Annotated in this window: 182 protein-coding genes, 5 pseudogenes and 6 CRISPR repeat arrays (1 of these 193 cut by a window edge); of the genes and pseudogenes, 148 read left to right on the forward strand and 39 right to left on the reverse strand. The window is 51.3% G+C overall.

The features are described from left to right. The first annotated feature begins 312 nt into the window (after window positions 1–312). Window positions 313–987 (forward strand): zinc ribbon domain-containing protein, encoded by a 675-nt coding sequence (locus SK3146_RS23515; protein WP_249861047.1) that lies wholly within the window; start codon window positions 313–315, stop codon window positions 985–987. Between the two features lie 96 nt (window positions 988–1083). Here the strand turns inward: SK3146_RS23515 and SK3146_RS23520 are convergent, their stop codons facing one another. Continuing rightward, complete coding sequence (locus tag SK3146_RS23520; RefSeq protein ID WP_249860363.1) at window positions 1084–2385, reverse strand: IS1380 family transposase; 1302 nt, start codon at window positions 2383–2385, stop codon at window positions 1084–1086. Between the two features lie 26 nt (window positions 2386–2411). Between SK3146_RS23520 and SK3146_RS23525 the strand changes: the two genes are divergently transcribed. After that, window positions 2412–3104: a DUF5780 domain-containing protein gene (locus SK3146_RS23525; protein ID WP_249861048.1), complete on the forward strand. Its 693-nt coding sequence runs from the start codon at window positions 2412–2414 to the stop codon at window positions 3102–3104. A gap of 97 nt (window positions 3105–3201) precedes the next feature. Here SK3146_RS23525 and SK3146_RS23530 read toward each other — a convergent pair whose 3' ends face one another. Beyond that, entirely contained in the window at window positions 3202–3951 is a 750-nt protein-coding gene (locus tag SK3146_RS23530; RefSeq protein WP_249861049.1) for a class I SAM-dependent methyltransferase, read from the reverse strand. 653 nt (window positions 3952–4604) lie between these two features. Next, window positions 4605–5565: direct repeats of the CRISPR family, unit length 32 nt; unit sequence GTCGCACCCTGCACGGGTGCGTGGATTGAAAT. Window positions 5566–6048: 483 nt separating this feature from the next. Here SK3146_RS23530 and SK3146_RS23535 point away from each other — a divergent pair. The 6 genes from SK3146_RS23535 (at window position 6049) to SK3146_RS23560 (ending at window position 13920) form a co-directional block, all read left to right on the forward strand. After that, window positions 6049–7854 (forward strand): sensor histidine kinase, encoded by a 1806-nt coding sequence (locus SK3146_RS23535; RefSeq protein ID WP_249861050.1) that lies wholly within the window; start codon window positions 6049–6051, stop codon window positions 7852–7854. Continuing rightward, window positions 7851–9467, forward strand: coding sequence for a response regulator (locus tag SK3146_RS23540; protein ID WP_249861051.1), 1617 nt, complete (start codon window positions 7851–7853; stop codon window positions 9465–9467). The genes SK3146_RS23535 and SK3146_RS23540 overlap by 4 nt, the downstream gene beginning before the upstream one ends. A gap of 135 nt (window positions 9468–9602) precedes the next feature. Further along, window positions 9603–10484: a carbohydrate ABC transporter permease gene (locus SK3146_RS23545; RefSeq protein ID WP_434006816.1), complete on the forward strand. Its 882-nt coding sequence runs from the start codon at window positions 9603–9605 to the stop codon at window positions 10482–10484. After that, complete coding sequence (locus SK3146_RS23550; RefSeq protein WP_249861052.1) at window positions 10484–11317, forward strand: carbohydrate ABC transporter permease; 834 nt, start codon at window positions 10484–10486, stop codon at window positions 11315–11317. The genes SK3146_RS23545 and SK3146_RS23550 overlap by 1 nt, the downstream gene beginning before the upstream one ends. Window positions 11318–11457: 140 nt before the next feature. Beyond that, window positions 11458–12756, forward strand: a complete 1299-nt coding sequence (locus SK3146_RS23555; RefSeq protein ID WP_249861053.1) for an ABC transporter substrate-binding protein — start codon at window positions 11458–11460, stop codon at window positions 12754–12756. Between the two features lie 51 nt (window positions 12757–12807). Beyond that, on the forward strand, window positions 12808–13920 hold the full coding sequence (locus tag SK3146_RS23560; protein ID WP_249861054.1) for a Gfo/Idh/MocA family protein: 1113 nt from the start codon (window positions 12808–12810) through the stop codon (window positions 13918–13920). Between the two features lie 79 nt (window positions 13921–13999). Here SK3146_RS23560 and SK3146_RS23565 read toward each other — a convergent pair whose 3' ends face one another. Then, entirely contained in the window at window positions 14000–15091 is a 1092-nt protein-coding gene (locus tag SK3146_RS23565; protein WP_249861055.1) for a Gfo/Idh/MocA family protein, read from the reverse strand. A gap of 5 nt (window positions 15092–15096) precedes the next feature. Next, on the reverse strand, window positions 15097–15954 hold the full coding sequence (locus SK3146_RS23570) for a sugar phosphate isomerase/epimerase family protein (RefSeq protein ID WP_249861056.1): 858 nt from the start codon (window positions 15952–15954) through the stop codon (window positions 15097–15099). A gap of 243 nt (window positions 15955–16197) precedes the next feature. Between SK3146_RS23570 and SK3146_RS23575 the strand changes: the two genes are divergently transcribed. The 13 genes from SK3146_RS23575 (at window position 16198) to SK3146_RS23635 (ending at window position 32414) form a co-directional block, all read left to right on the forward strand. Next, window positions 16198–16926 (forward strand): LamB/YcsF family protein, encoded by a 729-nt coding sequence (locus tag SK3146_RS23575; protein ID WP_249861057.1) that lies wholly within the window; start codon window positions 16198–16200, stop codon window positions 16924–16926. Beyond that, entirely contained in the window at window positions 16913–17671 is a 759-nt protein-coding gene (gene pxpB, locus SK3146_RS23580) for a 5-oxoprolinase subunit PxpB (RefSeq protein WP_249861058.1), read from the forward strand. Before SK3146_RS23575 ends, pxpB begins: the two co-directional genes overlap by 14 nt. Beyond that, window positions 17668–18696 carry a 5-oxoprolinase subunit C family protein gene (locus SK3146_RS23585; RefSeq protein WP_249861059.1) on the forward strand — a complete coding sequence of 343 codons (1029 nt, stop codon included), beginning with the start codon at window positions 17668–17670 and terminating at the stop codon, window positions 18694–18696. The genes pxpB and SK3146_RS23585 overlap by 4 nt, the downstream gene beginning before the upstream one ends. Before the next feature lie 3 nt (window positions 18697–18699). Beyond that, window positions 18700–19194 (forward strand): acetyl-CoA carboxylase biotin carboxyl carrier protein, encoded by a 495-nt coding sequence (gene accB / locus SK3146_RS23590; RefSeq protein WP_249861060.1) that lies wholly within the window; start codon window positions 18700–18702, stop codon window positions 19192–19194. Between the two features lie 9 nt (window positions 19195–19203). Then, on the forward strand, window positions 19204–20550 hold the full coding sequence (gene accC / locus SK3146_RS23595) for an acetyl-CoA carboxylase biotin carboxylase subunit (protein ID WP_249861061.1): 1347 nt from the start codon (window positions 19204–19206) through the stop codon (window positions 20548–20550). Between the two features lie 308 nt (window positions 20551–20858). Next, window positions 20859–22023: direct repeats of the CRISPR family, unit length 32 nt; unit sequence GTCGCACCCCGCACGGGTGCGTGGATTGAAAT. A 607-nt stretch (window positions 22024–22630) separates the two neighbouring features. After that, on the forward strand, window positions 22631–23524 hold the full coding sequence (gene cas6, locus SK3146_RS23600; RefSeq protein ID WP_249861062.1) for a CRISPR system precrRNA processing endoribonuclease RAMP protein Cas6: 894 nt from the start codon (window positions 22631–22633) through the stop codon (window positions 23522–23524). 27 nt (window positions 23525–23551) lie between these two features. After that, window positions 23552–24478, forward strand: coding sequence for a DUF6602 domain-containing protein (locus SK3146_RS23605; RefSeq protein ID WP_249861063.1), 927 nt, complete (start codon window positions 23552–23554; stop codon window positions 24476–24478). 24 nt (window positions 24479–24502) lie between these two features. Next, window positions 24503–26056, forward strand: coding sequence for a Cas10/Cmr2 second palm domain-containing protein (locus tag SK3146_RS23610; protein ID WP_249861064.1), 1554 nt, complete (start codon window positions 24503–24505; stop codon window positions 26054–26056). Continuing rightward, on the forward strand, window positions 26034–26714 hold the full coding sequence (locus SK3146_RS23615) for an RAMP superfamily CRISPR-associated protein (protein WP_249861065.1): 681 nt from the start codon (window positions 26034–26036) through the stop codon (window positions 26712–26714). Before SK3146_RS23610 ends, SK3146_RS23615 begins: the two co-directional genes overlap by 23 nt. 2 nt (window positions 26715–26716) lie before the next feature. Continuing rightward, window positions 26717–28402 (forward strand): hypothetical protein, encoded by a 1686-nt coding sequence (locus tag SK3146_RS23620; protein WP_249861066.1) that lies wholly within the window; start codon window positions 26717–26719, stop codon window positions 28400–28402. Beyond that, complete coding sequence (locus SK3146_RS23625; protein ID WP_249861067.1) at window positions 28402–29769, forward strand: RAMP superfamily CRISPR-associated protein; 1368 nt, start codon at window positions 28402–28404, stop codon at window positions 29767–29769. Before SK3146_RS23620 ends, SK3146_RS23625 begins: the two co-directional genes overlap by 1 nt. After that, window positions 29756–30175 (forward strand): hypothetical protein, encoded by a 420-nt coding sequence (locus tag SK3146_RS23630; RefSeq protein WP_249861068.1) that lies wholly within the window; start codon window positions 29756–29758, stop codon window positions 30173–30175. Before SK3146_RS23625 ends, SK3146_RS23630 begins: the two co-directional genes overlap by 14 nt. Continuing rightward, a complete protein-coding gene (locus SK3146_RS23635) occupies window positions 30165–32414 on the forward strand; it encodes a hypothetical protein (protein ID WP_249861069.1) in 2250 nt (749 codons plus the stop codon). Before SK3146_RS23630 ends, SK3146_RS23635 begins: the two co-directional genes overlap by 11 nt. A 532-nt stretch (window positions 32415–32946) precedes the next feature. Next, window positions 32947–34901: a CRISPR direct-repeat array (repeat unit 32 nt; unit sequence GTCGCACCCCGCACGGGTGCGTGGATTGAAAT). Window positions 34902–35970: 1069 nt separating this feature from the next. Here SK3146_RS23635 and SK3146_RS23640 read toward each other — a convergent pair. The 4 genes and pseudogenes from SK3146_RS23640 to SK3146_RS23650 form a co-directional block, all read right to left on the reverse strand. Continuing rightward, a pseudogene (locus tag SK3146_RS23640) lies at window positions 35971–36423 on the reverse strand (IS3 family transposase); the annotation flags it as partial. 95 nt (window positions 36424–36518) lie between these two features. Further along, window positions 36519–38042: a group II intron reverse transcriptase/maturase gene (gene ltrA, locus SK3146_RS23645; protein ID WP_249861070.1), complete on the reverse strand. Its 1524-nt coding sequence runs from the start codon at window positions 38040–38042 to the stop codon at window positions 36519–36521. A 653-nt stretch (window positions 38043–38695) separates the two neighbouring features. Next, entirely contained in the window at window positions 38696–39118 is a 423-nt protein-coding gene (locus SK3146_RS35335; RefSeq protein WP_434006910.1) for an IS3 family transposase, read from the reverse strand. Further along, window positions 39115–39405, reverse strand: a complete 291-nt coding sequence (locus SK3146_RS23650) for a transposase (protein ID WP_249861071.1) — start codon at window positions 39403–39405, stop codon at window positions 39115–39117. Before SK3146_RS23650 ends, SK3146_RS35335 begins: the two co-directional genes overlap by 4 nt. Before the next feature lie 694 nt (window positions 39406–40099). On the opposite strand from SK3146_RS23650, the gene SK3146_RS23655 reads away from it, so the two are divergent. Further along, entirely contained in the window at window positions 40100–40675 is a 576-nt protein-coding gene (locus tag SK3146_RS23655; RefSeq protein WP_249861072.1) for a hypothetical protein, read from the forward strand. A 194-nt stretch (window positions 40676–40869) separates the two neighbouring features. Here SK3146_RS23655 and SK3146_RS35340 read toward each other — a convergent pair whose 3' ends face one another. After that, window positions 40870–40995, reverse strand: a complete 126-nt coding sequence (locus SK3146_RS35340; RefSeq protein WP_375295575.1) for a C1 family peptidase — start codon at window positions 40993–40995, stop codon at window positions 40870–40872. A gap of 229 nt (window positions 40996–41224) precedes the next feature. On the opposite strand from SK3146_RS35340, the gene SK3146_RS23660 reads away from it, so the two are divergent. From SK3146_RS23660 to cas7c (SK3146_RS23685), 6 genes are all read left to right on the forward strand, one after another. Beyond that, window positions 41225–42214 carry a hypothetical protein gene (locus SK3146_RS23660; RefSeq protein ID WP_249861073.1) on the forward strand — a complete coding sequence of 330 codons (990 nt, stop codon included), beginning with the start codon at window positions 41225–41227 and terminating at the stop codon, window positions 42212–42214. Window positions 42215–42312: 98 nt separating this feature from the next. Further along, entirely contained in the window at window positions 42313–42765 is a 453-nt protein-coding gene (locus tag SK3146_RS23665; protein ID WP_249861074.1) for a hypothetical protein, read from the forward strand. A gap of 280 nt (window positions 42766–43045) precedes the next feature. Continuing rightward, complete coding sequence (locus SK3146_RS23670; protein ID WP_249861075.1) at window positions 43046–45274, forward strand: CRISPR-associated endonuclease Cas3''; 2229 nt, start codon at window positions 43046–43048, stop codon at window positions 45272–45274. A gap of 27 nt (window positions 45275–45301) precedes the next feature. Further along, window positions 45302–46039, forward strand: a complete 738-nt coding sequence (cas5c, locus tag SK3146_RS23675; protein ID WP_249861076.1) for a type I-C CRISPR-associated protein Cas5c — start codon at window positions 45302–45304, stop codon at window positions 46037–46039. Beyond that, entirely contained in the window at window positions 46036–47823 is a 1788-nt protein-coding gene (gene cas8c, locus SK3146_RS23680; protein ID WP_249861077.1) for a type I-C CRISPR-associated protein Cas8c/Csd1, read from the forward strand. Before cas5c (SK3146_RS23675) ends, cas8c (SK3146_RS23680) begins: the two co-directional genes overlap by 4 nt. Beyond that, window positions 47820–48731 (forward strand): type I-C CRISPR-associated protein Cas7/Csd2, encoded by a 912-nt coding sequence (gene cas7c, locus SK3146_RS23685; RefSeq protein WP_249861078.1) that lies wholly within the window; start codon window positions 47820–47822, stop codon window positions 48729–48731. The genes cas8c (SK3146_RS23680) and cas7c (SK3146_RS23685) overlap by 4 nt, the downstream gene beginning before the upstream one ends. A gap of 609 nt (window positions 48732–49340) precedes the next feature. Next, window positions 49341–50901: direct repeats of the CRISPR family, unit length 32 nt; unit sequence GTCGCACCCCGCACGGGTGCGTGGATTGAAAT. Window positions 50902–51323: 422 nt separating this feature from the next. Here the strand turns inward: cas7c (SK3146_RS23685) and SK3146_RS23690 are convergent. Continuing rightward, entirely contained in the window at window positions 51324–51668 is a 345-nt protein-coding gene (locus tag SK3146_RS23690; RefSeq protein ID WP_249861079.1) for a helix-turn-helix domain-containing protein, read from the reverse strand. 250 nt (window positions 51669–51918) lie between these two features. On the opposite strand from SK3146_RS23690, the gene SK3146_RS23695 reads away from it, so the two are divergent. Both SK3146_RS23695 and SK3146_RS23700 read left to right on the forward strand, forming a co-directional pair. Then, window positions 51919–52098, forward strand: coding sequence for a hypothetical protein (locus SK3146_RS23695; protein ID WP_249861080.1), 180 nt, complete (start codon window positions 51919–51921; stop codon window positions 52096–52098). A gap of 188 nt (window positions 52099–52286) precedes the next feature. Further along, the gene (locus SK3146_RS23700; protein ID WP_249861081.1) at window positions 52287–52595 is read left to right on the forward strand and encodes a hypothetical protein; all 309 of its coding nucleotides are present in this window, start codon (window positions 52287–52289) and stop codon (window positions 52593–52595) included. Between the two features lie 66 nt (window positions 52596–52661). On the opposite strand, the gene SK3146_RS23705 is transcribed toward SK3146_RS23700, so the two are convergent. Then, window positions 52662–53570 carry a helix-turn-helix transcriptional regulator gene (locus SK3146_RS23705; RefSeq protein ID WP_249861082.1) on the reverse strand — a complete coding sequence of 303 codons (909 nt, stop codon included), beginning with the start codon at window positions 53568–53570 and terminating at the stop codon, window positions 52662–52664. A gap of 196 nt (window positions 53571–53766) precedes the next feature. Between SK3146_RS23705 and SK3146_RS23710 the strand changes: the two genes are divergently transcribed. Together SK3146_RS23710 and SK3146_RS23715 are read left to right on the forward strand one after the other, a co-directional pair. After that, window positions 53767–55110: an ABC transporter substrate-binding protein gene (locus tag SK3146_RS23710; RefSeq protein ID WP_249861083.1), complete on the forward strand. Its 1344-nt coding sequence runs from the start codon at window positions 53767–53769 to the stop codon at window positions 55108–55110. A 481-nt stretch (window positions 55111–55591) separates the two neighbouring features. Continuing rightward, a complete protein-coding gene (locus SK3146_RS23715; RefSeq protein ID WP_249861084.1) occupies window positions 55592–56380 on the forward strand; it encodes a TatD family hydrolase in 789 nt (262 codons plus the stop codon). An 83-nt stretch (window positions 56381–56463) separates the two neighbouring features. On the opposite strand, the gene SK3146_RS23720 is transcribed toward SK3146_RS23715, so the two are convergent. Beyond that, window positions 56464–56751 (reverse strand): hypothetical protein, encoded by a 288-nt coding sequence (locus tag SK3146_RS23720; RefSeq protein WP_249861085.1) that lies wholly within the window; start codon window positions 56749–56751, stop codon window positions 56464–56466. A gap of 200 nt (window positions 56752–56951) precedes the next feature. Next, window positions 56952–60116 carry a hybrid sensor histidine kinase/response regulator gene (locus SK3146_RS23725; RefSeq protein ID WP_249861086.1) on the reverse strand — a complete coding sequence of 1055 codons (3165 nt, stop codon included), beginning with the start codon at window positions 60114–60116 and terminating at the stop codon, window positions 56952–56954. A gap of 529 nt (window positions 60117–60645) precedes the next feature. Here SK3146_RS23725 and SK3146_RS23730 point away from each other — a divergent pair. The 10 genes from SK3146_RS23730 to panB all read left to right on the forward strand — a co-directional run bounded on the left by SK3146_RS23730 (window position 60646) and on the right by panB (window position 71325). Then, a complete protein-coding gene (locus tag SK3146_RS23730) occupies window positions 60646–61671 on the forward strand; it encodes a LacI family DNA-binding transcriptional regulator (RefSeq protein WP_249861087.1) in 1026 nt (341 codons plus the stop codon). Between the two features lie 9 nt (window positions 61672–61680). Continuing rightward, window positions 61681–62604: a ribokinase gene (locus tag SK3146_RS23735; protein ID WP_249861088.1), complete on the forward strand. Its 924-nt coding sequence runs from the start codon at window positions 61681–61683 to the stop codon at window positions 62602–62604. A 211-nt stretch (window positions 62605–62815) separates the two neighbouring features. Then, a complete protein-coding gene (locus tag SK3146_RS23740; RefSeq protein WP_249861089.1) occupies window positions 62816–64330 on the forward strand; it encodes a sugar ABC transporter ATP-binding protein in 1515 nt (504 codons plus the stop codon). Continuing rightward, window positions 64327–65289: an ABC transporter permease gene (locus SK3146_RS23745; RefSeq protein ID WP_249861090.1), complete on the forward strand. Its 963-nt coding sequence runs from the start codon at window positions 64327–64329 to the stop codon at window positions 65287–65289. Before SK3146_RS23740 ends, SK3146_RS23745 begins: the two co-directional genes overlap by 4 nt. Continuing rightward, entirely contained in the window at window positions 65286–66230 is a 945-nt protein-coding gene (locus SK3146_RS23750; RefSeq protein WP_249861091.1) for an ABC transporter permease, read from the forward strand. The genes SK3146_RS23745 and SK3146_RS23750 overlap by 4 nt, the downstream gene beginning before the upstream one ends. Before the next feature lie 5 nt (window positions 66231–66235). Continuing rightward, window positions 66236–67267, forward strand: a complete 1032-nt coding sequence (locus tag SK3146_RS23755; protein WP_249861092.1) for an autoinducer 2 ABC transporter substrate-binding protein — start codon at window positions 66236–66238, stop codon at window positions 67265–67267. Window positions 67268–67519: 252 nt separating this feature from the next. Then, window positions 67520–68029, forward strand: coding sequence for an ureidoglycolate lyase (locus SK3146_RS23760; RefSeq protein WP_249861093.1), 510 nt, complete (start codon window positions 67520–67522; stop codon window positions 68027–68029). A 218-nt stretch (window positions 68030–68247) separates the two neighbouring features. Next, entirely contained in the window at window positions 68248–69567 is a 1320-nt protein-coding gene (locus SK3146_RS23765; RefSeq protein ID WP_249861094.1) for an ArgE/DapE family deacylase, read from the forward strand. Then, window positions 69564–70295, forward strand: a complete 732-nt coding sequence (locus SK3146_RS23770) for a glutamine amidotransferase (RefSeq protein WP_249861095.1) — start codon at window positions 69564–69566, stop codon at window positions 70293–70295. The genes SK3146_RS23765 and SK3146_RS23770 overlap by 4 nt, the downstream gene beginning before the upstream one ends. 208 nt (window positions 70296–70503) lie before the next feature. Next, entirely contained in the window at window positions 70504–71325 is an 822-nt protein-coding gene (panB, locus tag SK3146_RS23775) for a 3-methyl-2-oxobutanoate hydroxymethyltransferase (protein ID WP_249861096.1), read from the forward strand. Window positions 71326–71572: 247 nt separating this feature from the next. Here panB and SK3146_RS23780 read toward each other — a convergent pair whose 3' ends face one another. Further along, window positions 71573–72328 (reverse strand): SDR family NAD(P)-dependent oxidoreductase, encoded by a 756-nt coding sequence (locus SK3146_RS23780; RefSeq protein ID WP_249861097.1) that lies wholly within the window; start codon window positions 72326–72328, stop codon window positions 71573–71575. Window positions 72329–72594: 266 nt separating this feature from the next. On the opposite strand from SK3146_RS23780, the pseudogene SK3146_RS23785 reads away from it, so the two are divergent. The 5 genes and pseudogenes from SK3146_RS23785 to SK3146_RS23805 form a co-directional block, all read left to right on the forward strand. Continuing rightward, window positions 72595–73057, forward strand: a pseudogene (locus tag SK3146_RS23785) (IS1595 family transposase); the annotation flags it as partial. A 105-nt stretch (window positions 73058–73162) separates the two neighbouring features. Next, window positions 73163–73360, forward strand: a complete 198-nt coding sequence (locus SK3146_RS23790; protein ID WP_249861098.1) for an NUDIX hydrolase — start codon at window positions 73163–73165, stop codon at window positions 73358–73360. A 34-nt stretch (window positions 73361–73394) separates the two neighbouring features. Then, window positions 73395–73871: an NUDIX domain-containing protein gene (locus tag SK3146_RS23795; protein ID WP_249861099.1), complete on the forward strand. Its 477-nt coding sequence runs from the start codon at window positions 73395–73397 to the stop codon at window positions 73869–73871. A 155-nt stretch (window positions 73872–74026) separates the two neighbouring features. Further along, window positions 74027–74407 (forward strand): histidine phosphatase family protein, encoded by a 381-nt coding sequence (locus SK3146_RS23800; RefSeq protein WP_249861100.1) that lies wholly within the window; start codon window positions 74027–74029, stop codon window positions 74405–74407. Window positions 74408–74653: 246 nt separating this feature from the next. After that, entirely contained in the window at window positions 74654–76033 is a 1380-nt protein-coding gene (locus SK3146_RS23805) for an MFS transporter (protein WP_249861101.1), read from the forward strand. A 127-nt stretch (window positions 76034–76160) separates the two neighbouring features. Here the strand turns inward: SK3146_RS23805 and SK3146_RS23810 are convergent, their stop codons facing one another. Further along, on the reverse strand, window positions 76161–77852 hold the full coding sequence (locus tag SK3146_RS23810; RefSeq protein WP_249861102.1) for a methyl-accepting chemotaxis protein: 1692 nt from the start codon (window positions 77850–77852) through the stop codon (window positions 76161–76163). Window positions 77853–78450: 598 nt separating this feature from the next. On the opposite strand from SK3146_RS23810, the gene SK3146_RS23815 reads away from it, so the two are divergent. The 4 genes from SK3146_RS23815 to SK3146_RS23830 all read left to right on the forward strand — a co-directional run bounded on the left by SK3146_RS23815 (window position 78451) and on the right by SK3146_RS23830 (window position 83528). Beyond that, a complete protein-coding gene (locus tag SK3146_RS23815; protein ID WP_249861103.1) occupies window positions 78451–79608 on the forward strand; it encodes an ROK family transcriptional regulator in 1158 nt (385 codons plus the stop codon). A 107-nt stretch (window positions 79609–79715) separates the two neighbouring features. Then, window positions 79716–80720, forward strand: a complete 1005-nt coding sequence (locus SK3146_RS23820; RefSeq protein ID WP_249861104.1) for an asparaginase — start codon at window positions 79716–79718, stop codon at window positions 80718–80720. Window positions 80721–80904: 184 nt separating this feature from the next. Continuing rightward, the gene (locus SK3146_RS23825; RefSeq protein WP_249861105.1) at window positions 80905–82503 is read left to right on the forward strand and encodes a glutathione ABC transporter substrate-binding protein; all 1599 of its coding nucleotides are present in this window, start codon (window positions 80905–80907) and stop codon (window positions 82501–82503) included. A gap of 98 nt (window positions 82504–82601) precedes the next feature. Beyond that, the gene (locus SK3146_RS23830) at window positions 82602–83528 is read left to right on the forward strand and encodes an ABC transporter permease subunit (protein ID WP_249861106.1); all 927 of its coding nucleotides are present in this window, start codon (window positions 82602–82604) and stop codon (window positions 83526–83528) included. Window positions 83529–83696: 168 nt separating this feature from the next. On the opposite strand, the gene SK3146_RS23835 is transcribed toward SK3146_RS23830, so the two are convergent. Next, the gene (locus SK3146_RS23835) at window positions 83697–84941 is read right to left on the reverse strand and encodes an IS110 family RNA-guided transposase (protein ID WP_249860219.1); all 1245 of its coding nucleotides are present in this window, start codon (window positions 84939–84941) and stop codon (window positions 83697–83699) included. 409 nt (window positions 84942–85350) lie between these two features. Here SK3146_RS23835 and SK3146_RS23840 point away from each other — a divergent pair, with 409 nt between their 5' ends. From SK3146_RS23840 to SK3146_RS23875, 8 genes are all read left to right on the forward strand, one after another. After that, window positions 85351–86262: an ABC transporter permease gene (locus SK3146_RS23840; protein WP_249866413.1), complete on the forward strand. Its 912-nt coding sequence runs from the start codon at window positions 85351–85353 to the stop codon at window positions 86260–86262. A 14-nt stretch (window positions 86263–86276) separates the two neighbouring features. Beyond that, window positions 86277–87281, forward strand: coding sequence for an ABC transporter ATP-binding protein (locus SK3146_RS23845; protein ID WP_249861107.1), 1005 nt, complete (start codon window positions 86277–86279; stop codon window positions 87279–87281). After that, window positions 87278–88270, forward strand: coding sequence for an ABC transporter ATP-binding protein (locus tag SK3146_RS23850; protein WP_283942780.1), 993 nt, complete (start codon window positions 87278–87280; stop codon window positions 88268–88270). Before SK3146_RS23845 ends, SK3146_RS23850 begins: the two co-directional genes overlap by 4 nt. 28 nt (window positions 88271–88298) lie before the next feature. Then, a complete protein-coding gene (locus SK3146_RS23855) occupies window positions 88299–89801 on the forward strand; it encodes a M17 family metallopeptidase (RefSeq protein WP_249866415.1) in 1503 nt (500 codons plus the stop codon). Continuing rightward, window positions 89798–90490 (forward strand): copper homeostasis protein CutC, encoded by a 693-nt coding sequence (locus tag SK3146_RS23860; RefSeq protein ID WP_249861108.1) that lies wholly within the window; start codon window positions 89798–89800, stop codon window positions 90488–90490. Before SK3146_RS23855 ends, SK3146_RS23860 begins: the two co-directional genes overlap by 4 nt. A 26-nt stretch (window positions 90491–90516) precedes the next feature. Next, window positions 90517–91470, forward strand: coding sequence for an ROK family protein (locus tag SK3146_RS23865; protein WP_249861109.1), 954 nt, complete (start codon window positions 90517–90519; stop codon window positions 91468–91470). Between the two features lie 36 nt (window positions 91471–91506). Continuing rightward, window positions 91507–92781 carry an alpha-L-fucosidase gene (locus SK3146_RS23870; RefSeq protein ID WP_249861110.1) on the forward strand — a complete coding sequence of 425 codons (1275 nt, stop codon included), beginning with the start codon at window positions 91507–91509 and terminating at the stop codon, window positions 92779–92781. Between the two features lie 316 nt (window positions 92782–93097). After that, a CRISPR array of direct repeats spans window positions 93098–93595; the repeat unit is 32 nt; unit sequence GTCGCACCCCGCTCGGGTGCGTGGATTGAAAT. 9 nt (window positions 93596–93604) lie between these two features. Beyond that, window positions 93605–93877 (forward strand): hypothetical protein, encoded by a 273-nt coding sequence (locus SK3146_RS23875; RefSeq protein WP_249861111.1) that lies wholly within the window; start codon window positions 93605–93607, stop codon window positions 93875–93877. 228 nt (window positions 93878–94105) lie between these two features. On the opposite strand, the gene SK3146_RS23880 is transcribed toward SK3146_RS23875, so the two are convergent. Further along, window positions 94106–94951 (reverse strand): AraC family transcriptional regulator, encoded by an 846-nt coding sequence (locus tag SK3146_RS23880; RefSeq protein ID WP_249861112.1) that lies wholly within the window; start codon window positions 94949–94951, stop codon window positions 94106–94108. A gap of 216 nt (window positions 94952–95167) precedes the next feature. Continuing rightward, window positions 95168–95869 carry a phytanoyl-CoA dioxygenase family protein gene (locus tag SK3146_RS23885; RefSeq protein ID WP_249861113.1) on the reverse strand — a complete coding sequence of 234 codons (702 nt, stop codon included), beginning with the start codon at window positions 95867–95869 and terminating at the stop codon, window positions 95168–95170. 275 nt (window positions 95870–96144) lie between these two features. Further along, window positions 96145–96982: a CRISPR direct-repeat array (repeat unit 33 nt; unit sequence GTCGCACCCCACACGGGGTGTGTGGATTGAAAT). A 431-nt stretch (window positions 96983–97413) separates the two neighbouring features. Between SK3146_RS23885 and cas3 the strand changes: the two genes are divergently transcribed. The 8 genes from cas3 (at window position 97414) to SK3146_RS23925 (ending at window position 107130) form a co-directional block, all read left to right on the forward strand. Further along, window positions 97414–99843, forward strand: coding sequence for a CRISPR-associated helicase Cas3' (gene cas3, locus SK3146_RS23890; RefSeq protein WP_249861114.1), 2430 nt, complete (start codon window positions 97414–97416; stop codon window positions 99841–99843). Window positions 99844–99880: 37 nt separating this feature from the next. Next, entirely contained in the window at window positions 99881–100597 is a 717-nt protein-coding gene (gene cas5c, locus SK3146_RS23895) for a type I-C CRISPR-associated protein Cas5c (protein WP_249861115.1), read from the forward strand. 4 nt (window positions 100598–100601) lie between these two features. Then, window positions 100602–102503, forward strand: coding sequence for a type I-C CRISPR-associated protein Cas8c/Csd1 (gene cas8c, locus SK3146_RS23900; protein ID WP_249861116.1), 1902 nt, complete (start codon window positions 100602–100604; stop codon window positions 102501–102503). 2 nt (window positions 102504–102505) lie between these two features. Next, window positions 102506–103372 carry a type I-C CRISPR-associated protein Cas7/Csd2 gene (gene cas7c / locus SK3146_RS23905; protein ID WP_249861117.1) on the forward strand — a complete coding sequence of 289 codons (867 nt, stop codon included), beginning with the start codon at window positions 102506–102508 and terminating at the stop codon, window positions 103370–103372. Next, window positions 103362–104024 (forward strand): CRISPR-associated protein Cas4, encoded by a 663-nt coding sequence (cas4, locus tag SK3146_RS23910; RefSeq protein ID WP_249861118.1) that lies wholly within the window; start codon window positions 103362–103364, stop codon window positions 104022–104024. The genes cas7c (SK3146_RS23905) and cas4 overlap by 11 nt, the downstream gene beginning before the upstream one ends. Then, entirely contained in the window at window positions 104021–105052 is a 1032-nt protein-coding gene (gene cas1c / locus SK3146_RS23915) for a type I-C CRISPR-associated endonuclease Cas1c (RefSeq protein WP_249861119.1), read from the forward strand. Before cas4 ends, cas1c begins: the two co-directional genes overlap by 4 nt. Window positions 105053–105064: 12 nt before the next feature. Beyond that, the gene (gene cas2, locus SK3146_RS23920) at window positions 105065–105355 is read left to right on the forward strand and encodes a CRISPR-associated endonuclease Cas2 (protein WP_249861120.1); all 291 of its coding nucleotides are present in this window, start codon (window positions 105065–105067) and stop codon (window positions 105353–105355) included. A 1322-nt stretch (window positions 105356–106677) separates the two neighbouring features. Continuing rightward, the gene (locus tag SK3146_RS23925) at window positions 106678–107130 is read left to right on the forward strand and encodes a hypothetical protein (RefSeq protein ID WP_249861121.1); all 453 of its coding nucleotides are present in this window, start codon (window positions 106678–106680) and stop codon (window positions 107128–107130) included. A gap of 235 nt (window positions 107131–107365) precedes the next feature. On the opposite strand, the gene SK3146_RS23930 is transcribed toward SK3146_RS23925, so the two are convergent. From SK3146_RS23930 to SK3146_RS23940, 3 genes are all read right to left on the reverse strand, one after another. After that, the gene (locus tag SK3146_RS23930; RefSeq protein ID WP_249861122.1) at window positions 107366–110302 is read right to left on the reverse strand and encodes a DEAD/DEAH box helicase; all 2937 of its coding nucleotides are present in this window, start codon (window positions 110300–110302) and stop codon (window positions 107366–107368) included. Further along, a complete protein-coding gene (locus tag SK3146_RS23935; protein WP_249861123.1) occupies window positions 110299–111858 on the reverse strand; it encodes an SWIM zinc finger family protein in 1560 nt (519 codons plus the stop codon). The genes SK3146_RS23930 and SK3146_RS23935 overlap by 4 nt, the downstream gene beginning before the upstream one ends. A 206-nt stretch (window positions 111859–112064) precedes the next feature. Then, the gene (locus tag SK3146_RS23940) at window positions 112065–112286 is read right to left on the reverse strand and encodes a hypothetical protein (protein ID WP_249861124.1); all 222 of its coding nucleotides are present in this window, start codon (window positions 112284–112286) and stop codon (window positions 112065–112067) included. 315 nt (window positions 112287–112601) lie between these two features. Between SK3146_RS23940 and SK3146_RS23945 the strand changes: the two genes are divergently transcribed. From SK3146_RS23945 to SK3146_RS23955, 3 genes are all read left to right on the forward strand, one after another. Beyond that, the gene (locus SK3146_RS23945; RefSeq protein WP_249861125.1) at window positions 112602–114770 is read left to right on the forward strand and encodes a PrsW family intramembrane metalloprotease; all 2169 of its coding nucleotides are present in this window, start codon (window positions 112602–112604) and stop codon (window positions 114768–114770) included. Next, complete coding sequence (locus tag SK3146_RS23950; RefSeq protein ID WP_249861126.1) at window positions 114770–115096, forward strand: hypothetical protein; 327 nt, start codon at window positions 114770–114772, stop codon at window positions 115094–115096. Before SK3146_RS23945 ends, SK3146_RS23950 begins: the two co-directional genes overlap by 1 nt. Before the next feature lie 534 nt (window positions 115097–115630). Then, complete coding sequence (locus tag SK3146_RS23955) at window positions 115631–120631, forward strand: S-layer homology domain-containing protein (protein ID WP_249861127.1); 5001 nt, start codon at window positions 115631–115633, stop codon at window positions 120629–120631. A gap of 392 nt (window positions 120632–121023) precedes the next feature. On the opposite strand, the gene SK3146_RS23960 is transcribed toward SK3146_RS23955, so the two are convergent. Then, window positions 121024–121245, reverse strand: a complete 222-nt coding sequence (locus tag SK3146_RS23960; RefSeq protein WP_249861128.1) for a hypothetical protein — start codon at window positions 121243–121245, stop codon at window positions 121024–121026. A gap of 177 nt (window positions 121246–121422) precedes the next feature. Here SK3146_RS23960 and SK3146_RS23965 point away from each other — a divergent pair, with 177 nt between their 5' ends. Then, on the forward strand, window positions 121423–122034 hold the full coding sequence (locus SK3146_RS23965) for an SGNH/GDSL hydrolase family protein (protein ID WP_249861129.1): 612 nt from the start codon (window positions 121423–121425) through the stop codon (window positions 122032–122034). A gap of 142 nt (window positions 122035–122176) precedes the next feature. Here SK3146_RS23965 and SK3146_RS23970 read toward each other — a convergent pair whose 3' ends face one another. Next, window positions 122177–122404 carry an amidohydrolase family protein gene (locus SK3146_RS23970; protein ID WP_249861130.1) on the reverse strand — a complete coding sequence of 76 codons (228 nt, stop codon included), beginning with the start codon at window positions 122402–122404 and terminating at the stop codon, window positions 122177–122179. Window positions 122405–122425: 21 nt separating this feature from the next. Between SK3146_RS23970 and SK3146_RS23975 the strand changes: the two genes are divergently transcribed. From SK3146_RS23975 to SK3146_RS24080, 22 genes are all read left to right on the forward strand, one after another. Beyond that, window positions 122426–122728, forward strand: a complete 303-nt coding sequence (locus SK3146_RS23975; protein WP_249861131.1) for a helix-turn-helix transcriptional regulator — start codon at window positions 122426–122428, stop codon at window positions 122726–122728. Window positions 122729–122826: 98 nt separating this feature from the next. Further along, the gene (locus tag SK3146_RS23980; RefSeq protein ID WP_249861132.1) at window positions 122827–123057 is read left to right on the forward strand and encodes an AbrB/MazE/SpoVT family DNA-binding domain-containing protein; all 231 of its coding nucleotides are present in this window, start codon (window positions 122827–122829) and stop codon (window positions 123055–123057) included. Beyond that, window positions 123051–123392, forward strand: a complete 342-nt coding sequence (gene mazF / locus SK3146_RS23985) for an endoribonuclease MazF (protein WP_249861133.1) — start codon at window positions 123051–123053, stop codon at window positions 123390–123392. The genes SK3146_RS23980 and mazF overlap by 7 nt, the downstream gene beginning before the upstream one ends. Window positions 123393–123831: 439 nt before the next feature. Then, window positions 123832–125259, forward strand: a complete 1428-nt coding sequence (locus tag SK3146_RS23990) for a transposase (protein ID WP_434006817.1) — start codon at window positions 123832–123834, stop codon at window positions 125257–125259. Between the two features lie 241 nt (window positions 125260–125500). Beyond that, the gene (locus SK3146_RS23995; protein WP_249861134.1) at window positions 125501–125743 is read left to right on the forward strand and encodes a hypothetical protein; all 243 of its coding nucleotides are present in this window, start codon (window positions 125501–125503) and stop codon (window positions 125741–125743) included. A 423-nt stretch (window positions 125744–126166) separates the two neighbouring features. Continuing rightward, window positions 126167–128047, forward strand: coding sequence for a molecular chaperone HtpG (gene htpG, locus SK3146_RS24000; RefSeq protein ID WP_249866416.1), 1881 nt, complete (start codon window positions 126167–126169; stop codon window positions 128045–128047). Between the two features lie 211 nt (window positions 128048–128258). After that, a complete protein-coding gene (locus SK3146_RS24005) occupies window positions 128259–128951 on the forward strand; it encodes a response regulator transcription factor (protein WP_249861135.1) in 693 nt (230 codons plus the stop codon). Beyond that, entirely contained in the window at window positions 128944–130533 is a 1590-nt protein-coding gene (locus SK3146_RS24010; protein WP_249861136.1) for a sensor histidine kinase, read from the forward strand. Before SK3146_RS24005 ends, SK3146_RS24010 begins: the two co-directional genes overlap by 8 nt. A 38-nt stretch (window positions 130534–130571) precedes the next feature. Then, complete coding sequence (locus tag SK3146_RS24015) at window positions 130572–130946, forward strand: hypothetical protein (protein WP_249861137.1); 375 nt, start codon at window positions 130572–130574, stop codon at window positions 130944–130946. Window positions 130947–131142: 196 nt separating this feature from the next. Next, window positions 131143–132903 (forward strand): class I adenylate-forming enzyme family protein, encoded by a 1761-nt coding sequence (locus SK3146_RS24020; RefSeq protein ID WP_249861138.1) that lies wholly within the window; start codon window positions 131143–131145, stop codon window positions 132901–132903. Next, complete coding sequence (locus SK3146_RS24025; RefSeq protein WP_249861139.1) at window positions 132896–133972, forward strand: acyltransferase family protein; 1077 nt, start codon at window positions 132896–132898, stop codon at window positions 133970–133972. The genes SK3146_RS24020 and SK3146_RS24025 overlap by 8 nt, the downstream gene beginning before the upstream one ends. 1341 nt (window positions 133973–135313) lie before the next feature. Continuing rightward, window positions 135314–140386 carry an InlB B-repeat-containing protein gene (locus SK3146_RS24030; RefSeq protein ID WP_249861140.1) on the forward strand — a complete coding sequence of 1691 codons (5073 nt, stop codon included), beginning with the start codon at window positions 135314–135316 and terminating at the stop codon, window positions 140384–140386. Window positions 140387–140760: 374 nt separating this feature from the next. After that, entirely contained in the window at window positions 140761–141744 is a 984-nt protein-coding gene (locus tag SK3146_RS24035; protein WP_249861141.1) for an ABC transporter substrate-binding protein, read from the forward strand. 275 nt (window positions 141745–142019) lie between these two features. Beyond that, a complete protein-coding gene (gene rpsN, locus SK3146_RS24040) occupies window positions 142020–142289 on the forward strand; it encodes a 30S ribosomal protein S14 (protein WP_249861142.1) in 270 nt (89 codons plus the stop codon). Window positions 142290–142321: 32 nt separating this feature from the next. Next, entirely contained in the window at window positions 142322–142654 is a 333-nt protein-coding gene (locus SK3146_RS24045) for a DUF3024 domain-containing protein (RefSeq protein ID WP_249861143.1), read from the forward strand. Between the two features lie 111 nt (window positions 142655–142765). Then, window positions 142766–143263: an ATP-binding protein gene (locus SK3146_RS24050; protein ID WP_434006818.1), complete on the forward strand. Its 498-nt coding sequence runs from the start codon at window positions 142766–142768 to the stop codon at window positions 143261–143263. Window positions 143264–143366: 103 nt separating this feature from the next. Continuing rightward, entirely contained in the window at window positions 143367–144536 is a 1170-nt protein-coding gene (locus SK3146_RS24055) for an NAD(P)/FAD-dependent oxidoreductase (protein ID WP_249861144.1), read from the forward strand. After that, a complete protein-coding gene (locus SK3146_RS24060; RefSeq protein ID WP_249861145.1) occupies window positions 144530–144736 on the forward strand; it encodes a hypothetical protein in 207 nt (68 codons plus the stop codon). The genes SK3146_RS24055 and SK3146_RS24060 overlap by 7 nt, the downstream gene beginning before the upstream one ends. Window positions 144737–144796: 60 nt before the next feature. Continuing rightward, complete coding sequence (locus tag SK3146_RS24065; RefSeq protein ID WP_249861146.1) at window positions 144797–145780, forward strand: nucleoside recognition domain-containing protein; 984 nt, start codon at window positions 144797–144799, stop codon at window positions 145778–145780. After that, entirely contained in the window at window positions 145773–146180 is a 408-nt protein-coding gene (locus tag SK3146_RS24070) for a nucleoside recognition domain-containing protein (protein ID WP_249861147.1), read from the forward strand. The genes SK3146_RS24065 and SK3146_RS24070 overlap by 8 nt, the downstream gene beginning before the upstream one ends. 78 nt (window positions 146181–146258) lie before the next feature. Next, window positions 146259–146858, forward strand: a complete 600-nt coding sequence (locus SK3146_RS24075; protein ID WP_434006911.1) for a L,D-transpeptidase — start codon at window positions 146259–146261, stop codon at window positions 146856–146858. A gap of 433 nt (window positions 146859–147291) precedes the next feature. Continuing rightward, the gene (locus SK3146_RS24080; RefSeq protein WP_249861149.1) at window positions 147292–148224 is read left to right on the forward strand and encodes a stalk domain-containing protein; all 933 of its coding nucleotides are present in this window, start codon (window positions 147292–147294) and stop codon (window positions 148222–148224) included. Window positions 148225–148295: 71 nt separating this feature from the next. Here the strand turns inward: SK3146_RS24080 and SK3146_RS24085 are convergent, their stop codons facing one another. After that, on the reverse strand, window positions 148296–148859 hold the full coding sequence (locus SK3146_RS24085; RefSeq protein WP_249861150.1) for a MerR family transcriptional regulator: 564 nt from the start codon (window positions 148857–148859) through the stop codon (window positions 148296–148298). Window positions 148860–149118: 259 nt separating this feature from the next. On the opposite strand from SK3146_RS24085, the gene SK3146_RS24090 reads away from it, so the two are divergent. From SK3146_RS24090 to SK3146_RS24160, 15 genes are all read left to right on the forward strand, one after another. Beyond that, entirely contained in the window at window positions 149119–150363 is a 1245-nt protein-coding gene (locus SK3146_RS24090; RefSeq protein ID WP_249861151.1) for an IS110 family RNA-guided transposase, read from the forward strand. A gap of 281 nt (window positions 150364–150644) precedes the next feature. Beyond that, a complete protein-coding gene (locus SK3146_RS24095) occupies window positions 150645–151484 on the forward strand; it encodes an SDR family oxidoreductase (protein WP_249866417.1) in 840 nt (279 codons plus the stop codon). Between the two features lie 481 nt (window positions 151485–151965). Further along, window positions 151966–152436 carry an IS200/IS605 family transposase gene (gene tnpA, locus SK3146_RS24100; protein ID WP_249860177.1) on the forward strand — a complete coding sequence of 157 codons (471 nt, stop codon included), beginning with the start codon at window positions 151966–151968 and terminating at the stop codon, window positions 152434–152436. Between the two features lie 307 nt (window positions 152437–152743). Next, on the forward strand, window positions 152744–153448 hold the full coding sequence (locus SK3146_RS24105) for a FadR/GntR family transcriptional regulator (RefSeq protein ID WP_249861152.1): 705 nt from the start codon (window positions 152744–152746) through the stop codon (window positions 153446–153448). 145 nt (window positions 153449–153593) lie between these two features. Further along, window positions 153594–154967 carry an acyclic terpene utilization AtuA family protein gene (locus tag SK3146_RS24110; RefSeq protein WP_249861153.1) on the forward strand — a complete coding sequence of 458 codons (1374 nt, stop codon included), beginning with the start codon at window positions 153594–153596 and terminating at the stop codon, window positions 154965–154967. Further along, window positions 154964–155275 carry a DUF4387 domain-containing protein gene (locus SK3146_RS24115; RefSeq protein WP_249861154.1) on the forward strand — a complete coding sequence of 104 codons (312 nt, stop codon included), beginning with the start codon at window positions 154964–154966 and terminating at the stop codon, window positions 155273–155275. Before SK3146_RS24110 ends, SK3146_RS24115 begins: the two co-directional genes overlap by 4 nt. Next, window positions 155272–156174, forward strand: a complete 903-nt coding sequence (locus SK3146_RS24120; protein WP_249861155.1) for an AraC family transcriptional regulator — start codon at window positions 155272–155274, stop codon at window positions 156172–156174. Before SK3146_RS24115 ends, SK3146_RS24120 begins: the two co-directional genes overlap by 4 nt. Window positions 156175–156345: 171 nt before the next feature. After that, on the forward strand, window positions 156346–157230 hold the full coding sequence (locus SK3146_RS24125; RefSeq protein ID WP_249861156.1) for an ABC transporter permease: 885 nt from the start codon (window positions 156346–156348) through the stop codon (window positions 157228–157230). 15 nt (window positions 157231–157245) lie between these two features. Beyond that, on the forward strand, window positions 157246–158130 hold the full coding sequence (locus tag SK3146_RS24130; RefSeq protein WP_249861157.1) for a carbohydrate ABC transporter permease: 885 nt from the start codon (window positions 157246–157248) through the stop codon (window positions 158128–158130). A 33-nt stretch (window positions 158131–158163) separates the two neighbouring features. Further along, window positions 158164–159618 (forward strand): extracellular solute-binding protein, encoded by a 1455-nt coding sequence (locus SK3146_RS24135; protein ID WP_249861158.1) that lies wholly within the window; start codon window positions 158164–158166, stop codon window positions 159616–159618. Between the two features lie 116 nt (window positions 159619–159734). After that, window positions 159735–160895: an ADP-ribosylglycohydrolase family protein gene (locus SK3146_RS24140; protein WP_249861159.1), complete on the forward strand. Its 1161-nt coding sequence runs from the start codon at window positions 159735–159737 to the stop codon at window positions 160893–160895. Between the two features lie 16 nt (window positions 160896–160911). Beyond that, entirely contained in the window at window positions 160912–163017 is a 2106-nt protein-coding gene (locus tag SK3146_RS24145) for an ADP-ribosylglycohydrolase family protein (RefSeq protein WP_249861160.1), read from the forward strand. Window positions 163018–163297: 280 nt separating this feature from the next. Then, window positions 163298–164161 carry a ribokinase gene (gene rbsK / locus SK3146_RS24150; RefSeq protein ID WP_249861161.1) on the forward strand — a complete coding sequence of 288 codons (864 nt, stop codon included), beginning with the start codon at window positions 163298–163300 and terminating at the stop codon, window positions 164159–164161. Between the two features lie 770 nt (window positions 164162–164931). Beyond that, a complete protein-coding gene (locus tag SK3146_RS24155) occupies window positions 164932–165783 on the forward strand; it encodes a hypothetical protein (protein ID WP_249861162.1) in 852 nt (283 codons plus the stop codon). Between the two features lie 162 nt (window positions 165784–165945). Beyond that, window positions 165946–167190, forward strand: coding sequence for a hypothetical protein (locus SK3146_RS24160; RefSeq protein ID WP_249861163.1), 1245 nt, complete (start codon window positions 165946–165948; stop codon window positions 167188–167190). Window positions 167191–167796: 606 nt separating this feature from the next. Here the strand turns inward: SK3146_RS24160 and SK3146_RS35345 are convergent. Beyond that, a complete protein-coding gene (locus SK3146_RS35345; protein ID WP_249861164.1) occupies window positions 167797–168129 on the reverse strand; it encodes a helix-turn-helix domain-containing protein in 333 nt (110 codons plus the stop codon). 192 nt (window positions 168130–168321) lie between these two features. Between SK3146_RS35345 and SK3146_RS24170 the strand changes: the two genes are divergently transcribed. From SK3146_RS24170 to SK3146_RS24180, 3 genes are all read left to right on the forward strand, one after another. Continuing rightward, entirely contained in the window at window positions 168322–168780 is a 459-nt protein-coding gene (locus SK3146_RS24170; RefSeq protein WP_249861165.1) for a hypothetical protein, read from the forward strand. A gap of 132 nt (window positions 168781–168912) precedes the next feature. Then, window positions 168913–169446 (forward strand): restriction endonuclease, encoded by a 534-nt coding sequence (locus SK3146_RS24175; RefSeq protein WP_249861166.1) that lies wholly within the window; start codon window positions 168913–168915, stop codon window positions 169444–169446. A gap of 20 nt (window positions 169447–169466) precedes the next feature. Beyond that, window positions 169467–169760, forward strand: a complete 294-nt coding sequence (locus SK3146_RS24180) for a hypothetical protein (RefSeq protein ID WP_249861167.1) — start codon at window positions 169467–169469, stop codon at window positions 169758–169760. 588 nt (window positions 169761–170348) lie between these two features. On the opposite strand, the gene SK3146_RS24185 is transcribed toward SK3146_RS24180, so the two are convergent. Next, on the reverse strand, window positions 170349–170822 hold the full coding sequence (locus SK3146_RS24185; protein WP_249866418.1) for a DinB family protein: 474 nt from the start codon (window positions 170820–170822) through the stop codon (window positions 170349–170351). Window positions 170823–170909: 87 nt separating this feature from the next. Then, the gene (locus SK3146_RS24190) at window positions 170910–171275 is read right to left on the reverse strand and encodes a RidA family protein (RefSeq protein WP_249861168.1); all 366 of its coding nucleotides are present in this window, start codon (window positions 171273–171275) and stop codon (window positions 170910–170912) included. A 234-nt stretch (window positions 171276–171509) separates the two neighbouring features. Between SK3146_RS24190 and SK3146_RS24195 the strand changes: the two are divergent. Both SK3146_RS24195 and SK3146_RS24200 read left to right on the forward strand, forming a co-directional pair. Beyond that, window positions 171510–171635 (forward strand): annotated as a pseudogene (locus SK3146_RS24195) (helix-turn-helix domain-containing protein); the annotation flags it as partial. A 145-nt stretch (window positions 171636–171780) separates the two neighbouring features. Continuing rightward, on the forward strand, window positions 171781–171960 hold the full coding sequence (locus SK3146_RS24200; RefSeq protein ID WP_249861169.1) for a hypothetical protein: 180 nt from the start codon (window positions 171781–171783) through the stop codon (window positions 171958–171960). Window positions 171961–172235: 275 nt separating this feature from the next. On the opposite strand, the gene SK3146_RS24205 is transcribed toward SK3146_RS24200, so the two are convergent. Then, the gene (locus tag SK3146_RS24205) at window positions 172236–172406 is read right to left on the reverse strand and encodes a hypothetical protein (RefSeq protein ID WP_249861170.1); all 171 of its coding nucleotides are present in this window, start codon (window positions 172404–172406) and stop codon (window positions 172236–172238) included. Between the two features lie 539 nt (window positions 172407–172945). Then, entirely contained in the window at window positions 172946–173782 is an 837-nt protein-coding gene (locus SK3146_RS24210) for a hypothetical protein (RefSeq protein WP_249861171.1), read from the reverse strand. 568 nt (window positions 173783–174350) lie between these two features. Here SK3146_RS24210 and SK3146_RS24215 point away from each other — a divergent pair. Beyond that, window positions 174351–175019, forward strand: a pseudogene (locus SK3146_RS24215) (IS4 family transposase); the annotation flags it as partial. 53 nt (window positions 175020–175072) lie between these two features. On the opposite strand, the pseudogene SK3146_RS24220 reads toward SK3146_RS24215, so the two are convergent. Further along, window positions 175073–175835: pseudogene (locus SK3146_RS24220) on the reverse strand (IS5 family transposase). Window positions 175836–176220: 385 nt separating this feature from the next. Between SK3146_RS24220 and SK3146_RS24225 the strand changes: the two are divergent. Together SK3146_RS24225 and SK3146_RS24230 are read left to right on the forward strand one after the other, a co-directional pair. Continuing rightward, window positions 176221–176853 (forward strand): helix-turn-helix domain-containing protein, encoded by a 633-nt coding sequence (locus SK3146_RS24225; protein WP_249861172.1) that lies wholly within the window; start codon window positions 176221–176223, stop codon window positions 176851–176853. Then, window positions 176837–177277: a toxin-antitoxin system TumE family protein gene (locus SK3146_RS24230; RefSeq protein ID WP_249861173.1), complete on the forward strand. Its 441-nt coding sequence runs from the start codon at window positions 176837–176839 to the stop codon at window positions 177275–177277. Before SK3146_RS24225 ends, SK3146_RS24230 begins: the two co-directional genes overlap by 17 nt. 133 nt (window positions 177278–177410) lie before the next feature. On the opposite strand, the gene SK3146_RS24235 is transcribed toward SK3146_RS24230, so the two are convergent. Continuing rightward, window positions 177411–179705, reverse strand: coding sequence for a helix-turn-helix transcriptional regulator (locus SK3146_RS24235; RefSeq protein WP_249861174.1), 2295 nt, complete (start codon window positions 179703–179705; stop codon window positions 177411–177413). A gap of 290 nt (window positions 179706–179995) precedes the next feature. Here SK3146_RS24235 and SK3146_RS24240 point away from each other — a divergent pair, with 290 nt between their 5' ends. The 5 genes from SK3146_RS24240 (at window position 179996) to SK3146_RS35155 (ending at window position 192075) form a co-directional block, all read left to right on the forward strand. Continuing rightward, window positions 179996–180943 (forward strand): ABC transporter permease, encoded by a 948-nt coding sequence (locus SK3146_RS24240; RefSeq protein ID WP_249861175.1) that lies wholly within the window; start codon window positions 179996–179998, stop codon window positions 180941–180943. 14 nt (window positions 180944–180957) lie between these two features. Then, window positions 180958–181860 carry a carbohydrate ABC transporter permease gene (locus tag SK3146_RS24245; protein ID WP_249861176.1) on the forward strand — a complete coding sequence of 301 codons (903 nt, stop codon included), beginning with the start codon at window positions 180958–180960 and terminating at the stop codon, window positions 181858–181860. Between the two features lie 25 nt (window positions 181861–181885). Beyond that, window positions 181886–183526 carry a type 2 periplasmic-binding domain-containing protein gene (locus SK3146_RS24250; protein ID WP_249861177.1) on the forward strand — a complete coding sequence of 547 codons (1641 nt, stop codon included), beginning with the start codon at window positions 181886–181888 and terminating at the stop codon, window positions 183524–183526. Between the two features lie 28 nt (window positions 183527–183554). Continuing rightward, entirely contained in the window at window positions 183555–184412 is an 858-nt protein-coding gene (locus SK3146_RS24255) for an MBL fold metallo-hydrolase (protein WP_249861178.1), read from the forward strand. A 997-nt stretch (window positions 184413–185409) separates the two neighbouring features. Beyond that, a complete protein-coding gene (locus tag SK3146_RS35155) occupies window positions 185410–192075 on the forward strand; it encodes a fibronectin type III domain-containing protein (protein ID WP_349655161.1) in 6666 nt (2221 codons plus the stop codon). Between the two features lie 155 nt (window positions 192076–192230). On the opposite strand, the gene SK3146_RS24275 is transcribed toward SK3146_RS35155, so the two are convergent. Beyond that, window positions 192231–193634, reverse strand: a complete 1404-nt coding sequence (locus SK3146_RS24275) for a hypothetical protein (RefSeq protein ID WP_249861179.1) — start codon at window positions 193632–193634, stop codon at window positions 192231–192233. A gap of 151 nt (window positions 193635–193785) precedes the next feature. Here SK3146_RS24275 and SK3146_RS24280 point away from each other — a divergent pair, with 151 nt between their 5' ends. After that, window positions 193786–193944: a hypothetical protein gene (locus SK3146_RS24280; RefSeq protein ID WP_249861180.1), complete on the forward strand. Its 159-nt coding sequence runs from the start codon at window positions 193786–193788 to the stop codon at window positions 193942–193944. Here the strand turns inward: SK3146_RS24280 and SK3146_RS24285 are convergent. After that, window positions 193938–194534 carry a DUF4062 domain-containing protein gene (locus tag SK3146_RS24285; protein WP_249861181.1) on the reverse strand — a complete coding sequence of 199 codons (597 nt, stop codon included), beginning with the start codon at window positions 194532–194534 and terminating at the stop codon, window positions 193938–193940. The two genes, SK3146_RS24280 and SK3146_RS24285, sit on opposite strands and share 7 nt — an antisense overlap. Before the next feature lie 157 nt (window positions 194535–194691). On the opposite strand from SK3146_RS24285, the gene SK3146_RS24290 reads away from it, so the two are divergent. The 5 genes from SK3146_RS24290 to SK3146_RS24310 all read left to right on the forward strand — a co-directional run bounded on the left by SK3146_RS24290 (window position 194692) and on the right by SK3146_RS24310 (window position 201790). Beyond that, window positions 194692–195438, forward strand: coding sequence for a prolyl oligopeptidase family serine peptidase (locus SK3146_RS24290; protein WP_249861182.1), 747 nt, complete (start codon window positions 194692–194694; stop codon window positions 195436–195438). Between the two features lie 311 nt (window positions 195439–195749). After that, window positions 195750–198119, forward strand: a complete 2370-nt coding sequence (locus tag SK3146_RS24295) for a helix-turn-helix domain-containing protein (RefSeq protein ID WP_249861183.1) — start codon at window positions 195750–195752, stop codon at window positions 198117–198119. A gap of 277 nt (window positions 198120–198396) precedes the next feature. Next, complete coding sequence (locus SK3146_RS24300; protein ID WP_249861184.1) at window positions 198397–199347, forward strand: ABC transporter permease; 951 nt, start codon at window positions 198397–198399, stop codon at window positions 199345–199347. A gap of 19 nt (window positions 199348–199366) precedes the next feature. Beyond that, on the forward strand, window positions 199367–200245 hold the full coding sequence (locus SK3146_RS24305) for a carbohydrate ABC transporter permease (RefSeq protein WP_249861185.1): 879 nt from the start codon (window positions 199367–199369) through the stop codon (window positions 200243–200245). Between the two features lie 63 nt (window positions 200246–200308). Further along, complete coding sequence (locus SK3146_RS24310) at window positions 200309–201790, forward strand: extracellular solute-binding protein (protein ID WP_249861186.1); 1482 nt, start codon at window positions 200309–200311, stop codon at window positions 201788–201790. 74 nt (window positions 201791–201864) lie between these two features. Here the strand turns inward: SK3146_RS24310 and SK3146_RS24315 are convergent, their stop codons facing one another. Continuing rightward, the gene (locus SK3146_RS24315) at window positions 201865–202086 is read right to left on the reverse strand and encodes a helix-turn-helix domain-containing protein (protein WP_249861187.1); all 222 of its coding nucleotides are present in this window, start codon (window positions 202084–202086) and stop codon (window positions 201865–201867) included. Between the two features lie 85 nt (window positions 202087–202171). Between SK3146_RS24315 and SK3146_RS24320 the strand changes: the two genes are divergently transcribed. The 15 genes from SK3146_RS24320 (at window position 202172) to SK3146_RS24390 (ending at window position 218539) form a co-directional block, all read left to right on the forward strand. Next, window positions 202172–202549 carry a hypothetical protein gene (locus tag SK3146_RS24320; protein WP_249861188.1) on the forward strand — a complete coding sequence of 126 codons (378 nt, stop codon included), beginning with the start codon at window positions 202172–202174 and terminating at the stop codon, window positions 202547–202549. A gap of 591 nt (window positions 202550–203140) precedes the next feature. Beyond that, window positions 203141–203869 carry a GntR family transcriptional regulator gene (locus tag SK3146_RS24325; protein ID WP_249861189.1) on the forward strand — a complete coding sequence of 243 codons (729 nt, stop codon included), beginning with the start codon at window positions 203141–203143 and terminating at the stop codon, window positions 203867–203869. Between the two features lie 57 nt (window positions 203870–203926). After that, window positions 203927–205441, forward strand: a complete 1515-nt coding sequence (locus SK3146_RS24330; protein WP_249861190.1) for a response regulator — start codon at window positions 203927–203929, stop codon at window positions 205439–205441. After that, window positions 205438–207288 (forward strand): cache domain-containing sensor histidine kinase, encoded by a 1851-nt coding sequence (locus tag SK3146_RS24335; protein WP_249861191.1) that lies wholly within the window; start codon window positions 205438–205440, stop codon window positions 207286–207288. Before SK3146_RS24330 ends, SK3146_RS24335 begins: the two co-directional genes overlap by 4 nt. A 260-nt stretch (window positions 207289–207548) precedes the next feature. After that, window positions 207549–208802 (forward strand): ABC transporter substrate-binding protein, encoded by a 1254-nt coding sequence (locus SK3146_RS24340; protein ID WP_249861192.1) that lies wholly within the window; start codon window positions 207549–207551, stop codon window positions 208800–208802. A gap of 66 nt (window positions 208803–208868) precedes the next feature. Continuing rightward, a complete protein-coding gene (locus SK3146_RS24345) occupies window positions 208869–209648 on the forward strand; it encodes a carbohydrate ABC transporter permease (RefSeq protein ID WP_249861193.1) in 780 nt (259 codons plus the stop codon). 2 nt (window positions 209649–209650) lie between these two features. Continuing rightward, on the forward strand, window positions 209651–209803 hold the full coding sequence (locus SK3146_RS24350; protein ID WP_249861194.1) for a hypothetical protein: 153 nt from the start codon (window positions 209651–209653) through the stop codon (window positions 209801–209803). Beyond that, on the forward strand, window positions 209800–210642 hold the full coding sequence (locus SK3146_RS24355; RefSeq protein WP_249861195.1) for a carbohydrate ABC transporter permease: 843 nt from the start codon (window positions 209800–209802) through the stop codon (window positions 210640–210642). Before SK3146_RS24350 ends, SK3146_RS24355 begins: the two co-directional genes overlap by 4 nt. A 27-nt stretch (window positions 210643–210669) precedes the next feature. Beyond that, window positions 210670–212718, forward strand: coding sequence for a hydantoinase/oxoprolinase family protein (locus tag SK3146_RS24360; protein ID WP_249861196.1), 2049 nt, complete (start codon window positions 210670–210672; stop codon window positions 212716–212718). Window positions 212719–212740: 22 nt separating this feature from the next. Beyond that, entirely contained in the window at window positions 212741–214483 is a 1743-nt protein-coding gene (locus SK3146_RS24365; protein WP_249861197.1) for a hydantoinase B/oxoprolinase family protein, read from the forward strand. Window positions 214484–214543: 60 nt separating this feature from the next. Next, a complete protein-coding gene (gene frlD / locus SK3146_RS24370) occupies window positions 214544–215329 on the forward strand; it encodes a fructoselysine 6-kinase (protein ID WP_249861198.1) in 786 nt (261 codons plus the stop codon). Then, entirely contained in the window at window positions 215316–216221 is a 906-nt protein-coding gene (locus SK3146_RS24375; RefSeq protein ID WP_249861199.1) for an amidohydrolase family protein, read from the forward strand. Before frlD ends, SK3146_RS24375 begins: the two co-directional genes overlap by 14 nt. A gap of 57 nt (window positions 216222–216278) precedes the next feature. Then, window positions 216279–216659, forward strand: a complete 381-nt coding sequence (locus SK3146_RS24380) for a secondary thiamine-phosphate synthase enzyme YjbQ (protein ID WP_249861200.1) — start codon at window positions 216279–216281, stop codon at window positions 216657–216659. Between the two features lie 16 nt (window positions 216660–216675). After that, window positions 216676–217503 (forward strand): sugar phosphate isomerase/epimerase family protein, encoded by an 828-nt coding sequence (locus tag SK3146_RS24385; protein ID WP_249861201.1) that lies wholly within the window; start codon window positions 216676–216678, stop codon window positions 217501–217503. Window positions 217504–217534: 31 nt separating this feature from the next. Continuing rightward, window positions 217535–218539: an SIS domain-containing protein gene (locus SK3146_RS24390; protein ID WP_375295563.1), complete on the forward strand. Its 1005-nt coding sequence runs from the start codon at window positions 217535–217537 to the stop codon at window positions 218537–218539. Between the two features lie 136 nt (window positions 218540–218675). Here the strand turns inward: SK3146_RS24390 and SK3146_RS24395 are convergent, their stop codons facing one another. The 3 genes from SK3146_RS24395 to SK3146_RS24405 form a co-directional block, all read right to left on the reverse strand. Continuing rightward, complete coding sequence (locus SK3146_RS24395) at window positions 218676–219626, reverse strand: aldo/keto reductase (RefSeq protein WP_249861202.1); 951 nt, start codon at window positions 219624–219626, stop codon at window positions 218676–218678. Between the two features lie 24 nt (window positions 219627–219650). Then, window positions 219651–219971, reverse strand: coding sequence for an NIPSNAP family protein (locus tag SK3146_RS24400; protein ID WP_249861203.1), 321 nt, complete (start codon window positions 219969–219971; stop codon window positions 219651–219653). Between the two features lie 311 nt (window positions 219972–220282). Next, window positions 220283–221545, reverse strand: a complete 1263-nt coding sequence (locus tag SK3146_RS24405; RefSeq protein WP_249861204.1) for an MFS transporter — start codon at window positions 221543–221545, stop codon at window positions 220283–220285. A 173-nt stretch (window positions 221546–221718) separates the two neighbouring features. On the opposite strand from SK3146_RS24405, the gene SK3146_RS24410 reads away from it, so the two are divergent. Then, on the forward strand, window positions 221719–222645 hold the full coding sequence (locus SK3146_RS24410; RefSeq protein WP_249861205.1) for a LysR family transcriptional regulator: 927 nt from the start codon (window positions 221719–221721) through the stop codon (window positions 222643–222645). A 131-nt stretch (window positions 222646–222776) separates the two neighbouring features. Here SK3146_RS24410 and SK3146_RS24415 read toward each other — a convergent pair whose 3' ends face one another. Beyond that, window positions 222777–223190, reverse strand: a complete 414-nt coding sequence (locus SK3146_RS24415) for a hypothetical protein (RefSeq protein ID WP_249861206.1) — start codon at window positions 223188–223190, stop codon at window positions 222777–222779. Window positions 223191–223434: 244 nt separating this feature from the next. On the opposite strand from SK3146_RS24415, the gene SK3146_RS24420 reads away from it, so the two are divergent. Further along, window positions 223435–224604, forward strand: a complete 1170-nt coding sequence (locus SK3146_RS24420) for a GerAB/ArcD/ProY family transporter (RefSeq protein WP_249861207.1) — start codon at window positions 223435–223437, stop codon at window positions 224602–224604. A gap of 296 nt (window positions 224605–224900) precedes the next feature. On the opposite strand, the gene SK3146_RS24425 is transcribed toward SK3146_RS24420, so the two are convergent. Further along, window positions 224901–225770, reverse strand: a complete 870-nt coding sequence (locus SK3146_RS24425) for a helix-turn-helix transcriptional regulator (protein WP_249861208.1) — start codon at window positions 225768–225770, stop codon at window positions 224901–224903. 204 nt (window positions 225771–225974) lie between these two features. On the opposite strand from SK3146_RS24425, the gene SK3146_RS24430 reads away from it, so the two are divergent. The 4 genes from SK3146_RS24430 to SK3146_RS24445 all read left to right on the forward strand — a co-directional run. Continuing rightward, window positions 225975–226853, forward strand: a complete 879-nt coding sequence (locus SK3146_RS24430; RefSeq protein ID WP_249861209.1) for a sugar phosphate isomerase/epimerase family protein — start codon at window positions 225975–225977, stop codon at window positions 226851–226853. Next, complete coding sequence (locus SK3146_RS24435; RefSeq protein WP_249861210.1) at window positions 226850–227659, forward strand: HAD family hydrolase; 810 nt, start codon at window positions 226850–226852, stop codon at window positions 227657–227659. Before SK3146_RS24430 ends, SK3146_RS24435 begins: the two co-directional genes overlap by 4 nt. 206 nt (window positions 227660–227865) lie before the next feature. Further along, window positions 227866–229071: an MFS transporter gene (locus SK3146_RS24440; RefSeq protein WP_249861211.1), complete on the forward strand. Its 1206-nt coding sequence runs from the start codon at window positions 227866–227868 to the stop codon at window positions 229069–229071. A gap of 502 nt (window positions 229072–229573) precedes the next feature. Next, window positions 229574–230686, forward strand: the 5' portion of a protein-coding gene (locus SK3146_RS24445) for a sensor histidine kinase (protein ID WP_249861212.1). It continues 642 nt past the right edge of the window; 1113 of the gene's 1755 nt are visible here — the first part of the coding sequence; it begins with the start codon at window positions 229574–229576; the stop codon falls past the right edge of the window.

Consider the following 230686-nt stretch of genomic DNA (forward strand, 5'->3'; position numbering starts at 1 on the left):
AGGTCGAAGGCTCACAAGCATACGTTACCATAGCCAAGGTTATCGTATTAATTTTTGGCGGCTCCTTATGAATTCCACACTATTAAAGCCATAGACGAGTATTTTCGCCAAATTTCCCGGCACGACGATCTCAAATGGTTAATGGAACTGCTTCCCGGATATGCTGCATCGAAATGGGGAATATTTCAATATCACTTTAAACAAAACAGTGACTTTTGGATTATATTTGTTAATATTTTACTGGTCGTATAGTCCTACTTTAGATTAAAATAAGAAAAAAATGTAATATTTGGAGTAGTAGGAGGTATTAGTTTGAAGACGTGTAAGAAATGCGGAAATGAAGTGCTCGGAGATGATATTGTATTTTGCAGCAAGTGCGGAACGAAAATTTTAACTCATAAAGCTACAAGTCCGGTAAAGAGGAAGAAATTCGTTATTCTCAGCAGTGTTGGTATGGGCGTTCTCATTGTAATAGGGGTGACCTTGCTACTACTGAATACTCCTTCTGCTAAATTCAAAAATGCAGTTTTAGCGAATCAATATTCGGATGCTATTACCGTCTATAATCAAAAAATCAAGGGGAATTCGGAAAAGGAAAAGGAAGCAGAAAGCTTTATCCAAGAGGAATTGAATACAATCAATCAGGATTTCAAGACCAATAAAATCGATTATCAGAAAGCTACCACTGCATTAGACACCATCAAAAAATTAGAATTGCTTAAAGCGGACGTAGAAGCGGCAGTGAATAATATCAATAAACTTAATGATTCAAGAACTTCTTTTAAAAAAGGTCAGGAATTCATTGCTAATAAAAATCTAAAAGATGGAATAAGCGAGCTGAAAAAAGTAGTTACAGACGATGAGAATTATGCCAAGGCGCAAGAATTGATCTCTACCAATACACTTGAACCTGAATTTCGAAAGCGCATAAGAATGCGGCGGAAAATTTCGATGAGCGGTTCACTGAAAGTAAAAAAATGGAGATAGTGCCAGCGGGATTTGAACGACTTAGCCACATGAGGATAAGTGCCCCCTCCCCAGTGAAGAGGCACTTTCGTTTTCCATGTGAAATGTTGGGAAGTGTCATTCTAATTGAACCACTTTAGCTTCGATACGCTTCCAAGCGTGTTGGTTGCCAAAATCCTTGATCAGCTTGAGCACAACTGATCGACTGTGCCGAACGAGCGTTGCTGCGCAATGAAAAAACTCCAAGCGGAATCTGGCAATCGTATAGCGCTGATGTACCGGTTCGCAGCAATCGCTTTTGAAGCGTTCGAACAAGTTGTAGGACAGCAGCTTAATCAGGAGGTCGAGCGTGTTGGCTTCAAATTCGCTGGTGGCGATGCGGTCCATGGAAAAGCCGTTCTTCGCTTCCTTAATGTAGTTTTCCATACAGCAGCGCTGGTTGTAGAAGCGCCACAAATCAATCGGTGCCCATTCCAGATTGGTTACAAGGGCTTCATACTGCCAGTCCTCATCGAACACAATGCGCCCTTGGCCGTGTTCGAACACCTGGGTTTTGCGAATAATCGCTATACACCGAGACTTTGTCCAAGACGTCGCTTTGTAGATTAGGGTAATGCCTTCGATGATCCACTCTTCGTCGACATAGCGAGTCCAATAGCGGCAGGCCCGAACTTCTTTAGCCAGACGCTTTGTCCACTTGAGTTTGCCGACATAGCCAATGTTGTTGCTTTCCCAAAGTCGGTAGAAGTCTTCGCCGCCGAAGCCCTTGTCAAATCGGGCATACTTCACTTTGCGTTCGCCGAGCAGATCGAAAGTTTGTTTTAGAAAGTCAGCGGCGTTCGTAGAAGAGTGCGTGTTACCTGGCCGCAGGACGGCATTCAGATTCAAGCGGGATTTTCCTTCAAAGGCCAGCAGTGGATGGTAACTTTTTCGTCCGGGCTTGTGCGGATTCGTGCCCTTGGCCGCGCCGGCTTGATCGCCGTAGACCGTTTCCACCGTGGAATCCAGATCGAGAATAAGGCCATGGGGCAAGCAAGGTGCGATGATCCCTTGATTCAGCTTCCGCAGTTCATCCGGCAGTGATGGACACGACCGGCCAAGTCTCCCAAGCTCCTTATACAGCAAGCTATGATGCGGTAGGCGACCGCCAAGAAAGCGACGGAGCAGCGCATCGTGCTGCAGTTTGCGGAAATGAAACATTCGCTCGCAACCGAGCGTCCAACCAATGATGAGATAGAGCAGGATGCGATGAACAGGGAAAATGGCGTTGTGCGCTTTACCACCGGAGAGGTCCTGCATGGCCTCGGCGAGCTTGATTTTTTCAAGATAGGCCAGGAAGATTTTGACGCCTCCGAAACTCGTGGCGTTTTGTAGCGAAAATTCACTCTTGATTTTGCTGACGTCTGTGGTAGACTTCATCTAAAGGGTGCTCCTCTCTTTGGGTGATGTTGTCTTCGCAAACACCATTCTACCAAAGATTTGGAGCCCTTTTTATATTTTTAGACGATCGTACTTTCGAAATTCAGGTTGAATATAAAGCCGCCTCCTTACAAGAAGCTGAGCAGTTATCCAGCAATACTGATTATGAAAAAGCAATCGGCATTTTAAGTGATACATTGGTTCTCTTGCCCAATGATTCGGATATTTCCGCCAAAAAAGCCAGTTATGAAAAATTGAATGAAGAAAAGAAAGCAATGGAACGAAAGAAGAAAATGGAAGAAACGAAAGCGAGTCAAGAAGTGGTTGTTGAAAAAGCAGGTATTATTGTTCAAGATAGCAGATATAAAGCATTGTATCCTGATATACTTCAAGTCATTGTCCGTAACAATTCCGATAAGACAGTAAAGAACATGAAGGTTTCATTTTTAGGTTATGATACAAACGGGTTACCAATTAAGATTAAATCGCAATTCAGTTTTACGGATGCCCCCTTTGAGTATGTTGGTAATGCTGAAAATGTTAATATTGTTTCCAAAGCGACTTTTGGAGAAGACAAAGGCTGGAGACTCGATGAATCTCATGGGATTAAAACGGTAATTTCATGTGTAAAAGAAGTGGAGTATTATGATGGTACTAAGTGGACAAATCCCTATTACGAATATTGGGTGGATGAATACAAAGAAAAACCTCTGCATTGAACGATCAACGGTTAGTGGGTTGTACTTGGTTAACACTATCTAAAAAAGAAGGATACCCGATTAACGAGTATCCTGTTTGCATCTGGTATTACATTATCTATAGTTTGGCCATGATGATAAAGCGTTCCGAGTTGGTTCTAATCCCTTTTTCCGTTTGATTCTCCTTAATAAATTGTCGGAGTATCTGGAAATCGATCTCAGTCCGTCCAAAGTCGGGAATAATGGGAGTGTGTTTTAGTAAAAAAATCAGATCTTCAGCTGTTTGGTAATATTCGATAACATTAAACTCAAATGACCGAATGTCGCTAAAGCCCGCTTCGCTTAGTTCAGTCATATATTGATGCTTTAATGTACCTGCCTTTGTTCCAAAAGCCTGTCCTCTTCCAAACGCTTCTTTTATATTCGATTTATCGTTTTCGCTTACTTGCTGAGTGAGGAATGAACCATCCTTCATTAATACTTTTGCGACTTCTTTAGCATAGAATTCCGAATTTCTGCACGAGACAACATTAAAAAAGTTATCAGGAAAATCCAAATTCTCAGCATTCATCTTTAGAAAGCGTACATTAGGTAAGCCTGATATAGCCCAATTTTTAGTTGCAGTTTCAATCATTCCCGTGGACTGGTCAATCCCAATCAGGAGTAGTGCAGAATCAGCGATCGATAAAATCGCTTCCCCGCCGCCAGTGCCAATGTCAAGCAATATATCCGATTTCTTGCAAACGCTCGTTACTTCACGATACAAATCCCATTTGGTCCCTTCAGAAACGCATTTCACATTGCTGAAATCCCAACCGTTTACTTTTCCGACTTTATTATAAAACTCTTTATATTCTAATGGATTCAATGTTATTCCACCTTCCAATGAGGATGAGAAGCAGACCGATATCATTCGATGTTCTTAGCTTCATGAAACCAAAAGGGCAGACTGCCCCCTTAGCGGCTGGTACGCGTTTTTTCCAGCCCGAAGACTAAATATCTCGAACGATACGGAAAGACATCCATTTCACCTCATTTGAAAGATTGTTTTAATTATATTCCGAAGAGGAGGGGCAATCAATAAGCAAAAACATTTTATGAATATGTTTCACTGAGCGTAGTGGATGGAAGAATTTTCTTGAATGGTTACTCAAAGTCAGCCCCTTCTATTGGAACATTCATTTACTTTAACGCGGAAGAGGATTGTAATGTTTATGGTTTGGCCGCGGGAATGCCGCAGTATCGTGGAGGATTTTTCCTGCTTTTCATTGTGGAAAATACATGCGCCGCGAAGCTGGACGCGAAAGCGAATGGGACTTGTAATGCTGCTGACTCAGCCGCTAGATCGTGGTGCGAATGTGAAGCGAACATGAATTTCCCGGGGGATTCGCACCTGTGCGAAATCGAATGGTGCTATCGGATTATAACGATGCTTCTATATCTTATGGCTTATTCAGTAGATTGGGTGTATGATTAAACCAAATAAACCTTTTTCAGGGTTAATATTCCTTGAAAATCGGAGTCGCACCCTGCACGGGTGCGTGGATTGAAATGCTAAAATACCGATCGACGATACCCGGTCAGTCAGGTCGCACCCTGCACGGGTGCGTGGATTGAAATTTGCATCGCCGCCGTGTTCGCGCCTCCGCTACCAAGTCGCACCCTGCACGGGTGCGTGGATTGAAATCGTTGCCCTTATATTAACACAAACATCCGTTCGTGGTCGCACCCTGCACGGGTGCGTGGATTGAAATGACTCATGGTAAGCGGCCTTGCTCAGAAGTCTTTGTCGCACCCTGCACGGGTGCGTGGATTGAAATGATATAGACGTGACGAACTGGGTCACACCACGCAAGGTCGCACCCTGCACGGGTGCGTGGATTGAAATCTTGGATGCCGCGTTTTCCAGAAGAAGAGCGGCCGTCGCACCCTGCACGGGTGCGTGGATTGAAATTATGAGAATGGAACATTCGTCACCGGTGCTGACGTCGCACCCTGCACGGGTGCGTGGATTGAAATGCTGCCGACTCCCGGTACTGGTCATACCGCAGATGGTCGCACCCTGCACGGGTGCGTGGATTGAAATCAATGTGCTGCCCGCGGGGATGTCGGCCACGATCCACGTCGCACCCTGCACGGGTGCGTGGATTGAAATAAAGCGTATATCAAACAACTCTTTTAATTGCGAGTCGCACCCTGCACGGGTGCGTGGATTGAAATACGATAGACGCCTTATTTGTAGACGCAGCTAACGTCGCACCCTGCACGGGTGCGTGGATTGAAATACAGATGCTGACGATCTCCCATGCTCTTTTGTCGTCGCACCCTGCACGGGTGCGTGGATTGAAATTTCCTCGCCAGCTCCGTATATGCCGCCGCACCATGGTCGCACCCTGCACGGGTGCGTGGATTGAAATTGCGGACTGGATGGAGTAACGATTATGCAAGCCGTCGCACCCCGCACGGATGCGCGGATTTAAATGGCGCCACTTTTTAATCTGAGCGTAACGTTAGACTGAGTTATGACAAGTATCATTGGACGAAGGACGCGGAGTTATTCTATAAAAATGAATTTAGCCGTGCTTTACCAATTTTGGAGAGAGACAAGGGAGGAAGAATCCTCGTCGGCTCCAGAGGAACTAGCCATTATAGCAAACCGCATATGGCAAAAGATATTTAACTCATTATTATTTGAAAATAATCCCCTCTACGGGTAACATCAACTTCGCCGTGGGAGGGGTTTTTTTATGTGCATTTCTTTTTCGTCCACTATAAATGTAAATATATGTAAAAAAGTCTGGGCCGTTCATCTCTCCAATCCGCACTTTCGCGGGAGATTTCTTGGTATATTTTACATTAACGTTATAAAGTAATAAGATTCTTGTTGGCTTCTTGACTTTGGCCCATTTGTGATATAGTAAATAGTAAATTGAAGACAGCATGAGAAGCGAAAGAGGTGGCTGTAGTGCGATATTTTCGAAACAGCATCAGGCGCAAGCTGGTCGTGTTACTGCTGGCGTCGACGATTGTGCCCATTGTGTTTTCCATTGTAGTCTCATACAGCTATACGAAAAACTCCCTCAAGCAGCAGGCAATAGAGCAAAATACGCGGCTGATCAACGAAACGAGAACCAATGTGCTGAATTACTTGGGACTTGTTTCCAATTCCTCGTTATCCATTTATTCGACGGTTTCATTGGACAGTCTGCTGACAAGCGGGTTCACCGATTATCAGAACGATTCCTACCTTTTTACGATCATGCAAATCGTGTCCCGCTCTGTCAGTGATATTTACCAAGTGTACTTAAGCGTGAATGAAACGCAGCGCGCTTACTTGCTCCACCAAAACAATTTCAATCAGGGGGCCGTCCGCTACCAGCCCGATCTGCCGGAAAATATGAAACCGTATACGTTATACACGGAATCAACCCATTTAAGCCACAATTATGGCATCGCCCAGTCGCTGCCGGTTACCCCGGAGCTGGTATTTACGATCCATCGCCCGATATTCCGTGTGCCCAGCAATGAACGGCTCGGGTTATTATCCATCGACATTCGGCTTGATGCGCTAAGCAAATTGTGTTCGCAGTTGTTTGATGCGGACCAACACGATTTGTATATTCTGGACGATTCGGGAAAAGTCGTTTATGCGGCGGATACCGCGGAAATCGGGAACATGCCTCAGGTGGACTGGATGAAGCGGATTGTCGGCAGCGAAGGCGACTCCGGGTACCTCGAATGGAACCAATCCGAGTTTTCCGGAATTATGGTATACAGCAAGATCAAGACTCCTTATTTGCATTGGACGATTGTGAAGCGCATCCCCGACTTTCGGCTGTACAAATACGCGCGCGATTTGACATGGATTAATATGATCGTGGCAACGTGCTTTCTGCTGGTCGCCATAGCCGCGACCCTGATCGTATCTTTGCAGCTGACCAAACCGCTCAAGCAGTTGATCTCTCATATTAGCAAAATTCAGGCAGGGCAGCTGGACGCTACGATGCCGATCGAACGTTCGGACGAGATTGGGATCGTGGCCAGACGGTTTCAGACGATGATGGATACGATCAACGATTTGTATTTGCGGGAATATCGGCTGAACCTGGCTAATAAAACGAATCAGTTAAACATGCTGCAGGCGCAGATCAACCCGCATTTTATCAACAACGCTTTGCAGTCGATCGGCCATTCCGCTCTGGAAAGCAATGCGCCTAAGGTGTATATGCTGGTTTCTTCGCTGGGGCAGATGATGCATTACAGCATGAACACGCAAGAAACGGTCGTACCGTTGTCCAGGGAACTGGAGCACGTCAAATATTACTGCGCATTGCAGATGCAAAGATTCGAAGACAAACTTCAGGTCTGCTTTGATATCCCCAAGGAGACGTTCAACATATCCGTACCGAAAATGATTGTGCAGCCCCTTGTCGAGAACTATTTCAAGCATGGGTTCGACGGTCAAACCGAAGGGGGCGGCACGTTGAAGGTGGGAGCTCGGCTGGAGGAGAATTCGCTGATCTTGTGGGTGGAAGACAACGGGATCGGTGTAGCGGATGCGCGTTTGGACGAGCTGCGCAAGCATTTGTTCCGTGTGGACCCGGGTGAAGAACGATGGGGGGACAGCATTGGACTGATCAACGTGCTGGAACGCCTCAGGTTGTATTACGGCGACCAAAGCATGATGGAGCTATCGGGAATCGAACCGCACGGTTTTAAAGTGCGACTGACCATACCTTTACAAGAAACGGGCGAGGGGGGACTATCATGAAAGTGCTTATTGTAGACGATGAAACGCATGTGCGCAGCACGATTCGCATGTTGGCCGATTGGAATGCTTTGCAGGTAGACGACATTCTGGAGGCGGATAACGGCGCGGAAGCGGTTCGCCTTATTATGGCGGAGCAGCCGCAGGTCGTACTTACGGATATTATGATGCCGCTTCGAAACGGGCTTGAACTGATGGAATGGATGGATTCTCACGCGCCGACGTGCAAAAAAATAGTGATCAGCGGATATAGCGATTTCGAATATGTGCGGCAGACGATGAAGTATGGCGGTACGGATTATTTGCTGAAACCGATTGTTCCAAGTCAATTGCAGGAGGCTATGCAGAGGGCGGTTGACGCCTGGCGGGAAGAAGAACGTAAACGTCGTCAAGACCATACGTACAGCCAGGAGGCTGAGGCGCTTAAAGATCTGCGTCGCGACAAGCTGCTGTCCAATCTGATGGTGGAGCCGGGAGGGTATGCGGGCGACGTTGCAGCGCTCCCGGAGCTATATCCGGCGCTTCGCCGTGCAAGCGCTTGCCGTGCCGCCGTGCTACGGTTCGAATTCATGGAACGCAACATTCGCGAACGGTACGGCTCAGATAAAGGCGCGCTTGTATTTGCGTTAATCGGCATCTGCAACGATACGCTGCATGCCGCCCGAATGGGTACCGCCTTCCGGAATTTGAACAGCAAACATGAGATTGGCATGCTGCTGTGGGAAAGTCTGGAGCAAACCGAAGCGGTCGTCTCCGGCATAAGCCGGGAAATCGCCCGCCGTCTGCAGACGTGCTTCGACATCGGCATCGGGCTGGCGCTGCCGTTTCCTGACGGCCTCCAGGAAGCGTATTCACAGGCGCGGAAGGCACTTCTTCAGCGCAATTTGCTGGACCGCCGGACAAGGCTCCATACATTTCGCAGAGAAGCGGAGATGCGGCTTGGAACGCTGCGTTTCGGCGAATTTGAGGAAAAAATCAGCCTGGCGTTAAAGAGCGGAAGAAGCGGGCAGCTGGCCGGCGCGCTGCAGGAATGGTTCAACGAGCTGAACCGAATGGAGACGATCTCCTTGCAGCAGTTGGAATTGTGGCAGAATGAATTCAACGTGTTAATGGTCCGCTGGACCGAAGCGTTTTTCCAGGAAGGCGAGTCCGGACCGGAGCTGCCGCCGGAATCGATTCAATTCCGCTCGATTCCGATTGACGACGAGGGAACGTTCTCGCTGGTGTTGTTCCAGGAGCGGGTTTCCAACCATTTGCACGCGCTGCTGGAAACGTTCCTGATCATGAAAGCGCAAAGCGGGCATACGATGCATGATATTGCCAAGTATATCCAGGCCAATTACCAGAAAAATATTACGCTGCAGGATATCTCCGCGCAGTTTCATTTAAACCGGGAGTACATTTCCCGTAAATTCAAGATGGAGCTGAAGGAAAATGTCATTGATTACTTGAACCGGGTTCGGATTGATAAAGCCAAGATGCTGCTGCTCAACCCGCATGTCAAAATCGCCGAGGCGGCCCGGCAAGTCGGGTATCAGGATGAAAAATATTTCAGCAGGGTATTCAAAAAATGGGAGGGCCTGTCGCCAAAGGAATTCAGATCCCGACTGGAGTAAGCTTGATCCGCCTGCTCCGCACCAAGCCGAAGCAAAATTGTCCACCAATCTCAACAATTTTCTGTGTGGGAATAGCGCTTTAACGCCGCTATAATCGCACTATAACTTCATTGTGGAGAAAGGAGAGGCTTCAACGTGCGGAAATGGTTACTGACCAACTGGATGCAGGAAATCATTTTTTTAGGCCCGGCTGTGCTTGTGTATATGCTGATTATCGCCTTGCCGTTTGTGCTGAATGTGTATTATTCGTTTACGAGCTGGAACGGCGTTTCGGGAAACATAAGCTGGGTAGGGCTGGATAATTTCATTTATGTGCTGAAGAAGGACGCCAATTTTGGACACGCTTTCTGGTTTACGGCCCGCTTTACCGTGGCGGTTGTCGCGCTGACCAATCTTGTCGGTTTTCTGCTTGCTTATGCGCTGACCCATGCTTTCAAAACCCGCAAGCTGCTGCGGACGGTTTTTTTCGTGCCCAATGTGCTGGGGGGGTTGCTGCTCGGATTTATTTGGCAGTTCATCTTTGTGCAAGGCTTTGCCGCCATCGGCCGAATGACGCATAGCGCCTTTTTCGAATTGCCTTGGCTTGGCACGGAGAATACGGCATTCTGGGCGCTTGTCGTCGTATTTTTGTGGCATGGAGCCGGATATGTGATGGTCATCTATATTGCCGGGCTGACCAATGTGCCTAAAGATATGATCGAAGCGGCGACCATCGACGGCGCGAATCGCTTGCAGGTGCTAAGAAGCATTATTTTGCCTCTAATTATGCCGATTACGACAGTATGTTTGTTCCTGACGATTTCATGGGCGTTTAAAATGTTCGACATTAATTTTTCGCTGACCAAAGGCGGCCCGTTTAATTCGACGGAGTCGGTAGCGATGAATATTTACAACGAAGCTTTCGTTAACAACAACTATGGCTTGGGTACGGCCAAGGCGCTCCTCTTTTTTGTGGCGGTGGCGGTAATTACCGCTTTGCAGGTGTCGATCACGAAGCGCAAGGAGGTCGATCTCTAATGAACTCGGAGACATATTCCTGGCGGATGGCGCTGGTCGAGCTGCTGCTGATTGCGGTCGCTTTGTTGTTTCTCGCTCCCTTTTACTTTGTTCTGGTGAACTCGCTTAAAGACTTTGCCGAGCTGCTGGTCAATGCGGCCAGTTGGCCGAAATCATGGAAATGGGACAATTTCACCCATGCCTGGAAAGTGCTGCGTTTCGCTACGACGCTGAAAAATTCCCTGCTCATTACTGTTTTCGGGAATATTGGGATTGTGCTGATGGCGGCGATGGCTTCTTATCGGCTCGTACGCAAGTCAGGTAAAATCCATCTTGTGCTTATGGGCATGTTTATGATGGCGATGGTCATCCCCTTTCAGGCGATCATGATTCCGCTGGTCAAGGTAGCTTCGTGGCTGCACCTGGTTAACAGCATTCCTGGAATCGTGATTTGTTATTGCGGCTTGGGCGTATCGTTTTCCATCTTTTTGTTCCAGGGCTTTGTCCGTTCCATTCCGCTGGAGATCGAGGAATCGGCCACTGTGGACGGTTGTTCGCCATATGGCGTATTTTGGCGCATCGTCTTTCCGCTGCTGAAGCCGATGACGGTAACCATTGTGCTGCTGAACAGCTTGTGGATGTGGAACGACTTTTTGCTGGCGCTGATTATGCTTCAGAACAAACAGCTGCATACGATTCAAATTGCTATCAACTCGTTATTCGGCGAGTACACGAATCAATGGGATCTCGCGCTCGCTGCACTTGTGATGAGCATGGCTCCGCTGATCGTCTTTTTCCTTTCCTTGCAGAAGCATATTATCGAGGGCATTACGGCCGGGGCGGTCAAAGGTTAACGGCGTATGTGAATCGGGACGCGGGGCGCAATCAATTCCATCCACCTGATTGGTCAAACCTATGAGTGTCCCGATGAACGGCCGTTCAAATATAATGAATATTGTAAAAAATGCGACAATAAAAAAGGGAGGGTTTTTCGATGAAACGTATATTGACGACAGCTTCTGCAGTTCTTTTGCTCGCTTCCGTGACTGCCGGTTGCGCAAGCGGAGAGCAGAAGCCGGCCCAAGGAACGGGCGCAGAAAACGCAAGCCAGGCCAAAAAAGCTGTAACGATCAAGATTTTTCAGGGCAAGGTGGAAATTTCCGAAGCGTTAAACAAGCTCAAGGAGGAATATGAGAAGTCTCACCCCGGCGTAAAGCTGGATGTGGAGACCGTGATCGGAACCGACTACAACACAGCGCTCAAAACGAAGTTTGCCGCAGGAGAAATGCCGGACATCTTTAATAACGAAGGCTTCCGGCAGCTCGAAGTTTGGCAGGATCAGCTGGAAGATTTGTCCGATCAGCCTTGGGTGAAAGATGAGTACGATTTCGCCAAAAAACCGATGGTCAAGGACGGCAAGGTATACGGCATGCCGGTTGATATCGAAGGTTATGGCATCGTTTACAACAAGGATCTGTTTGCCAAAGCCGGAGTTACGACATTGCCGAAAACGCTGTCAGAATTGGAGCAAGTCAGCAAAAAGCTGCAGGACAGCGGCGTAACGCCGTTCGTCAATATGTTCCAGGTATGGTCGAGTCTCGGCAGACAGTTTTTTAACAATCCGGTGGCCAAGCAGCCCGATCCCGACGCATTCATTAAAGGGCTTAACGACGGTTCAGCCAAATTCCCCGGCAACCCGCTGTTTGCCGATGCGGTCAACATGCTGGACGTGATTGTGAAATACGGAAACAAAAATCAGATGACAACGGATTACAACAACCTGATTGCCACGTTCGGCAATGGCCAGGCGGCCATGATGCAAAGCGGGAACTGGACGCTTCCGCTGATCCAGAAGGTCAATCCGAACATTAACGTCGGCTTGATGCCGATGCCGATTAACGATGATGTCGCCTTAAACGACAAGGTGTTTGTGGACGTGCCGAACAACTGGGTCATCAGCAAAGATTCGAAGGTAAAAGCCGAAGCGAAGGAGTTTCTGAACTGGCTTGTCACATCGGATGTGGGCAGAAACTACATTACGAAGGAATTTAAGTTTATTCCTGCCTTTACGAGCTTCGAGGCCGATCCGGTATCGGTAGGGAGCACGGGCCAGGATGTGATGAAATATGTGAAGGATAACAAGGTTCTGGGCTGGCATTGGCCGAAATACCCGGACGGGGCCGCTCAGGAGATCGCTTCGACGCTGCAGAAATATGTCGGCAACAAGCTGAACCGCGACCAGCTACTCAATGAAATACAGACGGTATGGGAAAGCAAAGCGAAGCAGAAGTAATCCGGCGGAACGGAAAACGGGAGAGAAACAGAAGAACAGGGAGGCTGGCGCATGAACCCGGTGACGGCAAAGATGAAGATAGGAATTATCGGCTGCGGCAATATTAGCACTATTTATTGTAAGGCCGGGAGCAAGTTTGACATCCTGGACATTGCCGCTTGCGCCGATCTGGATGTGGAGCGGGCTCGGGTCAAAGCCGAGCAGTTCGCTAGCCCCAAGGCGTGCTCCGTTGCGGAGCTGCTGGCCGACCCCGAGATTGAGCTGGTCGTGAATTTAACGGTGCCTCACGCCCATGCCGACATTCATTTGCAGGCGCTGCGGGCGGGCAAGCATACGTACGGCGAGAAGCCGCTGGCCGTCAGCCTGGAAGACGGTAAAGCCGTGCTGGCGCTTGCGCGGGACAAAGGGCTGCGCGTCGGGTCCGCGCCCGATACTTTCCTGGGCGGAGGGCTGCAGACATGCCGCAAGCTGATCGACGACGGCTGGATCGGCACGCCGGTGGCAGCTACTGCGTTTCTCATGAGCCACGGACCGGAAAGCTGGCATCCGAACCCGGATTTCCTGTACCAGGTCGGCGCGGGGCCGATGTTTGACATGGGGCCGTATTATTTGACCGCACTTGTCCATCTGCTGGGGCCGGTACGTCGGGTGACCGGTTCGGCGGCCGTAACCTTCCCCGAGCGAACGATTACGGGAGAAGTCGACTACGGGCGCAAAATTCCGGTGGAAACGCCGACCCACATCGCCGGCGTGCTTGATTTTCACAGCGGAGCCATCGGTACGATCATTACCAGCTTTGACGTTTGGGGCAGCAAGCTGCCCCGCATCGAAATATACGGCTCGGCCGGCACATTGGTCGTTCCCGATCCGAATACGTTCGGCGGCCCGATATATGTGAAGCGCCACGATCAGAGCGATTTTGCCGAAATTCCGGCGGCATTTGCCTTTAACGATAACAGCCGGGGCATCGGCGTGGCCGATATGGCCCATGCGATCCGCAGCGGCCGTATGCACCGGGCGAACGGGGAACTGGCGTACCACGTGCTGGAGCTGATGCACGGGTTTCATATCGCTTCTCGCGAAGGCCGGCATTATCTCGTCGAAAGCAGCTGCGCAAGGCCGGCTGCGCTGCCTATGGAGCTGCCGCTTAACGCACTGGATTAACCAACAAGAGTAAAAAGCAAAGCCGTTCCGGCTGTCTGAAGAGACGGCCCGAACGGCTTTGCTTTGTTGCGGAGGAGAGTTAGGCGTTCAAATAAATCGTTTGGCCAGTGGCGGCCGATTCGTAGATGGCTTCGAGAATTTCGCTGACGACCAGCGCTTGCTCCGGTTTGACGAACGGTTCGGTATCGTTCAGGATACACTCGATCCACAGGCGCGCCTCCATGTCGGCCGGCGTTTCATCTTTCTGCGCGCCGTAAAATACGACCGGAGCGGAATCGAAGCGGATTTTGTGATCGTACAGACGGCCGAGCCGCTCGCCGTTCAGGCGCAGGCTGTCATCCATGTCGGCCCCTGCCTTGGTGCCGCACAACACCGTTTTGGCTTCGCGAACATCGAGCGTATTTAACGCCCAGCTTGCTTCAAGGGTGATGGTGGCGCCGTTCTCCATCTTGATGAAACCGACAGCCGCATCCTCTACGGTAAATTTGTCAGGGTCCCACGAACCCCACAGGTTGGCGGCGTTTCGGGTGCCGCCGAGCTTGTGGAAGACAGAGCCGGTCACGCTGACAGGCTTGTAATTGTCCATCATCCACAGCGTCAAATCCAGCGCGTGCGTGCCGATATCGATCAGCGGGCCGCCGCCCTGCAGATCCTTCTCCAGGAAGACGCCCCATGTCGGCACCGCCCGGCGGCGAATCGCCAGCGCTTTCCCGTAATAAATGTCCCCGAGCTCGCCCATCTCGCACAACTGCTTCAAATATAAGCTGTCTTGACGATAGCGGTTCTGGTAACCGATCGTCAACTTTTTGCCGGTTCGCTTGGCGGCCTCCAGCATCCGCTTGGCGTCGGCCGAGGTGATTGCCATCGGCTTTTCGCACATGACGTGTTTGCCCGCCTCCAGCGCCGCCACCGTAATCTCGGCATGCGAGCTGTTGGGCGTGCAGACATGAACGACGTCGATAGCGCTTTCCTCCAGCAGCTTGCGGTAGTCGGAATACACTTTGGCCCCGTCTGCGCCGAACTGTTTGGCCGCTAGGGCCGCCTTATCTTCTTCCAAATCGCAGAAAGCTATGACCCGAGCCTGAGGCACCTTGGCCAAACTCGGCAAATGTTTGGAGGTGCCGATGCCTCCAAGGCCGATGATTCCGATGTTTACTTGATGTTGTGTCACGTTCATTACCTCCCGAGCAGCTTGGTCATTTGGGCAAAATTGATTTTGGCGCAATCGAATTGGTTCAGAGCGGAAAAGTCCTGCTCGATAAAAATGGTTTTGACGATGCCCATATCGCGTACGGTTTGAATAATGGCGGCGATGTCCATCACGCCGCTGCCGATTTCCGTGAACTGCTCGGGCGACGAAGTGCCCAGTTTTTTGTCGAGCGTAATGTCCGAGTCGACTCCGAACACATCAAACCAGTTGACCGGCAGTGCCGATGCGGGCATATCTTTTTGATGAACGAGGTCGCAGCGGTTGCCCAGGACGCGCAAATATTCGCACGGGTCGACGCCGCCCCGCAGCGCCCAATACGTGTCAAATTCAATTTTGACCAGAGCAGGGTCGGTATGCTGCAAAATAAGGTCCATGACATAAACGCCGTCGAACTTCTGGAACTCCTGAAAGTGGTTGTGGTAATAGAAGTCGAGACCGTGTTTTTGACATGTTTCGCCGCAGCGGTTGAGCTGATCGCTGAAATCGAGTACGGCTTGTTTGTTTTTGAACATATGCATGGAGATGGAGGCCGCCGGCATGCCGATTTCCTGGGCGAAAGGAATCAAATAATCCCAGTTGACGCTTTCGATCGGGAACATTTGGGCGTTCAATGCCTTCATGTTAAGACGGTCGAGGCATCGCTTCAGCTCCGGCGCCCGCAATCCGTATACGCTGTAGCCGCCGACGCCTTCGGCGTCCGAATAATGGATGGCCAGCTCCAAATTCGAGTATCCGAGCTCGGCTACTTTTTCCAAAGCTCCCACGGGGTCTTTCATCAATTCGTGTCTGACGGTATAAAGCTGCAATCCAAGCTCTAAGCTCATAGCAGAACATCCTTTCATACGATGGTATCGATTACGAGATGATTATAAAACGAGCTTCCGGCCGGGGACACTCATAGGTTTGACTTATGTGGTGGACGTAATTGCACCTAAGCAAAATCGTCCACCAATTTCGGCAATTTTCTGTGTGGGCACGGGGAGAAGGCGCAGCTATAATCACAATGAAACAAATCCAACGTAACAGCCGGGGTGAGAGCGATGCGAGCGATTGATTTGAATTGCGATATGGGAGAAAGCTTTGGCGTGTATAAGCTGGGAGCGGACGAGGAAGCGATGCGCTGGATCACTTCAGCCAACATCGCCTGCGGGTTTCATGCGGGCGATCCGGACATCATGGACCGGACGGTTGGCCTTGCGGCGGAGCACGGCGTCTGCATCGGCGTTCATATGGGGTACCCCGATTTGGCTGGATTCGGACGCAGAGCTATGCGTTTGTCCCTTGAGGAATTGACGAATTGCTGCATCTATCAGATCGGAGCGCTTGAGGCGTTCTGCCGCAAGCACGGCACGGCCATTCGGCATGTCAAGCCTCACGGCAGCATGAGCAATATGGCCGACACGGACGATGCGGTGGCGGAAGCGATCGTTGAGGCGGTTATACTGACGACTCCGCGAACAGCTCTTCTCGCTCGGCCGGGGAGCAAGCTGGGTAAGGTCGCAATAGAGCGCGGCCTTCCCGTTATTTCGGAGCTGTATGCCGATCGCGCTTATTGCGCGGACGGGACATTGGCGCCGAGAAGTTTGCCGGGGGCCGTGCTGCACGATCCGGAGGAAGCGGCGCAGCAGGCGGTGCGGATGATCGTGGAAGGCTGGACGAAGACGTTAGGCGGCCAGCGGTTGAATATTCATGGAGACAGCTTATGCGTGCACGGGGATACGAAAGGAGCGCTGGATTTGATCCTGCGCATTAGGGCCGGGCTGGAGAAGGCAGGGATTCGCATTGAGCGGCGCTGAACGGTGGGACCCGCAATATGAGCCGCTGGGCGATTCGGCGGTTGTCATCCGGCTCGGCGACAAGATTGATACGGTCGTACACCGCCGGGTGAAAGCGCTAACGGCTTATTTGCATGCATGTCCGTTTCCCGGGATGATCGAATGCGTCCCTTCTTTCGTCAGTGTTGCCGTATATTATGACCCTGTGCAAGTGTTGGCTAAGCAAAAGGAGAGGCGGTGCGGATGGACGACGCTATTTCAAACCGTATGCGGCTTGCTGGCCGAGCTTATCGAACGGATACGGGAGGAGGAAGCCGAGCCCGAGGCGCCGAGAATAGTCAGAGTACCGGTGTATTACGGCGGGGAGACGGGACCCGATCTTGACGATGTGGCGCGGCATTGCGGACTAGAGGCAGAGGAAGTCATCCGGCTGCATAGCGGTGGAACCTACACCGTGTATATGATCGGGTTTGCTCCCGGATTTCCCTATTTGGGAGGCATGCCGGAGCGGATCGCCGCACCGCGGCGTCACACCCCGCGGCCGTTGGTGCCTGCCGGTTCTGTGGGAATCGCTGGCGCGCAAACGGGCGTTTACTCCGTAGCGACGCCGGGAGGCTGGCAAATTATCGGACGCACGCCGCTGCGCTTGTTTCGCCCGGAAGCCGATCCTCCGAGCTTCTTGCGGGCGGGGGATGTCGTGCGTTTTTATCCGATCTCCTTGAAGCAATACGAGGAATTCATCGAAGAAGGGTTGGGGGAACGATGAGCTTAAAGCTGATTCATCCCGGTCTGCTAACGACCGTTCAGGATCTCGGACGCACGGGCTATCAGCAATACGGCGTTGTCGTCAGTGGCGCGATGGACCGGCTATCGCTGCGCATCGCCAATATGTTGGTCGGCAACCGGGAGGATGAGGCGGCGCTGGAGATCACGCTGCGCGGGCCGGAGCTGGCGGTGCAGCAAGATACGCTGCTGGCGATTTGCGGCGCGGACTTGTCGCCGACAGTGGATGGCATTGCGTTGCCGCAATGGCGGCCGGTGCTCGTCGGAACAGGCGGCGTTGTCCGATTCGGCCCCTGCAGATCGGGGTGCCGGGCTTATGTGGCCGTTGCGGGCGGCATCGACGTACCGCAGGTACTTGGCAGCCGGAGCACGTACTTGCGGGGCGGGCTGGGCGGCTTCGAAGGGAGAATGCTTAAGGCCGGGGATGTTGTCAAGCAGGGGCCGGCGGGAGAAAGGTCCGCGCGGCTCGCGAAGCGGCTTACCGAACGCCTTACACCCGATAGGCCGTTCCAAGCTGCCGCTTGGCACATCCATCCCCCGCATATGGCGGCCGTCAGCGAGCCGCTTGGCGTACGGGTGACGCCGGGGGCGCAGCTTGGGCGCTTGGACCAAGACAGCCGGAAGCGGCTGTTCGGGTCTGTATTCGAGGTGAGCCCCCAATCCGACCGAATGGGCTACCGCTTGCAAGGGGCCGCCTTGCGGCAAACGTCTACTGAAGAATTGTTATCCGAAGCGGTGCCGCCGGGAACCGTACAGCTGCCTTCCGACGGGAGCCCGATCATTTTGCTGGCAGACCGGCAAACGACGGGCGGGTATCCGCGAATCGCGCATGTCGTTTCCGCCGATCTTCCGGCGTTAGGCCAAGCGAAGCCGGGAGACAAGCTGCGTTTCCGGCCGGTTACGCTGGAGCAGGCGGAGCGGCTTTATTTGCTGCAGGAACGCGAAATGGCGCAAATCCGGATGGGCATCCGACTGAAACTACAAAATAAAATGGACAAGGAGATGTAACATATGATGACGATTCAGGAATTGAAGGACTTGATGAAACTGATCGACCGTTCCTCCATTCAACATTTCGAGCTTGAGGCAGAATCGGCCAAAATCAGAATCGCCAAGGCGGCTTCCGGAACCTCCCAGCTTCAGCAAGCGGCTGCGCCGAATCACGGGACCCTGCCGCTTTCCCCGGGCGCCTTGCCGGAGCCGGACAACGGCCATGCCGCCGCACACGCTTCCGCAGAGCCTTCTGCACCGGAGGCCGATTCCCGGCTGCGTGCGATCGTCTCCCCGCTGGTCGGGACGTTTTATTCCGCCGCCGAGCCGAATGCGAGACCGTATGCGCAAATCGGGGACCGCATTCAGCCGGGCAGCGTCGTCTGCATCGTGGAGGCAATGAAGCTATTTAATCAGATCGAAGCCGAGATGGGCGGCGAAATCGTGGAAGTATTGGCCCAAAACGGAGAATTGGTGGAATACGGCCAGGCATTGTTTATGGTCAGAGTGGAGTAGGTGGACGGGATGTTTAAAAAGGTACTGATTGCCAATCGCGGAGAGATTGCCGTGCGGATCATTCGGGCATGCCAAGAATTGGACATCGCCACCGTCGCCGTCTATTCGGAAGCGGATAAAGATTCGCTTCATGTGCGGATGGCGGACGAAGCTTATTGCATCGGGCCTGCACCGGCTAAACAAAGTTATTTGAACATCGTTCATTTAATGGCGATAGCCAGCCGCACCGAAGCGGATGCCATTCATCCGGGTTACGGCTTTCTCGCGGAAAATGCCGACTTCGCGGAAATTTGCCAGGCATGCGGCATTGTTTTCATTGGCCCTTCCGCCGATGCTATCGCCCGTATGGGCGACAAAGCGATCGCCAAGAGCACTATGAAGCGCGCGGGCGTACCGACGGTGCCTGGCACGGACGGGCTTGTTCAGGATGCGGAGGAAGCCGCGCAGGAAGCGCGGAACATCGGCTATCCGGTGATCATCAAGGCGACGGCGGGTGGGGGCGGCAAGGGCATGAGGGTCGTGCGCAGCGAAACGGAGCTGCTTCAGGCGATCCTGCAGGCGCAGCGCGAGGCGGAGACCGCTTTCGGCAACGCGGGGGTGTATCTGGAGAAATATCTGGAGCAGCCCAGGCACGTGGAAATTCAAATTATCGCCGATTCGTTCGGAAATGTCGTTTATTTGGGCGAGCGGGACTGCTCCATTCAGCGGCGTCATCAGAAGCTCGTCGAGGAGGCGCCCTCCCCTGCGTTGACGCCGCAATTACGCGAGAGGATGGGGGAGGCCGCCGCCGCTGCCGCCAAAGAGGTAGGCTACTACGGCGCGGGGACCGTGGAATTTTTGCTGAATCCGGACGACAGCTTTTATTTTATGGAGATGAACACAAGAATTCAGGTGGAACACCCCGTAACCGAGCTGATTACAGGTATTGATCTGGTCAAAGAGCAGATCGCCGTCGCCGCGGGCGCAGCGCTTTCCTTCAGTCAGGACGATGTGCGCATATCCGGCTGGGCGATCGAATGCCGGATCAATGCGGAGAATGCGGCCCGCGACTTTATGCCGTCACCTGGCAAGGTGGAGGCGTATTTGCCTCCGGGCGGCTTTGGCGTTCGCGTCGACAGCGCCGTGTACCCGGGGTATCGGATTTCACCGTTCTACGACTCCATGGTCGCCAAGGTCATCGTCTGGGGGAAAACTCGGGAAGAGGCGATTCAGCGAATGAAACGGGCGCTTGGGGAATTTCAAATCGACGGCATTTATACGACAATCCCGTTTCACCTGTGGCTGCTGAAGCAGGATGAATTTGTTTCCGGGCAGTTTAATATCCGTTTTCTGGAGAATCATACGCCGGAGCTGTAAAGTATGGTAACAGGTCAAGGCGTATGGCGGAGAAATGCTGGAGTGAGCAAGCGATATAATACCGGGTGAAAGAGCAGAAATCTCAGCCGGTGGAGAAAGGGGGCTTACATTGCTGCCAAGTCGGCTGCTAGATAGTGGTGCGAATGTGAAGCGAACATGAATTTCCCGGGGGATTCGCACCTGTACGAAATCGAATGGTGTTATCGGATTATAGCGATGCTTCTATATCTTATGGCTTATTCAGTAGATTAGCTGTATTATTAAACCAAATAAACCTTTTTCAGGGTTAATATTCCTTGGAAATCGGAGTCGCACCCTGCACGGGTGCGTGGATTGAAATTATACCCCATCTTAGGTACATCATTAAGAGGGTGTCGCACCCTGCACGGGTGCGTGGATTGAAATGCCTGTAGCATTCATGCCCGCGGGCGAGCGGCCGTCGCACCCTGCACGGGTGCGTGGATTGAAATCTGATTTACCCTGTCCAAATCGTTACCCAAGAGGGCGTCGCACCCTGCACGGGTGCGTGGATTGAAATTATTTAATAAGCCGAGTCCTGTCAGCCGTGACGGTCGCACCCTGCACGGGTGCGTGGATTGAAATACCGTCATTCCACTTTGTCTAAAGTAAATTTCGTTGTCGCACCCTGCACGGGTGCGTGGATTGAAATACGGAAGAGCAAATGGAAAAGCTCAAATGGATATTGTCGCACCCTGCACGGGTGCGTGGATTGAAATGATAGCGACAGAAGGAGGGGACGCCACGCATGAGTCGCACCCTGCACGGGTGCGTGGATTGAAATGTGATCCGACGGAGATTTTGTACAAAGACACCCAAGTCGCACCCTGCACGGGTGCGTGGATTGAAATTTCTTTACCTTTTGCATTGGTCGTATCTTGAGCCGGTCGCACCCTGCACGGGTGCGTGGATTGAAATGCCTGATCGCTGCCGAGCCATTTCGTGAGCTTTCCGTCGCACCCTGCACGGGTGCGTGGATTGAAATTGAGCTTTTAATTGCCTCATGGGGATGGTGGCATGTCGCACCCTGCACGGGTGCGTGGATTGAAATCTTACCCGATTCGTTACCAGACATATCTACACTTGTGGTCGCACCCCACACGGGTGCGTGGATTGAAATATAAACGAGGATGATTCTAAGAAAATATTCTATTGTGTCGCACCCCGCACGGGTGCGTGGATTGAAATCATGTGCAGCGACGCACAACGCTTGCCGGATATGGTCGCACCCCGCACGGGTGCGTGGATTGAAATTCAAACATCCTGAAAGTGCCTTTGGTTGACCAAAACAGTCGCACCCCGCACGGGTGCGTGGATTGAAATAACGCCGCATCTACCGTCATGGATTGGTTAGTGGTCGCACCCTGCACGGGTGCGTGGATTGAAATAGCTTGTTATTCATGATGTTCTGCTTGTAAGCCCGGTCGCACCCTGCACGGGGGCGTGGGTTGAAATTCCCCGGAATGGGCTAAGAAGCTCGGCGTCGATATTGTAGCACCCAGTCCGCCTCCCCCAAGTCATCGTCCATTTTTAAAAATTGAGGAGGGAGTATTCTTCTCCGCCCGGTCAACGATAAGCCCTTAAGCTTTGAATGAGAAAAAGATTGAATACAGCACTGCAAGCTCAATGAGAGATGCCGCGGTGCTTATTATTTAGGATCACGATTCACGAGCAAAGCTGGATGCGAAAGCGAATGGGGCGTACATTGCTGCCGAGTCGGCTGCTAAATTGCGGTGCGAATGTGAAGTGAACATGAATTCCCGGGGGATTCTATATGAAATCGAATGGTGTTATCGGATTATAGCGATGCTTCTATATCTTATGGCTTATTCAGTAGATTAGGTGTATTATTAAACCAAATAAACCTTTTTCAGGGTTAATATTCCTTGGAAATCGGAGTCGCACCTCGCACCCCATGCGTGGATTCAAATCTCGGGCATCAGAAGGCCGAGTAAGTTGCCAACGTCGAACCCCGGAGGAATGCCTGGATTGAAATATGAACGCTACTACTAAGGAAAAGGCCGCCATCCGAAATTATTGAATTGGTAAGGAGTACGAAGTAATGAATGTTTTAACATTAAGAGCATTTTTTATAGCTAAGGAATCAGGGGAACTTCCACCTTACCTTGGCTCTACGCTTCGGGGGATTTTGGGCCATTGTTTGCGAGACTTTGCTTGCATCGCTCCCGGGGTACGCTGTCATCTATGTGAACATTCGGCTGGGTGCGGCTATGCCAAGTATTTTTGTTCTCCTGGCAATGTCGCCGGTGCGGTGAATCCTTATGTCATTTACACGTCGATTCGCGACAAGACCGTATGGCGAACAGGGGATAGCTGCGTGTTTGATATTACTTTGATTGGCGAGACTGTACATTCTGCAGGCTATTATTTGGATGGATTGGTTGCCATGGGCAACAGAGGCTGGGGAGCGGGGCGTATGCGTTTTTCTCTTGAGCAGGTCATTAATCCCAACAGCGGCACATTGGTTTGGAGCAACGGAAAGTCCTGGCTGCGCAACGTCTCCTTTTCGACGATTTCTTCGATTCAGCGCAAGGCTAGCGGAGCGCTCATTCGATTCGATAGTCCCACTCGCGTGTTGATTCAACGCAATTTATGTCGCAAATTATCTTTTGCTACACTGGTTCAGTCGTTAACCCGAAGAATTTCGCTATTATCGCATGCTTACTCTAACCGTCTGCTTCCTTGGGATGAAGAAAAGTTGGTTGCAGAAGCGCAGAGGGTTCGAACGGTCGAAGAACATTGGTCTTCGGTCGACTTCAAACGTTATTCTATCAATCATGATCATGAGCTGTCTCTTCCGGCGATAGAAGGGTGGGCGCGATATGAGGGAGATTTGACTCCGTTCACGCCACTGTTGGATGCGGGAACACGTCTGCACGTCGGAAAAAACGCCACCCATGGATTCGGACATTATCAGGTGTATTACGATCGTTAATCTATTCTTCGAAGAAAGGTGATTCTGATGAGCGAAAGCAACAAAAAAGATGTATTTCAGAAAATTCTGCAAAACTACAGCCACATGAACAAAATGATGGTGGAAGAACTGGAGCTTGCCTCCTCTCATGGTGGAGTGACCGGACATTATCGCGAGGCGATGTGGATGAAGTTTTTTCGCAGCATGATTCCGAAGAAGTATTCGCTGGCTCAAGGTGTCATCTTGATTGATTCGAATCGCAACGTATCCAAGGAAGTGGACATCGCCGTTTACGACGAAGCGTACACTCCTTATGTCTACCAGTACAATACATTGAAGTTTATCCCGATCGAAGCCGTTGCCGTAGTTATTGAGTGCAAGAGCAAGAGTTACGATCTCAGCCAGCTTAAGGCTTGGGCAGATGAAATCAATAATCTAACTCCAAAAGCGTCCGGTATTGCTCGAATGGCTACCGGTTATGTGAGCGGACTAACGAACGATTACCAAGCCAAGACAAGTCCGATCAAGATTTTCGTCTGCTTGAAAAGTGTGAAGGAAGAACGCACTATCGATGATACTGCAGAACAATTGAATGCCTTCGATTTTATTATTCAACAGCATGAGGAGCAATTCGATTTACGAACGAACAACGAGCGGCAAACGCTCGATTGGTGGGGACGAAAATTAAATGGGACGTTGGATAAGGAGGATCAAAGAACGGGGAAGGAAAGAGAGGGGTTGAAACTTTACAATAGAACTGACGATGAACAGAAGATTAAGAGTCGAGCCCCAAGCTTTCCGGAACTGACGATAGATGAAACCACCCTGCTCCAAAATACGCTGGCTGATCTAAAGGTAGAAGGTTATCCTTTGCTAACGTTGAATTTGCAGTTGAATCAGTTGCTGATGCTGATCAACAACCCGATGCTATTCCCTCATTTTGCATATGCGCGTGCTTTCAATAAGAAAGTTTGATTTCGGCAGGAGGTGAAAATTCCAGTGAGTGTCTACGCTTTTATCGACGTATCCCAAAAACAGGAGTTTATCTATAGGCAGAACCAGTTGAAAAATAATCTTTTGAATTCCTATACCATCAAAAAGTTGACTGAGGATATGGGGCAGCATCAGGCAGATACGGAATTAGGGCCTTCACTTAATGACTATCTGGCACGAACGGAAGCAGAGTTTGTCTATTCCGGCGGAGGCAATAGCATTGTTCGTTTCCCGAATCGGGAGCAAGCGACGCAATTTGTTAACAATTACTCGCTTGACGTATTGAAGACTTATCCCGAGCTGGAATTGTATATTAGTACAGTGGACGATGCGGAGTTCGCTGCTGATGATGTTGAACGAGAGAAGAAAATCAGAAAAAGCTTGATCGAGAAAGCGGACCGGATGAAGGATCGGCGGAAAGCCAAATTTCGGCGCTGGTCTTACGGCATTGAGCAAATTGACGAGACGGGGAGAGCCGAATGTGAGGCAACGAAACAGGAAGCCCATTGGCAGGAGGCGAAAGCCTACTTGTACAGCAAGTGGGGGAAGTTGATCGAACAGTCGTGTTTTGAAACGACCGATGAGCTGCAAAAGTACAGAACAGACGAGCAAAGCAAAAGTTACATCGGCGTCATTGCGATTGACGGTAATCAGATGGGAAAGATGGTTGAGCGAACCAAGACCTTCAAGGAGCTTGGCGAGTTAAGTTCAGCCATTGAGGAGTTGTATTTCCAAGCGGTTCGTGAAGCACTTCGGGCTATTCCGTATGAGGAAAAACGCAGCCGTTTCGTCACGCCAGTGGTCATGTCAGGGGATGATATTTGTCTGATTGTTCGAGCCGAAAGTGCCGTTCAACTTGCTGCAAATATCGTTGATCAGATTCAAACTATCTCCGAGCGAATGAAGCAGACAAACCCTCTGCTCAACGAAGTCATCCCAGCGCCCTATTTAACGGCTTGTGCGGGCGTAGCGATCGTCAAAGTCACTTATCCCTTCTACGATGCCGTCAAAGCGGCCGAAAGACTCTGCCTTCAGGCCAAGGAGCAGATTTATAAGGTGGAGGAAGGAACATCTTCAGAGGAGGAGCCGGCGTCTTTTATTGATTGGGAGATCATTCATGGTCAAGCTCAAGCAGATCGTTATGATCGATTCGTTAAGCACAGAAACGAGAGGGAGATTTTCCATATCAGGCCTTTGCGCATCGATCAGATGGGAGCGTTTCAGAATGGTGTATATGGTTATTATCCTATGATAGCGTTAGCAAAAGCAATAAATGAAGATTCCGAAATCAGCTCCTCGTTGATGGAGGACCTGAAGAAACTGACCTATAAGGGCAAAGAAGAATACGAAAATTACTTTCATACGAGTCAAACAGAAGGTCCGAAAAGGCTTATGAAATTGGTCTCTCGTTGCTTCGAAGGTCGTAGCAGAAAAGATGTTCCGATCATCGAGTCCGAAGAGAATCGTTCAACCACCTACTTGCTGAACGACTTGCTTATCGTATTGCCTTTCTTGGGGGAGAAAGAGGTGCATAAGAATGATCAACTTGCCGACGGGTAAAATTGAAATACGTTTGTTGAGCGAGGCCATATTTGCCAGCGGAGAGAAAGAGAGCCATCTTGTTCACTCCAGAGCGCTGACCGACCGTGACGGATTCGTTTATTTCCATGCCAAATCACTGAAGGGTCAGTTGAAAAGGCAAGCCTTCTGGCTGTTAGAACAGTATCGGAGTTTTGATCTGGAGAAGGCCAAGGCATTTCTACATTCCATTGAGCGATTATTCGGACTGAATGGTAATGAACGGTCGATTCATTGGCCGGGATCCGAAGAGCGATATTCGTCTCAGGGAACGATGCGTCTGGGGGCGCTGGAACTGCCCGCCGCTGTGAAAAGCTATTTTTTGAAAATGATGAAAGATGATGAGGCGGATGAGTACTATACTCTGTCAACTCACGATTTAATAGCGGCGCAAACGCATATTCGATCAAGAATTGAAGTGAAGAATGGAACCGCTAAGGATAAAAGCTTAACGACTTATCACACCGTTCGGGAAGATCTTGTGTTTTATGCAACGGTGTCTTTTGAAAGTAGGCCGCACGCTGAGGATCTTGAAAACTTGAACCGTATTGTCTGTTCATTGGAACGGATCGGGGCTGGGATACACCGCGGGCACGGAGAGGTTGAGGCCCGTTTGTTCTTGAGTGGGGTGGAGGAATGAGCATGATTCAATATCTTGTTATGGAAGTTCGAAATCTGGAACCGTTGAAAATAGGGGCCGGGGGAAGCAAGAAGAATCCGGCTGAGCCCTCCAAAGACTATATTCCAGGGTCCACCCTTCGAGGCGCAATTATTTCTCAATTGATCAAGCAAGGCGTTTTTACACAAGAAACAGGACCGTCGATCGTAAAAGGAATCGAGTGCTACAACGCTTATCCGTACCGGAATGATAAATTATTTGTTCCTACTCCGCAAAATTTACGTGTGGATAAACATAAATGGCGTCGGAGAAAACTGTTGTCCGCACAACCGGGCGGAGAGGATTCTACCATTTCGCTCTCGGACCTGCTGCAGGAGAGCAGGGATCGGAATGCACTGGAATACCGATTTTTATCGGTAGAAGGGGATACCCTGATCGGCGCTAAGCCCCCCAAATTTTATACACTGCATCATAGTACCAGCAACAAACCGTCTGATCGCGAGAAGGAAAACTTGTTTAATTATCAGGCGATAGCGTCCGACCAAACGTTTCGGTCTATACTCTCATTTGGCCCAGATCAATTGCCATTGATTGAATCAATAATTGGTCAGAAGCAGTCATTTCTCGCTTATCTGGGCGGGTCCAAAGGATCGGGATACGGATTGTGCATGATCAAGACAGTCGGGGAGGTGCAAGCGGATTACCGGGAGGCGAGGAAGCTTCTGGGATTCAAAATTCCTTCCAAGCAAGCAGCGGGAAGAAAGTTAACGATCACTTGCTTGTCGGATTGCATGTTCCGTGATGAGTATGGCCGGCCTATAAATGAACTGCCTAGACGATTTATTGAACAGGGATGCGGGGTTTCCGGTTCTTTGGCTCATTCGCTGGTTGTAACGGGAATTAGCGAGGGATTTAATACCAAGTGGGGAGCACGCTACCCTAAAGAAACAACCTTAAAAGCCGGTTCCGTATTGCGTTATGAATTGGAGCGGGAGTTAAGCGAGGCGGAATGGGAACGGGTTTGCTGGAAGTTGGAGCATCGGCTGTTAGGGATGCGAACCCAGGATGGCTATGGATGGGTTGGGATCAATCTTGAATTTCCTGCGGCATTAAGGGTTAAGGAGGAGCAGGATCAAGCGAATTCAGCGTCTGGGTGCAACCGGGAGACGATTTCCGTTGACGAGAGCCCGAGAGAGAAGGAAGCGGCAGCTCAGGATATAGGGATTATCAAGCGAGGCTTAAAAGAGACCAAAGCTCAGTGGTTGCGCATGATCGTCTTGAAAGCATTTAAACATTCGGCAAACTTGCAACCCGCAGCCGACCGAGTGATACTACGGGACGGACTTCGAAGGCATCCTTTGCAGCTGATGTTGGAAGAGCTGAGATTGTGTATGGCTAAGCTTCGAGGAACCGACTCTAACCATAAATCCAGCAAATCGTCATCTAGCGTTGGGGACAAGCAACTTTACCGATTTAACAAGGAAGTGTGCTCGATTGCCGATTGCAGTTTTGCTGCGATCATCGATTATCTTAATGGCGGCGGGGAAGAAGCGGCCAATCGCAGACTGGAGGCGTATGCGGACAAGATGCTTGGGAGCAAACGAGGCGGGCTGTACTACGCGTATGCGAATGGGCCCAATGATAGGCCCTTATTTGTAGCGGAGTTGCTAGAAGCGGGATTGTATTACCTCCATAGGAGGGATAGTTGATGAATGCAAGGCTGATCTATACGTTCCATTTAAAAGCGGTTACCCCAGTCCATTTCGGAGACGGCCAAGGGGACTTGGTCGAGAACTCCAAAGGCCAGCACGTTTTACCCGGCACTTCTATCGGCGGGGCGTTGAGGGAATGTTTGGCTCAAGCAGGACTAGCGGATGTACCGGATGGTTTGATAGGGAAATACATGGGGTACAAAGACGAAACGAGCGGCGATTTTGTAGAAAGTCGCCTATTTATAAGCAATGGGAAATTGGCAGGGAATTTCGTTCGCCATACCCAGGAGGGAACAGCGATTGACCGGGCTTCCGGTGCGGCGGCTTCCCATCTGAAGTATCAATATGACTATTTGGATGGGGACTTGAAAATGGCGTTCCGGATACAATGCGATGTTTCCGATGGCGCTGGAAATCTATGCCGCCGCGAGGAGCTGGAACGGCAGCTCATTGACGTTTGGGCGGAAGGGATTCGGAGAGGAATTCTTCGCTTTGGCGGGAAAAAAAATCATGACTTTGGGAGATTTTCGTTGATCGGCATAGAGCGCATCATTCATCCGCTGGACTGCGTCGAAGCGTTGGATGCGTACATTTTCAGCAGACAAAACTGCAAAGGGGAAGAATACCGTCCTGGCATACTTGACCCGAATCCGTTTGATACAAACTCTAATGTGCTATTTCGGTTGCAGGGATCTTTTCCATATGGAGTATATCAATCCTATACATTGCCGAATGAGAATGAATCGCGCAGTTTGACGGGGGTTCGTCAAAATTCCAGGGGTTACTATTTGCCTGCGTCCAGTATAAAAGGATTGCTTCGAAGTGAAGTAGAGTTGCTGATCACACGAATGACCGGCAGTGAAGATATGGCGATGAAGAAATGCTGTCAGCTGTTCGGTAGTCCGGATGAAGCTGGCCAGATCCTTTTCTCTCCGCTGCAGATTGACGATGCTGCAGAAGTGGAAGTGAAACGATATCGGGAAAACGACAATAATCCAGTATATATCAAGATTGACCGCCTGACGGGAGGGGCTTATTCGTCTGCTCTAAAGCAGCAAAGGGAGATCCAAGGAAGCGGGGTTTTGGAATTTCGCTTAAAGGTAACTACGGATTCAAACGAGGATAGTCCGTATCTTTTTCCGTTGGTATATGTTCTGCGCCGCATCGGGTCGGGACAAGTTCCGTTGGGAGGGAGAACGGTTATCGGGCTCGGGCAATTCATGGCTTCTCAAACCGTTGTTAACAACGGTAAACAGTCCCTAACGTTTGAAAATGACGGCGAACTGCCGGAAAGTCAACGATCATGGTTGAAGCGGTGGTACGAGCAATTCGAGAGGTGGTGTCATCAAGTTGACGAAGCTTAAGAAGTTTAGCTGGGATGAAGTGGAGATGGAAAAATTCCAATTTATCGCTCATCTGCTAGATCGAGTTCTCATCGGCGAGAATGGCGACGAATCATTCGAACAGTTACGAGAGGCTGTGGAACAAGACGCCGTCTGGGAAGTTCATTTCTTCAATACGAGGCAAGAGATATTTGCTGCTAGAGAAGGAGAGGAACTCGTCGTTTATCAATCTTTGATGCACCGGGAAGATTGTCCCGAGCGAATGGTAGCCCGAATTTATAAGCTGGACGAATCATTTACTTCAAAGTTTACATACAAAACCCTCGAGGTAAGAGAATATTTGGACTTTGATGATGACGGATTAGCTTATGTAGCGAGAACGGTTCTTTACAAACTGGAAGGAGGTCCGACCAAGGATGACAGATAAGAATAGTCGTTCGGATAAGCTTGTTCCTATAACGTTGCCCTATGATTTTGTTCCCTTTCCAGAGAACGGAAACGACGTCTGTCGCTATCCGTATGCGATAAAAGACGTTCCAAAGCATAATGCGTTCAATAACGGGCTCGAGCTGCTAAGCGGACAGATTCGATATCGTATTACGCCTTACAGCGATTTAGTGATTGAAGCACGTGCTAAGAGGGGAGGCGGCTATTTCATCGGCGGAAGTCAACTGCGAGGCAAGGTGCGAGCGAACGTCGCGATTCTGAGCGGCAGCGATCCGAAATTTATCAATCGGAGTCCAATGCTGTACCGGGATTTTACGCGGGGTGCGTACAGAAACATCATTCTGAAAGATTCTACGCTTGAGCGTGCGGTCAAGGTTGGTTTCTTGCGTAAAAATGGCGATAAGTTCTACGTCGTCCCCACTCAAAGTTTCGGAGAAAGAAATTTCGTTATGCTCAAAGAGCATTGGTTGATACAGCAGAAAGCAGTTCTAAAGCGTAGTCAGCAGTTGTTTGATTGGAAAGATAAAGCATTAAGGGAATTGGAAGAGTTTGAAAAAAAGATTAAACAAATCACTGACAGAATCCATGTTGAGAAGGAAAAGCTCGCGGAGAAATATGATAAGGTAAGAGAAGGGATCAAAAAGGTTTTTGAACAATATGGATTTACGAAATCGCCGATCAACTGGAATGAATTGAATAAGTTTGGCGAAAGTTTGAACGATCATTCGAAAGCAATCATGCGGAAACTAAGAAGAAATGCATCTCACTCTGAATTTGATGAATTATTTCGTCTTATGATAGAACGGTGGAGGCTAAAGGCTCACATTCATCGGATTTATAGTAATCAGAGCGGTAATTCACATTACACCCCTTATCAGCAAAATGTTGATTTTCGGTTAAACGCTTATGGCGGAGTAGAGTGTGTCCGTTTATCGATGCAGAATGCCGAAAAGGGCTATTTGTATAACTCAACCAAAGTCGGGACGAAACGCAGTCATTACTTGATCGGCGCTCCAAAGGATGATCATCAAGGATACGAAGTGAAGCAAGCAACCATCGACGGTTATAATCAAAATTTTAAAAAGTTTCGCGTTATAGAGAATAAAGAAGATGAGCAGAATATAAAACTGTTTTATAATATTTTTTCCGATTACGAGAATTGCTCTAATCAATTTAGGTCGGTTGACGGATTGGTTGTATTTTATCAAATCGATGACGACGGGCAAATGGCAATCGGGCGCACCCCCTATTTTAAAATTCCATATTATCATCAGTTAAACGATCTTCTTGGGAATTCTCCTGAGGGCAAAGTCGACTATGAGGACGCGTTGTTCGGATTTGCTCCGAATGGAGAAGGTCAGGAGAGAGAAGCGGCGTACAAATCCAGGCTTCGCTTCGAGCCGATCGATATTCCGGAAGATGCAGTTTGGGGTCGTGCAGATTTTCTTCTTCCGACACCACAGGCTTCGGCGGAACGCATGTATTTAAGGCCGAACGGACGGACACCGGCCACCTACGAGAAGGTAGGGAAGGTAGAGCAACCGAAGCCGAAGTTGAACGGATATAAGTATTATCATGTGTTGGGAAACGTTCTGGAGAAAACGATGCCGACCCTGCCCAAGGATAAAGACGCTATGCTAAGCCGAAGAAATTTGCTTAAAAAGGAGACCAAAGCAGGAGAACCTTATACGTTAAAGGGGACGATTTCCTTCACGAATGTACATCGTGAGGAACTGGGATTGCTTCTATTGGGACTGGACCTTAAGCTCTTGAGGCATTCACGTTTGTTCAAGGAGCAGTTGTCCCCTTATTACAGCCAATTGGAAGAAGCGTATGAACTTATAGGCGGAGCAAAGCCCTACGGTTACGGGAAGGTGAAGATCCACGTCGATTCCATTGCACTGGAGAAGCAGGGAACCGATTTCGATTCGCTCGTTGTCCATCCAGTTGAAATAATCGAGGGACAGGAAAATTTCCATTCCTATGTCGATGCATTTATGGATCGAATGAAAGGAGCGGATTATTTCCAAACAGTCCATCTCGGCGCATATATTCGAAGTAAACAAGAGTTTATACCGGAGCATTCAAAGCTCCATATCAACTGGAATAATATGCAGGAACAGATCCAAAACCAAACGCGGGGTTACAAGAAAAAAGGCGGGGGCTACCCGAAGGAATGGATGCTGAGTTCTTTAAACCATGATGAGCCGATGGTATAACCCGGAAATACTCATCCCCTTAAAGTCTTAATGATACTTTCTCAATGGGAACCAGAAAATAACCCGCAGGCCTCAACCTGGACGGGTTATTCTCGTTTTTTCAGATATGTGAGCAGTGCCAGCAAGAACAGGCCAAGCATGATCACTTCCATCAGTGAAGTTTGCATAAGCATCGCCTCCACTATGGAGGCAATACTTTCACACCCTAAGTTCCCAAAGTGAGTAGAGAATACAGCACTGCGAGCTCAATGAGAGATGCCGCGGTGCTTTTTATTCTGGAGTGTGGTTCACGAGCAAGGTTGGATGCGAAAGCGAATGGTGCGTGTGCATTGCTACCGAGTCGGCCGGTTGTAAAATTACGGTGCGAATGGGAAGCGAACATGAATTTCCCGGGGGATTCGCACCAATATGGAATCGAATGGCGTTATCGGATTATGGCAATGCATCTATATCTTATGGCTTATTCAATAGATTGGGTGTATGATTAGAGCAAATAAACGTTTTTCAGGGGTAATATTCCTTGAAAATCGGAGTCGCACCCCGCTCGGGTGCGTGGATTGAAATACAATGGACGACAACCTGTCCTTATCGGAGCGTGTACGGTCGCACCCCGCTCGGGTGCGTGGATTGAAATCCAGTACCAAAAGTTATGCCAGCCGGGAGGAACCCGTCGCACCCCGCTCGGGTGCGTGGATTGAAATCTTGAATCGCCGCTTTATAAATGCCTCATGTTTCGCGTCGCACCCCGCTCGGGTGCGTGGATTGAAATGAGGGTAAAGTACTGACGGATGAGCACCCGCCGGTCGCACCCCGCTCGGGTGCGTGGATTGAAATAACGCATTTGCAAAGGTTACAGCGGGCAAAGACGTCGCACCCCGCTCGGGTGCGTGGATTGAAATATGCATGAAATGTTTTGTCCGGTCTTATCATAATAAGTCGCACCCCGCTCGGGTGCGTGGATTGAAATTCGAAGGTTGCTTATCGTCAGCCGAAGCTCCCAGTCGCACCCCGCTCGGGTGCGTGGATTGAAATAGATAAATTCGTCTCCTTCGCTCAAGGTGTCCGTCGCACCCCGCTCGGGTGCGTGGATTGAAATGCTCGATACGTAGACGCAGTAAGGTACGCCGTTGTGGTCGCACCCCGCTCGGGTGCGTGGATTGAAATGCAGGGATATCGACCAAGCCAGATCCGAGCTTCAACGTCGCACCCCGCTCGGGTGCGTGGATTGAAATGCGCCAGTACTGGCGGCGATTGTATCATCGCTGCTGTCGCACCCCGCACGCGTGCGTGGATTGAAATTTACGCAGCTCATTTTCAATCTTAACAGCCATATGTCGCACCCCGCACGGGTGCGTGGATTGAAATAAGCAGCTAGGTTTGTTAGCGGAAGACGGTACGGTCGCACCCCGCACGGGTGCGTGGATTGAAATGCTACAAAGAAGAAGTCAATGCCAAGACTGAAAGTCGCACCCCGCACGGGTGCGTGGATTGAAATTCTTCTCGGATTGGATCAGAAGAAGCCCAACGAAGTCGCACCCCGCACGGGTGCGTGGATTGAAATGCGTCAGGGACCAGGGGAACCATTTTTGTAGTCGTCGCACCCCGCACGGGTGCGTGGATTGAAATACACCATTGCGCAAGAACCGTGAAGACGAGACAAGTCGCACCCCGCACGGGTGCGTGGATTGAAATATGAGGTACCACTTCAAACCCTCCTGTGAAATCAGTCGCACCCCGCACGGGTGCGTGGATTGAAATTCAATTGTTCGAGCACCCATTGATAAGGGTCAGGGTCGCACCCCGCACGGGTGCGTGGATTGAAATCGGTCCTAGTGGTACATCGACATAATTGTCGCTGTCGCACCCCGCACGGGTGCGTGGATTGAAATGTATTGCTCAAGCTATGCTAGAAACTGGTTGCGTTGTCGCACCCCGCACGGGTGCGTGGATTGAAATATGCGGATACTTTACGGCTATATGTGACTGTTCTCTCGTCGCACCCCGCACGGGTGCGTGGATTGAAATCTCCAATGGTTTCGGCAACAATACCACGTACTATGGTCGCACCCCGCACGGGTGCGTGGATTGAAATGAGGCAGACTTAGGACGAGTCAGCATGCAGCTTAGTCGCACCCCGCACGGGTGCGTGGATTGAAATCACACGGCCAACGCAACTACGCCCGACGCCACAGTCGCACCCCGCACGGGTGCGTGGATTGAAATAAAGCCGCCGCCCGCCTTCACGCGCTGCGTTACGTCGCACCCCGCACGGGTGCGTGGATTGAAATCGAAGCCGAAGGAAGAAAAGAAAGAGTCAGCAATGGGTCGCACCCCGCACGGGTGCGTGGATTGAAATCAGTATGTAATACTCCACACCGTCTTTTTTTTCCGTCGCACCCCGCATGGGTGCGTGGATTGAAATTTACCAAATTGCTTGATTTTGCGTTTAGTTTGGGTCGCACCCCGCACGGGTGCGTGGATTGAAATCCACGGGTCCACGCGCATAACGCGCTCCTTGCCGTCTTATTGTGGTACCGGACTATTTAATGCTCCATATCAACTGGAGTAATATGCAGGAACAGATTCAAAACCTCAGAACAAAGGAGTAAAGGCGGAGGGGATTCGAAGAAATTGATGTTGATTTTTAAACCATGATGGTAGCTTGGATATATTTGTAATCTCCAAGTTTTTAATGGCACTTTCTCGATGGAAATTGCGTGAATGAAATAGCCATGATATGATTAGGATAGAAGTAAGGAGTCGGACGGCCATCCGACTCCCTGCACAACATTTTGGGTGGGAAACCCCCAGTCAAAGACCAGAAAATAACCCGCAGGCCGTCAACCTGGGCGGGTTATTTTCGTTTTTTCAGATATGTGAGTAGTGCCAGCAAGAACATGCCAAGCATGATCACTTCCGTCAGCGAAAATTGCATAAGCATCACCTCCACTCTGGAGGCAATACTTTCCCACCCAAGTCTGTTGTACACCGGTATTATATCAAAATATGTCATTTATTGTATAGAGAGTTTAAAGAGAGTTAAGAGAATCTTGAAAGAGGAGGATGCTTGTTTACCTCATCTCCATGCTATGGAATAATATGAATGCCTTTTATGTATAACTTTAGTCGTGGATGTACGCCTCCCCCTAAGCCATCGGCCGTTTTTTCCAATTTGATGAGAGAATACAGCACTGCGAGCTCAACTGGAGATGCCGCGGTGCTTTTTATTGAGAAGGGTGATTGACGAGCGAAGCAGAGTGGGAAAAGTGAAAGAGACTTAATTTGCTGTCGAATGACCGTTCGGCATCGGCCGAGGCTCGTATCAAGTAAACGGTGAAAGACGGTTGCTAGATCGTGGTGCGAATGTGAAGCGAACATGAATTTCCCGGGGGATTCGCACCTATACGAAATCGAATGGTGCTATCGGATTATAGCCATGCTTCTATATCTTATGGCTTATTCAGTAGATTGGGTGTATTATTAAAGCAAATAAACCTTTTTCAGGGTTAATATTCTGTACCTCTGTCAATAGAGTAGACACAAAGAATCGAGAGAATTAGGCAGTCTTACGGTACATACGTTCGCATTCGTTGGGAGTTAGATACCCGATCGTGGAATGAATACGTTGGGCATTATAGAAACAAGTGATATATTCAAAGATCCGCTTGCGCGCCTGTTCCCGTGTCTTGAACTTTTCCAAGTAGATCAATTCCTTCTTGATCACACTATGAAAGGATTCGATGCACGCGTTATCGTAGCAATTTCCTTTGCGGCTCATGCTGCCTTTCATCTTGTAGGTCTTCAAACGAGCCTGGTATTCATGAGAGGCATATTGGCTGCCGCGGTCCGAGTGATGGAGCACGTTGTTTCCGGGCCGCTGCTGATGATAAGCTCGATCCAGCGCTTGAATGACTAGTTCCTTTGTCATGCGATCTCCCATCTGGAACCCAATGATTTTGCGGCTATAGAGGTCCATGACGCTGGCCAAATACAACCATCCCTCTTCCGTGGCGAGTGAAATAAGAGATAGGGCGTAGTCGAACTATCTCCCCACCTCTCTTTCCCGAACCGGACTTGCACCTCTCAGCGCATCCGGCTCTCCATTTAAGTGTTGCTCAAAGCAAAGGCGACTTCGTCAAAATATGATTCTACTGTACGACGTTTCTCAGAACGCAGAATGTAGGGATTTTCTTCTGGATTTCTCCATGTGAACCAACGTTTTCGACTGGTTATTAGTCGTCTGAGCGCCAGTGTCCCATAGAATCCCCGACTATTTTGCCCCTGCAGGATCCAGATTTTCGCTTTCCCCTTTTCTGGTGACCGGACAAATTCTCGCATTAACGATCGGAAGCCACGTTTGTACTTTCGTGCAAGCCAGTATCCGAGTTTCCAAAATACCGTGCGATCTACTTTGCTGAATATCGTCGCTGTATGGTCAGTATATTGGTAGAAATTTGCCCATCCTGCAAGTTGTCGGTTAAGACTTTCAACGAAGTCCATCCTGTTCATTCCGTAATTCCCTGACAGTTGTTTGACTAATTTCTCAGTAAAGCGGCGGTATTTCTCCCATGGAATAGATGAGACAGGGCGCATTCGCCCCCGGGACCCTCGTTTGCGAATAATCCGATAGCCAAGGAAAGTGAAACCGTCGTTCACGTGTGTAATATGTGTCTTATCCATATTTAACGTGAGTTTTAGCTTAACTTCGAGAAATTCCCGGCATGCCTCCCGGACTACCTCAGCGTGCGCTTTGGTCCCTTTGACGACAACTACGAAATCGTCAGCATATCTACAGTAAGAAATCGCTGGTTTCCATTGCCGATTTTCACGTATCGCGATAGGACGCTTATTTTGTATGCCAAAGTTCCATGCCCACCGATCTTTTCGTACCTTCTTACTCAGAAATTTCGCTTCCATCCATTGATCAAATTCGTGTAACATAATATTGGATAGTAGCGGCGAAATGACGCCGCCCTGCGGAACTCCTTCGCTTGAAGCGCGAAATAAACCATGATCCACGCATCCTGACTTGATCATCTTCCACAACAAGGACAAAAATCTCTGATCAGAGATGCGTTTACGGACAGCCTTCATGAGTAACCGATGGTGAACAGTATCGAAGTAACTTGCCAAGTCACCCTCAATGACCCAGCGACCAGCAGTGGAATTCGTTTGTTCATTCCCATCCTGCAATTGCATTTTGACAGTTCGAATAGCATGATGGACGCTTCGCGCCGGTCTGAAACCATAGGATACCGGGTGAAAATCACTTTCCCATATCGGTTCCATAACCATTAACATCGCTCTTTGTACGATACGATCTCGAAGACAAGGGATACCTAGCGGTCTGAGTTTGCCGTTCGCTTTTGGGATATAGACTCGCCTGGCAGGTTGCGGACAGTAATTTCCAGTCAGCAATTCATAGCGTAACGTTTCCAGTTCAAGATCAAGCATTGCTTCCATCCTGCGCTTGTCTATGCCATCTACGCCCGGTGTTCGAGCTCCGCTTGAAGTGAGAGTGATGCGAGCCGCTTCACTTAGCCAAGACCTGTCAGCTATTATTCTGATAAGTCGGTCGAACTTGCGTTCCTCGTTTTCTGTTGACCATGTCGCCAGTTTGCTTTGCATTTCACTGATTATCAAAGGTCTTCACCTCACTAAAGTCAGTTAATGAGCCAAGCAAACCACTTAAACTGCCTCCCTTTGCCATGTGACCGGCTTTCCCGGTCTCGGACTACTACGGAGGCTCCGTCATTCTGCATAGCGTCGGGGCACACACTCCCTTGGCATCTATGCAGACTTTCCCCAGTTCACATGCTGGACTCCACGCATGGGTTAGGCTGCCTATCGCAGTCTTTATCCTTGCTATCTGCAAGTCGTCGCGGACATTACGATCTAGCTGAGCACTCTTCGTGAATCCCTGTCGGCCAACGTACATGTTTGGTCGACATTCGTGAATTCCGTCAATTCGGCTAACGGAAGTTCAGGCCGCGACCTGCCTGTTAAGCGATGTAGGCAGGGGTGACATTTCAACCCTCAGATGCGGTTTAATAGGTTCGTGTTCCTCAACCTTCCCATGCTCAGCCTAGAGACTCATCTTGGCGTAATCGCTTCGCCGCAAGCCCCATTTCCCGCGGACTACGTCACCTTACCAGTGTCGGCAAGTCACCGCCGCTTCGGCTCACTTCTTCTCACAGCAGAAGAAGGGCATGTCTGTAAAAAAAAAATTTCAACATGCATTCCAAACATGCTCAAGTAACCTGTTCCATTAGAGGAACTTGTTAGCTGGGCGTACCATACGTAATGTCGGTCACCCAGGCTCGATTGGGGGCATCCGGCCGAAACTGCCGATTGAGGACATTCGCTGCAATCGGTAAGCTGTGCTTCGAGTTGGTCGTGGCCTTGTACTTCTTGACGGTGCGGGACTTCAAGCCGAGCTCCTTCATGATGCGGGCTACAGTCTTTTCTGATACCCGTTTGCCTTGCTTGTGAAGAACCCGTGTGATTTTCGGACTTCCATATAGGCGGCGGGAATCCAGGAAGATACGGCGGATGTGCCGCTCCAGCTTTCTCCGGCGTTTAGCCCGCTTGCTTTCTTTGCGTCGGGTCCACTGGTAATAACCGCTTCGGGATACGTTGAAGATCGCACATAACTTCGCAACACAGCTCTGGAAGCGGTGTAGATAGATCCATGGAAAGATCAGCGCCGGTCTTTGGCAAAGTAGTGCATCGCTTTTTTTAGGATGTCGTTCTCCTCTTCTAGCTCACGGATTCGCTTTTGCAGGTCCCGCAGGGCCTTGTCATCCGGCTTCAGTTGGCCACTTCCTGGGAAGGCTTGTGTCCCATCCTGCTTGAATTCGGTTACCCATCGGTATACGGTATTGTCATGTAAACCGAGTTCCTTAGCCACCTGAGGGACGGCTTTCCCCTCCTCTTGAATCATTTGAACGACTTGTCGTTTGAACTCTTTGTCGTAGCTTTTCTTTTTCATCACGGTCACCTCAAATTCGGATAAGTTGATTGTATCCTATTCTCGGTTCGCCGTGTCTACTTTTTAGTCTAACAGCAATTCCTTGAAAATCGGAGTCGCACCCTGCACGGGTGCGTGGATTGAAATCTGGATGGTCGAGCGGCTGATCGGAACCGAAAAGTCGCACCCTGCACGGGTGCGTGGATTGAAATCAATAAGCCGAATCATGACAAAACTTTTCAACCAGTCGCACCCTGCACGGGTGCGTGGATTGAAATTAGCATCATCTTGCGATCTTTAGCAATACTTTCTGTCGCACCCCGTACGGGTGCATGGATTGAAATAATAGCTTTGTGCAGGGGATGGTTTGCGGATCATTGGTCGCACCCTCGTACGGTTGCGTGGATTAATCGCCGGATCAAGAAGATGTAGCAACAGCATAGTTGAACCTCGCTCCCATCGCTAGGTTGGGGCTATTTGATGCTCATGTTGAATGCCAAGTATCAACGGCAGATCTTTTATTATTGACCCAGGCCACGGCGGTAACTACGACGGAGTTACTTATGGAAACCAGAAAGAGTAAGATGTTATATCATCAGTCTCATATTAATAGTTCTAATTAACTTTTTTGGTGTGAAATGGTTGATTGGTCTTTCGTATTGGAGTATCCTTGTGAGGCATTACTAAATAATAAAAAAATTTGGAGGGAAGAACGTTGAAAATGAGAGGTTTCAAATCTATTTTGGCAAGCGTTCTCCTTGTGGGTGCCCTTGTCTCGGCTGCGGCTTTTGCCGATGCATCTATTGCTAAGAACAGCACTCCTGAGCAAGTAGTATCGACGGTATTCGATGCATATAAGAAAAACGATATTAATACCCTTGTCGATAATGTAGTAAATAAGTTAGGTATAAATAATGTAGAGTTTAAAAACCAGCTTGAAATTGAGCAAAAAAATGACCCTGTTACTGGGTACGCCGTTAAATCGCTCGAAAAGGTAAGTGAAACAACATACCGTCTAAAAGTGGATATAAATCATCGAGATGCAGGCATTTCTCCTGACGAACTGACTGTGGGTAAACAGCAAAACAATACTTGGAAAGTCATAATAGAGCCGAGAACTATTAATGCTATCAAAGGTTCCCCTGACTACGGTCAAGTTAAAAAAGATGATAGTGAAAACTTAAAAAAAATCTATGACTCCAGGGCTGGGGTTACACCTTTTGCAACTTCGGTTCTTTACTACAGCTTTAATTTTGGAGCGGGTAAATCAGATACTAGCGGTACGTTTTAAGTGACGAATGCGAATGTAGAACGTATATCAGTAAATCATCTGTAGTAGCCCTCGTATTATAACGATACGGGGGTTTCGCTATTCCACGGCCACAAAAACAAGAAAACGGACTGTACGAAAGTATTACGCTATCATACATACTATCGTTATTTTACTAGGTTTATCAAGCGTTCCACATGTCCTGAACGTAAAAATCAAAGTGTTCCTTGGGGCAAATAGAAGTAACCTTTGTCACCCCAATACACGCCCCAACTTTTGCGAACGATAGCGTATATCTTGCCATTGATCTTTTTGTAACCAACCAACAGCAAGAACAGCATGGCCGCCAAGGTATGCTTCACCTGGAATCGGCATGGGCACGATACGGGGAAGGGAATAGTTATGTCTATGGTTTTGCCGCGGGAATGCTACAGCTTTATGGAGGATTTTTCCTGTTTTTGTCGAAATTCATGTTATATTACACTATTTGCGCTTCAATGGTTCTGATTATTCATTGTGGAAAATACAGGCGCCGCGGCGCTATTATCGTATAACTATGGGGGACAGGAAATGTACAATATAAAAAATAAAAAGGCGACAAAGGTTGATGCTGTGACGTTTGCAGAGCTTAAAATGGCAGAAAGTGATATGGAGGAGCTTCTCAGGAACAGTATCGAAATGCTCTGCGACGATGAGGAGTCCATGCTTATCGTCGGGCGGCAAGTGAAGAACGAAAGTCTCGGAAGAAGCGATCTTACTGCTGTAGATAATAACGGGAATATTGTATTGATAGAAATTAAACGGGATCGCAAAGATATTGAAAATCGAAAAGAGGCTTTTGAATTTCAGGCTATCCGATACGCTGCCAGTTACGCAACGATAGCAGATACGGATGATCTTGTTAAAAAGGTTTATGCTCCCTACATTGAAAAGCATAAAGGCGAATTTGAACTCGGCGAGTTGACTTCATATGAGCTCGGACTTAGAAAATTAAACGAGTTTTTGAAAGTGAACGGCGCTGAAGCCAGTTTCAATAAGAAACAAAAGATCATCCTCGTTGCTTCAGGCTATGACGATCAAACATTGTCTGCCGTCGCTTGGCTGAATAGTAATGGCGTAGATATGAGCTGTTACAAGCTCACGCCTTATACAATTAATCATGAATTGCTTATAACTGCCGAGAAACTGCTGCCGCTAGCCAACTATGATGACTACTATGTCAATTTAATAGAAAGAACTCCATCCAGAATCAAACTAACCAAGGATATTAAACGACGCTCATTACCTAAAATTGATGAAATGCTCCAATGGGGTGTTGTTAAAGAAGGAGATATTATTGTAGCCAAAGGCAGAGACGATGAAGCGACCTTGCTTAATAACGGGAACGTTCGTGTTGATGGTAAGGAAAAGTCATTATTGGCCTGGTTAAAGGAAGTATTCGGCTGGTCCAATATAGCGACCTATGATTTCTCGGTATTAAAAGAAAGCGGCAAGACCCTGTATCAAATTCGTGAGGAATATATGAATAAACAAACTTCCGAATCTGGGGAAGATACGTAATAGCAAAACAGATATTTTAACGGTGGTAGATTTCCTTAATCGTCGGTTTTGAAGTTTACATAAACTGTTGTAGACTCGAGTTCAAGGGAGGAATAATTATGAAATTATTACCATCGGTGATCAAGTTGGCATTGGAGAGGATCAATTTTATTGACCGTTATAGAAGTTTATCCAATAAATATGATTGTTCTCTGGCAGAGTGCTTTGAAAATTATGATAAGGATGAAGTAATAGATATTATTAGAGGGTTAGGCTATGAAGCTAGCTACAATAAGAAGGAAAAGTTTTTTATTCTTGTAGAAAAAAAGTCACTGGAGTTCTTTTCATTTTTTATATCGCTTAAGTACGGAATTGTCGAATTTATTTGGTCAGGATTACCATGGGGATTATTAAAAGCACGATTGGATGGTAATTATCAAGATAATGTTAGAAAACCTTCATTTCGAAATTACAATGAATTAATATGCATATTGCAAGAGGCACTGGTTATGTATGAAGATTATAAAAGGGAAATTCTTGAACTTTATATACCCAATAAAAATTATGTTTAGCTTGTCGATTCTGGAGTTGCCGCTCGGATCCCAAATGTGGCCCGTATTTGCTCACAGGATAGAGCCATCTCTGCAGGGCAAGCAAATTGAAAAATATTTGAAATGAGAAGAACAACTTTACATTGGGGTTGTTCTTCTTATTTTATAGATGAGGAAGGGATTTTGCTCAATGTTGTCGAATTGTGGTAATGAATTCATATTTGGTAAAAATGTAAATTAGAGTGAAATGGATACTAACGTATAAAGATATAAAGTATGATTCGCATGAGAGGATAGAGAAATGAATAAGGAGTTCATCGCACACGTAGTCAAAAATGATGATGGCAGTTGGTCTCATCCTCACCTCTTGTCGCAACACGCGGAAGAGACGGCACGTCTAGCGGAAAGTTTCTCTTCCAAGTTCCGGTCCGGGGAATGGGGGAAAGTGCTTGGGTTAGCCCACGACGCTGGCAAAGGAAGAGTTCTATGGCAGGAGTATTTGAAAGCGAAAAGTAGATATGACGAAGATGCCCATTTGGAAGGTAAAATCGGAAAAATTCCGCATGCTATCCATGGCGCCGAGTTGGTTGAACAGTTGTTTGGCAAGGGAATCGGGCGAATACTAGCATATTGCATTGCCGGTCATCACGCAGGGTTGCCGGATTGGTCTAGCGCCGAAGGTGCGGGGCTTGCCTCTCTTCAGTTTCAGAAAAACCAAGTGAATGACTTGGATCAAATTGACGGCAGCATTATTGATCGTCTGCGTGAAGTAAACCCTCTGCATCCGCCGTGGAAGTTCGCCAGTGGCCTGGACTTGTCGTTATGGATTAGAATGTTGTTTTCAAGCCTTATAGACGCAGATTTTTTAGATACTGAACGATACATGGATCGTATGAGAGCCTCGACCAGGGGAGGGTATTGTTCTATATCAGAACTACTTGAACGACTCAACCAGTATTGCAATGAGTTAGATGTGCGTTCCGAGCACACGCAAGTAAATAAAATTAGAAAGCAGATCAGAGCAACATGCAGACAAAGAGCGATAGATGAGCAAGGAATGTTCTCACTTACGGTGCCGACCGGAGGGGGAAAAACAATATCCAGCCTGGCCTTTGCTCTGGAACACGCAAAGTTCCATGGTCTTGATCGCATTATCTACGTGATCCCGTACAGCAGCATCATTGAACAAAATGCGGACGTTTTTCGTTCTGCTCTTGGAGCAGACCAAATAGTCGAACATCACTCTAATGTCGATGATACTGATTCAACAGTTAAATCCAGGTTGGCTGCAGAAAATTGGGATGCTCCGTTGATTGTGACCACATCAGTCCAATTTTTCGAATCGCTATTCGCGGCGAAGCCTAGTCGGTGCAGGAAGCTTCATAACATTGCCAGATCCGTCGTTGTACTAGATGAGGCGCAGTTGGTTCCAGCAGAATTTTTGGCCCCCATTCTTGAAACAATGAGGCTGCTTGTCGACCACTATGATGTCAGTTTTGTTATTTCCACTGCGACGCAACCCGCTTTTAAGGAACGAACGATCAACGGGAAGCTATTTAAAGGACTGAAGGAAATCAAAGAGATCATGGGAAAAGAGGGAGATATCCAACTGCTCTTCAATGAGTTAACCCGCAATCGCATTCTAGTTCCCTCTGATCTGCATACGGCTTCAAGTTGGGAAGAAATTGCCGGAGAGCTGGTGCGATATGACCAGGTATTGTGCATTGTTTCTGACCGGAAGAGTTGCCGCGAATTACACAGGCTAATGCCGGAAGGAACTTATCATCTGTCTGCGCTGATGTGCGGGCAGCATCGCAGCGATATTATTAGTGAAGTGAAACAGAAATTAAAGGATCATATGCCCGTTCGTGTAATTAGCACGCAACTGGTTGAAGCCGGAGTCGATTTGGATTTCCCTGTTGTATACAGAGCAATGGCTGGATTAGATTCCATAGCGCAAGCCGCAGGACGCTGTAATAGAGAAGGGAAATTGTCCCAATTGGGGAAAGTTGTCGTGTTTAATCCGCCTCGGGAAGCGCCGGAAGGAATTCTGCGCAAAGCGGCGGAAACAACGAGAAGCATTTTGATGTCTAATGCTCATGACATATCGAATGCCGATTTCGAAACGTTTTTCGAGGAAATGTACTGGAAGGTTCATTCGTTGGATAAAGCAGGAGTTATTGCACTGCTGGATCCTATTCAGAATGATCCGAGGGAGTGTAGTATTTTCTTCAGGACGGCGGCAAATAAATTCAAATTAATCGACGATGAGGAGCAAAAGACGATTTGGGTTCGTTATCATCAAAGCAATCGACTTATCGATGAATTAAAAGTGAAGGGACCCGACCGAAGACTGTTGAGAAAGCTGCAAAGATACACTGTTAGCATTTATAAACGTGACTTTAATATTCTAAAGGAAAAAAAAGTCATTGAGGAGGTGTATCCGCAGATGTTTGCATTGTTGCCCAAGCGGGCGTATTCGAAACACATAGGGTTACGTATTGAAGACGCAACTGATACTACGTCATAATTTATGTTTTGGAAAGGAGAAATTCGATTGCATAATTGGTGCCTGGAAGTGTGGGGGGATTATGCTTGTTTTACCCGGCCGGAAATGAAAGTGGAGCGGGTAAGCTATGATGTGATCACCCCGTCGGCGGCGAGAGCGATTTTTGAATCGATTTTGTGGAAACCGGCGATCCGATGGAAAATAACAAAAATTGAAGTGTTAAATCCGATTAAATGGATTAACGTGCGCAGGAACGAGGTCGGCAAGAGAGCATCTGGTCCTACCTCCAAACAAATGGCTGGGATGCCGGGTGCCCCGATAGGAATTTGGATTGAAGACGAACGATTACAGCGTGCCGGGCTTTTTCTAAAAGATGTTCGTTACCGTATTCACGGTTATTTTGACTTTATTCCGCTTGGAGAGCGAGGAGGTAATCGCCCGATTGGGCAGGGAGTTTGGGCAAATGAGCAGGAACGTAACGAATCAGTCAGAATAGATGAAAGCGCTGCTAAATATGCCGCCATGTTTGAGCGGAGAGCTGGGAAGGGGCAATGTTTTCATCGGCCTTATTTAGGCTGTCGAGAGTTTGCCTGCGATTTCCGGCTGATTAAACATCCCGTTGAAGAATTGGAGAGCCCTATAGATGAAACTCGGGATTTAGGTTTTATGTTGTATGATATGGATTTTGAACGGAACGTCGACGATCCGACACCACTCTTTTTCCGTGCGCAAATGTATCGGGGGACCGTGAACACCAATCGCAATGAAATTGAGGTGAGAGGATGATTTTGCTCGCCTTGAAGGAATATTACGACAGGAAGGTCTCCGAAGGGGCAATCGCACAGGACGGTTGGATCGAGGGAAACATTGACTTGTTATTTGAGCTCGACCTTGATGGATGTTTGTGTAATATTTCAGATTTAAGGGAAATAGACGGTAAAAAAATGCTCTCTCGTCCCTTTCAGTTGCCTAATATCGGAAAACAAGCTTTAAAACACTCGAATAGCGGTAAAGACGCGAACTTACTGTGGGATAATGCTGCTTTCGTGCTCGGTTTGGGAGATAAAGGGAGTCTACGTTTGCAAAGCATGATCGATGCCATCGACCAGTGGATCGGTCCGGCGAGTGATGCTGGTATTCATGCCGTGCGCAGCTTTCTTCAAAAAGGATTGGGGAACCGAAGTCACTTTGATTTGGCACTGAACCATCCCGAGTACGGTGAAATTTTGCAAAAAGGGAGTGTAAAAGTCAGCTTTCGTGTTCTTCAGACGGGATATCAGACAGTTTTTTTGTCGCCGATAGTTGCTGCTGCCCTTGAACGGGCAGTGGAATCGAAGGATTCGGATGTTCGGATTGGGACATGTCTGGTGACGGGAGAACAACACACTGTCGTGGAAGCAACGCATCCGGTAATTAAAGGGGTTAAGCATGCACAGCCTTCAGGAGCAAATATTGTAAGTTTTAATAAAGAAGCTTTTAATTCATATTCAAAAACGCAAAGCTTCAATGCACCAGTTGGCAAGGTAGTGGCTTCCCGTTATGTGAAAGCTTTGAATGATTTACTCGATTCTCCGAGACAGCGTTTGAACATAGGCGATGCTTCCGTCGTATTTTGGGCCGAAAAAAAGAGTGTTTTCGAAACAGATTTTTCTTCTTTCTTTCAAGAGCCTGAAAGGGACAATCCAGCTGCGGGGATCGAGAAAGTGAAAGCATTGTTCGAATCGGTACAGACCGGGGCATACATGGAAGAGAGCGGAACTACCCGTTTCTTCATTCTGGGGCTTGCACCGAACATGGCGCGGATATCAATTCGTTTCTGGCAAGTGGGAACGGTTTCTGAGTTTTCATCCAAAATCAGGAACTATTTTGAAGACTTCGAGATCATCAAGCCACCCAAGGAGCCGGAGTTCTACTCCGTATGGCGTATCCTGGTAAATGTTGCAACTCAGGACAAAAGCGAAAATATTCCGCCAAATCTATCGGGTGATTTTATGCGATCTATTTTGGAAGGGATGCCTTATCCGACTACTTTATTGCAGGCGGTTCTACGCCGTATTCGCAGCGATACGGAATATCGGGTGAAACCCGTTCGCGCAGCATTATTAAAAGCTTATATGAATCGATACCATCGGTTTTATCCGCATCCGAATTATAAGGAGGTAACACGGGAATTGGATACGAATCAACCGTCTGTTGGTTATCAACTGGGCAGATTGTTTGCCGTTTTGGAAAAAATTCAGGAAGAAGCAAACCCGGAGCTTAATACGACAATTCGGGAACGCTATTACGGAGCAGCATGCGCTACTCCAGTCGCCGTATTTGCAAATTTGCTTCGCCTCAAAAACCACCATTTGGCCAAGATTGAACGCAAAGGAAGAGTAGTCCATTTTGAAACGCTTCTTGGCGAAATAATGGGGAAAATGAGAGAGTTTCCTGCTCATCTCAACTTGTACGAACAAGGACTTTTTGCGATCGGCTACTATCATCAGCGACAAAACTTTTTTACTTCCAAACAAGACGCATCAGGCAAAAACAATTTAGATATAACTGAGGAGGAGAACTTATCATGAGCACAGCACTTCAAAAGCGGTATGATTTTGTGATTTTGTTTGATGTGAAGGACGGAAACCCGAACGGTGATCCCGATGCCGGCAATTTGCCCCGGATCGATCCCGAAACCGGACATGGGCTCGTAACGGATGTTTGTCTGAAAAGAAAGGTACGGAATTATGTTGGATTAAAGATGGGTAATCAGCCTCCGTACGCTATATTTGTGAAAGAAAAGTCAATCTTAAACCATACGATTGAGCAGGCATACATCAGCTTGGATATTGATTTGAACGAATCTCCGGCTGATGCGGAGGATGGAAAGAAGCGGATTAAGGCTGGCCAAGGTCAAGGAAAGGAAATCGAGCGGGCAAGGCAATTTATGTGTCAGAACTTTTTCGATATTCGCACATTTGGCGCTGTTTTGTCTACCGGGCCGAATGCGGGACAGGTCCGCGGGCCTGTGCAGTTCACCTTCGCTCGTTCAGTAGAACCGGTCGTTTCACTGGAACATAGCATCACGAGAATGGCTGTAGCAACCGAAGCAGAAGCGGCAAAACAGGGTGGCGAAAACCGTACTATGGGACGGAAATTTACGATTCCATACGGGCTTTACCGCGCTCATGGCTTCATTTCAGCACCTCTTGCAAATCAAACCGGTTTTTCTGAGATCGATTTGGAGCTTCTTTGGGAAGCGCTCGAAAATTTGTTCGAGCACGACCGTTCTGCGGCACGCGGGTTGATGGGAACAAGAAAACTAGTTGTTTTCGAACACACTTCAGTGATGGGGAACATTCCAGTACAAAAGCTTTTTGACGCAGTTACTATTAGTCGGATTAACGAAGGAAAGCCGGCACGAGATTATAAAGATTATATCGTTTCCATTAAGAAAGAGATGATACCTTCCAGTGTCAAACTCATTGAGAGGTAGGATCAGAGTATCCATATTAACATATCAAATCAATCTTAATAATGCTCCCATTCCCAGTTTTGACACATTCGGAAACCAGTCTGCTGGGTATATCGGAGCTCTGGTTGAGTAGGAGAGCCGGGGATGAGGTGGGGAGGTGAGCAATTTCACGTCCCCACTTCGTTGCTATATTCAGAATACTCAAACGGGGGATGAGGTCCGCTAATGCAGTTCATATCACATGGGAAGAGACCAAGTTTTAACGAAATGCCAAGTTGAATTTGATCAATCTGCTTACGGAATGTTTACTTCTCCTGCCGGTTCTGAAGTTGTGTAAAGAACTGCGAGCTCAACGTGAAATGCCGTGGTGCTTTTTATTCTAGGGCGTGATTCACGAGCGAAGCTGGACACGAAAGCGAATGGGACTTACATTGCTGCTGAGTCGGCCGCTAGATCGTGGTGCGAATGTGAAGCGAACATGAATTTCCCGGGGGATTCGCACCTGTGCGAAATCGAATGGTGTTATCGGATTATAGCGATGCTTCTATATCTAATGGCTTATTCAGTAGATTGGGTGTATTATTAAAGCAAATAATCGTTTTTCAGGGTTAATATTCCTTGAAAATCGGAGTCGCACCCCGCACGGGTGCGTGGATTGAAATGAGAATAACCTGGAAAAGGTCGGCGGCCTGACTTAGTCGCACCCCGCACGGGTGCGTGGATTGAAATCTTTGACTTGCATAAGAGTACATATATCAAATGGTCGCACCCCGCACGGGTGCGTGGATTGAAATTTATCCTCAAAAATCGAAGAGCCGAATAATCGGTCGCACCCCGCACGGGTGCGTGGATTGAAATATCGAGATATTTCGGAAGGCTGCTCCTGAAGCATGTCGCACCCCGCACGGGTGCGTGGATTGAAATAGATCAGGATCTGCAACCGCCGTCCAACTCAACGGTCGCACCCCGCACGGGTGCGTGGATTGAAATTGCTGATGCTTAGGCAGTCTCCTAAGCCCGTTAGTCGCACCCCGCACGGGTGCGTGGATTGAAATCTGCAGCTGCCTCCCTGGTCCAAAATCTGTATACAGTCGCACCCCGCACGGGTGCGTGGATTGAAATGTTTTTGGCCTATGAAAACAACGATTCCGATTGGTCGCACCCCGCACGGGTGCGTGGATTGAAATTTGCCGACATTAAGCGTGAGTGGGATGGCCGACGAGTCGCACCCCGCACGGGTGCGTGGATTGAAATTATGACCGAAAGCATCGGCGAAGGCCCCTATTGAGGGTCGCACCCCGCACGGGTGCGTGGATTGAAATGTGATCCGACGGAGATTTTGTACAAAGACACCCAGTCGTCGCACCCCGCACGGGTGCGTGGATTGAAATCGGCGAAAACCGGAGTTGAGGGAACGGTACGAACTGTCGCACCCCGCACGGGTGCGTGGATTGAAATATATACCTCGGAGGCATATTGATAAGCAGGCGTTGTCGCACCCCGCACGGGTGCGTGGATTGAAATCCCGAAATGCCTTGCAATGTGAGCCGTGACGAGTGCAGTCGCACCCCGCACGGGTGCGTGAATTGAAATCCGCGTATGTATACGCTTTTCCTACGCCCTTTTGTCGCACCCCGCACGGGTGCGTGGATTGAAATACGATAGACGCCTTATTTGTAGACGCAGCTAACTGCGTCGCACCCCGCACGGGTGCGTGGATTGAAATGTCTTCGGATGGTTAACCAAATCGGCTATTGATTGTCGCACCCCGCACGGGTGCGTGGATTGAAATTCGGCAATATGCCGAGGATTCAACGCCATACAGGTCGCACCCCGCACGGGTGCGTGGATTGAAATACCGCAAGCTTGCGGAAGTCACTTTTATGAACACGTCGCACCCCGCACGGGTGCGTGGATTGAAATGTTGTGGAAAGGGCATTAACGTATCAGAAAAATAGTCGCACCCCGCACGGGTGCGTGGATTGAAATAACTAGCAGACTGCAAGATTTATATAGACAAGCGGGTCGCACCCCGCACGGGTGCGTGGATTGAAATATTGGACGACTAAAGACGGCCTCGACGATCCCCGAAGTCGCACCCTGCACGGGTGCGTGGATTGAAATTAAGACGACATCATCCGGGATCACTGGATATATGCGTCGCACCCCGCACGGGTACGTAGATTGAAATTATGCGAACGGTGAAATCGAAGTGGTTGATGAACCGGAGGTACCTCATGAATGAATTTTCCGCAGTGATGAATGAATAATATCCAGATCAATTTGCGTCGGGATATCGCCCCATTCGATACTCTGAAATGAAATTGTGGCTCATAATTAAGAGGTTCCCTTGGAAGTCCTGAAACTTTTGGCCGAGGATGAAGATCCGCATGTCCGAAGCATGGTTGCTGCCAAAAACCGAATCACAACTGCGCTACAGTTAAAGTGGCAAAAGACACCGATGAACATGTGAGGTCGGGGGTTGTAAACAATAAAAAAAATTGCTTGAAAGCTTTGGAGATTTTATTTGCCGATACTGTCTAAAAAAATCATCCCCTTCTACGGTAACGTCAACTTACGTTACTGCGGAAGGGGATTTTTTGCGTCTATGGTTTAGCCGCGGGAATGCCGCAGCACTTCAGTCAATATATTTTTGGCCATTTCTATCGTCTGGTCGTCATGCTGAACGAGCATGGAGACAATTTCCTGAATGATTTTTTCATTGGAGGAAAGCTGCTCATACTGGTATGAGTACACGAAAAATTGATGCACGCCTACGCCCAAGCCGGTAGCTATTTTCTCCAGATTGAGGAGGGAAATATTCTTCTCCGCTCTCTCCACGCCTCCGATATATGAAAAAGTAAACCCGCATTTTTCAGCCAGAGCGTTTTGTGATAAGCCCTGCGCCTTTCGAATCTCGCGTATGCGTTTTCCGACATGAACTAAAATTTCTGACATAGCTTACACCTCATTTTGAGTGTAGAGGTAACCGGACAAACACTAAATAACCTTTAGAGAGTCAAAAAATAAATATTGATACATATAATAGTCAAATGTATAATGATTTATAACTTGAGGTACAAATGATTGACTTGAAATCAATGACTTTATCTTGCTATCTTAAGTTTTATTCAAACAGCAATAATTATGCTTTCCAGCCAGTAGCCCAACTTGGAAAGGAGCCGGGGATATCGTCATGAATGGTTCAATGGTCCGATGGTTACTTCCTAACGATCAGTGGATTGAAAAGCAGGTCGGCGATATATCGGAATTTTTGCTGCTGCTTCGGCTGGTCAACGTTGTTTCATACGAAGCCATGAGCTACAAGATCGCCCGGATCGAAATGGTTCTTGATGATCCTATTTGGATTTCTGTCATTTTGGAGTAAATGGGGTGGGTCAAGTATGACCTGGAACGGATGGGAGGCATTGCTGTTGCGCAGAGGAGTAGAACAGGAGGTTTTCCGGATGAATGAAGACGGAAGGTTAACGGCTTAAAATGTCAACTGGATTAATTAGCGTGCGTTTGCTATCGGATGTACAGATGTATCTTGAGCAATCCCGAAGATATATGTTCATGGGTGCCGTATTCTTGGAGCAAGGCATGTATAAGGAATGCGTGACGGTTACGGGGATGGCGGCGCAGGCTAAGCTTAGAGCGTTATACATCCAGGTGAACGGCGCTTATCCGCCGCTTCCGCCCTCGAATGAACTCTTACTAAGGAACCTTCAGTCGCATGGCAAGCTGGATTGGGATACAGAGATGTTTTTGAATGAACTGTTTTTTGTCTCCGCTCATTACGATGGTTTCTTCCACAAGCCTCCGGCAGAGGAGAACGTTCGCAGGCTTATGTTCAAGACGGAGCATATGCTGCGCCGCTTGTAGATAGAAGAGGGGCTGCGCCACCGCACCGCGGTTTCTAATCACCTCATTCTGCCGTAAGACAAAGTTTTACATTAAGCGATGCTTCAAACGAAACTCGGACGGGGATACCCCCATCACGCTGCGGAACGCTTTGGAGAAATAATGGATGGAAGAGTAGTTGTATTTATGAGCGATTTCGGTAATGGACAGGTTGGTTGCGCATAGATCGTCCGCGGTTTGATACAGTCTCCGGCGCTGAATGTATTCGTTCGGGGTATGTCCGGTCTGCTCCTTGAAAAGCTGATGAAACCGGCTGCGGCCGAGCCCGAGTTCTTTGGCCCAAAGGTACAGCTCCGCTTCGGATTTTTCCAGCGGCGAGCTGTCGATTTTCTCCAAAATTTGAACGATGCGCGGATCGCCCCAAGCATCCTGCCTGGCCGCTGTACTTAGGAAATGATAGAGAAACGTCTGGAAAGCCGCGTTATATTGCAGGGACTCGATCGGGCTTCGCACGCCCAGCAGCGACGGGGGCTGCGTGAAGGCATTGAAATAGGACAGCCACAGCCCGACGTTGTTCACCTTCATCACTTGATGCAGCTGTAGACCGGGGAGAGAGCTCGCCCGTTCTTCCATGAAAGGCCGGTCGACCGGCTTGAAATAATCCCGTTGGTAATGAAACTCCGGTCTGTGGACGTACTTCCAATCGAAATAGGCGCAGCGGTGCACCATCAGCCGCTTCTCGTCGGATATCCATTGATGGGGGCGCCCGGCGGCAATATAGACAAGAGATCCGGGCTGAAGCGCATGCTCTTCTCCGTCAAGCCGGAGAGTGCCGCGGCCTTCTTCCACCAGGATGACCGCATTCGCATAGCATACTCGGAGCGGGCATTGCTCCTTGGGCGTAAATTCGTACTTTTGCGCAAATAACAGCAGTGGATTGAAATCCGAATAGCGGGTCAAGTAATCGACTTTTAACCGGTATACCGGGATTCTCACAGTCTACGCCTCCCTTGAAGCCTTCTTATTCTCCCCATCATACACGGCAAGTTCGCCTCATTCAATCGGAAAATAGAATAAATCGTAAGCGTTTTACATAAAGACAGCGGCTCCCCCTCCGATTATGATTAAGGAAAAAAGAGCATCGTTTAAGAAAAACGTTCACTTTGCTGCCGATAGGGGAGGAATGGGAAGGATGAAGGTTGACGCTTGGAAAGGAACGGCTTCGCTGGCCGCCTCCGGGATGCTTTTACTGGCGGTTTTGACGGGCTGCTCCGGGGAAAAAGATGCCCAAGGCACAACGTCGGAGCCACCCGGTCCGGCTGCGAATACCGATGCGTTCGATACGAATTTATCGGCCCATTTATCGATGTATGTAGATATCAGCTTACCTGACGAATGGTACAAGAAGTTTGTTATCGACCCGGTGACCAAGAAATTCCCCAACGTTCAGCTGGATCTTATCCGAAAAGGCAAAGGCACGAATCCAAGCGAGCTTGTGGTTGCGGGCACTTTTCCCGACATCTTGTATAATAGCCCGCCGCGGCTGAACGAGTATAAGGAGCTGGGATTGCTGTACGACATGAGCGATCTGATCAAGAAGTATCAGGTCGACGTAAATAAGCTGAACCAGCCGGCTATGGATACGATCAAGCAGATCGGCGATCAGGGACAGATTGTCGGTCTGCCGTTCTGGGTGAATTGGTCGGCCTTGTATTACAACAAGGACATCTTCGATAAGTTCGGCGTCGCGTACCCGAAAGACGGCATGACATGGGAAGAGGCGATCGAGCTGTCACGGCAGCTTACCCGGACCGATAACGGCGTGAATTACAGGGGGCTGGATCAGAATCTCAGCGGATTCACCGGCCAACTGTCTCTCGGTTTCGTAGATCCGAAGACGGAAAAACCGGCGCTGCTGCAGGAGGAAGGCTTTAAGCGCTCTTACGAGATGCTGCTCGAGCTGTACAAAATACCGGGCAACGAAAATCGCCCTTCCACGCCTAAGGATGCATTCTTGAAGGACAGGACGTTGGCGATGTGGCCGATGTATGCGGATGTGCCGTCCTGGATCAGCGATTTGGAGGCCAAGGGCGAGACGTTCAACTGGGATATGGCGCAAATGCCGAGCTTTAAGGAAGCGCCGGGAGTGTCTATGGCCGTCGACTCCCATAACCTGTACGTGACCAGCAGCAGCCCCAATAAGGAGGCGGCGTTCCAGGTCATTAAGTATTTGTTGTCCGAGGAGCCTCAGCTGCAGCTCGTCAAGAACGGGTTTCTGACTTCCTCTACGGACCAGGAGATCAACAAACATTTTGGCGAAGATATGCCCGTGTTCAAGGGAAAAAACTTAAAGCCTGTCTTTGAATCGACGCCAGCGCCGAAAGGGGCCCTGCATAAGTACGACTCGATCGTATCGAGCGAATACAATAAAGCGTTCCCTGCGGTGGAGAGCGGGAGCAAGGACATTAATTCCGCTCTTCGCGAAGCGGCGGAGCTCGCTGAGAAGCGCATCGAAGAGGCGAAGAAAGCGAAATAGACGAACTGAGGCCAGTGCCGCTGGCGGTGTGAACGAAACCGATGATTCCTTTGCTAAGGAGCATCGGTTTTTCAGTATTGTGGAATGATTGCGGATAGAAGGGGAAAACGTCTGCTTGCCCCGCCGTCAGCCTGTTGCGATGCTTGATATTCCCAAAATAAGTGAATATAGTTAAAGTAATTCTTTGAAACGGCGCGCAGAGAGTGGAGTTTGCATAGCATGAAGCCGATGGTTTTGATTCGTAAAGATTATCGGCATCATCGAAGACGGGTGATCCAGCTTAAGCGCAGGCTTGCTAAGCAGCTTGGATGGCATGAGAAGTGTCCGGGTAAGTTTGCTAAAGGTAAGATTCATTGTTCTTGTTCGTATTGCAGGAAAAAGACGAGGGAAATAGGCTTTCCTAAATCGGATCTAGTGAGGCTCGGGTGATTAGAGGCTTTCTCCAAATATACCGAAACCAAGAAAAAGGAGCCATCAAGCCATGAATCATCCTATCGTCGATATCGGGGTCAATTTGATGCACCGTTCGTTTCACGAGGATCGCGAGCAGGTTGTGCAAAGAGCGGCCGAGAGCCAGGTCTCGCCCCTGATTATTACGGGAACGAGTCTGAGGAGCAGCGGCGAAGCGGCCCGCTATGCCGCACGTTATCCCGGGAAGCTGTATGCGACGGCGGGAGTGCATCCTCACGATGCGAAGAGCTGCAATGAAGAGACGATCGCGAAGCTGCGCGAATTGGCGGCGCTGCCGCAGGTGGCGGCGATCGGGGAGTGCGGCTTGGACTACAACCGGGATTTCTCGCCGCGGGACGTCCAGCGTCATTGGTTCGCCGAGCAAATCCGCTTGGCGCTCGAACTGGACATGCCGCTGTTTCTGCATGAGCGGGAAGCGTCCGCGGATTTTATTGCCATTCTTAAGGAGCATGCGGTCTCCAAGGCGGTTGTCCATTGCTTTACCGGCACCCGGTCAGAGCTTAAGGCTTATCTTGATATGGGCCTCTATATCGGAATTACCGGCTGGATTTGCGACGAAAGAAGAGGCAAGCATCTTCAGGAGCTGGTCCGCATGATTCCGCTGAACCGGCTTATGCTGGAGACGGATGCGCCCTTCCTGACTCCGCGAGACTTAAAAGAAAAGCCGGCGAATGGACGGAACGAGCCTGCCTTCCTGCCGCATATTCTGCAAACCGTAGCGCGATGCATCGGCAAGCCGGCGGAAGAAGTCGCCAAGGCTGCGACGGAGACGACGGCGGAATTTTTCGGTATAGACTAGAGGGAACATTGCGGCGAATGGCTAATGATGCACCCAAATATAAAAACGAAGGGCACCGGGCTTCCCTGGCCGGCGCTCTTCGCTTATTTTCTTCTATACGCTTTTTCCCATTCGTTAATGATCTCTGCGCGTGTCTTCTCTCTATCCCGCGCCCAGCGGGAGGTTTCCCATTCGAGTATCGCTTGTTGTCTTGTTTTGAAAAAACGGTAGTCGCAAATATCCCAGGAACAGAACAGCTTCCGGTACCACTTGCCGTTTTGAACCTCATCATTGAAGCGGCGCACGGCTTTGCCTGCTTGGCGCTTGGCCCAGCGGCTGCCCGGCGTCGTTTGATCGGTCCATACCGGTGATTTTTTTACACTTCGGCTCATTTGGCTCTCTAACCTCCTTAGGGGGAAGCTAGAGGCCGTCTAGTATCTTCATGGTTCACCTCATTTCAAGATTTTTGTTGTCAGCATATAGACGCCGGTGAACATAATAGGTTGCATGGCATCGGGGATTTATTACCTGGCATTGATTTTAAAGAGAAATTTGTTCAGTTGACGGGGTATAAAATAGGGTACTCCCCCCCTTATCCAGGAACCGTAAAAGATACCGTCGTGCCTTGGCCCGGAACACTGTGGACGTGCAAGCCGCGCCCATACAGTCGGACTAATCGGCTATGCGTATTAAACAATCCGATGCCGCGGCGGTCCCGGTCCGCCGGATGGAGCAGCGCCTCCGCTTGTTCGGCGCTCATCCCGATTCCCGTATCGGACACGGAGAAATGGATATGGCCCGACCGTCTTTCGATCCGTACGCGCACGGTTCCGCCTCTCGACAGGCTTAATATGCCGTGACGCACCGCATTTTCCACCAGAGGCTGGAGCGCCAGCGGAGGAACAGGCACCTCAATGCCGTCGGCGATCTCCCATTCCACGCTCAGCCGTTCACCGAAGCGCTGCCGCTCAATATACAAATAATGCTCCACCAGCTTAAGCTCCCGCCTCAAAGGCACCAGCTCGCCTGCCGTCAAGAAGCCGAAGCTGATGCGCAAATATGATGTAAAGGCGTCGGCAAGCTCCTTCATTTTCTCCGCATCGATATCGCTTAGGGCAATGATCGAGTTGAGTGTATTAAACAGAAAATGCGGATGAATCTGCGCCTGCAAATATGCGGCCTCCATGCGCAGACGCTCGTTGATCGCCTGCTTCTGCGACGCGAGCGACCAGGCGCGATACAGCAGCTCCGGCCCGTCTACGGGCTTGGTGACATAATCGTTCGCCCCGGCGAGAAATCCCGCGTACACATCCTCCGGCATGCTGCGGGCCGTAAGCAAAAGAACCGGCAGCTCATACAGGGTGAACCGCGTTCGAATATGCTTGGTCAACTCGTATCCCGACATGCCGGGCATCATAACATCGGCGATGATAAGGTCCCATTGCCCGCCGTGCAGCTTGTCCAACGCTTCGCGTCCGGAGCGGGCCGTGTCGATATGGTAAGATTCGGCCGACAGCAATTGGACCAGCACCTTCAAATTGACCGGATCGTCGTCCACCGCAAGTACGCGGATGCTGGTAGGTTTTGCCGCGAGCAGAGGAGCAGGCTCGATATCTCCGGCGTGATAGACAGGGGGAACCAGGGTGTCAGAGCCCGCGGCTGCCAGCTTCCGGACCGAAGTCGGCAGTTCTTCGTCCAAGCCGTCCACAATGGAGACGGGCGGTGGAGCCGCCTTGCCCGCAACAGGCAGAGCAAAGCTGAACTCGCTGCCCTTGCCCGGCTCGGATCGGAGCAGCAGCTTGCTGCCGTGCAGCTCGATGAGCTCTTGGCAGATGCTGAGTCCCAAGCCTAATCCGCCTCTGTCGGAATGGCCCTGCTCGTAGCGTTGAAATATGCGGCTTTGCAGCGCTTCGTCCATTCCTGTCCCGGTATCCCGGACATAGATTCGCACTTGTCCTTCGCATTGCTCCGCGCCCAGTTCGACCAAGCCTGCTTCCGTGAATTTGAGTGCATTATGCGCCAAGTTGATCAGCACTTGCACGAGCCGCTCTTCGTCGGCATAGACAGGCGGCAGATGCTCCGGAATGCTCGCGCGCAGCTCGACGGCCGAGCCTTCGGTCAAAAACCGCAGCATATCTGTGACACCGGCGGCCAGCGACTGCACCTGAACTTCCTTCCAATGCAGCTTAACCTGCTTGTCCCGCAAACGGACCACATCGAGCAGATCGTTAAGCGTATGCGACATGCGGCGGCCGATCTTCACCAGGAGCTCCATATCCCGTTGGGCCTGCGTATCCAGCACCTGCTTTTGCCTTTTTAGCACACTGCCGGCGATGTTGATGATGCCGTGCAGCGGCGTGCGCAGCTCATGCGACGTGTTGGCCAGAAAGCGGTCCTTCAGCCGGTTAGCCTCGGCGAGCTTCACGTTCAGCTGCTCATTTTCTTTATAATGATGAAAATACTTGATAAACCAATGCGCCGAAAAGCTGGTAATTCCCATAATAATGTCGATCGGATAAAACATAAATTGCGAGGTTGCGGCGTAATACAAAGCGCCCCATATCATATTGTTGAGAACGCAGATGACGGCAAAAAGCAGGAAAAACGCGCCTTCTATCCGGTTCATCACCATTTTTATGAAATAATAGGCAGTCCAAAGCGCAGGAAAATAATACCAAAGCATAAACTGCTTTTTCTCAAGCGAATAGAGCACGGCTTCTTGGGGACCGGCTGCAATAAATAGCGTGTAGCCCGCCAGCGAGGCGGCGTAACTCCAGAATAGAACGCCTTTGTGCCGGGCTCCGTAGAAGTTTCTTCCCATCAGCAGAAGGAAAAAGGCGAACCAGATGTAGGAAAGCGCCCGGAGCTTGATCTCCCAGGCGAATCCGGCCTCGAACAGCTGGAATGCGAGCTTGCTGTGGTAGGTTCCAATGGTCAGCGCGGCAACGGTCATCGTCAGGAAATAGGCGGTAAACCCGGCTTTGCGGCCGTTCATAAAGTAGAGAATGAGCGCGTACAGCGCATGAAGCAAAAAAATCGTAATCGTAATCAGCTGAAGCGCAGCGGAATAAGAGTAGATGCGGCTGACGGCCGCCTGCGTACCGAATTGGACGGAGCGCACGATACCGCCCAGCGTCGGCGATTCATAGTTCGCTGTCCTTACGAACAGATTCAGCTCGGTAATCCCCTCCTGCATAGGCGCATAGGTGATTATGGAGGAGCGGCTCTCTGCGGCATGTCCTTGTTTCGATTCGGACAATTTACCGAACCGAGCGAGCACTTTGCCGTTGATCTCTATCTCGGAAGCGGTGTTCACCGCTTGAAACCATAAGCTGACGGGCTCGGTCAGCGGCTGCTTCAGCTTGATTCGCGCATAGTAAGTTCCATACCCGTAGCTCCTCTCACCGAACATGGCGTTCCAATTTCCCGGCACCGGCAGAAGCCGACCGTGCGCTGCCTGGTCCATATTGCCTGAGCCTACCCACTGCTCCGGGCAAAATTGCCACTCCCCGTCCAGCGGAAGGGGGCGCGAATTCTCCAGCGCTATGCCGCGCAGATCCAGCAAACCTTGCTGCAATTTGGGAGTATCCGGCTGCGACAGGCCGTCGTGCCAGAGCCAGCGCACGGTGACCAGAAGGGCGGTAAGCAGCACCATGTATATGATGTGAAGCGGCTTCATCTTCTGTTTGGGCAGCATCGTCATATCGTTTATAACCTCTTTTGCTGATAATGTGTGCGCAGCGGAACGTTCAGGCATGTCAAGCCGAGCCTCCCCGTTACGCTGGGAGGGACTCCAAGTCATTCTATTATATCTTATCCGCAGCTCTCTACAGCATATTTTGATTCCAAACGGCGGCGGTCGCTTCTTGCACCAATCGGGAACTATTTGCGTAAACGTTATTACAACCTTTTCTTTGTTGGCTGGTCAGCAGCTGATCGGCTTCGTCTTCTCCGATATAAATCCCACAGACTTCCCATTAGAAAAGCCGTTTATGATCATTTCATTTTAAATATTTGTAATTAAACATAACATATTTAACGATAAAATGGATTAATTTGGATTTATATGTTCGATAATATTACATTTATATGACGTGATATCAAAATGTAAACGGTTTTATTTTCATTTTTTTAAAAGAAGCTCTTGCAATCCTGCTGAGGATGCACTACAATGAAACTAGCAATTGCGAAAACGTTTTTTCAAACAAATGTACAGTTCCAGAATGTTCCTTTTATTATTATAATGCGAATATTGTAAAAACGTTATTACAAGGCAAATGGGAGGAATGGACGCAGCTGTGACGAACAAGGAAATCACGATAAAGGATGTAGCGAAGCAGGCCAATGTGTCTGTAGCAACCGTATCTCGCGTCCTCAACGGACGGGATCGGGTAAGCGACGCGACCCGCAAGAAAATATTGAAGATCATCGAGGAGCTGAATTTTGTGCCCAGCACGATGGCCGCCTCAATGGTTAAGAAAAAGACCAATATGCTTGCCGTTGTCGTCCCGGAGATTCAGAACCCCTTCTACACCGCGGTCATCGGCGGGACGGTAGAGATAGCCAATAATGAAGGCTTCTTCACGATTGTTATCTCCACGAACGGCAATGAGACGGAGGAAGAAGAGTTTTTCGAGAGCTTCCTGAGTAAGAACGTCGACGGGATCGTGCTGATCGGCACGCATAGGGAGGCCGGGTTTTACCGGAATATTCGCAAGCCGACGATTCTGGTCGATCGCTATATCAATGACAGCGGGCATGACGGAGTGTTGATCGATAACTACCGCGGAGCTTACGAGGCTACCAAGCATTTTGTGGATTACGGTCATGAGCGAATCGCGATTATTGACGGGGAGCATGATTTTAACGATGGGAAGGATCGTTATTGGGGCTATCGCCAAGCGATGCTTGAAGGAGGTCTGACTCCCGATCCGAAGTACCATAAGCAAGGGAAATGGCTTGAAGAGGACGGCTACCGGTTTGCGATGGAGCTGTTGCAGGCGGAGCAGCCGCCGACCGCGATATTTGCCGCCAACAATGTCATCTGCAAAGGCGTGATCAGGGCCGTTCGCGACTTGAACCTGCAGATCGGCGAGGATATATCCTTGATCGGTTTTGACGAAAATGAGCTGGCGCAGTTCGTACAGCCCAGAGTGACCGTCGTCGCCAGACCGACGAGAGAGATGGGGGTTCAAGCGGCGGAAATGCTCATCCAGAAAATCAAGGGAGAGCCCAAAGAACAGGCGAAGCCGAAAAAAGTCATACTGGATGTTGAGTTGATGAAGTACGGCTCGGTCAAAAAGCTGAAGTGAGGGGGAGCTATGGCGAATATTTTGGTAGTGGGCAGCATGAACATGGATATTGTTACGCAGGTGGAACGTCATCCCGTTCCCGGCGAAACGATTCAAGGACGCGAAACCGGCTTTTTTATCGGGGGCAAAGGGGCTAATCAGGCGGTTGCCGCCGCCCGTTCCGGGGCATCGGTGGCTATGGCGGGAGGGTTGGGTTCGGATTCCTTCGGCCGCGACATTCGCAAGAAATTGGCCGAGGACCGGATTGATCTTCGCTTAGTCGCCGAGAAGCCGGCCGCGACCGGTGTCGCATTGATCGCGATCGATAAGGCGGGCGAGAATAACATTATTCTATCCGCGGGCGCTAATGGAGCATACGGGGAAAAGGATGTCGACGGATTGCATTTGTCCGGATATGACGCCATCCTGCTGCAGAATGAAATTTCCCCGGCGGCAAGCCGAAGGATGCTGGATAGAGCTGAGGAGGCGGGCATCCCCGTATTTATGAACCCGGCTCCGATCGCCGGATTTGACCGCGCCGACTTAAGCAAGATCAGCTTCCTGATCGTCAATGAAATCGAAGCGGAGGAGCTGAGCGGAATCCGAATCGACGGGATCGGGAAGGCACGGCAGGCAGGTAAGCAATTGCTGGAAGCGGTTCCACATCTGGTTATCACCTTGGGCGGCAAAGGCTCCCTCTATATGGACCGGGCCGGAACGGAGATCGAGACGCCTGCGTTCGCGGTTCATGTAGTGGATACGACGGCGGCTGGAGATACGTTTATAGGGGCGTTCGCCGCAACGTATCTAGCGGGCGCGGAGCTGGCAGAGAGCTTGCGCTATGCCACCGCAGCTTCGGCGCTCGCCGTGTCCGCCGCGGGCGCGCAAAGCTCGATTCCTCCGGAAGAGCAGGTACGGGCGTTTCTGGAGAATGAGGAGTCAGCGGCGGGGTAAAAGACCGGTGAGAAAACGGACGAAGCAAGCCGAAAAGGTCTGAAGAAGGGGATAGCAACGACCGGAAGACGTTATTCGCTTATATCGCCGGCGTCTTTCAACAGCTTTTTAGAAAAAGTGGGACTCCCGCAATTTCCGACTTTTACAAATTAACGCTTAGACTTAATAAAGTATCCGGTATTCTTTCGCAATGACATGAGGAGGAGGGCGAATGATGAGCAAACCGGTTTTGACGATGGAAGGCATCAGCAAGGAGTTTCCAGGGGTTAAGGCGCTGACGGATGTCAATTTCGAGCTGTATCCGGGCGAGGTGCACGCTCTGATGGGAGAGAACGGTGCGGGCAAATCGACGCTGATGAAGATTTTGTCCGGCGTATACGCGCCGACGCAGGGAACGATAAGGCTGAAGGGAGCGGATGTGACGTTCCGCAATCCGCTCGACGCCCAGCGGCAGGGGGTGTCGATCATCCACCAGGAATTCAATTTATTCTCCAATTTGTCCGCAGCCGAAAATATTTTTATCGACCGGCCGGAGATGGTCGGCCGTTTCGGACGAATTGAGTGGTCCAGAATGTATGACGAAGCGCAGCGGCTGGTTAATTCCATAGGCGGAGGCGATATCGATGTCCGCAGGGAAGTCCGGCATCTCGGAGTCCACAGCCAGCAGGTTATCGAGATCGCTAAAGCGCTCTCCTTTCAGGCGGACGTGTTGATCATGGATGAACCGTCGGCGGCTCTGCCGGAGAACGAAGTGCAGAAGATGTTTGATGTTGTAAACCGGTTACGGAATCAAGGGGTGGCTATTGTTTATGTTTCCCACCGGATGAAGGAAATTTTTGAAATCGCCGATAAAGTCACGGTGCTGCGCGACGGAACCAAAATCGGTACCCGAAGGATCGATGAGGTCACGGAGCAAAGCTTGATTCAGATGATGGTCGGCAAAGAAGTGAATCAGCTGTATCCGGTGCGCGAGCAAGCGCCCGGCGACGAGGTTGTGCTGCAGGCGGACAAGCTGTCTCTCGATGCCTCTCACCATATTTCATTTGAACTGCGGAAGGGAGAGATTCTGGGGCTGTTCGGTCTTCCGGGCTCCGGCTCGCACACGGTCGCCGAGCGGCTGTTCGGTCTAAAACGGGGAACCGGCGACATCAAAATGAACGGCACCTCGGTAAGCATTCATAGTCCCGGCGAGGCCAAATCCAGGAAAATCGCCTATGTGCCGCCGGATCGCCACCGCCAGGGCATCATTAAACCGATGTCCATCCGCCAAAATTTGTCGCTGCCCATCCTGCCTCAGCTTTCCAAAGGGATCATGCTCGATCAAGAGCGCATTCGGCAGCTGAGCGGGGAGTATATGGAGAAGCTGCGGATTAAGGCGCCCGGCGACGGGCAAAGCGTCGATTTCCTGAGCGGCGGCAACCAGCAGAAGGTTGTCATCGGGAAGTGGCTTGCGGCCCGGCCGGAAATTCTCATTCTGGAGGAGCCGACACGAGGCGTCGACGTCGGAGCCAAGGCGGAAATTTACAGCATTATTCATCAGCTGGCCGGGGAAGGGCTGAGCATTCTGCTCATCTCCTCGGAAATGCCGGAGGTTATCGGGCTGAGCGACCGCATCCTGGTGTTGTACAAGGGCGAGATCGTACACGAATTCGCCCATGGCGAGGCGGACCAGGAGCAGCTGCTTCAGCGGGCCTCGCATCCGCGCTTGGAAGGAGGCACCTTATGAAACGCATATTCCATATTCATGAAGCGCCGATCATTATATTCACGCTGGTTGTCACTGTATTGTTTGCCGTCATTTCGCCCGATTTCTTTCATTTCGATAATGCCAAGCTGATTCTGGATCAAAATATCTCGATGTTTATCGTGGCGATCGGGATGACGATGGTCATCCTGTTGGGCGGAATCGATTTGTCGGTCGGCTCGGTGCTGGCATTGACGGCAACGTCCGTGGGGTTGTTTCTCAGCCACGGCATCAGCCCTTGGCTGGCCTCCTTGATGGGCGTATGCATCGGCATGCTGTGCGGCGCCGTCAACGGATATTTTATTGCGGTAAGGAAGATTCCGGATATCATCGTTACTTTGGCCACGATGTATATTTTCCGAGGCATTGCGGTCGGGATCAGCGGCGGGACGTGGATGACCAATTTTCCGGAGGGCTTCCGTTTCTTCGGTCAAGGCGAACTGCTCGGCATGTCCTTTCCGCTGCTTGTCGCGATCATTCTCATTGCCATCTTCATCTACTTGCTGAAAGGTACCCGGGCGGGGAGAAGAATTTACGCCATCGGCGGGAACGGCTCCGCAGCCAAGCTTGCGGGCATCAGCATAGCGAAAACGAAGTTTACGGTATATGTGCTTACCGGATTGCTGGTCGGGATCGCCTCGGTTATTTTCGCTTCCAAGGTAGGCAGCGTGCAGGCCTCGACTGCGGGCAACAGCTTGTCCTTCGAAGTGATGGCGGCCGTGCTTATCGGCGGGGGAAGCATCTTCGGCGGCGTAGGTACGGTAGCCGGAACGATGATCGGCGTGCTCTTTATGGGAATGATCAAAAACGGACTGATAATCTCTAAAGTATCCCCGTTTTGGGTCGATGCTACCACCGGTTTTCTGATTATTCTGGCAATTTCTATTAATACGATACAGCGCGTCCGACAAAGCAAAAGCAAAGAGGGGGATTTGGTATGAGCGCATGGGCAAGCCGGTTTTCGCTCCAATCGAATAAATTACTTGTTCAGCTGCTGCTGCTGTTCGTCATTCTCGTCTTGTTCAGCTTCTTGTCTCCGTATTTCTTGTCCGTAACCAACTTTATGAACGTGCTGAACCAGATGGTTGAGGTGGGGCTTATCGCAATCCCGATGACGATGATCATTATATCGGGCGCAATGGATCTGTCGGTCGGCTCCATTCTGGCATTCTCCGCGGTTTGCATGGGGGTCGCTTACCAGCATGGCGTCAATATTTGGGTCAGCGTGCTGATCGGTCTGCTGGCGGGTCTGCTGTGCGGGGCGGTGAACGGCTATCTGATCGCGAGGCACCGGATGCAGGCAATTGTCGTTACCATCGGGATGCTGGTCATGCTTCGAGGTCTTGTATATGTGATGAACGAGGGCAGGCCGATTAACGGATTTCCCGATTCGTTCTACTTTATGGGCCAGCAGTATATCGGCGGCATTCCGTTCAATGCGATTTTCCTGGTGGTCATGTTTCTGATTGCGAATTTTGTAATGAAGAAAACGAGATTCAGCACTTATGTGTACGGCATAGGGAATAATGAGGAGGTTGTGCGCTACTCCGGCATTTCGGTCGTGCGCATCCGATTCATCCTGTTTATGCTCAGCGGATTGTTCTCGGCTTTGGCGGGTGTTTTCCTGGTGTCTCGTCTGGCAAGCGCGGAGGCGACGTCGGGTACCAATATAGAGCTGGACGTTATTACAGCTACATTAATAGGAGGCACGCATATTTTCGGGGGGAGGGGGAGCTTGTCGGGCACGTTCGTCGGTTTGCTGATCATCGTGTTTTTGCGTAACGGCTTGAATTTGCTGGGCGTTTCCGTGCTTTATCAGGCCGTCATTTTGGGCGCGCTGCTGCTGCTTGCTGTAGGAAACAAAAAGTTCAATGGAGAGTGATACCTATGAGAAAAATGACATTGACATTGTTAACGGGCGTACTGGCTTTGAGTTTGGCGGCTTGCGGAAATACCGGAAATCCTCAGGCAAGCGCCGGCGGGGATAAGGGCTCTTCGGCATCGGGGGAAAGAACGTACTTTATTAACCCTAAGTCGATCGGTCCCGCCTATTGGGCGGCGGCGGAGAAGGGAGCTAAGAAAGCTGAAGCGGATTTGAAAGTCAAAGTGTTATTCAATGCCCCGACCGAAGCGGACTCGTCCAAGCAAATTAATATGATCCAGGATATGCTGACGCGCAAAGTGAACGGCATCGGCGTATCGCCTAACGATGCGAAAGCGGTCGGCCCGGTGTTCAAGAAGGCGGCCGGCCAGGATGTCAAGATCGTTACCTGGGATAGCGACGCTCCGGACACGGACCGCCAATATTACGTAGCTCCTGCGACGGATAAAGAGGTTGGAGAACTGCTGGCCAAAACGATCGGGGAAGAGATCGGCGGCAAAGGTCAGGTCGCATTCATGGTAGCCGGACTCGGCTCGCAAAATCAGATCGCCAAATCCGATGCGGCCAAAGCGTATTTCTCCGCCCATTACCCGGATGTGAAGGTGGTCACGACCGTATCCAGCGACGACGATCAGCAGAAGGCGTACGCCAATGCGCAAAATCTGATCAAGACGTACCCGGATTTGAAAGGAATTATCGGATTTGCAGGAGGCGAACCGCCTGCGGCGGCCGAGGTTGTCGAGCAAGCGGTCAAGGCAGGCACCTTGAAAAAGAATCAGATCGCCATTACGGGCATTGCGGTTCCAAGCGTAGTGAAAAATTATATTAAAAACGGCACGATCAAAACGGATATTATTTGGGACCCGGGCAAGCTGGCGTATGTCACGGTCTATGCGCTCGATCAGCTCGCTCAAGGCAAGGAAATCAAAGACGGCATGGACATTCCGAACGTAGGCGCCGTCAAGGTGGACGGGCCCAATATATTTATCGGCACGCTGGAAGTAACAGGAAGCAATGTAGACAGCTTCGACTTCTAGAAGCCTTGTGAAAAAAGAGCGGAGGATCAAATGGACGCCGCAGCGGACTTTTTCACCACCCTTCTAGAAATCCGGTGAAAAAGCAGACTTCGTTAAGCGAGAGCAATCTGGAGAAGCGAAGCGTCCGGCTAACAACCGGCCGATGCGCCGATAGGGAATTGGAACAGCGACGGGGGCGGGAACCCCTATCGGCGCAAGCCGCCCATAACGACACCGTTCCACCCGTCATCATAATGCGAGGAGGCAGTATACATGCAGCATAAGGTACCGATTGAACCATTGACACAGCAAGCTTTTGCCCCCTACGGCAAAGTCGTCGATCTGCCGGAGAGCGATCCGTCCAAGGCCGGAGACGGCTGGGATTGCTGGAGCTATATTCAAATGCTGGACGTCCACGAGCCGATCGGCTTCGGTCTGGTCGTGACCCGGCGGCGCGAGTTCGTCGTATCCGCCATGGAAAGACATGTCAGCCGCGAAGAGCTGCTGCTCGCCTTCGACCGGGAGATTATACAGCCGGTAGCGCGATGCATCGATATCGACGATCCGGAGGAGCATCCCGATCCGTCTACCGTCAAATGCTTCCGGATCAAGCCGGGTCAAGCGATCGTCATCCACCGGGGAGTCTGGCACAGCCCGGCCTATCCGGCATCGGACGACGCCCGCTATATGTTCGGCATTGAGAAGAAGAAAGACAAATTCGGCGATGAAATGATTCGCCCGTGGGTCGATTTTATAGGCGGAGATACCATTCGGTTTGAATAACGCAAGCAGGCTTAGCAACGTGGCGAATAAGTGGCCGGCGAGTCGATAGAGAATTGGAACAGCTAGTGGAAACCTATATCGACCGCAGGCCGCGACTAAATCGCTACCGTTGTAGAAGCCCGGTGAAAAAGCGAGCTTCGCTAAGCGAGAGCGATCGGAAGATGCCTTCGCATGTGCAGTGGACATTTTTCACCACACTCTTAGAGAGGGATGAGAAGATGAACCAAGAGAAGCAGGTTATGGAGTGGATCGACAGCCATCAAGAGGAAATTATTCAATTTTTGCAGCAGCTCATCCGAATTCCGAGCGTGAACCCGTGGTTTTTTGACGAACCGGGGCCTTCCAAGGAAAAGGATCTGCAGGAGTTCCTCGCCCGCAAGCTGGAGGGCTTGGGCGCAGACATCGAAATGTGGGAGCCGGTCGCGGATGAACTGAAGCCATATGAAGGGATGGCAGGCTATTATCCGGGGAGAGATTTCACCGGCCGGCCTAATCTGGCGGCGACGTTCGGCAAAGGAGCCGAAGGCAAGTCCTTGTTATTATTCGGTCATATCGATGTAGTGAAGGCCGGCACGAAATGGACGGTCGATCCGTTCGAGGGCGAGATCGTCGACGGCAAGATGTACGGGCGGGGCACCGTCGATATGAAGGGCGGCGTCGCAGCGATGATTATGGCCGTCGAGGCGGTCATTCGCAGCGGTTTCAAGCTGAAGGGGCCCGTTGTCGTCGGAACCGTAGTCGACGAGGAGGCCGGGGGCATGGGAGCGCTCGATTTCATCCATCACGGCTATCGGGCGGACGCCTGCATTTTGACCGAGCCGACATCGCTGACGATTGCTCCGCTATGCCGGGGCATTTTATGGGGGAAAATCAAGGTGCAAGGACGCAGCGGACATATCGAGATGCCGCAGGCGGATTGGCGGGACGGAGGTGCGGTGGACGCGATCAAGAAAGCCCGCTATATTCTGGATCAGTTCGACCGCTTAAACGAAGATTGGGCGGCAAGCAAAACGCATCCGTACTTGTCGATCCCGTGTCAGGTCCATATTGCGCAGCTCAATGCCGGCGAATACCCGACTTCTTTTGCCAATGAAGCGGAAATTGTATTCAATGCTCAATATTTGCCTTCGGAGCGCGATGAGAAGCTGGTAGGCGGCAACGTGAAGAAGGAGTTGACGGATTTTCTGCGCCAGGTAGCCGAATCCGATCCGTGGCTGAGCGAGCATATGCCGGAAATCGAATGGCTGGTCGATGCGGACTGCGCAGAGACAGACGTCGCTCATCCGTTCGTGCAAACCTGCGTGAAGTCCCTGCAGGCAATCGGAGAAGAAGGCAGGATTGAAGGACTCGGCTTCCATACCGATATGGGCTGGCCGGTCAACGTGGGCATTCCGACTATCAACTTCGGCCCCGGCGATCCGAGTCTCGCTCATCACAGCGATGAATTTACCCCTGTGGCCGAGGTGATTCAGGCGGTCAAAATGATGGCCAAAACGATCATAGACTGGTGCGAAATCGAGGAGGGATCGAATCAATGAAAATCTTGTTTATCGGAGAATCGTGGGTCGTTCATATGATTCATACGAAGGGCTATGACAGCTTTACTTCAACCAAGTACGAGGAGGGAGCGACGTATTTGCTGTCATGCCTGCGCGAGCGGGGGATCGACGTCACCTATATGCCGTCGCATGAAGTGCAGGTACGCTTCCCCCGCACGCTGGAGGAGCTTAGGGCATATGACGCCATCGTGCTCAGCGATGTAGGCGCGAATACGTTCCTGCTCCAGAATCCGACCTTTTATCAAATGCAGATCATTCCGGACGCGCTGGAGCATATCCGGCAGTTCGTCGCCGAAGGCGGTGGCCTTCTGATGATCGGCGGCTACTTGACCTTCATGGGCATCGAAGGGAAGGCGAATTATAAACGTACGGTGCTGGCCGATGTCCTGCCCGTGATCATGACGGACGGGGACGACCGCGTAGAAATGCCGAGCGGCTTCGCTCCTTCCGTATCCGGCTCGCATCCGCTCGTTGAAGGCTTGGGAGAATGGCCCAAGCTGCTCGGCTACAATAAGCTGGTGGCCAAGCCGGACGCAGAAGAGCTGCTCAGCCATGGCGGCGATGCGATTCTCGCGGTAGGGACGTACGGCCAAGGGAAAACGGCGGCTTTCGCCAGCGATTGCTCTCCGCACTGGGGCTCGCTGGAGTTTATGAATTGGGAGCATTATCCGGCATTCTGGTCCAATCTTATTCATTATTTGAAATAAGGGGAATTTATATTCTGCATAAGCGATCGGTCATGGACGTAGAATCCATGGCCGATTGTTATTTTTTTCTATATCGGTTTTTGATATACTTGACAGTGTCGGGATTGCATCCAACCGGAGCTGATACCCGATCTGCTGCAAAGTCGTTATGTTTGGCCTATGACCGCGCTTTGATTCCTAAGTGAACAGAGACAAGGAGGATTTCAAAATGAAAAAAACGATGGAGTATCTTCATCAAAAGAAACGAGACGGCCGGAAAATTACGATGCTTACCTGCTACGATTACCCGACGGCCCAATTGCAGGATGAGGCGGGGATCGACGTCATTTTTGCCGGCGATTCCGTGGGCACCAACCAGCTTGGATACAAGCGGGAAACATCGGTAACTTTGGACGACATCATTCATCATTTAAAGGCCGTCCGCAGAGGCGTTGAGCATGCCTATTTGCTGGCGGATATGCCTTACCGTACCTATGAAAACGCGGATACGGCGTTGGCCACGGCCCAAATGCTCCTGCGCAATGGAGCGGACGGCGTGAAGCTGGAGGGCTTGCACGAAGAGATTGTCGCTCATTTATATAACCAAGGCATAGAGGTATGGGGACACCTCGGGTTTAACCCGCAATATCATGAAAAAGCCGCCGTGCAGGGAAAGACGTACGACTCGGCGAGAGTGCTGGCGGAGAGCGTACGCTCGCTTCAAGCCGCCGGAGCGTGTATGGTGGTGCTGGAGCTGATACCTGAAGAGCTCGGCAAAATCATTACGGAGCAAGTGACGATTCCGACGATCGGGATCGGTGCGGGGCGATTTACGGACGGGCAAGTGCTTATCGTGCATGATATGCTCGGGATTACCCCGCGCGAGCTGCGGCATTCGAAAAACTACGGCCATGTAGGCGAAATCATGCTGAAGTCGTTTCAAGAATACGCAAGCGAGGTGGAAGCCGGCGCGTTTCCGAACGTTTCCAATGTACGCCATATGAAAGCCGAGGAGCTGTCGCAGCTCATGCGGCATTACGGTATAGAGTAAGTAAATAGAATGCAGTATATTGCATATAGCCGAGACAGCCGCTCTTTAGGGAGCCGGCTGTTTTATTTTGGCGGACGGCCGTAATCCGGAAAATGAACATGTAAGACAAAGCTGCCGGTCTCCTCACATGAAGCGGCTGCAAGCGAACGGAACAGGCAGAAGACCATGAATGGGTCCCCTGAACAAAAGCTGATTACCGCTGTTCAATAAAGCGTGCCTTCATTATAATGTCATGAATACGGATGGATTAACGGGCGGTTCCGCCGCCGTCGATGACGAATTCGGCTCCGGTGACATGGGACGACTCATCCGAGGCGAGGAACAACACCATGTTCGACACATCCTCGACCGTGCCGAGACGTCCGGTTGGAACGGCTTGCGCCAGCTCCGATTTGGAATGCTTGGTCGTTTCGGAAGCGTACGCGACCATCCCCGTATCGATATAGCCGGGATGAATGGAGTTTACGCGCACGCCCTGTGCCGCATATTCAATCGCCGCGTCCTTGGTCATAATCCGGACGGCCCCTTTGCTTGCTCCGTACAAGACATGTCCCGACGCTCCGATGAGCCCGGCGACGGAAGAAGCGTTGATCACCGAACCGGCCTGCTGCTTCGCCATCACCGGCATGATATGCTTCATTCCCAAGAAGACGCCGGTCACATTGATCGACATCAGGCGATTCCATTCTTCCAGGGTGAGCTCGGCCAGCGGCTTAATAATATAAATGCCTGCGTTATTAAACAAAATGTCTATTTTGCCGTATTGTTCTACGGTTTGCGATACGATCCGCTGCCACTCGTCTTCCTTGCTCACATCATGCGCCATGGCGAGCGCAGCGCCCCCGGCGTTCTTGATTTCCTCCGCCGTGGAATTGGCACTGTCCGGATTGATGTCGGTGACTACGACTTTAGCGCCTTCCTGCGCAAAACGAAGCGCGGTCTTTTTGCCGATTCCGGTGCCTCCGCCTGTAATTACAGCTACTTTTCCTGCCAATCTAGCCATACTGTAACGCCTCCAATTCAAGTTTGGGTCTGCCGCAGCACGGTCTTCCCATAGCTTTATTATAATCCTCTTAATGCTTGAAAAATATGTAAAGATATTAAGCGTTGGTTAAGCACCGCTTAAGGAAACGCTGCGCCGCAAAGTATTCGCAGGCTGTCTTCCTGCAAGAAAGTCAATATCTTTCATGTTTCTCCTATTTCATTTGCAGTATTGTGAAGGAGATTTCTTTTATCTTATTGGCTATGTTCAATTTAAATGTTGAATTGCTGAAGCAAATTCCAACCGAAGTGTTCCAAGGTATCGTCGAAATGGACGAAACCTATTTTCTGTTCTCTGAAAAAGGCGAGCGTAATATCGTTGAACGTAAACCAAGAAAGCGCGGCGGAAAATCCAAATATCGTGGCAGCAGAAAACGACCGAGCTTGCGTTCTCGTAGCCCGTGACCGTCAGAAGATGACCTACTCTGGCGTTCTTGGAGGTGGGCGTATTAAGACAAAGAAGTTGGATGAAGCCATTGGCGGACATCTATCCGACTCGAACGTGCTTTGCACGGATTCGCTGAGGGCATTCAACTCTTATGCGAATTCAAAAGGTTTGACTCATTACCGGTTCCGGTTCAAATCCGATGGAAAACAGCGCGTCAAGGTCGTTTACCATATCCAAAACGTAAACAGCTACCACAGCCGCTTAAAGAAATGGATGGACCGCTTCAATGGTGTTGCAACCAAAACACGAATAAAAAGCTTCGGCTGTCTGCTTATTCTTGTTAAGCTAACGGGCAGAATAGTTCCAATATGTGGTATTATGGTAATGCAAAGATCGTAGTATGAATAGGTGAAATTACGAGGATTTGGTTGCACTTGGTTCGGTCTTGAAGAAATTGCCGCAGATGAAATAAAGTATGTTGTTACAATAACTGAGTATCAAAATCAGTTAGTCATTATTCGGAATAAAAAAGGAGACCTTTGGGAGTTGCCTGGAGGTAAGAGGGAAAATGATAACTTTGAGATAACACCCTATGGAGAAATGTAAAAAATGTGAGAATTGGATTTTGGAGGTCGAAACGATGATAAGTGTTAGAACAATGACAGGTGCTTTTCTTTTCAATAATGATGATGTTTTAATGCTGAAACGTTCGAGTATTAAAAAGATTGCGCCAGGCTTATGGTCGTGTGTCGGAGGTCATGTGGAAGCTCATGAGTTCAACTCGCCAGTAATTTCATGTTTTCGTGAAATAGCAGAAGAGACGGGAATTTTGCAAAATGAAATCAAAAATCTAACTTTGAGGTATATATTGCTTCGACAAAAAGAAGATGAGCTAAATCAACATTATATTTTCTTTGGTAATTCGATCACTAGAAATGTTATTAATTGTGATGAAGGAGAATTACAATGGGTAAAAACTTCGGAATTGTCGAACCTACAAATGTCTATGAGCTTAAGACTAATGTATGAGCATTATCAACAAAACCCAAAATCTTACAATATATGGACGGGGACTTACGGTGATGGAAAGATGTTATGGGGACAGTTGTTAAAGTAACGGGTACGTTATCACCACTTGTTTTGGTAAAGATACGTCCCACGGGCAAGATAGCTAAATGACTTCGCGAATACTTTTTGAGACGGAATATTCACGAACTTCGATTATCACGTGATGTGAAATCACAGTAATATAATAAGTTAACATTTGAGGGATTGGCACAAAACTTGGGATTAGATATCGAGACGTTTGAAGATCTCAGGGAAAGGCATTTTGCTAGAGAAAATATTGAGAATTTAATGTCCGTCATTAGTGAGAAATTTTATGATTTTGATTATTCTTTACCGGGTGGGGAGTCTAATTCTGAATGCCAGAATAGATCGATATCAGTGATAAAAAACATATTAAAAGAACACTCTGGGAAAAAAATAGCTATTGGAACACATGGACTTGTAATGACATTGATGATGAATTATTTTGATTCAAGTTATGGTTTGGATTTTTTAAATCAATTAAAGAAACCAGATATTTATAAATTAAGTTTTGAAAATTTAGAACTAAAAGAAGTAATAAGATTGTGGAATGGAGATTTTTGATTAAGCTAAACGGGTACGTTAGCTCAATAAACCGCCGTCAAGGCGGTTTTCTTATGCTCAAAAATCAATAAATGTATCCTTTATTATAGTACTTCTCCTTTTGTTTCTCGTGGTAGTCGCGGCGCGGCGAATGGTCGTAACTTTGCAGAAGTGGCAGCTATGCTGACATCAGGGCGCCGAAAACAGGTATGCCAAGGGGTATGAATATATTATATAATTCAGTTAATAGAAAGATGAGGTGTCATCATGGCGATGGAACAAACGGCGGCCAAGAAGGCCGCGATCGGACGAAAGGAAATGCTGCTGATTACCGCCGTAGCCCTCGGCACGCTGCTTAATCCGCTTAATACGACGATGATTTCCGTCGCTTTGGCCCGGCTGCAGGAGGAGTTCCGGCTGACGTTCGCCGACGTATCCTGGCTCATTTCCACTTATTATTTGGCCAGTGCGATCGGGCAGCCGCTGATGGGCAAGTGGAGCGATCTGTTCGGCCGGAAGAAGGTATTTATGCTCGGGCTGCTGCTCGTAACATTGTCGTCGAGCCTGGCTCCGCTCTCTCCCGGCTTCGGATGGCTGATCGGCTTTCGAATCATTCAGGCTCTGGGCAGCTCGGCCTTGTTTCCGTCCGGCATGGGGATGATCCGCTCTCAGATCACCTCCAATCAAGCGAAGGCGCTCGGCATCATATCGATTTTTTCCAGTACCTCAGCTGCATTCGGCCCCTCGCTGGGCGGACTTTTGCTGCATTACGGAGATTGGCCTCTGATTTTCCTTTGCAACTTTCCGTTTATTGCCGCTTCCTTCATCCTGGCATGGAAGCTGTTTCCGAACGATCCGAAAACGGCCGGACGGGCCTCCGATATGGATTGGCCCGGGGTTGCGTTATTTTCCGCGACGATTTTCATGTGGCTGCTGTTTTTCTTGTCGCTTGCGGACGGCTTCAGCTTATGGAAGCTCATCGTCAGCGCAGGGGCGTCGTTCTGGCTTTACCGGTACGAGCTTAGCCGGAGCAAGCCGTTTATCAACGTCGCTTTTTTACGGAAAAATATGAATGTGACCCTCATCTATGCGCAGTTCATTTTGACGAATATCGCGTTCTATTCGATCATGTTCGGGATTCCGTCCTACTTGCAGCGCGTGCAGGCGATGGACCCGCAGAAGACGGGGCTTGTCATGCTGTCGATCGCCGGTTTTAGCGTAGTGGTTACGCCGCTGGTCAGCCGCTGGATCGACAGGAGCGGCTCGAAGCCGCCGCTGACGGCCGGAACGGCTCTGGTGGTGATCGGCAGCTTGCTGATGCTGATCATTCGGGATCAAGCCAGCCCGGTTACGATCTTCCTCGTGCTCTGCGTGCTCGGGATCGCCAACGGCTTCAACAATCTGGGGATGCAGACGGCGCTGTACGATTGCGTAACGAAGGAAGAGACGGGAATCGCCTCCGGGCTGTTCATGACTTCGCGTTTTATCGGGACGATCCTCTCATCCAGCTTGCTGGCGGCGCTGTTCGGCAAAAATATTACCACCTCGCACTTGCATAGCATGGCGTGGGTATGTGCGGTACTCGGCGTGCTGATGCTTGTCTTGACGCTGCGGATGCCGGGCAGGGAACGCGTCAAGAGCGGTTAAACGACAACTGGCTGGCGGCTTTCCCGGCAATGAGCCGGAGCAGACGGCATGAAGCCATGCGGCCGATCGCCGCGAGGTTACAAGATGCAAAGAGGGACATGCGATAGGCAGGTCCCTCTTTGTATTGCTATACTTTAAAACGTTCGATAAGCGTCTGCAATTGTTCCGCCATGTTCGATAGCGAATGAGCCGATGCGGAGATTTCCTCCATGGAAGCCAGCTGTTCCTCGCTTGCTGCCGACACTTCCTGAGAGCCCGATGCGGTCGTTTCGGCCGCCTCCGTGATGAGCTTCATCGAATGCACGATTTGCTCGGTGCCTGCCGCTATTTGCTGGGCGGAGGACGATACTTCCTGGATTTGGTTGCTGACATCGCTCACGGAGCTGCGGATTTGCCGGAAAGTGTGCCCTGCGGTATGAACCGCTCCGATGCCTGCCTCGACTTCTTGGGTGGCTGCTTTCATCGAGCCGACCGCTTGTTTCGTTTCCTCCTGAATCGAGGAGATTAACTCCGCAATTTGCCGCGCCGACGCTGCCGACTGATCCGCCAGCTTGCGGACTTCGCCGGCGACGACGGTGAATCCGAGTCCGTGCTCTCCCGCTCTTGCCGCTTCGATTGCCGCGTTGAGGGATAAAAGATGGGTCTGGGCGGCGATTTCCGTGATCACATCGGCAATTTGGCTTATTTCCTGCGAACGTTCTTCCAGACCCTTGATAACCCCGGCTAGGCCGTTCACCGTGGATTGAATCGAATTCATCTGATCGACGGCGGTCTTGATGGTCTGTCCTCCCTCGGAGGCCTTCTCGTAGGCTTCGACAGCCGTAACGGAAGCTGTTTGGGCGTAATGGGCGATCTGCTGCACGCCTTCGGACATGTCGCCGACGGTACGCGAGGTTTCGTTCACGGTTTGAAACTGCTTGTCTACATTGGTCGCGGCCTGCTGCATCGTAACGGAAATTTGCTCGGTCGCTCTCGTCGTTTGTTCGGCGCTTGCCGTCAATTGTTCCGCCGAAGCGGCCACTTGCTCCGCATTGGAGCCGACCTGATAGATCAAATCGCGGAGATTATGACACATTTGATTGAACGATGCGGCTAAATCGCCGATTTCGTCCCGATTTTTTATGTGAATAGGCTTGGAGGTAAGATCTCCCGAAGCGACCTTCTCGGCCGTTCGCGCTATCGCGACAACCGGCTTGGAGATGATCCGGCCTATGTAGAAGGCGATAATGACGCCGAGCAGCACGGCCAATAACCCCATCAGCATCATCCACTTTTTAATAGAGGTAACCTTGGACGACGTTTCTTCATTGCCGTTCTTTAAGATGTTTTGCTGGAAGGTTGTAAGCTCGTCGATTTTTTTATCGAACTTCTGGATCGTGTCGCGGCCTTCCGTGAGCAGAAGGTTGGTGTATTCCTCCGTTTTGTTTTGCTGCTTCAATTGAATTTCCCTGTTCGCCAGTTGATAATATTGCCCTTCCAGCTGATCCATCTCTTGAAACAGCTTCTTGGCGTCGGAGATGACGATAATGTCTCCCAAAGCTTTGCTCATGCTTAAATATTGGCTGTGACTGTCGTTAAAGCTCTTCAGCGCCGCTTCGTCGCCGATCAGCAAGTATTCGCGAAGCTCGGCCTGTTCCTTTTTTATCGCCCAATTCAATTCCTGGATCATAATCAGCTTTTGGGCTTTATCTTCGATTAGTACCGTATAAGAACGGTCCACCGCTGAAATTTGGAAATAAGCGATCGTTACTGTTATCGCCAGAATAAATAATACGACAAAAAATCCGGCGAACATTTTTTTACCGATAGATAGCTTCATTGCAAGTTCCCCTCTCTTGTTGTTTCGGGTCGTTTACTATTGGATAGCGGGAAATTCCGTTTTTTGTTAATCACTCCGCTTCTATCGAAGTTGCTTACATCATAGAGGATTAGGCCTTGAGAATCAGTGAGTGAAATCACAAATGGTTAATTTATGAAATTGTTATAGTAGATTATAGGTCTAATAACCTGAAATTACAAATTTTGAGCGTTGGGTTTAAGAGAAAGAAAGACAAAAGGATCATGATGACCTTTATGTACATAAATCTAACATTCCGGAAGGCGTTCGAAGCTCGAACGGCGGATTTTGCATCCCTCAAGCTCGATTATGTCACGTTTGTGTCATATTAATTTATGAACACCCTTTCATCAACCAAATGAATCCATATAAATCGCTTACATTTACTTGGGATATTTTCTTGAAATGAATTGTGTTATTTATATTGACATCCCTTGAAGTTATCCTTTATTATTAATATCAATGGAGAATATAACCGGAAAAATAACATATTTTCTTAATAAAATGCGGTTTTTCCCTTGGTAAACGATAATAAATGCCTTTAATTAATTCACTGAAGAAAATAAAAGGGAGATGGCCAGTGAAAAAGCATGATCAGGATTTTATGAAACGGCAAAACCGGTTGACGGTCTTCGAAATCATCAAGCATCAGCAGCCGATCTCCCGCGCTGCTATCGCCAAGCAGACCGGGATGAGCCCCACAACGGTAAGCCGCATTGTAGGCGAGCTGACGGAAGAGGGGTATTTACTGGAAACGGAGCAAGTATCCGCCGGGCTCGGCAGGAAGTCGACGCTGCTGGCGATGGTGGATGCCGCGGTGCTGTCGGTCGGCGTCGAGCTGGACCGGCACCAGATCAAGATCGGCATTGTCGATATTCAAGGCAATGTCGTTGCCGGCGACACCTATCCCCGGTCTGCGGATGAAAGCGCGGAGGTTACGCTTAAGCGCATCGGCGCCGAGATCGATCGTCTGACGAAATCGAATCAGATCGACTGCGCCCGCTTGATCGGCATCGGCATCGGACTGCCGGGGATTGTGGACAACGATACGGGAGTCGTGATCTTCTCCGTGCAGCTCGGATGGAAGAACGTTCGTCTGGCCGAACGGCTCAAGGAGATTACCGGTTACGATGTCGCGATCGACAACGAGCTGAAGGTGAAGGCGCTTGCCGAGCATATGAAAGGCGCCGCCATCGGATCGAACCGTACCGCTCTGCTCGGCTTCGGCAACGGTGTGGGCTCCGCGCTTATCGTCGACGGGGAAATTTATCGGGGGAAAACGAACAGCGCCGGCGAAATCGGACATACGACGATCGACCCGAACGGGATGATGTGCGATTGCGGGAAGGCGGGCTGCCTTCAAACGTTTATCAATATTAACTCGCTGCTGTCGGAGGCAAACAAGATTCGCCCGGTCCGCTCCATTGAGGAATTGTTCGAGGCAAGGCGCGCTGGGGAGCGCTGGGCGGTCTATTTGGTCGAACGCGCGCTGATGTACATGGCGATTACGATAAATAACGTCGTTTGCATGTATAACCCGGACAGCGTTATTTTAAGCGGCGAGCTGGCGGACAAATTCCCGGAAATTTACGAGGAAGTGGTCGAGCTATGCTTTACAAGATTCGTGTGGGAGCCGCTCAGAGGGACCTTCGCGATTATGCGGTCGGAGCTCAATGAGCAGGGCGTCGTAATCGGCTCGGGTCTGATGTCGCAAAACTGCTTTTTCGCGCTGGAGTAGCGAGTAGCGGCGGCTTGCCGCACGAGGCTTCGGTATCGGATGAATGAAGCCGGTTAAGAGGCAGGATGGAGCATCGAATTGCAAAGGTGAATTCAGGGGGGAGCAGAATGGGATTTATACCGTTAGTTGAAGAATACCGGGGCGGCGTGCTGGAGAATGTCCATTACGGGGCGGTTACGATCGTCGATGAGAAGGGCAGGCTGCTGTACTCGGCGGGAGACCCGGAGCATATGACGTTTTTGCGGTCGGCGGCCAAGCCGTTCCAGGCGATACCGGCCATGAAACGCCGCATTGACGAAGCGTACGGTTTGACCGGCCGCGAGACGGCGCTGCTTGCCGCCTCGCATCGCGGAGAAGCGTTTCATATCGACGCGCTGGAATCGATGATGCACAAGATCGGCATAGACGAGGAGGCGCTTCACTGCTGCGCGACATATCCGCTGAACGAAGACGCCAAGGCGCAGCGATATTGGGCCCATGAGGCGAAGCGGCGCATTTTCCACAACTGCTCGGGCAAGCATACGGGGATGATCGCGCTCTGCAAGCATATGGGCTGGGATGAGCACACCTATTACGACCCGGAGCATCCCGTTCAGAAGGAGATCGTACAGACGCTGGCTTACATCGCCGAGGTTCCCGAAGCTTCGATTCCGCAAGGCGTTGACGGCTGCGGACTGCCGATCTTTGCGCTTCCATTGAGCCGCATCGCTTACGCCTTCTTGAAGCTGGCATGTCCGGATCTGATCGCGGATGCGGACACGCGAGATGCTGCGGGCCGGATAGCCCGGCTCATGAATGAATATCCGGATATGATCGCGGATACGAGATTCGTTTGCTCCGAGCTGCTGAAGGATGCGAATCTGGCGGCCAAAGGCGGGGCGAAAGGGGTGTACGGCATCGGGCTGAGACAAGAAAGGATCGGCATTTCGCTGAAGGTTTCCGACGGCTCCGAGCAGGTATGGCCGTGCATCATCGCATCGATTTTGGAGCGGCTCGGGTACGGCAACGAGGAGACGATCGACCGGCTGTATAAGCTGGTGCCGAATACGATCGTCAACGACGGGGGCACGGAAGTGGGATTCCGCCGCGCCGTGTTCGATCTGAAAGCTTAACCGAAGAATAACCTCCTAATCCTGCGTATGTTTGTAAAAGCGGGGAACAAGCGGCCTGAGGATTCGGATGCGCTGCCTTTAACGGGAGCCTTCGCCTCCTCCGGCGGCTGCGGTTCACCGGCTTTTAAACCGCCCGGGGCACGGAGCGATTCTAATACAAACAAATTTTTGGGGAGTGAAATCAATGAAGGTTAAAGGAAGAACATGGTCGGCGCTCATGCTGCTGCTGATCGTTGCGGTTGTAGCTGCGGGCTGTGGAGGCGATGCCGGTAAAAATAATGCAGGCGCCGGCAAAAGCGAAGATACCAAGGCGGTCTCCAAAAACAATAAGGACGTCGTGATCGCCATCAATGCCAACTTTATTACGCTGGACCCCCACAACACGAGCGACACTCACTCGATTTCCGGCGCAAGAACGATGTATGAAGGCTTGATGGGCTTTGACGAAAATATGAATGTCGTGCCCGTGCTGGCCGATGCTTACAAAATTAGCGAGGACGGTCTGACCTATACGTTTACGCTTAAGCCGAATATTAAATTCCACGACGGTACGGATTTCAACGCCGAAGCGGTGAAAATCAACCTCGACCGCATCCGTGACGAGAAAAACAACTTGAAGCTGCGCAAAAGCTTTGCCAAAGTGAAGGACGTTGCGGCTCCGGACGCCAAGACGGTGGTCATAACGCTCAGCGAACCGTACAACGCGTTTCTGAACAAAATGGCGATGGCCTTGATGGTCAGCCCGAAGGCGCTGAAGGAGCAGGGCGATAGCATCGGGAAAAGTCCGGTAGGCACAGGTCCTTTCAAATTTAAGGAATGGGTGCAGGGCGACCGGCTGGTCGTCGTGAAAAATCCGGATTACTGGCAAAAGGATTTGCCGAAGGTTGACAGCGTAACGTTCAAGCCGGTACCGGAGAACGGATCGCGGATCGCGATGCTGAAGACGGGAGAAGCCGACTTTATTTATCCGATGCCGACGGAGCAAGTGTCCGAGGTACAGGGCCAGAAGGATATCGTCATTGACAAGATCGATTCGACGATCGTCCGTTACGTGACGTTGAACACGATGAAGAAGCCGTTCGACGATGTGAAAGTTCGTCAAGCGATCAATTATGCGATTAACAAGGACGCCTATATTAAGGTCGTTAAATCCGGTCTGGGCGCGAAGCTGGACTCTTCGATGTCCTCCAAGACGCAGTATTACTCCAAGCAAACCGGCTATGATTACGATGTGGAAAAAGCGAAAAAGTTGCTAGCCGAAGCAGGCTATCCTGACGGCTTCTCGGCCGAAATTTGGGGCGAGAACGATTCCGAGACAATGAAAGGGATGCAGTTCATTCAGCAGCAGCTGGCGCTGGTCGGCATCAAGCTGGAAGTGAAATCGATGGAAGGCGGCACGCTGTCGCAGCAAATCAACTCGGCCAAAACGCCGCAAGAAGCGAAAATTCAAATGTGGTACGTCAGCTGGTCCCCGTCTTCCGGCGATGCGGACGGCGCGACGAGAGGCCTGTTCAGCAGCGAAATGTTCCCTCCTGCCGGCTCGAACACGGCGTATTACAAAAACGATAACGTCGACAAATGGATCGCCGATGCGAACAAAGCGATCGATCCGAAGCAAGCCGGTTCCATCTATGCCAATATTCAGAAGCAAATTTGGGAAGACGCTCCGTGGGCGTTCATGGGCGTAGACCAAGTCATTTCCGGCAAGCGCTCTTACCTGGACGGCGTCAAAGTATTCCCGGACGGCTCCATTAGCGTACGAGGCGCCGAAGTGAAGCAGTAACATCCGCTCTATAAAAAAGATGCAGGGGCCGTCTCTGAAGATTGCTACAGGAGCGGCCCCTGTCATGTACTTGTCTTAATGAAGGGAGGCTCTCTCGCTTGGGGAGATACGCGCTACAAAGACTTCTTGGTGTCATTCCGCTGCTGTTTGTCGTATCGGTGCTGGTCTTTATGTTCATCCATTTAATTCCAGGTGATCCGGCGCGGCTCGTAGCGGGCAAGGACGCCACGCTGGAGGAAATTAACGGCATTCGCGAGCAGCTCGGGTTGAACCTGCCGCTGTGGCAGCAATATATCCATTACATGGGCAAGCTGCTGCACGGCGATTTAGGCGATTCGCTCCGCTCCGGGCTGCCGGTGTCCGACATGCTGAAGAGCAGATTTATGCCGACCGTGATCCTTACTTTTCTGAGTCTCGGGTGGGCGCTGGTTATCGGACTTCTGATCGGTACGATCTCGGCGGTCAACCGTAACCGGTGGCCGGATTATGCCGGGATGCTGACCGCGATTTCGGGGATTTCGGTTCCGGGCTTTTGGCTCGGTCTGGTGTTCATTCAAATATTCTCCGTCGAGCTGGGCTGGTTCCCGACCGGCGGGGTCGATTCCTGGAGCTCCTACGTGCTTCCTTCGATTACACTTGGAGCGGGCATCATGTCGATGCTGGCCCGGTTCTCCAGATCCTCGATGCTCGAAACGATGCGGGAGGATTATATCCGGACCGGCCGCGCGAAGGGACTCAGAGAATTCGTCGTCGTAGGCCGTCACGCTTTGCGCAATTCGCTCATTCAAGTCGTCACCGTCGCCGGTCTGCAGTTCGGATTTTTGCTGGGCGGCTCCGTGATGGTCGAGACCGTATTCAGTATTCCGGGGCTCGGCAGGCTGCTCGTCGATTCCATTGCGTTCAGGGATTACACGGTAATTCAGGCTTTGCTGCTGCTCTTTGCCACGCAATTCATACTAATTAATCTTATCGTCGATATGCTGTACGGTGTGCTGAATCCGAAAATCCGGTATGCGTCGAACTAGTCCAGCGGTATGATGTCAAGTCCCCGAATCGGTCGAATTGGAAATTTTCTTGGCTGTAACAGCTGGGAGTGCCGAAAAAAGGACAGCTCAAACTGAACCCAGCGAAAAATCGAGATAATATCCAGATTTTAACTGGGAATTATGCCAGGGACTTTAGCAAAGGAGGCGTTAATCCTTCGCAGGCGTCACCTTCTTCCGTGGCGTATAGAGTTGGCCGTTGCGTAGCAGCACATCGACCAGACGCACAAGCTTTCTTGCGGTTAAGACGAGGGCGCGTTTATGTTGGTGCTTGGGCACTTCCTTGTATTTCTTCCGGTAGTACTCGCCGAATTCTTCATCGCGGTTCTTTACCGAGTTGGCAGCTTCAACGAGGTAATAGCGAAGGAATCGGTTGCCGGATTTAATCCGTTTGGTGTCTTCGGCTTCAAAGGCGCCAGACTGGCTCTTGCGCCAGGTGAGGCCAGCATACTTGGCGACAGCGGCTTGGTCGCTAAAGCGTTCGATGTCACCGATCTCGGCAAGGATGCCAGCGGCATAGACGCGATCAATGCCGGGAACAGAACGCAGGCACAGGGAGCCAGGGATCGTCTCGAGAATTTGCTCAATCGCCTTGTCCAAATCCTTGAGCTGAGCCTGGATGCTCCGGATTGCTTGAATGGATGTACCCAGCACAAGATCAATGGAATCCTCGACGACTTTGGACAGCCGGTAAGAGGCTCTGGCCGCTTTCTGAATGCAGCGCGCGACGTTCTCGGGATCCGGGAAGCGATTGCGCCCCTTGTCCCGCAAGTAGTCGGCCAGATCGCCGACATCCATCGTCGCGATGTCGTCCAGACTGTACTTTTCAGAGAGCATCTCAAGGATGGCATGGCCGAACACCGAGCTCTCGACTTCGGTCGTGAAGGCATTGCACTTGTAGAACAGGTTTTGCAAGAAGTACTGTTTCTCGCGCGTCAGGTTATGGATCAAGTGAAACCGCATGCGCGTTAAACGCTGGAGCGCAACATACTGCTCCTGCATGACAATGGTGGTTGTCAGCCGCCCGAAGCGCAGACGGTCCGCAATCACCCAGGCATCAAGCCGGTCGGTTTTATTCAGGTCGGGATAGGTTTCTCGGAACTTGCTGACCAACTTTGGATTCATGGTAAAGACCTTGGTATGGCGCTCCTGGAGTGTAGGGTCACTATGCAGGTACATGGCGGGATGCCAGCTGTAGACCGAGGTCGATTCAAGCCCAATGTGAATCTCGGAGACCGCGTGCTTGTCCGCTAAGGCAACGATGCGATCTCGCAGATGAGCAGCCCCCTCCAGATTGTTTTTCACTGTGAGGGTCTCGAGCTTATCCCCGTCTGTGTTCATGAAACACGTTTCCAGTTCTTTCGAACTGACGTCAATACCGACAAAAAGCGTCAAATGGAATTTCCTCCTTTCGATGAGGGATGCAGGGAATAGACTCTCCGGGATGCCTCCGGCGCACGCGCAGATCAATCACCCTCGCCTATAAGAACACGCTTCGGTCCATGAGCTGCCCTGGCTTGCTAGGCCAGGCATGGGGTGCCGAAGGGAACGGCCAGCGGGTCAGAAGCTCAGACACGTACCGGAGAAACAGACTTAGAAATGTAGACGTGCTACAGGAGGAGAAAGAATTTCCCCGATAGATCCCTATGATCTATTGTCCAGAGGCATGCGGGAAAGTCCAGTCCCTTTTGCAATTTTCAAGGTGCGATTTACTGGAAATCGAAAAGTTTGCGGCCAGTTCCCATGGGAACTGGAAATCGGCTTAAAACTTGGTTCTAGAAATACTATACGAGGAGGAGATATGATGAACAACAATTCGACGATCATCGGGGCCGGTTCCTCCGAGCCCTCAGAGGCGCTGAAGCCGAAGCGCGCCAAAGGCCGTGCGGCGGCGTTTTTCAGCAAGTTTTGCAAGCAGAGATTATCGCTGGCGGCAGGGATTTTCATCGTACTGCTGGCTATTGTCGCATTGTTCGGACCGTACTTGACGCCGTTTGATCCGAACGAGCCGGATTACGACGCGCTCATGTCTACCCCTTCGGGAGCCCACTGGGCGGGAACGGATGAATACGGCCGGGATATTATGAGCCGTCTCATTGCCGGCACCCGCTTAACGCTGTCGGTCAGCTTGAGCGCCGTGCTCATCGCCGCGGTGTTCGGTACGATTCTCGGCCTGCTCAGTGGCTATTACGGCGGTTGGCTGGACCGGCTCATTATGCGCAGCAGCGACGTGCTGTTCTCTTTCCCCGATCTGCTGCTGGCTATCGGAATCGTCGCGATATTGGGACCGGGATTGTCCAACGTGGTCATTGCCGTCGCGGTGTTCGGCATCCCGTCGTTCGCGCGGATCATTCGCAGCGTAACGCTGTCGGCCAAAGAAACGCTGTTCGTCGAGGCGGCCCGCTCGATGGGAGCCAAAAACGGGCGTATTATATGGAAGCATATTTTTCCGGAGACGGTTCCGAGCGTCATCGTCAATGTGACGATGAAAATCGGCGGCGCCATCTTGGCCGCATCCTCATTAAGCTTTCTCGGTATGGGCGCGAAGCCGACCGAGCCGGACTGGGGCGCCATGCTGAGCATGGGGCGCGATTATTTGAGCATTGCTCCGCATATTGTGTACATTCCCGGGGCGGCGATCTTTTTGACTGTACTTGCTTTTAATCTGGTTGGGGACGGCCTGCGCGACGCGCTTGATCCCAAGACGAAAAATTAAAGGGGGCCGGAATCGTGACGCCTACATTGCTTGAAGTGCAAGGATTGAAAACGGAGTTCCGACGCGACGGCGGAAGCGTAATGGCGGTGTCCGGCGTGGACTTTCATATAAATAAAGGCGAAGTGCTGGGACTTGTCGGCGAATCCGGCTGCGGCAAAAGCGTGACCTCCCTGTCGATTATGCGCCTCTTGAAGGATACGCCGGGACGGATCGCCGCAGGCGCGGTGCGGTTTGAAGGCACGGACCTTACTGCCCTGAGCGAGAAGGAGATGCGGCGGTTTCGCGGCAACGAGCTGGCGATGATCTTCCAGGAGCCGATGACCTCGCTCAATCCGGTGCTGCGAATCGGCCGGCAGCTCGAAGAGCCGATTATGCTGCATCTCGGCTACAGCCGCAAGAAGGCGCGCGAGCATGCGGTTCATATGCTGAAGCTGGTAGGCATTCCTCGGGCCGAGGAAGTGGCGGACGATTATCCGCATCAGCTCTCCGGCGGGATGAGACAGCGGGTCATGATCGCGATGGCGATGGCATGCGGCCCGAAGCTGCTTATTGCCGACGAGCCGACGACGGCGCTCGACGTAACGATTCAGGCGCAAATTCTCGATCTGATGAAGCGGCTGAAGGAAGAGCAGGAGATGGGGATGCTGCTCATTACGCATGATCTCGGCGTCGTGGCCGAAATGTGCGACCGCGTTGTCGTCATGTACGCAGGCCGGGTCGTAGAAGAGGCCTCGGTGCGGGATTTGTTCGAACGGCCGCAGCATCCGTACACGCAGGGCCTGATTCATTCCGTTCCGAAGCTGCGCCAGAAGGTGCGCCGTCTGGATTCCATTCCGGGGAACGTCCCGGACCTTAGCGCCATGCCGCCGGGCTGTAAATTTGCGCCGCGCTGTCCGCATGCGATGGAGCGCTGTGTCGCGCAGGAGCCGCAGCTTCTGCCTGTCCAAGGAGAGACGGGCCGCAAAAGCCGCTGCTGGCTGACGGAATCGGATCAGCGGGAAGGAGGAGAAGGCGCATGATGGAGACGCCGCTGGTAGAAGTCAAAGGATTGCAGAAATCGTTTACGATCAAAAAAGGCTGGCTTGGCTCCGACAAATATTTACGCGCCGTCGACGGCATTACCTTTGCGATCCGCAAAGGGGAAACGTTCAGCCTCGTCGGCGAGTCCGGCTGCGGCAAGTCGACGACAGGGCGCTTGATCACCCGGCTGCTCAAGCCGAACGGCGGGGAAGTATGGTTTAACGGGCAAAATATTACCGCCCTTAACGATCATCAGATGCGTCCGCTCCGCAAGGATATGCAGATGGTGTTCCAGGACCCTTACGCTTCGCTAAATCCGCGGATGAAGGTGAAGGAGCTCGTAGCCGAGCCGCTGATCATTCATACGAAGCTCAGCACGAAGGAGCGGGATCAACTGGCGCATGAGCTGCTCGAGACGGTCGGCTTGAGCAGCTTTCACGCCGAGCGGTACGCTCATGAGTTCAGCGGCGGGCAGCGGCAGCGGATCGGCATTGCCCGAGCTCTGTCCGTGAGGCCGAGCCTGATCGTGGCGGATGAGCCCGTATCGGCGCTCGACGTGTCGATTCAGTCGCAGGTGTTGAACCTGCTGCAGGATCTTCAGGAAGAGTACGGCCTGACGTATCTGTTCATTTCCCACGACTTAAGCGTCGTGGAGCATATTAGCGACCGCATCGGCGTCATGTACTTGGGCGCGCTGGTGGAGACGGCGGATAAGGATACGCTCTACGAGCGGCCGCTTCACCCTTATACGCAGGCGCTGCTCTCGTCGGTGCCGGTCCCTGACCCGAGCCAGAAGAGGGAGCGGATTATTCTGAAGGGCGATTTGCCGAGCCCGGTCGATCCGCCGTCCGGCTGCCGGTTCCATACCCGCTGTCCTTCCTGCATGGACATTTGCAGGCAAAACGTGCCGGTATTCCGCGAGGTCGAACCGGGACATCAGGTCGCTTGTCATTTATACGATGAAGAGATGATGAGAAATGCAAGGTAATTCCATTAACGGCGAAGAAGGGATCGCAATGCATATTACAATCGATAAGGCTGAATCGGCAGGAGTGCTGCTCTATCCTTCCTACGCGGGAGAAGCGTTCTTGTACCCGCTCGGCGAAGCCCGCAAGCGGCCGGGGACGGTTACTTGGCTGTACGGACGCGCGGAAGGCGAGACGGATGCGCTCGCTCTCGGGATGGGAGAGCGCGGGCAGGAGACGCTGGAGCGGATTCGCCGCGCCGGCGGGACGGCGGCTCGCGCTCTGCTGCTGGAAGGGCGCAGCGGCGGGACGCTCGTTCGCAGCCGAGGCGGCTGCGCGGCCGACGGCGCAAGCGCGAGCGGGGAGCGCCCGGCGGAGGCGGCCGAGTGGCTGCGGGCTTGGATCGAAGGCTGGCTGCTCGGCCTGTACCGGTTCGATAAGTACCGGAACGCGACGAGGATCAGCGGCGACGTTAGCTTGAACCTTCGTTCGGAAGATTGGGCCGAACTTTCGCGCTCCGAGCTGGAGGCGGTTATCGGAACCGCCCGTCATCGGGCGGAAGGCGCCAATCTGACGCGAGACTGGGTGAACGAGACGCCGGATACGCTGAATCCGGACACATTCGTCGAGTGGACGCTGGAGCTGTTCCGGGATAAGCCCGTCGGTATCCGCGTGTACCGCGGGCAGGAATTGGCGGACCGCGGCATGAACGGCTTGCTGACGGTCGGCGCCGGGAGCGAGCACGCTCCGGCGCTGATCGAGCTGCGCTACGAAGGGAGCGCCGACGCCAAGGCGCCGATGCTGGCGCTGGTCGGCAAGGCGGTCACCTTCGACATGGGCGGCATGAACGCCAAGACGGGGCGTGACATTAGCGACGCCCGGATGGATATGGGCGGGGCGGCGGCAGTCATCGGCGCGCTGGACATTCTCGTCCGGCAGCGCGCGGAAACCAGCGTCACCGCATTGATCGCGGTTGCGGACAATGTGCCGGACGCCCGCGCTGCGCTGCCGTCGACCGTCATTCGCTACCCGAACGGATTGACCGTTCAAGTGGCGAATACGGACGGCGAAGGGCGGCTCGTGCTGGCGGACGCCTTGATTCACGCTGCCAAGCTCGGCGCGGCGCAGGCGATCGACATTGCCACATTGACCGGCAATGTGGGAGACGCCCTCGGGCTCGGCATCGCGGGCATCTGGGGCGACTCGGGGATGACGCGCCGTCTGGTCGAGATCGGCGAGCGCAACGGAGAGCGGCTCTGGCCGATGCCGCTGATGGACGAATACGAGTCGGAGCTGAAGAGCCATTACGCCGATCTGCGCAACGTAGGCACGTCGACGCTTGCGGGCGCGATTGTCGCGGCGCTGTTCATTCGCCGCTTCGTCGCCGAATCGATGGGCTGGGTTCATATCGATATGGCGGGGACGGTGCAGTACAAGCAGGATATGAGCTATGCCGAAGCGGGAGCTACAGGATACGGGGCTAGACTGCTGGCGGATTACGCGGTTCAGTATGCCCGGGAGCATCAGCGGGGAGAACGGGAGGATTCGCAATGAAATTGGAAGTGATCGCCACTTGTATGGACGATGCGCTGAAGGCGGAGGCCGGCGGCGCGGATCGTCTGGAGTTAATTACGGCTATTACGGAAGGCGGCTTGACGCCGGGCATCGGATTGGTCCGTCAAGTCGTTCAGGCGGTTCGCATTCCGGTTCATGTGATGGTCAGGCCGCACAGCCGCTCCTTTATATACGACCGGTATGACCTGGAGACGATGATCGCCGAGATTCAGGCGATCGCTTCCGCGGGAGCGGCCGGCATTGTCGTCGGCGCTTTGACGCCGGAAGGGCGGATCGACGAGCGGGCGCTGGAAGCGATGCTTCCGTGGGCGGAAGGGCTGCAGGTGACGTTCCACCGGGCTTTCGACGAGCTGGAGGATCAGCTCGCAGGGCTGCGGACGCTGCTTCGCTATCCTTCCGTTACCCGCGTGCTGACGTCGGGCGGGCTTCGCCCGGCTCCCGAGGCGGCGCCTGCGATTCGCAGGCTCGTCGAAGCGGCGGAAGGGACGACGCTGCGCATCCTGGCGGGCAACGGGCTCACTCCCGAGGTCGTCGAAGCTTTCATTGAACAAACCGGAGTACCCGAAGTTCATTTCGGCTCCGCGGTTCGCATCGGCCGATCGGGCTTGGCGCCGATCGATCCCGTGCGGCTGCGGGCCTTATCCGACAGCCTTCTTAGATTCGGCTGATCATAGATTTTGAAAAAAGGTGAGTCATGTTGCATAACACAGAACAATACGTAGTAGGCATCGATCTGGGCGGAACGAAGATCGCCGCCGCTCTTTTCAATTCGAAGGGAGAGATCTTGGGCCGCGAGCGGATGGAAACCGCCAACGCGCGTACGGCGAAGGAAGTCGTGCAGCGGATGATCGAAATGATCCGTTCCGTCGCGCGCGGACTTCCGTTATCCGGCGTCGGGCTGGCCTCGCCGGGAGCGGTGAACAGCAAGGACGGCATCGTGCTGCACGGCACGAATCTCCCGGAATGGGAGCAGGTTCCTTTGAAGAAGTGGATGGGAGAAGCGCTCGGCGTGGACGTGCAGGTCGTGAACGACGCGAATGCGGCGGCTTGGGGCGAATATGTCCGGGGAGCGGGTAAAGGCTCGGAGAATATGGTGTACGTGACGTTCAGCACCGGGATCGGAGCCGGTATCGTACTGGACGGCAAGCTGCTGCTCGGTTCTACTTCCTTTGCCGGAGAGCTAGGACATAACATCATCCAGCCGGACGGACCCGCCTGCAGCTGCGGCAACCGGGGCTGCTGGGAGGTATTCGCTTCCGGAACGGCTATCCGCGATGCGGCGCTGGCATTCATGCAGAGCAAATCGTCTGCGATTGCGGAATTGGCCGCCGCCTACGGCGAACCGGTGTCCGCGAAGCATGTGTTCGAAGCGTATAAGCAAGCGGATGAAGTCGCCGTTCAGGTGGTAGACCGGGCGGTCCACTATATGGCGCTTGGATTGGCGAACGCCGTCCATACGTTCAATCCCGACCGGATCGTCGTCGGCGGCGGCGTGAGCAAGGCCGGCGACCAGCTGTTCCCCGCGCTGCGCGAGCAGACGGATAAGCTGGTCATGAAGCCGTACCGGGGCACGTTCGAGATCGTCCCCGCCGGCTTGCAGGATGACGTAGGCTTGATCGGCGCAGCGGCGTTGTTTCATCAATCGTAATCGACTTTGAATGGAGAAGGAGGTTGGATTAGATCTATGAGCACGAGGGAGCAAAGAACCCGCTGGTTTCTGCAAGACCGGTTCGGGATGTTCATTCATTGGGGCTTGTACTCGATTCCTGCCCGAGGAGAATGGATTCGGGGCAACGAGCGGATGAGCTATGAGCAGTACAAAGTTTATTTCGACGAGTTCGACGCATCCCGCTATAACCCCAGAGAATGGGCCAAAGCGGCCAAGGCCGCCGGGCAGAAGTACGCGGTGCTGACGACGAAGCATCATGACGGCTTCTGCCTGTTCGACAGCAAGCTGACGGACTTCAAAGCGACGAATACGCCGGCCGGGCGCGACCTCGTCCGCGAATATATCGACGCTTTTCGCGCGGAAGGACTCGCCGTCGGGTTGTATTATTCCATCATCGACTGGCATCATGACGATTATCCCGGCTACGGAGACAAGGCTCATCCGGATCGGGACAACGAGGCGGCGAAGGATAAGCCGATCGATTTTGACCGCTACTTGACCTACATGCACGGACAAGTGAAGGAACTGTTGACGAACTACGGCAAGATCGACATCATGTGGTTCGATTTCTCCTACGACAATATGACCGGCGAAAAGTGGAAGGCGACGGAGCTTATCCGCATGATCCGCTCGATCCAGCCGGACATCATCATCGATAACCGGCTCGGAGGCAATATTCGCGCGGCCGAGCCGGAGGAGTATGCCGGAGATTTCTTCTCTCCGGAGCAAATCATTCCTCCCGGCGGCATCGTCGACGTGAACGGCAAGCCCGTGCCATGGGAGGCCTGCATCACCTTGAACGACCACTGGGGCTACCACTCCGCCGACAAAAACTACAAATCGGCCCAGCAGGTCATCCGCACGCTGGTCGAATGCGTCAGCAAGAACGGCAATCTGCTGCTGAACGTCGCCCCGGACGCGAAGGGAGAAATCGGCCGCGAAACGCTGGACGTGCTGCAGGAAGTCGGCGAATGGCTGCGCTTGAACGGCGGCAGCATTTACGGCTGCGGCGCGGCCGACCGGCCGAAGCCGGAGTGGGGGCGCTACACGCAGAACGACAATAAGCTGTACGCCCATGTATACGACCGGGGGATCGGACCGATCTATTTCGAAGGCTTGAAGGGCAAGATCGCCAAGGCGAGGCTGCTTCAGGACGGAACCGAGCTGAAGGTGGAGACGCCGTGGATGGCCGAGGAATACTCGGACATCGACAGCGGCGCGTTCATTACGCTGGCCGGCGCCAAGCTGCCGGATGAGCGTGACACGGTGATCGAGCTTCATTTGAAGTGAGATTGGCTGAGTATCGTAGGAAAATTGTATGGAGACACGGAGCGTTTGCTTCGTGTCTTTTACTGGTTTTTTGAAGGGTGCTCCCATTAATTGTAATTTGATAAAGAATGCTTATACTCTGGCATGGATGTTGGTCCATACTGTGGTGCGAATGTGAAGCGAACACGAATTTCCAGAGGGATTCGCACCTAGGCGAAATCGAATGATGCCGTCGGCTCATACCGATGCCCCTATATCTTGTGGCTTATTTGGTAGATAGGGTGTATTATTAAACGATATAAACGTTTTTTAGGGCTAATACACCTTGGAAATCGGAGTCGCACCCCGCTCGGGTGCGTGGATTGAAATGCTTTAGGCTATCCAGGTTGGATGGTGGCCAAGGCGTCGCACCCCGCTCGGGTGCGTGGATTGAAATATCCCAGCATTCGGGACGATCTTGACCGCTACATTGTCGCACCCCGCTCGGGTGCGTGGATTGAAATATCAAGTCGGATAAGTTTTGCAGCATGTCTGGCCGTCGCACCCCGCTCGGGTGCGTGGATTGAAATACATGTGAACCCCGACCGAAAGCTTCCCAGCTCGCGTCGCACCCCGCTCGGGTGCGTGGATTGAAATTGGATCGGAATCCGCATAAACTGAGCAGCGTTCCAAGGTCGCACCCCGCTCGGGTGCGTGGATTGAAATATATCGACCGCTCCCTCATGATTTTTTGGGGTAGTCGCACCCCGCTCGGGTGCGTGGATTGAAATTCGATTTAACTGAGTGGAAAACACAAGCGGAGCGTCGCACCCCGCGCGGGTGTGTGGATTGAAAACGCAATAGTATGAGCGAGCTGTGGGATCAGATCGCCGAAGTGCTGAACCGCGATCTTTCCCCGCAGCAAACGGCCTCATTCTTGAATAAGCTGCAGGATGCATTGGACGGACAGTTGGAAGCTTGCCGTTCCGTCGTCCATAAGGAAATCGATCGGCAGCAAGCGGTATGGCGGTCCAAGCAAGAAGATTTGCTGCAGCTCCAACTGTCGGCAAGGAACCTGCAAGCGGTTATGGAGCGGCTGCGCGATTGGCGTACGGTTCGTCGGGCCAATCTTCGATAAGATCAGCTTAAGGAATGTTGAGACGGGCGTTATGTTTGAAAATACACAAAGCACAGACCGGCAAACCGCTCTGTGCTTTGTTGCGTAATTGCTGCGCTGACTATGGAAGATCCTTTATTTCTCATTTATGGCCCATCGGGCGATGCCGCCTCGTGCTCCCTATTCTTTAGCACTCTTCGAAGCCTGTTGCAGGTTTGACCGCGTGCGTGAAACAGCGTGGAAGCGCATCTACAGCTTGCGTGAAAGCTTCGCATAGGACGATGGCGTCATACCGGCGATACGTTTAAAGATACGGCTGAAATAAAATTCGTCCTCATAGCCGACCAGCTTGGAGATTTCCGTCAAAGCGAGCCCGGAGCTCTCCAGCAGCTCCTTCGCTTTGGTCACCCGCAGGCGAATGATATAGTCCTTCGGGGCGAAGCCCGTAAGCCGTTTGAACTGCCGGGAGTAGTAGCCCGTGCTGAGTCCGGCTGACTTGGCGAGCTGCTCCACGGTTAACGGAGACTGGAAATGGTCGGCGATGTACCGGAACGTGAACTGAATCGCCGAATCCGCGTCGCTGCTGTACTGCGCATCGTACATGTTGTCGATCAGGGAGAGCCACAGCTCCCGAAATGCCAAGTTACAGCGGTATTGCGAGATGGGATCGTAAGCTTTCCACAGCCGGAATACCTTATCGAAGCACCTGCGCACTTCGGCCGGCCGCACGGTCGTAATCATGCCGCGCAACGGCGCGAGCCAAGTGCCTGATGAACGAGTCAGCCATTCCTGCTTTTCTTTGTAGCACATTTGGTAGTCGAACCGGATATGGTAGATTTCAACGTCCTCCGAATCCGAGATCGTCCATTCGAACGTCGTTTCGGGAACGAATACCATAACGGCTCCGGGTACCAGCGCATACTTGACGTTGTTCATTACGTAATAGCCTGCGCCTCTTACGATATAGTGAATGGAATGAATATTATGAACGTACGGCGCTTGGCGCGTGCCCGCAGGAAGTATCGTATTTCCGGCAAAAGCGACCGAGAACACGGATTTATGGAGATGATCGGCCAGTTGGGTCGCGTTGATCAATGCATCGTCTCTCCTTGCCAAAAGGAACATGTCTGTTTGAGCGCGGCGAAAAAAGTAGGCCAAGCAAGCGGAGACGCCTTCCGCTCACTGTTGTCCCCGATTTTCCTGAATGGAAACCCGCAAGCGGATTGGAGAAGCAGGGGGTTAGGGCGAGCGCGTTAGCGCTAATGCTTCAATAGAATGGGTCCGCTTGCTTGCGCATCTCTTTTTATCAGATCAGGCTTCCTGGATCGCCGGCCGCAAAATAATGTGCTGTTTTCCCCGGCCGACAGGCACCGTCGCCTCCTGATACGAAACGATAAAGGCCCGTCTAACCTGATCCGTTTCGTTGCCTTTGGAAGAGTGCCATGTGAGGGCGTTAAACAGCAGGATAGAGCCTGCCTTCATCGGCACCGGTTCCGCTTTCGACAAGTCAACCTGCTCCTCGACCAAAGCTTTCCGGCAAGTGCCGTTATTTTTCACGGTGTATGGCAGCAAGCCTTGCTTGTGGCTTTCGGGAACGATCCATAAACAGCCGTTCTTCTCGTCGGTATCCTGCAGCGGCACCCATATCGACATCCGGGTATCGCTGTTCACCACTTCCGTGTAATATGCGTCATCCTGATGCCAGTGGCAAATGGAAGGACTGTGAGGCAGCTTGGTCAATAGCTTTGAGGAAAAGATGGAGATACCGGGCTTCACAATATCCTCGATCAGGGTCAAAATCCGCTCGTCATAAGCGAATGCCTTGGTCTTATCGGTCAGCATGGCGAGCTGGTACGTAAATCCTTCGTGCTCTCCCGTTGATTGAACTGGCGCTTCACATCCGTCCAGCTCCTTGTTGATCTCGCTTAACTCATTCACTGAGAAAAAATCCGAAACCACCACATAACCCAGCTCATCATAATGCTTTTTTTCTTCCGCCGTCAATATTCTCATCTGAATCACTCCTTCAAGAAATCGATTGGTTGTATTGTAGCACCCGGGTTTACGATTCCACCATGGAGTAATATGATAAGCGATCTGGACAAATCTGATCTTAGTGCGAATGTGAAGCGCACATGAATTTCCCGGGGGATTCGCACCTAAATAGAAGTCTAATGTTGTCAGCGACATCGTAAAAGTATTTGTAATCTTATGGCTTATTTGGGAGAATAGGCGTATTATTAAATCAAAAAGACGATTTTTGGGGTTGTTTTCCTTTGAAAATCGGTGTCGCACCCCACACGGGGTGTGTGGATTGAAATCTTAAGGAAAGACAGCAGCTTAGAGGCGCAGTGTCGCACCCCACACGGGGTGTGTGGATTGAAATCGTATCTGGCTTTTTGTACGTAATGGCGCAGCCGGTCGCACCCCACACGGGGTGTGTGGATTGAAATTCCATCATATGGTACCGCCTGCAGCAGTCCCGTCAGTCGCACCCCACACGGGGTGTGTGGATTGAAATTCCTCTGAGGATTGCGTCGACGTTGAATCGGAAGTCGCACCCCACACGGGGTGTGTGGATTGAAATTGAGGCTTCCTGAGGACAAAGTAGGGTTAGTACAGGTCGCACCCCACACGGGGTGTGTGGATTGAAATCACATGCTAGCTGGACAGATCAAAGATGCTTCGGTCGCACCCCACACGGGGTGTGTGGATTGAAATAGCATGCGAAATGGGAAGCAGAGAAGCTGAGACAGCGTCGCACCCCACACGGGGTGTGTGGATTGAAATACCGTACCGGGACCATCCCACAGCGGCAGTACCTGTCGCACCCCACACGGGGTGTGTGGATTGAAATATCCGTTGGAGTCATGTATCCTTTTACGTAAATGTCGCACCCCACACGGGGTGTGTGGATTGAAATTAAACGATGTAGTCGCTGATGCGCGGAAGCGAACGTCGCACCCCACACGGGGTGTGTGGATTGAAATCCGAGCGGGCGATAGCTTTGCTTACCGCGTCCGGTCGCACCCCACACGGGGTGTGTGGATTGAAATCACGCCCGTATGCAGCGCCTGCCGGGCATGGGATGTCGTCGCACCCCACACGGGGTGTGTGGATTGAAATATGTTGTGGGGTTGGGGTCAAATGGTCTTACCGGCGTCGCACCCCGCATGGGTGCATGGATTGAAATGGTATGATCTTCTACGATGACGGCTGCGATAAAAGTCGCCCCCCGCACAAGTACGAACGTACCACACTCCACTGCAGTAGCCCTTCTATATTTTCCCCTGACCAGAATCGCTTTCTGCCATCCTCTCCTACCATACGAACAAATTGCACTAACTCCCAATAGATCCTCATAGCCTGTCTACCGAAGGCGGTATAACGTTCTCCTAAGCCTTTTATACTACTGTTGAAAAATAGGGAAAATTGTAAACTACTGTATTTTATCCTAAAACTATGTGATATAATAATAAAAGTAGGAAGTAGGAACTATTCGTGCATCATTTATCCTAGGTATCCTGGACATCGATCCGGCAACAAGGAGGTGCGAGATGCGATACATTGCCCATATTCGGGAAAGCGATCGTCAGTGTCAGACGGTGAAGGAGCATCTGCTAGAGGTTAAACAACTGGCGGAAGCGTACGGGGCCAAGCTCGGCGTTGCCCATATAGCCGGTTTATCAGGCTTGCTCCATGATATGGGGAAATTGACGGAGGCCTTCCTGAATTACATTACGGAGGCAGTGAACCATCCGGATGCTCCGCCCAAGAGGGGAAGCGTCGATCATTCAACGGCAGGCGGCAAACTATTATTCAAGCGCTTACATACTGGTCCGATCGATATAAACAAGGCCGTTCTGGCCGAGGTTGTAGGCAACGCTATTATCTCTCATCATTCATATCTGCAAGACTTCTTGAATCAGGAGCTGGAATCAGACTATCTGCAGCGGGTTCGGGATAAATCATTGGATGAATATGAACAGGCTGAGCAGAGATTTTTCGATCAGGTCATGAGCGAAGAGGAGTTTCAGGATTATGTGAACTGCGCGGCGGCTGAATTGGAAGCCTATTTGGAGAAAGAGCCCTCTGTCAGCCATGAACATAAGCTGATGTTTCTGACTAAATTTATTTTCAGTGCATTAATCGATGCCGACCGTACGAATACGAGAGTGTTTGAAGAGAATAAGCCGGAAGAGCCGGAATGTGATTCGGAACATTTATTTGCGCGCTACTATGATCGGCTGATGGATAAAATTCGGTCCTTCGAGGAGCAGAACAATGCGGATTCTCCCATTCATCGGTTAAGACGCGAGATGTCGGAGCAATGCGATCGGTTTGCCTTAAGACCGCCCGGTATTTATACCTTATCCATTCCGACCGGCGGCGGCAAAACATTGGCCAGTTTAAGATATGCCCTGAATCATGCCAAAATCTATGGGCAGAAGCGCATCATCTACGTCGTCCCCTATACGACGATCATCGAACAAAACGCAGCGGAAGTGCGACGAATCCTTAGGGACGATGAGCATATATTGGAGCATCATTCCAATGTGGTTGACGATGCGGACGATAGCGACGAGGCTCAAGACGGTATGATGACTACGCAGCAAAAATGGAGACTGGCCAAGGACAATTGGGACTCTCCTGTGATTTTTACGACGATGGTGCAATTTTTAAATACGTTCTATGCCAAAGGAAGCCGGAATATCCGCAGGCTCCACAATCTATGCAATGCCGTTATTATTTTTGACGAGGTGCAGAAGGTTCCTGTGCCCTGCGTTTCGTTGTTCAACCAGGCGCTCAATTTCTTGAAAGCATATGGCCGCTCCAGCCTTGTGCTATGTACCGCAACGCAGCCGACCTTGGAGTATGTGAAGCATAAGCTGGACATCCACACGGAAGCGGAGATGATTGACAATCTCGATCAGGTGATAGAGGCGTTTAAGAGGGTAGAGATCGTAGATCAAGCGACGATGGAACCATTCGATAACGAACGGCTTGCCGAATTTATTGCAGACCGGCTGGAAGACGTCCGAAGCGTACTAGTCATCTTGAATACGAAATCGGTGGTGAGGAAGCTCTACGACCGATTGAAAATAACGGCGGGAGATATTCCTTTGTACCACTTAAGCACCTCCATGTGCGCGGCGCACCGGAACGAGATTTTAGAAAAAGTGCGAGAGCATTTGCGCAACCGGGATAAAATCATCTGTGTCAGCACGCAGCTGATCGAAGCGGGCGTCGACGTTAGCTTCGAATGCGTCATACGCTCTTTGGCCGGACTGGATTCTATTGCCCAGGCAGCCGGCAGATGCAATCGGCATGGGGAGCATGAGCTGCGGCATGTCTATGTGATTGACCATACCGAGGAGAATTTGAGCCGATTGCCGGAGATTAAAGCGGGCAGGCACATTTCGAAAAAGCTTCTTCTTGATCTTAGGCGTGATCCTGCCTTTCATGGCGGCCATCTGCTGTCGGCGCAGGCGATGGAACGATACTTCAACGATCTGTATACGGAATTTCAATCAAAGTTGAGTTATCGCGTACCGTCGTTAGGAATGGACATGATTCAACTGCTGACAGCCAATAAACTGGATAATACGTTCTTTCAGGATTATTGCAGCAAGCACGGGGCGCGGCTTCCGTTGGTTCTGGCTAACAGCTACTACTCAGCGGCCGAGCATTTCCGGGTGATTGACGACCGAACGACATCCGTTCTCGTTCCACACGGCGACAAAGGCAAGTCGATCATTGCTGAATTAAACGGGGAGAGCAGGATGGCGGACATTACACGCTTGCTGCGGAGTGCGCAGCAGTTCACTATTAATCTGTACGAGCACGAGCTGCGGCAGCTGGATCATAACAACGGTTTGGAGAGCTGTCTCGACGGTAAGGTGCTGGTGCTTAGAGAGGGAGCCTATAACGATGAGTTCGGCCTGGATCTGGATAATGATAGCAGGTTTGATTTGAGCATCTATTAATGTCAGAATATTGCGGTTTCGAAAGGAGGTGAACCCTGTGAGAAACTCCATAGAGTTTGAGGTTTTCGGAGATTATGCTCTTTTCACCGATCCGTTAACAAGATTAGGTGGGGAAAAGCTCACTTATCAGGTCCCGACGTACCAGGCAATGAAGGGGATTTTGGAATCCATCTACTGGAAACCGACATTGCTCATGGTCGTCGACGAGGTTCGGGTGATGAACGCGATCCGTATGGAGTCCAAAGGCATTCGTCCTATGGATTACGGAGGCGGGAATACATTGGCTAATTACACATATTTGAAGGATGTTCGTTATCAGGTGCGGGCCCATTTTGAATTCAATCTGAACCGTCCCGATATGGCTTATGACCGCAACGAACATAAGCATCATAACATATTGAAGCGCGCTCTTCGGGCAGGAGGGAGAAGAGATATTTTCCTTGGGGCCCGGGAATGTCAAGCATATGTGGAGCCGTGCAATTTCGGCGAGGGCAAGAGCTTCTACGACGATTACGGCGGTGACATCCATATGGGTACGATGATTCACGGTATTAACTATCCGGATGAAACCGGCAAAGACCGGATGGAGATCCGATTGTGGAGTCCTGTGATGAGCAACGGCATCATCCGGTTTATAAGGCCCGAGGAATGCACCAAGGTTCGTGCCGTTGCGGCGAATATGAAGCCGAAGCACTTCGACGCATCGAATGTCGAATCGGTAGATGAACTGTTTGCCGAGTGGGAAGAGGGGTGACGCTATGAGCTGGCTGCTCAATTTATATAAGACTTACGAGTCGAATCTGGGCGTGGTCGGTGTCGTCGAGGTCAAGCATAATGATCGCGAGTTTACCCTGCTGCCGATCTCTCATACGACGCAGAATGCCCATATTGAAGTGGATATTACCGAAGACGGGGAGTTTCACTCGGCGAGAGTGCTTGACAAGAATGAGATGAGTACGTTAATTCCATGCACAGAGGAATCGGCTAGCAGAGCGGGTTCCAAGGTAGCGCCGTATCCGCTGCATGACAAACTAAGCTACGTAGCAGGAGACTTCACGGCGTATGGCGGGGACAAAGAGGAGCCGTTCGCGGCCTACATTAAACAGCTGGGGGATTGGGCGAATTCGCCCTATGCTCATGCGAAGGTAAAGGCGATTTATCTTTACTTGAGCAAAAGACAGCTCATTAAAGACTTGATAGAGAAAGAGAACATTCTGTGTATTGACTCCGATAACCGTTTAGTCGAGAAATGGGACAAAAAGTACGAAACGCTTTACAAGGAAAGGCCTTTGATTTTCTCTGCGATCAGCGGCAGTCAGGACAGCGCCTTCGTCCGGTTTAATGTATATTCGCCGCATCGCAGCTTGTCCAAGGTATGGAAGGATCAGGAGATGTACGATTCATTCGTACGCCATTACCAAGGGCTGCTTGGCGACGAAGATTTATGCTATGTGACGGGAGAAACATCGCCGAGTACGGACAGGCATGCGAATAAAATTCGCAACGCAGCGGACAAAGCGAAGCTCATCTCGGCCAATGATACGAGCGGATTTACGTTCCGGGGCCGATTCCAGCATAGTCATCAAGCGGCGAGCATCAGCTATGACGTATCGCAGAAAGCGCATAATGCATTGAAATGGCTGATTAACCGTCAAGGCAAGGTTATCGATCAGCGGGTTTTTCTGATATGGGGTAACGAGGCTCTGGATTTTCCCGATCCGTTGGAAGATCCGTTTTCCTTTGATCTTGGTCCATTAAAGGAGGCTATTCAGAAGTCGAAGACGAGACAGGATGTTGCAAGAGAATTTGCCAAGGCACTGGCTGGCTACAAGCATGACTTGTCGTCCAAGTCCGATGTGAATATTCTGGTGCTTGACTCCGCAACGACGGGGCGCATGGCCGTGTTGTACTACCGCAATATGAACAATGAACTTTACTTGGATCGGCTCGCTCAGTGGCATTCCACCTGCATATGGCTGCATAGCTATCGCAAGGATGACAAGGGCGAATATGTCAGATTTTTAGGAGCTCCTGCGACGAAGGATATTGCTTTTGCCGCCTATGGGCCGAGAGCGGGCGACAAGCTCGTCAAGGGCTTGATGGAACGCATGCTGCCCTGCATTGTGGATGGGAGTCCCATTCCCAGAGATATTGTGACCAGCGTATTTCACCGGGCATCCAATCCTGTATCGATGGATAAATGGGAGTGGGAGAAAACGCTCAGCATTGCTTGTGCTCTAATCAACAAACAGATGGAAAAGGAGGGGTTCGAGGTGGCGTTAGATACGGAAAATAATGATCGCAGTTATTTATTCGGCCGTTTGTTGGCTGTTGCGGATGTATTGGAACGACGGGCGTTGGGGGAGGAGACGCGCTCCAGCAATGCGATTCGCTATATGAATTCCTTCTCGATGCATCCCGAGAGAACCTGGATGACGATCCAGAAGAGCTTACAGCCTTATCAGGCGCGGCTGGGCACCAAGGGTATTTATTTATCCAAACTGATCGACGAGATTGCATCCATGTTTACGACGGAAGACTTTAACAATAAAGCGTTAACGGGAAAATATTTACTGGGCTTTTACAGCCAACGGCATGAGCTTTGGAAGAAAAATAAAACGGAGGATGCGGCGGAAGCATCCGATCATGAGGAGAGATAAGCATGGCTATATTAGATCATAAAATCGACTTTGCTGTAGTGTTGTCCGTCCGAAGCGCCAATCCCAACGGTGATCCTCTGAACGGTAACCGGCCGAGACAAAACTATGACGGCTACGGCGAAATTTCGGATGTAGCGATTAAGCGGAAAATCAGAAACCGCCTACAGGATATGGGCGAAGCGATTTTCGTCCAATCCAACGACCGGAAGAACGATTCGTTCGGCAGTTTGAGAGAGCGCGCCGAGGCCAATGCCGAGCTGGATAAAATTTTTAAATCCAAGACAAGCTCAAGCGACGAATTTGCCCGTATCGCCTGCCAAGAATGGATCGACGTTAGAAGCTTCGGTCAAGTGTTTGCTTTCAAAGGTTCGGATAGCAAAGGCGGCGGCGTCTCCGTCGGTGTGCGAGGTCCCGTATCGATCCATACGGCACGAAGCGTAGATCCGATCGATATTACCAGCATGCAAATCACAAAAAGCGTCAATTCCGAGCCCGGGAAGGACAGAGGTTCCGATACCATGGGGATGAAGCACCGGGTCGATTTCGGGGTTTACGTGTTTTATGGCAGCATCAATACGCAATTAGCCGAAAAAACCGGATTTACAGCGGAGGATGCGGAGAAGATCAAGCAAGCGCTTGTCAGTTTATTCGAAAATGATGCTTCCGCCGCCAGACCGGAAGGCAGCATGGAGGTGCATCAGGTTTATTGGTGGAAGCATCAATCCAAGCTGGGCCAGTATTCCTCGGCCAAGGTGCATCGCTCGTTGACGGTGAAAGCAAATGTTGAGGAGCCAAGAGAGTTCGAGGACTATACCATTCACTTGAATGAACTGGAAGGACTCCAGGCGGAAGTTATAGATGGCCTATAACGCAGATGAAGATCATGATCTTATGCTATCAGGGATACAGCATTTTCAATTTTGCAAGCGGCAGTGGGCGCTTATTCACATAGAACAACAATGGGAAGAGAATGTCAGGACCGTTGAAGGGCAGCATTTGCATCATAAGGCGGATCAGCCGTTCGTTCGCGAGAAGCGGGGAGATAAGCTCATCGTCCGTGCGATGCCCGTAAAATCCTCCGAGCTTCAGATCACCGGAGTCTGTGATGTGGTGGAGTTCGTAAGGGATGAAGACGGCGTCGAAATTCATGGAGCTGAGGGAAAGTATGTGGCCTATCCGGTGGAATACAAGCGGGGCAAGCCTAAGCTTCACGACGCGGATCTGTTGCAGCTTACGGCGCAAGCGATGTGCCTGGAGGAAATGCTGCTGTGCGAGGTCCGGACCGGGTTCCTATTTTATAATGAGATCAAGCATAGGGTCGAAGTGCCGCTGACGGCAGAGATGAAACATCAAGTGAAGACCATTGTCTTGGAAATGCAGGATTATTATAAACACAGACATACGCCCAAAGTAAAGACAGGTTCCTTTTGCCATAGCTGTTCCCTTCATTCTATATGTTTGCCCGAGCTCATGAATAAACGGACCGTAAAAAGCTATATCGAAGGGACTATTACCGGATGAAAAAACTGCTGAATACGCTGTTTATTACGCAACCGGACGTCTATCTGTCGCTAGACGGGGACAATATTGTGCTGCTCAAGGAACAAGAGAAGCTTGGGCGGCTGCCGCTGCACAATCTCGAGTCTGTCGTAGCCTTCGGTTATACGGGAGCCAGTCCCGCGTTAATGGGGTATTGCGCGGAGAGAAATATAGCCATAGTCTTCTTGACCATGAGCGGGAGATTCGCCGCCAGGGTGATTGGGGCGAGTAAAGGCAACGTTGTCCTCCGAAAGAAGCAATATCTCGTATCCGAAGATGAAGCTCAATCGGCCCGGATTGCCCGTAATTTTATCGTGGGCAAGCTATTCAACGGTAAATGGATGATCGAAAGAATGACGAGGGATTATCCGCTGCGTGTGGATGTCCCTCAGTTTAAAGAAGCGTCCCGGCATCTAAGCTCCATCATCAAGGAAGTAAGGGAATGCGAGGACTTGGATCGGATCAGAGGGCTGGAGGGACAGGCCGCCCTGGCGTATAATAAGTTGTTTAACCAAATGATCTTACAGCAAAAAGAAGACTTCTATTTTCACACTCGTTCCCGCAGACCTCCATTGGACAATGTCAATGCTATGCTTTCGTTGGCTTATACGCTATTGGCTCATGATGCGACATCCGCCCTGGAGGGCGTCGGATTGGATGCGTATGTTGGTTTCCTGCATCGCGACCGTCCCGGACGAGCTTCCCTCGCATTGGATGCCATGGAGGAATTGCGGGGAGTGTACGCGGACCGGTTCGTATTATCGTTAATTAACAAAAAGATTGTCCAAGCTGAAGACTTCGTACGTAAAGAAAACGGAGCGGTTATCATGACGGACGAAGCGCGCAAAAAGTTCCTGACGGCCTGGCAGAACCGAAAGCAGGAAAAAATAACGCATCCCTACTTGGGCGAGAAAATCTCCTGGGGGCTGGTCCCGCATGTTCAAGCGTTGCTATTGGCCCGTTATTTACGAGGCGATTTGGACGAGTACCCTCCATTTTTCTGGAAGTAGGTGTAGGACGCCATGCTTGTACTAATAACCTATGACGTGAGCACCGTGAGCGGCGCGGGGCAAAGAAGATTGCGGAAGGTATCCAAACTATGCCAAAATTACGGGCAGCGCGTTCAGCATTCCGTGTTCGAATGTATCGTGGATGCAACTCAACTGACCGTATTAAAATTGAAACTGTTGGATGTCATAGACCCCGAGCAGGATAGCCTTAGAATCTACCAGTTGGGCAACAATTACAAAAATAAGGTAGAGCATATCGGCATCAAAGAGTCCTTGGACTTAGAAGGACCGCTCATTTTGTAGTGCGAATGTGAAGCGAACATGAATTTCCCGGAGGATTCGCACCAAAAAGGGATTCAAATGATGTGTTCCTTATTACGTAATCCTCCTAGTCTTATGGCTTATTCGAACAGATTGAGCATATGATTACACAGAAAAACGATTTTTAGGGATGTTTTTCTTTGAAAATCGGTGTCGCACCCCGCACGGGGTGTGTGGGTTGAAATCTGTGCCTTGTATTCCTCAAGGCTCCGCGCCTCGTCGCACCCCGCACGGGGTGTGTGGGTTGAAATCTTGACCGCGATCTCCCCGCCGTCTTGGATGCGCGCGTCGCACCCCGCACGGGGTGTGTGGGTTGAAATTTATTTCCTTGGCCGTCGGGTCGGTGATGCAGCGTCGCACCCCGCACGGGGTGTGTGGGTTGAAATACTATGGTCATGTCCTTCACCTGGCCTTAATTTAGGCGTCGCACCCCGCACGGGGTGTGTGGGTTGAAATACATAAGCGACCATGCGGTCCTTGCCGCCTGTAGTCGCACCCCGCACGGGGTGTGTGGGTTGAAATGGTATGACTCATGCTGTTCACTCTCCCTGAATTTGTCTGTCGCACCCCGCACGGGGTGTGTGGGTTGAAATTTCTGGCGGATGGTTGCGGCAAAGCTGATATATGTCGCACCCCGCACGGGGTGTGTGGGTTGAAATTCGCGCTGCAGCAATTCCAACAGCCAGCCGGTCACACGTCGCACCCCGCACGGGGTGTGTGGATTGAAATCATCAGTTGAGTGGCCTGTCCGCCCAAGTTTATATACAGTCGCACCCCGCACGGGGTGTGCGGATTGAAATATTCCCACAGTCTAATTGTATTTGCTACTGATTGTCGCACCCCGTACGGGGTGTGTGGATTGAAATAAATCTCAGGACTTGGGCACGGTGCTAGACCCATATGTCGCACCCCGTACGGGGTGTGTGGATTGAAATTCAAATGGACCAAAACCAAAATCTACATGGTCGGACGTCGCACCCTGCACGGGTGCGTGGATTGAAATATGTGATACCCACCAGCAAATTGCCTAAAAACAAGTCGCACCCTGCACGGGTGCGTGGATTGAAATTACGCCGTCAAGACGCACAATCGCGAGCTGTACGCGTCGCACCCTGCACGGGTGCGTGGATTGTAATTTCCACAGCCCTGCATCGTCTTGCAGTCTGTGTGCAGCAAGTCCGGCCAAGGCATGCTGCCGTTTGCTGCGCCCTTTTTTGCATTTAGGTGATGCGAATTACAGAATAATTCGCCGTCTTCAGCTATAGTAAAATTACTGGAAGTATAAATTGGGGAGGGATACCGCCTTGAATAAAAAATCGATCTTGAAGACAGCAGGGACGTTGGCGGTCGGCGTGGTGGTCGGCATTTTACTGATGATGAGCGACGATGTCTACAAAGCGGTCAGCGGCGCGATGGGCAACTCGACGAGCAATGCGGTGGCGTTCTCGGCTGCGGATCGGAGTAAGCTGGAAGGCTTCGGCGACCAGCTCTCCAAGCAGCAGGAGAAGATCGACCAGATCACCAAGAGTGCGGAAGAAATAAATAAGAAGACCGAGGCGCTCGCGCAGCAGTCTTCGCAATCCAAGAAAGAAACGCAGGGCGACCCGGCGTCCTCGGCGGAAAAGAAAGAAGATGTGTCTCAACAGCAGCAGCAGCTGCAGCAGCAAATGCTGCAGATTATCGAGCAGATGAGGGAGTCGCTCCAGCAAATGCAGCAATCCCAGAGGGATACGTTGAAGGCGGTTAGCAGGCCCTGAACCTTGAACGATCTATAGGCAGATAGTGATAAATGGACAGACGGAGAGCCCGCTCGAATGAGCGGGCTCGTTTTGCGATGATGCGGATAATTAAAGTGGATTACTGCTACCTGTAGTCCCTTCCGCCTCTCGTACTTGCAAATTAAGTAAATTAAACTGCCTGAAACCGCCGCGGCGAATCCTTCTGCAGAAACGCATGCCTCCAGATACAGATTCACTCCGTATCTGTGTTTCCTCACCAGTTCTGCCGCAGTGCAAACAAGTCGCGCAGTTCCTCGTTGGATAGCTCCGTAATCCAGTTCTCCGAGGTGGAGATGACGTTCTCGCTCAGGCTCATCTTGCTTTCCAGCATTTCGTCGATCTTCTCCTCCAAGGTGCCGAGGGAAATATATTTGTGCACCTGTACATTACGCTTTTGTCCCATCCGGTAGGCGCGGTCGGTCGCCTGATTTTCGACGGCGGGGTTCCACCAGCGGTCGAAATGGAATACGTGGTTGGCGGCCGTCAGGTTGAGGCCGACTCCGCCCGTTTTCAGCGAGAGGATGAAGATACCGGGACCGTTTTCGTCCGCAGCTTGGAACGCGTCGATCATCTTGTCGCGTTCCGCCTTCGGCGTGCTTCCGTTCAAGTACAGCACGGGCTCGCCCCGATGCGTTCCAAGGATGTCGGCCAGCATGCGGCCCATGCCTACGTACTGGGTGAAGATCAGGCAGGAATCTCCTTCGCCGCGCAGCTCGTCGACCATGGCGACGAGCCGTTCGAGCTTCGCGGACCGCGAGATGAATGCCTCGCGCCGCTCCTCGGATTGGAGCGCGGATTCGGAGAGCGCCGCTTCCTTCGTAAGCAGCACAGGATGATCGCATAGCTGCTTCAGCTGGGTCAAAGCAGCCAGAATCGCGCCTTTGCGTTCGATTCCTTCGAGCTGCTTCATCCGCTCCATCAGATCCTTGACCGCTTGCTCATAGAGGGCGACCTGCTCGGCGGTCAGGTTAATGTAGACCTTCATCTCCAGCTTATCCGGCAAATCCAGCTGGATGTTAGGATCTTTCTTCTTGCGGCGCAGCATGAACGGCTTCACCAGCCTCTGAAGCTGGGCGGTCCGTTCTTCGTCGCGATGCTTCTCGATAGGCCCGGCGAACCGATGTTGGAATCCGCGGGCGCTCCCTAAGTAACCGGGATTGAGGAAATCGTAGATGGACCACAGCTCGGACAGCCTGTTTTCGATCGGCGTTCCGGTCAGCGCAATGCGGTGTCTCGCTTTGAGCGAGCGGATGGCGACGGACTGTTTGTTCTGCGCGTTCTTAATGTTCTGGGCTTCGTCCAGACAAAGCGCGCTCCATGTAATTTCCTGCAATAACTCCTGATCGAGCAGAGCCGTCGTGTAAGAGGTAATGACGACATCCGTTTCCTGCAAGGCAGGATGCATCGTCTCGGCGGTCATTCGTTCTTTGCCGTAATGGAGCAGCACCCGCAGTTCAGGGGCGAAGCGGGCGATCTCCTTCTGCCAATTGCCGAGCACGGAAATCGGGCAGATGAGCAGGGCCGGAGCGGCGGACTCTTCCTTATGCTGCAGCAAATAGGTGATGAACTGCACTGTCTTGCCGAGCCCCATGTCATCGGCGAGGCAGGCGCCGAGTCCGAACTGTCTTAGGAAGCTAAGCCAGGTAAAGCCCTCGCGCTGGTAGCTGCGCAGCTGTGCTCGCAAGCCTTCCGGTACGGGCAGCTCGGTCAATTCGGAGGGCCGGCTTAGCTGCCTGAAGAGCGATAAGAGATGCGAATTCAGCTCAACCTCCAGCTTCACTCTCTCTTCGTCATCCTCCGCATCGTTCTCGCCGGTACGCTGACGTCCGGCAGGCTTCTCCTGCTCCGCTTCATTTAACAGATGCAGCTGCAGCACGTCCTGCAAGGATAAGCCTTCATCCGGGCTGATGCTATCCATCATTTTGCGAATTTGCTCAAGCAGCGCCGGATCGAGATAAACCCATTCCCCGCGGAAACGGATCAGCTTCTCCTTGCGGCTCAGCAGCTCTGCAAATTCGGTTTCGCTCAGATTGGCTTCGCCGATCGCGATCCGCCAGTCGAAATCGACCAGGGCGTTCATGCCGAATAGCGACTGGCCTCTGCCGCCGGCATCAGGCTTCACCCGCGCATGGAGGCGCGGCTTCCGCTTCGAGGCCGCTTCCCACCAGCCGGGCAGCATGACGTTCCAGCCGTCGTTTAATAATCTTCGGCTGTCCGCAGTCAGAAACTGCCAAGCTGCTTCGTCATCCAGCGGCTCGGCGAACAATTCGTCGCCGCTCATCCGATCCGGAAGCGCTGCGATCAGCCGGGCCGCCCAACCCGGGGAACGCTCATGGATATAGGGAGTCCATGAACTGGTCCAGGCGCCGGACGCATGTCCGTCCTCAGACAGGCGAACGGGCACGAGCGCCGAGCTGTCGTTCTTATCCTGCAGCACTAGCCGGAGCCGCCAATCGAATGCTTCATCGTCCGGCTCCAGCAGTTGAAGCGCAGGACGGAAAGGAGCCGTATCCGGCTTCCATCCAAGGGCCGCAAGCCATTCTTCCTCCGCATAAGCGCCCGGCACGGCAGCCGACGGATCGCCCGGCTGCCGAAACAGCGCAGGATAATCCCTCCGAAGGTCGGACATGGAGGCTTCGTCGGCATAATGCTCTGCGAATACGGCCGCGGAGAAGGCGGATCGCAGTCCGGACAACTCGCTGCCGAGAACGTCCTGCCGCTGCAGCCGCTCCCAGTCTAGCTCTTTTAGCTCTTCGGAACCCCTGTCCCATGTCCACTCCAGCCTGCCGTTTCTATAAGAGTTGTAGTTTGGGACGTAATGGCCGTCCCGGGCCGCTTTAATCAACAGCGGGGCGGATGCGAGCAGGGCGGCCGCCGTTTCATTGCCGGTATGCCAGCGGACAATCGACATGAAACCGGGAGAAGCGAAGAAGGGAAGCACCATTTCCGCAGGGAGAACCGTCACCGTAAGCTCGCCTGCCTGCTGCAGCTCGAGCGCCGTTCCGTAGCAGGACGGTTCATGCCACGCGAACAAGAGCTTGCGGAAGGATTCTCCGGCAACGGGATAATCGCTTTTCTCGCCCCACAGCAGGGCATCTCCCGAATCGGTCAGCATCGCGTGCAGCGTCATATCGTACCATGTTTTACTCATTCCGACAGCTTTCCTTTCTTGATTTCCTCATGCAGCGCCCGCAGCCGGCTGTTCCTCTCCAGGAAGCCTGCGAAGAAGCGATCCCAGCGCTCTGTCCGTTTCATTTTCTTATATACTTTGGCCAGTCGCTTGAGCAGCTTGACCGCCAGCTTGTAGTCCTGCCGGTTTTTTAATGAGACGTAATGTTCGATAGCTTGATGGTAAAAGGGCAGCAAAAGCTCCGGCGCCTCCTTCTCAATCGGCTGCAGGACGCTCACCCGGTGATCGAAAGGGCTGCGTCCTTGCATCATTTGCAATTCCAGCCAAGGCTTCCAATCCTGCCGTTCGTACAGCATATCCTCGATGATGGAAACGGAATGGGGCATCGCTTCTTCGAGAACGCTCCACATGTGAGGTTCGGCTTCAGGAACGTGATCCGCCGCCGCTTTCCAGTAAACCATATAGCTTTGGAAATCCCCCGAGTTTTTGCTGTAAAAGAAAGGGGCGCATTTGAGCAGCCACTCGATCAGCGTCTCCCATTGGCTAGAGTCCGAGAGAGGTTTAAGGAAGGATAGAAATAAACTTGCCGGCGCTTTGGCTAACATATCGATTCCTTCCAAAGCGGCCCATGCTTCCTGGCTTCTTTGTTGTTGGAGGAGCAAGAACGCTTTGGCCGCCGACAGGGAAGCGGATGCGGCGCCGGCGGTTGGCTGCTCCATGCTGCCGATCTCTTGGGAAGCCCAATCCTTCGTATCCAAATAAGGTGCAATCCAATATGTCCATAAGGCGGTATACAGACCGTAATCCAAATATTTATGCCCTTCCTCTGCGGTCAGCAATTGTCTCACATAGGCAAGCGTTTGCTTGAGCCGCTCCATGGAGAGCGTAATATCGAAGGAAGCGGGCAACTGCTTAAACTGCATATGGGTATCGTCGTAGATTCGGTACAGCATGAATGAAGTATAGTAGTTAACGGTACTTCGCGAGTTTTGCTCCTTCAGCTTGTGCAAAATGAACAAGCTTTGATGCAGCTCGAAAAAAGCCCGGTCCGTTTCCGTAAACGGGACGGAGGCCGAGCGAATTTTTTGCAGCTGATGCCGCAGCATTTCCACGTACACGCCCTGATCGTAGGAAGGTTGAATGTGGGCGGTATACTGCTCCAACAGCTTATGCCAGCCGAATACGTCCATGCCGGGCAATGCTTGAAGCGATGCTTGCGGGGCCGAAGCGGCGGCCAGACGCCGGACGCTGTGCTTGGCATTGACCACTTGGGAAGCCGGGTAGCCGAGCCGATCGGCAAGCTCCATGATCACTGCGGCCATATGCTTGCAGAAGGATTGGACAGGACAGCTGCAGGAGCTGGTCCTTAAATGATGAAGCTTAAGCGTCACCGTATAATCTTCCGTACCCGTAACCCTTGCTTTAATAATGCCGCCGTCGGAGGAAATCAGGCTGACGACGCGCTGTTGTTTGAAATAGTTGAACCCCCGGCTGAGGGTGACTTCGTTGAAAGACGAAGCTACTTGTTCCAGCAGCTTCGGCCATTGTTCATCGTCCAAGGCGGAATATAAGCTCATAGCCTAGCTCCTTGCTAAAAAGTAAGAAATCGTATCCTTCTATTATAGTATGATGCGAACAAAAATTCGACCTTTTCAGAAAAAGTCGGGAAAAAAGGAGGAATTAGGGCGAATGGCGGCTGTATTGGCATGGTGGAAAAGGGGAACAAGAGCCGGCAGAGAGCGGAGCGCATCAATATTCGGCTTTTGCAGAGGACGTTCTCCGCTTAAGGAGCATCTTCAGACAGTAACCCGATCACTTTGTCTAGTTTTTGATTCATCGAATCGATCTTATCGGTCAATTGCGCATGGTTGGGATTCGTGACGGCCGCGTTATTCTGATTAGCGATAATACATGATCCGAGCAGAATGCAGCAGCCCAGAAAAACGATGGCCCCCTTAAGTGTAAACTCCCGTCTCCCCGGCTTGTTTTCAGTGGTATGATTCATATTCTCATATCCCCTTTAATGTAAAATATTACTTGATTATGCATTATAACGCGGTGGGTCCGGATCATTCAAATGATATCGCGCCGCTTCTTTAGGACTTGCGTCGGATGAAAGCCGCTCGCGTTCGCGATGCGGAATGCGGGAACGGGAGGTCCCAAGTCGCATACAACCCGCAAGATTCCGAGCGTCAATCACGGCCTTGCCGGGCAGGACGGCTGCAGGAAATGAGACCGCTGCCCCGGACCCTATATATGGAACCTATGGTATACTATATGAAAAATAAAGGGGGATACGGTCACAAGGGAGGCGGACCTATTGAATACGCTATGGGCCATTCGCTGCGGCATCCGGGATTGGATCGAAGCCGTCTGCCGTACGATTCGGGCGCTGATCGCCAAATACCCGTTCCTCCGGACGGTGTATACCTTATGTTCATGGTTTTCTCTGGCGGCATTTGTTGTTAGTCTCATTTTCTTTAGAGACTCCCGCACGATGCTGGTTCAATATGCGTGGTCGTTTTATGTGCTGCTGCAGTTTTGGTTTTTGTGCCGCAGCAAGACGCTGCCGTGGAAGACGGCTGTGCTGTTCGTGCTCTCCGGCGTTTTTCTGGTGGTGCCGTTCACGGCGCTGACGATCCAGGCGATGCATGTCGTCTTTGGCGGGAGAACATCCGACACTTGGTCGATGTCCGTCTTCACGCCGATTTTCGAAGAGCTGTGGAAGCTGCTTCCGCTGGGCGTCTTTTTGCTGTTCTCGCGCCGCGCCTCCGCTTTAAGCTTAAGCGATTATACGCTGATCGGCGCCGCGACCGGAGTCGGCTTTCAGCTGATGGAGGAGCTGAGCAGGCGCTGGCTGAATTCCGGTCTTATCGGGAGGACCTTCGGTTACAGCACGACGCTGCTGGGCGGGGAGACGATCCATTGGGACTTGTTCTCGCTATTTCCCGGGCGGTTTGAAGAAAGCATTTTTCCGACGCTGATGACCGTCAGCCATCCTGTACATACCGCGATGATCGCGCTTGGCTGCGGCATCGCTTACCGGCTGAGGGCAAAGTGGACGCGCTGGACATTTTTGTTTCCGGCGCTGTTATTAGCCTGGGCTATCCTTGATCACGCCGCCTATAACGGCCAGTATAAGCTACCGGATTGGATATATACGATTCACGGCTGGACCGGGGACGGCTATAAGACGCGTCCGGCGTTTCTTCTTATGCTGGCGGTATCGCTGTATGCCGATTATCGCTTGCTTGGCAAGGTCCGCGACCGTCTTCCGGTTTTGCCGAACGAGCCGTTCTTCAACCCGTTCTCCGAGCTGTGGAATATGAGTTTCGCCTTGTTTCGGGAGCGGCGGAAATTCGGTTATTGGCTGAGCTTTTACCGGGAGCGGCGCGAGCTTGGGATGAACCTGCTTTACGGAAATGAGGAGGCCGCCGGCAGACGGGGTCCTGTCCGCGAACGGGTGCAGACGGTGTACCGGGCGCTGGCCGGAGTGGCGGTCATTCTGCTCCTCGCAGGGTTTACGGCGGGCTGGAATGCCTACGATGCAGGCGGAGCCGGACCGGCTTGCTTCGCATGTATGTTCGATTCGCTGCAAAACTGGTGGGACCGCCTGCCATGGTATGAGCAAGGCGCGATTCTGCTCGGAGCGCTTGCGTTATCGCTGCTGTTCGTCGAGTTCTGGCCTGCTGTCGGCATCGCGATGACGGCCGGGAGCATTGCCGGAAGCGGGCATACGATTGCGGACTATATCCGCGATCCGAGGAAGATGCTGACGCCGGAGAACGCGCTCGCCGTAGCGGCCGGCATCGTACTAAGCCGGATTCCATTCGGTAGGGCGTTCCAATGGATGGGGCGCAAGGGTCGCGGCTACGTGCGCAAGCTGCTGGATAAGCTGGGCCGCCGCAAGCCGGATATCGGCGCGCCGGGGAAGCCTCCGCATCATGACGGCCCGGGACGCGGCGGTCATTCCGAGCGGCCGGACGAACCGCGCAAGTCGGATGAAGAATCGCCGAAGCGGGATCACACGGACGATAACCGGAACGACGATACGGCGCCTACGGCAGGGAAAAGCTACAACGAGGTCGAAATTGTCGATCATCGGGGCAATCCGCTGGGCGAATTCGATGAAATCGATTTGGATAAGGGCATATTCTACGAGGACAAAACGGCCAAAGGGCTCGACCGCATCAATCCGCGAACGGGGAAGCCTTCGCAGACGCCGCAGCAATTCGCCGATAAGCAAATACTCGCGAAGACGCGGGTACGCATTCAAAATATGCTGGAGAAAGCCGTCTCCACCCGGGCGACGGCGCACGGATCGGCCGACGTTCCCGATTTGCAGGATATTAAGTCGATTCGCAGCTTCGTGTTCCGGCTGGACGGCGATACCCCGGAGCTGCGCGGCGCTGTGGAGAACAGCTTGAATCAGTTGAGACAGGAATTTCCGGATTACACATTTAACGTTTTGTTTGGAGGGAAACCGTAATGTCCATAAGCGCTTTTATACCTGAGCCCGCCGATGAATTCGAGCGGCAATTCCAATTGCCTGTCGCCGCGGAGGCGTTCTTCGCGGAATGCTGGGAGCCTGGCGCGGAAGCATTGGGCTTGCAATGGGTCCCCGTCTTCTCCACCGGAATTGAAATTATGAAGGAAGATTTGCCGGAGGTGCTAGATGAACTGGACCGGTTAAAGCAGTGGGCCTTGAGCCGGGGCGGAGACCGAATGGAGAAGCTGGCGAGCCGGATCGAATTGCTGGAGGCCGAGCTGCCCAAGGCGCTTCAGCGGGACGGGGCCGTTGTGTATATCGGGTAAAAGATAGGCTGCGGGTATGTGTCAGGGGCCGTGTGGGGGCAATGGGCCGCTGCAGCCGGATCGTCAGGAGCAAAGCGAAACACTGTTAATGAAGGAAAACTCCTTTATTGGCGGTGTTTTTTCTTTTTACAAGGGGCTTCGTCTTATGTAGGCTTCCTGAAAAGGTTCAATCGAGATCATCGGAAGTGGAACAGACTTCCAAATATAGGGATTTCGAACGTATCCGCCGGTTTGCGATGACGACTTGTTCCTACAAAAGAAGCAGTATGTTGATTATTCGACAAATTTTCAAGAGGGTTGTACCTAATTTTGCGGGATTTCGTCGAATTTGTTTAGTTTTTGTTCAGGAGCCGTTGGTATGATCGTCCAATCGGATTATTTTACATGGCTTTGGGGCTGCGGGGGGATGTTTAGCGGACGAAAGAACTATATCGTTTGGCAACAACTGTTGCAAAGGAAAGCGGCGGCTAGCGCCAAACTGCGGTAGCGGCCAAGAAGGGCCAATGGATTAGATACGAGGGAGGATACAACGAAATGAAACGGCATACCGCCAAATTCATGTCATGGGTCGTCATGGTTTGCATGATGATTACGATGATGCAGCCTTTTGCTCTGCCGGCATATGCGGGCGAGAGCGGCAAGACGGTCAAATGGCTGACGTACAAAAATGATGATTTTTCCAATCCGAATCAAATAAAGCTGTTCTCGAAAAACGGGGATGCGAAGTTCATACCTGATACAAAAGATAATACACGCACAATGTTGAGGTTGACTGAATCGAAGGGGAATCTCTTCGGTACGGCTTTTAACAAAAAGCTAATCGCCCCGGGCAATCATTATTCGTTCAGCACGATGTTTAAGTTCCGTATGAACGAAGGGAAAAATAGCAATCCGGCGGACGGAATTACGTTCACGGTGCAGGCCCAGTCCAATAATGCGGGTAAAGTAGGGGAAGGGATCGGATACGGCGGGATTGAGCCGAGCTTTGCCGTCAAATACGATACTTACCAAAATCCTTTTCCGATTAACGATCCGTCGAACAACTACATCGGTTTGGCCGTAGATGGCGATGTCAAAAATACCGATTCCAGCCGGTACACTACGAGTTTGAACGGCATCAAGCTTGCCGACGGCAACGATCATTATTCCTGGATTGATTATGACGGAAGCGCGAAAAATGTCAAAGTATACATCGGCGATACGCAAACGCGTCCGGCGACTCCGGTATTAAGTGTTAACGAGATCGACCTGGATCATATTTTCCAAGGCAAACCGGGCGTTTATGCAGGCTTTACTGCAGCGACCGGCGGTTCGATGGAGACGCATGATATTTTGTCCTGGTATTTTGTCAACGAACACGATCCTATCAATATCTCCGATTCGACGATCGAATATAAGCAAGCTCCGACCAACGTTGTGGTCGAAGCGGTACCGACCGGAGAGCAGGGCAAATATGCGGTTACGACCACACTTTACGATGTGGACGGCAACCCGGTAGAAGGAGCGCCGATCGCTCTGACCTCTACGGACGGGACTCCAGTAAGCGGCAGTTTGCAGTCGGATGAGAACGGGCAAGGAACGACGATTGTCGATTTCGGAACGAATCCTCCTTCTGGAGATATTACGGCGGTTACGGTAGGCGGCGGCTATTCGACGGTCACTATCAAGCCTGCTCCGACCGAATTGTCGGCGGGAACAACGCCTCAGACGGCGACGAAGCTGACCTGGAAGGCGGTATCTGGAGCAAGCTACTACAATGTTTATAAAGACGGCGTATTGTATGCGACCAACGTAACGCAAGCGACTTACAATGCATCCGATCTAGCCCCAGGCGAATTTGCCAAGTTCACCGTATCAGCGGTGATGCAGAGCGACGACAGCATTGCGGAATCGGTTCCATCGAATGAAATTGTGCTGCCGGTGCAGACCGGAATCGCCCTAGACAGCGAGAAGTACACGCTTCCGATCGAATCGACGCATCAAACGGTCGTATCCTCGGTTTACTCTGCCGTAACGAAGATCGATGTCACGAAGTACAGCAGCTTTAGCTCAAGTGACGATCTAGTCGCTACGGTCGGTCCGGACGGCCTCGTCACTGCCGTAGGGGCAGGGACAACGGTCATTCAGGCCGTATATAACGGCACTCCGTTGACGGCGACGGTGACGGTGCCTATCGATGCGCCTACCGGCGTAACGGCAACCGACGTCACATCGACGAGCGCGAAAGTGGGCTGGAATCCAGTTCCCGGAGCGCAAACTTATAACATTTACGATAACGGTAAATTGATCGCATCCGGCGTTGTCGGAACAAGCTACCAAGTGACCGGCTTAACACCGGGGACCAATCACAGCTTCACCGTGAAGGCGGTCAGCAACAACATCGTATCCGATCCTTCGAGCCCGGCGGGTAGCGTAGAGCTGCCTTCCCTGAAAAACCTGCTGCTGGATAGCACGGAATATTCGCTTCCGGTCGTAGCTGCGCATCAAACGGTTGTTACCTCGGTGTACTCCGACGGAAAGAAGTATGATGTGACCGGCTACAGCGACTATCGTTCCGATAACGACCAAGTCGCAGTCATTGGTCCCGGCGGCCTTGTAACGGCTGTAGGGGCAGGAACTACGGTGATTCATGCGGTATACGGCGGGAAGCAAGTAACGGCTGCCGTTACGGTAACGATCGGCGCTCCTGCGGCAGTAACGGCAAGCGATATCACATCGACGGGCGCAACAGTGAACTGGACAACGGTTCCCGGAGCGCAAACGTACAATATTTACGATAACGGCAAATTGGTCGCATCCGGCGTTACGGGTACGAGCTACCAGGTAACCGGTCTTGCGCCGGGAACCGAGCACAGCTTCACCGTGAAGGCGGTCAGCAACAACATTGAATCCGCGCCTTCGAACGCATCCGATGCCGCTACGACGACATTGCGCGATTTACTCGCCGATCCGGCTAACTACACATTGCAGACGGGAGCTACGCATGCTATTCAGGCAACCGCTGTTAACTTGGATGAAAGCGTCAAGGATGTAACAACGAAGGCGCAATACAGCTCCTCCGATAATAGCGTAGTCACTGTGGATGCGAACGGCGTTGTTACAGCCAAAGCGCCGGGTACAGCGACCATTACGGTAGCTTACGACGGCAAGACGGTCGTGCAAACCGTTACGGTTCAAGATAAGCTTCCGCAATACAAACTGACATTAAACTCGACTCCGGATTCCGTAGTGGGAGACGGCAAGTCGCCGGTGCAATTGCAGGCTGCTGTCGTTACGACAGACGGACGCCCGGCTGCGGGCGTACCGGTAACGTTCCATTTCGGCAGCAATACGTCGAATGACGTAACGGTAACTACGAATGAAAACGGCATTGCCGTTATCGATTATACGGCGCCGGCGCTGCAAGGTCTCGTTCCGGCCAATGAAGTCATCACGGCTGTGGCGACCGATCCGGCATCCGGACTTTCGACCCGGCAAAGTATTGGCATTACTTACCTGCCTGCCGCCGTTCAAGGCGTCGTTGTGGATCAGGTAACAGGCAAACCGGCTGCAGGGTCTACCGTATCGGTGACAGCCGATTTTAACGGAGACGGCATTATCGACTTCACTTCGACGGTAACGACAGGCGAAGACGGTTCTTACTCCATCGGCGTGCCTCGCGGCAACTTTACTTATACGATGAGCATCGCAACGCCGGTTCAAATCGGCGGGCAAACCGTTACTTTAACGAAAGTGCAGACCGCTACGGTTGGACAACTGCAAGCGGTAGGCGAGCAAATTGCGTCGGCTAATCAGATTAGCGGACAATTGTTCCTCTTGAACGGCGCTTCTTCGGACCCGATTTCGCAGACGGGGATCATCGATGCGTTCGGTGCAGGTAACGTCAGCGCTATCGTAGAAGGCTTGGAAGGCAACAACTATCAAGCGGAAGTGGCGCTGAACGCCGACGGAAGCTTTAATGTAAGCAATGTGCCGCAAGGCCGTTATAAAATTTCGTACCGGATCAAAGCGGAAGACGGAACGGTGCTTGCCGGACCATCCGCAACGGTAGAAGTGAAACAAAACGGCGAATTGTCCATCGGCTACTCCTTGATCGATCCTTACGGGACGGTGACGGATTCCGTGACAGGCAAAGCGCTCAGCGATGTCACAGTCAATCTGTATTGGGCGGATACCGAGCTGAACAGACAGTCCGGCCGCACGCCGAACACGCTGGTTTCGCTGCCGGTGCTTGAGAAGTTTGCTCCGAATCAGAACCATAACCCGCAGCAGACCGATCTGACTGGCAACTACGCCTGGATGGTGTACGGAGAGGGAGATTACTACATCGTTGCGGTGAAGCCAGGTTATTACAATTACAGCACATTGGATGCCAAGCCTAACGTACCGGCGGCCGAAGGCACCGACAGTTATATTAAAGACGGCATTATTCATATCGGTAAAGACATTATGGGTCTGGACTTCAGCATGCTGATGGTCCGCAAATCGAATAACTCTTCGTCCGGCGGCGGCTCGTCCTATGTGCCGGCAACGCCGAACTTGTCCGTGAATTTGTCAGTAGACAAGAGTCTGGTCAAAGAAGGCGATACGGCGACGGTGACCGTAGATTACAAAAATAATTCTTCCGTTTCGCTGGATAGCGGAGTCATCACAATGACCGTTCCTGCCGGCGCCAAAGTCGTTAACGCGGGCGGCGGTACGGTCAGCGGCGACACGATTACATGGAACGTGACGGACGTTGCCGCAGGACAGGAAGGAAGCTTTAAGGTAGAGCTCGAGTGGGGGCTTCTGGACGCAGCGGATAAGCAGTACGATATTCAAGCGCAGTTCACTGCTAACGGAGATACATCGAATGCGGTAACCGAGAATTCGGCAGTGAAGATCAAGGTCTTCTCCGACCGCTTCGGCAATCTGAAGCATCAGCGTTATATTCTGGGTTATCCGGACGGCAAGTTCCACCCGGAAAGCTCGCTGACCCGCGCCGAGCTGGCGGCGATCGTAGCGCGCTTGACGGAGAACGGGAAAGATACGGGCGCTCTGGAATATACGGACGTTCAAGCAGATCACTGGGCGGCCAACTATATTAAAATCGCCACGCGGCACGGATATTTCAGCGGATTTGAGGATGGAAGCTTCCGTCCTGAAGCCAAAGTATCCAGAGGCGAGCTGGCGGCGGTCATGGCACGCTTCCTGCAGTTGAATGTCAGCGCAGCGGATCAGCCGCATTTCACCGATCTGAACGGCCATTGGGCTGCTGACACCATCGAAGCGCTGTACCGCGGCAAATTCTTGAACGGTTACACCGACGGCACCTTCAAGCCTCAAGAGAGCATCAGCAGAGTCGAGGCCGTCACCATGATTAACCGTATGCTGTATCGCGGTCCGCTTAAGGGCTTAGCTCCTCAATTCCCGGATGTAGCCGAATCCCACTGGGGCTTCGGGGACGTTCAAGAAGCGACGGTATCCCACGAAGCCGTTCGCAATTCGGACGGAAGCGAGACTTGGAAAAACAAGATCGACGATCAAGTCGAGTAAGAGCGAGATTCGATCATCATGCAGCAACACGAAGCCGGGCGCTACTCAAGCGCCCGGTTTTTTCGTTGTTTAGGAAATGAAGCGCAGCAATATCCTGAGGAAATCCGGTGGCTCCCCCGAAAGTAAAGTCTACCCATAGAACGATCCCAGAGGAAGGGTTAGACGCCGATCCAACTTAGGCTGGATGCGGACGGAATAAGCTTCAGAGCTTCACGTCACTACCCTGGAAATTACTCTTGGTACCCCATTTCCATTGTCTGTGGTGCCGCGTCGGCGGCATGGATGGCTTTTGGGGGATTTGTTTCCGCAATGCTAGAGGTGGCGACAAAGCGGCCGGAGACCGATACAACGTTAACACAGTAAATCGGAGCCTTAGCCGACCGCGATCGCCCTCAATGTTCTCTTTGCTTGTCGCGCGCTGCCAGCAAAAACTGAATGACGGCGAGGACCGCCGTATCGACGGCCGAAGCCATCAAGGTCACCCAAAACCAGCTTGTGGTGCCCATCGAGTAATACAGCGCGCCGTGCAAAACCATCAGCACAATAAACGCCAGCCATAACGAAATCGACCTGATCCAATCGGCCATATACTTTTCCTGCCTTTCTAAGCGCATTTTATTTATAGCATAACCATAACGACCGAATTCTTTCCTCGAAATAACCGTACTATTAAAAGAACGGCGATTTCATCGCGTCCTGAGGTTTGTATAATTCGGTTGGAAACAGTAAGCGGACGACCAGAGGGAAAAACGGCAGGCTGGAAGGCGCCGCGAAAAAGGAGCTATCGGTTTATGAGACAACTATTCGTCATTGGCGACAGCATCTCGATTCAATACGGTCCTTATTTGCGCTCCATGGTTGAGGGCAAGTTCGGATACGATCGCAAGCGCGGCGAGGAGCAAGCGCTGGTTGATCTGGATAAGCCCGTCGGCGCGAACGGCGGGGACAGTGCTATGCTGCTCGATTATTTGCGGGAAGAGCACAGCAGAGGAACCCGCTACGACATCCTTCTGCTCAATTGCGGACTGCATGATATGAAAACGAGTCCCCGGGACGGCATCAAGCAAGTGCCACTGGAAGCTTATCATGGTAATTTGCAGGAAATCGTCGAGCTAGCCAAGGCTATGGCAAACGACGTCGTCTGGGTAAGAACGACGGACGCGCTGGAGGAAATTCATAATGCCAAGAGCAAATCGTTCCACCGATTCCATGCGGATGCGCTCGCCTATAACGAAGCGGCGGATCGGATGATGAAGGCGAGCGGTATTCCTCTCGTCGATCTGTACGGCTTTAGCCGGACATTCGGACCGGAGGCGTTCGGCGATCATGTGCATTATACGGATGAAGTCCGCAAGCTGCAAGCGGCGTTTATCGCCGGTTATTTGGATGCGCTCTTCGCCTGAAACCCGATTATTGCTATGACAAAGAAACGCTGCTTGCATTCTCATTGCCGACAGCGTTTCTTTGTTATGAGTAAGAATGACACCCGGGTTCCTTGCGGGAATCGTCCTTACGGGAAGGCGGAAGCCTGCGGGCATCCGGCGGTCACGGCAGCCGGAACAGCTTGCGCGCGTTCTCGCTAAGCATTTTGCGCCGCTTCTCCTCGGGCAGCCGCTTGAGCCACGGCACGGAGGAACGCAGGGCCTTGTCATTTTTATCGAGCCGCCATAGCAGAGGAGGCAGCCAGGCGACGCCGCCTTCGCATAGAACGACCTTGAACTGCGGATATTTCTCGAACACGCCTTCGCAGACGAAGCTGACCCGATGCACCATAAACGTTTGGGAGAGGCATGTATGCCACTGCAAGTAGTTCGAGACGTAGCCGACGGTGGTCGGGGCGTTGAAGATGCGGCTTCCTTCGGCGCCGAGAACATGTACGTCAACTATTCGTACTTGAGCCGGACGTTCAAGGAAGTAACCGGAGAATCGTTCTCCGATTACGTGCTGCGTCTGCGGATGGAGAAAGTAAAAGAGCCGCTTGCCCAAGGCATAAAGGTGTACGACGCAACCGGGCAGGTCGGCTATAAGCATGTTAACTATTTCTCGAAAAGCTTTCAAAAATATGGGGGGATGAAGCCAAGCGATGTGAATAAATAACGGGAGGGGCCGGCTTGCAGATTTCTAGAAGCGTACAGAAATTTGACTTCTTTTGATAATTTGTATATACTTTGTATATACATTTAGGGGGCGGTTAGATGTTTCAAGTTCAAAAATGGGGTAACTCCCTTGGCATTCGCATTCCGAAATCCCTTGCTATGAAGGCGGGAATAGAGGAAGGAACCGAAGTCGACTTGGATATTGAAGAAGGTCACATTGTAATCAAGCCGAAGTCAACAACGCTGGACGAGCTTCTGTCTCAAATTACACCGGATAACATTCACACGGAAATCTCAACTGGCGAACCGCAAGGACGGGAAGCATGGTAAACAATGAGTATGTGCCGGATCGCGGCGACTTGGTATGGTTGCAGTTTAACCAGCAAGCAGGTCATGAACAGGCAGGTAAGCGCCCAGCCTTGATCATTTCTTCTGCATCTTATAACGGCAAGGTTGGTCTTTCCTTGCTTTGTCCGGTAACCTCTAAGCAAAAGGGATATCCGTTCGAAGTGGTTATTCCGCAGAATTTACCGATTGAAGGGGTCATCCTTGCCGATCAGGTAAAGAGTCTCGATTGGCAGTCCCGACAGGCTGCGTTTATTTGCAAAGTATCGCAGGAGACCTTGTCAGAGGTTGTGGCAAAATTGGATTTACTGATCCGTTAATCGATGAATAGTCTTCCGAGGGAGGCCTTGGAAGGCATTTGGTTAACATTTTAGAACGTATACCCGAGCTCCACTTGGTGGGGCTATTTTATCGTTTAGGAAATGATGCGCAGCCATATCCTGTGGAAATCCAGGGGCTCCCCCAAAAGTAAAGTCTACCCATAGAACGATCCCAGAGGAATGGTTAGACGCCGATCCAGCTTAGGCTGGATGCGGACGGAGTAAGCTTCAGAGCATCACGTCACTACCCTGGAAATTACTCTTGGTACCCCATTTCCATTGTCTGTGGTGCCGCGTAGCGGCATGGATGGCTTTTGGGGGATTTGTTCTTATATAGGCATGTTTAAAAGCGTGGTGAAAAAGTGGCATTGTACAGTCATGACACAATAGAAATGGTAAAATAAATGGAACTGATCGATGAGAAATGAGGCCAAAACTTATGCTAGTTTCCAAACGCCAAGGCACCCAACCTCGACTATTTCAAATGGTCGAGATGGAGGCGCTTGTTCCCCAAAACCATCTTCTTCGTCAACTGGATCGTGTTATTGATTGGAGCATGATTCACGAACGTACACGTGCTCTGTATTCCGAAAATATGGGTCGTCCCGTGAGCGATCCTGAACTTCAGCTACGCTTGATGGTTCTTTGTTATCTGTTCAACCACAGTGAGCGTGCTCTGTACAATTTGCTGCCTATGCATGCGGGCTACTTGTGGTTTTGCGGCCTCGACTTTGAAGCCGTTCTGCATCCCGAAGAAGCCGAGCTGGCCTTGCCGGATCGGACCACTCTGGTGAAAACCCGAAAGTTTTGGCGGGACCATCAGGTGTTTGACGACCTGATGCGCGACATTGTTGACCAGTGCATCATCGCAGGACTCGTTAAGCCGCAAATGGATGCGGCCGTGGACGGAACACAAGTACGCGCGAATGCGTCCATTCACAGTTTGGCAGAAATCCAACTGGCCCCTGTCGAATCTATCGAGGCGTATTTAGTACGCCAAGCCAAGGAGGATACCGAAGACACGAAAACCGACAAGGAGGATGCCCCTAAACCTCCCTCTACGAGGAACGATCATTCGGAGGTAGAGGAACAGGCTGTTCACGAAGATTTTCATGGCAAAACCTTTTCCAACCGTACGCACCGTAGTACCAGCGACCCCGATGCCCGTTTGTATAAGAAAAGCAAAGGGCAGGAAGCTCATCTGCGTTATTTGGTGCATGATCTGATCGATGTTCACTCCGGCGTGATCCTGGACACCCGGGCTTCTTTAGCATCCGGTACAGCAGAAAGAGAAGTCAGCCTGAAGCAAGTGCAAGCGATTCGATTTCGTCATCCTCATCTCCAAATCCGAACGCTTTCGGCAGATAAAGGGTATGAGTCAGCAGACTATCTGGTTCAGCTCCATGAACTTGGCATCATCCCACTCATCCGGTTGCGTAGTCTCAAGCTGCAAGAATTCCCGGTTTACAAGACCCGAGCATTGCATCCCGTTCGAAAAGCCAAACGCCGTCTCAAACAGAAGGAGATCCAGGCTTACAATTTTGCAAAAAGTATTCAGCGTCATGGTGCATACCGGCACATCCAAGCCCTGCGTGCGCGTATTGAACATGCCTTTGCGGAGGCCAAAGGAAGACATGGACTCGATCGAGCCCGCAGCCGCGGTCTTGATCGCATGCAAGAGCAAGCTACACTTACGGCCATGGTCCAGAATTTAAAGCGACTGTGCCGATTCAAAGCCAGAAGGCCACGGGCCGGTGCACTTTCCTGCACCGTCCTCGCCAAGATAACAGGCTGTCCCCAGTATCTTTGCTCCACTACATGCTCAGGGTTCCGTTTTTTTGGTAACTTTGACGGCTTCATTTTGTAATAACAGGGACTTTTTCACCACACTTTTAAAGCCTTAAGTATAAATAACGGGAGGGGCCGGCTCGCAGCAGACGGCTCCTCTTTCTCGTTCCCGCATTGTTGAGACCGTCGGGAACGGCCATAATCGGAAAAAGTAAAATAAGTTGCAGCGAAAGTAAAAGAATGTAGATACGAATTGATCCGGCAAACGGCTATGATGATCTCCTCCGGCGGGGGGGCCGACTCCCGGCCATCCGTGGTGCATGACGACGGCTATCGGCTTTACGCCGGTGACGAAGGGCCAGTGGCACGCGGTCGCTTTTACGTACGACGGCGGCGCAGAAGGCGCGGACTTTACCGTGGGAGCGGTTTACCGGTCCGGCTCGATGGGCAACTTCTATGCCGGGCGCTCGGGGGCTGGCGGTGTTCAACCGGGCGCTGGGCGACGAGGAGCTTGCCGGGCTCGTGTGAAGTTCGGAGCAAGCGCCGAACCGGCGCGAATGTAACGCGGAAAAGAAAAGACAGCTTCGCGCAGCGCGGCTCATCGATGCATTCGATGAACGGAAGCGCGTGTAAATGAATCTCGGCCAGTGAAGCCGCTTGTTCCGTTATGGAACGGCAGCTCGCCGGCCGGGATTTTTTTTAACGCCAAGACGACAGCCCGCCTCCAGCATCTTTGCTCCACATGGAAATAACAGGGGCCATCATGGTGAAAAAGAGCGGAGGAGCCATTTGAATCTGGAGAAGCGCAGCGTTGGTCTTTTTCCGATAAAATATTGACATCCAAAATTGGGATATGTTATATAAAAAGAAAGGGTTAGCACTCTTCTCGTTTGAGTGCTAATATAGAAGATGTGAGTAAGCGGCGCAAAAGGATTTTTCCTTGAACGAAGCCATCATGTTACTATATGAAAAAGGAGACTTTGTCCATGGAGAAGAAACAGTTCAAAGCCGAATCCAAGCGATTGCTGGAAATGATGATTAACTCCATTTATACGCAGAGAGAAATTTTTCTTCGCGAGCTCATTTCCAACGCAAGCGATGCGATCGACAAGCTGTATTACAAAGCGTTGACCGACGATAAGCTGGTATTCAACAAAGAGGATTACTATGTCAAAGTTACCGCGGATAAAGCCAACCGGATCTTGACGATTACCGATACCGGGATCGGCATGACGCCGGAGGAATTGGAGAACAACCTCGGGGTGATCGCCAAGAGCGGTTCGCTGGCATTCAAGCAAGAGAACGAGGCCAAGGACGGCCATAACATTATCGGCCAGTTCGGCGTCGGCTTCTATTCCGCCTTTATGGTGGCTGACGACGTCACGGTACGCAGCAGAGCGTACGGCAGCGACGAAGCGTTCCAATGGAAATCGACGGGCGCCGACGGGTACACGATCGAGCCTTGCGACAAGCAATCCGTAGGTACGGAAATTACCTTGAAAATTAAGGAAAACACCGAGGACGACAATTACGACGAATTTTTGGAAGAATACCGTTTGAAGTCGATCATTAAGAAGTATTCGGATTTTATCCGTTATCCGATCAAGATGGACATCACGAGTCACCGTCCGAAAGAAGGCAGCGAGAACGAATTCGAGGATTTCGTCGAAGAGCAGACGGTCAACAGCATGGTGCCGATCTGGCGGAGAAATAAAAACGAGCTGACAAACGAAGATTATGAGAAGTTCTACGCGGAGAAGCGGTACGGCTTCGATAAGCCGCTGAAGCATATCCACATTAGCGCAGACGGCGCTGTCGTCTACAACGCGATTTTGTTTATTCCGGAGAACACGCCTTTCGATTATTATACGAAGGAATACGAGAAGGGATTGGAGCTGTATTCCAACGGCGTGCTGATCATGAACAAATGCGCCGATCTGCTTCCGGATTATTTCAGCTTCGTCAAAGGGATGGTCGATTCCGAGGATCTCTCCTTGAACATTTCCCGGGAGCTGCTGCAGCATGACCGTCAGCTGACTTTGATCGCCAAGAACATCAAGAACAAAATCAAGGGCCAACTGCAAAGCCTGCTGAAGGATGAAAGAGAAAAATACGAGACCTTCTATAAAGCGTTCGGCCGCCAATTGAAATACGGCGTGTACAGCGATTACGGCGCCAACAAAGAGCTGCTGCAGGATCTGCTGCTGTTCCACTCCTCAAAGGAGAAGAAGCTGGTGACGCTGGACGAATACGTATCGAGAATGCCCGAGGACCAGAAGTACATTTACTATGCCGCGGGCGAGTCGATCGAACGGATTGAGAAGCTGCCGCAAGCGGAGCTGGTGGCGGACAAAGGCTACGAAATTTTGTACTTCACCGACGATATCGACGAGTTCGCGATCAAGATGATCATGTCGTACAAAGACAAGGAATTCAAATCGGTATCGAGCGGCGACCTCGGCATCGAGCCGGATGAAGCCGAAAAGGCGGCGGATGCGGAAGAGAGCGGCAACAAGGAGCTGTTCGATTTCATGAACGAGACGCTGAGCGGCAAAGTAACCAAGGTGAGAGCGTCCAAACGGCTGAAATCCCACCCGGTTTGCCTGTCCACCGAAGGCGAGCTGACGATCGAGATGGAAAAAATCTTGAAAGCTATGCCGAACGGTCAAGACGTGAAAGCGGACAAAATTCTCGAAATCAACGTCAATCACGAAGTGTTCCAATCGCTCAAGGACGCTTTCGCACAGGATAAAGATAAGCTGAAGCTGTACACCGGCCTGCTGTACAATCAGGCGCTGCTGATCGAAGGCTTGCCGCTTCAAGATCCGGTCGACTTTACGAACGATATTTGCAAAATTATGGTATAATAAAACAAGATTTCACTTCAACCCGACGTTGGCTGATTACGGCCAGGTCGGGTTTTTGCTTGTTCTTAAGAAACTGTTAAGATTTGCCCTGCCTTTCTGTTAAGATTCGCTTGCTATATTGGTAATTGTAATTCCGCATCCGGCTTGTTACGGTTACTACATAAGCATGAGGTTCCAGGCAGATTGAGTTTGAACAGGAGGTAGCCGCAAAATGGCGCAATCTACGATACTTCTCGTCGATGACGAGCAGGATATCATCGATTTGTTGGAGATTTACTTGAAGAACGAAGGCTACAAGCTGCTTCGGGCGGCGGACGGGCTGCAAGCGCTGGAGGTGCTGCGCAAGGAAGAGGTCGATCTGATCGTGCTCGACATTATGATGCCGAAGATGGACGGAATCGAAGCTTGCCTCAAAATTCGGGAGCAGCGCAATATGCCGATCATTATGCTCTCCGCCAAAAGCCAAGATATGGACAAAATTTGGGGATTATCCGCCGGAGCGGACGATTACTTGAGCAAGCCGTTCAATCCGCTGGAGCTGATCGCACGCATCAAATCCCAGCTTCGCCGTTACACGCGGCTGAATGTGCCGCAGCAGCGCAAAGATCATGAGATCGAAGTCGACGATCTGACGATTAACACGTTGACCCACGAAGTGAAGCTGCAGGGCCGGGACATCAAGCTGACGCCGCGGGAGTTCGCTATCCTCGAGCTGCTCGCCCGCAACCGGGGGATGGTATGGAATATCGAGAAAATTTACGAAGCCGTCTGGAAAGAGGCGTATTTCGACTCGGACAACACCGTAATGGTCCATATCCGCAAAATCCGCGAGAAGATCGAGCAGAACCCGCGCAAGCCGAAATTTATAAAAACCGTATGGGGGGTTGGCTACAAAGTTGATTAGATCCTACGAACTTGATCCGTCCTCCAGGCTGAACCGGTTTCCTTTTACATGGTTTCCGTTCAATCTGGCACGCAAGATGATCGTCCTGATCCGCAGGCTGTACTGCATCGTCATGAATCATGTAAGCCGGAGCATCCGGCTGCAGCTTATTTTAACGTTTTGTATTTGTTTAGCGGCTTCTTCCATGCTTTACGGCATCAGCTATAATCTGTTCGGCGAAATGCGCAGCAGGGCCGTGATCGATTACCAGTACGGGATTGAGCAGATCGACAGCGAGGCGCGCAATATGGCGCGGGGATTGAACAGTCAGCCGCCGGATGAGGATGAAGCTTTCGCAGAGGAGGCGAATCCGATCCCCGCCGCGCTGCATAGGCAGAAGGAATTTGAGGATCGCGTCAAATGGATGGTCGGCGATCAGAAGTATAAGGTTCTGGTGACCGACCTCGAAGGGAAGGTCATCTTCCGCAGCAGCAATGCCGCGGAAACGAACGTCGACATTCACAACGTGATCAGCAATGCGATGAATGCGCGTACGGATCGCGAGTACGACCGCAAAGAATTCAGCAGCTTTTATCCGGTCAACTACAACGGGCAAAAGTCGTATCTGCTCGTATCGGGCATTCCCGAACCGCATATTACCTACATGAAGGGCGACAGCCCGATGCCAATTCTCGGCGCCATCGCTTTGTTCATCTTCTTATTCTACTTCCTCACGCAGCGGAAGATGCGCTATGTCGAGGAGCTGGCCGGAGGGCTGCGTATCATCGCAACCGGCAATCTGGACTACCGCGTCATCGAACGCAGCGACGACGAGCTCGGTTCCCTGGCGCGCGACATGAATCTGATGGTCGAGGATTTGCAGCGGAGAATCGAGGAGGAACGGCGCAACGAGCGGCTGAAAAACGAGCTGATCACCAACGTCTCTCACGATTTGCGCACGCCGCTGACGCTGATTATGGGCTATTTGCGGCTGCTGCACGATAAAGGCTACGAGACGCCGGAGCAGGCGGAAGGCTATATCGGCATCGCCTACAATAAATCCGAGAAGCTGAAGCTGCTGATCGACGACTTGTTCGAATATACGAAGCTGTCGAACCGCGATGTGCCGCTGTACAAGAAAGGCGTTCCGATTAATGATGTGCTCGATCAACTGCTGGAGGAATTCGTCACGCTGGCGGAAGAGCAGCAGCTTACAATCAGCCGCCATATCCCGAAGGAGAAGCTGTACGTTCAGATTGACGTGGACAAAATGATTCGCGTATTCGAGAACTTGCTCGCCAACGCGCTCAAATACAGCCTCAAGCCGGGAACGGTTACCGTTACCGTCGCCAGAGATCACCGCTATGTGACGATCCGCGTCAGCAACCGGTCGGATATGCTTGCCGACAACGAGCTGCAGCAGCTGTTCGAGCGATTCTACCGCGTAGATACTTCCCGCACGTCGAACACCGGAGGCTCGGGTCTCGGACTAGCCATTGCCAAAAGCATCGTGGAATCGCATGACGGATCGATCTGGGCGGAGCAGGACAGCGGACAGCTGCATTTCTACGTCAAGCTGAAGCTGGCTTCGGCGGGAATCTAACCGTAATATATGATGAAGCGAAAGGAGGCCTTCGGCAGATGAACAAAGCGTGGATTCCGCTGTGCCTGCTGCTGCTGGCGGGAATCAGTCTGGCGGGCTGCTCCAAGCCGATCGAGTTTACCGGCAAAAGCGCCTTCTGGAGCGTCGATGCTACCGTTCGGCCGTTTTCCAATAAAAAGTCATTCGTTATAAAGTATACAGGGGAAGATCGGCAGCCGGTCAAGGGGGTTCGCTACGCTTTTGAAAACAGCAAAAATTTCAACGGCAAGGGTGAACACGCCGCCGCGGCAGCCCACCTGCGAGTAACGGGAACATCGACGCTCGATCAGCCTTACGACGACGAAACGGGCTTTAACGTCCGCATTCATTGGAACGATAAGGAGGAAATCATCCCTGTAGCCAAACGGCAGTAAAGCATCGGGTGCCGGAGTGGCAGTGAAAAAAGCGGACAGACCGCAGGTTATGCCGGGCTTTCTCCACATCATGTTGGAGAAGGGCCGGTTTTTTTACGAAAAAATGTTCTTTATTAAGAACGAAAATGATGATATAGTATACATGGTTATATTTTACAAATGATTCGGCTCTAAGAACGAGGAGGAAAGTACGACGATGAAACGGGTCCCTTACGGAAACATGGACACCATTCCTTATATGCTCAGCAGCCGGGCTGCCGCCTATCCAAGTGAAATCGCCTATCATTATCCGGAGTTCGGGCAGCGGTATTGCTGGTCCCGCTTGTGGGATGAAGTTCGGATGCTGGCCAAAGGCTTTTTGCAACTGGGTATTAAGGAGGGCGACCGGGTCGCTCTGCTGATGCAGGGAAGAATGGAGCTCATTCTTGCGATGTATGCGGCCGCTTGTATCGGAGCGGTGTCCGTGCCGCTGAACGCCTACTCCAAGAAGGAGGAGCTGCAGACTCTGTTGAAGGATTCCGGGCCGGCCGCCATGATCCTCGGGAAAGAAGGACATCGCCAGCATTATCCTGAGATGATGCGCGAAGTGATTCTCGATTGCCGCAGAAGCGGGGAAGACAGCTCGTGGCTGCCGAAGCATGTATTTGTCCTGGAAGACGGCGAGCAGTCTTTCTTCCGGCCTTTTGCCGAATTATATGCTTTGGCTGCGGATCGGGACGACCGTGAAGCCTTCCTGCCGGCATGCATGGAGATTAGCGCTCAAGACCCGTTCATTTTGCTGTACACTTCCGGCACGCTGGGCACACCCAAAGGAGTGCTTCGTTCCACCGCATCCTTTCTGGTAGTACCCGGCGAAAAAAGCGGCGGGAGGCACGGCTCTTCATGGGTGCAGTCCGCGACCGACCGGCTGGCCCGGTATTTTCCAATGTTGAATCTGCTGCCTCTCTACCATTTGGGCGGGATCGTCGCTATTTTTGCCAATCTGAAAACCTGTAATTTGCCGATCCTTATGCTAAGCCATTTCCATCCTATTCAGGCGCTGTCGGTGCTATCGCAAGAAAAATGCCGCATTGTCATGGGAACGCCGTTCATGATCCAACAGATGCTGGCTTCGCCCGAACGCGGCAATTATCGGCTGGATTCGCTGCTGGGCGTCGTGTTTACCTCGGCGGCCGTAACTGCATCCGTATTGCAAAAGGTGACGCGGGAGATGAATTTGCTGTTCTTCATGGTCAGCTACGGCTCCTCCGAAGCGGGGGCGGTTGCGAACGGGGCCTGCTTTATGGACGGCAGGAACAACCTGCTTACGCTTACGCTGTTTAAGCTTTTGCAGCGCACCCGATTTTTGAGCGGGCTTATCCCTTATAGGGAATTTGCGGCCAATGCGTTCAGCCTGGCGGGCAAGGTGGATCGTGGAGTCGAAGTGAAGATCGTTCATCCGGAAACCGGCGAGACTATGGCTGTGAACGAGCAGGGAGAGATTGCCATTCGGAGCCACCGCGTGATGCGCTATGTTCGGGAGAATAAGGACCGAGCGTGTTATACGCCGGACGGATGGTATAAATCGGGCGATCTCGGCTTCCTGGACGAACGCCGGCAGCTCACCATTACCGGCCGGCTGCACCGGCTGATCTCGCGGGGCGGGGAGAAAATATCCCCCGTCGAAATCGAGCATGCGCTGCTGCTGCATCGGGATGTAGAGGATGCGCTTGTGCTCGGCATACCGGACGAGCTCTACGGGGAGCAGGTGTGCGCCTGCATCGTCGCTAAGCAAGGAACACGACCCAGCCCCGACGACTTAAGAGATCATCTCGCGCCGCAGTTATCGGCGTTCAAGCTGCCCCGCTATTACGTCTTTCTGCCGAGCTTTCCGTTGTCTTCCACAGGCAAAGTGTCCATCGCCGAGATCAAGCTGCTGGCGTTAGAGCATATCGGAGGCATGAAGAAACATGCGTAACTATTATCCGGGCATTACGGTATACAAGCTCGCCGGGGCCGTCATCGTGCTGCTCGCCCACGCCATGCTGCTTAAATATTTCGCTCGCGTGCCGAATCAGCAGCTGCAGTTCGTCTTGCTTCAGCTTCGTGTGGTCGTTCCGTGCTTTTATGTAATAGCGGGCTTCTTGGCGTATAAGGGGTGGACCCGCGCAGCCGATTCACGCGCTTACGTCCGCAAATATGCGGCTCGCATCGGTTTGCTGTATGGGGCCTTCTGTCTGCTGTTCCTCGCCGAGTTCGTCGTTCCCGCGCTGATCAGCGGCGGGATCTCGCCCGTCAACCTGCTTCTGCAGTGCAAGATCATAGCGGTGATGCTGGTGATCAACGGCCCGTCCGTCCAGCTATGGTTCATCCCGCCGCTGTTGTTCGGAGTGATCGTCTCCTATTGGTGTTACGAGCGGAACGCTCTTCGTCCGGCGCTTGCGGCGGCTTTGGCCGGATTCGCGGCGGTTCAGGCGGTGTCGGGATCGCTCAGAACGATATGGGCCGGTACTGGGGAACCGTTCTCATGGCTTAGCCCCGCTTACGGCGAGCTGCTGAGCCAGCTGGCTACCCGCTATATCGGCTTCGGCTTACCTTTCGTGCTGCTCGGCGTGCTGATTGCGAAGCATGAAGAAGCATGGACTCGGCGCAGCCTTCGTCCGTTATGGGTCGCGGCATTGCTCGCAACGGCACTGGAAACCGTATGGCTGCTGCTGTTCGCCGGTTGGAGTGACGAATACAAACTGTCCTTCAGCCTTCTGCCCAACACCCTCCTGCTCTTCTGCGGAGTGCTTAGGATGAAGGGCGAAGCGGTACGAATATATCATCGGCCGATGAATCTGTTCAGTCTGGTTGTCTTTTTCGGTCATATTTTGCTAATGAGGATTAACGGTCTTCTGCTTCACTGGGAGCCAGGAGGTATGGACGTTTTTGAGGATTTCAGCATGATGATGCTTACGTTGGTTGAATGTGCCGCGATTACGTCATTGCTTCTGCTGTATGAAAAAAAGCCGGCTTCGGGAATGCGCAAAGATGCGGTGTCGTGAGTTGTCGAAAAGGATGTAACAAGTGCTTGCGATAGAGGCGGGAAATAAGTGAAAAACGCTGCAGAATGAACAAGTTCTGCAGCGTTTTTTTTGTGTTTTTGGGCATTCGACAATGTCTTGAAAAATAAAAAAACGAAGAAAAGGATTTTTCGTCGAATTGTGGAATATATGACTAAAGTACTACATTAAGAGTCGGGTATTGAGGGGGAATTGGGAGATATTTACCATGAAAATCATTCCAAGTGGAGGGCGGCTCCAGCCAATCGTTTTTTATTGGGATATAGGATATTTCATGGTCATATCAAGTAAATTAGACCCTTTCGCAGTTTTTGACAGCTCTATGATCTTGGAAAATGTTTGTGTTTGATTTTGAACTTGGGAGGATACTCAGTGAGGCTACATAAGTTTTTATTGCTTTTTCTTGGGATTCTGGGGCTGCTGTCATTTCATTTTACTTCTACTGTTATGGCCGAGATTGATTATAGCGGAAGTAAAGAAGGATCATTTGAGGTTAAAGATCTTAAAGTTTTAGAATCAAAAACGCTTACCGAGGTACCGATCGGCGTGAAAGATTTGGAAATTAATATGGTCGGGACTAATGATATTGATATCCGTATTCTTGATATGGACGTAGTAGTAGATTCCGATGCTACTGAGGATGTGGAAAAGTACCGGCTGATCGTGGCGCATGACGACCAAGGGAAAAATCTTGGATATCACGATAAGAGTCTGGAGGAACAAATTCCTGATAGTTCTAGTACTGGTAGCGATGGCACGGGCTATTCTAAAGAATATAAAGGAATGGCAATTGAATACAGCGGATATGATGGATCGAATGAAACAATAAAGATCGGCTCGAATGGTACCAAAAATATTACAACAGCTCATTTGAAAATAGTAGCCACCGCTTTTACTGCCGGGGAAGGAAAAGTAACTTATAATTTTTTGGATTATACTCCGCCTGCCAGCGGGAATTCTATGGAAGATGCTATTCCCATTACAAAGGCGTTAACTACGATTTCGCTTGATCCCAATACAAAGAAATATTACAAATTCACACCTCAGTTGAGCGATCTCATTCGTATTTATGGAGTGGTTGCGGACGGACAGGGGCGCGATAGCGATATATCTTACTCCTTTGAAGACGATAACATCCAGATGGGTAGCGATACATCTAATGGAGTATTAGATATAGATTTAAGTATCCTAGATTATGTGTTCGAGCCTGGAAAAGATTATTATTTGACGTTTACTAATAATACGTCCGATGCTCAAACACTTACATTGAATTTGGAAACGTACCAGCTTACGGCAGATGACAGCGCGATTGACGCGAACGGAATGAGTAGTTCTACCGTACACGCGAAGGTAACGGGATTCGACGGAAAGCCGGTTGTCGGGAAACAATTCAGATTGGAAGCTTATGGCGGAGACTCGGTTATTACGCCTGAATCGGGAACGACCGATAGCAGCGGTCAGATCGATTTTCACGTAACCGATTCGACGTTCGAAGAAGTGACATATTCGCTTAAAGATTCGGACGATAGTTTATACTTGGGCTCGCCGGTAAGCGTAGTCTTTAATCAACGCCCGACGGCAGTGACCGAGCCTGCAAGCGCAATTGCTTCCACGAGCGCCGTCTTGAACGGGAATGTAGACGATCAAGGAGCGGAGACAACCGTCAGCTTCGATTATGGAACAACCATGAGCTATGGCAGCACTGCGGCTGCAACAACAGGCGGTACTGTAGCTGCCGGAGCAGGAGGGACTCCGGTCGCGGTCACGTTACAAGGATTGATGCCGGAGACGACCTATCATTATCGGGTCATTGCAACCAATAGTTCAGGAACCAGGCAGGGAACTGATCAGACATTTACGACCGGCGCTGCGGTGACGATGTATGCAGTTACCTATGCAGCCGGAGATCACGGCACAATTAGCAGTACGAGCGAATCGGTGGCTCAAGGGGAACATCCCGCAGGAGTGCCTGCCGTAACACCAGCCGATGGGTATAGTTTCGCAGGGTGGAGCAGTGATGGAGGAGCTACATTGTTGAGCGGCTCCGATGTAGCAGCCACTACTGTGAATGGCGATATTACTTATACAGCGCGCTATACGCCGATCAGCTATACAGTAAGCTTCAATACGGGCGGCGGTTCCGAGGTAACGGCACAGCAGGTCAATTACAACGGCCATGCGACCGAGCCGGTAGCAGCTCCAACGAAGGAAGGCTACACGTTCGGCGGCTGGTATACGGATGATGCGTATGGAACGGCGTTTGATTTCGCTAACACAGCGATTAAAGGCAGCACCACGGTCTATGCAAAATGGACCATCAACAGTTATACCGTAAGCTTCAACACTGCCGGCGGTTCCGAGGTAACGGCACGACAGGTTAACTACAACGGCCATGCAAGCGAGCCGGCGACAGCTCCGACGAAGGAAGGCTACGCGTTCGGAGGCTGGTATACGGACGATGCATATGGAACGGCGTTTGATTTCACCAATACGGCGATCAAGGGTAACACTACAGTTTATGCAAAATGGATCATCAACGGCTATACAGTAAGCTTTAACACAGATGGCGGTACGGAAGTACCCGCACAGCAGGTCAACTACAACGGCCATGCGACTCAGCCGGTGACTGCACCGACGAAGGAAGGCTACACGTTCGGAGGCTGGTATACGGACGATGCGTATGGAACGGCGTTTGATTTTGCCAATACGGCGATCAAGGGTAACACTACAGTTTATGCAAAATGGATCATCAACGGCTATACAGTAAGCTTTAACACAGATGGCGGTACGGAAGTACCCGCACAGCAGGTCAACTACAACGGCCATGCGACTCAGCCGGCGACAGCTCCTACAAAAGAAGGGTACACCTTCGGCGGTTGGTACACGGACGATGCGTATGGAACGGCGTTTGATTTTGCCAACACAGCGATTAAAGGCAGTACCACGGTCTATGCAAAATGGATCATCAACGGCTATACAGTAAGCTTTAACACAGATGGCGGTACGGAAGTACCCGCACAGCAGGTCAACTACAACGGCCATGCGACTCAGCCGGCGACAGCTCCTACAAAAGAAGGGTACACGTTCGGCGGCTGGTATACGGACGCTGCGTATGGAACGGCATTTGATTTCGCCAACATGGCGATTAAAGGCAATACCACGGTCTATGCAAAATGGAGCATCAACCAGTATACGGTAAGCTTCAATACGGCCGGTGGTTCCGAGGTAACCGCACAGCAGATCAACTACAATGGCCATGTGACCGAGCCGGCGACAGCTCCTACAAAAGAAGGCTACACGTTCGGCGGCTGGTATACGGATGATGCGTATGGAACGGCATTTGATTTCGCCAATACGGCGATTACGGGAACTACCACGGTCTATGCAAAATGGGATATCAATGGCTATACCGTAAGCTTTAACACGGGTGGCGGTTCCGAGGTAACGGCACAGCAGGTCAACTACAACGGCCATGCAAGCGAGCCGGTGACAGCTCCAACGAAGGAAGGCTACGCGTTTAGCGGCTGGTATACGGACGATGCGTATGGAACGGCGTTTGATTTCACTAACACAGCCATTAAAAACAACACCACGGTTTATGCAAAATGGACCATCAACGGCTATACAGTAAGCTTTAACACAGATGGCGGTACGAAAGTAACGGCACAGCAGGTCAATTACAACGGCCATGCAAGCGAGCCGGTGACTGCACCGACGAAGGAAGGCTACACGTTCGGCGGCTGGTATACGGACGATGCGTATGGAACGGCATTTGATTTTGCCAACACAGCGATCAAGGGTAACACTACAGTTTATGCAAAGTGGACGATCAACAACTATGCAGTCAGCTTTAACACCGGAGGCGGTACGGAAGTACCCGCACAGCAGGTCAACTACAACGGCCATGCAAGCGAGCCGGTGACAGCTCCAACGAAGGAAGGCTACGCGTTTAGCGGCTGGTATACGGACGATGCGTATGGAACGGCATTTGATTTTGCCAACACAGCGATTAAAGGCAATACCACGGTCTATGCAAAATGGACCATCAACAGTTATACCGTAAGCTTTAACACGGCAGGCGGTACGGAAGTACCCGCACAGCAGGTCAACTACAACGGTCATGCAAGCGAGCCGGCGACAGCTCCGACGAAAGCGGGCTATATGTTTGCCGGATGGTATACGGACAGCAACTCTAATGAGCCGTTCCATTTTACGGAGCAGGCAATTACAAGCAACTTGACGCTCTCGGCCAAATGGATCATGAATGTGCCGGGCGTACCTGTCATCCAGTCGGCGGCAGCCGGGGACGCGCAGGTTACGGTGACTTGGACTCAAGTGCCGGGCGCATCGGGCTACAAAATTTATCAGAGCACAGCCGCGGGAAGCTACGCAAATCCGTTAACGACGGTGAGCGGCGCAGTGTACAGCTATACGTCGTCAGGATTGAAAAACGGAACACCGTATTACTATGTAGTGAAAGCTATCAATGAAGGCGGAGACAGTGCGCCGTCCAACGAGATCACGGCAACACCGCAGGTGCTGTCTCCAGGAGCTCCGGAGATCGTTGCAGCTCAACCGGGGAATAAGCAAGTCCGCCTGAACTGGAAGCCGGTAGCGGGAGCGGTAGGCTACACGGTTTACTCCGGCACCGCTTCGGGCAAGTATGGCAAAGAAGCGGCGACTGTGAGCGGTTCGGTGTACAGCTACGAGGTGACTGGGCTAACCAATGGCACAACGTATTACTTTGTCGTGAAGGCAACCAATCCGGGAGGTGAGAGTCCGGTATCCAATGAAGTGAGCGCAACGCCGAAATCGGTACCGTCGGCTCCGACATCGGTCACTGCGGTTGCGGGCAAAGGACAGGCCGTCATTACGTTCACTCCTTCGGATGATGACGGAGGCAGCCCGATTACGGGCTACGAGGTCGCAGCCTCTCCGGGCAACATAACGGTCAGCGGGACCGCAAGCCCGATTACCGTCACCGGCTTGACCAATGGCATCGCCTATACGTTTACGGTGAAGGCGGTAAACGGCGTGGGAGCGGGCACCGCTTCGGAACCGTCCAACGCGGTGACTCCTTTTATTCCTTCCAAAGGAGGCGGGGGCGGTACATCTGCTCCTTCGACGGGATCGAACACATCGGGAGCATCAACGGGAGTCGACGTGCTTGTTAACGGTAAGGCGGAGAACGCCGGAACGGCAACGACGGCAACGGTAAACAATCAGTCCGTGACGACAATCGCCGTTGATCCGAAGAAGCTGGAAGAGAAGCTTGCGGCCGAAGGGCAGCATGCGGTTATCACGATTCCGATGACGGCGAAGTCGGATGTGGTCGTCGGAGAATTGAACGGGCAAATGGTGAAGAACATGGAGAGCAGCCAAGCCGTTGTCGAACTGAAGACGGACAGCGCCACATACACCTTGCCTGCGCAGCAAATCAATATTGATGCGATTTCCGAACAGATCGGCAAGAGCGTACCGCTCGAAGCGATTCGGATTCAAATCGAGATCGCCAAGCCGGAAGCGTCGATGGCGCAGGTCGTAGAGAATGCCGCGGCCAAAGGCGAGTTCACGATCGTGGCTCCGGCGGTACAGTTTACGGTCAAAGGCACATACGGAGATAAGACGATTGAGGTGTCCAAATTCAACGCTTACGTGGAAAGAACGATCGTCATTCCGGACGGCGTCGATCCGAAGAAAATTACGACCGCGGTCGTCGTCGACCCGGATGGAACGGTACGTCACGTGCCGACACGCATCGTTGTTGAAGACGGACGATATGTCGCCAAAATCAACAGCTTGACGAACAGCACTTACTCGGTAGTCTGGCATCCGCTGGAGTTCAAGGACGTCGCCCAGCATTGGGCGAAGGATTCGGTGAACGATATGGGCTCGCGGATGGTCATTAACGGAGTGAGCGATGACCGCTTCAATCCGGATCAAGAGATTACGCGGGCGGAATTCGCCGCGATTATGGTTCGAGCTCTGGGCTTGAAGCCGGAAGCGGGGGCGGCGCCGTTTACAGATGTGCATAACTCCGATTGGTACGCGGGAGCGATCCAAACGGCGTATGCATACCAATTGATCGGCGGCTTTGAGGACGGGACCTTCCGTCCGACGGACAGCATCACACGGGAACAAGCGATGACGATCATGTCCAAAGCGATGACGATCACGGAGCTGAAGCAGAAGCTTGGTTCCGGTGCGGCAGCGCTGAACACGTTCGAGGACGCGGATACGGTATCCGGCTGGGCGGCGAAAGCAATTAGCGATTGCTTGCAGGCAGGTCTGGTTACAGGCCGAGGCGATCATCGTCTGGAGCCTCAGGCATCGATTTCGCGGGCCGAGGTTGCGGCGATCGTACAACGGCTGCTGCAAAAATCCGGTCTGATCTGATCGCAAAGAGAATGATTGCTTGAACGGAATAAATAATGGAGAGTTGCCGCATTTGCTGCGGCAGCTCTTTTTTCTTAAAGAAAGCACGCCGATTGTATGCGGCCTGCGGCTCCGACAAGGAGTTTTGCCTGTCTGGTGGAGGAGGGCTCGTATATTGTGGAATGGATAAACCCGTGAAACGGCCGAGTCCACGGGCCGAGGCGAACGTTAGCGATTCTACAGCCTGTTCCCGCAGGCTTCGTCTTCGTTTGCGCCGCGCGTCAGGCGGCCACTTAAAAGCAGGACAACATGCTATTTTCTCTTTTACAGTTGCGATAATGAAAATCATTATCATATAATACATAAGTATTCACTGTATGCAGAGGAGAGATAACATGTTGAAATTAACTGCACGCCGGTTCGCTGCGGCCTTGCTGGTTGTTGTGCTGATGTTCCTATCCGCATGCGGAGGCGGCAGCAGCGCGGGGCCGTCCGCAGGATCGGAGGCGACGCCCGTCCCGGACAAGGAAGCGGCTACCCGCAGCTTCGATACGGTCAAGGGCAAGGTGCAAATTCCCGTCAAGCCCAAACGGATCGTGACGGACTATTACGGCGGCGAGCTGCTTGCGGTAGGAGCCAATGTGGTCGGAGTGGAGCCGACGACGTTCGATAATCCGTTTCTGAAGGACAAGCTGAAGGGGGCTGCCGATGTCGGCACACAGGTCAATCCGGAAAAAACGCTGGAGCTGGCCCCGGATTTGATCGTCGTGATGTACGATACCAATTACGAGGCGTTGTCCAAGATCGCCCCGACCTTATACCTGCCGTTCGGAACGGCCAAAAACATCGAAGAGACCGTGAAGCTGTTCGGAGATATTGCAGGCGAGAAAGAAAAAGCGGAGAAGTTTATGGCCGATTTCAACCAAAAGGCCGCTCAAGGCCGCGAGAAGCTGAAGGGCGTAATCGACGAGAACGCGACCTTCGGATTGTACGAGCTGACGAATAAAGGCGATCTGTGGATTTTCGGAGATAATGCCGGACGCGGCGGGCAAGCCGTGTACAATGCGCTGAAGCTGAAAATGCCTTCGAAGACAAGCGGCAGCGCGGAACAGACGGTGCAGCTTTCGATGGAAGTGCTGCCGGATTACGCCGCGGACTACATGTTCCTGACTTCTTACGATCCGGAGAATAAAGGCGAGGCGCTGAAGCAACTGCAGGACTCTTCCGTATGGAAGGGGCTCAAAGCTTACAAAAACAATACGATATTTTACAACGACTTCAACACGTTCTACCGGTACGATCCGATTGCGGTGATGGCGCAGATCGACCTGGTTGTCGATATGCTGACGAAGCGGAGCGAAGAGAACAAGAAGAAATAGCCTTTTTCCCGCGCGGCAGCCGGGAGTTCGAAGGGGCACCCGTTTTTCTCAAGAGGCGGGTGCTTTTTGCCGTATAGGAAGGTTTCAATTTTCGCTGAATACGCCTGCCCGGACGTCTTTGAAAAGACTTCGATAGGCAGTTTTCTCGCTTAAATCGGGACGAGGCCAGGGACTGAACGGGGCTTCATCGGATAGCGCCCAATTTCATGATTGCAACTAGGGCAACGTCTTGGTATAATAATTGTAAAAATTACGAATAAAGAAGGTCGATATTCATGGCTAAAAAATCGAAAGTCATCAAAGAACAGAAGAGGCAAGCCACCGTTGCCCGCTATGCGGAGCTCAGGAAGCAGCTTAGGGATAATAAAGATTATGCGGGCCTGAGCAAGCTGCCCAGAGACGCCTCGCCGACAAGACTTCATCACCGCTGTGAGGTAACGGGAAGACCACACGGTTATCTTCGCAAGTTCAAAGTTTCGCGTATCGTATTTCGTGAATTGGCTTATAAAGGTCAGATCCCGGGAGTCAAAAAGGCAAGCTGGTAAAAGGATGTACGTGTTCTTGAGGTGAAGTTGGGATGGATCGTTTTACGATTCGAAGGCTCGAAAACATTTTGGACGGATATATTGCATTGAAGGTGCCCCGAGATGTCCGATCTTCTGTCCGCTTGACATACCAATGGGATGAAAATCGGTTGACCTTGCGGGAGGAACGCCCGGATGATCGCGGCCGAAAGTGGCTGGGCGCGGCTATCGTGCAATTTCGTCTTGAGCAAAGCATGTGGCATGTATATGCCAAAGACGGGGATAACGCTTGGCATATCGCAGCATCGATTGCGCCTCATTCCGATTTCGAGCTGCAGCTGGAACAGGTTGAGCTCGATCGGGAGGGGATTTTCTGGATTTCGTAGCCGCATCGAACGGGGGGAGGCCGTTTCATGCCGCTGTGAGGATTGGAGTGAGGGCCCGACGATAACGTCGGGCTTTCGTATTGCGGAATTTACTCGAAGGAGCTTGCATTCATGAGCAAAAAGAACACTAACAGCCGTCTCCCCCGATCCAAGGGGATCGACATGGGTACTTTTTACGAGACCAAAGATTGTGCGAAAAAAGTAAAACGGATCGTCCTGCCGCCGGCCCATCGGCAAATCATCGAAGAATTTATTACGATTTTTGGCATGAAGGATACATTCGAGCAATACGACGTGCCGATTCCCAACAAGATGATTTTATTTGGCCCGCCCGGCACCGGGAAAACGCTGAGCGCGTTCTATATCGCGACGAGGCTGGAGCTTCCTTTGATTCTGGTCCGGCTGGACGCGATTATTCATAGTCATTTGGGGGAAACCGGCAGCAATATACGAAAAATATTCGATTACGCCAAAGGATCGCCGTGCGTACTGTTCCTGGATGAATTCGACGCCATCGCCAGAACGCGCGAGACCACCCCCAAATCGTTCGCGAGGGTTAAACCGCAATCGCCGCAAGGAGCAATGAATCGATTTTTGCCGATAAACTAAGATCTCATAAGGGTACGGAGGATACTGAGAATAAAGCGTAATAATTACGTTATAAGACGGACGCCGGTTATGTTGATTACCATAATAAAGGATGGATGCACGGATGACGAAAGCAGCGGGTGTCGTTGGAAAGAAGGGATCATTATTGAAATCCTATGATTGTCTGATTGTGGGGGGAGGCGCCGCGGGGATCGGGATGGGATGCGCGCTGCAAGAGCTGGGCGTCGAACGATTCGGCATACTCGAGAGGGGGGAGGTCGGAGCTTCCTTCCTTATGTGGCCGCAGGAAATGCGCATGATTACACCGTCCTTTACGAGCAATGCCTACGGGATGATGGATCTTAACGCGATCGCCCTGAAAACGTCCCCTGCGTATACGCTCGGCACGGAACATCCTTCCGGCGAAGATTATGCGCACTATTTGCAGGCCGTGGCGGAGTATAAAAAGCTGCCGATACACGCCGGCGTGGATGTCACCTCGGTTCAGCCGCTGCCGGAAGGCGGATTTGAGCTGCAAACATCGCATGGATCGATGCGCAGCCGATTCGTGATCTGGGCGGCCGGGGAGTTTCAGTATCCGCGGCTGGACGGATTTCCCGGAGCGGAATACGCTCTCCATAACAGCTTGATCGGCCAATGGCGGGAGGTGGAAGGCGAGGACATCGTCGTCATCGGCGGCTACGAGAGCGGCGCCGACGCGGCGATTCATTTGAGCCGGCTGGGCAAAAAGGTGACGCTGATCGACCGGAGCGGCCGTTGGACGGAAAAAGGCAGCAGCGACCCGAGCGTCGAGCTATCGCCGTACACGAAGGACCGCTTAAAGGAGACCGGGGACGGGACAATCGAGCTCATGTCCGGCTATGAAGTGCATTGGATTGAGCCGGCCGATGGCGGGGGATTCCTGATTTACTGCGAGGACGCTTCCGGCGCCAGCCGGTTCGTGAAGACGAGTCATCAGCCGATATTGGCTACAGGGTTCAAAGGGAGCCTGGAGATGATTCGGCATCTGTTCGAACAAGATGAAGGCGATGTGACGATATTGAACGAATACGACGAATCGACGAAGACGCCGGGATTATTCGTATCCGGACCGAGCGTTACGCACGGCAGCCTGCTGTTTTGCTTCATCTACAAATTCCGGCAGCGCTTCGGCGTGGTGGCGGAAGCGATCGGGCAGCGGCTCGGGCTGGACACGCAACCATTGGAGGAATACCGTAAGCAGGGCATGATGCTGACCGATCTGAGCTGCTGCGGGGAGGATTGCACATGCTGACTAAAGCGCGGGAGCATCCGCATACGGCGGTGCTGATCGGGTTCGAATCCTCCGGCAAATCGGCGCTGTTTCGCGGGCTTACCGGGGAAGGACACGGGGGAGGAGTCGAACTTTCGCGGTTCGACGATCCGGTCGCGCCGAGGGCATCTGACCGCCGAGCTGGATCTTGCCGATCTTCCCGGCCTTCGGGTCCAGGATGACAGCAGGACAACGCAGGAGGCCCTCGGGCCGTCACCGATGCGGATATCGTCGTTCTTGTCGTGCGCGCTACGCATGCCGCTGTGGAGCTGCCGCTGCTGCTGGAGGCCGTGAAGGCGGAGGGCAAACGGGCGGTGCTCGTCCTGACGTTTGCGGATAAAATGTCCGCCGATCTGACGGAGGTAGCGCGGTATTACGGCGATTGGCTGGGCATTCCCGTCCGCATGGCGGATGCGCGCCGGCTGACGGAGGCGGGCAGAACGGAGCTGCTCATGTCGCTGGCGCTGGCCAAGCCGATTCGCCCTAAGGCGAAGGCATTGCTGAAGGCGGACTTTCCCGCTCTACGCCCTCAATCCACCTGGTTCGAGCATCCCGTGTGGGGACGGCCCTTGTCGCTGGCGATGACGCTCTTGCTCTTCGCCGCACCGGTGCTGCTGGCCTATGTGCTGTCGGCATGGCTGCAGCCGATAGCGGATCGGAGCATTATCGATCCGATCCGGTCCTGGCTTGAAGGCGTTCCTCCGCTGCTGCGGCCCTTCTTCGTCGGCGATTACGGCATCGTCACGCTCGGCTTGTACTCCTTCCTGTGGGCGTTCCCCGTCGTGCTGCTGCTTGGCGTCAGCGTAGCGCTGGCAGAGGAGAGCGGGATCAAGGATCGGATCACCGACTCGTTGGACGGCTGGATGCGCCGGATTGGGCTAAGCGGCCGCGATCTGATTCCCGTCTTGTCCGGCTTCGGCTGCAACGTCGTGGCGGTATTCCAAAGCCGCCTGCAGCGCCTGCACCCGCAAATCCTGCGTATCGCTGATTGCGTTCGGTTCCGCCTGCAGCTACCAGATCGGCGCTTCCTTATCGGTGTTCGGATCGGCCGGCCACCCATGGCTGTTTGTGCCGTATGTAGCCGTCGTCGGTTTGGTCGGGGCGCTGCATACGCGGTTATGGCATCGCGCATCGGGCCGGCTGGCTACTCCGGCGTACGAGACCAGAACCTTTCTGCAAAGGCCGGGAATACGCGCCGTAAGCTGGCGGGTGCGCACCGTGATTAAGCAGTTTATGTTTCAGGCTATGCCGATCTTTATCGCCATTTGCTTGATCGCCGCCATCCTGCAGCTGACTGGACTGCTGGAATGGCTGTCGAAAGCCGCAGGACCCGTGCTGCAATGGTTTCATTTACCGGCGGAGGCGGCAAGCGGCGTCATCTTTTCCATGTTACGCAAGGACGGATTGCTCGTTTTGAATTACGGCGAAGGGGGATTGCTGCAGTCGCTGGACGCGGGGCAGGTTTTCGTCCTGGTGTACCTGGCTTCGACGCTGACCGCCTGCCTGGTGACGCTGCGGACCGTGGGCAAGGAATTCGGCTGGTCATTTGCCGCCTCATTGGCCGGCAAACAAGCGCTGACGTCTCTCGTTTCCACAGGAATCATCCTGTTGGCGGTGGGCAGGTAACGCAATCCCGCCATCCGGCCTGGGGAACGACGGTTCATCGTCACGCTCATAACAATAGAAGCAAAGGAAATGATACCATTGAAAACGGCTTATGTTATAGCAAGTGCCGGGCTTATGCTGCTTATGTTGGGAGGCTGCGGGCCAAGCGAGCCGTCCTCCGTTTCGTCGGCGCCAACGCCGCCGGTTGCCGCTGTAACGGACCAAGCGGAGCAGGCTGCGAATACGGCAAGCGCCATCGATTGGACCGAGCCGTCCGGCGGTCCTTATCCGGCTTTGGCCAAGGGCGAAACCATCTGGCTCGACGTCTCGATCGGCGATCAAAAGGTCTATGTCAAGGATGGGGATAAGGTATTATACTCGATGGTGATGTCTTCCGGTCTGGACACATCGCCGGACAATACTTCGCCTCAAGGAACCTATTACATCGAACCGGAAAGAGGCGATTGGTTCTACAGCAAGAAAGCGAAGGAAGGCGCCATGTACTGGGTTTCCTGGAAAAACCACGGCGAGTTTCTGTTTCACAGCGTCCCGATGGACGAAGAGCGGCATGTCATTGTCGATGAAGCCGACAAGCTGGGTCAGAAAGCGTCGCACGGATGTTTCCGGCTCTCCATCCCGGATGCGAAATGGATTTACGATCATGTGCCGAAGCAGACGAAGGTTGTCGTTCACTCGTAAGAAGGTCAACATGAACAGACAAGAAAACGATCTGCGACAGGGCCGTTTTTTTCTTGGCTATCTTTCTCCGGCATCCCCATTTCTTATTCTCCGCTTCGCTATCCATTATGCATATCCTGCGAAAATAAACCTTACTTGACCGGTTATTCTCGTCGATTGCCGTTGTCGAGATGGGCATCCGCTTCGAGAGCGGATTCCAAGATTGGCGAGCAAATGATCGCGCGGTTGAAACGAGTCGTGAGCGGGAAAGGGCGGAGAACTGACTTTTACGAACACAAAAAGTTATTAAGAACATCGATATTTAAATGGCCGCCCCAAATGATCTGGTTGTTACGCTAACAAGATACGCTAGTGCAACTTCCGGCGTCTTTTTGCGTCTAAATTTGGCAGCGCGTTTATTTCATTATTTTTACAAATAAGGGGTATTTATAAAATGAGAAAATATATAACAGGCTTCGCAGTTGGCGCCATTTTGGCCGGGACGACGGCGGTTTATGCGGATAATGCCATTAATGCGGTGCTATTCCCGGCGAAATATGAGGTGAACGGCGAAGCAAAGCAGCTGCCTGACGGCTACTCGACCATCAATGTGGATGGGCATGCGTATGTCCCGATCCGTTTTGCCGCTGAAAGCTTGGGTGCCGTAGTTGCCTACGATCACGACAGCACGACGATCCAAGTCGACAACGACTTTCCCGTCACGAACATGAACAGCGGTATTCGCGCCGGCCATTTGCAGGTTACCAAAACAGCCGAAGGGGCTGCGGTCGAAGGCAAGCTGTTTGTCGGGCAGGACCACTGGGAAGCGATGACGAACTCGCGAAAAAGCGGCATTGCTCCGGGAAGCGACGTTACGGTTACGGGAGATCTTTTATTCTATGACGATCAGGGCAAGCATATAGGCAAAGTGCCGATCCAAGCGGCGTTCGTCGCCAAGGGCGATCAGATTCGCGATTTCAAGGCGACGGCCGATCGCGACGTGACGGGATATGCATTTGCTTTGCTGGCTAATGTAGGTCCGGTTCCGAGGGGGCTGCCGGTTCCGCCTACCGTCGATGTCTACGATTCGTCGAACAGACTGGGCATCGGCGATGTCCGGATGGCCGCGCAGGACGGTTTTACGAAAATACGCGGCTGGGTCAGCCTGAACCAAACGGGCAATTACCGATACGATGCCACGCTGACCTTCTATGATGCGGCAGGCAAGGCGCTTGGTACGGCGGAATTGAAGCAGACGGGCAGCGGCAGCGCCGAAAGCTTCACCGCAACGACATTCGAAATCGCAGGCAAGGGCGATTTTACCGACTACAAATCCGTATCGGTAACGGTAAATACGTTCGAACCGACTAGCGATCCATTGAAATAACGGCATCTGCCGCATCGTTAGGAGCAGGCCGTGCGCTTCGCCGCGTTTGGTCTGGTCGAGGCGGTTCCCCCTTAATGAGGGGAGATGGCCTTTCTGGCTATGAGCATCGTTTCAGCCTTTTGCGGATCGTGCATTAAGACCTTCCTGTATTCGATCATCCAGTCCAGCGTTTCAAGAATTTGATCATATTCGGCTTTCTTCTGCTCAATCTCTTTTTTCTTTTGTTCGATCCAGTCAATGACCTGCTGGTTCGTCTTCGTGTTGGTATCTTTATCCTGAAAAATCTCTTTTAGCTCGGCCAGCGAGCAGCCCAGTCCCTGAAACTTCTTGATCATCTGTAGACGCTCCACAGCTTCGTCAGAATAATGGCGATAGTTATTTTTCTCCCGCTGAACATGACGGCTGTCGAACAGGCCTTCCTTTTCGTAAAAACGGATCGTGTGAACGGATAATCCCATCTTTTTCGCTAATTCTTGAATTTTCATATTCATTTCTCCTCGTATAGTATTTCTAGAACCAAGTTTTAAGCCGATTTCCAGTTCCCATGGGAACTGGCCGCAAACTTTTCGATTTCCAGTAAATCGCACCTTGAAAATTGCAAAAGGGACTGGACTTTCCCGCATGCCTCTGGACAATAGATCATAGGGATCTATCGGGGAAATTCTTTCTCCTCCTGTAGCACGTCTACATTTCTAAGTCTGTTTCTCCGGTACGCGTCTGAGCTTCTGACCCGCTGGCCGTTCCCTTCGGCACCCCATGCCTGGACTAGCAAGCCAGGGCAGCTCATGGACCGAAGCGTGTTCTTATAGGCGAGGGTGATTGATCTGCGCGTGCGCCGGAGGCATCCCGGAGAGTCTATTCCCTGCATCCCTCATCGAAAGGAGGAAATTCCATTTGACGCTTTTTGTCGGTATTGACGTCAGTTCGAAAGAACTGGAAACGTGTTTCATGAACACAGACGGGGATAAGCTCGAGACCCTCACAGTGAAAAACAATCTGGAGGGGGCTGCTCATCTGCGAGATCGCATCGTTGCCCTAGCGGACAAGCACGCGGTCTCCGAGATTCACATTGGGCTTGAATCGACCTCGGTCTACAGCTGGCATCCCGCCATGTACCTGCATAGTGACCCTACACTCCAGGAGCGCCATACCAAGGTCTTTACCATGAATCCAAAGTTGGTCAGCAAGTTCCGAGAAACCTATCCCGACCTGAATAAAACCGACCGGCTTGATGCCTGGGTGATTGCGGACCGTCTGCGCTTCGGGCGGCTGACAACCACCATTGTCATGCAGGAGCAGTATGTTGCGCTCCAGCGTTTAACGCGCATGCGGTTTCACTTGATCCATAACCTGACGCGCGAGAAACAGTACTTCTTGCAAAACCTGTTCTACAAGTGCAATGCCTTCACGACCGAAGTCGAGAGCTCGGTGTTCGGCCATGCCATCCTTGAGATGCTCTCCGAAAAGTACAGTCTGGACGACATCGCGACGATGGATGTCGGCGATCTGGCCGACTACTTGCGGGACAAGGGGCGCAATCGCTTCCCGGATCCCGAGAACGTCGCGCGCTGCATTCAGAAAGCGGCCAGGGCCTCTTACCGGCTGTCCAAAGTCGTCGAGGATTCCATTGATCTTGTGCTGGGTACATCCATTCAAGCAATCCGGAGCATCCAGGCTCAGCTCAAGGATTTGGACAAGGCGATTGAGCAAATTCTCGAGACGATCCCTGGCTCCCTGTGCCTGCGTTCTGTTCCCGGCATTGATCGCGTCTATGCCGCTGGCATCCTTGCCGAGATCGGTGACATCGAGCGCTTTAGCGACCAAGCCGCTGTCGCCAAGTATGCTGGCCTCACCTGGCGCAAGAGCCAGTCTGGCGCCTTTGAAGCCGAAGACACCAAACGGATTAAATCCAGCAACCGATTCCTTCGCTATTACCTCGTTGAAGCTGCCAACTCGGTAAAGAACCGCGATGAAGAATTCGGCGAGTACTACCGGAAGAAATACAAGGAAGTGCCCAAGCACCAACATAAACGCGCCCTCGTCTTAACCGCAAGAAAGCTTGTGCGTCTGGTCGATGTGCTGCTACGCAACGGCCAACTCTATACGCCACGGAAGAAGGTGACGCCTGCGAAGGATTAACGCCTCCTTTGCTAAAGTCCCTGGCATAATTCCCAGTTAAAATCTGGATATTATCTCGATTTTTCGCTGGGTTCAGTTTGAGCTGTCCTTTTTTCGGCACTCCCAGCTGTTACAGCCAAGAAAATTTCCAATTCGACCGATTCGGGGACTTGACATCATACCGCTGGACTCAGAATGACTTGCCTTAGAGTTCACTCTATAGTTTATGCTTGAATGGTGCAAGTCATCAACCGCGTAGAGGATCATCCTTTGTGCGGAAAATCTTATGAGGAGAGATCATGATGCGTATTTTTGTAACCGGAGCAGCCGGCTATATCGGTTCAGAAGTGGTTCGCGAGCTGCTGGAAGGCGGTCATCAAGTTACAGGACTTACCCGTTCGGATCAGGGCGCCGCCTTATTGGAGAAGGCCGGCGCAGAGGTTCATCGCGGCACTCTTGAGGATCTTGACAGCCTTCAACGCGCCGCCGCTGCCGCCGATGGTGTTATTCATCTGGCATTTAACCACGATTTTTCGGATTTTGCCGGATCGCTGGCTGCGGATCTGCGTGCCGTAGAAGCGATGGGAGCGGCGCTTGAAGGCTCCGGCAAGCCGTTCGTGATTACGGCTCACGCCAATGGGGTTGCATCGGAGAATGCAGTTATCGGACTGGCTGAACGCGGGGTGCGGACATCTATCGTGTCGCTTGCGCCATCGGTGCACGGGGAACAAGATAAGGGCTTTGTACCGCGACTGATTCACATCGCCCGTATGAAGGGCTTCTCCGCTTACATCGGCGACGGGACCAATCGCTGGCCGGCCGTTCATCGCTTCGATGCGGCAGCACTGTTCCGCTTGGCCGTTGAAGCCGCCCCGGCAGGCTCGCGGCTGGATGGCGTGGGCGATGAAGGTATCCGATTCCGCGACATTGCCGCAGTGATCGGACGGCAGCTGAACTTGCCGACGGTCAGCATTTCCCGTGAGGAGGCAGAAGGTCACTTTGGTTTTCTAGGCGTCCTTGCAGCGCTTGATATCCCTAGATCGAGTGCGCAGACTCAGGAGCTGCTGGGCTGGCGTCCTGTGCAGCCGGGGCTGCTTGAAGATCTCGAGCAAGGGCACTATTTTCAAAACACAATCGAGTAACGACTCGCGTCCGGCAGAAGCGGCGGCAAGCCGGAGCTTCAAGCTTCCTCTCTCGAGCGGAAGCCGCGGGGTTCGTACAAAGGCTTAATCCGAGCTGATCCGAGAGCACCGCCGCCATAGATAAGGGTTATCGCTTTGGAAGTTTTAAAAGGGTGGTGAGAAACGCCCGCTCCGCATGCGAAAGCATCTTCCGAACGCTCTTGTCCCCGGATTTCTTGAATAGACAAGCCCGTGAAACGGGGGAAATCCGGGAACAAAGGCGAACGCTAAAGCTTCTCCAGATTGCTCTCGGCTTACTTCGCCCGCTTTTTCACCGGACTTTTAAGGGCTGCCGGGAGGCGGCCCTTTTTTGTCTAAGAAAACCCCCAGTTCGACTGGGGGTTCGGGAAAGCTTATAGCTATGAGTAAAAATCCCTTGACCTTTATGATAAGATGATAGCCGGTCTGCCAACCGCAACATCAAATCAAGGAGGACAAGGGAATGGATAAGAGCAGTCTAGCACATACCCGCTGGAACTGCAAATACCATATTGTATTTGCACCGAAATATAGACGGCAAGTCATCTATGGGAAATTAAAAAGAGAGATCGGAAAGATCATCCGGGAGTTGTGTGAGCGCAAAGGGGTGGAGATTCACGAAGCGGAAGCGTGCCCGGATCACATCCATATGTTGGTGAGTATTCCACCGAAACTGAGTGTATCGGAGTTTATGGGGTACTTAAAGGGAAAAAGTTCGCTGATGATCTTCGATAAATTTGCGAACCTGAAGTATCGATACGGAAATCGGCAATTTTGGTGCAGAGGCTATTTTGTGGATACGGTAGGGCGAAACAGGAAAGCGATAGCCGAATACATTCGAAATCAACTAACAGAGGATAAGAACTACGAACAAATCACGATGAAAGAATTGTTCGACCCGTTTACGGGTGAGTCGGTAGGAAAGGGCAAATAAAAGAGCCCCTTTGAGGGGCAAGCCCGGGACCGCTCGCGGTTGGCAGACTTTCAGTGCGCCTTCTTAGGCGCGTGCTAGTACCATGCCCTTATAGGGCTGATGGAAGCCACCGGCTAAGCCGGTGGTTATGACTTGCCATGGCGTACACGGTCAGCTGTTTGGGTGAAAGCTTCGCCATGTCTAAGCATAAATGGACTTGACACCGCTCTCATTTATGATTAGTATGAAGAAGCGGACAATTGGGTCACCCAATTACCCATAAATCCGTAAACACATAAGTCATGAACATACGGAAAGGTTAATGACAATGACGATTAAGAAGATTAAATATCATCGGGTCTACGAGGATGTCATTGAGCAGATCGAGAATCTCATTCTCGAAGGCAATCTGGCTCCGGGCGATGTGCTGCCGACGGAAAGAGAGCTGGCTCAGGCGTTCGGCATCAGCCGCGGCACTTTGCGGGAGGCGTTCCGTATACTGGAGCGGGAAGGGCTGATCGAGACGCGCCCTGGCGGCGGACGGTTCCTTAGCAAAAATTTGAGCAAAGCGGAAGATCAGAAGCGCATTATCGAGAATATCGAGCGGGCGACGATTATGGAGCTGCTGGAGGCGCGGGAAATTTTCGAGACCGGCATTGTGGAGCTGGCGGCGCTAAGGGCGACGGAGCAGGATATTGCGGAGATTGAAAACGCTCTGGAGCGCTGGGGCACGATCGACACCGACTCGGACGATCCGACGAACCCGGATCAAGCGTTCCATCTATCCATCGCGAAGGCGACGCATAATGTAGTGCTGGTGAATCTGATCGATCTGCATATGGATCTGCTGCAGAAGACGGCGACGAAGACGGTGGACATTCCCGGCCGGAAGGCGGAAGTATATAAAGAGCATTTCCGGATTTTGCAGGCGATCAAAGAGAAAGACCCTCAGAAGGCGAAGGAAGCGCTGCTGCATCATATCGGCCAAGTGAAGTCGAATATTATGCATAATAAAGTGGGATCAAACGGATGATGCGCATCCTTTTGATCGTTTAATTGGGTCATCCAATTACCCAGATAAATAAATCTTGGCGAGTTGAGTCGCCAGGAAGCGAGGCCGACTCTTTTGCAGATAGAATGTAATCGGTTGCAAATACTTCGGAGAGTGGAGGGTGCATATGACAACAGAACAATTCAAAATACTGGCCCCCTGCGGCATGCTGGGGTACGGTTTTCCTAAAGCGTCCTTCATGAAAGGCATGGAACTGAAGCCGGACGCGATTGTCGTCGACGCCGGTTCAACCGACGCGGGGCCTCATAAGCTGGGCGCAGGCACGGCGATTGTGAGCAAGCAGGCTTGCAAGAAGGACCTGGAGATCATCGTTACCGAAGGGGCCAAGGCGGGCATCCCGGTTATCATCGGGTCGGCCGGAGGCAGCGGAGCCAAGGTTCACGTCGAATGGACGCAGGCGATCATCATGGAGATTCTGCAGGAGCAGGGGATCGGCGGCGTCAAGCTCGCCACGATCTGGGCGGACATCCCTCACGAGGTGGTGGAGGCAAAGCTGCAAGCGGGCGAGTGCGAGCCGCTCGGCCTGTCCGTCGCCCCGCTGACGCCGGAGAGGCTGCAGGCGACGAGCCGCATCGTGGCGCAGATGGGCCACGAGCCGATCATCGAGGCGCTCGCCGCGGGAGCGGATATTATCATCTGCGGGCGCGCTTACGATCCGTCGCCGTTCGCGGCGGTCGCGATGTTCCACGGCTACGATACGGCGCTCGCCTATCATCTCGGCAAAATCCTCGAATGCGCCGCCTTATCCGCGGAGCCGGGGACGACCAAAGACAGCATGCTCGGCACGCTGAAGAAGGATTCGTTCATCGTGCAGCCGCTGAGCGAAGCGCGCCGGTGCACGGCCGTATCGGTCGCGGCCCACACGTTCTACGAGAAGGATCACCCGTACATTCTGCATGGACCGGGTCTGGTGCTGAACCTGGAGCATTGCCGGTTCACCGAGCTTGGCGACGGCAGCGTCGAAGTGACCGGCAGCCGGATCGAAAAGGCGCCGGAGTACAAGATCAAGCTGGAAGGCGCGATGAAGGTCGCCTACCGGACGTTCGTCGTCGCCGGCGTGCGCGACCCGCTGCTGATCGCCCGCATCGAAGAGGTGGAGGAGCTGGTGAAGCAGCAGGTGCGGGACTACTACAGCGAGATTGCGCCGGACGATTACCGGATTCATTTTATCAACTACGGCTTGAACGGCGTACTCGGCGAATTGGAGCCGCAGCGCACCCCCGCCCATGAGCTGGGCGTCGTCTTCGAGGTGGTGGCGAAGACGCAGGAGCTGGCGAATGCGATCTGCAGCTCGGTCCGCTCGACCTTCCTGCATTACGGCTATGAAGGCCGCAAGGCGACGGCGGGCAATCTGGCGTTTCCTTTTGCCCCGAGCGATGTGCCGTTCGGCGCGGTGTACGAATTTTCCGTCTACCACTTGATGGACGTCTCTGACGGGCTGGAGATGTTCCCCATCGAATACACGGAGGTGAAGCCATGAAGCTATATGACGCAGCAGCCGTATTGCGCAGCAAGAACAGCGGCCCGTTCGAAATTACGGTCGACGTCTTGTTCGCCGACCCCGACGTGTATAACAAGATCAAGCAATCCGGACTCATCAATAAACAGCTCGTCTCGCGGTTATATAACATTGCCGAAGAGCAAATTATGCATATCGTGTTTTTCGACCAAGCGCTTGGGTTCAAGATTACGTTCTCCCGCAAAGTATCGTCCGGGACGTTCCTCGACCGCGACGTATACGGGGCCCAGCAGCACGCGCCGCTGATGGAACTGGAAGTGAATCTATGAACGAGGCGGCAGATCCGTCGGTTCGTCCGAACGCGGCTGCATCCGGTTTTATAGTAAAGCGGGATTATAACTTGAACAAAAACTTTCCCATTCACATCTCACGCTGGATGCCGAGCATTTATATGGAACCGTTTCATTGGCACACCTCGTTTGAAGTCGGATATTGCATTGAGGGGAAGGGACTCTTTCACTTTGAGGATAAGAGATATGAGATCAACACAGGCGATGTGTTCGTTGTGAGTCATATGGAACAGCATCGGGCGCAATCCGATCCCTTGAAGCCGTGCCAGTTTCACTTCTTGAAATTTGACGGCTCTTTGATCGATGGAGGGGAGAATGAGCTATTAGCCCCGTTCTTTATGAAGTCGCCGTATTTCGTGAATAAAATCGACGGACATCTGCCCGCGGCCGTACAGATTGGAGCGCTTCTGCGAGACATTTGGAATGAAATGCAGGAGCAGGAGCGGGCGTACACGAGCATGGTAAGAGGATTATTATTACAAGTATGCACTCATCTGTTCCGCCATTATGCCAAAGAAATTCCGATGGAAGAGTGGACCCGTTCGCTGCAGGCCTATAAGAAATTGCAGCCGGCGCTCGGGCTGATTCACCAACAATATGATGAACCTATTCAGCTGAAGGATCTGGCTGCGAGCTTATCCTTGAGCACGTCCCGGGCTTATCACTTATTTAAAGAAACGATGGGAGAAGGCTTCAAAGAATATTTAACCAAAGTCCGCATTCACGAGTCGAAAAAGAAATTGAGCGATCCCAATGTATCGATTACCGAGGTGTATCTGTCATGCGGCTTTCAAGGCCATGCTTCGTTCTACCGATCGTTTAAACAAATTGTAGGAATGACCCCTAAGGAATTCAGAAAATATATGCTCACTTTGTAACGATAGCTATTTTTGAGAAGAATTAAAGCGAATTGAAGAGGACGCATCCGCAACAATTCATTACAATGTAACGTATGGAAATAAGCGCTTTCATGTTGAGCGTTAAGGCAGCTTGACAATCAGCTTAGAATTTTACCGGACAAGAGGTGAGAATACCAAGTGAACACTAGAATGAAGCGAATGTGGGCAGATAAAACATTGTATCTCATGCTGCTTCCCTGCATCATCTATTTCGTGCTGTTCCACGTATGGCCGATTATCGGCATGAAGCTGGCCTTCTACGATTACCGCATTCTCGGCGATCACGAGTTCGTCGGTCTCAAATATTTCAAGGAGCTGTTCAGCACTCCGGTTTTCGCCAATGTCTTGCAGAACACCTTAATTATTAGCGCGATGAAAATGTTCCTTATTTTCCCGATCCCGATCTGCTTCGCCTTGATGCTGAACGAATTCGCCAACGGGAAATTCCGCAAAGCGGTGCAGGTCGTATCGTACTTGCCGCATTTTCTGTCATGGGTCGTTATTGCCGGGATCTGGTTCGAGTTCCTGTCCCCGTCGACCGGGGCAGTCAATGAATTCGTAAAGGCGCTCGGCATGCCGGCCAAAGATTTCCTCACCGACAAGGACAGCATCCGCTGGGTGCTGCTGGCAAGCGAAGCTTGGCGCAGTATCGGCTGGGACTCGATCATTTTCTTAGCCGCGATTATGGGCGTCAGCCCGAGCTTGTATGAGGCCGCTTACGTCGACGGCGCCAGCCGCTGGCATATCGTGACGCGCATCGTGCTGCCGCATTTGTATGTACCGATGGTGACCATCTTCATCCTGAATGTCGGCTTCATTATGAATGCCGGACTGGATCAGGTGCTCAACTTCACGAATGATTCCGTCAACAGCCAAATCGACATTATCGATACGTACGTATACCGCGTCGGTCTGATCAACGGGCAATATTCGTTCGCAACGGCGGCCAACCTGTTCAAAAGCTTGATCGGCGTCGTGCTCGTGCTGTCCACGCATTTTATCTCGAAGAAATTAACGAACAAAGGCGCATGGTAAGGAGGTGGAAGTATCATGCTAGAAAGAAGGCTTACCGTTCCCAAATTGCTCATCGGGCTCGTTCTGACGCTCGTTACCTTGACGATGTTCGTCCCGATCATGAACCTGCTGGCGAGAGCGTTATCCCATCCTGCCAAAGTATATCTGCTGCACGGATATGAAGTATGGCCGAGGGGCTTCTCGTTCATTAACTTTCAAGTCGTGCTCAGCAACCCGATTGTCGGGAGAGCGCTGCTCAATTCGGTGTTTATTACGGTGGTCGGTACGTGCTTGAGTATCTTTTTTACGACGATCGCCGCTTATGTGCTGACCCGCAAAACTCTAGCCTTCAAAACGCCGATTATGATCTTCCTGATCATCATTATGATTTTTGAGCCGGGGATCGTGCAGGAATATATGGTCATCAAGGACCTGCATCTGCTGGATAGCCTATGGGCGATGGTGCTGTACCGGATGATTAACGTCTATTATCTGATCATTATGATGCGGTTCCTGGAGGAAATCCCGGATTCCTTGATCGAAGCGGCCAAGATCGACGGCGCTGGGCATATGACCTTATTCATGCGAATCGTCATGCCGCTCTCGCGCATTCCGCTGTTAACGATAGGGATGTTCTATGCGATTGCCAAATGGAATGAGTTCTTCAAATCGAGCATCTTCTTGTCCAGCCGGGAGAATACGGTGCTGCAGGTGCTCTTAAGACAATTCGTCGTCGAACGCGACACGACAGCCCTGGTCGGCGCGGCGGATCTACTCAAGAACAACAATATTGCCCAGCTCGATTTCTCGTCATTGAAAGCGGCTACAATCATTATCGCGATGGTTCCGATTCTTATGCTGTATCCGATCATACTGAAATATTACACCAAAGGGGTCATGGATGGCGGCGTCAAGGAATAATTCCAATTCAGAACAATGGGGAGGAAAACAGAAATGAAAAAAATGTTCACCCTAATGGCAGCCGGTTTGATGGTGGTAACGACCGCTTGCAGCTCCGGCAATACGAAGGCTCCGGCCGAAGCGGGGCAGGGCACGCCGGATAAGCCTGTGACGATTACGATTGTCGATAAAGATTTGACCCCCGACGACAAGCTGCTTAAAGGCATTGAAGAAGGGATGAAGGCCGAAGGGAAAAACGTGAAGCTGCAAATCGTTCCCGTACAGAGCGGCACTTACTCCGAGAAGCTGGGGCTGCTGCTGCAAAGCGGCAATATTCCCGACTTGATCTACTTCCAGGGCGGGGATTACCAGTTCGCGGTGACGCAGAAGATTCTTGAGGACTTGACGCCGTACATCGAGAAATCCACCTATGTCAAAGCATCCATGAATGAGTACAACAAAGAAAGAACGAAGAACTATCCGTATCTTGTCTGGCTGTCTCAGACCAGCAATTCGGTTCCGGTCGTTCGCGAGGATTGGCTGAACAAAACGGCTTCCGGCAAAGAGCTGCTCGCGAATCCGACAATCGACAACTACTATAACTTCCTCAAGGAAGTAAAGGACAAGAACGGCGCCAAGTTCGCCTACACGACGGCCGGCACCCTGGATGAGCTCGATACGACCTTCGGCCAGGCGTTCGGTCTGACCGCGACGTGGATCAAAGGCTCCGACGGCAAGTACGCTTTCGGCAAAACGACCTCGTTCGAGAAGGACAAACTGGAGTTTTACGCCAAGCTGTACAAAGAAGGGCTGCTCGATCCCGAGTTTCTGACCAAGAAATGGGATACGAAGGAAAAAGCGTTCTACGACGGTCAAGCCGCCGTCATTGCTGGCACGCAGGGCAAGGTTATCGATATTTACAATACCAAAACGATGTCCCAGAACGGCGCGAACGCGAAGCTTATGCCGCTGCCTCCGGCCAAGGGCAAGGCCCAAGGCTATACGCCGGTTGACGTCAGCAAGGAAAGCCGCGGTTTCGCGATCGGCACAACGTCCAAGAACAAGGATATGGCCTTCGCCGTCTTGGAGTTCCTGGCCAGTCCCAAAGGGCAAATGCTCGATAAGCTCGGCGTTGAGGGCGAGCAGTACAATATCGTGGACAACAAAATCAAATTGACGGATAAATTCGCCGAATGGTATGCGCGCTTCGTCGAGTCGACGGTGAACTTCAAGCCTGACAAAGCATTCGATCCGTCGACGCCGTACTTGTCCGAGCCGGCTGTCAAGTCGCTGGAGATGATGGCGTCCATGTCCTCCAAAGACAACAGCTTCATTATCCCTGCGGAGCTCGCCGCCAAGTGGGATGCCTGCAACGCGCTGTATAGGGAATTCGCCGCGAACGTCGTCACCGGCAAGAAATCGATCGCCGATTTCGATAAGTTCGTACAGGATTGGAACGCGGCAGGCGGTAAGGAAATGACCGAGTACGCGAATAAAACGATCAAGTAAATTCGGTTTTGCAGCTCGGAAGCGACAAGGCAAGGCAAGGCAGAAGCAGATAAAAAAAGCCGCGGAGTGCGGAGCTGACGGCTTCGCGCTCCCGGTATGGATGGGAGAGCAGGCTCATGATTTCTTTTGCAGACCGGGTCAGAGGAGTCGTCTTCGGCACCGCCTTCGGCGATGCGATGGGGGCGGTCGTGGAGAAAATGACCCATGCCCAGATCAAGGAGCAATACGGCCGGATTGAGACGGTCAAGACCAAGTGGTGGAAGGCGGATTGGCCGGAGACGGGAAGGCTCGGCAGAATGAGAGGGCAGGGCATCGTCACCGACGATACGCTGATGACGCTGGCGCTGATGAATGTATACTGCACGGAGCGACGTCATCTGGACGCGTACGATATGGCTAATGAATTCGTCAAGGAAATCGCGTTCCGCCCGAGATATATTCCCGAATTCGGGCGGGAAGCGTTGATCCTGGATCGGTTATTTTATCCGGAGAAGCATATTTTCAACCGCCATGTGCTGGCGAACTGCGAGCCGCGCGAAGGCGGCTACGGCAATATGGTCAACTGCGGAGCGGCAATGTACATTGCTCCGATAGGGATCGTGAATGCCTGCAATCCGAAGGCGGCTTACGATGAAGCGATTCTGTTCGCCTCCGGCCATCAGCTGAGCTATGGGCTGGAAGCGGCGGGCGTGCTGGCGGCCTGCGTCGCCAAGGCTTTCGAGCCGGGCGCGACGGTGGAGGATATTATGGAGACGGCGCTTCGCTATGCGAAGGACGGCACGAAGCGGGCGATCCATGAAGTATGCGCGAAGGCGCTGGAGCTGCGGGCGGCGAAGCGGGAGCGGAGCAAGGTCGTGCAGGCTCTGCACGAGGCGATCGCCCCGTACTCGCCGATGGGCGACGACGTCAACCGCAGCATCGACAAGCTCGGCGTCCCGTCGAACCATTACACGCCGAGCCGGCTGTTCTCCATCGAGGAGCTGCCGCTCGCGCTCGGCTACATCGTGCTGCACGACGGCGACCTGCTGGAGGCGGTCAAGGACGGCGTCAGCTCCGGACGCGACACGGACTCCATCGGCGTCATGATCGGCGCGATTCTCGGAGCGATGCAGGGCGTGCAGGCGATTCCGGCCGATGAGATCGCGGCGCTGGAGGAAGCGAGCAAGCAGGATTTCGAGACGCAGTGCGACCGATTCATCGAAGCGGCTGCGGCGATCATTCAAGAAGATGTGCAGTTTAACGAGCGCAGGCAGCAGCAGCTCCGTTCAATACAATAAAGGCGGTGGACTTATCATGATTCCTACAAATTATTTGGAAAAAGTATACTCCGGTTACCTCGGCATGAATATCGGCATCCGATTGGGCGCCCCGGTTGAGCCGACCATCTGGACTTATGAACGCATTCAAAATACGTACGGTGAAATTACCGATTATGTCAAGGAATTCAAAAACTTCGCGGCCGACGACGACGCGAACGGCCCCTTCTACTTCTTGCGCGCGCTCTATGACGACGCCGTCGACCGCGATGTGACCCCGAACGATGTCGCTCGCGCATGGCTCAACTATGCCCGCGAAGGCGTCGGCATGTTCTGGTGGGGCGGCTACGGCGTCAGCACCGAGCATACCTCCTTCATTAACCTCAAGAACGGCATCCCGGCGCCGCAATCCGGCTCCATCGAGCAGAACGGGCTGATCATCGCCGAGCAGATCGGCGGGCAAATTTTTATCGACACGTGGGGGCTTGTGAACCCGGGCAACCCTAAGAAGGCCGCCGACTTCGGCGAAGCCGCGGCCCGCGTCTCCCATGACGGCGAAGGCGTGCTGGGCGCGAGGTTCTTCTGCGCGGCGATTGCCCAGGCGTTCTTGACCTCGGATATTAACGAGATTATTGAAGCGGGTCTTGCGCAGATTCCCACGGATTCGCTCTATGCGCAGGTGGCCAGAGCTGTGCTGGCGTTCCACGCCGAGCATCCGAACGACTTCCGCGCCTGCCGGGATATGCTGGAAAGAGACTGGGGCTACGATAAATACAAAGGCGTCTGCCATATCATCCCGAACGCAGGCGTCTGCGTCCTCGCGATGATCTACGGCCAAGGCGACTTCAACCGCACCGTCGAGATCGCAACTATGTGCGGCTGGGATACCGACTGCAACGCAGGCAACGTCGGCACCGTGCTCGGCGTCGCTGCCGGACTGGAAGGCATCGCGGACAAATACCGCAAGCCAATCAACGACTCCATCGTCATGTCGGGGATTTCCGGCTATCTCAACATACTGGACATTCCGAGCTATGCCAAGGAACTCGCCATTCTTGGCTACCGCCTGGCGAAGGAGCCTTGCCCGCAGGCGCTTCTGGACAGCTTCAAGGAGAACGAAGTCTACTTCGACTTCGAGCTGCCGGGTTCGACGCATAATATTCGCGTGTCCGATCCGTTCTTCTGCCAAGCGCGCCATTCTACGGAAAAAGCGTTCCAGGGAACCGGCTCCCTCGAAGTGGTCTTCGACCGGATGGTCCGCGGGGAGAAATCCAAAGTATTCTATAAGCCGTTCTACACCCGCGACGACTTCAGCGACGAGCGCTACTCGCCGACCTTCGCGCCGCGCGCTTATTCCGGCCAGAAAGTGTCGATGAACATCTACCTCGACCAATGGAGCGGCAACGAAACGATGGGCATCGCTCCTTACGTCCGCTTGGCCAAGAGCAAGAAGGAGCTTGTTCAAGGATATATCAAGCTCGTCAATCAAGAATGGATTCATGTCGAGTTCGACATCCCGGATTCCGAAGGCGAGCTGATCGACGAAGTCGGTATCGTGCTCGAAGCCTATTCGACCCGCAAGCCGAAGAGCCTCGGCCGCATCTTCATCGACGAGTTCCGCATCTACGGCCCGGCGGACTACCGCATCGACTTCGGCAAGCAATCCGTGGACTTCGGCTGCGTAACGCCGTTCGCCCACAACCACGGCGCTTGGAGCCTGGTCGACGGCACCATGTACCTGATGACCGCCGAGCCTAGCGAGGCGTATACAGGCAGCTACTTCGCACGGGATTACTCCGTGTCCGTGAAGATCAACCCGCAGATCGGCGACTCGCATCTGGTTGCCATCCGCGCCCAGGGCGCTATGCGCGGCTACCACGCGGGCTTCGACGGCAAGGATCAAGTCGCGATCTATATCAACGACTTCGGCTTCAAGAAGCTCGCCTCGGCCAGCTATGCTTGGCGGTTAAATCAGGAGTATGATGTGAAGGTAACCGCGCAGGGGAATACGATTACGCTCAGCGTAAATGGCGAGCAAGTGCTGACGCATACCGACGATACATGGGGTTACGGCATGTACGGCGTAAGCACGCTCGGCGTGGCGAGAGCTTATTATAGCGATATTCGAGTGAGAGAGAACTAGCAGTTTGTTGGACCCAATAAGCAGAGTGAGTTTTCATTCATAAGACGTATACGACGGATAGGGATTGCCACTTCACCGCTATTGAAATTCAAGTTGTTAATAATTGATTTAATGGTTACAACCTTGATTTCAAAGGCGGCCGTAGACTTTCCGTGGCAATTCCCTTTCCTCTGTTATACAGATGAATGAAAACTCACGACGAACCCAGTTCGTCCAACAAACTCCTAAAAAATGGGGTAGGAAACCAATGGGGAACATCATTGTCCTTGGCAGCGCCAATATGGATATGGTTATGCGTACGAGCCGTATCCCGGAGATCGGCGAGACGATGCAGGGAGAGGGCTTCTTCCTCTCTCCCGGCGGCAAGGGAGCCAACCAGGCCGTCGCCTGCGCCAAGATGGGCGCCGACACCTGGTTCATGGGCAAGGTCGGCGACGACCTCTTCGGCCAGTCTCTGCTGGACGGCCTCTCGGGCTACGGCGTCCGCACCGATTACTTGACGCGTGAGCCGAACGTCACGACAGGCGTCGCCGCGATCACCGTCTGCAACGGCAACAACAGCATCATCCTGGACGGCGCCGCCAATCAGCGTGTCACGCCGGATTACATCCGCGGCTACAAGCAGCAGCTTCTCTCCGCCGCCGCCGTCATGCTGCAGCTGGAGATTCCGCTGGAGACCGTGTATGAAGCGGTCCGTATGCTGAAAGGCAACGTGCCGATATTTTTGAATCCGGCACCAGCTGTGCCGCTTGACGGCGAGATTCTGCAAGGCGTGGACTACTTCACGCCGAATGAAATCGAATGCCGCTTGTACACCAATGTGGAGATTCGGAGCACGGAAGATGCGTTTAAGGCTCTGAATATTTTACGGGATAAAGGGATTCGTTATCCCCTCATCACGCTGGGCGAGAAGGGGATCGTGTACTTCAACGGGACCGAGAATGTGTATAAGGAAGCTCGCAAGGTGGCAGCTGTTGACACCACCGCGGCGGGCGATACCTTCTCCGGCACGCTGGCCGCGATGATTATCGCGGGCAAGAGTATGGACGAAGCGGTCGACCTGGCGCAAAAGGCTTCGGCTATCGCGGTGACGCGGTTAGGGGCCCAGGAGGCGATTCCTGGGGCCCGGGAGATTTTGGGGTAGTTGAGGAGAGTGGGGAAGCCATCCTTTGTTTTTGAGGGATGGCTTTTTGTGGTTTGTGGCTGGAGGTTGGAAGTTTTTTATTTGAATATTTGAAGAAAAATTGAACAAATGCAGCTTGCATATGAAACTTGCTTCTTTAAGATTAACTGGGGTGGTGAACCGTATCATAAGTAACGGCAAGTTTTTTGTTATGGACCCGCCAAAAAAGGTGTGTGTAAGGTTTTGAGTGGAGGGGTTTGCCCTGAGCCACACCCTGCAAAAAAGCTCGTTTGCGGGGGGGGGGGGTGGCTGTATAATAATATATATAAGAGTTCATTTTCAAATACAATTACTAGCACTCGATAAAAAGGAGTGCTAGTAAGAAAACTGAAAAGAAAGGGAGAATAAAGTCTGAATTTCGGGGAAAATGGACGAAAAAAGGCCAAAATCGCCATATAGCGACTTTGACCTTTTTGACTTTTGACATAGAAAAATAATACAATAGTATTGGGACAAAGTTTTCCGATTGTCCACTCAGTAGTCCTTTCGATGTGGGGACATCGAAATCTACCAATAGCTTTTCCGCTTCCGTTTACGATGTTTATATAGTACCAGATGCTAGATTGATAGGCAAGAAGAAAAGGAAATGTGACGAAAAAGTTCATTATATGTTCGCTTTTTTGTTCTTGAAATAGATGGGGCGGATTTTGTTGGAGTGGCAAGCAGGTTAGGGGGTTACATACATAACGGAAATTCTTCCTGTCCTAAATGAAATGGGAAGGATAGATTGTATGCCAATTTATGAGGCTATTTACAGAAAAGAAGACCACGAGGAACAAGTTACAGTTAATAATATTGAGCAACATGAGAACTATGCCGACGTAAAGAATAACCTATATTGTACCTATGGAGGATGCAATGCAAGGCTCTCGTATGTTCCAAAAGGAAAAGTGAGGGCGCATTTTAAAACCTGGCCAAAAGATAATCACATCAAAGATTGTATTGATTACTTTGAGCGGGTGGCCTCAGCAAGCAGACAAAAATTTATTGCAACTTCAACAATGGCTTTAAGCGATAAACATATTAAAAATGTTCTTGACAATCTGAAGAGAAAAAGAAATGAGCAAGAAACGGGTACTAATAATACTAAACCGGGTACTAAGAAAAGACCACGCCCCAAAGTTGATCCTGGTTCTGGTGAAAATCCTACCCTTAATATTGTTCCAACAACAGGGCCGGATGCGGATTTGGCCAGTGGAGAAGACAATATTAAGGAGCCGTCTGTTAGAAATAGATCGCTTATTAATTTAACGGACGATGATTTGGGTTGGACGCGAAGTCTCGAAAACTTTATTCAAAGCGTCGAAACAGGTGACAAAAGGGCTGTCTTAGAGTTAAAAGATGGGGACAATAGCTTTAGAGTATATTTCGAAGAATTTTTCTTTGATGACGCACCTGTCAATTTCCCCGGCTTCTTTGAATCTCTCAAGTTTCTAGTGCAGAAAGGCCAAGACTGTTTATTTTCAGGCGTAGGTTTAATTGAGCGTCGCAATGGGCAGTATGCAATGGTAGTTAATCGGAGCAATCATTTTTATATCGATTATCAATACCTTGCTGTATTCATTCACAGTCAATCTGCATGATAATACTTTATCAAATGGGCCATTCGTTTATGGATGGCCTTAAACCTACCGCTACAGACAGTACGGAGAAAACTATCACAAATGACAGGTATTTTACGACTTATTTACTAATTAAGGATATAGCTAATATAATTACTGTAAAGAAAATAGTAGGGGGTTAATATGGAGATATACAATGTTGGGGATGTGTTTGTATCAGTAGGGTTCCCAGAACATACATACATTTCTCGCGATCATATCGAGCGTGAAATGAGGTTGGGAAAAGTAAATAAGGCTAAGCAAATACTGATATACGGAGGCTCAAAAATGGGGAAAAGCAATCTTTGGAGGAAACATTTCTCTGAAGATGATATTATCAAGATTCCTGTTAACTCTAACAAAACAGTAGATGATATTTATTCTGAAATCTTGTCCGAACTGCAGGCCTTTTACACAACTGAAAAAGGCCAAGCTACTGGTATTACAGCTACACTATTAGGAGAGCTCCAGGCCAAAGTTTCGGCATTGTTTAGTGCCAAGTTACGAGCGTCTATTCAAACAAATCGAACCAATAATGAAAGAGAGGCACCGGTTGCCCATCCTGTAATTGGGTCAAATTTGGTTATAAAATACTTAAAACCGAGTCGTAAAGTTGTGGTCCTTGAAGATTTTCATTATGCCAGCGAAGAAGTAAAGAAACAACTTTCCCAGGATTTGAAAGCTTATTCCGACGAGCGGCAACAATTTGTAATGTTGAGTGTGGAGCCAATTAACACAGACTTGGTATTGTATAATCCAGATTTAATGGGAAGAATTATTGGGATCTCGGTAGGAGCATTTTCTCCAACAGAATTAACTGAAATGATAAAAAGAGGTGCAGGGTTGTTAAATGTTGGATTTTCCACTGACTTGGTGCAGAAAATCGTTAACGAATCTATGAACAGTGCTGCATTGGTGCAAGATATTTGTCTGAGGATATGTTTTGAAATTGATGTTATGTCAACAAAAGCAATAAAAGAACATTACTCTGATTTAAGTCTTGTGGACAGGGCTTGTCAATCCATTGCAAGTGATAACGAAGTTGCCTACAGAAAGATCGTAGCAGAAGTAGCCGCAGGTGGTAGGTCTGACGGTACTACTGAAAAATATAAGTGGTTTCTAAAAATGGTGAGGGATACCGAAATACCTGAAGAAGGCTTGAGAAACACCGAAGTTTTACAACGCTTGAGAACGATGGGACATAACGAAATTGAACAACATTCGGTGACAAGTGGATTGAAATATTTGCCAAACTTACTGATTCGAAGAAAGCTACCCCCGGTTTTTGGTTATAATGGGGGAGAAAATGCAGAACGCTTCTACCTACTGGATAAATATATGAAGTTTGTATTCAAGTGGAAACCGGAACTCGTAGATGCAGTTTTTTAGTTTAGGGCACCCAAATGGGTGCCTTTTAACTTGCCGTTACAGACAGCGCGGTCACAAATAGTGGTAAAGCAGAAAATTGAGTTGAAGGTTGAAGCGAAGCTGTTAGGTCTTCAAAAGGGTACCTAAATAAGGGATTTGTTTAATTTTGGTAGTGGTTGAGACGTTATATGTAGTAAATTGTTGATAGTGATTATTATCAAATTGCGATCAATTTGGCAAGTTAAGCTGATCTATCTCAATAATGTTGACCAGAATAGCAAAGTGCCTGTTCCGGTCTTCTTTGGAATCCCCATTATAATAAATCAAAAGTCTTTATGCTTCGTATCTTGGAGTCAACATATCTGTCAAGTTGAATGTTCATACTTTGTTCTACATGATTCCAGCAACTCATGAGGATTTTCGCGCCTGCTCTGGTAAATGCTTTACTTAGCAACAATGGACGTTACTCGTAAGTGGACAGGACGTGTGCAAAATTGGGGGCAAATGCTTCTTCAACTCTCCGTCTTTTTCCCTGACCGTATAGGTCATTATTTACGTTAGTATAGAGTTTACACAAAATACTGGACAGACCCAACGTTAAAAAGCTGGCCCCAAATGGGCCAGCTTTTAATACTTTCCTCTAACCTTCCGGTACGTCACCAAAGTTTCCTTTAAAAATTCAGCTTCCTCTTCAGTCAATGCTTCTTTTGTTCCGAGATAAAAAAGAACATTCCTATATTCCTCAACAGCGCTACTGGCTGGTTTATCTACTCTACCTAACAAATAATCAGTACTTACCTTGAAATAATCCGCAAGGGTTATAAGTGTTTCAAAATCAGGCTCCCGTTTTCCTTGTTCATAGTTAGCAAGTTGAGCTCTAGTGAATTTAAGGTGTTCCGCGAGTTCGTATTGACTGATGCCTTTTTTGTTTCTGATTTCTGCTAGCCGTTTTCCAAACAAGCGATCACCTCCACTAAACATTATAAGTAGTAAGAAATATCCAAACTACAAATGACACGATAAGTCTCTTATGTTGACTGGTTTATCAAAAAATAGTATGGTTTAGATATAAAAAGACACAAAGTGTGTCTTATTAAAAATGAAGTTAATTTCCTAAAGAGGTGAAATTTTCTGAAATACCTCATTTCTAAGATGCCTCTACAAGCCATTGAGAAATACATAACCAATGAATCAAACTCAGATTTCTTCGATGTCATGCTAACGATAGATGTCTACGAAGTCGGCGTAATTTTGTACCGACCACACGGAGAATCAGACTCCGCTTATGAGGAATTAGACATTTGGTATGGTTCGCTGTTAGCTTACGTAAATGACTACGATCTCAAGAAAATGATGTTAATTCATCTAATTAACGATACTCGGCAGGATATTCAAATGTACGAGGAACAATTACTAGGATTGACAGAAGAGGAACTGGCTAAACGTTGGATTCACAGACGGTTTACTCCTAATTACACCGTCTCGGTTCCTAGCCGTGGGGAAATGCTGAAGAATCATATTAATGAAGAGAAGAAGGACTTGAGGAGATATGAAAGGATGTTGTTTTATTTATTAGTTTATGGAGGGGGCTTTGAGGATCAAGGTCGTTAGTATCCTTTGTATCTCAGGACCCATGCCCATCGGCAGGGTTCTTTTTTATTCCCTTCATTTTTTGGATAAATGTAGGAATTTATACATCTGTGTCGAAATGCTTATAAATAATACCATAATGGAGTGAGACTAATGGCACGGACGTATCGAGCTGAAGGAAGGCAATTGGCCTATTTTCTGAGAGGGATATTTATTGTTGGTGCCAAGCGTAAGACTCCAAGCTCCGATAAGTCTTCACAAGCGAAAGTAGCAACGACTACAAAAGCAAAACTAACGGATTCTGAGTTGCTGAAAGCTAATGTCCATACGCTATCCGGAACAGATTTTGAAAGATTAATGGAGCTGTATTATAAAGATCAGGGATATCAGGTGCAGAGAGTTGGCGGTGCAGGCGATCACGAAGTGGATTTGATCCTGAAGGGGAAAGAAGGTTACAAAATAGCCGTTCAATGCAAGCGCTGGAAGCAAGATGTGGGCAATGACATTGTGCTTAGATTAAAATCCGGTAAGCAAGTGCATGGCTGTTACGATGCCTGGATTGTGACCACAAGCAATTTTACAAGAGCCGCCAAGGAAGCCGCGGATAAGCTGAACATTCAATTAATCAATGGATTGATGTTGGATGACCGTCTTAAGAGATGGAAGGCGAAAAAAGGAGTTTCCTAAAAATATTTGGAGGTAGAAGAATGGCTAGAAGGAAGAAGCAATCGATCCCGATATTATTAGTTCGTTTTCTTGGACTTTTAATGATGTTTAAAGTGTTTGTATGGGTCTTGGAAAACAACATTATGCACACTCCGATAAATGTCCCTGAGTTAAACTATGCCATAATTATCGTAATTGCCGCTTTGTTGTTACGTGTCGGTTTTGTAATATGGATGGCTCAACGTAAGAAAGCCGCGGTTACAAATGTGGAGGATTTCTCCGATTCCAAAGGATATACCGCTGCTACTGATTCTAACACTTGTGTAACATGTTAGAATTGGAAATAAAAACTTTAAAGGATCTTTTTTCTTCTTATTATTAATATTATTAGTATAAGTATTGAAAATAGGTTACATCCATAATACAAGTTAGTTAAATTCATTCTTTCAACCCAGTTGCTTACTAAAAGTCCGGAAATTGCGATTTTTTTTACGTAGGTCTCTAACTGATCGTACGAATCAAATTTAGGAGCATTTGTTACTGGGAACTCCATTGGAGATGATGCATCCGCGAGAGGCGGATAAAATTCAACCCAAACTTTATTGGTCCATAGATCTGTTTTATATCTCATTTCATCTTTAATGTTAGTATAGTCCCATCTGAAGAATGCGAGTAAATTCAATAAGATAATAATAATAGTAAAAATAAACACTAGTAATTTTCTTTTACTCAAAATATCCCTCCGTTTAATTCTGTACTAGATTATAATCGTCGAACAATTGCCTTCTAAAAATTATTTCTACATTTTATTCCAGATACCTTCTTGAGGGGGAGAGAGACAGCAAAACGGGGCAGTACCAGCGAACGTGACACCACCCGCAAAGTCTTTTTATCTCAGTAATTGAATAGGCTATGTTTTTCTATTATTGTTGATTATTAAGGGTAACCGTTTGAAGGTGTCTCAGTATTTGTTCTTGGTGATGCTTGTCATGACCAATAAACATTTCTCGTAAAAAGGTTTCCAACGTATACGCACTATTATGGAATTGTCTGATAAATGCCGTTTCAGAAACCATATTGAGTTTTAATACCAATTGTCTACGTTGGGAAATAGCTTCCTGTAGCAAATCATGTGGTTCTATATTTCTACCGAAAGTAACGGATGCTTCGTTAAATGCCTGTACATCATGATGTTCTTCAAGCTTTACTTCTTCATTGTTTATAATCCGATCAAGTGTCGTAATAAAGTTTTTGTCCCAACCCATAATATGACTGATAATGTCCTGAATCGACCACTTACCAACTATTTGTTTGCGAAGAACATCATCGGAGTAAGGGATTAAATTAGAAATAAAAAAGGTCAATCTTTCTAAGTCATTAGAAGCATCAGTAATCATTGCCACATTAAATTCCTCCAAGTTACTTAGCCATTGAATAAAGGGCTATTGAGATGAATATTTCAGTGCGCCTGTTTAATTGTGAGACTAACCTTTAAATGCTATGGCATCAAGTTGGAATTGAAGTCCATCTTCACCGCCACGATGTGCAAATTCTGTTTGTATTGATTTTCGGGCAGGGTATTTACCATTAAATCTATTTTTGATTACCTTTTCCATCACAGGTATATTCCAAATATCTCTAAACATACAGTCAATCTTAACGACTGATTCTAAAGTTAAACCGATTGATTCTAATCGCTTCTCTAAATGGTCAAATGCACCGTTGATCTGATTCTCAATAGATTGACCCATATTTCCAACACAGTAATTAATGAATGCAAAATCACCGGCTTCAACAATTCCAGAATGCACCCAATCTTCTTTAATATCACTTCTTACAATTTCCCTCATACAATTTCCTCCTTCAAATAAAGAGCCATTGCAATGAAAATATAAAAGTTCAGGAACGTGTGTTCCTATTTCGTGATAATACCATACATTCCCATATAGTTCAATGCCGTTAGCTAATCCCCACTTGGCGCTGCTTCATCTAAATAATCATGAGATTATAAAAAGTCCAAAGGCAGAAAATTACTTGGATTAACCCAAAATGAACTTGCCCAAAGGGCTGGACTTTCCCAAGCACAGGTTGCACGGCTTGAAAACAGTTCGCAAATTCCTAGAATAGACACCTTGATCAAGGTAGCGATCGCCCTTGGCATGAGCATTCATTTGAATGAAACCGATGAACATGCGGTCGCTAGTCATTAACTAGCCCATGCCTAATACATTTTCGAGAGTCGGAGGGTTCTTTTTCGTATTATCAGGTTCCATAGAAGTGGGGGAGGAACATGAACTGGGCTGCGTTTAAATCACACGGAATTCGCCCCAAAAAAGATTGTTTTAGTTCATTCAAATGATTAAACTAAAGGATAACAGTAGGTTCAAAGGATCGATGAGACGAAGAGGGGAAACCGAAATGAAGACGGTCAAGCGCATGATGGACCACATGAACTGGGCGGACGGACGCATCTTGGACGCGCTCGAGAAGAGTGAGACGAAGAACAAGGAACTTCTGAAGCTGTTCGGCACGTAGCGGTCGCGGAACGAGTCTGGCTGTCCCGATTGCAGGGCAAGGGCAGCGCGCAATATTCGTTGTGGGAGGAAGCGTACACACGCTCTGATCTACGGGGCACAGAACAAACATCGGATCATCGACGTCGATACGGAAGCTTACATTAATTTGAGTATGGTATGCTGGTGCTGCTTGTGGTGTCTATCGGTTTTACGATCGTAAACGTGAGAAGGCCGGTTACTCGCACTGCTTTAATAGTGCAATCGATGGGCGTAGGTTTAGGATTATTGCTTGTTTCATGTGCAGTCGCTTTTTTCTCTTCCTCCGATGCGCTCAATATTTTGGTATATTGGGTTATTTACGCCATCGCGTTCATCATTGCCAGCCTGGTCAATGTAGTGTTTATCGTCCTCAAGAAACGGTGAATGGAAGTTCGTTTCAACAAAGACGATCGCTTTCGTATTCATTGACACGCCTATAAAACGTCCTATGCTTCATATTCAATTTCTTCATCGCAGCTGTAGCTGTTATTGCCCCAGCCTTCCACTCGTCGTAAATACTGTCATAACTAACAATAACAGAGGGGGTTTTTCCAATTGATCTAGAGGGTTTCATCAATATGAGTCTGTTGTTTTTTACACTTGTTCTTCCAATATGCTTTGTGATCTTTAGGGTAAGCAAGGTTTCTAAAAAAATTTTAATATTTCAATCTCTGGGTGTAGGGTTTGTGTTATACGTCATTTCATCCGCTGTGTCTTTTTTTGTGTATACGGATGCTTTGAATGTTCTCGTCTTCTTGTTTCTTTATACATTGGCTTTTATTTTGAGCAGTCTGATTAATATTGGATTCATACTCATTAGAAAACGTAAAATATGATTTTTTATGTTCCCCGCTAACCCCAATGTGAGAACAATGCAAAAGAATATTTGTCAAAAGGAAACTGCCGTGGGTTGCGGCAGTTTTTCGCTGTTTCGGCGCTCTTGACTTTTTTTGATAAAACCAGCTTTACATTTGGCCAATATCAAATTCCTTTAATTTGACAAGTTTTTTCTTCCCCCTATTCCCTTTTGTAATCTTTACTTCCCCATTTTCAATTGTTCTTTTACTAATAAAATCCCCTGTAAGCAAATTATAGTCGTCTTCATCGTTACCCATTTCATTTTTAACTGGAAATGACGAACCCATTGTTGCGCCAATTAGATACCAATCATTATCTTGAAATCTAAATCGATATCGGTTATACCACTTGCTGCTGCTACCTCCGAAGTCACTAACTACCACGGACCCTCGATCTATAGTAAGGCTATCAAATGGATCTCCAAACACTCCGCCTGCATCTGCAGGAAGAACTACGTTTTTCGCAATTATTGAAAGTGAGAATGTGCTATCTTTGTTCCCAAAGGCAATTAGTAATGATCGGGGAGGTGCTTTCTCGCTTTTTACAGTTTTCTCGATAACCATGGCGACATCCTGAATACCATCATTATTCAGATCGCCTGTAGCTTTTACAGGCTGCTCTCTGTTCACTAATATGTGCCAACCAGTTGGAATTAATGAAGTTGTTTTTTCATTATTTACATGATTTGAAACGCCAAGATTATCGGACTTTACGGCCTCCGTTTGTTTCACTTCGAGGTCAGGAGACCTATTATTCGATAAGCTGACAGCATGACCATTATTACAAGCTGTTAAACAGCCTAAAAATGCGAAACATAAGAGAGTTCTTTTTATCATTGTCTTCACCCTATAAAATTTTTTAAAAGTCAAAAACGTAGAAGCAACGCCCCTTCGTTTGATTTTAACTATTCTAGCAAGCTTTGTATAGATGTTTGCAATATTCATCTTGGCTGTCCATTTTCCTAAAAAAATTTTTAAGAACATTTATGGCAGGGTCAGTTGTTGCAAGGCACTAACGGATAACGATAGTTTAATGAACAGGCAGCAATTGTACATTTATCTCTTCAAAACTCAACTTTCGGTGCGACCAAGCCTAGGTTGTGAAGTTTAGCAGGTGGGAATCCTGCTTGGAAAGGCAAAGCCAAGCCACCAATAGCGAGTCTTGGACGGCTGGAAGTAATTTCAGACGTTAAGCGTAGACAGCCAGGTAGTAGGCCTAAAAGTGACTGAGCCTCGAAAAGAGTAAACCGGAGAGGTCGACGTTTTCGAAAGTACGGAAGACAATACTCATTCATGCGTTAAGGGCGAGGATGAATGAGCTCTCCCGGGGTCGAAGAGCTAGGCATGCTATACAATGACTTCACAGCAACTTGGGAGACCCTGTCCATTCTTCACAAGAGAAGTATGGCAAACAACCGATCAAAAGGGAGGAAGCCAAATGATGGACAGGGAGTCGGATCACCGCGTACTACCGATGAAACCGAGTAATGTCGGCGGAGGGAAGGCGGTGACATATCGTCATGCTCCACTCATTCAAGAAATCGTAAGCCGTGGGCTGCATGTTATCGGTATGGTGAAAAACGACAACAAGCGCTATCTGGTGGATGGAAAGCGCGTTGATCTTAAAGCGTTGTACACCGCAGCACCGCGGGTAGAAGGGAAGAATGCTACCATTCTGCGTTGTATCCGGACACACCTCGTACCGGGCATTCCAGTTATGGTGGTGTTTGTTCGTCATCGTTCCAAAAAGAACGAGTGGCTGGCCATTCTCTCCACCGATCTGACGCTAACGCCTCAAGAGGTCATTCGCATTTACAAAATGCGTTGGGACATCGAGGTCTTCTTTAAGTGCACCAAATCATTATTGCGTCTGCAGAAGGGGTTCCAAGGACGCTCTTATGACTTGCTTGTCAGCCACACAACCATTGTTTTTACTCGCTATATTGTGCTCGCATGGCAGCACCGACAAAGTACCGATCAGCGTTCCTTGGGCGGCTTATTTTTTGAGCTTTGTGATGAAGTCGGCACTTTGGATTGGACCGTGGCCCTCCAACAATTACTCGGATTGATCACCGAAATCGCAACAAAGGCGGGGAAGAAAATCAAAAAACTGATCAATAGTCAACTCCAACAATTTATTGCCGGTTTGCCCAGCTATATCAGTGCTTATCTGACTTTTTAAAGCTGCGAAAGTTGAGTTAATAAGGGATAGTTCATTAGAGCCTGTCTTCAAACTTAAGCCATCCATATCATAATCGAAACTAATGTCAAAAAAGCCTTGAACGTACAGGCTAATTTCTCAATCCGTGTAGCAATGCGACGATAATGCTTAATTTTATTAAAAAAACATTCTACCCCGTGGCGTTCTTTGTAAAGCCACCAGTCGCAATCTCGCTGAACACGGCGAGATTGCGACTGGGAATCACGGGATTGGCTTGTTGACCCTGTAGAAGATCAAGGATTGCATTCGTATCGTATCCTCGATCCGCCAAGACATTGGTTCCGGTAAGTTCCATGGACTTCAGCATTTCGTAGCCCGTCATACAATCATGACTTTGTCCGCCGGAGAGTTCAAAACGCAAAGGGTTACCCAGTGCGTCTACGATGGCGTGGATCTTGGTCGTGAGTCCGCCTCTGGATCGCCCGATGGCTTGAAATTGCAGCCCCATTTTGCCCCGGCTCCATGCTGATGAACGCGAACGATGGTTGCATCGATCATCACATTCTCGAAGTCGGGTTCTATCGAAACATGCTCTAAAATCTGCTCCCACACACCAGACATTTGCCAGCGGCGAAATCGGGTGTATACGGTTTTCCAGGAACCATAATACTCCGGTAAATCGCGCCAAGGCGCGCCGGTTCTTGCAATCCACAGCATGGCATTCAACATCGTCCGATTGTCTTTTGCTGGCCTTCCGCCTTGCTTTTTTCGCTCGGAGGGCAGCAAGTCTTTAATTATTTCCCATTGTTCGTCGTGTATTTCGTATCGTCTTCTCATACCCTGATTCTACCATTATTTTTACTTGATTAATAGTTTGAAGACAGACTCTAATAAATAACTTAGTCTGAGAAACAAAATTAAAGAGTTCTTTCTGATAAAAAAATATCATAGTTGAAATAGCGCCAATGAAAACACCTCATTTGCTTGTTCATCGCTATTGATATTTTGGTTGTCATCCAATCTGTATATTTCAGAGGGTACATAACGTTAATTTCAAAGGAATTCTAAAGTAACGTCTGATTTCAGGCGTTTTTTTGTTATCCAAACGAATATTTTGGTCTTTACAGGTAACACTTGTGCATAGAGTAGATTAAAGTAGCGGTTTAAGTTTTGTTGAAGATTTAGTTTAAGTTTGTTAGAATGGAGGCAAGAGGTGATGTTCGTGTCTACAAAACAAGAGCGCCAATTGCTCATTGAAAAGAGCGCGCAAATACTTGAGGGTACGATCAAGCAAACTGATCCAGAGTTCTATCGCGCGCTCAGCAACATGCTTCATGATTACATTGTTGTGACTAACCCTCGCAGGAGTGTAGAATTCCGAATGGATCTTATTGATTCGATTCGTTTAATGGCAGAGGTTGTAAACCATGCCCAGCCGGTTAAAGTGTACACTACGGGTGAATTGGCCCGTATCTTTGGTGTTTCGGTGCAAGCCATTAATAAGTGGATAGATGAAGGGCGTTTCCTTGGGTATAGACGAGAGGGGAAAAATCGACATAACCGAATTCCTGAAACGATTTCTTTTGTTATGAGAACCGGAGAGATGATTTCGGTCCGCGAAGTTGTTGACATGTATGAACGCCAGAATCAAGAGCATGAGGTGGTGGAATTGAATCCTGATGAGCAACGGGATTCGATATTAGACGAGATTTCTAGCTTTATGAGAAAATATGGCGGTACATACGAAATGACACTTGGCGCTAAGGCAGAACGGACAATCCGTGAGGATCGCGATGCGTCGATTTGGCTTGCGTTGCTTGATGAGCTGAGGGAATTGAATGAAGCGAAAAAGTGATGATCTACACGGAACGAATTTTGATTTTTTAAAACGCGCTTTCCCTGATCTTATCGATTCGATCGAGGACGGTTTTTTCGGCGAAGAGCCCAGTAAGGGAGCATTTGTACGTAAAACCATAAAGTTCATGGACGGAACTTACATGACAGTATTTGAATTGATCGAAACTAGGACGGGAAAGAAGAAAAAATACCAGTATGATTGGGAATATCAACGTGGAAAGTTGTGGAAATGGCATAACGAGCCTTACGATCAAAAGCTGCATCAAACCGTAACTGAGCCTGATCACATGCACCATAAGCCAGTCGGAATGCATGAAGAGCGGAGGTATCCTAACTTCGGGCACCATGATTTGTATACGATTATGGAAACTATATATACGATCAGAGAGATTGAAAAGCAAAAACAAACAGACAAGCTCTGATGATTTCACTGAGGTCTATCATTCAACCAAGCTGGCCCCCAACGGAGCCAGCTTTTAATATGTTCCTTAAACCTTCTGGCAGAATGCTAACGTTACCTATAAAAACTCAGTTTCCTCTTTTTCACCAGCCCCCTCACTCATAATGAACAGACCGATACTGGCTTGGAGACACGCCCTCCCGCTTGCGGAAGGCCCGCGAGAAGTTATTTTCATCGACAAACCCGACCTGCGCGACAATGTCTTTGATGGAAAGCTGGCTGTCTTTAAGCAGTTCTTTGGCTTTCTCGATGCGAATTTTGGAGACGTACTGCATCAAGGGAAGACCGTTCTTGGTCTTAAAATATCGCGTGACATAGGATGGCGTCAGGGACAGCGCTTCGGCCACGGTAGAAAGGCTGAGATTGCAATCCATGTAATTGTCGGCCACATACGCGAGCATCGCATGATACAATCGGTTATTATTGGAGTCTTCGCCCAGGCTCTCCTGAATGCTGCTGGCCGCGTCGAGAAGCGTAGCGCAAGCTTCGGCCACGGTTTTGGATTGGTATTCGGTCAGGGCGTCCAGTTTATATTTGATCGCTTCGCGATGCGATAGCGGGATGTTATTGACGAGCTCGTTCAAGGTGAAAATGATTTTTTGAAACGTGAGACGAAAGGTCGGCGCATCTTCGAGCCGGGTGAAGCGCGCTTCCAGTTCCTCAATCAACAGCTCCAGCTTCTCCGAGTTTTTGGAGCAGACGGCAATGTGGAGCGCTTCAGCCAAGTCGGAAATATGACGCTTGTCCGTGTCGTTATTCTCCATGTTTTGCTGCGACAATTCAGAGGGGGTAATAATGGACTGCTTGCCGGCAAAAATCCGATACTCCGCAAGCGCTGTGGCCGAGCTGAACGATTGATGCAAATCATTGGTAGGCTGCGGCTCTCCGACCGTGCAGGATATCGACAGGGAGAAATGCCGTTTCATGAAGGCGATGATCTGCTCGGCAAATTCGCGGCTGCGCGTCTCCCATTGATCCGCAAACTCTTTATTCCACGAAACGATCCCCACAATGCCGTTATTGATGGCCAGATCAAGGGCATAATTCACGCCATGCTCGCCGGATAAATTCTCCAGCACATTGCAAATCGCATATTTCATTAACCACTGTTCACTCAGCGGCTCCTTGCTAACCTTGGCATTATAATCGTCGAAAATAATGACGAGCACGCTGCTGATGTTGCGCGTACCGAACAATTTATGAAGCGTGCTTCGGTTATTCGGGGTCGTATTGTCTACATTCAATTTCCCCATTAGCAGGGCCAGAAGCAGCTGGTTCCTGGTCAGAACCTCCTGATTATGCATCTTATTGGACAAATGGATGGTCTCGTCTCTCATCTGCTCGATATAGCGGGTAAGCTGCTCTAATTCATTGCTATCCTCTGCAATGGATTTGTCGGCTGATAATGTAGGGAAGCGGCTGGACAGCTCCTGAATCGGCTGATAGCTCTTGCGGGCCGCTCGGAAGCAAAGTACGAGTCCCAGTGTCAGCGACAGCAAAAATATGCTTACGGATACGCTTAGCGCCGAATAGTATTCATGGAAATAGGCATGTCGCCGAATCGCATTGACGACAAGGAATTTCTGTTTCTCCGACGTTTCCTGTAAGAGCAGGTAGCCCGGGATGCGTACGTTCGAATGTTGAGCCGCAAGGGCAAGCTCATTCCAGCCCGGATCGGAAGTTCCTTTTATATAGAAGATAGGCATGTTGTATTGGTCGAATACCATCAGGCTGCTATCGCTGTCTATCGTCGTTTGGAAATTGCTTAGCAAAGCGGAATAGTTCAGTTTATAGATCATAATCCCGCTGGAATACGGGGTATTGTCAAGCGGAACCAGGAGCAGCAGCACTTGTTCTTGGGCGTCATGCTGACCTTCGTTGGCGAGCGAGGATAGCAGCATGGGCGATCTAAGCTGGCCCAGCTTATGCGCCAGAATGTCTGACGCGATCCGGCCCTCGCTGACGAGCTGGCTGTAGCTCTCAGGGGTATAGATGCCCGTGTCGGTGAAAATAACATTTTCAAGAGCAGGATACACCGGATTCCGATAAAACAGACCGATCGAATCCAGATCGGCGGACAGCGCCTTCAGCTTGGAGAGCTCAGCGGCAATTTCATACGGATATTGCAGCTGCTCCTGCAGTTGATAGGGAAGCAGCTTGGTGTCATGCGACAAGGTCAATGTCAATTTTTGCAGGTCCACGATTCGCGTGTCCAGCAGGTCGGTCATATGCGCCATCGATCGATGCGTATTGTCCGTAAGGCGCTGATAGGTGTTCGAGAGAGAAATAATATTGGTGAATAACAATAACAGGCCGGTTACGGCCAATATTAGAAGATGCCTTAGAAGAAATTTTCGATAGAGCTTGGACTGAAGCGCTTTCCTCAACATCAACACATCCTATGCGCAAATAGATCTTCATGTCTTCACGAGTATACGAATATTTGGCTCTGTTATCAATTCTTTTAGCGCAAGTAGCAAAAAATGACGGGTGACTGAAAAAAATGCAGGGTGCAAAAACCGCGCAAAAACCGAATTTTGGGGCGCAAGGGCAATTATCGCTTCTTGTTGGAAGCTCGCAGCATTCCTTATAATCGGAGCCATGGGAACACGATTCAGGCGCCGAATCGATTCCGAGTGTAACGTCTAGATTGATTGGCATGACGAAGGAGGCCTGTTAGATGGCTGCGAAATCGAAGGCTGCAACCGCATCTATACCTGGGTCGAGCTCCAAGAGGCTAAGGATGCGAGGCAACTGGGACTATCTGATCTTTATCATCCCTGTTGTCTTGTACTTTCTTATCTTCTGCTACACACCTATGTATGGCGTACAGCTGGCATTCAAACGCTTTAACCCTGCGCTGGGCATTATGGGCAGCCCTTGGATCGGCTTGGATAACTTTGAGAAGCTATTCCATTCGTTTCAATTTTTGCGCATTCTCAATAATACGTTATTGATCAATTTGTTTAAAACGCTGATCAGCTTTCCCATCCCTATTATCCTTGCGCTCATGTTCAATGAGATGAGGAGCGAACGATGGAAGAAGACGTTTCAGACCATCACGTATGCTCCATACTTTATCTCCACCGTTGTCTTTGTCGGCATTATTAATTTGTTTCTGGGCGGGGAGAACGGGTATTTGAATCATGTACTGGAGATGATCGGCATCTCGCCGCTTCCTTTCCTGACCAGTCCGGATTACTTTCCCGGCGTCTATATCGGTTCCGACATTTGGCGCAATAGCGGATGGAATTCCATTATCTTCATCGCGGCATTAGCCGCCGTAGATCCTCAGTTGAATGAATCCGCGCAAATTGATGGAGCCAGCCGGTGGAAGCGAATGATTCATGTGAATCTGCCGTGCATTATGCCTGTTGTGATTATTCAATTTATTTTGCAGATGGGGAAGATGATGACCCTCAGCTACGAGCGCATTCTTCTTATGCAGAATAGCCTGAATTTGGAACGATCGGAGGTCATCTCCACGTATGCTTACAAAGTAGGTCTTATCAATATGGACTATGGCTTTTCGACGGCTGTAGGTCTGTTTAACAATGTCATCAACATCATTTTGCTGCTCGCGGCCAACAAGATTGCCAAACGATACAGCAGCAGCAGTCTGTTTTAAAAGGAGATGTGAACGTGGAGGCCGTTTCTCACAAAATTCGGGAATCTAACGGAGATCGAATCTTTCTAACCTTTACTTATATACTGATCGGGCTTCTTGTGTTAATCGTGCTGTACCCGCTGCTCTACGTAGTCAATGCCTCGTTCAGCGATCCCAAGCTGGTCATTAGCGGGAAGATCGGGCTGATCCCGGTAGGCTTCAATCTGGAAGCTTACCGCCGCGTATTTATGAATGCGGAAATATGGATCGGATATCGCAATACGGTGCTGTATGCGGTCGTAGGCACCTTCGTCAATATTACGCTGACCATGATGGGGGCCTATCCGCTGTCGCGCAGAAATTTCCCCTGGCGCCGCGGACTGATGATCTTTATCACGATTACGATGTTTTTCAGCAGCGGGATTGTGCCGATGTATCTTCTTGTGAAGAACCTGGGGCTGTACAATTCGATGTGGGCTTTAATTCTGCCTTCGGCCATTAACGTCTATAATATGATTGTTGCCAGAACCTTCTTGGAAACGAACATTGACGAGCAGATTTACGAGTCGGCCTACATGGACGGCAGCAGCAACATCAAATCGTTTTTCTACATTGTACTGCCGCTTAGCGCGCCCATTATGGCCGTTCTCGTACTCTTTTACGCCGTCTATCATTGGAACTCGTATTTCGAAGCGATGATTTATTTGAAGGATCGTTCCTTATATCCGCTTCAGCTCTTCCTGCGGGAAATTCTGGTTATGAACCAGTCGGATAACGTGATGATGGATTCGATCGAGATGGATACGAGCAAGTTTCTGGTGGCGGAGGGCGTCAAATATGCCGTCATTATCGTATCCAGCGGTCCGATTCTGCTGCTATACCCGTTCCTTCAGAAGTATTTTGTCAAAGGCATGATGATCGGTGCGTTAAAAGGTTAGCCTAAAAAAAGGAGATGACGAACGAATGAAGAAAAAGAAATTGACGATGCTGGCAACCGCAACGCTTCTCGCCGCGGTTCCTGCGCTGAGCGCTTGCAGCAACGATAAGCCCGCAGCCCCCACTGCCCAAGACGGAAAAGATGTCTCGGCCAATATTACGAAAACGGGAATGCCGATTGCCAAAGAGCCCGTTCAGTTGAAGGGGCTTGTCTCGAAGTATGAACTGGTCAAAGACTGGAACGAGCATAAAGGCTTGAAATACTATGAATCCAAGTCGAACGTCATGATTACTTGGGATTCCGTGCCGCAAAACTCGTTCGAGGAACGGAGAAATTTATTGTTTGCTTCCAACGATCTTCCGGACTTTGTGATGCGGGCTAATTTATCCCCTCAATTGATTACGTCCTATGCCGCGGCAGGGCAAATCATCCCGTTGGACGATTACATTAATGCAGGCTATGCTCCGAATTTGTCCGAGCTTATGAAGAACAATGACGGCATTCGCAAAGCGATTACTTCGGCGGACGGCCATATTTATTCGCTTCCCAATATTAGTGAAGCCGACGGACGGATTAGCTCTTCCTGGCTGAATCAAAAGTGGCTGGACACATTGGGACTCAAGATGCCGACAACTATGGACGAGTTTTATGAAGTGTTAAAGGCGTTTAAGGAGAAGGACCCGAACGGGAACGGCAAAGCGGATGAAATTCCAATGTCGGGCTATAAAGAAGGCAACGGCAGCAGTGGAGATGAATTTTTCAGATCGTTCTACGGAAGCTGGGGCTTCGGAGGAAATTCCGGGATCATCGCCCCTTACATGGATGTAGATAAAGACGGGAAGGTTCGTTATATCGCAACGGACAACACGTTCAAAGAGATGCTCACGTTCTTCAATAAGCTCTGGAAGGAAGACTTGATCGATAAGGAAATATTTTCGCAAAATATGAATCAGGAAGTTGCAAAGATCGATAGCGAAAGAATCGGTTACGTCGCCAAAGGCAACAACAATCTGTGGATGGGCAAAAATCGCAGCAATTACGTCCAGAACCCTGTCTTGAAAGCTATTGACGGCCCTGTATATTGGACGGGCATTAGCCCTAAAGTTCGGGATACCGGCTCCTTCGTCATCACGAGCAAAAATCCGAATCCTGCCGCAACGCTGCGCTGGGGAGATTATTTCCTGAGCGAAGAAGGAACGGCGCTGGCCCGGCTGGGGATCGAAGGCGTCACTTATACGGTCGGCAGCGACGGGTTCTATAAGCTGAAGGATGAATTCGCCAATAATCCCAAAGGGCTTACCGTCGATGAAGCGCTCTCCGAATATACCATTTTCCAAGGCGGCGGCATCCCACAGCGGGTTACGCAAAAGGTCGACCAAAGCGCAGCGGTTCTGCCGGAGATGATTAAGAATAAAGATGTCGTTCGTCCTAATCTGGTGCCGGAAGAGAAATTGATGATTCCGAATTTCACCGAACAAGAGAATATTGAATTGAGCTCTTATGCGACCGATATTAAAGCGTATACCGACGAGCAAGTCATTAAATTTATTACGGGCGCCAAACCGCTCAGCGAATGGGATAAATATGTAAGCACCTTGAACAAAATGCAGCTGGATAAATATATGGCCATCTATCAAGCCGCTTATGACCGCTGGAATAAGAAGTAATCCGCGAATAGGGAAAGGGAGGTTAGCTATGAGATTTTACGGCACCAGCGCAGCCGAGGGAATACCGAATCCCTTCTGCTCCTGCTCCGTTTGCGCCAATGCGCGCGCGAAAGGTGGCGCAGAAATTCGCCGCCGTTCGATGTTCCGAATCGATGAACAGCTCTGCATTGATTTGGGGGCGGATGCTTTTCAGCAAGCGATTGAATTCGGAGACTTTACCAAGCTTCAGCATGTATTGGTCAGTCATACCCATGAAGACCACTTTAATTACATGATGATGAATGTTAGAAACATGTCGATCGAACGCTTGAAGGAGCCGCTGAACTTTTATTTTACGGATCAAGCCTATGAAATTGTCAATTTCTATCGGCAGAGCCGGCCCATCATGAAAGGGATGACGTCCGATCTGGAGGCTCGCGGCATCGTGGCCTTCCATAAGCTGGAGTTCAACGAAACGGTAACCATCTCAGGAATGGAAGTGACCCCGCTGCGAGGCAATCACTTGGGCAATATGGGGGAGAGCTGCGCCAATTATCTTATTCAACAGCAGGACGGCCAGAAGCTGTACTATGGCGTAGATTCAGGCTGGTATCTTCCGGAAACGTTCAAGCTGCTGGAGAACGCGTCGCTGGATGTGCTGATCAGCGAATGCACCTTTGGACTGACCGGCGGGCGGGGGCTCCATCCGAACGGCCATTTGGATGCATTCAGCTGCATGGAGCTGTTTCATAAGCTGCTGGAGCAGGGAACTCTGCATGCCGAATCCCGAATTTATCTCACGCATATTAACCATTTTACTTCTACGCATGCGGATCTTGTAGCCTGGTTTCAGGAGCAGCAATTCCCGTGTCCGATTACGGTGGCATGGGATGGAATGACGATTTGACATTTGTACCCCTAAAAATTCGTTTAAACCTTGATGGGCTTTGCGCCCGTCGAGGTTTTTATTTTGCCATTTTGGAAAGTTTAAGTTTACTAAAGCGTCAGCGTAGTGAAGATAGTTCCTATTGGCGATAAAAAAAACGACAGCTGAGCATGGATAATACCGGACGGAAACCGAAGTCGAGAAAAAAGTGGAAGTGAGTTCAGAGTAGAACAGAAGAGGAAATGGGTATGAGGTGGAGAAGCGATAGCGGCCGCCTTTGAACTTCGTGTTGACACCATTACATACAAATTAAAATAACACGAAGTTCAACAGCGGTTGGAACCTCATACCCAATTTCCTCCCTACGCTCAAACGCGTGGGTTTAGACAAAGACTTAGCCGCAGGCTCAGATTTTCTTATTGTTTAGGAAATGATGCGCAGCCATATCCTGTGGAAATCCGTGGTCTCCCCCGAAAGTAAAGTCTACCCATAGAACGATCCCAGAGGAATGGTTAGACGCCGATCCAGCTTAGACTGGATGCGGACGGAATAAGCTTCAGAGCATCACGTCACTTTTGGGGGATTGGTTCTTTGCCGCTGGTCTTCAGTTTACAGATGCTTCCGAACTAATAACACCTGCCGATAACTGTATAATCATTAGCACAGATAATGACTGAAAGCGCTTCAAATGGCGATGTCACCCGGATATAATAAGGGACGACAAGATTCTAATTTAACATAAGGAGGTCGTATGGATTTACACGAATCTGGACTTGCAGCATATATGAACCAGCCGACAGAAATTCAAATGAACACACTCAAGGACTTGGAATTGAAAGGAAAGTGAAAAATGAAGCCTCGCAAGCTAAACAAGATCTTTGCCATCATTCTTACGTTTGCTTTAGTGCTAAGTTTTCTGCCGCAGGTTTATGTACCAACGGCATTGGCAGCCGCAACCAATTTGCCTTCCGGTTGGACCGATGTGGCAATGAATGATGACATCTCGAGCGGAAACGCAATGGTGAAATCGACCAGCGCAGACTATGATAGCGCGACCCAAACCTTTACAATCGCAGGTTCGGAAGGTAAGCTGCAATCCGCCGGCGATTCGGCTTATTTTGTAAATACAACGATCAGCGGGGATTTTGTCGCGACGGTCAGAGTGGCGTCCTTTGCTCCTTTTGGAACGCCAAAGACCTCGACTACGCCTCAAGCCATACTAATGCTGAAGAACGGGACGACAAAGACTAGCAATGGTTTTTTCGCGGTGTTTAACAATGCCAACGTTCTGGCATACAAGCGTTACACATCGACTGGGACTGCAAACGCGTCTCCGGCAATTGTGGATACGGCTCCTTTTTACTTGCGTTTGGAGAAAGTCGGAAATCAATATAATACTTATTATTCGAAAGACGGCAGCTCCTTTGGAAAGGCTTATGCTACCATTACCGACTCTTCGTACGTAATAGACAACGCGAACAACAACGCCACTTTGAATATTGGTCTTGCTGTTACGGAAGCCAATGCAACGTTTGACCATCTGATGATCCAAAGACCTGACGGAACAGTGCTATTCGGCTGGGACCCGGCGACGCCGCCAAATGCGCCGACCGATTTGACGGTAGTGAATCCGGGCAGCGATGCGACTGTCCAGTTGTCCTGGACGGCAGCGAGCGGTGCGGCCAGCTATACGATTAGACGCGGCACGCAAGCCGGCGTATACACGGATCTCGCTACGATACCCAGCAGTAGCACAACTTATGCCGATACGACAGCCGAAAATGGAACTGAATATTTCTATGTTGTAACGGCGAAAAACTCCGCGGGACTTGAGAGCGTGTCTACATCGAATGAGGTTTCGGATACCCCTGTATTGCCGAAGCCTAGCGCTCCAACCGGCTTGACCGCCAAGGCGGGAGACACCCAGGTTATATTGAATTGGGATGCTGTGGCTGGAGCCCAAAGTTATACGGTTAAATATGCAACGGCCAGCGAAGGTCCCTACACCTCTGTGACGGGCATTGCATCCAACTCGTATACGTTAACAGGCTTAACGAACAATACAACGTATTACTTTACGGTTTCCGCTGTGAATGACGCAGGTCCGAGCCAAGATGCAGCAGTGGTGCAGGCAACACCGGAGACATTGCCGCCGCCGCAGGCGCCCACAGGTGTAACTGCGACCGGGGCCGATGCTAAGGTAAACGTATCGTGGGGCGCTGTAAACGGAGCGAACAGCTACAAAGTGAAGCGGAGTACGGACGGTCAGAACTTTACGACTGTGGCTTCAGGCGTGACAGAGACTAACTACACGGATACCGGATTGACGAATGATAGGACTTATTATTACGTTGTTACGGCTGTCAATCCCCAGGGTGAGAGTGGGAATTCGGCTGTAGTCTCCGCTGTTCCTGTGCAGCCGGTTGCCGGAAGCCCTGTCATATCCAAGAGCGGGGGCTGGTTTGAAACGGCCTATGTAGAATGGGCACCCGTAAGTAATTCCGAAGGTTATAACGTATACGTTAAACCGGTAAATGCATCGGATTCGCAATATGTACAAATGGATAACCAATTAATCCGCCAATACCCTGCTTATTGGAGAGCAGACGCGGTAGGGCTTCCGGCTGGAGATTATGTAATGAAAGTGGAAGCGCTGCAGTCAGACGGTTCAATTACTTATGCCGTTTCCGATGTAATATCGGTCATGAAGCATGATAGATCCGGATTTGCTTTTTCCTCCCAGTCGCCATTTAAAACCGGTTCGGGCGCTTATAATGACGATGGTTCGCTTAGGAGCGGCGCTCAAGTTATTTATGTAACATCGGAGACGGCGCGAACCGTAAATCTTGATGTCATAACCAACAGTAAGGGGACTAAAACAACAGGTACCGGTATAGGCGACATTTTAAAGTTAAGGCAAAAAGGCTATGATAAAACGCCTCTCGATATCCGATTCATTGGACAAATTACAAAAGAGGATATGAAAGACCAGCTTAACTCATCCGGATATCTCGAAGTAAAAGGAAATTCGGCTTATACCGAAATGAATATGACGCTTGAAGGCATCGGAGAAGATACCTATGCGTACGGATGGGGATTCCTGGTAAGAAATGCCGGTAATGTAGAATTGCGAAACATAGGCATGATGAGATTCCCTGACGATGCCTTCTCAATGGATACTAAGAACGTTAACATTTGGGTGCATAATAACGATCTTTTCTACGGAGATGCAGGGAGCGATGCCGACCAAGTCAAAGGCGACGGTTCAACCGACATTAAAGGCAGCTCGACGTATATCACGGTCTCGTACAATCACTACTGGGATTCCGGAAAATCTTCTCTGTCCGGGTTGAGCGAACCAACCGAATATTTTGTAACCTTCCACCATAACTGGTTTGACCATTCAGACTCCCGTCATCCACGCGTAAGAGTGGGAACGATTCACGTATACAATAACTACTATGATGGAGTCGCCAAATATGGCGTGGGCGCTACAACGGGAAGTTCCATCTTTGTAGAATCCAATTATTGGAGAAACGCTCATGATCCAATGATGATTTCTTTGCAAGGCACGGATATTAGGGACGGTGTGGCTAACGGCACATTCTCGAGTGAAAGCGGAGGCATGATCAAAGCCTACAATAATGTTATTGATAATCCCAATAGTCTGATTTATGCCAATTCCGATGCAGGAACAGCTCCGGCTAATCCGACATCATTCGATGCCTATTTGGCCTCGTCGAGAAATGAAACGGTTCCAAGTTCCTTCAAAGCATTAGTAGGCGGAACAGCTTATAATAACTTTGATACTATGATCGAAACGGCAGTCAATCCAGCAAACATTGATGATGTAAACCTGATTCCGCAAGTGGTTACGGCAAAAGCCGGACGCCTCAATCAAGGGGATTTTACTTGGCAGTTCGATAATTCGGTTGACGACGCATCGTATGTCGTTAATACAGCTTTGAAAAATAAGACGCTTAATTACAAGACTCAGCTTGTAGCTGTAGGGGGCAATTCAACGCAACAGACGACCCCGGCGCCAGGTGTGCCGACGGACCTGACGGCGACGGCGGGCGATGCGCAAGTAACACTGGCGTGGACGGCAGTGAGCGGCGCGGCAAGCTACAATATCAAGCGCAGCACGACGAGCGGAAGCGGCTATACGCAAGTAGGCACAAGCGAGTCGGCTTCGTACACAGATACTAGCGTGACGAACGGCACGACCTACTATTATGTGGTGGAAGCGGCCAATGCGAGCGGTACGAGCGCGGCATCGGCGCAAGCAAGCGCAACGCCGACAGCAGCGAACACCGGTGAACCTGGCGAACCCGGCGAACCCGGCGAGCCGGGCAGCGGCATTACGTTGGTGAATGATAATTTTGAAAGCGCGGCAACGTTGGATGATTTGGGCTATTCCGTAACCATGCCGACTCCTTCTGCCGGAACGGCGCTCGATGCATCCATTGCGGCTCCGTCGACAGCTCTGAAGGGAAGCACGAAGAGCCTGTATCTGCACGATACGGATAAGAGCGCAAGCCCGCAGTTCGTGAAGGTGAGCAAGTCGTTTGCACCTCAAGACGGGGTGGTAACAGCCGAGTTCGATTATATGCTGACAGCAGCGGCAAGCGCGAGCAAAGTCATCCGTCTGTTAAGCTCGACCGGAGCTTTAGCCGTTGATATTCAAACCGCCAAAAACGGATCGGATACGGTATTTTCGTACAAAACAGTACCGGATGGGCAGTCTTCGGCTGCGGATAATTTTATGGCAGGATATGCAATCAATACTTGGTATCATTTCAAAATCGTAGCGGACGTATCCGCACAAACGGCGGATGTATACATTAATGGAACGAAGCAAATTACTACGTTGCCATTGTACACGGCAGCAGTGGAGGATATCGGTTCGATCGAAACATTGACGCCGGGCTCCAACACGATTGACCAGTATTTGGATAATATTTCGATTACGGCTGTAGGAGGAACTCCTGAAGTTCCGGTACCTGCATCGCCGACAGGATTGACGGCAGCGGCGGGCAACGGTCAGGTCGCACTGGCGTGGACAGCGGTCAACGATGCGACCGGCTATAACATCAAGCGCAGCACGACAAGCGGAAGCGGCTATACGCAAGTAGGCACAAGTGAAACGGCATCCTACACGGATAGCGGCTTAACGAATGGCACGGCCTACTACTACGTAGTGGAAGCGGTGAACTCGGCGGGCAAGAGCCCGGCATCTGTAGAAGCAAGCGCAACACCGACCGCACCGGCGCAAGCGCCGGAAGCTCCAACGGGCCTGACGGCAGCGGCGGGCAACGGTCAGGTCGCACTGGCGTGGACAGCGGTCAACGATGTGACCGGCTATAACATCAAGCGCAGCACGGTAAGCGGAAGCGGCTATACGCAAGTAGGCACAAGTGAAACGGCATCCTACACGGATAGCGGCTTGACGAACGGAACGACCTACTACTACGTGGTGGAAGCGGTGAACTCGGCAGGCACGAGCCCGGTATCCGTAGAAGCAAGCGCAACACCGACAGCACCGGCGCAAGCGCCGGAAGCCCCAACGGGCCTGACGGCAGCGGCGGGCAACGGTCAGGTCGCACTGGCGTGGACAGCGGTCAACGGTGCGGCGGGCTATAACATCAAGCGCAGCACGGTAAGCGGAAGCGGCTATACGCAAGTAGGCACAAGTGAAACGGCATCCTACACGGATAGCGGCTTGACGAACGGAACGACCTATTACTACGCGGTGGAAGCCGTGAATTCGGCGGGCACGAGCCCGGTATCCGTAGAAGCAAGCGCAACACCGACAGCACCGGCGCAAGCGCCGGAAGCCCCAACGGGCCTGACGGCAGCGGCGGGCAACGGTCAGGTCGCACTGGCGTGGACAGCGGTCAACGGTGCGGCGGGCTATAACATCAAGCGCAGCACGGTAAGCGGAAGCGGCTATACGCAAGTAGGCACAAGTGAAACGGCATCCTACACGGATAGCGGCTTGACGAACGGAACGACCTACTACTACGTGGTGGAAGCCGTGAACTCGGCAGGCAAGAGCCCGGCATCTGTAGAAGCAAGCGCAACACCGACAGCATCTGTAACGATTACCATTCCATCCGTAACGGCAAGTGTTTATGCAACGGGCGCTTCGTCCCGAGTTGATATTACTTGGGCGACGGTGACGGGAGCGACCTACTACAACGTGAAGCGTTCCATGTCGGCAAGCGGTCCGTTTACGAATATTGCGACCCAATTGACGGCGAACTCTTACGCGGATACCAATGTAACGAACGGCACGACCTACTACTACGTCGTAACGGCCGCTAACGAGGTAGGCGAAAGCGAGGCTTCGATGGTGGCAAGCGCGACGCCGGTAAACAGCACGAACAGAAATAGGAGCGGCGGCGGCTCGTCAGTAGGAGCTACGAGCAGCAGCACGGTAACCTTGAATAATGACGGTTCCGTCTCCATCAGTACGACGGCGGAGTCGCAGAAGACAACGGACGGCAAAACCGCAGCCGTAGTTACGCTGGACAGCGCTACGCTGGATCAAGCGATCAATACCAGCACGTCCAATAACCATAAAGAAGTGGTGGTTGAAGTCAAGGGGGATGGAACGGTGGCGCAAGTCATTCTTCCGGCCTCGTCCTTGCTGAACGCTTCCAAGCAATCCTCGGATATGGTATTGGTAGTGAAATTCAATAATGCGACCTATGCCCTTCCGATGAACCTGCTGAATATCGATTCGCTGGCCAAATCGATCGGAGCGGACGTGAAGGATGTGAAAGTGAGCATTGTGATCGAACAGGTCAGCGGCAGTCTGGCAATCCAGATTGCGAACGCAGCGAAGCAAGCTGGAGCGCAGCTCCTGACTCCAGCCGTCGATTTCACAGTAACGGTTGAAGCCAACGGAAAGAGTGCCTCCGTCAACGATTTCGGCAGCACCTATGTCTCCCGCACGCTGGAGCTGAGCGGTACGGTGGACAGCAAGCAAGCGACAGCGGTGATGATCGACCCGGCTTCAGGCGAAATGACTTTCGTACCGGCAACCTTCCAGGCAGCCGACGGCAAAACGAAAGTGACGATCAGCCGTCCGGGCAACTCGATCTACTCGGTTGTACAGTTCAGCAAATCGTTTGCGGACATGAAGGATCACTGGGCTAAAGACGATGTCGAATTACTGGCATCGAAGCTGCTGGTCAAAGGCCGCACGGAAACCGCGTTCGATCCGCAAAGCTCCATTTCCCGCGCCGAATTTGCGGCGTTGCTGGTGAGAGGCTTGGGACTCGGCGAGGACAAATCAAACAAGTTCAAGGATGTATCGGCAAATGATTGGTATATGGGCATCGTCGGAGCCGCTGCAAAAGCAGGCTTGATCGAAGGAGACGAGAGCGGCAAGTTTAACCCGAACGCCTCCATCACCCGCGAGGAAATGGCGGTGATGATTAACCGGGCCATGGCATTTGCAGGCGATAAAACGAGCGGTGACGCCAATCGGCTGAATGCATTCAAGGATGCCGGCGCGATCAGCGCATGGGCGAAGGATGCGGTAGCCAAAGGGGTGACGGCAGGGCTATTGAACGGCAAGAGCGCCAATACGTTTGAGCCTTCCGCAACCGCTAACCGTGCCGAAGCGGCTGTCCTGCTGAAGCGCCTGCTGCAAACGGAAAGATTCATAAACTAATAGATTCCAAAGGGGCTATCCCAATAGTCATCGCAGATGACGGGGATATGCCCCTTTTCTCGTCACATTTTAATTGGGGAAACTGCTACAATGATTGAAGATAGAAAATCCCGGCCGCGAGCAAAGCGCTCCTAACCGGGATTTTGAGCCTTTCTTTATTTAAAGTCGTCGCCCGTCAAATAGTTATGGAACGGACGGTCGACCCAGAACTTGTACGTGCTGACGCGGACGTTCGGATCGATTTGGCGGAAGCCGGCGACGATGCCGTCCGACTTGTCGCTTAGCGAGAACGATTGCGCGTAATAAGGGCCGTCGGCAGTGATTTTATTATTGGTAATCACATCGTAATCGTTCAGCTCGGTCAAGGAGTAATAGAGAGGCTGCCACCAGGAGCCGGCGATCAGACCGGTCGTATCTTCGCTGTTTTTCTTGGCGTATTGCAGCACGACCGGCTGGAATTTGGCCTTGTCCGCTGCGCTCGCGAATTCGAAGGCGATGTCGTACTCCTTCGCCAAAGCGATATAGTTGCCGTTGGCCAGCTTTTTATAATGCGTCGTGCTGGACGGCGTCGGTTGACCCCACTCGATCAGATGTACGAAAGCGGACGTCTTCGGTTCAAACTGCACTTTAGCTTCGATGCCTTCGCTGCGCAGCAAGCCGATCAGCTGTATCGCGTGCTTCAGATCGGAATGGCCGTACGTCAGGGATAGCGAGTCGACGAAGTTGGAGTTAAAGCGCGAGTCCTTCAAATTATAGCCGGTAACCAGTCCTTGCTCCAAAGCGGCGTTGACGATGTTCTCCAGTTCGGGCGCTTCGATAATATCCGATGTATTGTAGGCGTCGGTCAGCTTCGCATAGATAGTGGCATCGGAAGATTGGCCGATATAGTGCTTATACTGGCCTTGGGCCTCCAGCACATGTCCGATCAGCTGCTCCGCCAGCTGCTTGGAGGCGTTCGCGCCCAGCTTCAGGTCGCCGTACAATTCCGGGTCGACGAGGCCGGCATCCTTCGCCGCGGCAATTTCCTGCGCTGCCGATAGCGACACGAAATCGCTCACGTCGAGCGCCAGCGGGGCGAGCGATTGGGAGACTTTCGGCTGCGGGTAGGAGTAGGCCAGCTCGGTGACGCCTGCCGCCTTCACCGCAATGAAGACGGCTTGCAGCGCCGAAAGCGGCTGATCGGCCGATACGGACGTCGAGGTCAGAATGCCCCGCTGATACAGCGCTGCCGCCGAAGCATAGTAGGGACTGGTCGCCGAGAGATCGCTGAAAGCGACGGTCGTTTGGTTATCTGGCGCGTAGCTCAGCGAGCGGGCGATAGCGTCGATGAATTCTCCGCGTGTCGGCGTCTCCGACAGGGTCACATTGAATTTCTCTTTCAGAAAGATGCCGTACTCGCTCGATGCTTGCTGAGTTTGTACAAGAGCGGCCTGAATCGGAGCGGAAGCCTCCGCTTGAGCCTCGGCGCCGAACGCCGCGGGCGCCGGAACGGTCAGCAGCAAGGAAACGGACAGAGCTGCCCCAAGCAGTGTATTCGGTACGGAAATCGTTTTGAACATGATGCATTCCTCCAACTATGGTTAAAATTAAATAATACAAATCCGATCGACTATGTGGGAATTTTCTATGAATTCTATCACCCGTCTGACAACCTGTCAATAGCGCAAACCAGGCGAAGCCTACTACACCGTCAATCCGGAATCGATCTTTGTGGATCAAGGGGAAGCCCGAGAGATAAGCTGGATGGAGCCGACGGCCGGAGGGACGATGCTGTACCATGTTATGACGTCATCGCCGAATGTGACGAAGGACGAACTGCTGGCGGTTGCCAATGGGTTGTCATATTTTCCTCAACATCCGTATTATTGATCTCTAGTATATTTCTCTAACTCGGCAGTTAATCTGGCATTTTCCCTCAACAATCTTTCGTTCTCATCCAGCAGCTTTTGAACGTCCGGGAGCTCTTTGCCGGAAAACCAGCCGTACAAATCGTCTCTTCCTGCGTACTCCGGCAATGTTTCGCGGATCACCCACTTAATGTGCTGTCCATTATCGGCATAATAGGTAGGTACCGTTTCCATGACGGATTGCTTGAACTCCAGATGCTTCTGATAGTCTTTCGCCACGACAAAGTCGTAATGCTTTCGTCTTAAGGCTTCGTCCGTAACAACAATAGCAAATCTTGGTTTGCCGATTTCTCCGGCATAATCATATTCCCAATGCGTATAACTCTTCGATTCATCCGGAAGCAGGGTGCCGTAGAATCCACCGATAATGTGGATAAATACGTCGGATTCATCGATCCATTTCTTCGTCATCTCCAATGGATTTTCCTCGAAAAATCGCTCCACTCCGGTAGGAATGTGACCGGCTCTAAGTATAGCCTGCGCAGCGGCTTGACGTTCCTCAAGCAGGTCGTAGCAAGTAGACGATATGAAAACTTGCAGTTTTTTTCTCATAGGTCACCTATTTTCAATGAAATTAGTATAAATCATACCGTCGGCTCGGTTTAGTTGTAAATATTTTACTTTATTTAGCGGAACTTTTCTATCGATTATACGTCACAAAGATATAAGCGAACTAAAAAAGGACCTAAAGCTGATTAAGGAGACCACAATGAATAATTATATAGCTTGTGAAATTGCAGGAATTCCCTCTCTAATTATAAATCCATGTGAAAAAGCAAGAGCTACAGTACTTTTATATCACGGTTGGTCATCAAAAATCGAGGACTATTTGTTCTTTGCATCGACTATCTCCAGTTGGGGATTCAAAGTTATCGTTCCCGAACTGCCTGATCATGGGGTGCGCGGAAAACTGAACTATTTCGATACTCAAGTATTGCAAGCTAATTTCTGGAATGTCGTGCTTCAAGGGGTTAAGGAAGCAGAGAGTATAGCAACCGCTTTGGCCGCAACTGATGATATTATCATTATCATCGGTCATTCGACAGGCGGTTTTATTGCTGCCGGTGCACTTTCAAAAGTGTCCTTCCTAAAGTCCGCCATAGTTATCAATGGTTCATGTGCCTGGGTCAAGTTTGAGGAGCTGTATCGTGAAAGAGATGGACGAACTCCATTAACGGATGCTGAAAATATTTTCTTGAAAGAACATGACCCTCAGTACAAGCTGAATTTTGGGGATAAAAAAAGACTGCTATTGTTACACGGTAAGGAAGATAGCATAATCCCTATCGCAAGCCAAAGGTACTTTATGAATGAAATGTCTGATGTGTCAGAGGAATACTTGCAATTAGTTGAGTATTCCGGGGTCAATCATCAAATAACGATTGGAATGCTTGAAAAATCTAAGGCGTGGTTGAGCAAGTTTCCTGAAGCAGGGACTCCGGTAGAAGTAAAATAAAATAATACCTAAGCAGCAAAGAAGCGGCAGCGGGATGATCTCACGGCCGTTTTGGCATGGCAGCACTTGTTACGGACATCCCGCAATATACCATAGTCCGTCAGATCATGGAGAAAATGGTTTGGAGGTACCCGATCTCAGGTTGCGGCGAGCACAAGACGTTCTCAGCCGCAGGGACGTATACAGCGCCTTTTAGGCGGCCATCTTTTAATATACTTCTCACAGCGCCCTACTTTGCTATAATAAGGATATGTGCCCTATATGCTATATGGAGAGCAAATGATACATCAGGTCGGGGAGGAACGCTGCTTATGGTCAGGCACTTATCATCCAGCTATTGGGTCCGTCTTCTGCTGCTGACGCTGCTCATCGGGATGATTCCGGTGATTGCGCTTGGGAGCCTTTCATTTTTGCGAGCCAAGCAAAGCGTCCAGGAGAAGGTTAACGACAGCAATATGCAGCTTCTTCAGCAGACACAGCTCAATGTGGAACAAGTGCTGCAGCTCTTCGAGAACCTGATGACACAATATATATCTACTTCAACGGTTCATGAAGCACTGCAGACGCCGTTTTCGCCAAACAACTTCGTGCTTCTCAACGAACTTGTCGGCGGCCTAAACAAGATCCAGCCTTATGAGCTCGGAATAAAGAATGTATACGTTGCCAGTCTGGACAATGATTGGGTGCTGTCGAACGAAGGCTACAGCCCTTTAGATACTTCGCCGATTCGCAGCGTCATCTATGAGTATGCCAAGTCGGAAAGCCGTTCCTTTTGGAATGCGTATGTTCCCGGGTCCGGACAAGAGGCCGAAGCCGATTCGGGAGGCAATCAGGCGCAGGAAGCGATCCCGGCAGGGGTGCATCTGGTCAAGAAGCTGCCGATCAACCGGACACTGAGCACGGGGCTGATTATGGGTGAAATTTCTGCCGCCAAACTGGAGAAGCTGGTCTACAACGAAGCCGAGGAGCGGGAGACCCTTATTCTGGACTCTGAGTTCCGGCCCTTGACTTCAGCCGTCGGAAGCGTGCTCAAGACAACCGGCGAGTGGCGGCCGGCGGCAGAGATGATCCGCGGGATGCCTGGAGCCGAGAAGGGGCACTTTATCTTCAAGGCGAACCGGGAAACAATTAGCGTCAATTTTACCAAATCGAATTATAACGGCTGGTATTACTTGTCCTTTGCTTCCTTGGACGATATTACCAGAGATTCCCGATCGATCGGCTGGTATACACTTTTTATCTCGCTAGGGACATTCGTTCTCATTCTACTGCTCGCCTGGATCGGTTCCAAACGAATGTATATGCCCATTCGCCGTGTTCTGTCTGTAGCCGTAGATCATGGCGCCGCCGGGGACCCTCCGCAGCATAAAGATGAATTGCAAGTCATCGGAGAGTCCATTCATCGTTTGCGCACATCGCAGACGCTCATGAAGGATCAGCTCCGAATCCATTCCAAGCAGTTAGAAGTCTTCTTTATCCGGCGGTTGCTGCAAGGAGAGATTCGTCCCAAGGAAACGAAGGAGCGATTGGCTCAGTTCGGGTATGAGCAGGGAAGTGCCGAGCTTGCTTCGGACATGCCGGAAACAGGAGCAGCCGCTAGTTTATTCGCTGTCATGACTGTGCAGATCGATTCGCTGGATTATACGCGGTATCAGGATCGGGACGTCGATCTGTTGATGTTCGCCATCGGCAATATTACGAGCGAGCTGATCCCGGCGAACCGGCGCTTTGAGCCCGTGGTCATGGTCGACAATCAAGTAACGATCTGCCGCAGCTGCGAGCCGGACGGACATGATTTTGAAACGGAGCTCTATCATTACGCTGAAGATGTACAGAGGAGTGCGGAGCAAATTCTCGGGCTGAAGGTAAGCGTGGGGATAAGCACCCCGTATCCGAGCATTCATGATTCGCACCAAGCCTATAAGCAAAGCCTGGATGCGTTAAATTATCGTTTGCGATTCGGAGAGCAAGCTATTCTGCTTTATACGAGTGTATCGCCTGAATCGCGTTCCGTAGCCGCTTATCCCGATTGGCTGGAGAAGGAGTTAATAGACTCCATTAAAACAGGGGACAAGGAGAAGGCCAGAGGGCTTCTCAATGAATTTGCCCACAAAATCATTGCGGATTATTTGAGCTATGAAGATTTGCAAATGGTGCTTACGCGTCTTCTCATCGACTTGCTAAGGGAAGGGCAGGAAGGCGGCGAGTCCACTACGGAGCCGTTGCCGGTTCTAGGTAAACCGCTCCTTGATCATCTGCAGGAGCTCAAGACGGCCGCAGACATTGAACAATGGTTCTTTGCTCATGTGGTTGAGCCGATGATCGACACGCTGCTGCATCAGTGGGAGAATCGCAACAAAAAAATATCGGAGCGTCTGCTCGAGATCATCCATAATGAATACGATACGAACCTGACGGTCGAGCTATGCGCATCGCGGCTTAACTATCATCCGAACTACGTGAGAACCGTCTTTCGGAAGGAGACCGGAAGCAGCTTTAGCGACTATTTGTCCCAGTATCGGCTCGCGATGGCCAAGCAGTGGCTGGTGGAAACGGACATGAAGATCGGCGAGATCGCCGAGAAGCTGCAATACCAGAACTCGCAAAATTTCATAAGGTATTTCCGCAAGATGGAGAATACCACGCCGGGACAGTACCGCGAGAAGCACCGGATAGATTGAAGGCGCGTGCTGGTCGATCCCTTAGAAGAGCCTCGGAATGAGGCTCTTTTTGTTGTTTAGGAAATGATGCACAGCCATTTGTTCTGTCTGCTCTAATGATTATCCGGATCTGCCGTATGGATTATGAATGCCGCTAAACCCTTGCCGCATCAACGTTTGTATCCGCAGCTGCAAGGATCTGCTATATGGATTGTCGACAGGAACGAGCATCCTTAGTACATTGGATTCAAGCCGTCCAGGTACGACAAACGGATAAACAAAAAAGGAGGAATCGGACATGGAAATAACGGGATCGGCCCATTCTGTGAGAACGCTTACGAAGAATGAACGATTCATGCGACGGCTGAAGCGCCATCGTTGGTTTTATATCATGCTCTTGCCGGGATTGATTTATTTCCTGATATATAAGTATGTGCCCATGTGGGGCGTGCTTATCGCTTTTCAAGATTATCAGCCGTTCCAAGGCTTCTTCGGCAGCAAATGGGTGGGCTTGAAGCATTTTGAGACGTTTTTTACGGACGAGAGCTTCTTGATGCTCTTCCGCAATACGTTTATTTTAGCGATATACAATATTTTGTTTTTCTTCCCCATGCCCATTGTCATCGCATTAATGCTTAACGAGGTTCGCAAGGAAGTATTCAAACGGTTTATCCAAACGATGATATACATCCCGCATTTTGTTTCATGGGTTGTGGTCGTCGGGATCAGCTTCCTGTTCTTTTCTACAGACAACGGCATCGTCAACAGCATGTTGGCAAAAGCAAATATGGAGCCCGTTAATTTCTTGCTCAGCAGCGACTGGTTCCGTACGATCATCACCTCGCAGGTGATTTGGAAGGATACGGGCTGGGGGACGATCATCTTCCTCGCGGCGCTCGCCGGCGTCGATCCGCAGCTGTACGAGGCGGCCAAGATGGATGGAGCGGGACGCTGGAGACAGATGTGGCATATCACGCTGCCCGCCATCCGCAGTACTATTATTATCTTGCTTATTTTGCGGATCGGTCATTTTATGGATTCGGGCTTCGAGCAGATCTTCCTGATGGTCAATCCGATGAACAGGGAAATTGGCGAAGTGTTCGATACTTATGTTTACAGCACAGGGATTACGCAGGGCAAGTTCAGCTACAGCACTGCAGTCGGCATGTTCAAGTCTGCTGTCGGCTTACTGCTTGTAGTGATTGCCAATCGTCTGGCCAAGAAGTTTGGCGAAGAAGGCATTTACTAATCGAGAGGAGGACGCGGTTATGGCGGATAAAAGCATCGCCGGCAGATTGCTGGACGGGATCAATTACTTACTTCTAATACTGATTGCGGCGGTATGTGTCGTTCCGTTTATTTATATCCTGGCGGCTTCAATAACCGAGCCTGCGGAATTGATCAAAAAAGGATTTATCCTGTTTCCTACAAAGCTGTCACTCGTCGGTTATCGATACATTCTTTCAACCGATGTGATTTTATCCAGTTTGGGCGTATCCGTCTTCATTACGGTAGCGGGTACAATGGCAAATTTGTTCTTTACGGCGCTGATGGCCTATCCGCTTGCGCAAAAAGATCTCATGGGCGTCAGCTTGATCATGAAACTCGTAGTATTCTCCATGCTGTTCAGCGGCGGGATGATTCCGACTTATCTGGTGGTAAAGGAAACAGGGCTGCTCGATAACCCGGCTGCCTTGATCGTTCCCGGTTTAATCAGCGCTTTTAACCTGATTATTATGCGCAGCTTCTTCCAGCAGCTCCCGGACGGGCTTGAAGAGGCCGCGAGAATCGACGGCTGCAGCGATATCGCCATTCTGTTCCGCATCGTGCTTCCGCTTTCGGCGCCGGTACTGGCGTCATTGGCTTTGTTTTATGCGGTAGGCCATTGGAATTCTTACTTCAACGCGATTCTCTATATCAACGATAATGCTTATTGGCCTATTCAAGTATGGCTCAGGCAGATCGTAATACTAGCTCAAGGGGGGATTGGCGACTCCGCACAGTTCGGCGAGGATTTTATTCCTCCTCCGGCGGAGACGGTGAAGATGGCCGTTATTGTATTATCCACATTACCGATACTTGTCGTATATCCGTTTCTTCAAAAGCATTTTGCTAAAGGTGCATTGCTGGGGTCAGTTAAAGGTTAGACTACAAATCGATGAATAAAGAGGAGAATTCGTATGAACCGAAAAAGCTCAGTCCGTAAGTCCATGAAACTGCTTAATGTCGTGTGTATGACTTGTCTATCCGCCTCTCTTGTGGCGGCATGCAGCTCTTCCAATAAAGCGGCGCCTGCGGAGACAGACTCTTCAGCCAACAAGCCTTTGGAGCTGAAGGTAATGATGATTCAACAATTGGCCGAGCCGCCCAAAAAGGACAGCCCTTTCCTGAAGAAGATCGAAGAGTATACGAATACGAAGCTGGATATTACATGGGTGCCGGGCGCCGGTACTGCCTATGACGATAAGGTCAGCGCAACGATCGCCTCGGGAAATATGCCGGATGTGATCCTGATTCGCAAGAATAAGGAAACCGCCAACCTGAATGCGCAGCTGTCGGGTGTGTTTTGGGAGCTGACACCGTACTTGAAAGATTTCAAAAATTTGAGTCAAATGAACCCGGTCGCACAAAAGAACGCAAGCATCAGCGGCAAGCTGTATGGAATTCCTCGCGAGCGCGTCATATCCCGTTACGGCATGATTATCCGGCAAGACTGGTTGGATAATTTAGGGCTGCAGATGCCCAAGACCGCTGACGAGCTGTACAATGTGGCCAAGGCGTTTACGGAGAATGACCCGGACAAGGACGGCAAGAAGAACACGTTCGGCATTCAGGAAGATGCGACGATGGAATTATTGAAGCAGCTGACGATTTACGCCGGAGGTCCGAACGGATGGGGGCTGAAGGACGGCAAGGTAACGCCGGACTTCCTGTACCCGGAATTTAAGACGGCTCTCGATTTGTATCGAAAGATGGTAAGCGAAAAAATAATTAGCCCGGACTTCCCCATCGCCAAAAAATACGATTATTTCAATCAAGGAAAAGCCGGCATGTATTTCTCGGTGATCGACGACGCGGCTACCCGGCATGTGGATATGATGAAGCAGGACCCCAAGGTGAAGGTGGAGGTTGCGGAAAACTTCGACGGACCGCAAGGACAGCGGGTCAGGGGTACCGTCGGTTATGATTCTCTCATTGCAATTCCCAATTCTAGCGTGAAAGACGAAGCGAAGCTGAAGCAAATTCTTGCCTTCATCGATAAGATGAGCGACGAGCCGATGCTGTCTCTGATCAATGCGGGCGTCGAAGGCACGGATTACACGCTTGAAGGCGGGAAAGCGAAGAAAATCGCCGGCTCCAAAGGTTCCGAGGACTGGCAAAACTTCCGCTGGGGCAGCCAGTTTGGCGGCGTCACGATGGAGAAAACGCCATTGGAGCAAAAAATCGATAAACTCTTCCACGACAACAGCAAATTGGGCGTAGTAGACCTGAGCGCCTCTCTGTTATCCGATACGAATACGCAAAAGGGCACGGATCTTAAGAAGGCAATTACCGAAGCTCAGGTGAAATATGTACTGGGCGAGCTGGACGACAAGGGCTGGAACGACGCGGTAGAGAAGTGGCGGAAAAATGGCGGAGACAAAATTATCGAGGAATTCACCGCTGATTATAATAAATCCGGCGAAAAATAAGGCAAGGTCAATCGAGAGGTCCGCCGGGCAATCGGCGGATATTCTCATTTTACCGAAAGCCCCCGAACCCGCAATTAATCATCAACCTCAATCAAATCTATAATCTCCCGAATATCTTTAATGTCCAGCGCCTCGGCGATTCTTTCGATATGGCTAAAATGAATATTTTCCCTTTTGCCGTTAGAAAGCTCGCTTAATGCAGCATGACGCACATCGGATAATCTGGAAAGCTCACGTAAAGAGATATGATGCTTTTGCGTAAGCTTTGTTATGTTTATAATCACTTTTTTGCCCAAAAGGATCACCTGCTATGCACGGATATAGGTAATGATTGCTATACGCAAAAACGTACCATATAATAGAAATGAAGCTGGTACTTAATTGCGTATCATTATTCTGTGTGAGGTGATCCCGCTGAAATATCTCATTTCTAAGCTGCCTCTACAAGCGATTCAGCAATACATCACTCAAGAAACTGGCATGGACTTCTTCGATGTTATACTAACGATAAACGCTGAAGAAGTCGGTACGATTTTATACCGCCCCCTTGGAGAATCGGACCATGCCTTTGAAGAGCTGGATATTTGGTATGGTTCACTGTTAGATTATGCGAATGACTATGATCTCAAGAAAATGATGTTAATTCATCTGATTAACGATACCCGGAGGGAGATTGAAACGTACGAGGAACAACTACTAGGTTTGACAGAAGCGGAACTGGCTAAACGTTGGATTCACAGACGTCTTACTCCTAATTAAACCCTCTCGGTTCCCAGCCGCGGTAACTTGCTGAGGAATCAGATAGAGGAAGAGAAGAAGGATTTGAGAAAATATGAGAGAATGTTGTTTTATTTATTGGTGTATGGATTGTTAATATAGCGAGGGATTTTATGGCGAAATTAGATGTAATAGGTTTTTAAACAGTGGAGGTAATCATCAAGCTTGTACCTGAGGAAGGATGGTTGAACTTTATGGGGAACATCCTATGTGTGGTATCATGCTCAAATTTACAGTTATTATGTCACTTGGTACCTTCGACGGTAAGCTTGACTGACTTTGTTTGGGGGAGGAGTTTCCTCTTTTTCCGGAAGGGACCGGTCGTTGACGCGATCGGACAAGAACTTTATAATAAAATAATAGAACATTATAAAACAAATTTGTCTTGGGTATGGGAAGAAGTATTTCTTGTAGCTCTTTTTTTGCTAAAATGAAAGCGATAACATTATGTATAGAGTAGCTTAAGCACGATGCACTATAGGACAATTTTTATGTCATATGTTCCGAACGGTTTACACGGGTTGTGGAATCTAAGGACGGGAGCCATTCGATAGGTATGGGGGGGATAGGCAGATGGGCAGCCAGTTGATGGATCAGAGAACGGATATGCCGCTCTATGTACAGCTCATAGAAATATTTCGGACGATGCTCGAAAGCGGGGGGATGCAGGCCGGAGAACGATTTCCCACCGAGCTGGAGCTGGCCAAGCAATACGGCGTTGCCCGGATAACGGTACGAAATGCGATTGCCGAGCTTGTGCAGGAGGGGCTGCTCGTGCGTCGTCAAGGGAAAGGGACCTTTGTAGCCGAACGAAAAATCGACCGGGAGCTCGTCAATGTGGCCAGTTTTACCGATCGTATGAACTCGCGAGGCATGCGAGTTGGCTCGCGGCTTGTCAGCGCGAGAGCGATTAAGGCTGCGGGAAAGCTGGCTGAGTTGTCAGGAATGGCTGAAGGCGCCTCCATGATTGAGATTGTCAGGCTACGGTTAAGCGATGATGTTCCCGTTGCGATTGAAACGACCTGTTTATCAGGGGAACGCTGTCCCGGCCTCGAGAAGGAAGACTTGGCGAAGCAATCGCTCTACCACCTGCTTGATAGCAAATACGGCATTCGCCCCGCCTATTCAAGCAAAACGCTGGAGCTGGCCCGGGCGATGACAAAGGAAGCCAAGCTGCTCTCCGTCAAAACCGGTGCTCCGCTGTTTCTGATGACAGCGGTCGTTTATTCGGAGGATCATCAAGTTATGGAATACGTCAAGACGTTGTTTCGAGGAGACCGGTTTCGCTTTCAGGTTCACTGATGGTAAGTATGCAAGAGATGAGTCTTCATTTATTACACGCCGGGAGGGGCTCGCACTATGGAGATTCTGATTGTCGAAGATGAAACTTTGATTCGCAGGGGCTTGGAGCGGATGATTTGTGATTTGGGCTATCGGGTCGCGGGGACGGCGGATGACGGGGAGACGGCTTTGCAATGGTTGGAGAGCCAGACTGCGCCACCTGATCTGATCATTACCGATATTTTCATGAAATATGTCGACGGCCTTGAATTAATAGGGATGGTAAATGCGAAGTATCCGAGCGTCAAATGCGCGTTATTGTCCGGTCACGATGATTTTCGGCTTGCACAGCAAGCGATCAGCCTGAAGGTGTGCCGTTATTTGACCAAGCCGATTAATCGGGAAGAGCTTCGCGATGCGTTGGACGAAATTCGCCATGAGGTGGAGCAGGAGAAGCTGCGTAAGATGGATTTGCTCCGATGGGAGCAGCGCCATGCAAGCAGTGTTTTGTACGTCCGGGACAAGCTGCTGTCCGATTTACTCGAGTCGCGTCTCATCTCATCCACGGATATACTTCAGCATGCCGATTGCTTTGATTTTGATTTGAAGGGGACCTTGCTCTCCGGCGGCGTCATCCGTCTGCAAGAGACGGGACGGCCTATGTCTCAACGGGATTCCCTGCTCTATTCCGTAGCGGTCAAGCATTTGTTCACCGAGACGGTGCTGGCCGAGTATCGCGGGTTCGTGCTGCTCAAGGATTCATGCACGCTGGCGTTTGGCGTATGCGAGGACAAGCCGGAGCGGCTGCGGAAGGAAGCGGTCCAGTTCGCAGATATGTCGGCAAGAATGCTGGGCGTTCCGGTAGTTTTCGGGACGGGATCGAGAGCGGCCAATCTGCTGCAATTCCGCCAAATATTTGCCGAGGCCTGCGAAGCGATGGAGCAATCCAGCAAGGAACGGCATTTCTACCCGTTGGAGCTCGAACAGAAGCTTCGCGTATCCATGCGCGCAGGGGACCGGGAAGAAGCTAGGACCAATATACGGCTGATGATTGAAGCGATTGCCGCAAGCCCCGCGCCTTCCGACTATGTATTCCATTCCTTTTACAAGCTGATCGAGTCGCTGGAGGCATTATTTCGCGAGCTCGAGCTGCCGTTTGCCGCGCCGCAGCTTGCCGGATTGCCGAGAACCGGATTAATGGATCGGATGAACCAGTGGCTCCAGGAATGCGTATCCGCACTCGAGCCGCGCCGGCAGGAGTATCCTAGCGAGATTGTCACCAAAGTGATTGCGCATATGCAGGAGTGTTATGCCGACGGGAGTCTCAATTTGCAGCATTTGGCCGATCTCGTCTATGTGCATCCCAACTATTTGACGCAAATGTTCCGCAAGACGACCGGTTATTCATGCATGCAGTATTTGGCGCGCCTGCGCATGGAGCAAGCGAAAAAGCTATTGCACGAATCGGATCTGAAAATCTCCGAAATCGCCGAAAAAGTCGGCTACGACAACCACTTGTATTTCAGCAGTTATTTTAAAAAGTGGATCGGAAAAAGCCCATCCGATTACAAGGAAGGACTTTCCTCCCAATGATTGATCGCCTCCGTTATCGTTTAAATCGCTGGTATAACACGATGTCGCGAACGATTTTTATCAAGCTTCTTTTACTGCTTCTCATTCCTAATCTGCTCTTAATGTTCGTTATCCAGCAGTTGACCGACCGGCAAGTCCAACAGAAGGCCAGCGAAATTCACAATACGCTGCTTGGGCTGGAGCATGCGGTAAACCGGGAGATCGGTTCGCTCTTCGGGGTCGTCACTACCTTGACCAACCAACTCATCATTGAGCCCGACGTACAGCGGATTTTGACATCCAGTTGGCGCGATAGATTGGCCCAGGGCGAATCCCCTACACCGGACGCCGAGCTTAGGAAGCTGCAGACGCTCTATGACAATCAGGCGGCAATGCTCTCACTGTTGTCCCGGTACCGTCTCGTCTGGACGAATATCTACTCGCTGGCGATCATCGATACGCAGGGCAATGTGTATTTAAGCACGGCGCAAAATTATCAAATTTACCCGGAGGATATTCTGGCTTCCCGATTGCTGAAAGCGGATTTCGACGACCCGTTGCCATGGAGCGTTAACGACGCGTTAACCAAGGAGAGCAATATGATTACGATTGCCAGAAAAATATACGGGACTACGATGCCCCAGCAAGTGATCGGGCACGTCGTCATTAATCTTTCTTTGAACGAAATTCAAAGCTCATTCGATACTTATAATTATTTTGGCAACATGATATTTGGCCTATACGATGCTTCTGGTAAAGGACGGATGGTTTACGACGGGCGGCAATTTTCCGCGGAGGAAGGCGAGGTTCTTCCTTTTGCCGAAATAGGGGACCGACAGTCGGACGTATCATTCCGGGGCAGCTCATGGAGGATGATCGTCAAACGGATGGAGGAGTCGTCCGCAACGGGAATGCGAAATTATTTATTTGTCGGTTTGGACAACCAGTATATTCACGAGCAGACCAAGGCTATTAGCGATAGTCTCAAATATGGTTATGCTATATTTCTCATCGTGGCGTTAGGTGTCTCTTTATTCGGAGCGACGGTGTTGTCGCGACGGATCGGGCGCGTGCTGAAGGCGATGCGACAGTTCGGAAAGAAACAGTGGGGGACGCGGATCACGATCAGGGGTAACGATGAGATCAGCATCATAGGCAATACGTTTAATTCAATGGCCTCCCATATCGAAGATTTGCTGGAGGACGTTTCCGTTCAGCAGCATCTGAAGCGGTTGTTTGAACTAAGGGTGCTTGAATACCAGATCAATCCGCATTTTTTGTATAATACGCTGGATACGATTCACTGGCTTGCCCTGGACAGCAACCAGCCCCAAATCAGCCGGATGGTGGAAGGACTATCCAAGCTGTTCCGGATCATCTTGAGCAAGGGAAGCGAAACGATTACGCTGCGCGAGGAGTTCGAGATGATACGGATTTATTTGGATATTCATAAAATTCGTCTGGAGGACCGCTTCGACTACGAGCTTCGTCTGGCGCCCGAGGTTCAAGAATACAAAATCAGCAAGATTGTGCTTCAGCCGCTTGTGGAAAATGCGCTTTTGCACGGTATTCGCCGGTTGCGAACGAAAGGGATGATTAGGGTCTCCGGGAAAATGGACGGCTCCTGGATCGTACTGACGGTCTCGGACAACGGGGTCGGCATGCCGGAGGAGGTGCTTGCAAGCCAGCGGTGCTTGATCGATTCCGGGCTTTGGGAGGAAGAAGTGATGAGCGGCTCAAGCTATGGTATGAAAAACGTCGATTCGCGGCTCAAGCTGATGTTCGGCGACACGTACCGGATGAATATTGAATCCGGAGGACCTTCACCCGGAACCCGTATCACGATACGCATTGGCGCCGAACAATGATGCGCTGAGCGAGCGCGGACATACATTCATGTTGAATAATGAAGTGCTTTGCAGACGGAAGACGGTAACTAGCCGTCTTCTTTTTGCTACATGGGCATCGCCCAAGGATAGCTGCGGACGAACATTAAATTTGTATATATGATCCTCTTAAGTTTGTTTATATTTCATTAGCGCCTGCTGACCTATAATGAAGTCAAGAGGACATTCCGGAAACATCCTCAGTCCAACACGGTAAATGGTCATAAAGGAGGCAAGTTGAAATGAAGAAAAAATGGTTGCTCGCTTCACTTACTCTGATTTTCTCGTTCGTCACAGCCTGCTCGTCCGAAACGGGCAGCGCGCCGGCTCCCAAAGAATCGGCAGAGATGTCGAATCCGCCGAATGAGCAGGTCAAGATTACATGGTGGGATTTTCAGCCGAATCAGGCGATGATCGATGCTCTAACAAATCTGATTGCCGCATATGAGAAGGAGCATCCAAACGTAAAAATCGAGAGAACGTTCGTTCCGTTCGCCGATATTAAAAACAAGCTGCTGCTTGGCTCGGCCGCCGGCCAGCTCCCCGACATAGTTATGATCGACGGGCCGGATCATCAGGCGTTCGCCTCCGCCGGAGTACTTGCCGACATTACCGAAGAGGTGAAGGCATGGGGGGAAGCGGATCAATATTTCGAAGCGCCGTGGAATGCAACAATGTATAAAGGCAAAAACTACGGGATTCCCGTGAGCAACAATAATTTGGGTTTATTTTATAACGATGATCTTCTCAAGCAAGCCGGGGTGGAGCCGCCCAAAACATGGGATGAACTGAAGACTGTGGCGAAAAAGCTTAGCGGCAACGGTGTGTACGGCCTCGCCATCGCCGCTCCGAAAAGCGAGCAGCTAACGTTCCAGTATCTCCCCTTCCTCTGGCAGGCCGGCTCCGACTTGACCAACATCGATAACCCGGGAACGGTAGATACGCTCAAGCTGTATAAGGATCTGGTGGCTAGCGGCTCGATGTCCAAAGAGGTCTTGACGCAGGATCAGCAGGCTACTTTCCTGCAATTCATGGCCGGAAAAGTAGCGATGGTGTTAAGCGGCCCTTGGCAGCTTCCTGCGCTTAATGAGGCCAAGTTTAAGTGGGGACTGGCCGACTTGCCTTCCGGCAAAGAAAAAGCGACGATTCTCGGCGGGGACGACTGGGCCATTACAGCTACCTCCAAACACAAGGACATTGCGTGGGACATCATCAAGTTTTCCCAAAAGCCGGAATATTTGAAGCCACTGCTCATCGGCGGAGCAAGAATTCCGAGCCGCAAAGATTTAATCAACGACTCCTATTGGCAAACGGACAAATATATGAAGATTTTTGCGGATCAGCATCAATACGCCAAAGCGCGGGCCTACGGACCGAACTATCCGAAAATTTCGGAGGCGGTGCAGGATATGGTTCAGCAAACCGTAACCGGTGTGAAGTCGCCGGAGGACGCGGTGAAGGAAGCGGCGGGCAAGATCAAGCCCCTGCTGCAATAAAGAAAAATCACATTATAACGGGGAGGAAGCTCCTCCCCCAATCGAAGCGTGGGAGGGAGAAGCTCCATGACGGATCAGGCATTGCCCAAGACAGAGCGGGCTGTCTCCAAATCGGCTCCTGGGAGGATACGGGCGGGCTGGACCAACTATATGTTCGTTCTTCCCGGAGGATTGTTTGTTATTTCATTCCTTATATTCCCTATATTATATAATATTTGGATTAGCTTTCAGGACGTTACGCTAATGAATTTGAAGGGCGGCCACCGCTTTGTCGGATGGGACAATTATACCAAAGTGTTTGCCGATCCGCTCTTTATGGACTCTGTGCGCCACTCGCTGTTTTTCACGGCCGGCAGTCTTGTATTTCAATTCGGGCTAGGGTTTGCGCTGGCGTTGTTTTTCCATCGCCGGTTTCCCGGACGGGACTTGATGCGCTCTCTGATTCTGCTTGGCTGGATGATGCCGATTGTCATTACCGGTACGTTGTTCAAGTGGATTTTATCGGGGGACTCCGGGGTATTCAACCATCTGCTCATCATGCTCGGCCTGATTGATAAGCCAGTGTTTTGGCTGACCGATCAGGGTACTGCGCTGACGGCGGCGACAATCGCCAATATATGGATCGGCATTCCGTTTAACATGCTCATTTTGCTTGCGGGGTTGCAGGCGCTGCCGGATCAGCTGTACGAAGCCGCCAAAATCGACGGAGCCGGCCGGTTTAGGCAGTTCATGCAAATTACCGTTCCGCTGATGAGGCCGACTATTTTTATCGTGTTAATGCTTGTGCTGATCTACACATTCAAGGTGTTTGATCTGATTTTCGTCATGACCGGCGGGGGCCGGTAAACGTGACGACGGTGCTGCCACTGTTCGCTTACAAGCTTGCTTTTACCAACTATGAAATCAGCATGGGATCGACAGTGGCAAGCCTGATGTTCGTCTTTCTGATTACCCTCGCATCGGTGTACCTCTGGATGTCCCGGAAGGAGGAGAAGTCATGATCGCATCCGGCAAATACAGCGCCCGCAGCTATATTACGGCTGCTGCAGCCGCTGCGGCAACGCTTGTCTATCTGTTTCCGATCTACTGGCTGTTTGTCACCTCCATCAAACCGATGAACGAGTTGTTCGCTTATCCTCCGCATTATATTCCGGTGTCGCCGACGCTGGAAGCGTACGTGCACAACTTTGTCGCGGACACCGGGATTTTCCGCTACATCGGAAACAGCTTTATCATTGCTACCGGGACGATGCTGCTTACGCTGCTGCTGGCCTCGCCATCCGCTTACGGCCTCGCCAGACTGCCGATTCGGGGCAAGGGAGCCGTGCTTATTGTGCTCCTCGCTACACAAATGCTGCCGAGCATTATGGTGGCGATGCCGCTGTTCATCGTGTTCTCCAAGGTGCAGCTTGTCAACAGCTATACGGCACTTGTGATTGCCAACACGACGCATACGTTGCCTTTTGCCGTTCTGGTGCTTCGTCCTTATTTTCTAGGAGTGCCAAGCGGGGTGGAGGAGGCGGCGCTGATCGACGGGTGTCATAAGGCGGGGGCGTTCTGGAAAGTCGTGCTGCCGCTTGTTACACCGGGGTTGCTTACCGTCGGCGCGATCAGCTTTCTGTGGGGCTGGGGGGACTTCATCTTTGCGCTGACGCTCACCTCCGATGAAAGCGTGCGGCCTTTGACGATGGGCCTCAGCAAGTTTACCGGCGAATTCGGTACGCAGTGGAATTATTTGATGGCGGTTGCCGCGATAGCCGCCTTGCCCATCATCATCATTTTTGCATCGCTGCAAAAATATATCGTTAGCGGTCTGGCAAGCGGTTCCATGAAAGATTAAACTTAACAACTTAAAGAGGTGTTCAACATGAGTTATCGCCTTGGTGTCGATACCGGCGGAACGTTTACCGATATTGCTCTCATTCATGAACAAACAGGCGAGGTGCATGTAGCCAAGGTGCCTTCGACTCCTCACGATCCGTCCGAAGCTGTTATTAACGGGGTACGCGAAATTGTGAGTCAAACGGGAATTGACGTGAAGAACATCTCGTTCTTCATCCACGGCTCTACCGTGGCGACGAACGCGCTTCTGGAGCGCAAAGGCGCCAAGACCGCGCTGCTCACGACCAAAGGCTTTCGCGATGTGTTGGAAATCGGCCGGCAGTCCCGCCCGAAGCTGTACGATTTCAAAGCAAGGAAGAAGGTTCCGTTTGTCTCGCGCGATCTGCGTATTGAAGTGAGCGAGCGGATTAAGGCGAACGGGGAAGTGCTGGAGCCTTTGGATCCGGAAGAAATACGTGAGATCGCGCACAGACTGAAACGCGAAGGCGTGCAGTCCGTCGCCATATGCCTGATCAACTCCTACATGAATGACACCCATGAGAATATGATCCGGCAAGCGTTGCAGGAAGAATACCCAGAAGCTTATGTCACGCTGTCGAGCGAAGTACTTCCCGAGTTCAAGGAATATGAGCGGACCAGCACGGTGGCGGCAAATGCGTATGTACTGCCAAAGATGAAGGGATATCTGAATCGTCTGGTAGGCAGTTTGAAGGAAATCGGCGTTCGGTCGGAGCTATACATTATGCAGTCGAACGGCGGGATCATAACTGCGGAGAGCGCCATGCACACTCCGGCCAGGACGGTGCTTTCGGGCCCTGCGGGAGGGATTCTGGCGGGATTGTTCATCGTGGAAACGACGCCTTATAAGGATCTGATCACTATCGACATGGGAGGCACCAGTCTCGACACCGCTTTGATTGAGAAGGGCAGGCCGCAGTACACCACCATGAGCGAGGTGGAAGGCAGCCCGATCAAGCTGCCGATGATCGAAATGCATACGATCGGCTCGGGAGGCGGCAGCATCGCCTGGATCGATGTGGGGGGAGCGCTGCGCGTCGGGCCGCAGAGCGCGGGCGCCGTGCCGGGCCCGGTAAGCTACAACAAAGGCGGCATGGAGCCGACCGTAACGGATGCGAACGTTATATTGGGGCGGATCAATCCGGGCTACATTTTGAATGGGAAGATGAAAATGAATCTCGAGCTGGCCCGTCAGGTGATGAAGGAAAAAATCGCCGACCCTCTCGGCATTACGATAGAAGAGGCGGCTGAAGGGATTCTCAAGGTCGTGAACGCGAATATGATTCGCGGCATCCGGGTCATTTCGATCGAGAAAGGACACGATCCGCGCAACTTCTCGCTTGTCGCCTTCGGCGGTGCGGGCCCGGTACATGCCGTCGAGATAGGCAAGGAGCTGGGCTGCCAGGAAATCATTATTCCTCCGAATCCCGGGATCACGTGCGCGATGGGGATGTTAATGGCCGATGTGCGGCACGACTTTGTACAAACCGTGCTGTCCGGTGTCGCTCAGTTAAAGCTGGATGATGCCAATGATGTCATCGCCCGCCTGGCGGAGGAAGCACGAGGGCAGCTGCATAAGGAAGGCTTCGCCGACGGGGAGATTCACCTGCAAGTTGCGCTCGATCTGCGTTATTTGCGCCAGGCGTATGAAATCGATGTGCCGATCCGGGGGCTGAAGCTGAACGGGGAGATGCTGGAGCAGGCAGTGAACGACTTCCATAGGATGCATCATAAAATATACGGTTTCAGCCGGGAGGAGGAGACGGTCGAGCTGGTTAACATTCGGCTGATCGCCATTGGGGCGATTCCGAAAATTCGTTTCGACAAAAGGGAAGGGGGTTCGGAAACGCAGGAGGCACTACCTTCCCGCCAGGTGTTTTTTGACGGCCGATTTGTGGCAACGCCGGTGTACAACCGTTCCGGTTTACGTGCGGGAGCAGTTGTAGAAGGGCCGGCCATCTTTGAGCAGCTCGACTCCACGATTGTCATCCATCCAGGGCAAAAAGCTGAGACCGACGATTACGGTAATCTGCTCATCCATTTGTATAACGCATAACGAATCCAAGGGAGGACGGACCATGAGCGCAAAAGTTGATGCCATCACGATAGAAGTGATGAAGAACGCTTTTCATACCATTGCCGAAGAAATGGGCGTCGCTTTGATCAAAACGGCATTGTCCACGAATATCAAGGACCGGATGGACTGCTCTACGGCAATTTACACGAAGGACGGCAAGCTGGTGGCTCAGGCGGAGCATATTCCGCTTCACTTGGGGCTGATGCCTTCCGTTGTCGGCGAGGTGCTGAAGATCTACAAGCCTGACGAACTGAAGGAAGGCGATGCGATCCTGATTAACGATCCGTATATTAGCGGCTCGCATCTTCCAGATATTTTCATGATCTCCCCTGTATTTCATCAAGGTCGGCTTGTCGCATTAACCGCCAACATTGCGCATCATATTGATGTCGGCGGCATGACTCCGGGGAGCTGCTCGGTCAAAACGACAGAAATTTTTCAGGAGGGGCTCAGGCTGCCGGCCATTCGCGTGCGTAAAGCGGGCGTTATGGACGAGGAGGTGCTGCGACTTTTGACGAAAAACTCACGGACCGGCAAGGAGATGCTCGGCGACATTTACGCCCAGCTCGCCGCCAACAAAATCGGTGAAACCCGTCTAAAGGAGCTGTTCGAGCGGTATTCGACCGATTTCACGGAAACGTGCATGAACGAGCTGATGAACTATTCGGAACGGAGGCTGCGGGCGGCAATTCGCAAGGTTCCGAACGGAACGTATACCTTCGAGGACTATTTGGAAGGCGACGGCCTCACCCGGGATTTGATCAAAATCGCGGTGCAGGTTTGCGTCAAGGACGACGAAATTCACGTCTCGTTCGAAGGGACTTCGCCGCAGGCTCGAGGCTCTATCAATTCGACGATCGGCGTTACAAGCGCCTGCGCCTATTACGCCGTCAAAGCGCTGCTCGACCCGGAGGTGCCGCCGAACGACGGAGCCTATCGGCCGGTTCGCGTTCACGCCAAGGAGGGCACCGTCGTCAACGCGAAATTCCCGGCAGCGGTCTCCAACGCCAATGGTAACACGTCGCAGCGCATTACCGACGCGATTCTCGGGGCGCTTGCTCCCGTGCTTCCCGAGGCGGCTATCGCCGCCTGCTCCGGCTCGATGAACGGACTTAACTTTGGCGGCTTTAATGAAGCGACCGGCGAATACTTTTCATACATCGAGACCTGCGGAGGAGGACAAGGCGCTGTGCTCGGACTGGACGGGATGAACGGTGTGCATACGCATATGACGAATACGCGCAATACGCCGACCGAGGTTATTGAACAATCGTATCCCCTGCTCGTGAAGAAGTATTCGTTTGCTGAAACCGGCGGCGGGTACGGCAAATTCCGCGGCGGCGTGGGAATTACCCGGGAGATTGTTTCGGAATCGGACGATGTGATCGTTACGATCACGTCTGAACGCCAGAGAACGAGACCATGGGGCTTGTTTGGAGGTAAGGAAGGCGCAGCGTCGGAATGCATCCATATTACAGCTTCAGGCGAAGTGACGAATTTGCCGCCCAAGGCGACATTGGCGATAAACAAAGGAGATACTGTGATCATTAGTACGCCGGGCGGTGGCGGCTACATGGACCCGTTCTCCAGAGACCCCGAACTGGTACGGGAGGATGCGCGCTTAGGCTATGTCAAGCCGGATGAAGCTGCCAGGGAATACGGCGTGGTGCTGATCCCGGAGACGCTGGAGATTGACGCAAAGCGGACAGCGCAGCTGCGCCGGAGCGGAACAGCCCATGTATGATTTGATGCAAAACGCGGCCCGACGCCGCTTCAATCACATGGTTAGGCAAGGAGGCCAGCTATGCGGGTAGCAGGAGTAGGTTTAAGCTGCATGGATATATACGAAAACTTGGGTCGTTCTTATCCGACGGGCAATAGCGTCGATTTCGTTATCCATCTAAGCCGGCTCGGCGCGGATACGTCGATGGTTAGCGTCGTCGGTACCGATGATTACGGCCGGCAGATGGCGGGCGTGCTGCGCAGGGAAGGTGTTGACATCAGCCATTTGCATGTCGCCGAGGGGCGGACGGCGATGTTTCGAATGAATCTGAACGGAAACGACAGGGTTCATAAGGAGAAAATCGAAGGCGTCATGGTCCGGTTCGCTTTAACCGATGAGGATATTGAATTCATCGCTGGACATGATTGCGTGCATACGAATTTTTCCGGGAGAGTAACCGGTTCGCTTCCCGCGTTCAAAGATCGCGGTCTGCTGACGGTATTCGACTTCTCGACGCGCGTATTTAAAGAAGAGGCCGAGCTCGCACTGCCTTACATTGACTATGCCTTTTTCTCTTATGAGCAGGAGGATGATTTCATTAAAGAGTATATGCGGTGGGCGCAGCGCCTCGGCCCCCGCGCGGTGATCGTAACCTTGGGCGAACAAGGCAGCCTCGCCTACGACGGCACCCGGTTTTATCGTGAGGGTATCGTTGCGGCTGAGCGGGTAGTAAATACCGTCGGAGCGGGGGATTCGTTTTGTGCCGGCTTCATGTACGGCGTATTCCAGGGCATGACGCTTCAAAACTGCCTGCTTAGCGGAGCCGAGGTCGCCTCGGCCGTGGTCGCCAGGTTTGAGCCGTATTAAGGCCGGATTCTACCAAACAACGAAAGGCAGGGCAAACAAGATGATCATCGACGTCCATTCCCATCCGATTTTTTACAAAGACATATGCGGAGACAAGGAAACACTGAATTTCCGCAAAGAGCAATTCGGCATTTTCAAGCAGTCTCCATACCCGTTGGAATCGGCGCTCATCGAGATGGGCTACATGGATGTGGCCAAGACAGTTCTGCTGCCCGAGGATATTACAACGCTGCATGGCGGCTGCATTATCACCAATGAGGAGATTAAGAGCATTGTTGATCTCGCTCCGGACCGTTTTATCGGCTTTGCCAGCGTCGATCCCCACCGTCCGGATGCAGTGGAAGTGCTGGAGCACGCTTTTACAAGCCTTGGCCTGAAGGGGCTTAAACTGCATCCGTCCAAGCAGCAGTTTTATCCCTATGAGGAGATGCTGAAGCCTATCTACGAGATATGTCTCAAATACGACAAGCCGGTCATGTTCCATGCGGGAATGAGCTGGCAGCCGGACGCGCCAGCGAAATATTCCCATCCGCTGCACTTCGAGGAAGTGGCTATCGCTTATCCCAAACTGCGGATGTGCCTCGCTCATTTCGGCTGGCCATGGATTCACGAGACGGTGATGCTGCTGCTGAAATATCCGAATATTTATACGGACACGTCTTTGCTGCATATGGATAATGCGAAAGATTTTTACGAACAGGTTTTCACGCGAAATATGGGACCGTTGTGGATTGAACGCAATCTTGCCGACAAAGTTATGTTCGGTACGAATGCACCGCGTTTTCGGGCCAAACGGCTGCTGCCTGCGCTCAAGGGACTCCATTTCAGAGACAAGACGCTGCAAAAAATTCTCGGTCTCAATGCGCTGAAATTTATCGGGCTGGAAAGGTAGGGAGTGAAGATGGTCAAGCTGAAAAGCATCATAATCCGAACGCGGGCTGAATTTCAAATGATTAAGATTACTGAGGAGGTCCGCGCCTTCGTAGCCGAGTCGGGGGTGACGAACGGACTGGCGGCCGTCGTTACGGCCCATACGACGACCGGCATCATGGTTAACGAGGGGCTTGAATGCGTGGAAACGGACATTGAAGAGGCGCTCGAGAGGCTTATTCCGAAGGATGCCCCCTATGCGCACGCGCATTTTCTGCCCTCGTACGGGGCGACCGGCAGCAATTCGCCTTCGCATTTGAAATCAATGCTGTCGGGCAACAGTTGTCTCTTTGTCGTTCAGGACGGCAAGATGGTGACCGGTGACGCCCAGGATGTGTATTTAGCCGAATTTGATGGGCCGAAGGCCCGCAAAGTATATATTCAGGTGCTCGGAGAGTAAGGAGGGAATCCCTAGAATGAAGCTTGCCAATATGAATCAAAATTACCACCGATATCCGCTGGAATATTTTTTGGACTCAACGGTTCGCACCGGTTTGGAAGCGATCGAGCTATGGGCGGGCACTCCCCATCTGTACGTAGATGACGCATCGGCTCAAGAAGTGGCTGGGGTATTGAAGCAAATCAAGCAAAGAAATTTGGAGTTGGTTTGCTTTACGCCGGAGCAGGCGATTTATCCGATTAATCTGTCCGCGAAGGACGACGCCTGCCGTAAGCGCAGCATCGAATATTTCCGGAAGTGCATTTCTGTAACCAACGCGCTCGAGTGCCCGAAAATGCTAGTTATTGTAGGTTTCGGCTTCTATAGCGAACCCGAGGAAGAAGCATGGAAGCGGGCTGCGCAATCACTGCATGTGCTGGCGCAGGATGCGGAGCAGTCGGGTGTTACGCTTGTCCTCGAATCGATGTCCAATATCGGCTCGAATGTGATTTATAATCTCGACACACTCCAAAGGATGCATGCACAAGTGAATTCTCCGGCAATGAAGGTGATGCTCGATACGATTCCGATGGTGCTGGCCGGCGAAACCATCGAGGAGTACGGAGCTGCGTTTGGCAATGAGCTGGTCCACGTTCACTTTCTTGACGGGGACGGCTTGACGACGGCTCACTTGGCATGGGGAGAAGGCAAATTTTCGCTGGACAACTTTATAGATGGTTTGAAAACAATCAACTACAACGGATATTTGACACTGGAGCATATTTCCCCTAAGTACAATTGGGACCCAGAAGCTGCCGTGCGCCAAAGCCTGAAGAGCATTGGCTCTAAACTGCTTTCTCAGTAAAGTTCAAATCCATTACCGGGAGGTTCTTATCTTGAAACAAACGACTGCTAATCAGAACATAACAGCTCAGCTGGAAACGATTTTTGAGGCCTTTAAAACCAGAACGATCCGCCGGGTTTTCTTCGTAGCGTGCGGTGGCTCTTCCGCATTGATGTTTCCCAGCAAATACTTTCTGGATCGCGAATCGGCGGCGATCACTTCGGAAATATTCAGCTCAAACGAATTTATCCATCGCAATCCGCAATCGCTGAATACGGAATCGTTGGTCATTCTTATGTCGCATAAGGGGAAAACGCCGGAAACGACGGAGGCGGCCAAATTCGCCAAGAGCAAAGGCGCATTGACCGTATCGCTGATGTATGTGGAAACGGCGCCTCTGGCGGATGAGTCGGATTACACTGTCAACTACAGCTGGGTTTCGGCGGGGCACATGGAGCCGGAGCCGGAGATGATGAACTATGCCATTTTATACAGATTATCCATGGGGCTTTTGTACGTGAAGGAAGGCAACAAGAAGTATGAGAAGCTGGTCAGCAGCCTGGAACAACTCGGTGCAGTATTCGAAAGGGTGATGAAGCAGGTAACAGAGCCTGCCAAGGCGTATGCAGAATCGGTTAAAGACGAGAAGATCATCTACACGATGGCGAGCGGCTCAAACTATGGCGTCGCCTACTCCTTTGCGATTTGCATCTTGATGGAGATGCAGTGGAAGCATTCGCATGCGATACATGCGGGGGAATTTTTCCATGGACCATTTGAAATTCTCGACAAGGATGTTCCGTTCATCTTGCTGATGGGGCTGGATGAAACGAGACCGCTGGAGGAACGGGCGTTAACCTTCCTGAAGCAGTACGGGGAAAAAGTGCTGGTGATTGATGCGAAGCAGTTCGATTTGACCGGAATTGAAGAGGAAGTGAAGGGATACTTGGCTCCGATTGTAATCAATTTTGCTCTGCGGATTTATGCATTGGCTCTTTCCAAGGCGACTGGACATCCGTTGGAGACGAGAAGGTATATGTTTAAAGTACCCTATTAAGCCGGGGTCGTATCCGTGCGGGCAATGCAGCGTGCATAATGTCAATCGGTGGACGGACATTTATCCAAATATTTCCATGAGAGAGGAAGCCGGCTTCAATCGGAGCCGGCTTGTTTGTCGTTTTCTTGTACGTTCTTCACTCCGCCGCGATGGCGCGGATTTCCGCGAGAGTCGCTTCGTCGAGCTCGGCCTCGGCCGCAGGCAGCACGCCGAGAATGTGGCTCGGCTTGCGCACGCCGACGAGCGCGCTGGCGAGCGCCGGATGGGCGAGCACATAAGCGATGGCGAGCTGCGGCATTGTCAGATCGAAGCGGGCGGCGATCGCTTTGAGCTTCTCGACCTTGTCGACGTTCTTGCGCAAGCCTTCGCCGGTATGCGCGGCGTTGCGCGAGCGCCAGTCGTTGGCCGGGAAGGTCGTGTCGTAGGTATAGTTGCCGGACAGCAGACCCGAAGTAAGCGGGCTGTAGGCGACGACGCCGATGCCGCGTTCGAGGCAGAACGGCAAAATTTCCTTCTCTACGGCAGGTCTCAGGATGGAGTAGGGAGGCTGCAGCGAGTCGACATGCCGTACGGCCAGCGATTGCTCCAGCAGGTCGACGTTGTAGTTGCTCACGCCAACGTAACGGATTTTGCCGTCCTGAACGAGCTTGTCCATCGCCCGCATCGTTTCTTCCGCAGGAGCCTTCGCATCGGTATCCGGCCAATGCATCTGATACAGATCGATATAGTCGGTTCCGAGCCGCCGCAGCGAAGCTTCCGCCTCGCGGATGACGGATTCGTACGTTCCGTTCTTGGAGATAACATTATTCTCGTCCCAGACAAGGCCGCATTTGGTGGCGAGCACGACTTTATCGCGGCTGTCCTTGAGCGCTTTGCCGAGCACCTCCTCCGAGTGTCCCAGTCCGTACACGGCGGCGGTATCATAGAAGGTAACCCCCGCATCGAGCGCCGCGCGCACGCTCTCGAAGGAAGATTGATCGTCCTGGTCGCCCCAGGCGCTGGCCCAGCCGGCGCCGCCGATAGCCCAAGAACCGAAGCCGATAACGGAAATGTCCGGCCCGTTTTTGCCAAGTTTACGGTATTTCATAGCGATGTCACTCTCCTTGTATTATTATTGCGGGAAGAACGGAGCGCGCTTCATATAAATGCTCTCGATGCGCTCGACGATCGGAGCGTCCTTCTCGCTCTCTTGCTTGACCTTCTGCCATTCGGGATCGTTGCGGAACGCCTCCCATTGGCGGTCTCTCTCCTCCATGTCCGCATACTGCATCACGTAGTAGAGGCGGTTGTTCTCCGCGTCCATATCCTCCCAGAAATCGTTTACCCGCATGCCGTGCCTGGCGAAAATCTGCAGGGTGAAATGGGTGAACCGGTCGCGGATCGCCTGCATGCGGCCGGGATGCATATGATAAATTCGCAGTTCGTACAACAAATGAATCCTGCTCCTTTCCGTCAACTAAGTTTCATTATAAGCGAGTTTGTCCAAGCAGGAAATGACTGAAAATTTTGAAACTTAGTTTCGCAAGAGTCACTATGTTACGTTGAGGTTAGGCGATATGCAGCCGATGCTCACAGGGATGGCCGGACATAAATAACAAAAAGCCGGAGAACGGCAGCTCGTAAACAAGCCGTTCTTCCAGCTTCGTCATGACCGCTGCGTCAACGCAAACGGTGCGAAAGCTTATGCGTGCTGCAAGCCTTGTCTCCGAGCCGGGCGTCCGCCGCGGCAGGGGACGGGGGCCGTTACCCACTGCCGGACGATTCCCCCGCCGCTGCGGGGGCTTCCCCGCTGTCCGCCGCGGGAGCCCGGTGCGAGCTGTACACCGCGAAGCCGAGCATCGTAGCGAGCAGGACGCCGCCGCCGGTATAGAAGGCGGCCGTCAAGCCGAGCGCCTGGCCGAGCAGCCCGAACATGGCCGGGGCGACCATCTGCGACAGCCGGTTCGTCAGCAGGCGCAGCCCCATCACCTTGCCGCGTTCGTTATCCTTCGTTTCCTCGACCATAATCATAATGGTGATCGGCAGGTTCATACCGATGGAGCTGCCGAGCAGAAACGTAAGAACGGCGATGCCGATCAGGTGCAAGGACGCGACCGGAATGAGGATTAGGCAGACGGAGGCTATACAGCCGGCGACGATCAGGATTTTCTCCAGCGTCGCCAGCTTCATCAGCCGCCCGAGCAGGAAGCGGGATACGAAGCCCGACAGTCCCATCAGCGAGATGACCGAGGAGATGACGAAGGCGGAATAGCCGTGGCCGTTCAAGTAAAGCGGAATGAAGCTGGCGTACAACGCTTGAATGAACATGATCAGGAACGTGCCGACCAGGCCGAACTGAACCCCCCGGTGCCGGGTCAGATGAATGCCGCTCACGTAACTGTTCAGCATTTCCTTAGGCTGAAACAGCTCCTTCGTTGCGCCCCGTTTGGCCGCGCCGTCGGGGGTTCGGATGAGCAGAATCAGGATGAAGCAGACGGAGCAGACGACGAGCGAGGCCACGAAGGCCGACCGGTAGCTCCACAAGGACGAGCCGGCTTGCGTTACGACCAATCCGCCGAGCAGCGGACCGACCATATTGCCGGCCGAGTTCCACATCGAGAAGCGGTTAATGTTTTTATTGCGCCGCGCTTTGTCCTGCTCCCCGTCCGATGCCAGCACTTGAAGCGAGGAAGCCATAATGATCATGCTCGTGCCGAGAAGCACCTGGGATACCGCAAGGAAGGCCAAGGTCGTGCTGAAGGACATGAGTCCCAAGGAAACGATCAGCATGAGACAGCCGATCTTCGTCATTTTCATCGGGCCCATCGTATCGATCATCTGGCCGATCGGCATGGCGATAAACATCGGCACGAGCGCGCGCAGCGTGACAATAAGCCCGATCAATGCCGTCGACGCGCCCAGCGCTTCGGCATACAAGGTAAAAAACGGCTGCGCCACCGACATCACTCCGAAAAAAATCCCGCCGCCGTATATTCCGACGGCCCGCACCGCTTTTTCCATATTCATAGCAAGTCACCTTTCTTTAGTGGAAAAATACTTGTATTTTTTATACTATGAAGAATGAGAAGACAAGTAAATGAGCGAAAATGAATGACCTTATTCATTTTTTGAATATCCTTCCCGCAGCTTCGGCCGGCTCGGCGGATGAGCGGATTTTTGGGGGAAAGGCGGCGCGCCGTATGACATTCGATCAAATATTAACCTTCGTGACCATCTATCGCCTGGGCAGCATCTCCAAGGCGGCGGAGAAGCTGTACCTGCCTCAGCCGACCGTATCGCACCGGATCAAGCAGCTGGAGCGGGAGCTCGGCAAGCCGCTGCTCATCCGCGCGAACGGAACCGTTCGGCTGTCGCAGGAAGGCAGCGCGTTCCTGCCCTATGCCTTAAGCGCGCTGAACTCGTTGGATCAAGGGCGCGAGGCGGTCGATCAGCTGAAGCAGGGGATGCCGGGCACGCTGTCGCTCGGCTGCAACAATTCGTTCGCCGGCACGATGCTGCCGCCGATTCTGGAGAGCTTCATGGCCGAGCATCCGGGCATTGCGATGAAGGTGTACTGCTACTCGACGGAGGAACAGGTGAACATGCTCAAGTCCAAGCATATCCAAATCGGCATTACCCGCTATACCGCCAATGCCCCGGACATTACCTTCAAGCTGCTCTATGCTCACCCGGCCTACGCCGTGATTTCCAGGGATCATCCTTATGCGAAGCGCGACATGCTCACCCTGCAGGATGTTCTGAAGGAGCGGCTTATTCTGTATGAATCGGACAGCATTTCCCGCAAAAAAATCGACCTGACCTTCAAAGATTTGAATATGCTGTACGATCCGCATTATGAGACGAACAATTTGCAGCTGATTAAATTTTGGATCAAAAGCACGATGGGCATTTTTCTATCCTGTCCGCTGTATATGCAGCCGGAGATCGAATCGGGAGAGATGGTGGCGATTCCGATCGAGCACAATCCGTTCCCGCTGAATCAAATCTTTCTTATGTACCGGGAGGAAGACGTAAGCAGTTTGGACTATTGGTTTATCCGCCATGTCGAGCGGCAGATGAAGCTGTTTCGTCCCAAGGAGACGGGGGAGGAGCGGGGCGGGAGATGACGCCGCCGGGAAGCGGGCCAACCGGCTCTGCCGTTCTGCGGCCCGGACATGAAGTGCGCGCTTATCTCGGAAAGCGGGCAGAGCGCAAATAAGCCGTAAACCGATAGCGGTTGACGGCTTATTCTGCATGCTCACACTTGAAACGTTCGCAGCTTTACCAGGTCGCGCTGGAGCACCGTGCCGCCTTCCAAGGGCTTGAACGTCGTTTTCGTAACGCCGTACACGTTGGTTACAAAGGTGCGGTCCGCTGATTGAGTGATGCGAACCTCGTATTTAAAGGCAACCTTGGACACGTCCGCGAACAGGAACACCGATTGACGGGGGCCGACCGTTACCGTACACCGGGTGGTGCGGCAGGGGCTTACTTTCAAAGGTACGGGGGAGCCGCTGGACCAATCCAGCACTTGGACCGTAACCCTGCGGGAATGCTTCCCCAGATTGACGCAGTCTACAAGAGCATATTTGGTTCGGGGATTTCTTCTAAGAATGCCGGTCGTGTACACGACGCGGGTTCTTTTGTGATGCAAAGCTTTGTTGGCCGGCATAGGATCACTCTCCCAATTTACATACTTATACTTTAGTAAATGCCGGAAACGAAAGATTGCTTGGACGAGTGAAACCTATTCTGCTCACTCGGGGCTGAAGCGGACGTTACCGCCGGGGCCGGTTCGAGCTGTCCGGGATAGGGCGCTCTTCCGGTTTTATTTTATACGATACGGTATGTGCATCTTATTATTGGAAATGAATATAAAAAACAGCTAACTTGGGAAACGACTCGCAGGCACTCGGGTGGTTGATGCCAATCAAGCGGCAGCGGATAGGGGAGATGACATCATTCATAAGGAGAATATATCCGCAGGTCAAATGGGAATGATGATGTTCCTGATGGTTGGGGCTACAGCCATTCTGGCCGTTCCCTCCATTACGGCGAAGCATGCGGGGCGCGATATGTGGTTATCGCCGATCTGGGGGTCTCTTAGCGGTTTTCTTGTCGTTTATATCGCATGGCGGCTTCACGCTTTGTATCCGAACAAAACGCCAATACAATACAGCGAGATGATAGTCGGGCAGTATGTGGGGAAGGCGGTCGGATTCGTGTTTCTTTTTCTTCTTCTGCAGGGTGCAGGCGGGGTCGTTAGAGAATACGGAGAATTCATTTCGGTGGCATTTCTTCCGGAAACTCCCGTTGCCCTCATCTTATTCAGTCTGATACTTGTCGGCAGTTTTGCCGTATATGCCGGCGTGGAGGTGCTCGCCCGCTGCACTCAAGTGTTTTTTCCCGTTTTGCTGATTTTATTTCTGACGCTTATTCTTATGTTAAGCTCCGATCTCTCTCCGGAGAACATGCTTCCGGTCATGGAGAAGGGATTGAAGGCGTCTTTTGCCGGGTCGCTGGTTCCGCACTCGTGGTTCGTACAATTCTTTTTCTCTTCATTCCTGTTTCCTGCCCTGGGAGATCAAAGAGGGATGAGGTTCGGGATGCTATCGGTGTTCGTACTCATGGTAGTATTGGTCATCACGAATATGACCTGTCTGTTCCTGTTTGGAGAAAAGCTTGCAGCCGGTATTACATTCCCCGCGTTCCAGGCCGTACGGTATATCAGCATCGCGGATTTTCTGGCCCACTTGGAATCGATAGCGATGGCTTTTTGGATTGTCGGCGGGTTCGTGCAGATCTCATTATGGTATTACTCTCTGGTCGTTGGCGTAGCCCAATGGTTAAAATTACCGGATTATCGGGCTTTGGTGTTTCCCTGCGGCCTCTTGATCGTCATAAACGGTTTTTGGGGAATGTCGCATCCGCAAAAAATTATGATGTTTTTATCGACAACGGGGGTATTTTACAAATTGTCTGTGCTGCTGCTGCTGCCGGCGCTTCTCTTATGTGTTGCCTGGATACGAAGAAGGCGGGGAGGCGGCGGGTCGCAGCCTCCGGCTCCGAATCGGCGCTTGCGATAAGCGCCTTTTTTGTTGTATAGGAAATGATGCGCAGCCATATCCTGTGGATATCCGTGGGCTCCCCCGAAAGTAATGTCTACCCATAGAACGATCCCGGAGGAATGGTTAGACGCCGATCCAGCTTAGGCTGGATGCGGACGGAATAAGCTTCAGAGCATCACGTCATTTTTGGGGGATTTGTTCACACGCCAGAACTTATAAATTTCGGGGCTCCCCGCAAAGTACCTGAATCAGCTTCGAAGCCAAGGCCTCACTTTGTGGGGTTATTTTGTTGTCTTCCGGATACAATCATGCGCTTACGGCGCGGTGAAGGGCGGCGCGCTTCTCAGCCTGCTGGGCGGGCAGCCGAGCTGTCTGGTGAACGCTCTGGTAAACGAGAACAAGTCGGGATAGCCGACCGTCAAGGCGATCTCCGTTACCGGCATCGACGTCTCCTTCAGCAGCTGCGCCGCTTGGTCCAGACGCACCTTTTGCAAATATTTCACCGGCGGCATGCCGATCTGCTCGGTGAAGGTTTTGGAGAAATGGGTGCGGTGAATGTTGACGTAGGCGGCGATGTCGCTCACGGTAATTTTTTCGGCGTAGCAGGTATGAATGAAGTCGAGGCTTTTTTTCAGCCAGAAATCCGGCATGCGTGGATCGGCCTCCGCTTTCCGGTCGGGGAGCAGCTTGGCGAAGATGCGGAGCATGAGGCTGTTCCACAGAATGAGCTGCTTCCTGCCGAGATTTTTGGGCAGCTGGGTCATCTGGTGAAAGACCGATTCCAGGTCGGGGTCGACGACTTTGCGCTGGTACATCAGCTCCGGGGTGATTCCGGCCATCGTCATCAGCTCCGGAACTTGGCTGCCGTTGAAGCCGAACCAGATCATCCTGAGCCGCGATTCGGACGACACAAGCCGGTACGAGTAAGGAACATGGGGAAATTTGCAGAACATATCCCCCTTGCCCAGGATGACTTCTTGGCTGCCGTACAGAAACCGGACGCGTCCTTCCCTGACAAAATGTATAGTATAATGCCCTGTTCGTCGCGGACCGAGGCTGTAGTTGGACTTGGCGACGTTATGTCCCATATGCACGAAGTACAAGCCGCCGGCCGTATCGAAGGAATCCGCTTCATGAACCCAGCGGTCGGCGTATTCATGGGAATACTCTTGCACGGAAATCACCTGCCGTTGCTCGGATGAGTGGATAGTCAGCGTTTTATCCCATCATAGCGCACTCCCAGCGATTCTAAAAGCCCTTTCCTCTTCTTCCCTACGAATTGCCAAAAAACAGCCTACCGTTTGATATTCCTAACCGCCGCAGGCTTGACGGATAATGGGAGCAGCAAGTCGCAGGGAACGAAATAATTTTGGGAGGTTTCTGCAGTTATGAACATTTCTACCTCGTTAAACGGATTCGGAACCGACTTTGAACGGGCGATTCCGGCTTGCAAGGCCGCAGGCTTTGAAGCGTTGGATTTTAATTATTGGGACCATCAGAAGGATGTTATGGCAAAGACGGCGGAGGAAGAGGAAGCTTGGGCGCATCGCATTCGCGATTTGGCCGACCGGAACGGTTTGCCGTTTACGCAGATGCACGGGCCGGTGCATGGAGGGCTGTTTCACGATATGGTGCTGGGACTCACGCCGGAAACTTTCTTGCAATTGGCGGAGAGATCGATCCGGACCGCGTCCATTCTGGGCATACCATGGGTTGTGTTTCACGGCAGCGGCATTTCGGGGACGGAATCTTACCGCGAAGTGACGGAGTATAACGTGCAGTTTTTCCGTAGGCTGTTTCCCGTAATGGAACGGACGGGGGTCGGCATCGCGCTCGAAAACTTCTACGACCGCGCGCCGCGCCCCCATGCGGCGCGGCGAAAGTACTGCGCGGCGCTCGATGAGCTGGTCGAACTGGTCGACGCTCTGGATCATCCGCTGGTCGGAGCTTGTCTGGATACGGGTCATGCCCATGAACAGGGCATTCATCCGAGCGAATACGTCCAATTGGGCAAGCGGCTGAAAGCGACTCATATTAACGATAACGACGGATTATCGGATCAGCATTTGCTTCCGTTCCAAGGCTCGATCGATTGGACGGCGGCGATGAAGGCTCTGCGTAAGATGGAATATGAGGGCGATCTGACGTACGAGACGCACCGGCCGATCGTCGTCCTGCCGCAAGCGCTGCGGGAAGAAGGGCTGCGGTATGCCGCGGCGGTAGGGAAATACTTGATCGGACTGAGAGAGGAGCAGACAGAAGCATGAAGCTGATCGCGGTGGATTTGGACGGAACGCTGCTCGGGGGAACATCGGGCAGATACGGTTTGCTGCCGGCCGGAGTCGAGGCTCTGCGCCGGGCGGCGGGACAGGGCAAGACGATAGCCGTCGCGACGGGCAGGGAGCTGCCGTTCATTCTCGGCTTGCTTGAACGCGAAGGCATTGTGCCGGAGCGCGAAGGGTGGCCGCAGCTGATCATCTCGGAAGAGCGGTTCATCCACCGCTTGAATGGGCAGGGCGAGTATGCGCCCGAGGCGGAATGGAACGAGGCGATTGAGCGCGCGGAGCGGGAGCACTTCGGCGCCGTCATTGCGGGCGTCGCTGCGCTGCTCGAAGGGGAGCTGGCTTCTGTGGACGCCGCTTCGCGGCGATGCGAGAGCGGGAAGGAAGAGGCGAGAGGCTTCGTCGAGGTGCTGTTCACCCATGCCGACGCGGCCCGAGCCGGCGAGGCGGTTATCGCGGACTGGCTGGCTCAGAGCGGGCTGCCTTACTCGGCCGTGCGCAATGTGGCGGGCGTCGCCATCCGCCGCTTGGGCGCAGGCAAGGGTCCGGTGCTGGCCCGCGCTTGCGAGCTGCTGCGGATCGCTCCGGAGCAGGCGCTCGCGATCGGGGACAGCTGCAACGACCTGTCCATGCTGGATGGCGGCCACGGCTTCGCTGCCGCGGCCCCCGGCAACGCCGAAGAGGAAGTGAAAGCACGCCTTCGGGCGTCCCGCGGCTACATCGCGGCAGGCAATTGCGGGAACGGCGTGGCGGAAGCGGTGTACGCTATGCTGCCGGAGCTTAGGGAATGAGTCCCCGGCAGCGGGCGGCCAGGGCGTTCAGGGACAGGCGGTTCCGGCAAGCCGTGGAGAGGGAGGTACGGCAAGCTTGCGCTGGACCCAGCAGCTTCGTCACTTACCTCCAGGTTACTAAGTAGAGCTTAATACAGTCCTTGTCATGCTCCCCCTTATTGACTATGATGTGGGTATAAATCATTGACATGGGCGGAGTGATCACTTTGGCTAACGGCGAGGCTCATTATCGGATTCCTCTTTTTTGCGCGGTAACCCTGCTGTTCTGGTTTTCCATGTATACTTGCGTTCCGATTTTGGCCTCGTATGTGGAGTATCTGGGCGCATCCCACCAAATGGCCGGTTTTATCGTCGGGATGTACGGGCTCAGCCAAATGCTGCTGCGGATTCCCGTAGGCGTGCTCTCCGACCGTTTTCACAAGCGTAAATTGTTTATTTTGTTCGGCTTGCTATTCTCCGTACTGGCAGGGCTCGGCATCCTGATCACGCAGGAGCTTACCTGGATTCTCATCCTGAGGGCACTTGCGGGTGCGGCGGCCGCCACTTGGGTCGATTTTACGATCTTATTCGTAAGCTACTTTAAGAAGGAAGACACGACCCGGGCGCTCGGGACGCTGTCCTTTTACAACTCGATGGGACAGATGCTCGGCATCCTTCTCGGCGGATGGTTTGCCGACCGGTTCGGATGGGAGTCCTCGTTTATCGTCGGCGCGGTCGTCGGGGCGATCGGGCTTGTCGGCGCGTTGTTTGTAGTGGAGAAGATGGATAAGCAGGCGCAAAAAATTACGTTCGAGGGCGTTGTGGAAGTTGCCAAGGACCGGACGCTGCTCACCGTTTCCTTCTTATCCATTTTGTTTCAAATTTTGACCTTCGCCACGGTGTTCGGCTTCACGCCGGTATTCGCCCAGTCGCTGGGAGCGAGCAAGCTGGACATGGGGCTGCTAACCTTCTTTTCCACGTTCCCGACCGCGTTAGCCGCCTGGTTCGGGGGAAGGCATCTGGCGCAAAAGCTGGGTGAGCGCAACACGATCATTGCCGGCTTCGTTATTAGCGGGGTGTTCACGGTGGCGATTCCTTTCACATCGTCGCTCTGGGTGCTTATGCTGACGCAAGCTTTGGCCGGGTTCGGAAGAGGCTTTACCTCTCCCGTGCTGATGTCGCTTAGCATTAAGCATATGGATACCGGAAAACGAGCGACGGCGATGGGGTTCTACCAAGCGATTTACGGCCTGGGGATGTTCGGAGGTCCTTTATTCATGGGAGCCGCAGGGGATTGGCTGTCCTTGGAGAAAGGCTTCCTGATGGTCGGCGCTCTCGGCTGCGTCACCTCCGTACTCGCTTACCTGCTGCTGAACAAGGCGGGAGCCGGAACGGTCGCGCCTCCCCGCAAGCCCGACGCGCTGGCGAAATGATTTCATTTTGGCGATACCTAAGGAGACACGTTAGTGCGAACGGCAGTCGGAATTGGACCGGCTGCCGTTTTTTTTGTTGTATATCCGGGGGCTCCCCCGAAAGTAATGCCTACCCATAGAACGATCCCGGCGGAATGGTTAGGCGCCGATCCGGCCGAAGCGGGATGCGGACGGAATAAGCTTCAGAGCATCGCGCCACTTTTGGGGGATTTGTTGTGCTGGCGGGCATCCTGTTTGACAAATACAGTTAACGGTCCTAAAATGTTGGATGCGGGTTTGCCCCGCAGCGTAAAATGCCAAAGCTCCTCTGTCGTACAAGCGAGGAATTATAAATAACGATGTTAAGGGTAGCGCGATGCTGCCCTTATTGTTTTGTCGGGGAAGGTATTCAGCGTAACGAGAACGGGGGTGTTGCAGCGCGGGATTAAATACTATAATCCGATAGGAGAGCAATGTGATAATATAAAGGCAAACTCCAGTAAACGGCTAAAGGGGCATCCAGATGATCATCCAAAAAAATATTTTTTCCAAAATGAATGCGATTATTTTCGTTTTTCTCATCCTCATTATCCTGCTTTACGGTTTGTCGAATCAGGCCAGCGTTCGCGTAGTAGAGGGGCTGCTGCAAAAGGAGAAGAGCAATCAGCTCGAGTTTTTCCACAAACAGCTGGATTCGATCGCTCTCAGCTTAGCCATGAATGCGATTACACTCACCCGAGATACGACGATACTGGGCATGGAGAGAACGATGCAGACCGGAGAACAGCCGCTCTTGAACCAAATCGAATCGACAGTTCAGGAGAAGCTGACTCTTCAAAGCTCTGCGAACACTTGGTACAACGATATTACCTTGTATTTTCCTTCGGTCCAAAGAACGCTGTCTACGACGCTGCGTCAAGCTCCGTACAATGAGCAGCAGTTGAACGCGGAGGTAAGGAATGCCGGCTGGAGCTACCGATCGGACCCCGATCGTCCGGACATGTCGTCCTTCGTCTATTACGCGGGGGGACCGATTAATGAGAACGGCGCGCTGAAGGAGAGCGGAGTGATTGTCGAAATCGCTTTGTACGAGCAAAATATTACATCGCTGATGGATCAGCTGAAGACGGGCAGCAAGGGCGATCCGTTTATGGTGGACCGTCAAAACCATATCAGCTACAACCGGACCTCGGATAAGCAGACGACCGACGCCGTCGTTCATGCTCTGTTTCAAAACAAGCTCGAGGATAAAGGAAACGTTGTGACGGAAATCGGCAGTCAGACGTATTCGATCAGCTACGTGTATTCCCAAGCGCTTGGCTATTATATTGTCGATTACACGCCGTTGGAGCAAATCCTGTCTCCGTTAACCAAGATTCGAAATTTCTTTTACGGCTTTATCGCCCTGCTGCTCGTGCTGGGAGTCATGGCTTCCTACTTGCTGTACAAGCATGTGCAGAAGCCGCTGCACGCGCTTACCGGGGTATTGAAAAGATTTCAGCACGGCGATTTTAGCGTGAGGCTGAACAAATGGTTTCATAACGAATTCGATTTTGTCGTTGTTCGGTTCAACGATATGGCCGGGCAAATCCAGCATCTGATCGAAAACGTATACGAAGAAAAAAACCGGTCGAGG

This window comes from Paenibacillus konkukensis (assembly GCF_023523925.1).
GTDB lineage: Bacteria > Bacillota > Bacilli > Paenibacillales > NBRC-103111 > Paenibacillus_S > Paenibacillus_S doosanensis.

Coding starts and splice junctions, on each gene's coding strand:
- SK3146_RS23520 (WP_249860363.1), bottom strand. CDS start 2,385: ATGAAGTCTACCACAGACGTCAGCAAAATCAAGAGTGAATTTTCGCTA.
- SK3146_RS23525 (WP_249861048.1), top strand. CDS start 2,412: ATGTTGTCTTCGCAAACACCATTCTACCAAAGATTTGGAGCCCTTTTT.
- SK3146_RS23540 (WP_249861051.1), top strand. CDS start 7,851: ATGAAAGTGCTTATTGTAGACGATGAAACGCATGTGCGCAGCACGATT.
- SK3146_RS23550 (WP_249861052.1), top strand. CDS start 10,484: ATGAACTCGGAGACATATTCCTGGCGGATGGCGCTGGTCGAGCTGCTG.
- SK3146_RS23555 (WP_249861053.1), top strand. CDS start 11,458: ATGAAACGTATATTGACGACAGCTTCTGCAGTTCTTTTGCTCGCTTCC.
- SK3146_RS23560 (WP_249861054.1), top strand. CDS start 12,808: ATGAACCCGGTGACGGCAAAGATGAAGATAGGAATTATCGGCTGCGGC.
- SK3146_RS23570 (WP_249861056.1), bottom strand. CDS start 15,954: ATGAGCTTAGAGCTTGGATTGCAGCTTTATACCGTCAGACACGAATTG.
- SK3146_RS23575 (WP_249861057.1), top strand. CDS start 16,198: ATGGGAGAAAGCTTTGGCGTGTATAAGCTGGGAGCGGACGAGGAAGCG.
- SK3146_RS23585 (WP_249861059.1), top strand. CDS start 17,668: ATGAGCTTAAAGCTGATTCATCCCGGTCTGCTAACGACCGTTCAGGAT.
- accB (WP_249861060.1), top strand. CDS start 18,700: ATGATGACGATTCAGGAATTGAAGGACTTGATGAAACTGATCGACCGT.
- accC (WP_249861061.1), top strand. CDS start 19,204: ATGTTTAAAAAGGTACTGATTGCCAATCGCGGAGAGATTGCCGTGCGG.
- cas6 (WP_249861062.1), top strand. CDS start 22,631: ATGAATGTTTTAACATTAAGAGCATTTTTTATAGCTAAGGAATCAGGG.
- SK3146_RS23605 (WP_249861063.1), top strand. CDS start 23,552: ATGAGCGAAAGCAACAAAAAAGATGTATTTCAGAAAATTCTGCAAAAC.
- SK3146_RS23615 (WP_249861065.1), top strand. CDS start 26,034: ATGATCAACTTGCCGACGGGTAAAATTGAAATACGTTTGTTGAGCGAG.
- SK3146_RS23620 (WP_249861066.1), top strand. CDS start 26,717: ATGATTCAATATCTTGTTATGGAAGTTCGAAATCTGGAACCGTTGAAA.
- SK3146_RS23625 (WP_249861067.1), top strand. CDS start 28,402: ATGAATGCAAGGCTGATCTATACGTTCCATTTAAAAGCGGTTACCCCA.
- SK3146_RS23635 (WP_249861069.1), top strand. CDS start 30,165: ATGACAGATAAGAATAGTCGTTCGGATAAGCTTGTTCCTATAACGTTG.
- ltrA (WP_249861070.1), bottom strand. CDS start 38,042: ATGCAAAGCAAACTGGCGACATGGTCAACAGAAAACGAGGAACGCAAG.
- SK3146_RS23650 (WP_249861071.1), bottom strand. CDS start 39,405: ATGAAAAAGAAAAGCTACGACAAAGAGTTCAAACGACAAGTCGTTCAA.
- SK3146_RS35340 (WP_375295575.1), bottom strand. CDS start 40,995: ATGCTGTTCTTGCTGTTGGTTGGTTACAAAAAGATCAATGGCAAGATA.
- SK3146_RS23660 (WP_249861073.1), top strand. CDS start 41,225: ATGTACAATATAAAAAATAAAAAGGCGACAAAGGTTGATGCTGTGACG.
- SK3146_RS23665 (WP_249861074.1), top strand. CDS start 42,313: ATGAAATTATTACCATCGGTGATCAAGTTGGCATTGGAGAGGATCAAT.
- SK3146_RS23670 (WP_249861075.1), top strand. CDS start 43,046: ATGAATAAGGAGTTCATCGCACACGTAGTCAAAAATGATGATGGCAGT.
- cas8c (WP_249861077.1), top strand. CDS start 46,036: ATGATTTTGCTCGCCTTGAAGGAATATTACGACAGGAAGGTCTCCGAA.
- cas7c (WP_249861078.1), top strand. CDS start 47,820: ATGAGCACAGCACTTCAAAAGCGGTATGATTTTGTGATTTTGTTTGAT.
- SK3146_RS23690 (WP_249861079.1), bottom strand. CDS start 51,668: ATGTCAGAAATTTTAGTTCATGTCGGAAAACGCATACGCGAGATTCGA.
- SK3146_RS23695 (WP_249861080.1), top strand. CDS start 51,919: ATGGTCCGATGGTTACTTCCTAACGATCAGTGGATTGAAAAGCAGGTC.
- SK3146_RS23700 (WP_249861081.1), top strand. CDS start 52,287: ATGGGTGCCGTATTCTTGGAGCAAGGCATGTATAAGGAATGCGTGACG.
- SK3146_RS23710 (WP_249861083.1), top strand. CDS start 53,767: ATGAAGGTTGACGCTTGGAAAGGAACGGCTTCGCTGGCCGCCTCCGGG.
- SK3146_RS23715 (WP_249861084.1), top strand. CDS start 55,592: ATGAATCATCCTATCGTCGATATCGGGGTCAATTTGATGCACCGTTCG.
- SK3146_RS23720 (WP_249861085.1), bottom strand. CDS start 56,751: ATGAGCCGAAGTGTAAAAAAATCACCGGTATGGACCGATCAAACGACG.
- SK3146_RS23725 (WP_249861086.1), bottom strand. CDS start 60,116: ATGCCTGAACGTTCCGCTGCGCACACATTATCAGCAAAAGAGGTTATA.
- SK3146_RS23730 (WP_249861087.1), top strand. CDS start 60,646: ATGGACGCAGCTGTGACGAACAAGGAAATCACGATAAAGGATGTAGCG.
- SK3146_RS23735 (WP_249861088.1), top strand. CDS start 61,681: ATGGCGAATATTTTGGTAGTGGGCAGCATGAACATGGATATTGTTACG.
- SK3146_RS23740 (WP_249861089.1), top strand. CDS start 62,816: ATGATGAGCAAACCGGTTTTGACGATGGAAGGCATCAGCAAGGAGTTT.
- SK3146_RS23745 (WP_249861090.1), top strand. CDS start 64,327: ATGAAACGCATATTCCATATTCATGAAGCGCCGATCATTATATTCACG.
- SK3146_RS23750 (WP_249861091.1), top strand. CDS start 65,286: ATGAGCGCATGGGCAAGCCGGTTTTCGCTCCAATCGAATAAATTACTT.
- SK3146_RS23755 (WP_249861092.1), top strand. CDS start 66,236: ATGAGAAAAATGACATTGACATTGTTAACGGGCGTACTGGCTTTGAGT.
- SK3146_RS23760 (WP_249861093.1), top strand. CDS start 67,520: ATGCAGCATAAGGTACCGATTGAACCATTGACACAGCAAGCTTTTGCC.
- SK3146_RS23765 (WP_249861094.1), top strand. CDS start 68,248: ATGAACCAAGAGAAGCAGGTTATGGAGTGGATCGACAGCCATCAAGAG.
- SK3146_RS23770 (WP_249861095.1), top strand. CDS start 69,564: ATGAAAATCTTGTTTATCGGAGAATCGTGGGTCGTTCATATGATTCAT.
- panB (WP_249861096.1), top strand. CDS start 70,504: ATGAAAAAAACGATGGAGTATCTTCATCAAAAGAAACGAGACGGCCGG.
- SK3146_RS23780 (WP_249861097.1), bottom strand. CDS start 72,328: ATGGCTAGATTGGCAGGAAAAGTAGCTGTAATTACAGGCGGAGGCACC.
- SK3146_RS23795 (WP_249861099.1), top strand. CDS start 73,395: ATGATAAGTGTTAGAACAATGACAGGTGCTTTTCTTTTCAATAATGAT.
- SK3146_RS23805 (WP_249861101.1), top strand. CDS start 74,654: ATGGCGATGGAACAAACGGCGGCCAAGAAGGCCGCGATCGGACGAAAG.
- SK3146_RS23810 (WP_249861102.1), bottom strand. CDS start 77,852: ATGAAGCTATCTATCGGTAAAAAAATGTTCGCCGGATTTTTTGTCGTA.
- SK3146_RS23820 (WP_249861104.1), top strand. CDS start 79,716: ATGGGATTTATACCGTTAGTTGAAGAATACCGGGGCGGCGTGCTGGAG.
- SK3146_RS23825 (WP_249861105.1), top strand. CDS start 80,905: ATGAAGGTTAAAGGAAGAACATGGTCGGCGCTCATGCTGCTGCTGATC.
- SK3146_RS23840 (WP_249866413.1), top strand. CDS start 85,351: ATGAACAACAATTCGACGATCATCGGGGCCGGTTCCTCCGAGCCCTCA.
- SK3146_RS23850 (WP_283942780.1), top strand. CDS start 87,278: ATGATGGAGACGCCGCTGGTAGAAGTCAAAGGATTGCAGAAATCGTTT.
- SK3146_RS23855 (WP_249866415.1), top strand. CDS start 88,299: ATGCATATTACAATCGATAAGGCTGAATCGGCAGGAGTGCTGCTCTAT.
- SK3146_RS23860 (WP_249861108.1), top strand. CDS start 89,798: ATGAAATTGGAAGTGATCGCCACTTGTATGGACGATGCGCTGAAGGCG.
- SK3146_RS23865 (WP_249861109.1), top strand. CDS start 90,517: ATGTTGCATAACACAGAACAATACGTAGTAGGCATCGATCTGGGCGGA.
- SK3146_RS23870 (WP_249861110.1), top strand. CDS start 91,507: ATGAGCACGAGGGAGCAAAGAACCCGCTGGTTTCTGCAAGACCGGTTC.
- SK3146_RS23875 (WP_249861111.1), top strand. CDS start 93,605: ATGAGCGAGCTGTGGGATCAGATCGCCGAAGTGCTGAACCGCGATCTT.
- SK3146_RS23885 (WP_249861113.1), bottom strand. CDS start 95,869: ATGAGAATATTGACGGCGGAAGAAAAAAAGCATTATGATGAGCTGGGT.
- cas3 (WP_249861114.1), top strand. CDS start 97,414: ATGCGATACATTGCCCATATTCGGGAAAGCGATCGTCAGTGTCAGACG.
- cas8c (WP_249861116.1), top strand. CDS start 100,602: ATGAGCTGGCTGCTCAATTTATATAAGACTTACGAGTCGAATCTGGGC.
- cas7c (WP_249861117.1), top strand. CDS start 102,506: ATGGCTATATTAGATCATAAAATCGACTTTGCTGTAGTGTTGTCCGTC.
- cas4 (WP_249861118.1), top strand. CDS start 103,362: ATGGCCTATAACGCAGATGAAGATCATGATCTTATGCTATCAGGGATA.
- cas1c (WP_249861119.1), top strand. CDS start 104,021: ATGAAAAAACTGCTGAATACGCTGTTTATTACGCAACCGGACGTCTAT.
- cas2 (WP_249861120.1), top strand. CDS start 105,065: ATGCTTGTACTAATAACCTATGACGTGAGCACCGTGAGCGGCGCGGGG.
- SK3146_RS23930 (WP_249861122.1), bottom strand. CDS start 110,302: ATGAGTAAAACATGGTACGATATGACGCTGCACGCGATGCTGACCGAT.
- SK3146_RS23935 (WP_249861123.1), bottom strand. CDS start 111,858: ATGAGCTTATATTCCGCCTTGGACGATGAACAATGGCCGAAGCTGCTG.
- SK3146_RS23940 (WP_249861124.1), bottom strand. CDS start 112,286: ATGAATCATACCACTGAAAACAAGCCGGGGAGACGGGAGTTTACACTT.
- SK3146_RS23950 (WP_249861126.1), top strand. CDS start 114,770: ATGTCCATAAGCGCTTTTATACCTGAGCCCGCCGATGAATTCGAGCGG.
- SK3146_RS23955 (WP_249861127.1), top strand. CDS start 115,631: ATGAAACGGCATACCGCCAAATTCATGTCATGGGTCGTCATGGTTTGC.
- SK3146_RS23960 (WP_249861128.1), bottom strand. CDS start 121,245: ATGCGCTTAGAAAGGCAGGAAAAGTATATGGCCGATTGGATCAGGTCG.
- SK3146_RS23965 (WP_249861129.1), top strand. CDS start 121,423: ATGAGACAACTATTCGTCATTGGCGACAGCATCTCGATTCAATACGGT.
- SK3146_RS23970 (WP_249861130.1), bottom strand. CDS start 122,404: ATGGTGCATCGGGTCAGCTTCGTCTGCGAAGGCGTGTTCGAGAAATAT.
- SK3146_RS23975 (WP_249861131.1), top strand. CDS start 122,426: ATGCCACTGCAAGTAGTTCGAGACGTAGCCGACGGTGGTCGGGGCGTT.
- SK3146_RS23980 (WP_249861132.1), top strand. CDS start 122,827: ATGTTTCAAGTTCAAAAATGGGGTAACTCCCTTGGCATTCGCATTCCG.
- mazF (WP_249861133.1), top strand. CDS start 123,051: ATGGTAAACAATGAGTATGTGCCGGATCGCGGCGACTTGGTATGGTTG.
- SK3146_RS23990 (WP_434006817.1), top strand. CDS start 123,832: ATGCTAGTTTCCAAACGCCAAGGCACCCAACCTCGACTATTTCAAATG.
- SK3146_RS23995 (WP_249861134.1), top strand. CDS start 125,501: ATGACGACGGCTATCGGCTTTACGCCGGTGACGAAGGGCCAGTGGCAC.
- htpG (WP_249866416.1), top strand. CDS start 126,167: ATGGAGAAGAAACAGTTCAAAGCCGAATCCAAGCGATTGCTGGAAATG.
- SK3146_RS24005 (WP_249861135.1), top strand. CDS start 128,259: ATGGCGCAATCTACGATACTTCTCGTCGATGACGAGCAGGATATCATC.
- SK3146_RS24015 (WP_249861137.1), top strand. CDS start 130,572: ATGAACAAAGCGTGGATTCCGCTGTGCCTGCTGCTGCTGGCGGGAATC.
- SK3146_RS24020 (WP_249861138.1), top strand. CDS start 131,143: ATGAAACGGGTCCCTTACGGAAACATGGACACCATTCCTTATATGCTC.
- SK3146_RS24025 (WP_249861139.1), top strand. CDS start 132,896: ATGCGTAACTATTATCCGGGCATTACGGTATACAAGCTCGCCGGGGCC.
- SK3146_RS24030 (WP_249861140.1), top strand. CDS start 135,314: ATGAGTAGTTCTACCGTACACGCGAAGGTAACGGGATTCGACGGAAAG.
- SK3146_RS24035 (WP_249861141.1), top strand. CDS start 140,761: ATGTTGAAATTAACTGCACGCCGGTTCGCTGCGGCCTTGCTGGTTGTT.
- rpsN (WP_249861142.1), top strand. CDS start 142,020: ATGGCTAAAAAATCGAAAGTCATCAAAGAACAGAAGAGGCAAGCCACC.
- SK3146_RS24045 (WP_249861143.1), top strand. CDS start 142,322: ATGGATCGTTTTACGATTCGAAGGCTCGAAAACATTTTGGACGGATAT.
- SK3146_RS24050 (WP_434006818.1), top strand. CDS start 142,766: ATGAGCAAAAAGAACACTAACAGCCGTCTCCCCCGATCCAAGGGGATC.
- SK3146_RS24055 (WP_249861144.1), top strand. CDS start 143,367: ATGACGAAAGCAGCGGGTGTCGTTGGAAAGAAGGGATCATTATTGAAA.
- SK3146_RS24060 (WP_249861145.1), top strand. CDS start 144,530: ATGCTGACTAAAGCGCGGGAGCATCCGCATACGGCGGTGCTGATCGGG.
- SK3146_RS24080 (WP_249861149.1), top strand. CDS start 147,292: ATGAGAAAATATATAACAGGCTTCGCAGTTGGCGCCATTTTGGCCGGG.
- SK3146_RS24095 (WP_249866417.1), top strand. CDS start 150,645: ATGCGTATTTTTGTAACCGGAGCAGCCGGCTATATCGGTTCAGAAGTG.
- tnpA (WP_249860177.1), top strand. CDS start 151,966: ATGGATAAGAGCAGTCTAGCACATACCCGCTGGAACTGCAAATACCAT.
- SK3146_RS24105 (WP_249861152.1), top strand. CDS start 152,744: ATGACGATTAAGAAGATTAAATATCATCGGGTCTACGAGGATGTCATT.
- SK3146_RS24110 (WP_249861153.1), top strand. CDS start 153,594: ATGACAACAGAACAATTCAAAATACTGGCCCCCTGCGGCATGCTGGGG.
- SK3146_RS24115 (WP_249861154.1), top strand. CDS start 154,964: ATGAAGCTATATGACGCAGCAGCCGTATTGCGCAGCAAGAACAGCGGC.
- SK3146_RS24120 (WP_249861155.1), top strand. CDS start 155,272: ATGAACGAGGCGGCAGATCCGTCGGTTCGTCCGAACGCGGCTGCATCC.
- SK3146_RS24125 (WP_249861156.1), top strand. CDS start 156,346: ATGAAGCGAATGTGGGCAGATAAAACATTGTATCTCATGCTGCTTCCC.
- SK3146_RS24130 (WP_249861157.1), top strand. CDS start 157,246: ATGCTAGAAAGAAGGCTTACCGTTCCCAAATTGCTCATCGGGCTCGTT.
- SK3146_RS24135 (WP_249861158.1), top strand. CDS start 158,164: ATGAAAAAAATGTTCACCCTAATGGCAGCCGGTTTGATGGTGGTAACG.
- SK3146_RS24140 (WP_249861159.1), top strand. CDS start 159,735: ATGATTTCTTTTGCAGACCGGGTCAGAGGAGTCGTCTTCGGCACCGCC.
- SK3146_RS24145 (WP_249861160.1), top strand. CDS start 160,912: ATGATTCCTACAAATTATTTGGAAAAAGTATACTCCGGTTACCTCGGC.
- rbsK (WP_249861161.1), top strand. CDS start 163,298: ATGGATATGGTTATGCGTACGAGCCGTATCCCGGAGATCGGCGAGACG.
- SK3146_RS24155 (WP_249861162.1), top strand. CDS start 164,932: ATGCCAATTTATGAGGCTATTTACAGAAAAGAAGACCACGAGGAACAA.
- SK3146_RS24160 (WP_249861163.1), top strand. CDS start 165,946: ATGGAGATATACAATGTTGGGGATGTGTTTGTATCAGTAGGGTTCCCA.
- SK3146_RS24170 (WP_249861165.1), top strand. CDS start 168,322: ATGCCTCTACAAGCCATTGAGAAATACATAACCAATGAATCAAACTCA.
- SK3146_RS24175 (WP_249861166.1), top strand. CDS start 168,913: ATGGCACGGACGTATCGAGCTGAAGGAAGGCAATTGGCCTATTTTCTG.
- SK3146_RS24180 (WP_249861167.1), top strand. CDS start 169,467: ATGGCTAGAAGGAAGAAGCAATCGATCCCGATATTATTAGTTCGTTTT.
- SK3146_RS24185 (WP_249866418.1), bottom strand. CDS start 170,822: ATGATTACTGATGCTTCTAATGACTTAGAAAGATTGACCTTTTTTATT.
- SK3146_RS24190 (WP_249861168.1), bottom strand. CDS start 171,275: ATGAGGGAAATTGTAAGAAGTGATATTAAAGAAGATTGGGTGCATTCT.
- SK3146_RS24200 (WP_249861169.1), top strand. CDS start 171,781: ATGATTAAACTAAAGGATAACAGTAGGTTCAAAGGATCGATGAGACGA.
- SK3146_RS24205 (WP_249861170.1), bottom strand. CDS start 172,406: ATGAATACGAAAGCGATCGTCTTTGTTGAAACGAACTTCCATTCACCG.
- SK3146_RS24210 (WP_249861171.1), bottom strand. CDS start 173,782: ATGAATATTGCAAACATCTATACAAAGCTTGCTAGAATAGTTAAAATC.
- SK3146_RS24230 (WP_249861173.1), top strand. CDS start 176,837: ATGAAGCGAAAAAGTGATGATCTACACGGAACGAATTTTGATTTTTTA.
- SK3146_RS24235 (WP_249861174.1), bottom strand. CDS start 179,705: ATGTTGAGGAAAGCGCTTCAGTCCAAGCTCTATCGAAAATTTCTTCTA.
- SK3146_RS24240 (WP_249861175.1), top strand. CDS start 179,996: ATGGCTGCGAAATCGAAGGCTGCAACCGCATCTATACCTGGGTCGAGC.
- SK3146_RS24250 (WP_249861177.1), top strand. CDS start 181,886: ATGAAGAAAAAGAAATTGACGATGCTGGCAACCGCAACGCTTCTCGCC.
- SK3146_RS24255 (WP_249861178.1), top strand. CDS start 183,555: ATGAGATTTTACGGCACCAGCGCAGCCGAGGGAATACCGAATCCCTTC.
- SK3146_RS35155 (WP_349655161.1), top strand. CDS start 185,410: ATGGTGAAATCGACCAGCGCAGACTATGATAGCGCGACCCAAACCTTT.
- SK3146_RS24275 (WP_249861179.1), bottom strand. CDS start 193,634: ATGTTCAAAACGATTTCCGTACCGAATACACTGCTTGGGGCAGCTCTG.
- SK3146_RS24285 (WP_249861181.1), bottom strand. CDS start 194,534: ATGAGAAAAAAACTGCAAGTTTTCATATCGTCTACTTGCTACGACCTG.
- SK3146_RS24290 (WP_249861182.1), top strand. CDS start 194,692: ATGAATAATTATATAGCTTGTGAAATTGCAGGAATTCCCTCTCTAATT.
- SK3146_RS24295 (WP_249861183.1), top strand. CDS start 195,750: ATGGTCAGGCACTTATCATCCAGCTATTGGGTCCGTCTTCTGCTGCTG.
- SK3146_RS24300 (WP_249861184.1), top strand. CDS start 198,397: ATGGAAATAACGGGATCGGCCCATTCTGTGAGAACGCTTACGAAGAAT.
- SK3146_RS24305 (WP_249861185.1), top strand. CDS start 199,367: ATGGCGGATAAAAGCATCGCCGGCAGATTGCTGGACGGGATCAATTAC.
- SK3146_RS24310 (WP_249861186.1), top strand. CDS start 200,309: ATGAAACTGCTTAATGTCGTGTGTATGACTTGTCTATCCGCCTCTCTT.
- SK3146_RS24325 (WP_249861189.1), top strand. CDS start 203,141: ATGGGCAGCCAGTTGATGGATCAGAGAACGGATATGCCGCTCTATGTA.
- SK3146_RS24330 (WP_249861190.1), top strand. CDS start 203,927: ATGGAGATTCTGATTGTCGAAGATGAAACTTTGATTCGCAGGGGCTTG.
- SK3146_RS24335 (WP_249861191.1), top strand. CDS start 205,438: ATGATTGATCGCCTCCGTTATCGTTTAAATCGCTGGTATAACACGATG.
- SK3146_RS24340 (WP_249861192.1), top strand. CDS start 207,549: ATGAAGAAAAAATGGTTGCTCGCTTCACTTACTCTGATTTTCTCGTTC.
- SK3146_RS24345 (WP_249861193.1), top strand. CDS start 208,869: ATGACGGATCAGGCATTGCCCAAGACAGAGCGGGCTGTCTCCAAATCG.
- SK3146_RS24355 (WP_249861195.1), top strand. CDS start 209,800: ATGATCGCATCCGGCAAATACAGCGCCCGCAGCTATATTACGGCTGCT.
- SK3146_RS24360 (WP_249861196.1), top strand. CDS start 210,670: ATGAGTTATCGCCTTGGTGTCGATACCGGCGGAACGTTTACCGATATT.
- SK3146_RS24365 (WP_249861197.1), top strand. CDS start 212,741: ATGAGCGCAAAAGTTGATGCCATCACGATAGAAGTGATGAAGAACGCT.
- frlD (WP_249861198.1), top strand. CDS start 214,544: ATGCGGGTAGCAGGAGTAGGTTTAAGCTGCATGGATATATACGAAAAC.
- SK3146_RS24380 (WP_249861200.1), top strand. CDS start 216,279: ATGATTAAGATTACTGAGGAGGTCCGCGCCTTCGTAGCCGAGTCGGGG.
- SK3146_RS24385 (WP_249861201.1), top strand. CDS start 216,676: ATGAAGCTTGCCAATATGAATCAAAATTACCACCGATATCCGCTGGAA.
- SK3146_RS24395 (WP_249861202.1), bottom strand. CDS start 219,626: ATGAAATACCGTAAACTTGGCAAAAACGGGCCGGACATTTCCGTTATC.
- SK3146_RS24405 (WP_249861204.1), bottom strand. CDS start 221,545: ATGAATATGGAAAAAGCGGTGCGGGCCGTCGGAATATACGGCGGCGGG.
- SK3146_RS24410 (WP_249861205.1), top strand. CDS start 221,719: ATGACATTCGATCAAATATTAACCTTCGTGACCATCTATCGCCTGGGC.
- SK3146_RS24415 (WP_249861206.1), bottom strand. CDS start 223,190: ATGCCGGCCAACAAAGCTTTGCATCACAAAAGAACCCGCGTCGTGTAC.
- SK3146_RS24430 (WP_249861209.1), top strand. CDS start 225,975: ATGAACATTTCTACCTCGTTAAACGGATTCGGAACCGACTTTGAACGG.
- SK3146_RS24435 (WP_249861210.1), top strand. CDS start 226,850: ATGAAGCTGATCGCGGTGGATTTGGACGGAACGCTGCTCGGGGGAACA.